This is a genomic window from Cryobacterium sp. AP23, from assembly GCF_054075385.1.
The window spans coordinates 3,164,377-3,395,062 of record NZ_CM133415.1 but is presented as its reverse complement, the minus strand read 5'-3'; the positions used below and the strand labels follow the sequence as shown (position 1 = coordinate 3,395,062).

Below are 230,686 nucleotides of genomic sequence, written 5' to 3'. Positions count from 1 at the left end.
CATCCGCTAGCGCGATGGCCAGATTGGCGCCGGTGGTGCTCTTGCCTTCACTCTCAATCGACGACGTGATGACGAAGCTGCGGTCTGTACGACCGACATCGAGGAACTGCAGGTTGGTTCGCAGGGTTCGGAAGGACTCGGCGCGAGGGCTGCGCGGGTCCACGTGCACGATTAGCGGGCGGTCCTGTGCCTTGGGGTCGAAAACGATGCCACCGAGAATGGCAACGTTAGTCACGCCCTCTACGTCGTGCTCGTTCCGGATACGCGTCTCAAGGGTTTCGCGCAGCACGGCGAGGCCGACTCCGAGCGCTAGGCCCACCAGTCCGCCGAGGGCTATGTTGATCGGAACGTTCGGGCTGACCGGCACGGATGGCACTGTGGCCTCTTGAGCGCGGGTGAGCTTGACCGGAGAGATTGAGTCATCCGCCATCGGAGTCTCGATCTCCTCAACGACGGCCGTGAGGCTTGCCGAAATCGCGTTCGCGGTCTCGGCGGCACGAACCGGGTCTTCATCGGTGACGGTGATATCGATGATGGACGTGTCGAGGGGTGCAGATGCGGCTACACGGGTTGCGAGCTGGTCAGAGGTGATTCCAAGTTCGAGGGAGCCGATAACCGGTAGCAGCACAATGGGCGTTGAGACCAAGTCGGAATAAGTCTTAACTCGCTGCACCGTAAAGCTGTTTCCCTGCACGAGGTCCGAGGCTGTACCCGTCGACTGAGTAGAGACGAAAACCTTGGCCGTTGCGCTGTACTGGGCCGTCTGCGTGAGCGAATATGCCGCAGCGGCACCGACACCGACGAGTGTGAAGAGGACGATCAGTACCCAGCTCTTGCGCAGGATGCGAATGTAGTCGCGAAGTTCCACTAAGCGGCCTTTCCTTGGTGCTCGTGCCAGGTTGGAGGCCGGATGCTGCGCCCCCAAGATATGCTCCCACATTTCGGTCGGAGGTCTTCCACCAGATGAAGCAATGCGCAACCCCTCGAACCGCTAGTTTGGGCTTCATGACATCAGCTCACGACCGCGTTTCCGGGCAGCGTTCCGGGCTGGGCGTTGCCGCGGTCGGGCTTGTTACGGCCGTTGTACTGGTCATGCTGCTGAACGAGCTGTTCATGCGCGGAGTGATCCGTGACCCGCCGTTGGGGGAGCTACTGAGCTACCTCGTCGTCTGGGTGCCGCTGCTGGCGGCCGTGTTAACTTTTTGTTTCGTGTTCGGATCCCGTTCACTCGGGCGCGACATCGGCCTGCGCTTTCGACCGCTCGACCTGCTGTGGGGGCTCACCCTCGGCGTGATCGCCCGAGTGCTCGCGACCATCCTGGAGATCGCCGGTTATGGGCAGATGGGTTCGGCTGGTGCGATCCTCGGCGAACCGGCCCATGACCTGTGGTGGGTGTTCGCGATGATTTTGGCGCCCGTGGTGGTTTCCCCCTTTATTGAGGAACTGTTCTTCCGTGGCCTGGTGCTGCGGGCCGTGAGCCGGGCCGCCGCCGACAACGGAGCCGCTCAGCGGTGGACGCTCGGCATCGCGGTGGGCGTGAGCGCCACCACGTTCGCGCTCATCCACCTGATCAACGCCGGCTCCCCCACCGCCGCCCTGGTGATCGGGCTGTCGACTTTGCTGTTCGGCCTGGGCGCCGGAGCGTTGGCTGCGGTGACCGGGCGACTTGGTGGGGCGATCGTGGCGCACCTGGTGTTCAATGCACTCGTTGTGCTGCCGGCCACCCTGGGGTAGACGCGGCTACTTGGCGGGGTTGGTGGCCAGTTCGGCGGTCTTACCGGTGACGACCTCGCCGGCGGTGACGCGGATGACGCCGGCACTCTTGTTGCTCGCCGAGTCGTGCCACCAGGTGCTGCCGAAGCTGGTGCCGTCGGGTGCGGCGAAGCGCAGCGTGTACCGGCCCGGTTTGAGGCCGGTCAGCGTGTAGTCACCGCTGCCGTTGGTGGTGGCCGTTGCGGCCACTCCCCCGTTGGCAGCAACGGCGGACACCGTCGCCGCGTTCAGGCCCACGTTGCGGGCGCCGGCCGCGAAGACGGTGCCGCTGATGGACGCGGTCGGCGTGAGCGCCGCATCCGTGTTGGCGACGGTCTGGCCGGCCGTGAGGGTGAAGGACTCGGCGTTGGGCCGGGTGGTGTTGCCCTGCCATTCGCGCAGGTAGGCGTCGCTGCCGTTGGCGCTGCCGCCGGAGAACTGCAGGGTGTAGGTGCCCGCGGCGAGGCCGCTGAGGGTGTAGTCGCCGTTGGCGTTGGTGCTGGCGGCTGCGATGCTGCCGCCGACCAGGTCGCCGGATCGGTCGGTGGCGTAGGCGTACACCCAGGCGCCGGGGATGGCGGCACCGGTGGTGCTGGCGGTGATGCGGCCGGTGACGGTGGCAGCGGCGGCGAGGGCGACGTTCTTGCCGGTGACGGCGGTGTCGACCGCGAGCTTGACCGGGGCGGCGGTGCTGGGGTGGGTCTGGTCGTGCCACCACTGGCCGACGAAAGCGCTGCCGACCGGCGGGGTGAAGCGGACGGTGTAGCTGCCGGGGATGAGGTCGGCGATGGTGTAACCGCCATCGGGGCTCGTGGTGGCGGAGCCGCGCAACGAGCCGTTGGGGGCATAGGCGGAGACCGTGGTGCCGGCAAGGCTTTCGACGGAGGATCCGGCGAACGTGGCAGTGCCGCTGATCGAGTGGTTGGGCAGGAGGGACGCGTCGATGCCGGCGACGGCCTCACCCAGGGCTACCGGGAAGGTGGTGGCGTCGGACTGGTCCGCGGCCCCGCCGAGCCACTCGCTGCGGTAGTCACTGCTGACGAAGTTGAGGGTGTAGCTGCGCACGTCGAGGCTGTAGAAGGTGTAGTTGCCGTCGGCGTCGGTGGTGGTGATGGGGATCGCGGTGCCGTAGCCGCCGGCCTCGGTGTAGATGTACACGGAGACGCCGGCCAGCGGTGCGCCGGTGACCTGGTCGGTGACCCGGCCGGTGACGCTGGTGGAGTTGATGGCGCCGGAGGCGGGCTGAGTGGGGGCGGGCGTTGCGGTGGCCGATGGCGTGGGAGTTGCTGTGGCCGTGGGGGTCGGTGTCGCGGTGGCCGTGGGAGTCGAAGTCGCAGTCGGCGTGGGTGTGGCTGTCGCGGTGGGGCTCGGCGTCTCGGAGGTCGAGGGCGTGGGCGTGGCGTTCGCCGTTGGGCTGGCGGTGGCGGTCTGCAATGGGGTGCCGACCGGTGGGTCCGTCGGAGCGGGCGTCTCGGTGGTTGCTGCGGGCACGGTGGCCGGGCGCGCGGCGATGGCCGTGGCCGTGGGAACCACGATCAGGAGCGTGCCGACGAGGGCCGCAACCCCGATGCTGGCGCGGGTGGCCAGTCGGGTACGGGCAGGTCGGATCGGTGAACGACGTGGCATGACGTTTCCCCCTGATTCCGACTGGTGTGCTGAAGAGCACCCCATCGAGCCCAGTTGCACCAGCCTATTCGCGGAAGGGGGTTGGACAAGGGGTTTAACACCCCGGTTCAGGGCACATTCCGAGGTCGCGGGGTCTCGACAAGCTCGACCAGCGAGATGGGAGCGATTGCGAGGTCGGATTGCGGGGTCTCGACAGGCGACCAGCGAGATGGGGGCGATTGCGAGAGCGGGTCACGGGGTCTCGACAAGCTCGACCAGCGAGATGGGAGCGATTGCGAGGTCCGGTCACGGGGTCTCGACAAGCTCGACCAGCGGGGTGGGCGCGGTTGCGGGAGCGGGTTGCGGGGTCTCGACGAGCTCGACCAGCGGGATGGGAGCGATTGCGAGGTCGGGTTGCGGGGTCTCGACGAGCTCGACCAGCGAGGGGTTAAGTCTCCGAGATCGGGGTGCGGTTAGGGGGTGGTGAGGGCGCCGGTGGGGTCGATGGAGAGGAGGCGGGGGGTGGCGGCGTCGATGACGAGGGTGGCCACATCCGCCCGGCCGGCGGGGAGGACGCGGATGGTGACCCGGCCGGCGTCGACGGTGTCGAGCACGTCGGCGAGGGTGCGGGCGAGGGCGGGCAGGGCGTCGGGCGGGGTGTCGGCGCTGTCGTCGAGCACAGTGACCTCCACGCCGCGTTGCCGGGCGTTGGCGACGGCGGTGATGACCGGTTCGAGGAAGAGGACCCGGCCGCGGATGGCGTCGCGGAGGCCGGCCTCGATGAGAAGGCACTGCGCGCGTTCCGCGTCGGTGAGTGGGGTGGGCTCGGCCAGCCGCCGCAGGGTGGGCCGGGCGAGGGCGTTCACCCGCATCAGCTCCGCCTCGCGTTCGTCGATCGCGGCAACGGTGGTGGCGTCGTAGGTGGCGCGAGTGATGTCATCAGCCGTGAGCACCTCGAGGGTGCGCTCGGTGCGGCGCAGACCCACCACGAAGAAAGTGCCGGCCAGCAGGGTGCCGGCGTGCCGGCTGATCAGGATGAGCGCGGCGAGCGGCGGCTGATCGGTGCCGATCGCCCACACCAGGGCGAGCACGCCGAGGCCGACATAACCGAGCCAGGCCCAGCCGATGTACCCGCGGAAGGCGAGCACCAGCAGGATCAGGGTGATGGCGCCGAGGTGCCAGTGCGGAAACGGGCCTTCGCTCACGGCCGGCGTGTAGGCGAACATCTGGATCGCCCCGACGCTGCAGAGCCCCAGGATGAGGAACATCCGCGGGCGCCGGACCGGGCTGTCGAAGTGGATCATCAGCACGGCCGCGGCCAGCAGGATCACGAGGAACGCGCCGATCGCCAGCAGGTGCGGCCGGCCGGGCTCGAAGTCGATGAGGGCGAGCAGGCCGTGCACCACCCCGAAGAGCACCAGGATGCTGCGCGCGGCGACCACGGTGAGTCCGATGGGCTGCGACATCGACCGCAGGTCGGCGGGGTCGGGGGCGAGGGGGACGACCTGCCGGGAGACCGCGCGGCGCTCGGGCTGACGCGGAGCGGGGGCGCTGCCCGTGCCTGTGCGGATGCCCGTGCCCACGACGAGGCGCTCGGGGGCCCAGCTGACCACAATGTCGGTACCGAGCCCGGGGGCGGAGCGGATGTTCGCGGCGCCGCCGGGCACCTGCTCCATGCGGCCGATGATGCTCTGCGAGATGCCGAGGCGTTCCGGCGGCACGGCGGCAGGGTCGAAGCCGACGCCGTCGTCGCTGACGATGATCTCGCAGCCGTCGACCGTGCTGATCAGGGTGACCGTGCGGCGCACCCGCGGGGCCCACCCCGGGCCGGCGGGGCGGGGCGGGGCGGGCTGACGGGGCTGTCCGGCGGCGTTGGCGACGGAGTTGCGCAGCGCTTCGCCGACGGCGCCGAGCATGGCCGCCACCACAACGGCGGGCACGGTGCGCTCCACAACCGCGCCGCCGGCGCGGCGGGCCGGGTCCTCGACCCGCACGCGCGCATCCGGGTCCACTTGCGCGGTCAGGCGGGTGAGCCGACGCACGAGGTCGGAGACCAGGACCACCGGTTGCACCGGCGGCTCGCGCAGGGCGTCGAGCTGCCTGAGCGTCTTGGCCGCGTGCGCGGACACCACCGGCAGGGGGCTGTGCCCGAGGCCGGCCATGAGCAGGGTGGAGATGACGCTGTCGTGCACCAGGGCGTCGATGCGCAGCCGCTCCTGCCGCCGGGCGACCCGGGCGGCCCGGCGCGCCTCGGCCTGCCGGATGAGCAGGGTGGTCTCGTCGACCCGGGCGGCGGCGCGGCGGGCGGTGAGGGTGAGGGCCACGAACACGCTCACCAGCAGCAGCGAGAAGAGGGCGTCGGCCAGGCCCACGAGCACCGGGGTGTCTTCGGTGGTGGTGCGGAACCGCACCAGACCGCTGAGCGCGACGGCAACAACGGTGAAGGTCCAGGTGAGGCGGGGGCCGGCGAACACGGCCACCGCGACGGCGGGCACCCCGGTGTAGGTGATCATCCACGGGATCTCGGCGCCCACCGGCAACGGGCCGGGATTCAGGAACCAGAACAGGCATATGACGATGTAGCAGACGGCCTGCAGGGCGACGATGGCGTGCAGAACGCGGCGCCGCGCCCATCCGCTGCACAGAGCCAGCACGACGGGCAGGCCGAACGCGCTGAGCCAGGCCGCGGCGGACAGGAATGGCGTGGGGTGCCAGCCCTGAGCGAGGTAGGGGCCCAGCGACAGGGCGCCGAAGATGATTCCGGCCGCGCCGACCGCGATACCGAGCACCTTGCTGAGGTTGGCGGTGGCGGACAGGGCCGGTCCGGTCCGGCCGGTGCCGGGACTGTCGGCCGGAGCGGGTGGTGTGCTCGATGGTGTGGTGCGGGTGGGTCCGGTCTGGAGCAGGCCGAGCGTCGTCGGGCCGGTCGTGGTCAGGCCGGAGTCGGTCATGACCGGCCGGGGATGGGCAGGATGCCGTCTTCCAGGGCGCGCTTGTAGAGGTCGATCTTGGTGTTCGCCGGGCGGCCCACCTTCTCGTACTTGGAGCGCACCCGGCGGATGTAGTCCACCACGGTGAGCTCGGACAGGCCGGTGTGCGAGGCCACGAGCGGCGCCTTCGCGCCGGCGGCGTAGAGGGAGAGCACCTCGCGTTCGCGCGGGCTGAGGCCGGCGTCGGCGAGGTCGGGGTCGCCATCCAGTGCCGCGGCCCACTCGGTGGAGGCGATGGTCTCCCCCGCCGCCGCCCGGGTGACGGCGTCGAGGAGCACCTCGGCCGGTTCGGACTTGCGCACCACGCCGAGCACCCCGGCGCGGGCGGCGGCGCGCATCAGCACGGCGTCGTCACCGCCGGTGAAGGCGAGCACCTCGGCGCCGGTGGCGCGCAACCGGTCGACGTTGTCGCTGACGGTGGAACCGTCGGAGAGGCGCAGGTCGAGGATGACCAGGTCGACCTGGCCGTCGGGCACGGCGGCGCGCAGCTCGGCGACGGTGGCGACGGTGGTCACCACCTCGATGTCGGGGATGGTGGCGAAGAGCCCGGCGAAACCGCGCGCCACGATCTCATGATCGTCGATCAGGGCGACCCGATAGCGGTGCATGCGGTGCTCCTTCGTGGGGCTGGTCGTGGTGCGGGAGGGGGTGGGCGGTCGGGGCTGGATGGGTGACAGCTGTCCCCCGAATTGGGTGCCCTGATAAGTAACGGCTTTCGGCCGCTTCGGCGGTTCCCTAATCTGGTTGAGGGGAACAGCCGGGGGGGCTGGCGTGGGGTGCTCTCGACCGAGGTCGATTGAGCGCCCCCGCTCCGCCGGGCCGGCTTCAGACCGGTCATTCTGGTCATGCCGGCCGCACCGGTTCGCGGCGACGGTTGTTCAGCACGCCGTGGCTTTCCTCGAGGTAGCAGGAGCCGCAGAGCGACTCGTAGGTGACCTCGACGCCGTCGATGGCGACCTGGTCGCCGTCGAAGACGAATGCGCCGTTCACCTGGCGGCCGTTGAACACGGCCTTGCGGCCGCAACGGCAGATGGTCTTGAGCTCTTCGAGGCTGTGCGCCACCTCGAGCAGCCGGCGGCTGCCGGGGAACGCGACGGTCTGGAAGTCGGTGCGGATGCCGTAGGCCAGCACCGGCACGTTCTCGATGATTGCGATGCGCAGCAGGTCGTCGACCTGGGTTTCGGTGAGGAACTGGGCCTCGTCGACGAGCAGGGCGCTGACGTCGAGGCCGGTCGTGCGGAGGGTGTCGGTGCGGTGCTGCTGGAACAGGGCGTACGCATCCGCCTCGGGGGTGAGCAGGAAGTCGACGCCGCGGGTGACGCCCAAGCGGGAGAGGATGCCGCGGTCGCCCTTGGTGTCCACGGACGGTTTGGCGAGGAGGACCCGGTGGCCGCGCTCCTCGTAGTTGTAGGCGGCTTGGAGCATGGAGGTGCTCTTGCCGCTGTTCATTGCGCCGTATCGAAAATACAGTTTCGCCATTACTGCCGGTACCGCCTTGCCCTGTCGGAATCGTGCCGCGCCCGCTGGGGCGCGTGGGATTCAGCGTACTTGGCGTGGGGGTTTGTGCGCGCGCACCCCGATGGGGGTGGCCGGGGTGGCGGGGGCTTCGGGGATGGCCGACGCCGGGGAGGCGGGGCGCACGGCGCCGAGTTCGATGGTGAGCGAGGGGCGGCGCATGGTGACGCGGGTGGAGCCGAAGACCACCCGGATCACGCCGAGGTAGGGGCGCAGCAGCGCGCGCACCTTGCGCGGCGGCAGGTCCAGGGCGGCCTGGATGGTGATGGTGTCGACCTGCGCGGGCGCGGGCGTGCCGGCGAGGATGGCCAGCGGGGTCTGGCCGAGGGTGGGGCCGGGCGGGCGGGGCCCGGTCTTGCGCAGCTGCGGGGTACCGGTGATCTGCACGACGAGGGTGTGCGGGTCGAAGCCGGTGGCGGCGCAGAGGGCGCCGAGGAGGGCCGCGGTGGCGGCGCGTTGTTCGGCGCCGAACACGGTGGCGCGGTGCTCGGGGTCGGCCACGACGAGCAGGCCGGCGGTGCCGCGTTCGGCGAGGGCGGCGCGTTCCCGGGAGATGACGGAGTCCAGCCAGGTGCGGTCGACCTCGGCGACGAGGCTGCGGCGCACGTCGGCGGCGAGCTGGCCGGCCTGGGCGATGTCGAGGGCGGTGACGGCGCCCTTCTCGAGCACCTGGCTGAGGAACGGGATCACGCCGGCCTTGAGCTGGGTGACCTGCTGCTCCACCACGGCGCGGGCGAGCTGGCCGCGGGCCTCCTCGGTGCGGGCGACGATGGTGCGGCGCGCATCCGTCTGCCAGGTGAGGATGGACCGGACGATGCGGCGGGAGTACGCGGCGCCGGCCGCGGCGGGCGCGAGGATCTGGGTGACGGCGACGATCGCGTAGACGGCGACGGGCACGTCGATGCGGAACGTGCCGGCCTGGGGCAGGGTGATGGCCACGGCGACGGCGCTGGCGACGGCTCCGGAGAGGGCGATGTGCCGCCACGGCCGGTAGGGGGCCATCGCCAGGAGGAGCAGGCCGATGCCGATGGGGCCGAAGTCGTCTTGCACGAGCTCGTTGCCGCCCCATTTGCTGAGCGCTTCGAGGAGGTAGGCGAGCAGGGCGGCCGCGAGCACGAGCAGGTGCAGCCGGGCGCCGAACGGGGAGCGGGCCGGGCCGGTGGCGTAGATGAGGGTGGCCACGGCGGCGGCCATGGCGACCAGGGCGAGGGTGGCCAGCACCGGATGCTGAACCTGGTCGACCTGGAGCACGGTGGCGATCACGGCGTAGCCGAGCACGACCGCGCCGATGGCGGGGGCGAGCGGCCAGGCGGCGAGGGTGCCGAGCGGGTCGAGGCGCTGCTGGGTGGCGGTGCGGCGGATCATGGGGCCACCGGGTCGGCGGGGGTGGGCGCGGTGGGTGCGTCGGCGGCGGAGGGCGCGTTGGGTGCGTCGGCGGGGAGCGCGGGGGTGGGCGCATCCGCGAGTTGCCCCGGTGCGGTCGAGTTGCCCTGCTCTGCCGGGGCAAGTCGTCCGGAGGTGGGCAACTCGGCGTGGGGGTGGTCGGCGGGGGCGGGCGCATCCGTGGCCGTGTTCGCGAGTTGCCCCGCTGCGGTCGAGTTGCCCTGCCCTGCCGGGGCAAGTCGTCCGGAGGTGGGCAACTCGGCGTAGGGGTGGTCGGGCGCCGCGGGGGCCGGGGCGGCGGGCAGGGTGAGCAGCACCGAGGTGCCGGCGCCGGGGCGGGACCAGATCACGACGGTGCCGCCGAGGCGTTCGATGCGTTTGCGCACCGATTGGCGGAGGCCCAGCCGGTCGCTGCCGGTCTCGGCCTCCATGAAGCCGGAGCCGGCGTCGAGCACCATCACCGAGACGTTCTGATCGTCGGCGTCGATGACGACCTCGGCGGAGGCGATGCCGGCGTGCAGCAGCACGTTCACCAGGCACTGTTGCACGGCCAGGCCGAGCTCGCGGTCCTGCTCCGGGTCGAGCCGGGCGAGGGCCTCCTTGTCGCCGGTGATGTCGACGACGAGGCCACGGTCGCGGCTGCGGTCGATGGCCCGGTACACCGCGCTGGCCAGCCATCCGTCGCCGCCGGCGGGCGCAGCGGCGGTGCGTTCGTCGACGTGGGTGAGCCAGTCGCGGTCGGCGAGGGTGTTGAGGGTCTCGCGGATGCCGGCCTCGAGGCCGCGGCTGAGCGGTCCCGGCTTGGCGCGGGCCACCGACACGAGCTGGTTGAGGGTGGTGTCGTGCATCAGCGCGATCGCGCGCACGTCGAAGTCGTGCCGTAGGGTGCGGGCCTCGTCGTCCTGCACGGCCCGGTGGATGGCCGGCTGGGCGGCGCGGCCGGTGCGGCGGGTGAGGCCGTCGAGCAGCATCACGCCCACGAGCATGAGGTAGGTGACGATGCTGAAGACGTCGGGCCGGTCGGGCACCCCGGCCTGGGAGACGGCGAGGGTGGCGGCGACCTCGGCGAAGAGGAACCCGACCGTGCTCCAGAGCACGCCGACGAGCGCGCCGGAGCCGGCGCCGCCGACCATGATCAGGGCCATCTTGGGCAGGGAGATGAGGAACAGGTCCGAGGAGGAGAACACGCCGGGCATGCCCAGCACCGCGCCGGTGAAGAGGTAGGTGCAGGCGGCGCCGAGCACGAGGTAGGCGATGGTGAGCGGCACCGTGCGCCAGCGGGCGAGGAGCGCCAGCAGGCCGGCCATGCCGAGGATCGCGGCGACGGTGGCGAACAGGCGGTCGGTGACCGGGGCCATGCTCAGCGCGAGCACGGAGGCGAGCGCGCCGGCCAGGCAGATGAGGCCGAACCAGTGCGACGCGCGAGCGAGGGCACGACTCAGCGTGGCCTGCACCAGGTGGCCGGGTAACCCAAGTGACATTGCGCCCTCTCCACCTCTGATTATCTCAGGTGCGCGGGATTCGGCGGCCACCCGGCTGGGGGTGGGGTGATGCTCACGTCGAGTCCAGGCTTCTGGTCCCGCTGCGGACAAATGCACCCGGTGTGCCGGGACCACTTGTCCGCACGGGGAACAGTTAGGCGGGGCGGTGAGGCTGGGGGTCGAGGCGTGCACTGGCCGAGTGCGGCGGGGTGCGTGGACGCTCGTGGCGGTGCTACCCACGGCGGAGCATCCGTCGCGGCACGTCGAACGCCCGCGGGCACGTGTACGAACATGGGCCGCCGGGAGTAACGCGGGCCGCGGGCCGCAGTGAGAGGGTGCTGCTCAAAACAGGGTGGGCGACAGGTCGGGCGGCAGTTCGGCCGCGATCAGGGACTCCCCCGCGGCTGCGGTGGTGGTCGCCGGGCCGCGCGGGGTGAGCGCGGTGGAGAGGATGCCGCCGGTGGCCGGATCCTCTCGGCGGTGGTCGAGGCCGTGCGCGCGCATCAGCGGGTGGATGCGGGCCGCCAACCACTGCCGATACTCCTTCGGCGCGTAGGCGCCTCGCTTGTAGAGCTCGCGGTACTTGGGCACCAGGTCTGGGCGTTCGCCCTCGAGCCACTGCAGGTACCAGTCTTTGACCCCGGGCTTGAGGTACAGCGCGCTGTAGAGCACGCCGGTGGCACCGGCATCCGCCGCCTGACGCATCGCGTCGTCGAGGTGCGCCTTGGTGTCGGTGAGAAACGGCAGGATCGGCATCATGAAGATGGAGCAGTTGAGGCCGCGCTCGCGGATGGCGGTGATGGTGGCCAGGCGCGCCTTGGTGCTGGGGGTGCCGGGCTCGACCGACTGTTGCAGGTCGTGGTCGTAGATGGCGATGGACATCGCGAGGTCGACCGGGACCCGCTGGCTGGCTTCGACGATGAGGTCGAGGTCCCGGCGCAGCAGGGTGCCCTTGGTGAGGATCGAGAACGGGGTGCCGGAATCGGCGAGCGCGGCGATGATGCCGGGCATCAGCCGGTAGCGGCCCTCGGCCCGCTGGTACGGGTCGGTGTTGGTGCCGAGCGCGACCGGATGCTTGCCCCAGGTGGGTTTGGCGAGTTCTTTTCTCAGGACGTCGGCGACGTTGACCTTGACGATGATCTCGTTGTCGAAGTCCTTGCCGCCGTCGAGGTCGAGGTACTCGTGGGTGGGGCGGGCAAAGCAGTAAGTGCAGGCATGTGAACAGCCGCGGTAGGGGTTGATGGTCCAGCCGAAGGGCATGGCGCTTTGGCCGGGCACCCGGTTGAGGGCGGACTTGGCGAGCACCTCGTGGAAGGTGATGCCGTCGAACTCGGGGGTGCGCACGCTGCGCACGAGGTTGTTCAACCGGGCCAGTCCGGGGAGCGCCCCGGCCTGCTCGGTTGTCAGTTCCTGTCCACTCCAGCGCATGCATCAAGTCGAACACATGTTCGAGTGGGATGCAAGCGGGAGGGGCGGACATCCGTGGTGCGACGTCAGCTTGAGCCAGTGAAGCGGGGCCCGGCCTGCGCACGCGGTGCGCAGGCATGGCGGCCGGCTCAGCAGGCACGAGCGTGTGGAGTGGCCCGAATTTGCGAGTGCAACGGGCCCTCTAACTAGCGAAAATGGGCCAGCCCCGGTGCTGGTTGGTGGGCGCTGCGATGACTGGCCCAGAATTGCTAGTGCGGAGGTCTAATTGACTAGCAAAAATGGGCCAGTCTCGGCTCGGCTTGGGCGGCGGGGTGCTACGGGGTTCTACGGGGTGGTGGGCGCGGACTCCAGGCCGAGCGGCTTGGTGCGGGGCATGTAGAAGGCCGCAGCGACGGTGGCGACGGCGGTGATCGCCAGGGCGAGGAACACGGCGGATGAGGCGTCCGTGATCGCCTCCGGGTCGTGGCTTGCGTTGCCGGGCAGGGCGTAGATGGCGTTGGCGACGGCGCCGAAGATCGCCACGCCGACGGCGCTGCCGATCGATCGGGAGAACATGCTCGTTCCGGTGACGACGCCGCGTTCGTCCCAGCCGACGCTCGACTGGGCGGCGATCATCGAGGGCGTGGCCACCAAGCCCAGGCCGAGTCCGATGACGAAGCAGGACACGGCGACGGTGGCCACGGCGGGTGTTGCTGCCGTGAGGGCCAGCACCACCGTGCCGAGCACGGTGATGGCCATGCCGATGAGCACCGTGGCGCGGAAGCCGATGCGCAGGTAGAGCCGGCCCGACTGCGATGCCGCGATCGGCCAACCGATGGTGAGGGCCGCGACGGCGAGGCCGCCGAGGATGGGCGTGACCCCGAGCGAACCCTCCAGATAGGTCGGCACAAACGAGGTGAGCCCCAGCATGATGGCGCCGACGCCCAGACCGATCAGCGAGCTGGTGAGCACCACCCGGCGCGAGAAGATCCACATGGGCAGCACCGGTTCGGCCGCCCGCCGCTCCGCGAAGACGAACGCGACCAGCAGCACGGCGCCGGCGGTGAAGACGCCGATGCTCTGCGGCGAGGCCCAGGCCCACGCCTGCCCACCTTCGAGCACGGCCAGGAGCAGGGCGCTCAACGCGAGCATCAGCAGGGTGGCGCCGAGGTAGTCCACCTTGTGCTTGCGGTGCTGAACGGTCTCGTGGAAGGTGCGCATGATCATCCCCGCCGCCAGGAGGCACAGGGGGATGTTGATGAAGAAGATCCATCGCCAGGTCGAGAATTCCGCGAAGACGCCCCCGAGGGTCGGTCCGACGACGGAGGAGATCGCCCACACGCTGGCGAGGTAGCCCTGGGTCTTGGCGCGCTCGGCGACGGTGTAGATGTCGCCGGCGATGGTGACCGACATCGGCATGATGGCGCCGGCGCCGAGGCCCTGAACGGCCCGGAAGGCGATCAGGGCGGGCATGCTCCAGGCGAACCCGCAGAGGATCGAGCCGAGTAGGAAGATGCCGATGCCGAAGAGGAGGATCGGTTTGCGTCCGATGACGTCGGAGAGCTTCGCGTAGACCGGCACGGACACGGCTTGGGCGAGTAGGTAGATGGAGAACAGCCAGGGAAACTGCGAGAAGCCGCCGATGTCCTTCACGATGGAGGGCACCGCCGTGGCGAGGATGGTCGACTCGATGGCCACGAGCCCGGTGGTCAGCATGAGGGCGATGAGGATGGGCCCGCGCTCGGACCGGAAACCGACGTCCCTTCGGCTGATACTCATCGGATGAAGGCTGCCCGGGCGTCGGTTCTGGTAGTCACCTTGGACCCAAGTCCGGGGGGCGGCTGACTATTCCGAGATTTTTGCGATCCGCACGCGCGCGACTTCTGGAAGGGGCAGCGCCCCAGACGCACGTCGCGGGGTCTCGACAAGCTCGACCAACGGACGGGGGCACGACCCACAGGTACGTCGCGCGGTCTCGACAAGCTCGACCAACGGACGGGGGCACGACCCACAGGTACGTCGCGCGGTCTCGACAAGCTCGACCAACGGACGGGGGCACGACCCACAGGTACGTCGCGGGGTCTCGACAAGCTCGACCAACGGACGGGGGCACGACCCACAGGTGCGTCGCGCGGTCTCGACAAGCTCGACCAACGGACGGGGGGGGGCACGACCCACAGGTGCGACGCGGGGTCTCGACAAGCTCGACCAACGGACGGGGGGGGGGGCACGACCCACAGGTGCGACGCGGGGTCTCGACAAGCTCGACCAACGGACGGGGGGGGGCACGACCCACAGGTGCGTCGCGGGGTCTCGACAAGCTCGACCAACGGACGGGGCTCGTCCGTCGGCCAGGCAGCCTAGGCGGTGAGGTGCAGGGTGGCGGCGGTCGCCGCGAGGGAGGCGGTCGCAGCGGCAGGGTCGTCGGAGAGCTTGGTGCCCAGGCTCGGGATCATCTCGCGCAGCTGCGGCTCCCAGCGGGAGTACTCGCCGGGGAAGCAGCGCTTGAGCAGGTCGACCATGATCGGCGCGGCGGTGGATGCTCCGGGCGACGCCCCGAGCAGGCCGGCGATGCTGCCGTCGGCGGAGGTGATGACCTCGGTGCCGAACTGCAGGATGCCGCCGAGCTTCTCGTCCTTCTTCATCACCTGCACACGCTGACCGGCCGTGATCAGCTCCCAGTCCTTCGACTCAGCGGTGGGCATGAACTCCCGCAGCGCCTCGATCTTGGCCTTCCGGGAGGCGAACACCTCGCCCATCAGGTACTTCATCAGGCCGAAGTTGTTCTTCGCGACGGCGAGCATCGGCACGAGGTTGTGCGGACGCACCGAGAACGGCAGGTCGAACCAGGTGCTGCGCTTGAGGAACTTGGGGCTGAAGCCGGCGAACGGGCCGAACAACAGCGACGCCTCGCCGTCCACCACCCGGGTGTCGAGGTGCGGCACCGACATCGGCGGTGCGCCCACGGCGGCCTTGCCGTAGACCTTGGCCTGGTGCTGCGCCACGATCGCGGGGTTGGAGGTGCGCAGGAACTGGCCGCTGATCGGGAAGCCGCCGAAGCCCTTGATTTCGGGGATGCCGCTCTTCTGCAGCAGCGCGAGCGCTCCCCCGCCGGCGCCGACGAAGACGAACCGGGCCTGCACCGTGTTGGTGTACCGGCCGACCAGGCTGAGCAGCTTGATCTTCCAGGAGCCGTCGTCCTGCTGGGTGAGGTTGGTGACCTGCTGGTTGAGGTGCACGTCGACGCCGCGCTTCTTCAGCGAGTCGAAGAGGAAACCGGTGAGGGCGCCGAAGTCCACGTCGGTGCCGGAGACGATGCGGGTCGCCGCGATCTTCTGCTTGGGCTTGCGTTTCTTGGTGATCAGCGGGGTCCACTCGCCGATCACGGCAGGGTCCTCGCTGTACTCCATCCCCGCGAACAGGGGCTGGTCGGCGAGCACGTCGCGGCGCTTGCGCAGGTATTCCACGTTGGAGGAGCCGTGCACGAAGGTCATGTGCGGGGTGGAGTTGATGAACTTCTCCGGCTCGGGCAGCACACCGGTCTCCACCAGGTGCGACCAGAGCTGGCGGCTGATCTGGAACTGCTCGTTGATGGCCACGGCCTTCTCGGCCGTGACCGAGCCATCCGCCGCCTGCGGCATGTAGTTCAGCTCGCACAACGCGGCGTGGCCGGTGCCTGCGTTGTTCCACGGGTTGGAGCTCTCCTGGGCGAGCTCGCCGAGGCGCTCGTAGACCTGGATGTTCCAGTCGGGCTGCAGCTCACTGAGCAGGGTGGCGAGGGTGGCGCTCATGATGCCCCCGCCGATCAGGGCGACATCGACCTTTTCTTCTAAATTCACGCTCAGAGTCTATCCCGCGCGCCCGGGCACTCCGCCGAGGCTGGGACCGTGCCGGGGCACGCAGGATAGGGTTGCCGAATGGACACCTCTGGAAGCCGCTTGGGCCTCTCCCTGGGCATCATCGCCCTCGCCGCTCCCATCGTGGCTCTCGGCCTGTTCATCGGCACCTTCACCGCCACGGCAGGCACACCGGCCACCGACCCCAACCCGCTCGCCGGGCTGTCGTTCTACGCCAACCCGGAGTCCACGGCCAGCATCGCCGCCGCAGCCGCCGCGACGGCCGACCCGGACTCCGCCGATGCCGCCACGATCGCCAAGATCGCCGAGCAGCCCGCCGCGATCTGGTTGCTGCCGGAGAAGTTCCCGCTCGACACCGTGCAGGCCGACGTGTCCGCGATCGCGGATGCCGCGGCGGACGCCGGCCAGGAACCCATCTTCGTGATCTACGGCATCCCCGACCGCGACTGCGGCAACGAGTCCGCCGGCGGCCTGTCGGAGACCGACTACCCGCTCTGGGTGTCCGCCATCGCGACCGCGCTGAGCACCCGGCCGTCCGTGGTCATCCTCGAACCGGATGCGCTGGCGCTGGCCCAGGAGTGCAACAACGTGCCGCAGCGGGTCGCGCAGATCCAGCAGGGCGTGGCCACCTTCGCCAGCACCGTCGCCACGGTGTACCTCGACGCCGGCCACTCCGACTGGATCGACGCGGCCACCATGGCCGACCTGCTCAACCAGGCCGGGGTGCAGAAGGTGCGCGGTTTCGCCACCAACGTCTCCAACTACAACAGCAACGCGGAGGAGCAGAGGTTCGGCGAGGCGGTCTCCGCGCTCACCAACGACGCCCATTTCATCGTCGACACCTCCCGCAACGGCAAGGGCAGCAATGGCGAGTGGTGCAACCCAACCGGCCGCGCCATCGGCACCACCCCGGAGGTCACCACCGATGGCGGACTGCGCGACGCGTACCTCTGGGTGAAGCTGCCCGGGGAGAGCGACGGCACCTGCAACAACGGCCCGAAGGCCGGCGAATGGTGGAACGAACGCGCTTTGCAGCTCGCTGACGCCGCCGGCTGGTAACCTGACCCCCCATTTCTGTGCCACCAGGGGGCACAAGACGCGTAAGATGCTCAGGTATGTCGTCGTCTGGGGAAACACGTAGGGTCGCGGTGATCATCGAGGACGATGCTGACATCCGCCATCTGCTCGAAGCGGTGCTTACACAGGCCGGATTCGATGCGATCGCAACGAGCAACGGGCTCGACGGAGTGCGCGCGGTTCGCGCCTATGACCCGGTGGTCACGACGCTCGATGTGAGCATGCCCGGCATGGACGGGTTCGAGACGGCCAAGCGCATCCGGGCGTTCAGCGCCACGTACCTGGTGATGCTCACCGCGCGCGACGAGGAGATCGACACCCTGCAGGGGCTCGAGTCCGGCGCCGACGACTATCTCACCAAGCCGTTCCGGCCGCGCGAGCTGCGCGCCCGCATCGACGCGATGCTGCGCCGCCCGCGGATGTCCGCGGCATCCGCCACCGCCGCCGACGCCGCAATCGACTCGACGCCGCCGCCCTCGGTGGACCCGGTGCACGTGCCGCCGTACGTGTCAGCCGACGGTGAGCCTGAGTTCACGCCCGCGTATGTGCCGGTCGAGACCTCCGCCCCGCGAGCGGATGTCGACGGCCTGCCGATCCTTTCCGGCTCGCCGGTCTCCGTGACGGTGCCGCTGCCCGTGGTCCCGTCGACGTCCGCCGCCAAGGACGAACGCGCCGAGGACTGGCTGGAGCACAATGGACTGCGGTTGAGCAACGACATGCGCCTGGCCGTGCTCGGCGACACCGAGCTCGACCTCACCCGCACCGAGTTCGACCTGCTGGCCGCGCTGCTCGAGTCCAAGCGCCGGGTGCGCAGCAAGGCCGACCTGGCGCTGCTGCTGCGCGGCGAGAGCTACGTCACCTCGTACTACGTGAACGAGGCCGACAAGCGCGCCGTCGAGGCGCACCTGAGCAACCTGCGCCGCAAGCTCGGCGACAGCCTCACCGCGCCGCGCTGGCTCGAGACCGTGCGCGGTGTCGGGTACCGGCTGGCCGCATCCGACCAGGCCGGGCAAGACTCCTACTAGAGGTCAGCGCCATCCGCCGGTCGAGCTTGTCGAGACCAGGTGACGTTCGCACGACGGCTCGCGGGGTCTCGACAGGCTCGACCAGCGATCGGGCGCGACACACAGGCACCTCGCGGGGTCTCGACACGCTCGACCAGCGGACGGGGCACGACACACAGGTACCTCGCGGGGTCTCGACACGCTCGACCAGCGGACGGGGCACGACACACAGGCACCTCGCTGGGTTTCGACACGCTCGACCAGCGGACGGGGCACGACACACAGGTGCGTCGCGGGGTCTCGACAGGCTCGACCAGCGGACGGGCGCGACGTGCGGGCTGGACGGGGCTAGCGGTCGAGGGCGAACATGACCGCCAGGTCGTGGCAGGCGTGCTCGCCGACCTCGTTGAGGCGGTTGATGTGGCGCACCGAGCCGGCGATGTCACCGTCGCGCAGGGCGTCGTGCATCATGGCCGCGGTGGCCTCCACCGTCACGGCGCCGACCATGGTGCTGCTCGAGCGGATGGCGAGCAGCACAACGTGCGCCTCCTCGGCATCCGGGAACGCGAGGGCCGCCTGCAGGCGCTGCGCGCGGCTGCCCCAGAGGTGCACGAAGTCGTGCACGAACCGCCGCTGCAGCTCGTGGTTCCCACCGACCTGGGAAAGCAGCGCACGCAGCGCCGTGGCCTCGATGTGCGCGCTCAAACCTTGTAGCCGTGGTGACGCTTGACCAGGGTGAAGAACATGGTCAAGGTCTGGATCACCGTGGTGACACCGAGGATCGGCCAGCCGACCCACAGGATCGCGGACTGCACCATGATGGGCAGCTGCAGCCAGATGAACACCAGGGCGGCGGTGAAGCCCACGGCCACCATCAGGGGCACCAGGTAGGCGTTACCGGAACCACGCTCGGCCTTGGCCTGCTCGGCCCAGTTGTCGACCTTCTTGTTGCTGGCGAACTTGGTCCAGGCCCGCATGAAGTGCCCGATGCGCACCCACATGTAGATCTCGGCGGGGAAGAACCCGACGGCGAAGAAGATGTCCTTGCCGTTGCGGTTCTTCATCGACATCGCGGTGCGGAGGTTCAGGAGCAGTGCCACGGCCGGCGGGATCAACCAGATCGGGCTGAACACGAACGCGCTGATGGACAGCGACGCGGCGAGCATGATGAAGAACAGCACCCGGGTGATCACGTTGACGACCATGGAGAAGTTCTCCACCCAGCGCAGCCGCAGGTTGGGGTGGAACGGCTGCCCCTTGGTGTCGCCACGCTGGCCCGGCCACATCAGCTCGATGGCGCCGAAGTTCCACTTCACCTGCTGCGCGTCCAGGCCGCGGAGGGTGGTCATGCCACCCACGTTGGCGCGGGCCTGCGCGCTGATCTTGGTGAGGTAACCGGCGCTCTTGATCTGCAGCGACAGCAGCGAGTCCTCCACCTCGGAGTCCTTCACCCAGGGGGTGGCCTGGTGGCTGTCGACCATGACCTCGCGCAGCGCCTTCATGGAGAAGATCGAGAACTGACCGCCGAGCACGGCCATGTTGCGGCCGCGGAGCATGTTCTGCATGTTGAAGGCGGCGAACTGGGCGCGCTGGCCGGAGATCAGGAAGCTGGGGATGAGACCGTGGATGACGGTGTCGTCGATGCTATAGATCGCCGAGATACCGCCGATGCGGGTGTCGGAGGCGATCTCCGCCTCGAGCTTCTCCACCGCGTTGGTGGAGGCGGTGGTGTCGCCGTCCACGCCGAGCAGGAAGTCGCAGCCCTCGATGAGGGAGTAACCGTAGTTGAGCGCGCCGACCTTCTTGTCGGGGTTGGTGCCGATGTCGTGCACGAACACCTCGGTGAACTGCAGCACCCCGTCGGTGACGACCTCGTGCGGGCCGGCATACTCGCTGGCGATCTTGACGGTGTCGTCGGTGGTGTTGTTCACCACCACGTGGATCACGTCGGGCAGGCGGGTCTGGGCGAGCAGCGAGTCGAGCACACCGGCGATGGAGTCCGCCTCGTTGTACGCGGGAACGATGCATCCGATACTCGGGCGGAAGGTGGGCAGGCCTTCGACCATCTCGTTGAATTCGTTGGCATAGGCAGCAATCGCCGGGTCGACGGGTTCGACGGGCTTCACGTAGCGGTTTCTATCGGTCACAAACCCAACTCTGGCAGGGATTTGTGCGATTTGCCCCTAGTAGGGGTCAAGGTTCTCACAAGATAAGCTCAAGAAAAGGCGCAGCGCGTGCTGGCCGCCGTGGAGATAAAAGGGGAATTCCATGCCGACGTCGACCCGTAGCCGCCTTGCGGTGCTCAGCCTTGCGGCCGGTCTCTCTTTGGCCCTGTCCGGCTGCGGGCAGGCGCCCTGGGCCGGCGGGCTGACCGATACGGCCAGCGCGACTCCCACGGCGAAGGCCACCATCAAGGCGATCAAGAACGACCTGGCCACCGGGTCCGCCCAGCACACCATCACCGCCGGCGACGCCGGCCTCACCGTGGACTACTCGTCGACGCTGAACATGGGCGAGTGGACCGCCGGCGCGAACAAGCCGATCAGCTTCACCGTCACCGCGGCGCTCGGCACCGATGACGGCCAGGCCGTCTACCTGTCCAAGGTGAGCGTCATCCCCGGCGTCTCCGGCCCGGACGGGGCCCTGGATGCCCCGGCGCCGCTGATCGACGAGTCCGGCCTGGCGAACGGGTACTTCATGAAGGCGCCGTACAGCTACGGCCAGACCTTCGTGCTGCCGGCCATCGACCCGGCGGCGACGAGCATCACCCTCTCGTTCACCTACGAGCTGCTCATTCAGACGACGCCCACGTCATCGACTTACGCCAAGCAGACCGCCAGCGACCAGATCGTCGTCGCCGTCGCGAAGTAGCCGCCACAACTGTTCCCCATGCGGACAATTGGTCCCGGCACACCGGGTGCAATTGTCCGCACGGGGAACAGTTTCGCCGCGCATGAGGGCCGCAGCAGGGGCTAGAGCGGGGTGACCGTTTCGGTGACGACCGCGATGTCGTTGCCGCCCTGCTCCTTGACCACGACGATGGCGTGGCTGACGGCGTCGGTGAGTTCGGCGAGGCCGTAGCCGTGGTCGAAGGTGTCCGCGATGCCGAAACTGGCGGTGAGGCGGATCTGGTACGACTCCCCCAGCGGGCCGTCGACGAGGGCGTTCTGGATGCGCTCGGTGATCGACCGCGCCTCGGTGGCGGAGCCGACCGCGGCCAGCACGTAGAACCGGCCGGCGGCGGGGTGCCCGATCTGCGCCATCAGCGGGGCACTGCTGCGCAGGATGTCGGCGAACCGGGCGATGGCCTCGTCGCCGGCGGAGCGGCCGAACGCGGTGTTGATCTCGGGCAGGTTGTCGATGTCGGCGCCGATCATGGCCAGGCCCAGCTGGGCGCGGTCGGCACGCTCGAGGTGGTCGGTGGCGACCTGGCGGAATGACACCGCGGAGAGCACCCCGGCGGCGGAGTGGATGCCCACGGTGATGTCGCCGACGGCGTTGCTGCCCACACCCTCGGCCCGGAGGATCGACACCGCGATGCAGGCGGTGACGATCAACGCCATGTTGAGGATGGAGGTGGTGCCGGAACCGAAGTAGGTGCGGAAGGTGGCGGACTCGACGCCGGCCAGGAGGAAGGTGAGCGCGCGGGCGACGTAGAACACGGCGACCACACCGAGCACGATCGCGAGGATGCGCCCGTTGACGTTGCGGCGCAGCCGGCCGCGCAGGGCCTCGAAGCCGCCGAGGCCGCCCATCACGGCCACGACCAGCCAGAGCGGGCCGGCGCCGGCCCATTCGCCGCCGGCCGGTCCGGGCACCAGCGAGATGGCGCCGACGAGCAGCGCGAGACCGCCGACGATGAGGAAGCGGGAGGAGCGGCCGTTGTAGACCCGGCAGCCGGACCAGAGCGCGCCGACCGTGACGACGAGGGCGGTGTTGGCGAAGGTGATGGCCCACCAGGCATCCGCGCTGACGATGTAGACGCCATAGCCCACGGCCACCATCATGCCCGCCACGAAGGCGAGGCTCCACAACCGGCCGGGCGGGTCGTTGCGGTTGAGCGCGGTGTTGAAAATGAACGACACCCCGCAGAGGATGACGATCAGTCCGCTCATCATTTGCAGCGTCGACGCGTCTAACAGCATGATTCCCCCTGTCGGGCGTGGCGGGCCACGCTCAACTACTTCCTACCGGGAGCGTGGCGATGGCCGTCGTCCCTTTACCTTTGATGGATTCCAGCCGGAGGTCTCCGCCATGCTCGCGCATGATCTCCCGGCTGATGTTCAGGCCCAGTCCGGTGCCGTGCACGCTGGACCCGCGCACCGAGTCGGCGCGGTAGAACCTGTCGAACAGGTTGCCCTGTTCATCTTCGCTCATCCCCCGGCCGGTGTCGGTCACCCGCACCTCGAGGCCGCAGGCGGCGTTCTGCAGGCTCACGCTCACCTTGCCGTTGTCCACGTTGTACTTGATCGCGTTGGAGAGCAGGTTGTCGATCACCTGGCGTAGCCGGAACGCGTCGGCGACGACGCGGGTCTCCGGCAGGGTGCCGAGGTCGAAGCGGATGTTGCGCTGCGAGGCGAGCGGTTCGGCGGACTCCACCGCTTCGGTGAGGATCGCGGCCATGTCGCAGGACTCCAACGCCAGGGCGAGGCCCTCGTTGGACGCGCTGGCGGCGGTGAGCAGGCCGGAGACGATCTCGAGCAGCCGGTCGGAGTTCTTGGACGCGATCTCGAGCATCCGCCGGGTGTCGGGGTCGACGCGTTCGTCGTCGAGGGCGAGTTCGAGGTAGCCGAGGATGGAGGTGAGCGGGGTGCGCAGTTCGTGCGACACCGACGCGACGAGGTCGTCCCTGGCCTGCACGGCACGCACCTCGGCGGTGACGTCGCGGGTGACGAGCACACCGCCGTCGTAGCGGCCGGTGTGGTCGCGGATGGGCCGGGCCGACACGAGCACGGCGGCCTGCTGCTGGTCGGGGGAACCGATCCACACCGTGACCCGGTCGACCGTCTCCCCGCGCATGGCGCGCTGGTACGGCCGGTCGGGCCCGGTGAACGGGGTGACGGCGTCTTCGCGGTAGACGATGTTGGCCAGGCCGATACCGTCGCTGACACCGAAGCGGCTGAGCAGCATCCGCTGGGCCCGGTTCATGAAGTTGACCTTGCCGTCGCGGTCGTAGCCGACCACACCGAAGTCGACGGTGTTGAAGATCTCGTCGAGGGTCTGCTCCTGGCGGCGGGAGCGTTGCAGCGCGGTCTCGAACAGCCCGGCCTGCTGGGTGAGCAGCACCCGCTGGGCCTCGCCGCGGCGGGTGGAGGTGTACGTGACCGAGGCCACGAAGGCGAGCATGATCGTCACCACGGCCAGCAGCGGCGCCTGGGTGGTGGCGTAGCCGGTGGCGTTGAGCGGGTCGGTGAGGAACCGCACCGGCAGGCCCGCCCAGAGCAGGAGAGCCGCGAACACGACACTGCCGGTAGCGCCGGCCTGGCCGAAGTGGGTGGACATCCAGATCACCGGGAAGACGAGCAGGAAGCTCACGCCGAGGTTGGGTTCGGCGATGCGGGCGATGGTGAGGCCGAGGATGTCGAGCAGCGGCAGCACCACGATGTACGCCTTGGGGAAGCGGCGCCACGGCACCGCGGCGGCCAGGCCGGTGGTGCCGAAGATGAGCATGACGCCGAGGAAGTACAGCGGGTCGGCGAACATGGTGGGGCGGGTGACCACCGACACGGCCACGAGCAGCAGCGTCGCGGCGGCGAGGAGCAGCTGGGAGAGGAAGACGCTGCGTTCCACGCGCTCCCGCACGCCGACACGCGGCATCCGGGATGTGTGCTCGACCATAGTGCGACCCTAGCCGTTAGAGGGAAAGCTCAGACGCGGCGCGCACGGGCAGGACGGCGGCGGCGCCGAATTCTTCGAGCCGGGCGAGGGTCTTCTCCAGGCTGCGGGGCACCCCGTAGTGGAAGCCCTGGGCGCTGCGGATGCCGAGGGCGGTGAGGTGGTGGGCCATGGCCTCGTTCTCGACGCCCTCCACGATCATCGAGTACTCGAGGTTATCGCCGAAGCCCTGCAGGGCGGTGAGGACGTGCTGCTGGCGCACGTCGTCGAGGTCGTCGACGAGGCTCTTGTCGATCTTGAGGATGTCCATCGGCACTCGCACCAGGGCGTCGACGGAGGAGTCCTGGGAGCCGTAGTCGTCGAGGGCGATCATGATGCCGATGTCGCGGAGGAAGTCGGCCTGCGCCCGCACCGCGGTGGACACCCGGGCGACACTGCGCTCGTTGAGTTCGAGGCAGAGCGAGATGTGCGGGTATTTTTCGGCCAGTTCGGTGACGAAGGTGCCCATCCGCTGCGGCAGGATCTGGCCGGCCTCGACGTTGATGGTCATGCAGACGATGCTCGGTTCGATCAGCCGGAAGTCCGCGGCGGCGGCCATGGCCTTCACCGCGACCTGGCGGGTGAGCGCGTCGAGCCGGCCCAAGCTCTTGGCCTTCTCCACCAACGACGGCGGCGACAGCGGGCCCAGCTCGGGATCGGTGTAGCGCACCAGGGCCTCGAACGCCCAGATCTGGCCGGTGACGAGGCTGACGATGGGCTGGAACGCGAGTTCGAGCAGGTCCTCGTCGATGGCCCGGGCGACGATGTCGTTCATCTGCGACGACCGGTGCCCGGAGATGTTGATGCTGCTCTCGTGCGCTGGGCCGCCCCGGCGGCGGGACTTCTTGATGGCGAGCATGCTGCGGTCGGCGTCGCGCAGGAGCTGGTTGACATCCGTCTCGCGGTGCGCGGAGTAGGCCAGGCCGATGCTGAGGATCGGGTTGATCACGGCCTTGCCGACGGAGAGCGGTTCGCCGGAGGCCTCCATCACCCGTTCGGCGAGGGCCTTCGCCTCGGCGAGGGAGGACAGCCGGGTGAGGATGACGACGAATTCGTCGCCGCCGACGCGGGCGACGACGTCGTAGGGGCGGACCACGGCGCTGAGCCGGCGACCGAGTTCGCTGAGGATCTCGTCGCCGGCCTGGTGGCCGTAGCGGTCGTTCATCCGTTTGAAGTCGTCGAGGTCGATGAACAGCACCGCGAGGGCCTCGGAGTAGTCGCGGTGGTCGTTGATGTTGGCCAGGGCTTCCTGGAAGGCGCCGTAGTTGGGCAGGCCGGTGAGCGGGTCGGTGTTGGCGCGGATGGTGAGCCCGCCGATGCTCTCCCGGGCGGCGAAGACCACGTCGGCGCTGTGCGCCAGGGCGGTGAGGGCCTGGCGGTCGTCGCTGGTGAACGGGAAGTCCATCACGTCGCGGCGGGCGACGAGGCACTGGCCGCCGAGCACACTGATGGCCAGCGCGGCGCTGATCTCACCGCGGCCGGCCGGATCGTGCCGGATGCTGACGGACTCGACGCCAATGGTGTCGGACACGGCGTGCAGCAGCGTGGCGGCGAGGTCGGCGCTGGTGTTGGCCGGGGTGATGGTGGTGGGCGTGTCCAGCCCGCCGGTCTTCGTGTAGTGGTTGGCGGCGTTGAGCTGGGTGACGCCGTCGACGACGCCGGCCAGGCGCCGGCGCATCGCGGTGACCCGCATCACCAGAATCGTGCCCACACCGAGGATGACGACGGGGATGAGGGTGGCGGCCACGATCAGGGTGTCGGTGCGCTGGTCGATGAACGGATGCGCCCAGGTCGCCACCAGGGAGCAGAACACGGCGAAACCGACGGCGAGCAGCACGGTGCGCCCGACCGAGTACGCGTGCGCGGTGCCCAGCTGGGGTCGTGGCCGGTCGAACCGGCGGCGGAGGGCCTCGGCCACGAGGACGACGGCGACGTACGCGAGGGCGCTGACACCGGCGACGAGCGCGTCCGAAACGCCGAGGTCGTGCAGGGCGCCGCTGGCGGCGAGGAAGGCGGCCCCGCCCACTCCGGCCAGTCCGGCGGAGTACAGCGCCACCTCGGGCCGGCGGGAGCGCAGCCACACCGTGAGGAGCACGCCGAGGCAGACCAGGCCCACGGCGGTGCGCGCCACGATGATCGGCTCCACGGCCAGCACCACCACGATGGGGAGGCTGATCACCGGGCTCAGGTGCGGGACCGCTCCGAGCCGGAGCCTAGGCACGTCGAGCAGCCCGCCGGCGATGACGGCGGCCAACGCGATGACGACGTGTTCGGGGTTGCCGGCGCCGCCGAGCTCGATGATGGCGGAGACGATGAAGTACAGGCCCGTCGCGGCGAACAGGACGAAGGCCAAGCGGCTCGCGGCCGCTGCCGTCCTAATCGTCTCCACAAGCACTGACACTACTGGAGCGGCCGCCGGTTCGGTTCTACGGACGCCTATTCGACGGTGAGTTTCGCGGCGAGCAGCTCGGCGATCTGCACGGCGTTGAGCGCCGCGCCCTTGCGCAGGTTGTCGTTGCTCACGAACAGGGCCAGGCCGCGGCCGTTGGGCACGCCCGGGTCCTGGCGGATGCGGCCGACGAAGCTCGGGTCCTGGCCGGCGGCTTCGAGCGGGGTGGGGATGTCGGTGAGCTGTACGCCGGGCGCATCCTGCAGCAGTTCGGTGGCGCGGGCGACCGAGATCGGCCGGGCGAACTCGACGTTGATGGACAGCGAGTGGCCGGTGAAGACGGGCACGCGCACGCAGGTGCCGCTGACGAGGAGGTCGGGCAGTTCGAGGATCTTGCGGCTCTCGTTGCGGAGCTTCTTCTCCTCGTCGGTCTCGAACGAGCCGTCGTCGACGATCGCGCCGGCCAGCGGGATGACGTCGAACGCGATCGGGCGCTTGTAGATGGTGGGTTCGGGCATGCTCACCGAGGAGCCGTCGTGCACGAGCTGGAAGAGGTTGTCGTCGCTCGCGGCGGCGCGGATCTGGGTGGCCAGTTCCTGCGCACCGGCCAGGCCGCTGCCGGAGACTGCCTGGTAGGTGCTCACGATGAGGCGTTCGAGGCCGGCCTCGTCGTGCAGGACCTTGAGCACCGGCATGGCGGCCATGGTGGTGCAGTTCGGGTTGGCGATGATGCCCTTGACGGCCTGGTCGATGGCCTGCGGGTTGACCTCGCTGACCACCAGAGGCACGTCGGGGTCCATCCGCCAGCCCGACGAGTTGTCGACCACGGTGACGCCGGCCGCGGCGAAGCGGGGCGCCTGTGCCTTGGAGGTGGTGGCGCCGGCGGAGAAGATCGCCACGTCGAGCCCGGTCGGGTCGGCGGTCGCGGCGTCCTCCACCACGATGCGCTCGCCCTTCCAGGGCAGCACGGTGCCGGCGGAGCGGGCGGAGGCGAAGTAGCGGATGCTGGCGACCGGGAAGTCGCGCTCCTCGAGCAGGCGACGCACGACGGCGCCGACCTGGCCGGTGGCGCCGACGACGCCGATGTTGATGCCGGCACGGGTGCTGGGTGCGGTGCTGGTGGCTGCGGTGCTGGTCACTGTGTGGTCCTTACTCAGTCGATCTCGTACCGGGGGTGTCTTGGTGCGCCGGGGCGATGCCGGGTGTGTGTGCACAACTCCTGCAATTCTCCCCGTTCGGAGCCGAAACCGCCCGAAAACGGTGGTTTTGGCAGAAATTGCAGGAGTTATGCCGGGGGTGCTGCGTTTGCTGTGGTGCAGGGCGGCGCCGGGTGCTTGTGGGGTGCAACTGGTCCCGATGCGGACAAATGGGCCCGGTGTGCCGGGTGCAATTGTCCGCAGGGGGAACAGTTGGTGGCGGATGGGCCGGGGCGGATAGGCCGGGCGGGTGGCCCGGGGGCTAGCGGCCGGTGCCGCCGTGGACCACGGCTTCGGCGTCGCCGTCGAGTCCGAAGGCGGTGTGCACCGTGCGCAGGGCCTGGTTGATGGTGTCGGCGCGGGTGACGACCGAGATGCGGATCTCGCTGGTGGAGATCATCTCGATGTTGATGCCGGCCTCGAACAGCGCCTCGAACAGCTTGGCGGAGACGCCGGTGTTGGTGCGCATCCCGGCGCCGACCAGGGCGAGCTTGCCGATCTGGTCGTCGTACTGCAGGCCGGCGAAGCCCACGTTCTCCTGCTCGTTGGTGAGCGCGGTGAGCACCCGCTGGCCCTCCGACTTGGGCAGGGTGAACGAGATGTCGGTGAGCCCGGTGGCGGCTGCCGACACGTTCTGCACGATCATGTCGACGTTCGCGTTGGTCTTGGCGACGATCTTGAAGATCTGCGCGGCCTTGCCGGGGATGTCGGGAACGCCGACGACCGTGACCTTGGCCTCGCTGAGGTCGGCGGCGACCCCCGCGATGATGGGCTCTTCCACTGTCTCTCCATTCGATACGGCGTCGGCAAGCGGGCTGGTGGCGCCCGCGTTGTAGACGATGGTGCCGGTGTTGCTGTTGAACGAGGATCGCACGTGCAGGGTCACACCGTGCCGGCGGGCATATTCCACCGCGCGGATGTAGAGGACCTTGGCGCCGGCGGCGGCGAGCTCGAGCATCTCCTCGCTGGAGACCCGTTCGAGCTTGTGCGCCTTGGGCACGACGCGGGGGTCGGCGGTGAAGATGCCGTCGACATCCGTGTAGATCTCGCAGATGTCGGCGCCGAGGGCGGCGGCAAGGGCGACGGCGGTGGTGTCGGAGCCGCCGCGGCCGAGGGTGGTGATGTCCTTGGTGTCCCGGTTGAAGCCCTGGAAGCCGGCGACGATGACGATGGCGCCCTCGTCGAGCGCGTCGCGGAGCCGGCCGGGGGTGACGTCGACGATGCGGGCGGCGCCGTGCTGGGCATCCGTGATCATGCCGGCCTGGCTGCCGGTGAAGGAGCGGGCGTCGTAGCCCATGCTCTTGATCGCCATGGCGAGCAGGGCCATGGAGATGCGCTCCCCCGCGGTGAGGAGCATGTCGAGCTCGCGGGGCGCCGGGATGGGCGTGACTTGGTGGGCGAGGTCGAGCAGCTCGTCGGTGGAGTCGCCCATCGCGGAGACGGCCACGACGATGTCGTTGCCGGCCTTCTTGGTGTCGACGATCCGTTTGGCGACGCGTTTGATGCTCTCGGCGTCGGCAACGGATGATCCGCCGAACTTCTGCACGATCAGGCTCACGTGGGCACTCCTGGGTTCCGGGTACGCGGACACAGCCCGCGCTCCCATCCTAAATGCGATCGTATTCTCGCCGGTTCATGTGACGTCGTGTGCGCCGTGCGCGGCACCCTGCCCCACCCCGCGCTCATGACTGGCCCACTTTTGCTAGTTGAGCACCCCTCCGCACTAGCAAATTCGGGCCAGTCATGGGCGGGAGCGGCGGAAGCCCAGGGCGAAGACCGTGGCGGAGAGGGCCGCGGCGGCGAGCATGATGGCCGCCGTGGGCACCGGGGTCTGCACGCCGAAGTGGCCGGCGAGCGGGGCGAGGCAGGCCGCGAACGCCATGTTCGAGGCCCCGAGAACGGATGCGGCGGTGCCGGCCCTCAGGCCGTGCGGGCCGAGGGCCACGGTGCTCAGCGCCGGGTTGGTGAGCCCGAAGGCCGTGGTGAAGCCCAGCAGCGGGCCGAGGAACCCCCAGAGGCCGAGCTGCGGAAGCAGCGCCACGCTCAGCAGCAGCAGGAGCGCGCAGCTCACCAGGCCGGCCAGGCCGATGGCGAGGATGCGCTGCGGCGTGAACGCCCGGGCCAGGCGGGCCCCCACCTGGGCGCCGAGGATCATGAGCACACCGTGGCCACCGAAGACGATCGCGTAGCCCGTGGCTGTGAGGCCGAAGACGCCCTGGAAGAGGAACGAGCTCGACGCCATGTAGGCCATCATCCCGCCGAAGAGCAGGCCGCCGCCGAGCACGGCCGAGCGGAAGTGCCGTTCCCCGGCGAGCGCCCGGTAGTCATCGCGCAGGCGCACGGCGCGGCGGAGGGCCCGGCGGGCCGGCGGGTTGGTCTCCCGGCGCATCAGCACCGCCGCCACGATCAGCACGAGCAGCAGGCCGTAACAGACGAGGGTCCAGAACAGGCCCCGCCAGTCGATCACGGTGAGCAGCTGCGCGCCGAGGGCCGGCGAGCCCACCACGAACACGCCCGACACCAGCGACAGCCGGGCCGAGAGGATCAGCATCCGGTCGCCCTGGGCGATGTCGCGCACGATCGCGATCGCGATCACGGCGCACGCGGCGGAGGTCATCCCCTGCAGGAACCGGGCGGCGATGAGCAGCGTGATCGTCGGCGCCAGGGCGCAGGCGACGGATGCGACGCAGTACAGCAGCACCGCCGCCCCGAGCGGGCGGGTGCGCCCGACCGCGTCCGAGATCGGGCCCGCCACCAGCTGGCCGAGGCCCATGCCGATGAACGCCGCGGTGAGGGTGAGCTGCACCATCGAGGCCGTGGTGCCGAAGTCGGCCTCGAGCTGCACGAACGAGGGCAGGTACAGGTCCATCGTGAGCGGCCAGATCGCGCCGAGCAGCCCGAGCGCGATGATCAGCACCACGGTGCTGCGGCCGGCCAGGCCGGTGCTTTCGGGCGAGCGCGGGTCGGCCAGGCGGGTGGCGCCGGTGGCGTCGGCCGGGCGTAGGTCTGCCAGGCCGGTGCTTGCGGTCGAGCGCGGGTCAGGCGCCGCTTCGCGGGTGGCGCGCCGCCCGCGAAGCGGCGCCTTGCCCGCGGAACGCTGCTGGGTCACGCGGGCGTGCCCGCCGCGGCGACGACGAGCTCCCCGATCGTCTCGGCGGCGGAGTCGGCGCTGGTGTCGGCGGTGGCGGCGGTGTCGAGCAGCAGGTAGCCGAACGGCGCGAGCACGGGGCCGGTTACCGGGGCCCCGGTGCCGAACTCGACCCCGGTGAGGTCGAGTTCCACCGCGGTCGGGCCGTGGTTGATGACGGTGACGACGGTGCCGCGCCGGGCGACCTCGACGAGTTCGGGCAGGCCGGGCAGCACGGGGTGCACGCCGGCGGCCTCGAAGACGTGGCCGGTGACGGTCTGCTTGCCCGCCGCATCCGGGATCGTCGCCAGATAGTAGGCCCGGCCGGCGCCGACCGGGTTGACGGTGAACGCGGGGCGCCCGTCGAGGCGGCCGCCACGGAAGGCTCCGAGCTGCTCCGCACCGGCGAGGTGGATTTCCTCGGCGAGCAGCTGGCCGGTGGCTGCGCCGCGGGGAGTGTCGAACGGGGCCGAGTTCTGGCCCGATCCCCCGGCACCGGCCGCCGGTCCGCCGGTGTCGCCGGCGGACAGCCCGGTCGACGACCCGCCGGCCGGGAACGCGAGCGCGCCGAAGTCCTCGAGGGTGATGCCGAGCACGGGGCCGAGCTGGGTGAGGTATCCCCCGGGCCGGAACGCGTCGTTCTCGTCGACGATGTCGCTGAACGCGGTGACGAGCAGGTGGCCGCCGGCCTCGACGAACGCGACCAGGTTGGCCGCGCCCGCGGCACGCAGCAGGTACAGCTCGGGTGCGACCACAACGGCGTAGCCGGAGAGGTCACTGGTGGGCAGGACGAAATCGATCTGCACGTGCTGGCGGTGGATGGCGGCGTACCAGTCCTGCAGGATGGCGACATAGTCCAGCACGATCGGGTGGTCGGGGTTCTTGAGCGCCCACCAGTTCTCCCAGTCGAAGACCAGGGCGACCCGCGCGTCGCGGCTGCCCGCGGGCAAGGCCGGCAGCGCAGCCAGTTCGGTGCCGAGCGCGCTGACCTCACCCCAGGAGCGCGTGTTGGTGCCGGCGTGCGGCAGCATCGCGGAGTGGAACTTCTCCGAGCCGGAGCGGGACTGCCGCCACTGGAAGAACATGATCCCGTCGGCGCCGCGGGCGATCGCCTGCGCGCTCAGCGCCGCCATCTGGCCCGGAGCCTTGGGCGCGTTGGTGGGCCGCCAGTTCAGGGCGTTCGAGGACTGCTCCAGCAGCAGCCACGGCACATCCGGTTTCAGCGAGCGCATCAGGTCGCGGGCGAAGGCGGCGGCGCGGAACGACTCCGGGTCGTTCGGGTCGGGGTAGCAGTCGTCGGTGATGACGTCCATCTCCTCGGCCCAACGCCAGTAGTCGGCCGGCGGGAACGCCCCCATGAAATTCGTGGTGACCGGTTGCGTGGCGCCGGCGGCTCGGATGATGCGCTTTTCCATCAGGAACAGCTCGAGCAGCGCATCCGAGGTGAACCGGCGGAAGTCGACCAGGCCGGCCGGGTTGTGACTGTACGGCGCCTTCCTCGGCGGCGTGATCTGATCGAACGCGGTGTAACGCTGCGACCAGAAGTCAGTGCCCCAGGCCGCGTTCAGGGCGTCGATCGAGCCGTACTTCTCTGCCAGCCAGACCCGGAAGGCGACGGCGGCGTTCTCCGAGTAGTCGTAGTTGAGGTGGCAACCGTATTCGTTGTTGACGTGCCAGAGCACGACCGCCGGATGGTTCGCGTAGCGCTCGGCGATGGCGGTGACCAGTTCGGCGGCGAGCCGACGGTACACCGGCGAGGTGGGCGCGTACGCCTGGCGGCTGCCGGGCCAGTAGACGGCGCCGTTCTCGTCCTCGGGCAGCATCTCCGGGTACGCCGCCGTCGCCCACGGCGGCGTCGAGGCGGTGGCGGTGGCCAGGCACACGGCCACGCCGTTGGCGTGCAGCAGGTCGATGACGGTGTCGAGCCAGTCGAAGTCGAAGACACCCTCCGCCGGCTGGATGCGGCTCCACGCGAAGATGCCGAGGCTCACCATGGTGACACCGGCCTCACGCATCAGCCGCACGTCCTCGTGCCAGACCGCCTCCGGCCATTGTTCCGGGTTGTAGTCGCCGCCGTAATGCATGGTGTGGGTACCTGTTCTGCCGCGTCCGCGGCGTGTGTGTGGGTGGGAAGCGGGCCGGTCTGGCTCGGGAATCCGTCAGAGCGTGGCGGGGGCCGTGCCGGCGACCACCGCGTTGTGCAGCTCGTCGACGTCGAGACCCAGACGTGACGGGCCGGCGATATTCGTCAGCAGCACGAAGCACACGCCGAGCGCCGGGTAGAGCCAGAATTCGGTGCCGGCCCAGCCGCCGTGCCCGTAGACGTTCCGCTCCAACAGGCCGGGCGCGTTGTGCCGGAGATTCCAGCCCAGCCCCCAGTCCTGCCCGCGCTCGGCTGTGTACGGTGCGAGCTTGGGCAGCCCCGCGGTCTGCGGCCGGAGCATGGCGGCGACCGTGCGCGGATGCGCCACCCGGCCGTCGTCGGCGAGCAACGCCGACCCGAGCGCCAGCAGGTCGCCCGCCGTCGCGAACAGGCCCGCGCCCGGATGCTGCAGCCGCCTCAGCGCCGGATAGTCCAGCCCCTCCTGCTCCGCGTCGAAGACCGGGTGCGGTTCGCAACCGTCATCGAAGGTGAGGCCGGGCATACCGGCATCCGCGGCCAGGGCGTCGAGTTCATACTCCAGCGTCTGGCCGGTGGCGTGCTCCACCAGCGCCTGCACCCCGGCGAAGGCGATGCTCGAGTAACGCGACATCGTGCCCGCCGCGAAGTCCGCCCCGGCACCGAGAATCGACGCGTCCAGGCCCAGCGGGGTGTGCAGCGGCGGCTCGGCGATGCCCGACGTGTGGCTGAGCAGGTGATTGAGGCGCACCGTGTCGGCGCGGCCGGCGCCGAAACCGGGCATCGCCGTGGTGAGCGGTGTCATCGGGGTGAGCAGCCCGCGTTCGACGGCCCGCAGCGCGGTCAGGGCCACGATGGGCTTGGTGATCGAGAACAGCGGATAGTGATCGGTCACCGTGGCGGCGCGGCTGCCGCTGGCCCCGAACGCGTCGAGGTCGAGGACCCCGGTGGAGTCGGCGATGCCCAACACGGCGGTGGGCAGGAGGCCGGATTCCACCTGGCGGGCCGCCCAGTCGAACGCGTGATCGAAACCGGGCATTACTTTCCCTGGTCGCCGCGACGGGGGCGTTCCGGGACGGCGACGATGGCCAGCACGACGCAGCCGAGGGCCGGTACGACGAGGGGTGCGAGCTGCCAGGTGACGACCACGGCGAAGACGCCCGTGACGATCGTGTACGCCGCCCCGGCGGGGTCGCCCCGGAGGACCGCGGGGAGGGCCGTGATCGCGCGGCGCCAGCCGGCATCCGGGGCCCAGAGGCCCGCGGCGGTGAACAACGCGAGGCCCAGACCGGCGAGGCCGAGCCATCCGACCAGGCCGATCAGCGGGCCGCCCGGCAGCGCGCCGGAGGCGGCGAGGTCGATGTCGAGGAGAAGCACGAGCGTCAGCGCGAGCGTGGCGATCCCGACGACCACCCCACCCAGGAGGGCCTTCCTGAAGTCGGCGACGGCCGCGGCGAGGGTCGATTCCTCGGCGAGCAGGAAGCGCCGCATGTGCCGGGTTCCGGCAACGAGGGCGGCGGGCATCGTGATCAGCGGCACCGAGGCCGCGGTGACCAGGATGCCCACGGTCAGCACCTCGCCCAGCAGCGCGAACCGGTTCTGCGCGCCCGGGAAGCGGGCGGGCGCCAGCTGCGCGGGCCCGCTTCCCGATGCGGCCGCCCGGCGGGCCGCCTGCTCGGAGCGCCGCACCTGACGGGGACGCGTGCTGGTCGTCGTCATCAGCCCTTGAGCCCCTGGGTCGCGACCCCGTCGACCAGGAACCGCTGGAAGACCATGAAGAAGATCAGGATGGGCAGCAAAGCCAGCAACGACACCGCGACGGTTGCCCCGTAATCCGACGTGGAGGAGGCGTCGTTGTAGAGCCGCAGGGCGATCGGCAGCGGGTACTTTTCCGGCGAGTTCAGGTACAGCAGCGGCCCGAGGAAGTCGTTCCAGGACCAGATGAACGCGAAGATCGCACTCGTGATCATGGCCGGCTTGATCAGCGGAACGATGATGCTGAAGAAGATGCGGATGTGCCCTGCACCGTCGATGCGGGCCGCTTCGTCGAGCTCCCGGGGGATGTTGCGGATGAACTGCACCATCAGGAAGACGAAGAACGCCTCGGTCGCCAAGAACTTGGGCAGGATGAGCGGCACGTAGGTGTCGATCAGCTCGAGCTTCTGGAACATGATGTACTGCGGAATGATGATCACGTGGATCGGCAGCAGCATCGTGCCGATCATGGCGGCGAACAGGATGCCGACACCCTTGAACTTGATCCGGGCGAACGCGTAGGCGGCGAGCGACGCCGACATCAGGATGCCGACGACGGCCAGCAGGGCGATGGTCAGCGAGTTCGCGAAGAACCGCCACAGCGGGATTCCGCCGATGCCCTCGACGACCTTGAGGTAGTTGTTGATCGTGGGGTTGTCGGGGATGAGGCCCGGGTTCTGCCCGAACTCGCTGGAGGGCTTGAAACTGGAGACCACCAGCCACAGGAGCGGGTACAGGATGACCGCGGTGATCGCGACGAGAACGACGAACCAGATGATGGTGTACACAGTTTTGCGCTTCATCTGGCGCCGGCGCGGTGCCGGTTGGGTCTGGACCTGCAGGGTCTCGGCCTGGTCGACTTCGATGGTGCTCATTTGCTCTCTCCCGCGTAGTGAACCCAGCGGTTCGAGGTGCGGAACAGGATGAAGGCGATGATCGCAACGACGATCACCAGCACCCAGGCCATCGCCGCGGCGTAGCCCATCTGTCCGTCGGCGAAGCCGCGCTTGTAGAGGTAGACGGTATAGAAGTTGGTCATGCCGGCGGGGCCGCCGGACCCGTTGGAGATGATGTACGCCGAGGCGAACACCTGGAATGCGTGGATGGTTTCCAGCAGCAGGTTGAAGAAGATCACCGAGCTGAGCATGGGGAGGGTGACCGACCGGAATTTGCGGAACGGACCGGCTCCGTCGACTTCGGCCGCCTCGTAGAGTTCCTGCGGAACCTGCTTGAGGCCGGCGAGGAAGATCACCATCGGGGCACCGAACTGCCAGACCGCGAGGAGGATCATCATCGGCAGTACCAGGGCGACGTTGCCGACCCATCCGCCGAGGTTGATGCCGAAGAGGCTCAACGACGAGTCGACCGGGCCGCCGCCGGAGAACATGGCCCGCCAGACGATCGCAACCGACACGGATGCGCCGATGAGCGAGGGAGCGTAGAAGGAGGAACGGAAGAACCCCGAACCCTTGTTGCGGTAGTTGAGCAGCATCGCGATGCCCAGTGCTGCGGCGAGTTTGACCGGGGTGCCGACCAGTACGTAGGTGAGGGTGATCTGCACCGAATGCATGTACTGCGGGTCTTCGGTGAACATCCGGATGTAGTTGTCGAACCCGACGAACTCCGGTGCGGCGAAGAGGTTGTACTTGGTGAACGACAGGTACAGGGAGTAGATCATGGGGCCCAGGGTGAGACCGAGGAAGCCAATCAGCCAGGGCAGCAGGAAAGCGTATCCCGCGGTGTTCTCGCGACGGTTCGCCTGTCGGCGGCCCGGCTTGACCGGAGCTCGTCGCGTGGGGGCGGATGGGGCCGGGGTGCTGTCATCGCCGGCGAGGCCGGCCGTGCTCGGCTGCGTCACTGCAGCCGTGTTCTCGATCGTCACACTATTCTCCGATCACTGTGACACCGTCGGGGCCCAAGCTAGCGGCCCGGGCCCCGACTGCGCCGCCGACTACTGGTTGAGGACGACGTCCATCTCGTTGAAGAACTGGTCGACGGCTTCGTCGACGGTCAGGGTGCCGAAGTTCAGTTCCGTACCGATCAAGCGGAACTTCTCCTCGAGGGTTCCCGCGCCGACGATCGGAACGGGCGGGGCATCGCCGAGGCGATCCGCGATCGAGTCCTCATAGTCGCGAATCTGGGCATCCAGGCCACCCAGGTCCGCTCCTTCAAGCTGAGTCGACGATGCCGGCAGGCCGCGGCTGGTGCCGAAGATGGCACCGACCTCGGGCGAGTTGATCAGGAAGTCCACCAGGGTGGCGGCGGCCTCGGGGTGCTCGGTCTTGGCCGAGATGGCGTGCAGCATCGAGGGCTTCTGGTAGAGGTCCTTCGCCCCCTCCTTCGTCACCGGCGGGGCCACCAGGCCCAGCTCGGTGTAGCCCTCGCCGAGTCCGCCGAGGTAGGCGGCACCGAAGTTGTCCCAGGTGAGCTCGCTCACGGTCTGGGCGGTGTCGAACCCGGCCAGCGGGTAGACCTCTTCGAGGCGCTGCTGGGGAATGACGACGCCGTCACGCAGCGGCGCGGAGTCTTCCCAGAACTTGGCGAGGTCCTTCTTGTCGAAGCCGGGCTCGGCATCCTCGCTGAAGAGGTAAGAACCCTCTGACCGCAGCTTCAGCTCGAAGTTCTGGATGCGTCCGCCCCAGTCCGAGCCGCCATAGATGCCTTCGGCGCTGCCCGCGTCGGTGGCCGTCTTCATCCACTTGTCGTAGTCGTCCCAGCTGGTGCCGCCCTCGTAGGCGTCGACGCCGATCTGCTCGAGCAGCTTCGGGTTCTGGTACAGCCCCCAGGCGTTGGTCGAGGTGGGGATGGCGGTGGTCACGTCGCCGACGACTCCGATGCCGAGGATGTTCTCGGACAGCGGCTCGGTGTCGATGATGTTGCCCAGGTACGGGTCGAGATCGAGCAGCAGGCCGTTCTCGGAGTACTGACGCAGGTAGGAGTAGTCGAACTGCATCACGTCGGGCAGACCGCCACCGGCGGCCTCGGTCTGGCGCTTCTCCCAGAACTCCGGGAACCCGAGGAACGAGCTGTTCACCGTGATGTTCGGGTATTCCTTGTTGAAGGCGGCGATAGCTTCGGTGTAGAAGCCGGCCCGGACATCGTTTCCCCAGAACGCGAAGTCGAGGGTGACCTTCTCGTCCGGGTCAAAGGTCGCGGCCGGCTCTGCGGCGCCGCCCGTGCTGCCGGAACCCCCGGCGCAGCCGGAAAGCACCAGCGCCGCGGTTACCCCGATCGCTGCGACTACGGCCGCTGCGCCTGGTTTGCGAATTGTGAACATCCTTGTCCTCCTGGAAACGTCTGTGTCATCCTGGTGCTTTTCCTCTGGCGAGAAAGCGCTTTCCAGAACAGTAACCCATGAATCAGCGTCGGTCAACGCTTCCTGACAAGCGCAGCGAATCACGGTCGTCGCGGTCACACACGAGCACGCCGTCGGTGACACGCAGGATCGCCGCTTGGATAGCGCTCACCCGGGCGGCCAGGCCACTGGCGGAGCCAAGTTCGGAACCGTCCCAGCCCGGGTGGGTGAAGTAGAACAGCACCGCGCGGTCACCGTCGACGACCACGTCGCCGTGCCGCCCGAACGTCGCATCGTCGGGTCGTTCGCCGGGTCGACCGAGGATCACCTCGTCGGGTCCGCCCTGGCGGCGCCACGTCTGGGCGTCGTCGGAGCGATACACACCCTGCCCGCGCCACTCGTCCACGATCATCCACCACCAGCCGTCGAGACTGAAGACGTTGGGGCCCTCGTGCGGGCGGCCCGGGATGGCGACGCCCCGCACCGTCCAGGCCGCGAGGTCGCCGCTCTCCGCAACCCAGGTGGTCGAGCCGGCGGCTTCGTCCTTGTACCAGAGCCGCCAGAGGCCGTCGTCACCGCGCTCGACGCAGGCGTCGATCACCCGGTCGCTGCCCAGCGTGAGGGTCTGCACCCGGGTCCAGTTCCACAGGTCCGGGCTGTGGAACTCCACGATGTGCCGGGCGTGCCCCGGCCACTGCTCTGGAACACCGTCGATCATCGTGAGGTACATCCGGTAGCGGTCGCCGTCCCAGATCACCTCGGGCGCCCAGTGCGTGTTCGGGCCCGCCCCCTCGTCGAGGCCGTCGAGCACGCCCGTGTACTCCCACCGATCACCGGTGTCGCTCAACGCGACGCCGATCCGGCTGCCGTGCACCCACGCCACGCCCGGCTCCTCCACGGATGCCCGACGCTGGGTGTAGAACATCCACCACTGGCCGGTGCCCCGATGGCGGATCACGGTCGGATCGGTGGCCCCGTCGAAGACGGGGTCACGAAACAGCGGCGCCCGGGGCATTCGCGGTGCGCTGGTCGGTGACGGGGCCCTCGAGGCTGGCGCAGCGGGCGGCGTCGTCCCGGAGCGTTGCCGGCGTCACGACCCGCCCGGTTGCTGCCGAGGAGTACACGGCCGTGGCGATTTCGAAGGCCACTGCGGGAGTTCCGGCGGTGACCGGCAGGGCTCGCCCGGCGCGCAGGCTGTCGTAGATGTCGCGCAGCAGCACCTCGTGCCCGCTGGGTTCCTCCACGGCGGGCAGCGCCCATCCGGCTGCCTCGGCGGCGTCGATGTGCGGGGCCGGCGTGATCGACCAGTTGTCGTGGCCGTGGCCGTAGAGGTGATCCACGGTGATCGTGGCCTTCTCCGTGTCGATGCGGATGGAGCTGGTTTGGCGCGGCGACAGCACGCTGGTGATCACGGATGCGACGGCGCCGTTCGCGAAGGTCAGCACCGCGGTGGACACGTCTTCGGTGTTCACGTCGCGGGCGAGCCGCCAGAGCTGGCCCTGCACGCTGGCCCAGTCGCCGAGCAGCCAGGCGAGCAGGTCGATCTGGTGGATGCCCAGGCTGACGGTGGGGCCGCCGCCGTTGCCCCAGTCGCCCCGCCACGGCACGTCGAAGTAGGCCGGGTCGCGGTACCAGAGCGTCTGGCAGGTGGCGACCAGGGGCCGCCCGAGCGCGCCGCCGGCGAGCAGGCCGTGCACGTGGGCGGCCGCGGTGCCGGAGCGCTGCTGGAAGACCACGGCGAGCTCACGGTTGTTGCGGGTGGCGGCATCCGTCATCGCGTCGAGCTCGTCGAGCGACAGGGCCGGCGGCTTCTCCACGACGACGTGGGCGCCGGCGTTGAGGGCGCGGATGGACTGGTCGGCGTGGAAGCCGGACGGGCTGCAGACGTGCACCACGTCGACCGGCCCGGCGGCGAGGAGCTCGTCGACGCTGTCGTAGGTCGCGGGAATGCCCCACCGGGCGGCGAAGGCGGTGGCGTTGTCGGTGCTGATGTCGACGGCCGCGACGATCTCGGCGCCGGGATAGGCGAGGATCGCCTGCGCGTGCTCGCCGGCGATCGCTCCGGTGCCGACGATGGCCACGGTGAGGGGTGGACGGACGGGGGTCATGGCGAAACCTTCCACTATTTCGGGGATGCGTTCAGGGCGGCCAGCCCGGCCTCGGCGAGTCGTGCGGCGCCGAGGTGGTCGCTGTTGCCGTCGGAGATCACCACGGCGTAGCGCAGCCGCAACACGTCACCGGGGGCCACGGGCACCTCCGTGCTGAAGAACGGGGCGGGGCAGAGGGCGGCGAAGTGCTCGGTGCGCGCGAACCACTGCGGCGGCGAACCGTGGTTGGCGGGGTCGTCGACCATCACGATGGTCGACCAGTTGCCGCTGCCGTCGTGCTGGCCGGAGAAGCCCAGCCACGGTTCCCGGGTGCCGCGCAGTTCTTCACCGCCGCTGCCGCCGGGCGCGTGCAGCAGCCCGCCGGTGAACGAGCGCGGGCCGCGCCAGAACAGGCCGCCGTAACCGGCGTTGTCGCGGCCGCGGGTGGTGGGCGAGCCGATGCTGATGGTCGCGTCGGTCACGTTGCGCATCGCGGTGGTGAAGACCAGCGCCCAGGACCGGTCGTCGATGATCTCGCAGCTGAACTCGCGTTCCTCGGTGAAGACGAGGACGCCGGCCTCGGTGATCCAGTCGAGGTCTTCGCTCACCCGGGCCGGCGCTCCCCCGGCGGTTTCGCGGAAGCCGCGATGCCGTTGGGTGCCGTTGTTGGCGAGCTGCACGTAGCCGCTGTCCCGCACGAAGGTGGGGCCGCCCCAGAAGTTCTCGTCGCCGACGACCGGCAGCGACCAGGCGATGCCCTTGTGCCAGACGTGGTCGTGTGGGCGGAACAACGAGACGAGTTCACCGCCGAGGGTGCGCAGCGGGCTCAGGTACGGCCGGGGAGATTCGAGCTGCGCATCCTGCGGTTCGTAGACGTACTCCGCGAGGACCAGGCCGTCCCGCTCGAAGCCGAGCCGGCCCGGCTGCTCGCGGCGAAGCTGGATGTCGCGGTTCACGGGCGCTCCCTGTTGGATCATCATTGATTTTCGCATCCGTCGCCGGCTCGCTCGAGCCGAGCGGGAAAGCGATTACCAGCAGCCTATCGGCTCAGCTTTTCAGGTCAACCGGTTGGGGCGTGACGGCGAGGTCGGCGATCAGGACCGGCTGCCCGGTGAGGAGGGACTGGTTGCCGGCGATGCCCACGGACACCGCGCGCACGCCGTCGGCGTAACCGGCGACCCGGCCGAGCGGCTCGTCGACCAATACCCGGTGGAAGAGGTGCTGCAGCAGGAAGGCGTCACCGCCGCCGTGGCTGCCGATGCCGTCGGGGATCGGCACCTCCTGGGCGGCCTCCCAGTGCCGATGCAGCACGAGGTGCTCACCGTTGGGGCGCACCGGGTCCACCGTGGCGCCCTCGGGGTTGGCGCTCGGGTCGATGACGACGGTGCCGTCGGCTTCGATGAGCGCGGCGCCGCGCTCGACTACCTCCAGCTCGGCGCGGCCGGCGGTGCCGTTCACCGTCACCCGGTAGCCCTCCCACGGGCTGTGGGCGTTGAGCGAGTAGCTCATGGTCGCGCCGGAGTCGTAGTCGACGAGCAGGGCCAGGTTGTCTTCGATCGTGATGCCCTCGGCGAAGACATCGCGGTCGCGGATGTAGCCGTCATACTTTTCGTTGTCGAGGTAGAGCTCTTTCATCCGCGGCTCCTTGGTGAGGTCGAGCGCGAACGGGTCGCCGGCGACGCCCACGCCGCGCGCCGGGCGGGGGCCCAGACCGCGCGCCTGGGCGTTCTCGGCGCCGTAGAAGCGCAGCCCGCCGCTCGCGTAAACGCGTACCGGGGCGGCCGCGATCCACCAGTTGACCAGGTCGAAGTGATGGGAGGCCTTGTGGATGAGCAGGCCGCCGGAGTTGACCTTCTCCCGGTGCCAGCGACGGAAGTAGTCCGCGCCGTGCACGGTGTCGAGCGCCCACTCGAAGTGCACCGAGGTGACCTGGCCGATGGCGCCGCTGCCAATGAGCTGGCGTAGCGCACTATTGCGCGGGCTGTACCGGTAGTTGAAGGTCGTGATGACCTCCTTGCCGGTTTCGGCGATCGCCTCGGCGATCTGTCGCAGGCTCTCCGAATTGATCGTGAGCGGCTTCTCGACGACAACATCCGCCCCGGCACGCAGGGCCCGGCACACGTAGTCGGCATGGGTGTAGTCGGGGGTGGTGACGATGACACGATCGAGCTTCTCGGTGCGGATCATGGCCTCGAACTGGTCCGGCGGGTAGCGTACCGGGATGGTGGCGCCGATGGCGCGGAGGTCGCGCTCGTAGAGGTCGATCCGGCCGGGGTTGATGTCGCTCCAGGCCACCAGTTCGGCCACATCGGAGTGCTCGCCGGTGAGGGCGCCGATGTACATGCCGGCGCGGCTGCCGGTGCCGATCAATCCGTAACGTTCGATGTGCGTCATTGCCTATCCTCGCTTCGTCGTCGCGCCTTCCGGCCGGCGCGCGAGTCGTCGACGCCGGTGCAACCACTGCGGGAAAGCGCTATCTCAGCTTAGGGGCGCTGGGGGCGGATGACCAGATCCCGGCGCATCCGCTTCTGTTCCCCCTCCGGACAAATGGTCCCGGTGCGCCGGGACCACTTGTCCGCACGGGGAACATTTCGTGGTGGCGGGACGCTGGCTCGCGGTGGCGGGGCGGCTAGCTGGTGACGGTGCGGCGGCCCTCGAAGGCACGGCCGAGGGTGACCTCGTCGGCGTACTCGAGGTCGCCGCCGACGGGCAGGCCGGAGGCCAGGCGGGTGACCTTGATCTCGAGGGTGGTGAGCAGGCGGGAGAGGTAGGTGGCGGTGGCCTCGCCCTCGAGGTTGGGGTCGGTGGCGATGATCACCTCCTGCACGGTGTTGTCGGCGAGGCGCGTCATCAGCTGGCGGATGCGCAGGTCGTCGGGTCCGACACCGTCGATGGGGCTGATCGCCCCGCCGAGCACGTGGTACAGGCCCTTGAACTCGCGGGTGCGCTCGATCGCGACGACGTCCTTGGCCTCCTCGACCACGCAGATGGAGGTGGGGTTGCGACGCGGGTCGCGGCAGATCATGCAGGTCTCCTGCTCGGAGACGTTGCCGCAGATCTCGCAGAACTTCACCTTGTCGCGCACCTCGAGCAGCACGTTGGCCAGGTTGGTCACGTCGAAGTTCTTGGTCTGCAGGATGTGGAACGCGATCCGCTGCGCCGACTTCGGGCCGATGCCGGGCAGGCGGCCGAGCTCGTCGATCAGTTCCTGAACGATGCCTTCGTACATGTAGTTAGTCGTTCCTCTGTCGCGAGATCGGGTCGTGCGGCTGCTCTTCGATGAAGGTGGCGCCGAGGATTTCACGCACTACGGCCTCACCGTAGCGCTGCTTCTCCGCGAAGGCGGGCGAACGGCGGCCGTTGGCGCCCGGGGCGCCGCCGCGCTGGGCGGATGCGGCAGGTGCGGTCGGCGCGGATGCGCCGGGCGCCTGCTGCCGCGGTGCCTGCTGGGCCTGGGGTGCCTGCTGCTGCTGCGACGCGCGGTTGTCGCGTGCGGGTTCCGGCGGTCCGGAGAAGGACTGCGGGTCGGGCGGGTAGTCGTCGTAGGGCGGCGGCTCTTCGTCGAACGGCGGCTCGAAGTCGGGCTCGGGCGCATAGTCGGGCGCGGATGCCGGTTGCGGCGCCGCGGCGGATGCCCCCGCTGCCGGACGGGCAGTCGGTGCGGAGGCGTGGGTTGCTGCCGTCGGAGCGCCGGATGCGGGTGCGTTGGCGATGGGCCCGCTGGTCGGACCGGGTGCGTGGGTCGCGGCGGCGGTCGGCGCGGCGGATGCCGGCGCGCTGGCAACGGGACTGCTCGACGGGGCGACGACGGCCGGCTCGGTGGCGGCGGTCTCGGCGGCGGCCAGGGCGGCCGCGGATCCGGGGATCACCACGGTGGCCCATCCGGTCGCCGTGGTCGGCGGTGCCAGCGTTGCGGTGGCCGTGGCGGTGCCCGAGGTCGATCCGCCGGAGTCGGCGGCGGGCGCGCCGAAGGCGGACGAGTTCGTTGACGGGGAGGCCGAAGCCGACGACGACGACGTCGAGGTCGGCGGAAGGCGGATCGCAGGAGCAGCCAGCGGTGCCGAGCTGGATGGCGCCGAGCTGGATGGCGCCGAGCTGGACGGTGCTGAACTCGACGGCGCCGTGGTGGACGAAGCCGAACTGGTCGGCGCCGTGGTGGACGAAGCCGAACTGGTCGGCGCCGTGGTGGACGGCGCAGTGTTGGACGACGCTGAACTCGACGGCGCTGTGTTGGCCGCCGGAGCGCCCGACGGTGCTGAACCGGATGATCCCGACGGCGCCGTGTTGGACGGGACCGGGGAAGAACCCTCCGCCACTTGCCCCGGTGCGGACGAGTTGCCCCCGCGCACCGGGGCAACTCGTCCGGAGGGGGGCAAGTCGGTGGACGAAGCCGCCGCGAAGGTTTCGGAGTCGGCGCGTGCGATGAACTTGACGCGCAGGCCGAGCACCTTCACGATGGCGCCGCGGAGGAACTCGCTGACACCCTGGCCGGGTGCCTGCTGCGCCTTGAAACCCTGCATGTCCTGCTCGCTGGGGAAGGACAGCACGAGGATGTCCTCGCCCCGCAGGTCGAGCACCCGAGCGGTGTAGACCACGAGCCAGGCGCTGAGCTTGACGTCCTTGACGGCGTCGAGGATCTGCGGCCAGGCGTCCTTGATCTGGGCCAGGGTGACCGGGCCGACGGGCATAACGGGAGCGGCCGGCGCGGTCGCGGCGGCGGGTTCGGTCGAGGCCGGCGCAGACGCGCCGGTGCCGGCGGATGCCGGCGCACCCGAGTCGGCGGCGCCGGTGGGGGCGGTCGCGGATGAGGGGGCCGCGGCGCCGGAGGACGCGGACGTGGCAGGGGCCGCGTCGGAGGCGGGTGCGCCGGTGGCTGGGGTGGAGTCTGAGCCCGCGCTCGTGCCGGTGGCTGCGGTCGCGCCCGTGGCCGCGCCGGCCGCGGCGGCGGTTTCGGCGGGGGTGGCGGCCGGGGACCCGGGCACGCGGGTGGCCCAGCCGGAACTGGCCGGGGCGGGCGCGGGCGATGCCGTCGGGGTGCCGGCCGGCGAGGCCGCAACCGGGGCTGCGGCCGGGGCCGGGGCGGCCGAGGGCGGACGGGACGACGCGGAGGCGGGCGCGGCCGGGGCCGGCGCATCCACCGGGCCGCCATCGACGCCGATGCGGCGTTCGAGGCGCTCGACGCGAGCGAGCGCGCCGCGGGTGGTGTCGTCGGTGGCGGGGATGAGGGCGCGGGCGATCATCAGCTCGAGGTGCAGGCGCGGCGAGGTGGCGCCGGTCATCTCGGTGAGGGCGGCGTTGAGGATGTCGGCGGTGCGGGAGAGCTCGGCGGGGCCGAACTTGCTCGCCTGCACCTGCATCCGGTCGAGCTCGTCCTGCGGCACACCGCGCAGCACGGCGGCGGCGCCCGCGGCGCTCGTGGCGGCCACGATGATGAGGTCGCGCATGCGCTCGAGCAGGTCCTCGACGAAACGGCGCGGGTCCTGGCCGGTCTGGATGACCCGGTCGACGGCGTCGAACGCGGCCGAGGAGTTGCGGGCGGCGATCGAGTCGATGGCGTCGTCGAGCAGCGTGGCGTGGGTGTAGCCGAGCAGGGCGACCGCGCGCTCGTACTCGATCGCATCCGTGTCGCTGCCGGCCATGAGCTGGTCGAGCAGGGAGAGGGTGTCGCGGGGCGACCCGCCGCCGGCGCGCACGACGAGCGGCAGCACACCGGGGGCCACGGTCATGTGCTCGCTGTCGCAGAGCTGCTGAACGTAGTCGAGCATGGGCGCGGGCGGCACCAGCCGGAAGGGGTAGTGGTGGGTGCGCGAGCGGATGGTGCCGATGACCTTCTCGGGCTCGGTGGTAGCGAAGATGAACTTCACGTGCTCCGGCGGCTCTTCGACGATCTTGAGCAGCGCGTTGAAGCCCTGCGGGGTGACCATGTGCGCCTCGTCGAGGATGAAGATCTTGTAGCGGTCGCGGGCCGGGGCGAAAATGGCGCGTTCGCGGATGTCGCGGGCGTCGTCGACACCGTTGTGGCTGGCCGCGTCGATCTCCACCACGTCGAGGGAACCGCTGCCGTCGCGGGACAGCTCGACGCAGCTGGGGCAGACGCCGCAGGGGGTGTCGGTGGGGCCCTCTGCGCAGTTGAGGCAGCGGGCGAGGATGCGGGCGGAGGTGGTCTTGCCACAGCCGCGGGGCCCGCTGAAGAGGTAGGCATGGTTGACCCTGTTGGTGCGCAGGGCGGTCATGAGCGGATCGGTCACCTGTGACTGACCGATCATTTCGGCAAAAGTCTCTGGCCGGTAACGGCGATACAGGGCGGTAACCACGAGGTCAATCGTACTTGCTGCCACCGACACGACGGTCGGTTCGGTCCACAGGCAGGGTCGCCAGGTCTCGACAAGCTCGACCAGCGGGATGGGCGCGTACCGCGGGCATCCGCGGCGCGACACGGGGTGGGTGGACACCACCCGAGTTGCCCCCGTGCGGTCGAGTTGCCCCGGTATAGCGGGGCAACTCGTCCGCAGCGGGGCAACTCGGTGGCCGGGCGCGGGCGGGCGCGGGCGGGGGCGGGCGGGGCGGGCGGGCAGCTAGAAGTCGGTGTGGCCGAGGTCGGGGCGGGCAACGAAACTGGCGCGCGCGGACCCGGTGCCCTGCAGGCAGAGGATGACGAGCTCGTTCTCCGCGCGCAGCACGGGGCCGGGCACGTAGAGGGTGGTCTGGGGTCCGCGATCCCAGAACCGGCCGAGGTTGAAACCGTTGATCCAGGCCTGGCCCTTGCCCCAGCCGGCGGTGCTGAGGAACAGGTCGACCCCGGGCTCGGCCACGAACCGGCCGCGCGCGAACGCGGGGCCGCTGAGCGAGTCTGAGTCGAGGATCGTCGCGGTCGGCGTCGCGGTCGGGGTGAGATTGGCGGCGAGATCGAAATCCACGTCGAGGTCGAGGTCCACGGATCCGGTCGGCAGAAGCACGCCCCGGCGACCCGGCTGACGGGCGTACAGGGCGCTGTCGGCGCGGGCGAAGCCGTCCACGTCGAGGGGCAGCACCTGCCAGTCGGCGAGCTCGGCGCCGTCGAGGGTGGCGGGGCCGATGAGGCCCTTGTCCTCGCCGATGCGGGGGCCGTAGTTGACGCGGCCCTGGTCCTCCACGAGGAGGTCGAGGCGCTCCCCCGGTGGCAGGCTGATCGAGCGGTCGTGGTGGTCGCGCTGCAGGACACCCACCGGGGTGCGGTCGACGAAGACCTGCGCCCGGTCGCGCACCTCGCCGAGCGAGAACACCCGCGCTCCCGGCACCAGCCGGCTGCGGTACAGGGCGAACCCGGTGTACTGGCCGAGGGCATCCATGCTCGGCAGGCCGGCGACCGGATCGGCGGACACGTCGGTGAGTTCGGGCAGCGCGTCCCAGAGCGAGACCGACTCGCCCAGCGCCACCGTGAAGACCGGGGCGGGGCAGGCCGGGGCGGGCAGCTCGGCGGGCTCCCCCGCGTACCGGGCCAATACCTGGCGGAAGGCGAGGTACTTGGCGGTGATCTCGCCACTCTCCGACAGCGGGGCGTCGTAGTCGTAGGACGTGACGGTGGGCTGGTAGACGCCCTTGTCGTTGGCGCCGTTGGTGAAGCCGAAGTTGGTGCCGCCGGTGAACATGTACAGCGACACGGATGCGCCGGTGGCGAGCAGGTCGTCGAGCTCGCGGGCGCTGTCCTCCGCAGAGGTGGTGTGGTGGTGCGCACCCCAGTGGTCGAACCAGCCGTTCCAGAACTCGGCGCACATCAGCGGGCCGGTCGGTTGGTGGCGGCGCAGGGTGGCGAGCCGGTCGGTGGCGCGGGAACCGAACGAGCCGGTCTTGTGCAGCTCGGGCAGGCTGCCGTCGGAGAGCATCTGGTCGGTGGGCTGGTCGATGGTGGTGAGCGGCACGGTGATGCCGCCGGCCCGGTTGAGCTCGATGAGCGCGCGCAGGTAGTCCTTGTCGTCGCCGTAGGCGCCGTACTCGTTCTCGATCTGCACCAGGATGACGGGGCCGCCCTGGTCGATCTGCCGGGACGCCACGATCGGCAGCAGCTGGGCGAAGTACTCGGCCACCGCGGCCATGTACAGCGGTTCGTTGCGGCGCACGCCCACGGCGGGGTCGGCGAACAGCCAGCCGGGCAGGCCGCCGTTGTCCCACTCGGCGCAGATATATGGGCCGGGGCGCACGATGGCGTACATGCCCTCGGCGGCGATCAGGTCGAGGAACCGGGCCAGGTCGAGTTGCCCGGCGGTGTCGAAGTCGCCGCGGGCGGGCGAGTGAGCGTTCCAGGCCACGTAGGTCTCGATGGTGTTCAGCCCCATCAGGCGGGCCTTGCGGATGCGGTCGGCCCAGTGGTCGGGGTGCACCCGGAAGTAGTGGATGGCCCCGGCGAGCACCCGGAACGGCTGCCCGTTGAGGAGGAAGTCCTTGTCGCCGATCGCGAAGGTGCCCGGGGTGGCGGTCGAGGTGGCGCCCGTCGAAGTGGCAGGGGTGGTCCCGGTCGAGGTGCCGGGGGTGGTGACGTCGCCCATGCTCAGGCCTCCGTTCGGGGGCGGCGCAACACGGCGACGCCGGTGGCGGGCAGGGTGAGCGCGTCGGCGGCGAGGGTGCTGCCGCCGAGGTCGAGCGCGCCGAGGCGGCCGTCGGCCGGGGTCAGCGCCACGGTCACCGGCTGCGCGGAGTGGTTGATGTAGAAGAGGTACTCCTCGTCGCGGCCCTGTCGCACGGCGAGCTGCACGGTGCCGTGCACATCCGCCGGCAGCGGTGAGCTGATGCCGGCCTCGGCGGCGAACCGGCCGACGAGGGCGGTGAGGGCGGTGCGGTCGAGCACCGTGGCCACGAAACTGGCCCGGCCGGTGCTACCGGCGCGACCGGACCCGGCCGGGACGACCCGGCTGGTAATGGCCGGCACGCCGGGGAACGGGCCGTCGTCGAACCGGGCGAGCACCTCGACGTCGGGCTGCACGGTGACGTCGTGGGTGAGCAGCGACCCGGTGGAGCCGGCCGGCAGGTCACCGGTGAGGGTGACGGTCTGGCCGGGCAGCAGGCCGCCGAACTCCTCCGCACGCACGCCGAGCAGCTCCCGGAACGCGCCGGGATAGCCGCCGGGGTGGATGTGGTCGTCTTTATCGGCGATGCCGGAGAACACGCCGACCACGAGGTGACCGCCGGTGCGGGCGTACTCGGCCAGGGCATCCGCCAGGTTCTGCGGCACCAGGTAGAGCATCGGCGCGACCACGATGTCGTAGCCATCAAGTGCAGCGCCGGTGAGGCCGTGCCCGTTCAGCACCGATCGAGCGGGCACGATGTCGGCCTGCACGCCGTTCGCGAGCGCGGCGGTGTACCAGGCCATGGCCTCGGCCTTGTAGCGCAGCAGCTCGGTGGGGTGCGAGTCGAGCTCGGAGGCCCACCAGGAGTCCCAGTCGAAGAGGATGCCGATGCGGGCCTGCTTGGTGCGACTACCGGCGACCGAGGCGAGGTTGCCGAGTTCGGCGCCGAAGCGGGCGACGCTCCGGAACACTGTGCTGTCCTCCCCCGCGTGCGGCAGCATCGCGGAGTGGAACTTCTCCGCGCCGGCCAGGGACTGGCGCCACTGGAAGAAACAGATCGCGTCGGCACCGTGCGCCAGGTGGGTGAGGCTGTCGCGGCGCAGCTGGCCGGGCGACTTGGCCTGGTTCACCGGCTGCCAGTTCACGGCACTGGTGGAGTGCTCCATCAGGAACCAGGGGGCGCGGCCGGCGATCTGGCCGGTGAGGTTGGCGGAGAACGACAGCTCTTCGAACGCGGCCGGGTCGGCCACGAGCAGGTAGTGGTCGTTGGAGACCACGTCGATCTCGCCGGCCCAGTCGGCGTAGTCCATGCCGCGGGTCTCGCCCATCACCATGAAGTTGGTGGTGATCGGCACCTGCGGGGTCACCTGGCGGAGAATCTCGCGCTCGGCGATGAGGTAGTCCTTGAGGGCGTCGCTGGAGAAGCGAGCGAAGTCGAGCTGCTGGGTGGGGTTCGGATGCGTGGCCGCGAGGCGCGGCGGCAGGATCTGGTTCCAGGTGGTGTAGTTCTGCGACCAGAAAGCGGTGCCCCAGGCCCGGTTGAGCTCGACGAGCGAGCCGTAGCGGGCATCGAGCCAGTCCCGGAACGCCACGGCGGCGTCATCCGAGTAGTCGTAGACGTTGTGGCAGCCGAGCTCGTTGCTGATGTGCCACATCGACAGGGCCGGGTGGTCGGCGTAGCGCATGGCCATCTTCTCGACCAGCGCGAGGGCGTAGCGGCGGAAGATGGGCGAGGTGGGGCGCCACTGCTGGCGGCCGCCGGGCCAGATGGTCTCGCCCTGACGGTTCACCGGGAGCACCTCGGGGTGCAGTTCGGTGAGCCACGGCGGCGGGCTGGCGGTGGCGGTGGCGAGGTCGACGGCGATGCCGTTGGCGTGCAACAGGTCGATGGCGCGGTCGAGCCAGCCGAAGTCCCAGGTGCTGGGGGTGGGCTGCAGCAGCGCCCAGGAGAAGATTCCGACGCTGACGATGTTGACGCCGGCCGCGCGCATCAGGCGGACGTCCTCGGCCCAGACCTCTTCGGGCCACTGCTCGGGGTTGTAGTCGGCGCCGAAGCCGATGCGGGCGGCGCCGGCGGGCAGGCTCTCGGTGCCGTCGGCGAGGGTGTGCGCCTCGGGCCAGCGCACCCAGCGGGGTGCGGTGGTCGGGTCCGAGTCAGCGGGTCTCGACAAGCTCGACCAGCGTGTGGTCGCGACCATTCCGTTGGTCGAGCTTGTCGAGACCTCGTGACGTGCCTGGACGCTCATGCTGCGACCTTGGCGGAGAGACGGACGATGGACCAGGACAGGGCGGGCAGCTCGACCGTGACGGCGGTGCCGTCATCCGTCAGCACGACGTCGGCCAGGCCCACCGGGCGCACCGTGTCCTGATGGTCGACGGCGTTGGTGGCGAACCGGTCACCGCCCGCTGGCGCGAACAGGCTCTGCGCGGAGAGCACCGCGGCGGCGGGGGCGCCGGCCAGGTCCACCTCCAGGGTGAGCGGGCTGGTGCTGGAACGGTTGACCAAATACAAGACGATCTCCTCGTCGGTTGCGGTTGCCGCGGCATCCAGCAGGTCGACGGTGCCGTGCTGGGCGGTGTCGTACGTGTCGGAGTGGATCGTGGCGGCCAGGACGGCGCCGCGCGCGGCGGCGGCGGTGAGGGCGAAGGGGAAGAAGGTGGTCTGGCGCCAGGCCGGGCCGTTCGGCTCGGAGCGGATGGGCGCGATCACGTTCACGAGTTGGGCGAGGTTGGCCATGGAGACCCGGTCGCTGTTCTGCAGAAGGGTGATCAGCAGTGAACCGACGACGACGGCGTCGCTGACGTTGTACTCGTCTTCGATCAGGCGCGGCTGGGTGTTCCAGTCGCCGGCGAAGAGCGGGGCCTTGTCGACCTCGTTGAACCGGGTCTGGTACCAGACGTTCCACTCGTCGACGCTGATGCCGACGAACGTGTCGAGGCCCTGCGCAACGGTGACCTCGTCGATGATCTGGGCGACGTCGCCGATGAAGCGGCTGAGGCCCACGCCGGAGGCGAGGAAGCTGCCCAGGTCGCCGGGCTTTTCCTCGTAGTAGGCGTGCAGCGAGATGTGGTCGACGAGCTCGATGGTGTGCTCGAGCACGGTGCGTTCCCAGCTGCCGAAGGTGGGCATCTCGGCGTTGGAGCTGCCGGCGACGACGAGTTCGACGCTCGGGTCGACCCACTTCATCACCCGGGCGGTCTCGGCGGCGAGGCGGCCGTATTCGTCGGCGGTCTTGTGGCCGATCTGCCAGGGGCCGTCCATCTCGTTGCCGAGGCACCAGACCCGGATGCCGAACGGTTCGCCCTGGCCGTTGGCCCGGCGCTGGTCGCTGAGCGCGGTGCCGGCGGGGTGGTTGGAGTATTCGAGCAGGGCCGCGGCTTCCGCGATGCCCCGGGTGCCCAGGTTCACGGCCTGCATGATCTCGACGCCGGCCGCATCCGCCCAGTCGGCGAATTCGTGCAGCCCTACCTCGTTGGTTTCGACGCTGTGCCAGGCCACGTCCAGGCGCGTCGGCCGGTCGGCGACGGGGCCGACGCTGTCTTCCCAGCGGAAACCGGAGACGAAGTTGCCGCCGGGGTAGCGGATCAGGCTGGGGTTCAGCTCGCGCACCAGGTCGAGCACGTCCTGGCGGAAGCCAGCCGGGGTGGCGGTGGGGTGGCCGGGCTCGTAGATGCCGGTGTACACCGAGCGGCCCATGTGCTCGACGAAGGAGCCGAACAGCCGGGACGAGACGGGGGCCACGACGTCGTCGCGGGTGATGCTGAGCCGGGCGTGAAACACGGGGGTGGTCCTCTGGTTGGAAGCTGATGATGCACGAAGGGTGGGCCGTCCCGGTCGGACTGGCCCACCCTCCTTACCGCGGTGTTACTCGGTGACGGTGAAGCCCTGCTCGTTGCCGTAGGACGCGATCGCCTTCTGCCAGGCGGTCAGGCCCTCGTTGAGGTCGGACTTGTCGGCGTAGGACTGGCCGACGGTGTCGGAGAAGATGCTGTTCGAGTAGACCTGGAACGGCAGGTAGCTCCAGCCTTCGACGACGTCGCTGGCGGACTGCACCAGAACCTCGTTGATCTTCTGGCCGCCGAAGTACTCGCTCTCGTAGCCGAGGAACTCGTCGGACTCGAGGTCGGCGACGGTGGACGGGAAGCCGCCGGCGTCGATGGAGATCTGGGTGCCTTCACCGGAGTTCATGAACTCGACGAAGCCGGCCGCGGCGAGCTTGTTCTTGCTCTGGGCGAGCACGGCGTCGCCGCCGCCACCGTTCTCGGCGCTGGCGGTGTCGCCGGCCTCGTAGACGGGCAGCGGGGCAACACGCCAGTCACCGGAGGCCTCCGGCACGCCGGACTCCAGGTTGCCGGGCATCCAGGCGCCGATGTTCAGCGTGGCGATGGTGCCGTCGCCGAGGCCGCGGTACCACTCGTCGCTCCAGCTGGCGGTCGGGGCGATGAGGTCGTTCTCGATCAGCTGGTTCCAGGTGTCGGCGAACTTCTTCGAGCCCTCGTCCTGCAGGTTGATCTCCACGTCGGTGGAGTCGGTGGTGGTGAACGGCTGGCCGCCGGCCTGCCAGATCATGCTGGTGGCGAAGCCGGCGTCGCCGGTGTCGTTGGTGATGTAGGCATCCGGGTTGGCGGTGTGCAGCTTCTCGGCGGTGGCGATGTACTCGTCCCAGGTGGTGGGGACGGTGAGGCCGTACTGGTCGAAGACGGCCTTGTTGTAGAACATGGCCATGGGGCCGGAGTCCTGCGGGAGGGCGTAGACGCCGCCGTCGAGGTTCACCGAACCCCAGGTGCTGGCGGTGTACTGGTCTTCGAGCGAGTCCATGCCGAAGTCGCTGAGGTCGACGAGGGCTTCGGAGAGCGCGAACTGCGGCAGCGCGTAGTACTCGATCTGGGCCACGTCAGGGGCGCCCGAGCCGGCCTTGATCGCGTTCTGCAGCTTGATGTACTGGTCGTTGCCGGTGCCGGCGTTGACCACGTCGACCGTGACGTTGGGGTACTTGTCCTCGAACGCGGTGGCGATGTCTTCCACGGCCGGGGCCCAGGCCCAGACGGTGAGCGTGGTCTTCTCCTGCAGTGCGGCCTCGATGTCGTCGGCGTTGCCGGTGGTGGCTCCGCCTCCGCCGGTGGAGGCGCAGGCTGCGAGGGAGACGCTCAGGGCGAGTCCGGTGGCGACGGCGAGCGCGGTGCGGCGCAGGCGGGTGTTGCTGTGTGGTGCCTTCATTGGGGTGCCTTTCACTTCCTTGTAAACGGATGTTCGGTGCTGTGGGATGACGGATGGTGCGGGTTGGGCAGGTACTACGGGTGAGAAGTTGCGGTTACGCCTTGACGGAGCCGGCGGCGAGGCCGGACTGCCAGTAGCGCTGCAGGAACAGGAACGCCACGACGATCGGCACGATCGTGAGCAGCGAACCGGTGATGACGAGGTTGTAGATGACGTCGCCGCCCACGGTCTGGGCCTGCATGTTCCACTGCTTGAGACCGACGGTGAGCGGGTACCAGGTCGGTTCGCTCAGCATGATCAGGGGCAGGAAGTAGTTGTTCCAGGTGGCCACCAGGGTGAACAGCAGCACCGTGACAAGGCCGGGGGCCAGCAGCTTGAGCGAGATGGTGAAGAAGGTGCGGAACTCGCCCGAGCCATCCATCCGTGCGGCCTCGAGCACCTCGGTGGGCACCGCGTCCATGGCGTAGGTCCAGATCAGGTACAGGCCGAACGGGCTGATCAGCGAGGGCAGGATGACCGCCCACGGGGTGTTGGTGAGGCCCATCTGGCTGAACATGAGGAAGGTGGGCACGGCCAGCGCGGTGCCGGGGATGGCGACGGCGCCGAGCACGACCGCGAAGACGGCCTTCTTGCCCGGGAAGTTGAACTTGGCCAGGCCGTAGCCGCCGAGCGCGGCCAGGAAGGTGGCCCCGCCGGCGCCGACGACGACGTAGAGCACCGTGTTGCCGAACCAGCGGACGAACACGCCGTCGTTGTAGGTGAGGGTGGCGACGATGTTGTCCCAGAGGGCGAAGTCGCCGGAGAACCAGAGGCCGAACGAGTTGAGCAGTTCGGACTGGGTCTTGGTGGAATTCACGAACAGCCAGAACAGGGGCAGCAGGCTGTAGATCAGCAGGGCGCCCATGACCACGGTGAGGATGATGGACTTTCGGGTGTGCAGGCCCTGGTTGGACTTGCCGGCCTTCTTCTCGCTGGTGTAGCGGGACATCCGCGGCGCCTTGTCGGCCTTGTCGTTCACTCGGGTCTGGTCAATGGTCGACATCTCAGACCTCCTTTCGCGAACCGGAGTTCTGCACGATGTAGGCGATGACAGCGGTGATGAGGCCGACGATGATCGCGATGGTGGCCGAGTAGTTGTACTGCTGACCCGAGAACGACAGGTTGTAGGCGTACATGTTCGGCGAGAAGTAGGTGGAGATGGTGTTCGGGGCCAGCGACTGCAGGATGCTCGGCTCGTTGAAGAGCTGGAAGCTGCCGATCACCGAGAAGATGCCGCCGATGACGATCGCGGGGCGCAGGGCCGGCATCTTGATGCTGCGGATGATGCGGAACGCGTTGGCGCCGTCGAGGGACGCGGCCTCGTAGAGGTCGGTGGGGATCACCCGGAGGGCGGCGTAGAACAGGATCATGTTGTAGCCGATGAATTCCCAGGTGACGATGTTGCCGATCGCGGCGAGCACCCAGCTGGCCCCGAGCGGGTTGGGGATGGCGAGGTCGAAGAAGTCGTTGAGGTTGCCGACCAGGCCGAACTTGGTGCCGTACATGAAGCCCCACATGAGGGTGGCGACCACGGCGGGCACCGCGTAGGGCAGGAAGATCGCGATGCGGAAGAAGCTGGACAGGTGCAGGCGCGCGCTGTCGATGGCGAGGGCCGCGAACAGGGCGATGCCGAGCATGATCGGCACCTGCACGACGAAGAACAGGGTGACCCGGCCCATCGACTCCCAGAACTTGGGATCGGTGAGCGCCTGGCCGTAGTTCTCGAAGCCGACGAAGGAGTTGCCGCCGACGAGCTGGTCCTTGAAGAAGCTGAGGTAGATCGAGTACAGCACCGGCGCGATGAGCACGAGGGCGAAGACGATCATGAACGGGCCGATGAACTTCCAGCCGGTCCAGTCGCGCTTCTGCACGTGCGGTTTGCGGGGCTTCTGCAGCGCCTGGGTACTGGGGGCCTGGCCACTAGGGGGGAGTGTTGACAGCGTCGTCATGCCTGTTTTCTCTGGCTCGGTGGTGGTGCAATGGAGGGTGAAACCGGAACGCCATGTTTACGTAAACATTCCGTGTTGAGCACGCTAGCATGTTTACGTAAACATATTGAAATTTTTCTGGGACCCGGGAGGGCACGTGGCAACGATGAGCCCGACCGACGGCACGGCCGACGGCGTGCGCTCCGCTCCCCCGGTGCGCGCCGGGCGCCAGCCGTCGATGGCGGATGTCGCGGCGCTGGCCGGGGTGTCCTCGCAGACGGTCTCCCGGGTGGTGAACGCCCGCAGCAACGTGGACGCCGACACCCGCGACCGCGTGCTCGCGGCCATGGACGAGATCGGCTACCGGCCCAACAGCGCCGCCCGGGCGCTCAAGTCCGGCCGGTTCCGCACCATCGGCGTGATTATGTTCACCCTGTCGAGCTTCGGCAACATGCGCACCCTCGATGCCGTCGCCACCGCCTCCGCCGAAGCCGGCTACTCGATCACCCTGCTGCCGGTGGCGCTGCCGACCCAGGGCGAGGTCGCCGGCGCCGTGAACCGGCTCGCCGAGCAGGCCGTGGACGGCATTGTGATCATCATGGAAGCGCACATCCTGGACCGGATCGACGTAACGGTGCCGACCGGGCTGCCCGTCGTAATCGTCGACTCCGACGCCGGCGCCCGGTACACCGTGGTGGACACCGACCAGACCGAGGGCGCCCGGCTGGCCACCCAGCACCTGCTCGACCTCGGGCACCGCACGGTGTTGCACATCGCCGGGCCCGAGTCGTCGTACTCGGCCGGGCGGCGCACGGCATCCTGGCGGCAGACGCTCGAGGCAGCCGGCGCCACGGTGCCGCCGGTTTTGGTGGGTGACTGGAACGCGCAGAGCGGGTACGAGCACGGGGTGCGGCTCGCCGCGGACCCCGCAGTCACGGCGATCTTCGCCTCCAACGACCAGATGGCCCTCGGCGTGATGCGGGCCTTGCACGAGGCCGGCCGGTCGGTGCCGGCATCCTGCAGCGTGGTCGGCTTCGACGACATGCGCGAGGCGGATGCGTTCTGGCCGCCGCTGACCACCGTGCACCAGGACTTCGGCCAGGTCGGCCGGCTCTGCATCGAGAAGCTGCTCGCCCAGATCGACTCCCCCGCGGCCGTGGGCCCCGGCACCACCATCGTGCCCACCCACCTCGTGGTGCGAGCGAGCACGGCGCCCCCGCCCCGCTAGCTGCACCGCTTTCGGCCGGCGGATGCCGATAGGGCGCCCCGACTCGCTGGTCGAGCTCGTCGAGACCCCGTGACGTGCCTCAGGGCGCTGCCGTGGCATCCGCAGGCCGGCTCACCGGGTCCACTTCGACAGGCTCAGCACGGCGTCGACAGGCTCGACCAGCGGGACGGTTGCGACGCGCCCGAAACCCACGGATGCCTATGGGGCGCTGCCGCGGCGTCCCCAGGCCGGCCCACCGGGTCTACTTCGACAGGCTCAGCACGGCGTCGACAGGCTCGACCAGCGGGGCGGTCGCGTCGCGCTTGAAACCCACGGATGACTGCGGGGCGCTCCCACTCGTTGGTCGAGCCTGTCGAGACCCCGCGACGGATGCGTGTGTCGCAATATGGCCGAAAACCGGCGCAATGTACCCGTGTTCGGGGTTGCGCGCTACCCCCTCCGGCGGGGAAGTTGCCGCAGCCGCTGCGCCTATATATAGACGGCGAAAAGCTTGTTTCGTCACAGAAAAAATCCGAAATCACCAGTTGTCGCCAAGTGCTTGAAACGGCGTTTGCGCCGAATAAAAATGGTCCGATCACGACCCGGGCGCCGAGCCGCGACGCCCTATGTACTCGATTTCTCAAGGAGAGTCATGTCGAACACGTATCCAACATCAGCACCCGAGGCCAAGGAACGCGCCGCTGAAGTGAAGGACACCTCGGTCGCCGCCGGCCAGCACGTTGCGGGCGTCGCCAAGGATGAACTGCACAAGGTCGGCAGCGAAACCAAGCAGCAGGCGAAGGACCTCTACCGCCAGACCCAGGGCGAACTCAAGGACCAGGCCGCGTCGCAGCAGAAGCGGGTCGCCTCCGGCATCCGCTCGCTCAGTGACGAGTTCGGTTCGATGTCTGAGAAGTCCGAGACCCAGGGTGTGGCCAGCGACCTCGCCCAGCAGGCCGCCACCCGCGCCGCCGGCATCGCGGACTGGCTCGACCAGCGCGAACCGGCTGACCTGCTCAACGAGGTCAAGGGCTTCGCCCGTCGCCGTCCCGGTATGTTCATCGCCATCGCGGCCGTCGCCGGCGTCGTCGCCGGTCGCCTGACCCGCTCGGTGATCGCCGAGGCCAAGGAGTCCTCCGACTCGGATTCGACCGCCAGCGGCACCGCGGCCGGTGTGCACAGCCAGACGGGCACCGACTACGGCGTCGGCACCACCGACGACTATGGCACCGAGTACGGCCTGGGCAACACCACCGGCACCCCCGCCGGCGCCGGCGCCCCGCTCGCCGCGGAGTACAACGAGTACCAGGGGAAGCGCGACGATGAGTGACCTGCCCACCCCCTCAGAACGCAAGGCGGCGGACACCTCCCTGGGCGACCTGCTCAGTGAGGTCACCCGCGACGTCTCGACCCTCATGCGCCAGGAAGTCGAACTGGCCAAGGCCGAGGTCAAGCAGTCGGCCACCCGCGCCGGCAAGGGCGCCGGACTGTTCGGCGGGGCCGGGTACGCCGGCCACCTGACCGTCCTGTTCCTGTCGCTCGCCGCCTGGTGGGGCCTCGGCCACGTGGTCGACATCGCCTGGGCGGCCGTGATCGTCGCCGTCATCTGGGCCATCGTGGGCGCGGTGCTGTTCGTGCTCGGCCGCAACGAGATGAAGGCGGTCAAGGGCGCACCCGAGACCGTCGACTCCCTGAAACACATCCCTGACGCACTGAAACGAAACGAGGAAAACCGATGAGCATCTCCACCCCCAGCTCCGACCCCGAAGTTCTGCGGAGCCAGATCGAGAACACCCGCCGCGACCTGGGCGCCGACGTCGACGCGCTGGCCGACAAGGTCACCCCCGGCAAGATCGTGCAGCGCCAAACCGACAAGGTACGAGGAGCGTTCTCCTCGGTGAAGGACAAGGTCATGGGTAGCGCATCCGACGCCGGCGACTCCCTCGGCGGCGTGGCCGACGAGGCCTCCGGCATGGCCCACAACGCCGTCGACAAGGCCAAGGGCAACCCGCTCGCCGTCGGCCTGATCGCGTTCGGCATCGGCTGGTTGGCGTCGTCGCTGATCCCCGCCAGCACCGTGGAGAAGAAGGTCGCGGCCAACGTCAAGGACGCCGCCGAGCCGCTGGTCAACGAGGTCAAGGGCGCCGCGAAGGACGTCGGCGAGAACCTCAAGCAGCCGCTCACCGACGCAGCCGAGGCCGTCAAGGGAACCGCCACGGATGCCGCCGGCACGGTGAAGTCCGAGACGACCGCATCCGCCGGCGAGGTGCGCGACACCGCCACGCACGCCGGGCAGGACACGGTCTAACCACAGCACCCGCACCAATCGCACGACGAGAACGAGGAGATGTACCGGTGGCCCGCAACGACAGCACCGCGGCGAAGAACGCTGCTCCCTCCCCCAATGATCCGCGCAAGCCGGATACACCGGGTGAGGTGAAGAAGCCGTCCTGGAAGTACGCGCTCAAGAAGACGCTGCGGGAATTCTCCGCCGACCAGTGCACCGACATCGCCGCATCGCTGACCTATTACGCGGTGCTGGCGTTGTTCCCCGCGCTGATCGCGCTGATCTCGCTGCTGGGCGTCGTCGGGCAGGGCCAACAGTCCGTCGACACCATCCTCAACCTCGTCAACCAGGTGGCTCCCGGCGGCACGGCCGACGTGCTGCGCGACCCGCTCGAGCAATTCAGCTCGTCGCCGGCCGCCGGGTTCGCCCTGGTCTTCGGTATCGTGCTGGCCGTCTGGTCGGCATCCGGTTACGTCGGCGCGTTCAGCCGGGCGATGAACCGGATCTACGAGATCGAAGAGGGCCGGCCGTTCTGGAAGCTGCGCCCGATGCAGCTGTTCGTGACGATCGTGAGCATCCTGCTGATCCTGATCATGCTCGTGATCCTGATCGTCTCCGGGCCCGTAACGGAGGCGGTGGGCAGCGCCCTCGGCCTCGGCGAGACCGTGCAGATCGTCTGGTCCATCGTGAAGTGGCCGATCCTGGCCCTGGCCGCGGTGCTGATCATCGCGATCCTCTACTACGCCACCCCGAACGCCAAGCAGCCCAAGTTCCGCTGGATCAGCCTGGGCGCGCTGCTGGCGCTGATCACCCTGGTGATCGCATCGTTCCTGTTCGGGCTCTACGTCACCAACTTCTCCAACTACGACCGCACCTACGGGTCGCTCGCCGGTGTGGTGATCTTCCTGCTCTGGCTCTGGATCGCCAACCTCGCCCTGCTGTTCGGCGCCGAGTTCGACGCCGAGCTCGAACGCGGCCGGCAGCTCCAGGCCGGCATCGCGGCGGAGGAGGAGATCCAGCTGCCGCCGCGGGACACCCGCAAGAGCGACAAGGCGGCCCTGAAAGACCGCGAGGACATCGCCACTGGCCGGAAGCTCCGCAAGGACGCCGCCGAGCACGCCGACACCAAGCGCTGATACCCGGCGCTGACGCCGAGGCATCCGCTCGCCGCCACCCTTCGACCGCTCACCGACGACGCTTCACGCACGGCTCCACGCTTTCCCCATTCGCACCACCATCGAAGGGAACACCCATGTACTTCCACGTGCAACGACTCATCCACGACATCGCGCAGGACGAGCCGGATCCGGCCGCCGCCAACGCGCTGCAGGAGGGCCTCGGCGGCCAGTTCGGCGAGATGCGCACCATGATGCAGTACCTCTTCCAGTCGATGAACTTCCGTGGCGCGGCGGCCAAGCCGTACCGCGACCTGATCCAGGGCATCGGCACCGAGGAGATCAGCCACGTCGAACTGATCGGCACCACCATCTCCCGGCTGCTGGATGGCTCGCCGCGCTACCAGGGCAAGGTCACCGACCCGCTGGACAAGCCCGGGTCCGCCGGGGCGATCCCGCTGGAGATCGCGCTGGACCACAGCAACATCCACCACTACCTCGTCGGCGCGCAGGGTGCGCTGCCGGTCGACGCCGTCGGCAACCCGTGGAGCGGCAGCTACGTCTACAACTCCGGCAACCTCGTGCTCGACCTGCTCTACAACCTGATGCTCGAGTCCACCGGCCGGCTGCAGAAGTGCCGGATCTACGAGATGACCGAGAACAAGACCGCCCGCTCGACGATCTCGTACCTGATCGTGCGCGACCAGGCCCACGAGAACGCGTACGCGAAGGCACTCGAGACCCTCGGCGTGAACTGGAACACCCTGCTGCCGATCCCGAAGACCAACGCGGAGAAGTTCCCCGAGGTGAAGAAGCTGCTCGACCTCGGTCTGCACAGCAAGCAGTACACCTTCGACCTCGCCGGCCAGTCCGAGGCGGGCAAGATCTACCAGGGCATGTCGCCGTCCAAGGACGGCACCAAGCTCGTCGCCGACGAGCAGGCGCCGGAGGGTGTGCCGTCGGTGATCGCCGACGAGCGGATGGAGGAGTTCGCTCCCGGGCTGGACCCGGCGCTGCTCGAACTGATCCAGGCCACCGCGGCCATGGAGATGGCCGAGGTGGAGGCGTTCTACGGCCCGACCGCAGCCGCGCCGAAGCCCGCGTCGAAGTCCACCTCAAAGGCCAAGTAGGGCCCTGCCGGGCGGGCGCGGCCGCTCGTTGGTCGAGCCTGTCGAGACCTCGCGACGTGCCTGCGGGTCGCTGCCGCGGCATCCGCAGGACGTCTCACCGGGTCTCGACAAGCTCGACCAGCGGAAGGGGTGCGTCTCGCGGAGGACCTCGCGACGTGCCTGCGGGTCGCTGCCGCGGCATCCGCAGGACGTCTCACCGGGTCTCGACAAGCTCGACCAGCGGAAGGGGTGCGTCTCGCGGAGGACCTCGCGACGTGCCTGCGGGTCGCTGCCGCGACATCCACAGGACGTCACACCGGGTCTCGACAAGCTCGACCAGCGGAAGGGGTGCGCCTCGCGGACGACATCGCGACGTGCTTGCGGAGCGTGCCCGATCGTTGGTCGAGCTTGTCGAGACCTCGCAACATGCCTAGGGGTGTGTTGGGGCGAGGTGGGTGACGTCGTTGTAGGTGTGCACCCGCCACGGGGTGTGGCGGTCGGGGCGGACCAGGCGGGTGATCGAGGCGTTCAGCACCGGGCCGGTGCGGGCGAGCTGCAGGATGTCCGGCTCGGCGAGGCCTTCGCAGACCGCCCGGAAGAGCATGATGACGGCATCGTGTGACACCACGAGCGCAGTCGGGCCGACGCCGTCGGCGTCGAGCGCGGTCAGGAACGAGCGGATGCGCAAGCTCACATCCGCCCAAGACTCACCGCCGGGCGGCCGGTAGTAATACGGCCCCAGCCGGCGGCTGCGGGCCGCTTCAACCGGCATCCGCGCCTCGACGCCGCGGCCGGTAAGCAGCTCGACGACTCCGAGTTCGCGGTCGCGCACACGTTCGTCCGGAACCGGACGCGCGCCATCCGGCCGGCCTGCGAGGGCGATGCGCGCGGTCTGCGGCGTGCGCAGGTAGGGCGACACCCACACCGAGTCGGGGTACTCCCCCGCCGGCCGGGCGTCGAACCAGCGCCGCAGCGCCTCGGCCTGGTCGGTACCGGTGCGGGTGAGCGGAACATCCGCGTCGCGCACCGGCAGGTCGACGACCTCGGCACCGGTGGACTCGGCCGCGGCCGCGGCGACGTTCGCCGTGCTCTCGCCGTGCCGCACGAGCAGTACCGACGTCGCTCCTTTGCGCGTCAGGGAGTGGTTCTGCCGGAGTCCGGCGTCAGAAGCCACGACCGCCGGTGACGGGCACCACGGCGCCCGAGATGTACGAGGCCTCCGGGGAGGCCAGGAACACGTACGCCCCGGCGAGTTCGGCCGGCTGCCCGGCGCGGCCGAGCGGGGTGTCCTGCCCGAAGGTGGGCAGCTTCTCCGGCCACGAGGTCGCCGGGATCAGCGGGGTCCAGATCGGGCCCGGCGCCACGGCGTTCACCCGCACGCCGGTGGAGCCCAGCTGCTGCGCGAGAGCCTGGGTGAAAGCGACCAGGGCGGCCTTGGTCATGGCGTAGTCGATGAGCTCCGGCGACGGGCTCGACGCCTGGATCGACGAGGTGGAAATGATCGACGAGCCCGGCGCGAGGTGCGGGATGGCGGTGCGCGCAATCCACAGGGTGGCGTACAGGTTGGTCTTGAAGACCCGGTCGAACTCCTTCGTGGACAGGTTCTCCAGGCCGTCGCGGTTCTCCTGGTAGGCGGCGTTGAGCACCAGGATGTCCAGCCCGCCGAGCTCGGCGACGGTCTCGTTCACGATCGAGATGCAGTGTCCCTCCTCGCGGATGTCGCCGGGCAGCAGCAGGGCGGTGCGGCCGGCGGCGCGGATCAGGGCCGCGGTGGACTCGGCATCCGCCTGCTCTTCGGGCAGGTAGGAGATGGCGACGTCGGCGCCCTCCCTGGCGTAGGCGATGGCGACGGCGCGGCCGATGCCGGAGTCGCCGCCGGTGATCAGGGCGCGCTTGCCGGTGAGCTTGCCGCTACCCTCGTAGGTGTCTTCGCCGTGGTCGGGGCGCGGCTCGGTCACGTCGGTGAGGCCGGGCTGGTCCTGCTCCTGCTTGGGGAAGCCGTCGGAGAAGTACTTGGTGGTGGGGTCTTCGGTGGGGGTGCTCATGCGTGAGGGCTCCTTATCGAGGTGGATCCGGGCCGATGCGGCGCGGGATGGAGCGGCGCAGGAGGGTGAGCGGCGCCGTGCGTGCGCCGGGAATGTCCCGCTATGGCTGAGACGGTGCCCGGGCGTCAAACGTCATGATTCATGCTGAAGCCACGACGATGCGCGCGGAGACACCGACCCACACGGCAATGCGGACTGGCCGGGACTACTGACCCAGGCCGGCCTTGTCCACCCGGCGGTGGAATCGCATGCCGGCGAGGCCACCGAGGATGGCGCCGCCGAGGCTGACGACGGCGATCGCGACGGCCGTGATGATGCTGCCCAGGGCGAGATCGCCCTCGTTGATGGGGATGCGCGGGAAGCTGTTCAGGTCGGAGAGGACGTTGAACTGGCCGCCGGCGATGGCGCCGACGATGGCCAGGATCACGGCGACGATCAGCGCCCACAGCCACACAGCGATGCCCTGCTTGGCGCCGCTGAACCGTGCCATCCGGCCGGCGACGTAGCCGCCGCAGAAGTAGGCGATGAACACGACGACACCCAGGGCGATGGCGCCGATCAGGCCGACGGTCGCGGCGTTCTCGGCGGCGGCATCCGTTGTCTGGGCCGGGTCGGCCTGGGTGCCGAGCCCGACGGCGGCCCCTGCGCCCGCGACCAGAGCCGTGAGGAGAACTGCTGCGCCGGTGGCGGTGAGCCAACCGAAGAAGGCGGTGCCGAACTTCATGCCGCCGAACTCTTCCTTCTGCCTGGCCACCACGTCTTCGCGCATGGTGTGGCCGCTGGTGGCGGGGTTAACGCTGGTGGCAGGGCCCGTGGCGGGGTTGGTGCCGGTGGCGGGGTAGGCGGCAGGCTGGGGGTCGCCGGATGCCAGGGGTGCGGGGGCCTGGCGGGGTTCGTTCTCTGCTGACGTCATGAGGTTCTCCTTCGAACGATGGTGCCGAGTGGAACGACACGTCTGGATGGCCGGTGCCGGCGCATCCGCCCTAACTGCGGGCTACTTACCTCAGACGGGCACAGTCGGAGCATCGTCACGCCCGGCGCTGAATTCTTCTCAGATTGCTCGGCGACCCGAGGTCACTTGCGGGACAACGCCCGGTCGAATTCGCCGCCGGTGGGCACGATCTCCTTGCCGAGCGGGGCGAGGGAGATGGGCACCATCTTGAAGTCCGCGATGCCGAGCGGGATGCCGATGATCGTGACGCAGAGGGCGATACCGGACACGATGTGCGCGAGGGCGAGCCACCAGCCGGCCAGGATGACCCAGATCACGTTGCCGAGAAACGAGAAAGCGCCGCTGGACGGCTTGTCCACGATGGTGCGGCCGAATGGCCAGAGCGCGTAGATGCCGATGCGGAAGGAGGCGATGCCCCAGGGGATGGTGATGATGAGGATGCACAGCACGACGCCCGCGGCCACGTAGCCGAGAAAGAGCCAGAAGCCGCTGAGGACGAGCCAGATCAGGTTGAGGAGGGTACGCACGCGGGAACTCTACCGCAGCTGCCGCATCCGCTCGCCCCCACCCATGGGTGGCCCAAATTTGCTAGTGGCGAGACCCTCCGCACTAGCAAAGATGGGCCACCCACGGAGTCGAATCCGTGGGTGGCCCAAATTTGCTAGTTGAGGTGGCCTCCGCACTAGCGGATTTGGGCCAGTCTCGGTGAACCGAAGGGTTAGATGACCGCGCGGGACTCGCGGGCGATCTCAAGTTCCTCGTTGGTGGGGATCACGAGGACCGTCACGCGGGACGCATCCGTCGACACCACGCGGGCGACGCGGGAGAACGGGTCGTTCTTCGCCGGGTCGATCTCGATGCCGAGGCCTTCGAGACCAGCGAGGGCGCCGGCGCGGATGATGCCGGAGTTCTCGCCGACACCGGCGGTGAAGACGATCACGTCGAGGCCGCCGAGCTGGGCGATGTAGTTGCCCACATAGCCGCGGATGCGGTGGTAGTAGACGTCGAGCGCGGCCTGGGCCACGGCGTCGCCGGCCACGGCGGCGTCTTCGACGTCGCGCATGTCACCGTTGCCGGTGAGGCCGAGCATGCCGCTCTTCTTGTTGAGCAGCGTGTCGAGCTCGTCGACCGACAGGCCGGCCTTGCGGTGCAGGTGGAACAGCACGGCAGGGTCGATGTCGCCCGAGCGGGTGCCCATCACGAGGCCCTGCAACGGGGTGAGGCCCATCGACGTGTCGATCGACTTGCCGCCGTCGACGGCGGTGGCGGATGCGCCGTTGCCCAGGTGCAGCACGATGGTCTTCAGCTCGGCCAGCGGGCGACCGAGGAACTCGGCGGCGGCCTCTGAGACGAACTTGTGCGACGTGCCGTGGAAGCCGTAGCGGCGGATGCTGTGCTTCGCGGCCAGCTCGGTGTTGATCGCGTAGGTGTACGCGGCCGCCGGCATGGTGAGGTGGAACGAGGTGTCGAAGACGGCGACGTGCGGCACGTCGGGGAAGTTCGCCCGGGCGGCGACGATGGCCTGCACGTGTGCCGGGTTGTGCAGCGGGGCGAGGTCGGCCAGGTCGGCGATCTGCTGCTGCACGGCGTCGTCGATCACGGTCGGGCCGGTGAAGATGCTGCCACCCTGCACGACGCGGTGGCCCACGGCGATGAGGTTGGCGTCGGAGAGCTGCGGGCCGTGCTCGGCGAACGCGGCGATCATGACGTCGAAGCCCGCGGTGTGGTCGGGGATCGGCAGGTTCGCTTCCTGGCGGCCGGCGTCCGAGGCGGTGTTGGTGTGCCGGGCGTGCCCGGTGGCCTCACCGATGCGCTCGACGAGTCCGCCGGCCAGTTCGGTCTCGGTGTCAATGTCGATCAGCTGGTACTTGAACGACGAGGAACCGGAGTTGATGACGAGGATGGCGGTCATACTGCTGCCACCACCGCTGCGAGCGATGCGGCCTGGATGGCGGTGATCGCCACGGTGTTCACGATGTCCTGCACGAGTGCTCCTCTGGAAAGGTCGTTGATCGGTTTGCGCAGGCCCTGCAGGACGGGGCCGATCGCCACGGCGCCAGCGCTGCGCTGCACCGCCTTGTAGGTGTTGTTCCCGGTGTTGAGGTCGGGGAAGATGAAGACGTTCGCCTTGCCGGCAACGGCCGACTCGGGCATCTTCGCGGCGGCCACGGCGGCATCCGCTGCGGCGTCGTACTGGATCGGGCCTTCGACGGCGAGGTCGGGGCGGCGTTCGCGAACGATCGCGGTCGCCTCCCGCACCTTTTCGACATCCGCACCGTTGCCGGAGACGCCGGTGGAGTACGACAGCATCGCGATGCGCGGCTCGATGCCGAACTCGATGGCCGTCTCCGACGCCGAGATGGCGATGTCGGCGAGCTGGGCGGCAGTGGGGTCGGGGTTGACCGCGCAGTCGCCGTAGACGAGAACCCGGTCGGCCAGGGCCATCAGGAACACGCTGGAGACGACGGACACGCCGGGGCGGGTCTTGATGATCTCGAAGCTGGGGCGGATGGTGTGCGCGGTGGTGTGCGACGCGCCGGAAACCATGCCGTCGGCAAGTCCCAGCTGCACCATCATCGTGCCGAAGTACGAGACATCGGTGACGACGTCGCGGGCCTGGTCGATGGTGACGCCCTTGTGGGCGCGCAGCCGGGCGTACTCCTCGGCGAAACGCATCCGCAGCACGTCGTCGAACGGGCTGACGACGCTGGCCTTGGCGATGTCCAGGCCCAGGCCGATGGCACGCGAACGCACCTCGAACTCCTCGCCCAGGATGATCAGGTCGGCCACGTCGCGGGCCAGCAGGGTGGCGGCGGCGCGGAGGACCCGGTCGTCGTCGCCCTCGGGCAGCACGATGCGCATCCGGTTCTGGCGGGCGCGTTCGATCAGGGTGTATTCGAACATCAGCGGGGTGATCACGTCGGCGCGGCTCACCTTGAGCCGGTCGAGCAGGGCCGCACCGTCGACGTGCTGTTCGAACAGCGCCAGCGCGGTGTCGTGCTTGCGCTGCGAGTCGGCGGCGAGGCGACCGCGGGTGTGGGTGATCCGCAGCGCGGCTTCGTAGGAGGCCAGGTCGGTGCGGATGATCGGCACCGACGGGGCGAGGCCCTTCATCAGCTGTGCGATGGACTCGGGCAGGTCGAAACCGCCGACAAGCACCACGCCGGCCAGCGACGGGAAGGTGGCGGAGGAGTTGGCCATCAGGGCGGCCAGCAGCACCTCGGGGCGGTCGCTCGGGATGACGACGACGGCGCCCTCGGTGAGGTGCGGCAGCACGTTCACCATCGACATCGCGGCCACGACGACGCTGAGCGCCTCGCGGGAGAGCAGCTCGGGGTCGCCCTGCACCAGGGTGCCGTGGGTGGCTTCGAGGATGGTCTTCATGCTCGGGGCCACGAGGAACGCGTCCTCGGGGATGGCCCAGACCGGCACGACGGCCGAGTGGGTGGAATCCGGGGTCTCGGGCATGTTGTCGACACCCTCGCGCACCGCGGCGATGAGGCCATTGAGGTTGTCGGGGTCGGAGCGGTTGACCACGACGCCGAGCAGCGACACGTGCTCGGACTGCAGTTCGGCCAGCGCCACGTCGGTGAGCTGGCGGATGTCGTCGCTGGTGCGCGGGTCGCTCTGGCCGAGCTGGTCGCTCTGGCCGAGGCCCTCGCCCTGGCCGTAGGCGACCCGGCCGGCGAGCACGAGCAGCACCGGCACGCCGAGGTTCGCGGCGATGCGGGCGTTGTAGGCCAGTTCGGTGGGGCTGCCCACGTCGGTGAAGTCGCTGCCGATGACCACGACGGCATCGCACTGTGCTTCGACGGCCTTGTAGCGGGCCACGATGCGGCCGAGAGCAGCATCCGGGTCGGCGTGTACGTCGTCGTAGGTGACGCCGACGCACTCTTCGTAGGTCAGCGCGGGCTGCGCGCCCGGGTTGGCGCCCGCGGGCTTGCCGGCCTGCAGGTGGTTGAGCAGCAGCTCAAGCACGTAGTCAGGCTTGTGCTTGGAACGCGCGATGGGGCGGAAGACGCCCACCCGCTCGATGGAGTGCAACAGGGTGTCGAGAACGCCGAGTGCGATAGTTGATTTGCCGGTATTTCCCTCGGCGGAGGTGATGTAAATGCTTCGAGCCACGGTTATACGTTATCCCCGCCAGTGGTGTCCAGTGTGCGCGCAGCGGCTGCCGCGGCATCGTTCCCAGCCCATACCCAGTCGGTCACTTCGGGGATGTCTTCCCCGTGATCGCGGGTGTACTGCCGGGCACGCAGGCGGGCATCCTGCATCTGCTGGCGAAGCAGTCCGGCACGGGCTCCGAGTCCGGGTACCCGGTCGATGACATCCATCACCAGGTGGTACCGGTCGAGGTCGTTGAGCATGACCATGTCGAACGGCGTCGTCGTCGTTCCGTTCTCTTTGTACCCGCGGGCGTGCAGGTTGCCATGGCCGTGGCGCTTGTAGGTGAGACGGTGGATGAGCCACGGGTACCCGTGGTACGCGAACACGATGGGCTTGTCGGCGGTGAAGTACGCGTCGAACTCGCGATCGCTCAGGCCGTGCGGATGGTCGTCCTCGGACTGCAGGCGCATCAGGTCGACCACGTTGACCACGCGCACGCTCAGGTCAGGCATGGCGTCGCGGAGGATCTTCGCGGCGGCGAGCACCTCGAGGGTGGGCACCTCGCCGGCGGCGGCGAGCACCACGTCGGGTTCGGTGCCGGGCACCTCGGTGCCGGCCCATTCGAAGATGCCGAGGCCCCGTTCGCAGTGCGCGACGGCCTGGTCCATGGTGAGCCAGTTCGGCGCCGGCTGCTTGCCGGCGACGACGACGTTGACGTAGTCGACGCTGCGCAGGCAGTGGTCATAGATGGAGAGGAGCGTGTTCGCGTCGAACGGGAGGTACACCCGCACGACGTCGGCGCTCTTGTTCACGACGTGGTCGATGAAACCCGGGTCCTGGTGGCTGAAGCCGTTGTGGTCCTGGCGCCAGACGTGCGAGGAGAGCAGGTAGTTCAGGCTCGAGATCGAGCGGCGCCACGGGATCTCCCTGGTGACCTTGAGCCACTTGGCGTGCTGGTTGAACATCGAGTCGATGATGTGGATGAACGCTTCGTAGCAGTTGAAGACGCCGTGCCGGCCGGTGAGCAGGTAGCCCTCGAGCCAGCCCTGGCACTGGTGCTCGCTGAGCATCTCCATCACCCGGCCCGCGCGGGCGAGGTTGGTGTCGCCAGGCAGGTATTCGCCGTTCCACTGCTTGTCGGTGGCGGCGTAGACGGATGGCGCGAGCCGGTTGGACGCGGTCTCGTCGGGCCCGAAGATGCGGAAGTTGTCGGGGTTGTCGCGGATGACGTCGGCCATCCAGATGCCGAGCACCTTGGTGGCCTCGTCGATGGTGGCGCCGGGGGACGGCACATCCACCGCGTACTCACGGAAGTTCGGCAGCTTGAGGTCGCGGCGCAGCAGCCCGCCGTTGGCGACCGGGTTGGCGCTCATGCGCAGGTCGCCGTGCGGGGCGAGGGCACTGATGCGGGCGACCGGTGCGCCGGCCTCGTCGAAGAGTTCCTCCGGCTTGTAGGACTTGAGCCAGGATTCGAGCACGTCGGTGTGCGACTGGGTGTCGCGGGCGTTCACCAGCGGCACCTGGTGCGAACGCCAGGAGTCTTTCACCTGCACACCGTCGATGACCGGCGGGCAGGTCCAGCCCTTGGGGGTGCGCAGGATGATCATCGGCCAACGCGGCCGGTTGGTGTCGCCGGCGAGGGCGGCGCGCTTGATCGCGGCGATCTCGTTGAGCACCTCGTCCATGGTCTGCGCCATCCGCTGGTGCACCTTGAGGGGGTCTTCACCGTCGAAACCGCCGGAGACGATGTGCGGGTTGTGGCCGTAGCCGCGCATCAGCTCGAGCAGTTCGCTCTCCGGGATGCGGGCGAGGATGGTGGGGTTGGCGATCTTGTAGCCGTTGAGGTGCAGGATCGGCAGCACCACGCCATCCTGCAGCGGGTCGACGAACTTGTTGGAGTGCCAGCTGGTGGCGAGCGGGCCGGTCTCGGCCTCGCCGTCGCCGACGACGGCGGCCACGAGCAGGTCGGGGTTGTCGAACGCGGCACCGTAGGCGTGGCTGAGCGCGTAGCCGAGCTCACCGCCCTCGTGGATCGAACCGGGGGTCTCCGGGGAGGCGTGGCTGGGGATGCCGCCGGGGAAGGAGAACTGGCGGAACAGGCCCTTGATGCCGTCTTCGGACTGGTCGATGCCGGAGTAGATCTCGGAGTAGGTGCCGTCGAGGTAGGCGTTGGCGACCATGCCGGGCCCGCCGTGGCCGGGGCCGGTGATGTAGAGGGTGCTGATCTCGCGCTCGCGGATGACCCGGTTCAGGTGCGCGTAGAGGAAGTTGAGGCCGGGGGTGGTGCCCCAGTGGCCGAGCAGGCGCGGTTTGATGTGCTCTTTGGTGAGCGGCTCCCGCAGCAGCGGGTTGTCGAGCAGGTAGATCTGCCCGACGGAGAGGTAGTTCGCGGCGCGCCACCAGGAGTCGACGCTGGCGAGAGCTTCGGCGCTCAACGCATGCGGCAGTCGGCTGGGCCAGGTGAAAGATGAGGTGGTGGTGTCAGCGGTAATTTCCATCGCGGTCTCCAGGTGCTCTGTGTGCGCCAATAGCGCCGTCCAAGTCTAGGAGCGCCCTAGCGGATGCGCGGGGGACGTTGGTCCCGACAGATGAACAGTTGGGGGGCTACGCTTACGGATTCGCTTCCGCGGGGTCGGCACGCGGGCAAAGTAAAACTCCTCGCGCACCCACCAGAGCCCAGTTACCCTTGCTACGTTTCCGTCCTGGGGGAGTTGGCTGAGATAGCGCCACGCGAGGAGCCGATGCCAGTTTAGGGCGTTCCGGCCCGACGCCCAAACCCGCACGCCGGCGGGACGTGTCACGCGGGGCCCCCAGAAGCAGGTAAGATTTTCCCTGGTCGTTGTCTTCACGAATCGGCCGGCTCAGGAGAATTCGCCTAGTGGCCTATGGCGCACGCTTGGAAAGCGTGTTGGGTGAAAGCCCTCGGGGGTTCGAATCCCCCATTCTCCGCCAATAACCCCGCCTTGTACGTGCCGAGTGCACGTAAAGGCGGGGTTTTTCGTGACACGCCGGATGGCCCGGTGGCGCGAGCGGCGTGTCCCGAAAATCTCCGCCTGTGTGCACAACCTGACGGGCGGGTTGACCTCAAGAGCGGTTGAGGTCTTACGATCACACTCGTGCCTCTTCCGACTTCGCCGCGCCCGACGCCATCGCGCCCCGCCTCGATCTTCGGCCGGGAGTACGTCTGGGTCACCGTGGGCATCCTGTCCCTCATCGTGCTGTCCGCGTTCGAGGCGCTCGCCGTGACCACCGTGATGCCCGTGATCAGCGCCGCCCTCGACGGGGAGTCCCTCTACGCGGTGGCGTTCTCCGGTCCCCTCGCGGTCGGGGTTGCGGGCATGGTCGCGGCCGGCAACTGGGCGGACCGGTCCGGCCCGGTGCCGGTGGTGCTCACCGCCGTGGTGCTGTTCGTGGTGGGCCTGGTGATTGCCGGCACCGCCGCATCCATGCCGATTCTCATCGTGGGCCGGCTGGTGCACGGGCTCGGCGGAGCGGCGCTGATCGTGTCGCTGTACGTGGTGGTAGCGCGGGTGTACCCGCAGCGGATGCATCCGGCGGTATTCGGCGCGTTCGCCGCCGCCTGGGTGGTGCCGTCGATGGTCGGGCCGTTCATCGCCGGGGTGGTGGCCGAGTTCACCAGCTGGCGGTGGGTGTTCCTGGGCGTGGTGGTGCTGGTGCTGGCCGCGATGGGGTTGCTCAAGCCTGGACTGAGCTCGGTCGCGGCCGCGGAACGCGCCCGGCCGGCCACGGCCCGTGAACCCTGGCACATTGCCCGCCTGTTGTGGTCGCTGGGCGCGGCGGCGGCGGTGCTGTTCGCGTCACTCGCGCCGCGGTTGCCGGGCGCCTGGCTCTGGGTGGGAACCGGCGTCGCGTTCGTGCTGGCCGGGGTGGCCTTGCGGCCGTTGTTGCCGGCCGGCACGCTCAGCGCGCGGCGGGGGCTGCCCGTGGTGATGTCGATTCGCGGGCTGGTGTCCGGCGCGTTCCTCTCTACCGAGGTGTACCTGCCGGCGTTGCTGACCGGCGAATACCGCCTCTCCCCCGCGCTGGCGGGGCTCGCGCTCACCTGTGCCGGGATCACCTGGGCGCTGGCGTCGGGGCTGCAGGGGCGGTATTCGAGTGTGCTCAGCGACCAGGGCAGCATGCGGCTGGGCAGTGCGCTGCTCATCGTGGCGATCGCCGCATCCGCCGCGACCAGCGCCCTGGGGTGGTCGCCGCTGGTCGCCATCGGCGGCTGGGCCGTCGCCGGCGCCGGGATGGGCACTCTCGTGCCGCGGCAAAGCGGCCGGGTGTTGCGGCTGTCGGCGCTGAGCCAGCAGGGCTTCAACTCCTCGGCGCTGCTGATCTCCGATTCGATCGGCGCCGCCCTGGCCTTGGCGGCCACGGCGGTGGTGTTCGTGGCGGTGGCCCCGCTCGGCGGCACGGCCACGTACTCGGCGTCGTTCCTCTTCTCCGCGCTGCTCGCGGTGGGCGGGCTGCTGCTGGCGGGCCGGGTGGGGCCGGGCGGCCCGGCGAGCGCCGCGACGCATCCGGCCTGACCCGGCTCGCCCGGCCTGCCCCGCTCCCGCGTCGCCCCGCCGCGCCCGCGTCGCCCCGCCCGCGCCCGCCCGCGCCCGCGCCGCCCCGCGCCGTCCCTCCCCCAGGTAACTGTTCCCCGTGCGGACAAATGGTCCCGGTGCGCCGGGCGCATTTGTCCGGAACGGGAACAGTTGTGGCGCTCGTGTCGATTTGGGGCTGGTTCGGTCGTCATAGGAGTGCCACTATCCGATAAGCGTGAAAGGACAGATCATGCAATATTCACTTCTCGTCATCAGCCAGGAGTCCGGCGACGCCGGAATCACCGAAGAGGACATGGAATGGGGCCGCAAGGCCTTCGATGCCTACGGCAAGGCCCTCGACGCCGCCGGTGTGCTGGTGTCGGCCGACATCCTGCAGCCGGTCTCCGCCTCGACCACGGTGTCCATGCGGGACGGTGCCCTGCAGATTCAGGATGGTCCGTTCGCCGACACCAAGGAACGGTTGAACGGCACCTTCGTGATCGAGGTGTCCGACCTCGACGCCGCTCTGGACTGGGCCGGTAAATGCCCGGCCGCCCAGTACGGTGCGATCGAGGTGCGACCGTCGGCGATCGTCTTCCGCGACGGCGAGTGGCGCCCACTGGCGGCGTGACCGCCGAGGCGCGGGCGGAGCTCACCGCCCGCGCCTCCTACGGGCGCCTGCTCGCGGTGCTGGCCGCGCCCACCGGCGACATCGCCGCGGCCGAGGATGCCCTCGCCGACGCCTTCGAGCGCGCCCTCACCACCTGGCCGACGGACGGCGTGCCCGACAACCCGGAAGGGTGGTTGCTCACCGTGGCCCGCAACCGGCTCAAGGACCTGTGGAAGTCCGCCGCCGTGCGGCTGCGGGCTCCGCTGGACGACACCGCACCGGGCCCAGGCACCGTTGCAGGCTGGCCGGCACCGGCCTCCGCCGGGCTTGGGGCTGGCCTCGGCCTCGACGCGCTCGAGGCCATCGATGACCAGGCCATCCCCGACAAACGCATCGAGCTGCTCTGCGTCTGCGCCCACCCGGCCATCGACCCGGCCGTGCGCACCCCGCTGATGCTGCACACCGTGCTCGGCCTGACCGCGGCGGAGATCGCGGCCGCGTATGCCCTGCCGGAGAAGACCATAGCGCAACGGCTGGTGCGGGCCAAGCGGCGCATCAGGGCCACCCGCATCCCGTTCGTGCTGCCGTCGCTGGCCGACCTGCCCCGGCGGCTGCCCGCGGTGCTCGAGGCCGTCTACGGTGCGTACGCGGTCGACTGGTCGACGGCCGACCCGGATGCCCGGGCGGCGCCGGATTCACTGGCCGGCGAGGCGCTGTACCTGGCGGAGACCCTCGCGGCGCTGCTGCCGGACGAGCCGGAGGTGCTCGGGCTGGCCGCGTTGCTCGCCCTCTCGATCGCCCGGGTGCCGGCGCGCACGAGCAGCACGGGTGAGCTCATCGCGCTCGACGACCAGGATCCCGCGCTCTGGGACACCGCATTGATCGGCCGCGGCGAGTACTACCTGCGGCGGGCGCGACGGCTGGGCCGCATCGGCCGGTTCCAGCTCGAAGCGGCCATCCAGTCGGTGCACTGCGACCGCGCCCGGTCGGGTTCGACCAACTGGCCGGCGCTGAAGGCCCTGCACGAGGCGTTGGTGCGCCTCTCCCCCACTGCGGGCGCCCGGGTGGCCCTGGCCGCGGTCGTCGGCGAGACGGACGGCGCGGCCGCCGGGCTCACCGTGCTCGAGGAACTCGGCCGGGATATGCCGGGCACCGCCGAGTTCCAACCGTGGTGGGCGACGCGGGCGCACCTGCTGGTGCGGGCGGGCTGGGTTCCGGAGGCCCGGGCGGCGTACGAGCGCGCCATCGAGCTGGCCGGCGACGAGCGGCTGCGCGCGGCCCTGCGCCGCCAGGCCGCGACCCTCGCCGGCTGACCGCATCCGCCCCACAACTGTTCCCAAAGCGGACAAATGGTCCCGGTGTGCCGGGTGCATTTGTCCGCACGGGGAACAGTTGGGGCTAGTCGCCCACGTGGCGGCGGGGGCGGGGGGCCGGGGCCGGAGGGACCTCCTTGGCCGCGACGACCTCGGCGAGGAGCAGCGTCACCGTGCCGCGCTTGGTTTCCACAGAGCAGTGCTCGGCGTCGCAAGAGCGCAGGTAGCCGAGGGCATCCGTGTAACCGCCGTCGATGCGGGTGCGCACCACGACCCGGGTGCCGATGGCGGCGCCGGAGAGGAACTCCAGTGGCTGGCTCATCGCAACCGGCTGAACGACTCGACACGTTCGGTCTGGCCCGCGACCAAGATGATGTCGCCCTGCTCGATCACGGTCTCCATGGTGGCGTAGCTCCAGCCCTGACCCGGACGGTGGAAGGCGGTGACGGTGACCCCGTGCATGGTGCGCACCTTCGTCTGACTCAGCGGCAGCCCGAGGATCTCCTGGGGCGGAGCGGTCTTCACCAGCGCGAAGTCCTCGCCGATATCGATGTAGTCCTGCATCACCCCGCGGACCAGGTGCGCGACGCGCTTGCCCATGTCCTTCTCCGGGTAGATCACGTGGTTCACGCCCAACTGGCGCAGGATCTCCCCGTGCGGCTCGCTCACCGACTTGGCCCAGATGTTGGGGATGCCCAGCTTGAGGAGCAGCGACGCGGTGAGGATGTTCGCCTGGATGTCGCCGCCGATGGCCACAACAACACTGCCGAACTCCGGCACTGAAAGCTGGCGCAGGGTCTCCTCCTTGGTGGAGTCCGCTCGAACCACGTGGGTGAGCAGCCGGTTGTGCGCCTGCACTATCTCCTCGTCAGCGTCGATGCCGAGCACCTCGGTGCCGCTTTCCATCAGCTCGAGCGCGAGAGCGCTACCGAACCGGCCGAGGCCGATCACGACCACGGAGTCGACCTCGTTCAGGCGGGCGGGATGTCGCTGGCCGAACAGGGAAAACGATGACGAGCGGAATTTAGCCAATGATGGGCCTCTCCTTCGGGAGTTCGTACGTGGCGGGCCGCTCGCGCAGGGCGAGGGCGGAGGCGAAGGTGATCGGGCCAAGCCGGCCGATGAACATGAGCAGGATCAGAATCAGCTGGCCGGCCGGGGGCAGGCTCGCCGTGATACCCGTGGACAGGCCGACGGTGGCGAAGGCGGAGACCGACTCGAACAGAAGCGCATCCAGGCCGATGTCGGTAAGGAGCATCAGCGCTGCCGTCGACACTGCGACCACGAACACCGCCAGCAGGACCAGGGTGATGGCTTGGCGGTGCACCGCCCGGGACAGCCGCTTTCCGAACACGTTGACAACGCTGTCGCCGCGGATCTCGGCGACCAGGATGAAGAACAGCACGGCGAAGGTCGTGATCTTGATGCCGCCCGCGGTGCCGGCCGGGCCGCCGCCGATGAACATCAGCACGTCCATGCCGAGCAGGCTCGCCGAGTCCATCGACCCGATGTCGATGCTGTTGAAGCCAGCCGTGCGGGTCTGCACCGACTGGAAGAACCCGGCGAGGAGCTTGGCCGGCCAGTCCATCGGGCCGAGAGTGGCCGGGTTCGACCACTCCACCGCGGTGATGTACACGGTCCCCGCGACCAGCAGGACGATCGTGCCGGCCAGGACGATGCGCGTGTTCATGGTCCACAGCAGGGGCGACCTCAGGTGCTTCCGCAGCTGCATGATGACCGGGAAGCCGAGTCCGCCGAGGATCACCGCGGCCGCGATCGGCAGGCAGATGAACGGGTCGGCGGCATAGCCCATCAGGTTGTCGCTGAACAGCGCGAACCCGGCGTTGTTGAACGACGACACCGAGTGGAACAGACCGAGCCAGATCGCCCGACCGACCGGCTCGCCGTAGCCGAGGAAGAACCGCAGGCTGAGCAGAACCGCCACGGCAAGCTCGACGACCAGGGAGATCGAGACCACGCCGAGCACGAGGCCCTTGACGTTCTCCAGGCCTGTGCTGTGCACCTCGGATGCGGCGGTGAGGCGCGTGCGCAGGGACATCCGCCGCACCACGGCCAGCCCGATCACCGACGCGAAGGTCATGACCCCGAAGCCACCCACCTGGATGAGCAGCAGGATCACGCCCTGGCCGAACGGTGTCCAGAACGTCTCGGTGTCGACCACGGTGAGCCCCGTCACGCACACCGCAGAGGTGGCCGTGAAGAGGGCATCGAGGAACGACGCGCCGCCGGGCCCGACCTTGGAGATCGGCAACGACAGGAGCGCGGTTCCCACGAGGACAGCCGCAGCGAACCCCGCCGCCACTGCCTGAGCCGGATGCAGGCGGAATCGCGACCTCTGCAGGCCGTGCGCTGACGACGCCCGCGATTTCACCTTGCCACTCTACGGCGCACCTGCCCGCCAGGTGGCCACCGATATTCGGCACTGTCCTCGTGTCGAAGACCCCCCGAACGGTGTCTACTCCGTCTGGGGCCGATGGGGCATACTCTTAGTACACCGGCGAGGGGGAAACAAGGGTGGGGAAAACGACGGGTGCGCATTTTCGTGCGCAAGTGCTGAGGCCACACGGTCATCTGCTTCGTCAGACGACTCTGTCCATCCTCGCCTTTTTCGCACCCGTCTTCGCGGTGCTCTACTGGCTGACGATTCCGCTCGGCGAGTGGGGTCCCGTCGCCATCGCCCAGGCCCTGGTCATGATCGGCGCGGGCATCGGCATTTTCGGCTACCTGCGCACCTGCATCTGGGTGGACGAGACCGGCATCACCGAGCGCGGCTTCTTCGGCCGGATGACCAACTTCAGCCGTGACCAGGTCGCCAGCGTGGTGGTACTCGAGCTGTACCAGAGCGGTGCCATCGACACGCATCCGCAACTGTTCGTGACCGGCGCCGACGGCCAGCTGCTGGTGCGGATGCGCGGCCAGTTCTACTCTCGCGGCGCCATGGAAACCGTCGCCGACGAATTGGGCGCACCCGTGGTGCGGGTGCCGGACCCGATGACCCTCACCGAGCTCAACCGGCTGCGCCCTGAGCTGCTGTACTGGTTCGAACGCCGCCTCACCGGCCGGCCGCCGCAGGAACCCGAACCGGGCACCGACCTCACCTAGGGGTCGGCCGGATCGGCCGTGAAGACGTAGTTGTTCTCGGCCGTCACCTCCGGTCGGAGGCCGTGCCGGAGCGCGGCGGAGAAGACCCTGCGGGATTCCGTGCGACGTGTGGCCGCGGCGGCCGGATCGTCCGCGCGGAAGTGCTCGAAATCCACGTCGAGCGGCCAGCCGGACTCGGCAGTCCACACCGGCGGCGCCTGCCCGCTGAGCGCCCGGTGCACCCGCTCGGAGTCCAGCCGCCAACGCACCTCGAACCTGTCGCTTCGGTCCCCGCCGGTGACAATGTCGTCGAGGCGGCCGTAGAAGTCGGGCAGGAACGCCGTCACCTCGGCGCCGAGCTTGACCAGGTTGAAGTGGGCGTTGCGGCGGATCAGCGGATCGAACGTCCACCGCATCTCGGTGATCCCGTGCTCCAGGCAGAGTGCCCGTTGGAACAGTTTGAGCGCGAACCCGACACCGCCGCTGCGATGCCACGGCACCACCGCGGCCATGTGCGAGTGCAGGTGCAGCCCGCCGGTCCAGCCGATGAAGCCGAGCGTGGCGCCGACCGGTTTGCCCCGTTCGGTGGCGAGGAGCACGGTGTTGCCCGCGTAGTCGAGGGCAAGCAGCATCGCCCGGTCGGGGCTGCGGCCGACGCCCCAGGTGCGTTCGAACAGGCCGATGATGCTGGCCAGGTCGCGCGGTTCCGCCATCCGCACGCTCACGCCCGCTGCCTCCGCAGCCTGGGTGTACCGCTCGTATGCCTGCGCCGCGGTCTGCGCCTCAACGGTCATGCCACGAGTACATCACACCGCACGCCCCGAGACGAGGGTGCGTCCCGGCCGAAACAGTAAAGGCGGAGATATTCGCGAAACGCCGTGTCTCGGGCCACGCAGACCGGTGTGTTCGGGATTTCTCCGCCTTTGCGTGCCGGCGGGAAGCCCCGGACCGGGAACCGTGGGCCGGCGAACTAGTGGCCGCGGCCGGAGACCCGGTCGGCCAGGGTCGCGAGCGGCGAGGTGGTGCTACGGCGGGTGAGTTCGGCCCGGTCGGCGCGGGTGTACGCCTGGTACAGCGCGGTCACGGCCAGCCAGCGCAGCGGCTCGGGTTCCCAATTGCGCACCCGGTGGTTCACCCAGGGCAGCGCGGTGAGGGAACTCTCCCGGCCCAGGATGAGGTCGGTGAGGGTGCGTCCGGCCAGGTTGGTGGTGGCGACACCGGTGCCCACGTACCCGCCGGCCCAGGCCAGTCCGGTCTGCCGGTCCAGGCCCACGGTGGCGGCCCAGTCGCGGGGCACACCCAGCACGCCGCTCCAGGCGTGCTTGAGTGGCGCATCCGTCGTGCCCGGAAAGAACCGGTGCAGGATGCCGCGGAGCTGGTCGATGGTGCCGGCCGGGGTCTGGCCGTCGGTGTCGGTGCGGGACCCGAACCGGTACGGCACCCCGCGGCCGCCGATCGCGATGCGGTCGTCGGCGGTGCGCTGCGCGTACATGTAGGCGTGCGCCATGTCGCCCAGGGTGGCGCGGCCCTCCCAGCCGATGCCGGCCCACACGTCGGCGCCGAGCGGTTCGGTGACGATCAGCGAGGAGTTCATCGGCAGCCAGGCCCGGTGCAGGCCGGCCAGGCCCGCGGTGAAGCCCTCGGTGGCGCGCACGATGAACTCGGCCTCCACGGTGCCGCGGGCCGTCACCGCCGTGTGCGGGGTGATCTCGGTGACCCGGGTGTCGTCGTAGATCTCCACGCCGAGGTCCAGCACCGCCCGGGTGAGCCCGGCCACGAGCTTGGCGGGCTGGATGCGGGCGCAGTGCGGATGCCACATCGCCCCGGTGCTGCCGGCCACGTTGATGCGGGCGGAGGCGTCCGCGGCGGTGAGGAGGTCGACATCCGTGTGCGGCCACGCCTGCTCGGCGCGCACCGCGGCCTCGAGCCGCCGCTGCTGGGGCTGGTCGTAGGCCACGGTGAACTCGCCGCCCTTGACGATGTCGGCGTCGATGCCCTCGAGCGCGGCGACCCGGATCACCTCGTCGACGGTGTCGTTCATCGCGGCCTGGAACGCGCTGGCCGCCTCCCTGCCGTGACTGCGCAGGTACTGCTCGCGCCCGCCGGTGACCGAGTTGGTGAGCCAGCCGCCGTTCCGGCCGGAAGCGCCGTAGCCGGCGAAGCGCTGCTCGAGGATGACGATGCGCAGCTGGGGCGCCGTCTTCTTGAGGTAGTAGGCGGCCCACAGCCCGGTGTACCCGGCACCCACGATGCACACGTCGGCGCGGGTGGAGCCCGGCAGCGGGGCGCGCGGCGCCGGGCGGCCCAGCTGGCTCCACCAGAACGACACCTCCCCGTTGATCATGCCCGCCCCACTCTCGTCGCCACCCTCGGTACGGCGAGCATAACTCCTGCAGAATTTTGCCCGGGCCCCGCCCCGCCGCAGGATTCCGGGAGCCGCCCTGATGGCGAAGCAGAATTGCAGGAGTCGTGGATGGCGCGCGGCGGCGGCCGCTCGCGGGCGGGTCCGCTAGACGGGGTCAGTCCTCTTCGGTGAGGCCGAACGCCTTCTCCGCCGCCTCGACCATCGGCAGCATGGACTGGACGAAGATCCAGCCGGCCACGGGAATCACGAATATCGCCGGCGCCAGCAGCACGATCCACCCGGTCAGCACCGCGCCGACGGCGGCGACGGCGACGAGCGCCTGCAGGACCAGGGCGATCGCGGCGCCGCGGAACTGCCGGATCGTCTTCCACGAGAGGCGGGCGATCCGGCGGCCCGGGGGCGCGTTATGGCAGGTCAGGAACAGGACGAGCGCGGTGAGCAGCACCGTGATGAGGCCGCCGATGCGGGTGGGCAGGGCGACGTCGCCGCCGTCGTCACCGGTCACGGCACCGAGGACGCTGAAGGCCAGCACAGGCCCGGCCACGGCGATGCCGAACTGGAACCAGAGCAGCCGGTTCTGCAGCAGCAGCAGGGCGAGGATGAGCGCTCCCCGGGCCGATCCGGTCGTGGGCGCGACGCCGAGCACATCGGACGCCACCCGCACCGCTTCCCAGGGCTGCTTCGCCACGATCAGCATCCGGGCCAGGCGGGACCGGTACTCCTCGTTGCCGGGCGCCAACGTGAGCGCCACACGCGCCTGGACCATCGCCTCCGGCAGGCCGCCCGGAGCCCGTTCGAGCACGACCGCATAGAGAATGTGCACGTTGGCCTGGGAGGCATCGTCGTCTTCGGCCAGCAACTGGGCCTGATAGGCGGCGGCGTGAGCCCCGGCGAAGTCATCGAGCATGGCGAGCGCGATCGCGTGGACGTGGTGGGCGTCGTAGTCCTGCGGCGCCAGCTGCACGGCGAGCGCGGCCGCCTGGCGGGCAACGGCGAATTGACCGCATTGCACCAGGCACTCCGCGTGCAGCACCACGAACGCGGCATTGTCGGGGTCGAGCGCCACCGCCCGCATGCTCACCTCCAACGCCTCGGCGAAGCGACCCTGGCCGGAGAGCGCGGCGATGAACACCGCCATCGCCGGCCCATCCGTCGGCTCTGACGCCAGGTGCGGCTCGAGCAGTGCGATCGCCTGCCGCAGCTGCCCCGCCTGAACGAGCATGGAGGCGTGCTCGGGAACGGTGAGGCCGCTCACCAGTGCTTGGTGGTCTTGAGGTAGGCCTTGAGTTCGGCGAACGTACCGTCGTCGGTGCCGTAGTTCACCACGGTGCGCGCCGATTCCAGCCACGGCACGATGGACGGTTGCACGACACCGAGCGGTTCGAGCAGGTCGGCCATGCCCATCAGGCGGGGCTCGCCGGCCTCGATCGAGGCCATCAGCGCGTTCTCCGCGGCGAGCTCGCAGACATAAGCGATGTCGGCGCCGGAGAGGCCGTCGCTCTTCTTGGCGAGCACCGCGAGGTCGATGCCCTGCACCGGCCGGTCGCGCAGGTGCACGCCGAAGATGGCCTCGCGGGCCGGCGCATCCGGCGGCAGCACCAGCAGCGTCCGGTCGAGGCGACCCGGGCGGCGGAGGGCCGGGTCGACATCCCACGGCTGGTTGGTGGCGGCGAGCACGTAGACGCCCTCGTTGTTGCCGGTCACCCCGTCGAGTTCGGTGAGCAGCTGGTTGATCACGATGCGCAGCCAGGGCGCGTTGCCCAGCGACGAGCGCTTGGCGCCGATGCCGTCGATCTCGTCGAGGAAGAGCACGCAGGGCGCCTCCCGGCGGGCCGTCTCGAACAGGGCGTGCAGCGCCTTCTCCGACTCGCCGATGTAGTGGTTGAACAGGTCGCTCGCCGTGGCGGTGATGAAGGATGCGCCGAGCTCCCCGGCGATCGCGCGGGCGAGGTAGGTCTTGCCGCAACCGGGCGGGCCGTAGAGCAGCAGTCCGCCGCGGAGGCTCTTGCGGTACAGCTTGGTCAGTTCGGGGTTCTTCATCGGCACCAGGAACGACGCGTTCAGGCGCTTCTTCACCTGGGCGAGGCCGCCGACGTCGGCGAGGGTGATGGCGGGCCGTTCGGTCTCGAAGGCGTCGCGGGGCACCTCCGCCGGATCCGGGGCGGCCGTGGTCGCCAGGATGCTGTCGGGCGGGGCGGGCGCGTCCGGCACGACCGGCGGGGCGGGCTCGTCGGGCGCGGCCGGCGCGGCCGGCACATCAGGCGCATCCGGCACGTCGGGCGCATCGGGGGTGGGCGGGGTGCGCACGAAGGCGGGCTGGGCGATGTCGCCGATCTGCGCCTCGGCGTCGCTCCAGTCGAAGTCGTCCCCGGTGGCGGCGGCGCGCTGCTCGAGGGCCGGCAGGCCGGGCGAACCCGGGTCGAGCCTGCGCACCTCCTGAAGCTGCAGTCGCGCCTCAGCGGCACGCCCCGCGTCGAGCAGCAGCCCGGCCAGGTGCAGCCGCAACGCGGCATTGTCGGGAGCGGCGGCGACAGCCTGCCCGATCACGTCGATAACTGAGACAGCTGCCATTGTTCCCCCTGTGGCTGAGCGTACCGAGAGGTTAGCGCAGCCCCGAGCCCTGGTACGAAAGTCCCGCCGCCTTCGGTTGGCGGGTGACGTCGAACCGGGCGCCCTCGGGGTTGCTCGGCAGCACCGTGAGCACGAAGACGATGATGCCGCCGACGGCCGGAATCAGGCCGAGGAGGGCGAACCAGCCGGAGAAGTTCGCGTCGTGCAGCCGGCGCACCAGCACGGCGATTGAGGGCAGCAGCACGCCGATGACCACGAGGGGCGCTGCCAGCATGAACACCAGCTCGAAGTGGTGCGACTCGTAACCGTTGCGGTCGATTCCGGTCGGGATCAGCTGGAGCAGGCCGAGACCGCCGATGACGATCCAGAGCAGCAGCCCGAACCACCAGTACTCGCTGCGCTGTGCGCGCCCGGTGAAGTCGGCGTACTTGCGGAACACGGATGAGATCGCAGCGGTGGGTGTCAGCATGGGGGTCTCTTTCGTTGGCACTCGGAGCCGGCGCAGGCCGACGGAGGCCTCGCACCCCCTGGCTCAGGCTACTGGAAGAGGACCAACAGCGACGTGGCGCCGATGGTGATGGCGACCAGCGACAGGATCAGCACCCAGGTGAGCCCCTTGATGCCGCCGCGCATCTTGCCCATGAAACCAACCGGGCGGCTGTCGTAGTCGTCGTCATCCATCCGTCGAGCCTACCGAAGCAGCACGGGTAGGCGCTGAGGGACCACGGTCAGCCTGGCCGGTCGCGCCAAGGCGGCCGGGTCAGCCGAAGCGGTGCTCCCGGTACCGGTACTGCCCGGCCATGGCCAGCGCACGTTCCGGGAGGGCGTCCGCTGTGCTGGGCACTGCCGTGCAGACCGGCTCGGAGGTTTCCGGCCGCGGGGCCTCGATCCGGTCCACGAACAGGGTGTCGTCGGTTTGGCTGGCGCCCTGCACCGGCACGAGTTCGCCGCGCCACTGCGTTGTCGACGCGATCAGCCGCAGGTCGGTGATGTCGGATTCGACGACCGACGCCCGCCATTCGACCGGGGGCGTCCGCGAGCTCGCGTCCAACGGATGCATGATGAAATCGGGGGTGACCGTTTGGCCCCGGTCCTTGACGGCGACGATCCCGGAACAGCTGCCATCCCAATCCTTCGGCCGGATGAGCACCGCCGTGCGGCCGCGCACGAAGCCAACGGTTCCCGCCAGCACGCCCGCGCCGACGTGGTGCTCCTCCGACCTCCACGACCGCAGGCTCAGCTCCTCGATCGGCACGACAGCGGACCAGCAATTGCGCAGACTGACGGTGTGCCGAACCTCCGGTGTCTCGAACTCCGGCACGCCACCCGAGATCACCGAGATGTGCGCCCGGTCATTGTGAATGCCGGTCACCAGCACGGTGATGTCCCGCCAGATTGCGGTCCACTCCACGTGGCGCACCTCGTCGACCAAGCTCCGCTCCACCAGCGTGGTCCAACAGCCGTAGCCGTCCAACACCCAGTCATCGCCCGCTGGCGCGTCGACGCCCAGCCAGATCAGTTGCAACTGCCGCACCCCGGCGAGGCTGACCGTGCCGCAGGTATCCGTCACGCCGAACTCGGTGCCGTCGACAACGGTCGTCATGCCCGGCAGCGGTGTGGTGCCGTCCACCGCGTCGAAGTGGGACGTGCGAACCAGCCAGAACCGTTCCAGCGCTTCGAAGTCGACGTCACCCCAACACCAGCCCATTTGACCGTCGTCTTCCCGATTGGCCAGCCCGGTCAGTGATTGCTCGCCGTTGATCTTGACCTGCCGCCCGTTCCGGCTCTGCCCCGTCACGTTCACCCGGATTCCGCCGTAGGTGGCGTGGCCCCAGACCTCGGAGCGGCCGCCCGGGAAGACCTTCTCGTGCAGGTCCGTGACGTGGCTGGGGTTCATCAGACTCGCGGCCACCCTCACATCACTCCGGCCAGGACGCCTGGGACAGCTGGGTGGTGCGGAAGCCCTCGAGGTTGGCCGTGGGGACGGTGATCTCGTAGACCCCGGCATCCACCTTGACCAGCCGGAGGCCCTCGGCGAGATCGGCGTTGTGGCCGACGTAGGAGCCGCTGGACAGCTTGGTGCCGTCCGCGTCGACGGATTCGTCGACGATCCGCAGCTCCAGGCCGTTCCACACCGCCTCAATGTCGAGTTCCATGACCTCGGTCGCTTCCTCGAACGGGATCTCGTACTTCCACATGCCCCGGCCGGTGCGCACGAACCGCTCGTCGGTGGGCTGTGAGTGCGTGGCCAGCACGATGCGGCGGCCCTGGTCGATCACGTCGGCGGTGAGGTACACGTTGTTCCACTTCGCCAGGGTGCCCACGTGCCGGGAGAACGGCGTCGACCGGCCCACAGACACGCCATCCACCATCCAGCCATCGGCGATGTTCGGGAACACCGCCAGGAGCTTCTCTGTGCCGTCGGCGAAGACCCGCACGAGCTGGGTGTTCGGAACCACCCGGGTGTGCCGCATCCACCAGACCGGCACGATGTGGCCGGCGACCGGCGCGAAGCCGGTGCCGGTGAACGGGGGCCGGTCCACGAACGGGCCTCCGGTGAGCGCCCGCGTCTCCTGGTCGACCCCGCCGGTCGCGTTCTCCAGGCGCATCGTCGCCCGCGCCGGGAACCGGATCACATCGACGAACGGGTCGTCGGGCGAGAACGGCGACCCGGGGAATCCCAGGGCGTGCACGTCGAAGAGTTGGGCAGGCGTGGTCGCGAAGGCGACGGTCGCCGCTTCGACGACGAACCCGGACACCCGGTCCCACCCTTTGGTGAGATAGGCGTTGCTCAACTGCGGGGTGATGGCCTTTTGAAGAATTGACATACCAGTCCTTGAAATCGATGGTGGTGCGAAAGAACGTGTTAGGGGCGCAACTCGGAGTAGACGTAGAGCCCAGCCAAAGACAGTGCTTTTGCGGGGAGGGCTCCCGGCGCGATCGGCCGGGTCGTGCAGACCACCTCGGAGGTGTCCGGTCGTTCAGCCGTGACCTGTGCGAAGAAAACCGTGTCATCGGTGTCACTGACACCGTCGACCGCCGTCTCCTCTCCCTGCCAGATCGTCGTCGCCGAGATTTGCCGAAGGTCCGTGATGTCGCTCGCGGACACCGGCGCCTGCCACTCGACGGGGGGCGCAACCTCGTCCTTCAGCCGGGCATGCATGATGTAGTCCGAGGTGACGTTTTGACCCCGCTTCTTGACGGAAACGATGCCCGGTTCGGTGCCGTCCTGCGTTTTCGGCCGGATCAACACCGTGGTGCGGCCCCGAACGAAGCCGATTGCTCCAGAGACGACGCCCGCACCCGCCGGGCGTTCCACAGAGCGCCACGAGCGAAGGCTCAACTCCTCGACGGGAACCTCGGCGGACCAACAATTGACCAGGCTGCCCGTGTGCTTGACCTCTGGCGCCTCGAACTCGGGCACGCCGCCCGAGGTCACGAAGATGTGCGCAACGCCGTTGCGCACTCCCGCCACGAACACGGTGATGTCGCGCCAGATCGCCTTCCACTCCACATAACGCACGTCGCCGACCCGGCCGCGGTCCACGAGGGTCGTCCAGCAGCCGTAGCCGTCCAACACCCAGTCGTTTCCGCCGGGCTCACCCGCACCGACCCAGATCAGCTGGAGTTGACGCACCCCGGCCGGACTCACCGTGCCGTAGGTGTCGCTCACGCCGAACTCGGTGCCGTCGACGATGGTGGTCAGGCCCGGGCGAGGTGAGCTGTCAGCCACCCCGTCCTGGTGCGTCGTGCGGATCAGCCAGAACCGCTCCAACGATTCGAAGTCGACGGCGCCGGCGGCGCTCCCGGTCTGCATGTCCCCTCTGAAACCGGGAAGGTCGGCGAGTGAAATCGGTCCGGTAGCGCCCACCAGACCCGACGATTGCACCGGGCCGATGTGCACTCTCTCGCCCCGGTAGGTCGCAAAGCCGTTGACCTCAACCCAACCGTCAGGAGCTGTCTGACCTTGAAGGTCAGCAACTCCTGCCGGGTGGGTCAGCCGGGAGAGCTCACTCATCGGTCACCGCTCATTTCTTGCCAATCCGTCAATCGTTGTCCTTGAGAACGGTCCCGATCCCGGCTGTGGGCCGCGGGCCCACGCCGCTCAGCAGTTGGCGTGGCGTCGCCGAGTCGGCCAGAATCCAGGTACCCGGCCGAGCCGCGCCGGGCTTGTCGAACACGGCAACGAACTCACGCTGCCCGGTCGGTGACGTCCGCCACAATTCTGCACCGTTGGGGAGCGGAATCGCGTCTCGGCCGAATGTGCCTTCCGGAGAGAAATTGGCACCGGTGCCGGAGAAACCGGATCCGCGGAACGGGTTCTTCGAATCCAGGGCGCTCTTGAGGGTGTACTCAATCGACGGGTAGTCGACCTCGAAGTCCAGCTTCTCCTGAGCCGTGTAGTTGTCCCAGTGCGACTGGATGGCCTGTGCCTTGGCCGCCGGGTCGGTCATGTTCAGGATGTGGTCGGGCACCTCGTCTTTCATCCAGCGGATCGGCGAATCAGGGATGGACGGATGCGCCATTGCGGTCGCGTCGAAACGCACGTCGAAGTACGACCGGCCGGCCGCCAGGTCGTTGGTGAACGAACTCGGAAGCCCGTTCTTGTCCAGATAGTTGAGCCCCAGGACATCGTGGACCTGCTGATTGCTGAGATCCAGCAGGTCGACCGGGCGGGACACGAAGCCGCTCACGGAGTCCATGGCGCCCTGCACCCTGTGCATGATGTTGGTTCCCAGGTCGTGCGGGACCACCTTCTGCAGCAGGTCCGTCATGCTCGGTGACGGCAGAGCGTGGCGGACGTCGTGGATCAGCGTCAGCTCTGCTTTGTTGAGGTTTGCGATCGGTTCGTGCACCAGCGTGGAGAATTCGTCGCCCGTCACCCCGTGACGTTCCAGGATCGCCGGCAGGGCCTGCTCGAACGAGCTGTATCCCCGAGCGATGGTTTCGTTCGGGTAGGCCAGGTCGTGCGCCGTGCCGTTCGACATCCGCACCGGCCCGGGATCGGGGGTCGAGTGGGTGCCGGCCGGAGTCGCGTCAGCGCCGGCCGGTGTCGCGTCAGCACCGGCCGGTGTCGCGTCGGCGCCGGTCGGCGTTGTGCCGTCCGTTGCCACCTTGTCCGGGGCGCCGGCGGTGGCCGGCGTCGTCGGTGCGTCAGCAGGAGCATCCGTAGCTCCGCCGGCAGCGGGGCGTGTGGTTCCCGTGCTGGAAGCGCCGGGCGTGGTTCCAGCTTCAGGGGTAGCGGCCGTGCCGGCTGCGTCGGGTGTACCGGGATGGCCAGCCTGATCGGCAATACCAGGCGCACCGGAAGTGCCGGGCGTGGCAGAGGTGCCAGGCGTACCCGACGTGCCAGGCGTACCCGAAGTAGACGGAGTACCGGACGCGGCAGGCGTACCGGACGCGGCAGGCGTACCGGAATCCACTCGATCGGCGATGTTGTGCAGCAGGCTGCCACCGCTGCCGGGCTCGCCGATCACGATGCGGCCTGGGCCGGGCAGGCTGCCGCCGCCGCCGGGGAGGGCGACGCTGTAGCCGGGTTCGACCCGTACCGACGGCATGTTGTCGCCGAGCGAGTTGAGGGTCTGCGCGAGCGCGCCACGACCGGCGGAGACGCCGGTGGTGAGGCTGCCCTTGAGAGCGCTGGTGAGCGCGGTCAGGCCATGGCCGGCGTGGATGGCCGTGCCGGTCACGACCCGGGAGGCTACGGCCGCACCGGGGAGGACGAAGTCAACGGCGTGGCCGGCGATGGAGGCTGCCCGCGCGGCGACGGTGCCGGCCTTGAGCCCGCCGACCACGGCGCCGCCGGGGATGAAGAAGGTACCGACGTTCACGAGGGTGGTGCCGAATGCCTCGGCCGGGTTCTCCGACCACATGTCGACGGCGACGAGCGACTTGCCGGCGTTCGTCACGTGGTCCATCGCCTCTTCGGCGAAGTCGTCGGCGCCCTTCAGCCAGGACGGAATGTGCTCGTCGGGGATCAGCGTGGCGGCCATGCCCAGGTTGCCGAGCAGGGCGACGCCGGCAACGGTCATGCCCATGCCGCGCCAGGCGGCGGCGGCAGTTTCGCCGTCGCCCCAGTCGCCGGTGGTGGCGTTGTAGCCGAACAGAGCGCCGCCGCCCTCGACCATGCCCACGAGGGCGGTTTCCATGCCGTCGTTGGTGGACTGGTAGCAGCCCTTGTCGCCATCCGTCGCCGCACCGTAAGGCAGCACGGCGCCTTCGGCGTTGAGGTCGTCTTCGGTGAGCGCGACGACGACCTCGGTGGGCCGGTCTTCGTCGGTGCGCAACGCGTTGATGGCGTTGATGGCCTCGACCTGGGCCGCGTCGAGCGCCGCAACCTCGGTGTTGACCCGGCCGAGGATCTCCTTGTTCTCTTCCACGGTGTCGCGGTGCTGGTCCCAGGGAATGGTGACCGGGGCCATGTCGGCGAAGTCGGTGACGACGAAGCTGAAGATGCCGGCGTCCCAGGCGGGGTGGTCCTTGTCGTACCACTCAACGGTGACGCCGTTGATGACCCGGGTCGCGAAGGCGTTCGCCTCGACCTTGAGCGCCATCAGACGCGTCTTGATGGGGGCGATGGTCTCGGCGAAGTTCGAGATGATGGTGGACACGCTCGCGAGGGTGGTGCCGATGGCGGCGGTGTCGACCGTCACCGGGTCCATGATCGCGAGCAGTTCGGCCGATTCCGGTGCGGTGTAGACGCCGCTGAGGCCCTGCCACTGGGTGAGGACTGCCGTTCCCTTTTCGGGGATGGCGGTGCCGGCGGTCGAGTATGCGGTGGCCGCGGCCGCCACGGACTCCGGGTAGATGTTGTCGCCGGGGATCTTGTCGGCGTTGACGAGGTCCCCGTAGCCGATGTGGTCGCTGACGCTCACAGTGCGGCCGCCCGTTCGGCGCCGATGGCGGACATGTCGCCGTTCAGGGCGGAGCCCGAGGCTGCGGCCTGCGCGCTGGCCGCCATTTCTTCGTCGCCCTTCACGTAGGCGATCGCCGCGGTGCTGGCCCCCACGGTGCCCGCGTTGATGCGATAGCCCACGTTGGTGAGCCGGGTCTTCTCGCTCTCGATGAGCGCGGCGACGGCTGCGGGTACTCCGCCGAGCGACCCAGCTCCGTAGACCAGGTCGTCCTGCGCGGTCAGGATGCCGTCCAGCGCGGTGGAAAGTTCGGTGGCGGCGGTCTCGACGTTCGTCAGGACCGTCGCTACCCCCTGCGGATCAATACTCCAGCTTGTCATCGTTGCCCTCCCGCACGAATAAGTCGCCTTCGGTCGCCTGGGCGAGTGCCCTGGCGACCTCGAACCCGAGGAGCGCCCCGGGGTCCAGCGGTGAATACAGTTCTGTCCAAAAAGCCTGGCTTGCCGCCGGCTTGGTGCCGGTGAGACGCTCGACGTCGTCGGGCACGTCGAAACCCTTGCTGCGCAGCACGGTCAGCAGGACCGCGCCCTCCGGCGAGAGCACCTGCGTGGCGCCGCCGTTCCAGATGTGTCGTACGAGTAGGTCCGGGTCCACCGAAACCGCCGCGACCAGGTGGTCACCCACGTCGACCGGCCGGGTCGAGACCACGATCAGTTCATGAGGCACGAGCCACCTCCCGCTTGCTGCCGTTGACGAACGCCCGCGCCACGTCGGCGGGGTCGAACGAGCCGGCCACGTCGAGGTACTGCTGCCAGCTGCCCGAGCCCTCCCGGGTGAACGGCAGCACGATCGAGGGGATGCGGGGACGGCCGGCCCGGATGGCGCCGAAGCGTTCCTCGGCCTCGGCCGGGTCCAGACCCAGGTCGCGCACTGCCCGCGGGCCGAGCACCATCGCCACCGGCAACGGTGGAGCCCCGAGCTGAGCCGACACGGCCAGGTCGGCGGCGCCGCGCAGCACGAACGCACTGCCGAGCAGCACCGATTCGGTGGCCGCGAGGTCGGCGAACACTCCGGGCACCGCGGCGATGCTCCGCTGGGCGGCGGTGTCATCGGCGTCGAGGGCCACCAGCAGCTTCGTCTCTTCGACGAGGCCCCTGGCGCTCCGCGTCACCCGCATCAGCGCTGACATGGCCAGGCCGCCGTGGCCGGCGACGTACACCCGGGTCTCCCTGGGCATCCGCGCTCGCACATACCGGTCCAGGTTCTCCCGGTCCCAGGCCAGTCCGGCCGGTTCGTGAACCCCCCAGCCGGCCGGAGCCGCGTTGGCGACCCGGTCGGTGAGGAACGCCAGGGCGCCGCCGACGCGGGTTTCCTCGCGGGCCTGTAGGTGCACCGACACGGTCAGGTGCAACCAGGATCGCTCGGCGGCGTCCGTCGCCGCCACGGCCGGCGTGTTCGCGTCGGCGGCGTCGGTCGGTGTGTCAGCGTCGCGGGCGCTGCCCGGGTTCAGGACGTCCTGCACCTCGGCGAGCCGGCGGCCGGTGAGGCCGTCGGTCAGCGCACCGGAAGCGTCCCTGGCCACCCACTTGCTGCGGGTGGCACCGAGCAGCTGCATCATGCCGAAGGTGAGCCGGGACGACGACGGGGTGAGGAACACCACGCGAAGCCCTGCCCTTGCGCCCTCGGCGATCAGGCTGGTACGGCCCTCGCTGGCGTGCACGACGGAGGCAGCGCTGTAGCTGACGACGTACCCGTCGCCTACCGAGTCGACGAGCGGATGTTCGACGCTCTCGACCAACGGGTCAGCCGATGGCTTGGACGGCGGAACGGCCGCGGGCCAGGGTGGCCTGGGCGGTTTCGTCGTTCGAGGACAGCGAGCTGCGCAGGGTGTTGATGATCTGCTTGACCTCACCGGCGACGGTGTTCCAACGCAGCTCCTTGGCCGCGTAGTCCTCCGACACGCCATCGGCCTGGTAGTCGGCCATCATGGCCTTCACGTCGGCGTCACGCTGGTCGATGAGAGATTCGAGCTGGGCTGCCAGCGCGTTGAAGTTGTCCTGCACGTTCTGGGATGCCGCGACGTCGTAGTCGCGACGGTCTGCTGAGTTACCGCCTGAAGCCATGATGTTGCCCTTCGGTTGGGTCGAGTGTGAGAGTGCTGCGGCGCTCGGTCACGAGGTCCGCAGGGTGCCGGCGAGTCCGCCAGCGGAGTGCTTAGGCGCGCGAGCCGAAGCGTGCGGCGTCGAAGCTCGAGCCGGCCTGTGCGGTGCTCGTCTGGTCGGCGAGTTCCTGGTCGCCCTGCGCGAAGGCGAGGTCCTGACCCTGGATACCGGTGAGCACAGCGTTCAGCGCGCTGTTGAGTTCGGTGGCGATGCCATCCGTCTCGGTCTTGAACCGGTCGAACGCGGCGCGGCCGGCACCGTTGAACTTGCCCTCGAGCGGCGCGGCCGCTTCGAAGAGCTGCTTGACGAGCGAACCGAGATCGTCAGAAGAAGTGCTCGTCTTCTTGGTCAGGTGCGACAGAACGTCGGCGCCCATCGCAAATTTCATTCCAGCCATAGTGTCCCCCTAATGCTTTGACATGCTTTGACGAGATCTCAGGTTAGGGTATGTCCACACGGTGCGGGGGAAATTCGGCACATTTTCAGATTTGCGGTCTCGCCTGGGGGTTCGGTTCTCGTTGGTCAATGCACTCATCGGCGCCATCAGCTGTGGACGGTGCGGGGCACCGTTGATCCCAGCCACCGCCTACTGCACGCGCTGCGGCGTGTTGTCGGTCGTCGCCGCTCCCGGAGCCGCACTCGGACCGTACTCCGGCATGCTCGGCGACGTCGTCACCGCATCCGCGACACGCCGGTACTGGTCGCTCGCGATCGACCTGCTCCCGGTCGCGATCCTGGCCGGCGGCGCTGTTGCCGTGACCGTTTCCTCGGGTGAAACGGTGTCCGCCGGACTCATCGCCGCCGTGCTCGGCACCCTCCTCCTGTTCATCGCCGCCCAGCTCGCCCTGCTGCTGGGCACCGGGCGCACCCTGGGCCGGTGGCTGCTGGGCCTCCGCACCGTCGACGACCTCTCCGGCAGCCCGGTGGGCGCCCGGCACCTGGCCGGCGCCCTGGTGAACCTGATCGGCTCCCGCACCACGGTCACCGCCGACATCCGCCGCGGCCGCGACCCGCACACCCCCGCCCGCACCCCGCTCGGCACGGCCCAGCTGGCCCAGGCGTCACCGCGCTCCGCGCCGACCCGGCGCGAGGGCCGGCGCCGGATGCTGGCCACGGATGCCGACGACGGCTACGCCCCGCAGGCCCGGATCGCGCCGTTCGTGACCCTGGTGCTCGATGACGACCAGGCCCAGCAGGTGGACACCTCGCTCGTGATCGGCCGACGGCCGGACAACCGCACCGGGGACGAGGCGCATCCGCTGTTCGCCTGGACCGACCTGTCGCGCACCCTGGCGAAATCGCACGCCCTGGTCACCTGGTCGGGCACCCTGCTCTGGGTCACCGACCTGGGTTCGGCCAACGGCACCACCCTGGTCACCGCCACCGGCGAGCGCCGGCCGCTGCTGCCCGGCCAGCCCACCGCCGCCGCGCCCGGCTGGCGGGTGGAACTCGGCGACCGCCACTTCGACATCCTCGCCACCGAAGCCGTCACCGTGACAGGCACCCCCGCCACCTCGACCACCCCGGTGGTCCCCACAGAAAGCCTGCCCGTCGATGTCATCTGATTACGATGTGGTGCTCCTTGAAACCGTCAAGACGCACCGCGCCCGCCTCCAGGCCGCCTTCCTGTTCGGCGAGGTCTCCGAGCGCCGCGCGACCACCGACAACCTGCGCCGGTTCCTGGCCGGCGTGATCCTCGCCGCGGTGGCGTGCGCGGCGTGCGTCGGCACCTCCTTCGTGATCGACCTGCTCGCGCAGAAGGCCGCCGCCGACGCCGAGAACGCCTCGATGTCGGCCCCGCTCGTACCGGGAAGCGCGCTGTGAGCGGCTTCACCCGGCTGACCATCGTGGGTCGCAGCCGCAAGGCCGAGATCGTGGTGCCCAACGACGAGACCATCGCCGCGCTGATTCCGCAGCTGATGGACCTGCTCGAGGAGCGCACCGGCTCGGTCGCCCGACCGCTCACCCTGGTGCGCGCCACCGGGCAGCAGCTGGACACCGCCCTGTCGCTGGCCGAACAGAACGTGGCGGCCGGTGAACTGCTGCGGCTGCTGCGGGTGGACGAAGCGCCCGCCCCGCCCGAGGTCGCCGACGTCACCGACGTGGTCGCCGAGGCCAGGGACGACAAGCGCGGCCTGTGGGCGGCCCGGCACCGCGAAGGCGTCGGTGCCGCCGCCATCGGCACCATGATGGGCGTCGCCGCGCTGCTGTTCACCGGCGGCTTCACCGACACCGGCGGCCTCCTCGCCGCCGTGTTCGCCGGCAGCCTCCTGGTGTCGGTACTGCTCGGGCGCCTCCGCCAGACGTGGCCGGCCGCCGCTTTCGCCGCCGCCGCCCTCGGGCTGGTGCCCGCCACCGCGGTCAGCCTCGCCGACGCCGTCACCGCTTTCGGCGACGACCCGCTGCTGGCGACGCTGGTCTTCGCCCTTGGCCTCGGCTGGCTGGCCATCGGCGTCGCGCTGGGCCTCGGCCTCGGCATCCGCCCGGCGCTGCGGGCCAGCCTGGTCGGCGTCGCGCTGAGCGTGCTGCCGGTGCTGCTGCACCTGATGGGCCTTGCCCCGCTGGAAACCGCCGCCATCGTCGGCGTCGCCGCGGCCGTGGTCTGCGGCATGCTGCCCTGGTACGCGATGAACAGCTCCGGGCTCACCGGCATCGACGACCTCGTGATCGCCGGCAAGCTCACCAACCGGGAGACCGTGCTTGCCACCGTGAACGACGCCTACCGGTCGCTGACCTGGTCGACCGTGGCCGTGGCCCTGCCGCTGCTCGCCACCGCCAGCCTGCTCGCCTCGTCGACGGAGGGCTGGGCGATCGGCCTCGGCGCCGCGCTGATCCTGGTCACGGCGCTTCGCACCCGCGCGTTCCCGCTCGCCGGCCAAGCCGTGGTGCTGTGGGGCGCGTCCATCGCCGCCGCCATCGCCGTTGCCGTGGCGCACAGCTCCGAGACGTACGTGCTCGTGGCCCTCGTGCTCGTGTCGGTCGTCGCCCTGCTCGTGGTCGCGATGCACCCGCCGGCGCACACCCGCGCGCGCCTCCGACGGGCCGGCAACACCCTGGAGATGTTCGCCGTCGTCGCGCTGCTGCCGGTCACCCTCGGCGTGTTCGGCGTGTACCCCGACCTGCTCGGGACGTTCTAGCGTGTCGACCCTCGCGGCCGGGCTGCGTTCGATCCCCCTCGCCCTCGTCGGCAGCGCCAGCGCACGGCTGCACGACCTCACCAACGCGGATGCCGCCATCCGGATGCCGTTGACCCTCAACCGCCGCGTCGGCCTCGTGCAGGCCTGCGGCGGCGCGGGCTCCTCCACCGTGGCGGCCGGGGTCGCCAGCATCTTCGCGAACCGGCGGGCCGGCCTGGTGCTCGGCGTGAACGCCTCCGGCGGCGACCGGAACATGCTCTGGCATGCCGGGGTGCCCGCCCCCGAGGGCGCCCTGCCGCCGGCGCGCACCCGGCCCCTCTCGGCCGCAGAGGCCGCGGCCGGGCTGCCGGTTGCCCGCTCCGGACTGATCGGGCTGGACCTGCGCGACCCGGCGCATCCGACCACGCCCGTGCCCAGCCGCACCTGGTTCGACCGGATCAACCCGGTGTCGCGGTTCTTCGACCTCGCGATCACGGACTGGGGCGTGCGCGGCTGGCAGATCGACCTGGCCCAGGTGGCCCTGGCCAGCCACGTGCTCTGCGTGGTCACGCCGTCCCGGCGGCACGAACTCGAAGACGCCGTCGCGGTCATCCCGGCGCTGACCGGGGTGGCGGACGGCCCGCAGGTGGTGCTCGTCATCGTGGACGTGAGCGGTTCCAGCCGCGGCCAGACGCCGCAGGGCGTGGGCCCCGACCTGGGCGTGCCGGTGTTGCGGATCCCGTACGACCCGAGCGCGGGCTCCGCCAAGCCGGTGCCGAGCGCCTCGATGAGCGCCCGCACCCGCATCGCCTACGCACAACTGGCCGGCACCATCATGACCGAAGCGCAGCTCTCCCTTGGCGCCGAACTCCGACACAGTGAGGCGACCGCATGACCCTGCGACTCGTGCACCGGCCCACCCGGGTCACCCGGCCGCTGCAGCGCACCGACGCCGAGATCATCTCGCCGCCACCGGCCATGCAGGACGGCGCCCAGGGCGGCGTGCCGATCCAGGCGCTGCTGCCCGTGCTCGGCGCCGGCACCAGCGTGATCATGATGGTCACCCTGCGCGGCAACGCCCTGTTCATGGTTATCGGCGCGCTGATCCTCATCGTCGCCATCGTCAGCGGCCTGGCCATGGCGCTCACCCAGCGCGGCGCGGCCGCCCGTACCCGGCGGGTGCAACGCGAACGCTACCTCGACTACCTCGAAGGGCTGCGCGCCCGGATGCGCCAGCGCGGCAAGTCGGTGCGCGCCACCGCCGAGCTGCTCAACCCCGACCCGGCCGCGCTGATCGAACTGGTGCGCGACCCGGGTCGGCTGTGGGAGCGCCGCCGGCACGACGCCGACTTCCTCAGCCCCCGCCTCGGCGTGGGCGACGTGGCCTGGTTCGACCTGGCCATCCCCGCCGAGCAGAACCCGGTGCAGCCGTACGACCCGATCCTGGCCGGCGAGGCCCGGCAGGTCACCGAGCACTACTCCACCGTGCGCGGCATGCCGGTGGACCTCAAGCTCGACGGCGCCGGAGCGGTGGCGATCATCGGCGACCGGCAGAACGCCCTGCAGGTGGCGCGCGCGCTGATCCTGCAGATCGCGGCGCTGCACGCCCCCGACGATGTGCACATGGCCATCGCCTACCCCGACTCAGCCGCCGAGGACTGGCGCGGCGTCGACCTGCTGCCGCACTTCGTCGACGAAGACACCTACGACGGGCCCGTTCCCGCCCGCCGGGTGGCCCGGGACACCCAGGCGCTCCGCCGGGTGCTCGGCCAGGAACTCGGCGACCGGGCCCAGCTCGCGGCCACCGCGAAACGCAGCGGCGGCAACGCCGGGCCGGCCGAGAACGCCCGGCTGATCGTGTTCGTGGACGACTACGGCCACGTCGCATCCGTTCTGCCGGTGCCCGACGCCGACCTCTCCCCCATTGACCTGCAGATCACCATGGTGCACCTGCTCAGCGACCGGATGCACGAACCGAGCGATGTCACCATCCGCGTCACCGTCGGCCACGACCGCGCCGAGATCTCGGATGCGCGCGACAGCGGCGACGGCCAGGTCGAGGTGCAGACCGCCGCGCTCGACCAGATCTCCGCCGCCCTGTTCGAGACCGTTGCCCGGATGCTCTCGCCGCTGCGGCTGAGCATGACCCGGCAAGACGAAGTGGAATCGGCCAAGGCCGTGGACATCGTGGAACTGCTCGGCATCGGCGACGTCACCGCGTTCGACGCCGCCACCGCGTGGGAGCCGCGCTCCCCGCGGGACTTCCTGCGGGTGCCGGTGGGACTGGACGACTTCGGCGAGCCGGTGCTGCTCGACCTCAAGGAATCCGCCCAGCTGGGCATGGGCCCGCACGGCCTGGCCATCGGCGCGACCGGTTCCGGCAAGAGCGAGATGCTGCGCACCCTGATCCTGGCCTTGGCGCTGTCGCATGGCCCGGACGACGTGAGCATGGTGCTGGTGGACTACAAGGGTGGTGCCGCGTTCGCCCCGTTCGCCGGGTTGCCCCACGTGGCCGGCATCATCGACAACCTCGCCGACGACCCGCAGCTCACCCAGCGTGCCCGGGTGAGCATCGCCGGGGAGGTCGTGCGCCGGCAGCAGCTGCTCAAGGACGCCGGCAACTCCCCCTCGATCACGCACTACCGCGAGCTCGCGGCCACCCGGCCCGACCTGCCGGCGCTGCCGCACCTGCTCATCGTCATCGACGAGTTCGGCGAGCTGCTCACCGCCGAACCCGACTTCGTGGACCTGCTGCTCACCATCGGCCGGATCGGCCGGTCGATCGGCGTGCATCTGCTGCTCTCGAGCCAGCGCATCGAGGCCGGCAAGCTGCGCGGCCTGGAGACGTACCTCTCGTACCGGGTGGGCCTCCGCACCTTCTCCGCTTCGGAGAGCGCCATTGTGCTCGACACCCCCGACGCCTTCCACCTGCCCGCCATCCCCGGCTACGGCTACCTCAAGGTCGACACGTCGATCTACCGCCGGTTCCGGTCCGGGTTCGTGTCCGGTCCCGCCGTGCAGGCGGATGCCGCGCCCGACCGGTCCGCCGACCTCGAGGCGCTCACGGCGTTGCCGTTGCCGCTCTACAACGGGCTGCAGCAGCGGAGCGAGAACGAGACCGCCGAAGAGGCGCTCGCCACCCCGTCGACCGGGCGGGCCCTCATCGACGAGGCCGTCGACGGCCTGCGCGGCTCGGCCACGACGGTGCCGCCGATCTGGTTGCTGCCGTTGCCGGAGCGGTTCGCGCTGTCGCGCATCCTCACCGACGAGCCGACCCCTGAGCTCAAGGTGCCGATGGGCCTGCTCGACGAGCCGGAGAAACAGCGCCAGGACCCGTGGCTGATCGACCTCACCCGCAGCGGTGGGCACGTCGCCATCTTCGGTGCCCCACAGACCGGCCGCAGCACGTTCCTGCGCACCATGGCCGCGTCGATCGCGCTCACCCACACGCCGCGGCAGGTGAGCATCTACGGGATGGACTTCACCGGCTCCGGCATGAACCGCATCGAGGGCTTTCCGCACGTGGGTGGTGTGGCCACCCGCGCCAACCGGGACCGGTTGCGCCGGCTGCTCGAGGAGCTCGCCGCGATGCTCGCCACCCGGGAACGGCTCTTCACCGAGCGCGGCATCGACTCGCTGCCGACGCTGCGGCGGATGCACGCCGACGGCGGCGTGCCCGAGCTCGTCGCGGCGGACATCGTGTTGCTCGTCGACGGCATCGGCGCCCTCCGCAGCGAGTTCGAGGAGTTCGAGCCGGCGCTGTTCGACATCCTCGCCCGCGGGTCAAGCTTCGGCATCCACGTGGTGCTCGCGATGACCCGGTGGAACGAACTCCGGATGGCGCAGCAACCGCTGATCGGCACCCGGATCGAACTGCGCCTGAACGACCCGATGGACTCCCAGGTGGGCCGCAAGCTCTCCGGGGCCCTCCGCGCCGACCAGCCCGGCCGGGCGATCACCGACGACGGCCTGTTCGCGCACATCGCCCTGCCGGTGCTGGACGACACCGCCGACGACCTGATCGGCGACGAGATCGAGGCCCTCGCCTCCCGCTCGGCGCACAGCTGGGAAGGACCGTCGGCCGCTCCCATCCGGCTGCTGCCCGACAGCTTCTCGCCGGACGAGTTGCCCGACGCCATCGACTCGCCCGACGCGGTGCCGTTCGGCCTGCGGCAGGACACCATGGAGCCGGCCTACCTGGACCTCGCGTCTCGGGACCAGCACGTGCTGGTCTTCGGCGACCACGCATCGGGCAAGTCCACGTTCGTGCGCGGCATCGTGCAGGGCCTGATCGACCGGTACACCGCCGACGAACTGGTCATCGCGATCATGGATGTGCGCGGCGAGATCGCCACCTCCTGCCCGGATGAGTACCTCGGCGGGCTCGCCGAATCCAGCGGGCAGGCCCGGGTGCTCACGACCGCGATCGCCAGCGAGCTGGCCCAGCGGCAGAACTCCCCCGACCGCTCCGCCGGACCGCGGATCGTGGTGATCGCCGACGACTACGACGTGCTCGCCTCCGGCGGCACCGACCCGCTGGCGCCGCTGCTGCCCTTCCTGCCCAGCGCCCGCGAACTGCGGCTGAACGTGATCGTCACCCGGCCGGTGGCCGGCGCATCCCGGGCCATGTACGACGTGGTGCTGCAGTCACTGCGCGACACCGGGGCGACGACCCTGGTGATGTCGGGCGAACGCACCGAGGGGCAGATCCTGCCCGGTGTGTACGCCGAGCAGATGCCGCCCGGACGCGGCCGCATCGTGCGGCGCGGCGACCGGCCGCGGATCGTGCAGATCGCACACACCCGGAACCCGGCCGACGACGAGGCCGACGCCCTGGCGAAGGAGTTGGCACTGTGACCCACGGCAACCTGCGCATCGTCGTCTGCGGCACCGCCGGCGGGGTGGGTACCACAACGCTCACCGCCATCCTCTTCGACCAGCTGTCGAAGCTGTCGCCGAGCGTCCCCTCGCTCGCCGACCACTCGTCGGGCTCGGTGGGCGCCCGCCTGCCCCGCGGTGACGACGCGGCGACCATCGACGCCGGCCTGGTGCTGCACGACCTCGGCCCGCATGCCCTCGGCGAGGGCCTGGACCTGCTGGAGTCGCCGTCGATCATCGCGGTGATCGCCACAGCGAACACCCCGCTCGGCTTCGCGGCCGCCGACGAGCTGCTCAGCGCCGTGCGGGAACGGTACGGCCAGTCGGGCCTGGCGCGGGTCACCGTCGTCGCGATGGGCACCAGGGGCCGGTTCCGCACCAAACGGCTCACGGAGGCGCTGCACGTCACCTACGGACGCGGCATCGCCTCGGTGATTCAGCACGATGCGTCGCTGGCCGGCGGCGGCCGCATCCCCGTGCACCGCCTGGCGAAGCGCACGGTCACCGCCTGCGATCTGCTGGGCCGCCGGGTGCTGGCGTCGGCGGCGCATCATCGGCGCTGACCGGGCGCTGACCCGTGCGCTGACCCGTGCGCTGACCGGACGCTGACCGGCGAAAAAAGTTCTCCACAGTTTCAGTTTGACCAGACAGATCTCCGATACTGAGCTATTCTCATTACATGTCCACCATCGCAGGAACATTCGCCCCCGGCACGGCGGTATACACCGTGTCGGGGGCGGTTGTGCCCGCTGATTCACTGGTCGCCGCGGTCGAAGCGGTCGAACATTTGGGGGCCTGCAGCACCGACTACGACACCCTCTCCGATGCGGAGCTGCTCGCCGGCCAGAAGGACCTGGCCCGGCTGCGTCAGCTGGTCGAAACCCGGCAGACCTGGATGGCGAAAACGCTGCAGCACCGGTCGAGGCCCGAGCTGGGTCAGCAGGGCCTGGCCCAGCAGCAAGGCTTCCTCAACCCGGCCGACCTGATCCAGGACCTCACCGGCTCCACCCGGCAAGACGCCCGCAAACTCGTCGATGTGGGCCGGATGCTCGCCGACACCGAAGCGGCTGACGCTCGGGCCGCAGAAGAAGCGGCCGACGCGGCGCGGCGGTTGCGTGACGAAGCCGATGGAAGCGACGGCGCGGACGGGCTGGACACGCCACCCGGCCTGTTCGACGACCTGGCATCACCGCCGGAGCCAGTCGCACCGCCCTGGTACGCGCCAATCTCGCGCGCCGTGGCCTCCGGCGAGCTCTCGGTCGCGGCCGCGCACGCGATCCGCCACGGCCTGGGCGATATGGACACCGTCGTCACCGCGGAGAAGCTCGCCGACGCCGTGCAAACCCTGCTGCTCGAGGCGACCCGGATGACCGTGGACGAGCTGCTCAAGCGCTCCCGCCGGATGCGCGACAGCTTCGACGAGGCCGGCATCGCCGTGCGGGAGAAGAAAGCCTGGGACGACCGCTACCTCAAGGTCTGGAAGATCGACACCGGCCAGGTCCACCTCCACGGGCTGTTCCCGCCGGAGCAAGGCCAATACATTCTGGATCTCTACGACAGCCTGACCGGTCCCCGTCGCGGCGGCGTCCGGTTCGTCGACCCTGACCGGGCCGCCTGGGCCAAAGCAGTGCAGGACGACCCGCGCAGCACCGACCAGCTCACCGCCGACGGGTTCCTCGACCTGCTCAAAGCCGGCAGCAGCGTCAACCCCAACCGAATGCTCGGCGGCCGCACCCCCGCCGTCCGGATCCTGACCACCGCCACCCCGAAGCGCCCGACGGAACCTTCCGGACCGAACAGTCATACCGGCCACACCAGCCCGACACGACAGACCGGCCCAACCGACGAACCGGCAGCGGCCCCCGACCCGACCCGCGCCCTGGTGCCCATCCCGGACGGCACCGGCCACGGCTTCCTCGAAGGCAACCCCGCCCCGGTGTCCCAGCAAACCATCGACCGCATCATCTGTACCTCCGGCACCGTCGAGGTCACCTTCGACACCGTCGGGCAGCCGCTGAACCTCGGCCGGGAAGAACGCATCTTCAGCCAGGCCCAACGCATCGCCTTGGCGGCCCGCGACGGCGGCTGCATGTGGGGAGACTGCGACAAACCCCCGTCCCGCACCGAAGCGCACCATCTGGAGCAGTGGCTCCGCGACCACGGCAGCACCAACATCCGCCTGGGCATCCTGCTCTGCAGCCCGCACCACCTGCTGTTACACAACCAGGGCTGGCAGATCTTCGAACACCACGGCACCTACTGGCTCCGGCCTCCAGCCGCAGTCGATCCCGGCCAGACACTCATCCTTCTGCACAGCAAGAGCCCCGCCGCACACGAACAGCACGACCGTCAACCCGACCAGAACTGAGCCCGCGCCACGGCCGCCCGAAGCGGTGCGCGGCACCCAACCATCCCGTTGGTCGAGCCTGTCGAGACCTGGTGAGGTGATTCTCGGAGGCCGCGGCAGCGACACACAGGCACGCCGCGGGGTCTCGACAAGCTCGACCAGCGAACGGGGCACGACCCGCACGCACGTCCCGGGGTCTCGACAAGCTCGACCAGCGAACGGGGCACGACACACAGGCACGTCCCGGGGTCTCGACAAGCTCGACCAGCGAACGGGGCACGACACACAGGCACGTCCCGGGGTCTCGACAAGCTCGACCAGCGAACGGGGCACGACACACAGGCACGTCACGGGGTCTCGACAAGCTCGACCAGCGAGCCGGCCAGCTGGCGGGTCAGGGGGTGGGGGTGCGCTCGTCAAGGCCCCAGGGCTGGCCGTAGCCGGCGGGTTCTGGGGCGCTCATAAGGTCCAGGTAGGGCTTGGCGTCGAAGGCCTCCGGGCCGAGCACACCTCGGCCGGACCACACGCCGGTCGCGAGCAGCTCCAGCGCGATCGCGGGGTTCAGAGCGGTCTGCCAGACCACGCACTGGGCGTCGTACTCGGCCATCGTCCACTCGTTGTCGCTCACGTGATAGAGGTAGACCTCGCGTGGCGCGCCATCCGTGCCGGTACCGGTCACCCACACGCCGGCGCAGGTCTTGCCGGTCATGCGCGGGCCGATCGTGGCCGGGTCGGGCAGGCTCGCGGCGACCACGTCGCGCGGTGCCACCATCGCCGGGCCGTCCGCGGTGCGTACCCGCACCGGGCTCACGCTGTCCAGGCCGAGCAGGTGCAGGGTGCGCAGCACGCCGATGAACTCCTCACCGAGGCCGTACTTGAACGTCACCCGCTTCGCATCCAGCCAGCGCGGCATCAGCAGCACCTCTTCGTGCTCCACGTTCACGCACTCCACCGGGCCGATGCCCTCCGGGAAGTCGAACACCTCGGGCTCGCTGAACGGCGGCGTCGTGTACCAGCCGCGGTCCTTCTCGAAGATCACCGGCGGGTTCAGGCACTCCTCGATGGTGGTCCAGATGCTGAACGACGGCGCGAAGATCTCGTTGCCGGCCTCGTCACGCACCACCAGGTTGGCACCGTCCCGGGTGCCAAGCTCGTCGATCTCACTGAACAGGTGGTCGGAGGCGTACCGGGCGAACACGTCGGAGAGGCCCGGCTCCACGCCCATGCCCACCAGGGCGAGCCGGCCGTTGGTCTCCCAGTCGCCGGCCTGGTCGAACTGGTCGTCGCCGAGTTTGATGCCGGTCTGCGCGTGCGGGTCAGTCGGATGCGGCTCCGACAGGCTCATCGCCATGTCGAGGTAGTCGGCACCGGCAGCAAGCGCCCCGGCGAAGATGCTCTGCACGAACTTGGGCTCCACGGCATTCATCACGTGGGTGGCGCCGTGCTCGCGCGCGACGCGGGCCACCACCTCCGGGTCGGAGGCATCGATCTGCGCGGACGTGAACCGGCCGGCGGTCTCCGCGCCATGCCGGGTCGCAATGGACGCAATTGTGCGCTCCGCCCGGCCCAGGTCGTAGTCGCTCACCACGACGTGCTCGTAGAAGGAACGACGGGCAATGATCTTCGCGAAGGCGTCACCGACGCCACCCGCCCCAACGAGAAGGATCTTCATTCCCCGAAGCTAGCGCGCGCGGGCCGCGCTGTCAGCCCGTGCGCACAAATCCGTGGTTATCCGCCCGTTCCGGCCGACCGGCTGTTGCGCGCATACGCCCGCCGCCGGGCGAGAGTGTTCTCACCGTCGAGCTTGGCCGCCAGCGGCGCCCACAGCACCACCGCCACGCCCACCCCCAGCAGCAGCCCGCCGATGGTATCGGTGAGCCAGTGCGCGCCGAGGTAGGTGCGGCTGACCATCATCGCCACCGTGTACACGGCACCGGCGATCCACACCCACAGCCGCGGGAAGATGATCGCCAGCGCCATGGCCATGGTCGCGGCATTGGCGACGTGCCCAGACGGGAAGGAACCGAAGTCCGATGTGATCAGCATGTCCTCTGGACGGGCTCGCCCGAAGAGAGTCTTCAGCAGCTGCACCAGGCCGGCACTGGCGATGGTGGAGACCACGAAGAACAGGGCCGCCCACGGCCGTTTCACCACGAGCAAGGTCACCACGATCAGCAGCGGGATCACGATCACCCCGGCGATGCCCGCGCCGAGGAAGTTCATCAGCAGGGCGGGCACCTCCCACACCGGCGAACGGTGTTCCAGGATCTCCTCCATCCACTCCGCGTCAGCCTCGATCGGGCGTCCGCCGCCGCGCACCAGGATAAGGGCGCCGATGAGGAAGGCGAGCACGACCGCGATCGCACCGCTGATCAGCGGCCACCGGCGGGCGATGCGGCGGGAGGGAACATCCGCCGCTGCCTCGGCCTTGTCGGTGCCGGCCGCCGTGCGCTCGGGCGGAGTGGGTTCGGTGTCGGGCGTAGGGGATGCGTCCATCAGGCAATGTTAGATCGGTCGGCCGGGCTGCGCCCGCTGACCCGCGGACACACGGGCGCTGTGCAGGCTGGTCAGGCGGTGACCAGGGTGTCGCGGCCCTTGCCGGTGCGCTTGGAGACGAGCATGGCCTCGTCGGCAAGGGCGACGAGGGCGTCGGGCGTGATGCGGGTGGAGCCGTCGGGGGTGAATACGCTGATGCCGATGCTGGCCGACACCGTCGAGCCCTGCGCGAGGCCCACGAGCGGCTGCTTCACGGCCGCGCGGATGCGCCGCGCCACGTCGAGCACCGACTCCTCGTCGACGCCGTCGCAGGCGATCACGAACTCGTCGCCGCCGAACCGGCTGGCCAGGTCCCCGGTCCGGAGGGTGCGTGTGAGCCGCCCGGCCACCTGCTGCAGCACCTGGTCGCCGGCCTCGTGGCCGAAGGCGTCGTTGATGGCCTTGAAGCCGTCGAGGTCGAGGAACAGCACGCCGACGGTTTCGCGGCGGCGGTCGGCGTCGCCGAGCAGCTGGCGCAGGCGGCGCTGCAGCGACAGCCGGTTGGGCAGGCCGGTGAGGGAGTCGTGCAGCGACTGGTGCTCGATCTGGCGCTGCAGGTGGATGCGTTCGAGCACCGGCGCGGCCTGCGTGGCCAGGGCGGCGAGCAGGTCGAGCAGGTTCTCGTCCAGTTCCCGCGGGCGTTGGAACCAGCAGGCGATCGCGCCGCCGACAGTGCCGTCCTCGATCACCGGGATGACACACAACGCCTCAACGCCCTCGGCGTCGAGGCCGGCGGCCAGGGTCGGGAAGCGCTCTGCGATGTCGTCCGGGGTGCGGCACAGCACCATCCGGCCCTCGGCCAGGCAGTCCCGCACCGGCAGCAGGCCGGCCAAATCGACGGCGTCCAGCAGCGGCCGGTCCCCAGAGACCAGTTCCAGACCGCCATCGGGTTCGGCCACGATCACGGAGACGGCCGCCGCATCCGTCGCCATCTCGGCGGAGACACGCAACGCGGAGCCGAATGCGGCGAGGGTGGTCGCCGGCGCGAGTCCGGCGGCGGCCTCCTGCAGGATGCGCACCCGCGCCACCGCGGTCTCGGCCGTGCGCCTGGCCTCGAGCAGGTCCCGCTCGTACTTGAGCCGGATGCCGGCATCGAACACAGCGGCGTAGACCAGGGGCTCGTCCGCCGACGCGTCAAGAACCGAGCTGACCAGCACATCCCTCGTGCCACCGGTGCGGGTGGACAGGGTGAGCATCATCTCGTTCAGGGTGCGCTGCGTCTGCAGCAACGGCATGAATCGGGTCTCGAAGATCAGCTTGCTGCCCCGGGAGAGCAGCGACAGGAAGTACCGCCCGACGATCTCTTCCCGCGGAAAACCGGTCCAGTCGCAGAATGTGTCGTTGGCGGAGCGGATGACCCCGCCGGTCGACATCGCGAACAGTCCGGCCGGTGCGTGCTGGAAGAGCGCACGCGAGACGTCGTCCGGCGTCACAGACAGCGCCGGATCTGCCGTTCAATCTCCGCGGGGTCGGACAGGTGCGCGTAGTGCCCGGCCGCGTTCAGCACCACCAACTCGCTGTCGCTGATGTGGTCGTGCAGGTACTCGCCCACCTCGAGCGGGGCGATGAGGTCGTCGGAGGACTGCAGGATCAGCGTGGGCGTGCTGATGTCCTTGAGGTAGCGGCGCATGTCGGAGAGGAAGGTGACCCGGGCGAAGTGCTGGGCGACCATAGTGTCGGTGCGGGCCATGCTGTCGGCCAGTTCGGCGGCCAGCTCCGGGCGGTCGGCGTTCTTCATCAGCGCCGGTGCCATCGCGGTGGCCCAGCTGGCGTGGTTGACCTCGAGGGCGTCCAGCAGCGCATCCACGTCGGCGCGCTCGAACCCGCCCACGTAGCCCTCATCGTTCAGGTACCGGGGTGACGGGCCGAGCATGACGAGCCGGGAGAACCGCTGCGGCTCCTGGATGGCGGCCAGGGCCCCGATCATGGCGCTCACCGAGTGCCCGACGAAGACCACATCGTGCAGGTCGAGGGTGCGGATGATCTCGAGCAGGTCGGCCGCGTAGCCGCGCAGCGAGTCGTACTTGCGGCGGTCGTACGCCGACACGTCTGACTCGCCCGAGCCGACGTGGTCGAAGCGCACCACGCGGCGTTCGTCGGCGAACTGCGGTGCCACCAGGCGCCACATGTTCTGGCTGGTGCCGTAGCCCGGCCCGAAGATGATCGGGGGTTTTCCCGCGTCGCCGGTCACGGAGACGCCATTGCGCACGAGCACATCCACCGCCCCGGCCGAGAGAGCATCCAGTCCGGTTGGCGCAGTGTTCGTCACCCTCGTGATTCTTCCATATCGGGTGCGCCAGTGGGAAAGATCGTGCCGAGAATCAGTGCGACAGCGCAGCCACGGTGCGGGGCCGGACGATAAACCACAGGCTGAGGATGGAGACGATCGCGGCGACACCCATCACCGACGCCATCGGCACCGCGGTGCCGACGCCGAGCAGGCCGACGACCGGGGAGATCAGCCCGGCGATGCCGAAGTTCGCCGCCCCGAGGAGGGACGCGGCGGTGCCGGCCTCGCTGCCGTGCGCGTTCAGCGCGATGACCTGCACGGTCGGGAAGGTGAACCCGCAGGCCGCGATGAAGAACCAGAGCGGGACGAGGGTGCCCCAGAGGCCGGCGCCCAGCAGGTCGAGCGTGAAGATCGCCGCGGACATCACCACGAGCACCGCGGTGGCGACGATCAGGATGTTCTGCGGGCCGACGTTGTACCGGTGCATCAGGCGGGAGCTGGCCTGCACGCCGACGACGATGCCGAGGGAGTTGACCGCGAAGAGCACGCCGTACTGCTGGGCGCTGAATTCGTAGACCTGCTGGAACAGGAACGGCGACGAGGAGAGGTAAGAGAACAGGCCGGTGAAGGTCATCGCCCCGATGATGAGGACACCGACGAAGGTGCGGTCGCTGAGAACGGCCTTGTAGCGCTGGGCCAGGCTCGAGTGGCCGGGCACGGTGCGGCGTTCCTGCGGCAGGGTCTCGACGATCCAGATGGCCACGGCCACCATGACGACGATGCCGTAGCCGGCGAGCACCCAGAAGATGCCGCGCCACGGCATCACGAGCAGCAGCTGCGAGCCGATGACCGGGGCCAGCACGGGGGCAAGGCCGCTGACCAGGGCAAGCCGGGAGAGCATCTTCACGAGCGGCTTGCCGCCGAAGAGGTCGCGCACCATGGCCATCGCCACGACGGCGCCGGCGGCAGCGCCGAAGCCCTGCAGCACCCGGAAGATCCCGAGGGACACGATGTCCGAGGACAGCGCGGCGCCCACGCAGGCCAGCACGTGGAAGCCGGTGGCGAGCAGCAGCGGCAGCCGGCGGCCCACCTTGTCGCTCCACGGGCCCACGATGAGCTGGCCGAAGCCAAAGCCGATCATGGTGCCGGTGAGGGTGAGCTGGATGGCCGCGGCGGAGACGCCGAGTTCGCTTTCCAGGGTGGGGAAGGCCGGCAGGTACAGGTCGATCGTGAACGGTCCAAGGGCCGTGAGCGCACCGAGGATGATGATGTAGACGACACGCTGCCCGCGGGAGAGGGCGTCACCGGGGTGCCGGGCGGTGGAGTGGAGTTGAGCCTCGGTGATGACGGGGATCATTGCGGTAGTCACGAAAAAAGAGTCCTCGGTCGGGGTCGAACAGGGTGGAGTTGTGGCGAGTGCCTGTTTGGCCAAAGCCCCGGGCGCCGCGATCTATTCCCCTGGCCCCGATTCCCCGGAAAGATTGCGCGGATCCGGGGTTTCCTGCAACTTTGCCGGCCCGGTGGTGGGCAGCACGAGCTCCATGAAGACGTCGGCGCGCGCGTACGGCATCGGCCCGACCCGCTCTGCGGGGACGTGGCTGAAGCCCACCGACTCGTAGAGGTGCACGGCGCTGGGCAGCCGGGTGCTGCTGCCCAGGAACAGCGAGGTCGCGCCGAGTCGCGCGGCCAGGTCGATGGCGGCGAGGATCAGCGTGCGGCCGGCGCCCCGGTTACGCAGGTGGGGTGCGACGGCCATCTTGGACAGCTCGAAGACACCGTTGCCGGTGGGGACCAGGGCGACACAGCCCACCCGGTCGGTGCCGATCCGGGCGATCAGCACCTGGCCGCCCCGGGCGACGATGGCGGCGTCGGGGTCGTTCAGGAGCGCCCGGTCGGCGTCCTCGAGGGTGAACAGCCGGTCGATCCATTCCTCGTTGAGCTCCCGGAACGCGCGGGCGTCGTCCGCGGAGGCCATCGGCTCGATGACGAGCGGCAGTGGTTCGTGAGCGGTCTGGTCGGGGAGGCCGGGGTCGGTGGTCGTGCGGGATGTCATGCGTCACTCCTTCTTCCCTCCCATTCTGCGAGCACCCGATCGAGACGTCCAATATCCGTTTCGGGTGAATCAAGACGCCAACGGTCTTGATAGGGTCGGAGGCATGGCCGCTCAACTGGAACTCCGGCACCTGCGCTACTTCGTGGCGGTGGCCGAGGAACTGCACTTCGGTCGCGCCGCCGCACGGCTGCACATGGCGCAGCCGCCGCTGTCCCAGCAGGTGCGCCGGCTCGAGGAGCTGATCGGCACCGAGCTGTTCGACCGCACCTCCCGCCGGGTGGCCCTCACCGCTGCCGGCGAGGCGTTCCTCGACCGCAGCCGCAAGCTCCTCGCCCAGGCCGACGCCGACGTCGACGAGGCCGCCCGCATCGGCCGCGGCGAACAGGGCCGCCTCGACATCGGCTTCATCACCTCGGCCATCCCCCTGGGCATCACCGAACGCCTGCACGCCTACCGCCAGTTGCATCCGGCCGTGCAGTTGCGGCTGCACGAGGGCTACACCTCGCTGATCCTGGACCGGCTGCTGGCCGGCGAGATCGACATGGGCATGGTGCGGGACTCCGAGCCGCACCCGGCGCTGACGATCACAACCCTGGCCACCGAGCCGTTCGTCGGGGTGTTGCCGGTGGACCATCCCGCCGCCGGACACGCCAGCCTCGATGTGGGGCTGCTGCGGGATGACCCGTTCGTGTTCTATCCGAGGGCGGCCGGCGAGCGCGCCTACCTGCGCAACCTCGATGCCTGCCGCTCGGCCGGGTTCGAGCCGCGCATCGTGCAGGAGGCGTCCTCCTGGGTGACGATCCTGCACCTGGTCGAGGCGGGCCTCGGGGTGAGCATCGCTCCGGCCAGCGCCACCGTGACCACGCCGGCCGGGGTGCGGGCGATCCCCCTCACCGGGGTGCACCCGCGCAGCGAGGTGCAACTCGTGCAGCGCGCCGGCGACAACCGGGCGATCCTGGCGAACTTCCTGGCGGTACCGGGTTCGCTCACGCCCACCCTCACGCCCGGCGCCCGGTCGGTCTCAGGCTGACTCGGGCCCGGTGCCGGCCGGAGGCACCGCCGGCATCGTGGTCGAGGGCGCGGCCGGCGGAACGGACGGGTGCCCGGCCGATAGCGCGGCCGGGTCGTCGAGCAGCCCCTCGAAGGCCAGTTCGGCCGCCCCGATCATCAGCAGGTTGGAGCCGAGCTCTGCGGCGCTGAGCCGCACGGTGCCGAATGCGGCGTCGAGCGAGTGCGCGGCGACACCGGCGCGCAACCGGTCCGCATCCACCGCGAGCAGCGCGGCGAGGAACCCGCCGAGCACCACCAGCTGCGGGTTGAGGATGTTGATGGCCCCGGCCAGCGCCACGGCGAGATGGTCGATCTGCCGGTCCACCTCGGCCCGCACCATCGGGGAGGTGGACGCCAGCAGCGCCTGTTCCAGCTCGTCGGCATCCGCCCCGGCCAGCCCGAGCACCTCGAGCAGTTCACGCCGGGTGACCTCGGCCTCGAGGGTGCCGCGGAGGCCCGCGGAGTCGACCCGCTCGCTGTCGCTGACCCGGGTGTGACCGAACTCGCCCGCGTAGCCGGCGATGCCGCCGGCGGGCGCGCCGCCCACGATCATGCCGCCGCCGATGCCGCTCGCCCCGCCGTTGAGGTAGATCAGGTCGGTCATGCCCTTGCCCGCACCGAAGAACCGTTCGGCCATCGCGCCCAGGCTGGCGTCGTTGGCGGCCAGCACCGGATAGCCGGTCGCCGCCTCGAGCATCTCGGCCAGCGGTTCGTCGACCCAGCCCAGGTGGGGCGCGTGCCGCACCAGGCCGTCGTGGGCGCGCACCAGCCCGGGCACGGCCACCCCGATGCCGACGACCTTGAAGTTGGCGGCCAGCTCGCCGCGCATGCCGTCGATCACGGCGGCGGCGATATTGACGGCCTCGAGCACGCTCGGGGAGGTCTCGGTCGGGTAGCGCACCCGGCGGTGCACCTGGCCGTCCAGGCCGACGATGCCGATCGTGACGGCGTCGATCTCGGGGTTCACGGCGAGCGCCACGACCTGCTCGCTGACGCTGACGATGGGGCTGGGCCGGCCGACCTGGTTGGTGGAGCTCGGTTCGCTCTCCACAACCAGGCCGCGCTCCACCAGTTCCGCGACGAGGGCCGCGATCGTCGACCGGTTCAGGCCGGTGACCCGGGTGAGCTGGGAACGCGAGGCCGCGCCGCTGCGGTGCACGAGTCGCAGCACCACCGACAGGTTGTGTCTGCGCACGTCGTCATGGCTGCTGCCCTGCACGGTTCCTCCGTTTGGCTGATGCCTCGAAACGTGTCGCCGTCTCACCGGCTGGCGCGGGGCGATCCGGCTGTTTCCCCCAGAATACCCGGCAAGTCGACCAACCGGCCGTGATACGTTGCTCAACGCCACAAATCGGCCGGGCCGCCCGTCGACCGCGGCCCCAACCCACGCAGACAAGGATGTCCATGAAGTTTCCCAGCATGAGAATCGCGCTCACCGGCGGCAGCGGCAAGCTCGGCCGCACCGTGCTCGCCCGGCTCCGCGCCGAGGGCCACGAGGTACTCAACCTCGACCGCGACGGCACCCGCGGGGCGGGCTTCCTCCGCATCGACCTCACCGACTACGGCCAGGTGATCGACGCGTTCTCCGGCGTCGACGACCAGGCGAACGGCTTCGACGCCGTGGTGCACCTGGGCGCGATCCCGGCGCCGGGTATCGTGCCCGATGTCGCCACCTTCCACAACAACATGCTCTCCAGCTACAACGTGTTCCAGGCGGCCCGGCGGGCGGGCATCCGCCGCATCGTCTACGCGTCGAGCGAGACGGTGCTCGGCCTGCCGTTCGACACCGACCCGCCCTACATCCCGGTCGACGAGGAGTACCCGGCCCGGCCGGAGAGCACCTACTCGCTGGTGAAGCACCTCGAGGAGCAGATGGCCATCGAACTGGTGCGCTGGGACCCGCTCCTGTCGATCACGGCGCTGCGGTTCTCCAACGTGATGGACCCGGAAGACTACGACGGCTTCGAGGCGTTCCAGGATGATGCGACACTGCGCAAGTGGAACCTCTGGGGGTACATCGACGGCCGCGACGGTGCCCAGGCGGTGCTTAAAGCACTGCAGAGCGCCCCACCCGGCTTCGACCGGTTCATCATCGCCGCCGCCGACACCGTCATGCGTCGCCCGAGCGCCGACCTGGCCGCCGAGGTCTTCCCGAACGTCGACCTGACCCGCGCCGTGGCCGGCACCGACACCCTGCTCTCCATCGACAAGGCCCGTCGCCTGCTGGGCTTCTCCCCCGCCCACTCCTGGCAAGACCCCCGCTAAGCCCCGGCCCGCGGGTGCGGGTGCCGCACGTTTGTGAGGACATCGGAAGAAAAGAAGGACGCGACGTCCAATCCCGTCCTTCTAACCTCACTTTGTCCTTGTATCGCGCTGCACTCGCCCCGCGCGGGCTGGGTTAGAGGTCGGGGAGGGTTCGGGTGGCGACCAGCTCGGAGTACCAGCGGGCGCTGTCCTTGGGGGTGCGCACCAGGGTGTCATAGTCCACGTGGACGATGCCGAAGCGCTTGGAGTAGCCGTAGCCCCACTCGAAGTTGTCCATCAGCGACCAGACCTGGTAGCCGCGGAGGTCGACCCCGCGGGCCATCGCCCGGTGCGCGGCGGTGAAGTGCCGGCGCAGGTAGTCGGTGCGCTCGATGTCGTGCACCCGCGGGCCGTCATCCGTCTGCACGACCTCGTCGGCGAACGCGGCCCCGTTCTCGGTGACCATCAGGGGCTGGTTCGGGAATTCCTCGTGCAGCGACACGAGCAGCTCCTCGAGGCCGGACGGGTCGATGTTCCAGCCCATCTCGGTGTGCGGGCCGGGCTGCGCGAGGAATTCCACCCGGTCGGCGCCGGGCCAGGGCGACCCGCCGACGTCCTTGTGGCCGTCGGCGTTCTGCCGGGGCGTCACGCCGTCCCACAGCCGCACGAGGGTGGTGGAGTAGTAGTTGACCCCGAGCACGTCCAGCGGCTGGTGGATGATCTCGGTGTCGCCGGGCTGGACGAACGCCCAGTCGGTGACGGACTTGGTGTCCTCGAAGAGGTCCGCCGGGTACGCGCCGGTGAGCAGCGGGCCGAGGAACGCCCGGTTGGCCAGGGCGTCGATCTGCCGCACGGCCTCCGGCCCGGTCTCGCCCTCGCCGCGCAGCACGTGCAGGTTGAGGGTGATCGAGAAGTCCGGGTCGTTGGTGACCAGGGGCTTCAGCGCCAGGATCGCCAGGCCGTGGGCCAGGTTGAGGTGGTGCACGGCGGTGAGCGCCTCGGCGCCGTCGGTGCGGCCGGGCGCGTGCGCGCCGGAGCCGTAGCCGAGGTAGGCCGCGCACCACGGTTCGTTCAGGGTGGTCCAGGTGTCGACCCGGTCGCCGAACTCCGCGCCCAGGATCGCCGCGTAGTCGGCGAACGCGTACGCGGTGGCCCGGTTGGTCCAGCCGCCCTCGTCCTCGAGCGCCTGCGGCAGGTCCCAGTGGTACAGGGTGACGATGGGGCGGATGCCCCGGCTGATGAGCCCGTCGATCAGGCGCCGGTAGAAGTCCAGGCCCGCCTGGTTGGCCGGCCCCCGGCCGGTGGGCTGGATGCGCGACCAGGCGATGGAGAACCGGTAGGCCTGCAGTCCCAGCGCCACCATCATGTCCAGGTCCTGCTCGAGCCGGTGGTAGTGCCCGGAGGCGACGTCGCCGGTGTCACCGTTCCAGACCTTGCCGGGGGTGTGGCTGAAGGTGTCCCAGATCGAGGGGCCGCGGCCGTCCTCGTCGAAGGCGCCCTCGATCTGGTAGCTGGCCGTGGCGGAGCCGAACAAGAACGACTCGGGGAAGACCAGGCCCGCGTCGCGGTAGTCGGGCGATCCCGCGGTCACGGCCGTGCCGGGCGTGGAGGTGGAGGTGGTGCCGGTACTCATCGGACGGTGGCCCTTCGGTCGGTGGATGCGACGGTGTCGCCGCCGGCGAGGCGGGCCCGGAAGGGGGCATCCGAATCGCTGGTGACCACCGTATCGTCGCCGGAGACCGTGATGGTGAACGTGACGTGGCTGCCGTCCAGGGGGTTGGCGACCGCGACCGTGCGGGGGTCGGTGGACCCGCCCGGGTAGATGGTGAGCAGGGCCTGGTCGGTGTAGTCGTAGTCGGGCCGGTCGTCGCGGGCGCCGGTGGCCAGCACCGCTCCCCCGCGCACCCACAGCGGGATGCTGTCGAAGGCGTGGGTCTCCCGGCGCCAGGTTGGGCCCTCGACGACCTCGTCGGTCAGGTAGTTGGTCCAGGTGCCGGCGGGCAGGTAGTACTGCACGTCACCGGATTCGCTGAACACCGGGGCCACGAGCAGGTCGGCCCCGAGCAGGTACTGCCGGTCGAGGTAGTCCACGGCGGGGTCCTGGGGGAACTCGAGCTGCATCGGCCGCATGAACGGGGCACCCACGCTGTGCGCCTCGAGGCCCACCTGGTAGAGGAACGGCATCAGTTTCAGCTTGAGCTTGGTGAAGACCCGGGTGACGTCGACGGCGCTCTGGCCGGCTTCTTCCCGGCCGTCGTCGAAGAGCCACGGCACCCGGTAGCTGGTGGAGCCGTGCAACCGGGAGTGGCTGGAGAGCAGCCCGAACGCCAGCCAGCGCTTGAACACCGCCGGGTCTGGCATGCCCTCGAAGCCGCCGATGTCGTGGCTCCAGTAGCCGAAGCCGCTGAACGCCAGGCTGAGCCCGCCGCGCAGGGTCTCGGCCATGGACTCGTAGCTGGAGGAGTTGTCTCCGCCCCAGTGCACCGGTTGCATCTGGCCGCCGACGGTGGCGGAACGGGCGAACAGCACCGCGTCGCCCTCGCCGCGGTGCTCCTGCAGCACCTCGAAGACGGCCTTGTTGTAGAGCTGGGTGTACAGGTTGTGCATCACCTCGGGCGAGGACCCGTCGTGCCACACCACATCCGTGGGGATGCGCTCGCCGAAGTCGGTCTTGATGGCGTCCACGCCCTGCGCGAAGAGGCCGCGTAGTTTGTCCTGGAACCAGGTGACGGCGGCCGGGTTGGTGAAGTCCACCAGCGCCATGCCGGCCTGCCAGAGGTCCCACTGCCAGACGTCGCCGTTGGCCTTCTTCACCAGGTAGCCGGCCGCGGCGGCCTCGGCGAAGATGCCGGCCCGCTGGGCGATGTACGGGTTGATCCAGGCGCTCACGTGCAGGTTCTTTTCGTGCAGCCGGGTGAGCATGCCCTCGGGGTCCGGGAACACCCGCGGGTCCCACTCGAAGTCGGTCCAGTTGAATTCGCGCATCCAGAAGCAGTCGAAGTGGAACACGCTCAGCGGCAGATCGCGCTCGGCCATGCCGTCGATGAAGCTGTTGACGGTGGCCTCGTCGTACTGGGTGGTGAACGAGGTCGACAGCCACAGGCCGTACGACCAGGCCGGCACCCGGGCAGGGCGGCCGGTGAGCCGGGTGTAGCGCTCGAGTACGTCCTTGGGGGTGGGGCCGTAGATCACCAGGTATTCGATGGCCGGGCCGGCGACGGAGAACTGCACCCGTTCGACGGCCTCCGTGCCGACCTCGAAGGAGACGTGCTCCGGGTGGTTGACCAGCACGCCGTAGCCGCGATTGGTGAGGTAGAACGGCACGTTCTTGTAGGACTGTTCGCTGGAGGTGCCGCCGTCGGCGTTCCAGATGTCGATGGTCTGGCCGTTCTTCACCAGCGGGCCGAAGCGCTCGCCGAGGCCGTATACCAGTTCGCCGACGCCGAGGGAGAGCTGCGCGTGAGTGTAGCTGGTCGCCGGGGCGAGCCCGGTGGTGGTGACGCCGGAGACCCCGGCCGGTTCGGCGGAGATCGGCGCCCCAGGGGCGAGCTGCATGTGCCCGATCGACTTGTGGCCACTCTCGGTGAGGGTGCGGCCGTCGGCCTCGAAGCTGAGGTTGAACGGGGCGCCCGGGCTCACCCGTGCGGTGAGCGGGCCGGCCGTGAGGGTACCGCCGGCCGCGTCGACGACGATGTCGCCCGCATCCGGCCCGGCCCCGACGAGGTCGAAGCCCGGACCGGTTGCGGTGCCGGTGTGCTGTTCGACGCGCACCTTGATGATGCCCTCAAGCGGGGAGGACAGCGTGACGGTGAGCATGGCCCGGTTGAGCACGTCGCCGCGGCGTTCGATCACCTTCGTCGGTGCGGAGACCCGCAGGACGTCGCCCACGTGTTCGATGTCGTAGGCCTCCTGCGCGTAGAACGCGGTGACCCCGGGGCGGGTGTGCCAGAAACCATCGGTGAATTTCATAACTACTTGACTGCTCCTGCGGTGATGCCCCGGGTGAGGGTGCGTTGGAAGATGAGGAAGAAGATCAGCGTGGGCAACAGACCCAGCAGCGCCGAGGCGCTCGTGGTGGTCACGTCCATCAGCCGGTCGCCCTGCAGCACGGCGATGGAGACCGGGACGGTCTGGCTCGCGTTGCTGACCAGGAAGGTGAGCGGGATGAGGAACTCGTTCCAGGTCCAGATGAAGAAGAAGATCACCAGGACGCTGAGGGTGGGCTTGGTGATCGGGTACACCACCCGCCACAGCATCGTCCACTTGTTGGCGCCGTCAAGCGACGCCGCCTCGAGGATCTCCTTGGGGAAGGTGCCGAGCACGCTGGCCAGCAGATAGGTGCCGAAGGCGCTCTGGATGACCACGAAGATGATGATCACGGCCCACTGGTTGTCGTACAGGCCGACGCTCTTGAACATGAAGTAGAGCGGGTAGAGCAGCACTTCCTGCGGCAGCATGTTGGCCAGCAGGATCAGCAGCACGATCCAGGTGCGGCCGCGCACCCGGCCGATGCCGAGCGCGAACGCGTTCAGCAGCGACACCAGCACGGCGAGGATGGCGACGACGCTGGAGATGAAGAAGCTGTTCCAGAGCTTCTCCGGGAAGTCCACCCGCTGCCAGAAGTTGACCATGCCGTCGAAGTACAGGTCGGTGGGCAGGGTGAGCGGGCCGGCGGCGTTGTAGTCGGCCGGCGACTTGAACGAGTTGATCAGGATGAGGAAGAACGGCACCGCGATCAGCAGGCCGATCAGGATGGCGACGAGCAGGATCATCCAGTCGCCGAGGGTCTTGCGGGTGGTGCTGCTGCGGCGCTTCTTCGGCTGGCGGGCCGGCGGGCCGGTGACGGCGGCCGCGGCCGTGTCGTCGAGGATGGTGGTGGTCATTAGCGTTCCTCTTCCTGGCGCTCGAGCCGGGTCTGGGCGATGAGGAAGACGACCGAGACGATGGCGATGACGATGGTGAGTGCGGTGGCGATGGTGGCGCCGTAGCCCACCTGCTGGGACTGGAAGAACTCGCTGTACGCGTAGTACGCCGGCACGATGGTGGAGGTGCCGGGCCCGCCGCCGGTGAGCGTGTAGATCGGGCCGAAGACCTTGAGTGCGGCGATGGTGCAGGTGAGGGTGACCACGAAGATCTCGGGCCGGATGATGCTCACCGTGATGGCGCGGAAGCGCTGGATCCAGTTGGCGCCGTCGAGTTCGGCGGCCTCGTAGAGCTCGGGGTCGACCCGCTGCAGCGCGGCCATGAAGATCACGATCGGGTAGCCGAGCTGCACCCAGATCATGATCACCATGATGCTGGGCAGCGCGGTGTCCGGGTCCCCCAGCCAGTTCTGGGCGAGTCCGCCCAGGCCGATGCCCTCGAGCACCTGGTTGAGTGCGCCGTTCTGCGGGCGCAGGATCCAGCCGATCACGATCGCGGCGACGACGCCGGGCAGGATCTGCGGCAGGTAGTAGGTGGCCCGCAGGAAGCTGGCGATCTTGCCGCCGAACTTCTTGCCGATCAGGTCGAACAGCATCGCGGCCAGCACGAGGCCGAGCAGCGTCGGTACGACCACCATGGCCACGATCATCGCGATCGAGTTACTGAACGAGGTCCAGAAGGTGCTGTCCCCGGCCAGCTTGACCCAGTTCTCCAGGCCCACCCACTCCGGCGGTTTGATGCCGCGGTAGTCGGTGAAGGTGAGGTAGATGTTCCAGATCAGCGGAACGACGATGATGAGCGTGAGCAGCGCGAGGCCGGGCACGAGGTAGATCCAAAAAGTTCGGGGGTTGCTTCCCGGGATGAGGCTCTGCCGGGCGATGGGGCGGATGCCGTCCTTCCGGGCAGCAACGGGCGCATCGGCAACGGATGCTTTCGTCATGTGTTTTCCTTCTCTGCGAGTGGCGGCCAGGGGCCCGAACAGGCCCCTGGCCGGTTACTGCGAGGTGGTGCTGGTGAGTCGGGCGGGTGTTAGCCGACGATGTCGTCGACGCCGGACTGGTACTGGCCGCCGAGCTGTTCGTTGACGTCGGCCGGCGACTTGGTGTCGTTGATGAGTTCCTGCAGGCCGGCGTTCAGTTCGTCGTAGAACGTCGCGGTGGGCCAGTCCGGGTAGAACGCGATGCCGTCCTTCTCGGTGAGGGTGTTGAAGTTGCCGATCAGTTCCTGGCTCTTCGGGTCCGTGATGTCTTCGGTGTTCGCGGCGACGGGGATGCCACCGTTGTTACCGATCAGGGCCTGGATCTCCGGGCGCATGGTGATGTCAATGAACTGGGCGGCGAGGTCCTTGTTGGCGGCCTTCTCCGGGATGACCCACATGTTGCCGGCGGAGCCGGGCGACATCTCGGCCTCGGGGAAGAGGAAGGTGCCCCACTCGAAGCCGGTGGCCTCGGTGGTGAACCGGTTGTGCCACCAGGAACCCGAGTAGAAGATCGGGTAGGTGCCGTTGATGAACGCGGTGCCGGCATCCTCTGCCTTGAAGCCGGTGGCGTCGGTGGAGATGTAGCCGGCGTCGGTCCAGTCCTTGATGGTCTCGGTGGCGTAGGTCAGCTCGGGGCCGGACCAGTCGACGTCGCCGGTGTAGAGCTGGTAATCGTCGACGAAGCCGCGGTCGGCCTGGGTGAGCGCGAGCTGGTACCAGAGCTGGCCCAGCGGGTACTCGGCGGCGGACTCGGCCAGCGGGGTGATGCCCTGGTCGGTGAACGCCTTCATCACGGTCTCGAGTTCGGCGACGGTGGTCGGCACCTCGAGTCCGGCGGCAGCGAACATGTCCTTGTTGTAGTACATCTCCACGAACTCGCCGTAGTTGGGCACGCCGTAGAACGCGCCGGAGCCCATGATGCCGTCTTCGTCGTAGCGCGCGGTGGTCTGCAGCGACGGGGCGAGGGCGTCGTCCCAGCTGTACTCGTCGTAGACGTCGTCGAGGTCGGAGAGCAGGCCCTGGCTGGCGAGGAGGCCGGCGGTGGCGTTGCCCTTGTTGTATTCGAGGATGTCGGGGGCTTCGTCGGAGTTGAGCACCTGGCTGGCGGTGGAACGGATCTGCTCGAAGCTCTTCTCCTCGAACTCCACCGTGGCGCCGGTCTCCTCTTCGAAGACCTTGATGGCCTCGTCCCAGGCGATGCCCATGGCGCTGGTTTCGCTCTCGAAGTGCCAGAGCTTGAGGGTGTTGCTGTCGCTCTCGGATGCGCCGCCGGAGCAGCCGGAGAGCAGGAGGGCGCTAACGCCGAGGACGGCGACACCGGCGAGGGTTCTCTTGGTTTTCTTCACTGTTCTACTTCCTTGTAGTGATACACGGGGGATGAGGATCCCGGAACGTTTCGAAACGTTTCGACACTGTCGGTGACAGTGCCGGTGCTGCGTGGATGCGTTCCGGGGGTCTAGCGGGATGGGGCGGGGGTGGGTACGGGGGACGTCGAGCCGAGCTCGACGTACGTCGGGGTGATGTATTCGACGTGTGGCAGGGCGTCGCCGGCGAACTGGGCCATCGTGAGCTCGATTGCGCGAGTGCAGGATTGGTCAGCGGGCAGCGGGATGACGTCGAGCGGCGGGTTGAGGTGGTCGGTGGAGAAGCTGGAGCAGGCCGAGATGACCGAGAGGTCGTTCGGCACGTTGATGCCGCGCTGGCTGAGCACGTCGAGCACCATGGACTGCACGGGTTCGTTGCAGTGCAGCACGAGGCCGGTCATGCCCGGCAGGGCGCCGGTCACGTGGTCGACCGCGGCACGCACGCCGGCCGATTCCTCGGCGGCCGGGGTGAACGCCACCCGCACGCCGAGGCGTTCGGCCTCGGCCAGGAAGGCGTCGCGGAACCGGGGCGGGAAGTTCGAGCCGCGCTCGTAGACCAGTGGCGCCTGGCCGATCAGGCCGATCTCGCGGTGGCCGAGGTCGACCAACCGACGAACGGCGAGCACGGCGGCCTGTTCGAAGTCGAGGTCGACGCAGGTGAGGCCGTCGGTGTCGTTCGGGATGCCGATGACGGTGGCCGGCAGGCCGAGCTCGCGCACCAGGTCGGTGCGGGGATCGGAGGTGGAGACGTCGAGCAGCACGATGCCGTCGACGAGGGAGCTGCGCGCCACACGGCGCAGGCCGCTGGTGGCTTCGTCCTGGGTGAGCAGGAGCACGTCGTAGTCGTACTCGCGGGCGGCCTGGACCACGGAGAGCACGAATGCCATGTGGGCCGGGGCGTGGGTGCCGGCGTGAAGCGGGGCGCTCAGCGCGAGGATCTGGGTGCGGGCGCCCTTGAGCATCCGTGCACCGGCGTTGGCCCGGTAGTCGAGTTCGAGAACGGCCTGATCGATGCGCTGCTTGGTGGAGGCCGCGATCGAGCGCTTGCCGCTGAGGGCGTAGGAGACCGTGCTGATCGACACTCCGGCGACGCGTGCCACGTCGTGAATGTTGGCCACCTGGACTCCATCGTCGGTCGGTTCGAACGGTATCGATTGCGCGTTCGCAACCGAGCGGCGGTCGGTTTTGCTAAACGTTTCGACTGCCTCGGTAGGGAGCCTAGAACACACATCCTCAGTTCCGCAAGCTATTTGTGGTTATTGCCTACAAATGCCAGATCAGCGAGTTGCCCCCGTGCGGACGAGTTGCCCCGCTGCGCCGGGGCAACTCGTCCGGAACGGGGCAGGTCGGTGGTCAGCGGTGGGTCAGCGGTGGGTGGGGCGGCCGCGGACGAAGCCGGCGGGGTCGTCGAGGAGGCCGGCGAAGGCGAGCTCGGCGGCGCCGACCAGCATCAGGTGCGAGCCCAGGCTGGCCCGCTCGATGGCGACGGTGTGGCCGATGCTGCTCATCGAGCGCACGATCATCGCCGCGGTCAGCTGCTCCCGGCCCACCGACAGCAGCGAGCCGAGGAACCCGCCGAGCACCACCATCTCGGGGTCGAACATGTTCACAAAGTTGGAGATCGCCTCGGAGAGCAGCTCGATCTGGCGGCGCACCTCGGCCAGCACGGCCGGGTCGCGGGAGACCCCGAGCGCGATGTCGAGGTCGTCCTGGTCGGCGCGGGGCAGCTTCAACACCGCCAGCAGCCTGGCCATGCTCACCTCGGTCTCGAGGCAGCCGATCCGGCCGCAGTGGCAGCGCACCCCGCGGCTGTTCACCAGGGTGTGGCCGAGCTCCCCCGCGTAGCCGCTCGTTCCGCGAAGCGGCGAGCCGCCGATGATCAGGCCGCCGCCGATGCCGCTGGCGCTGCCGTTGAGGTAGACCAGGTCGTCGATTCCGCGGGCGGCGCCGAACATGCTCTCGGCGATCGCACCGAGGCTGGCGTCGTTGCCGGCGAAGACCGGGTAGTCCAGCACCCGGGCCAGGTCACGGGCCAGGTTGGCGTCCCGCCAGCCCAGGTGCGGGGCGATCAGCACCCGGCCGTCCTGCGAGTTCACCAGTGCCGGCACCGCCACCCCCACCCCGGCGATGCTGTAGCTCTGGTCGATCTCGCCGCGCATGCCGTCGACGATGGCCTTCACCGCGTTGATGGCCTCGGCCACGGTGGGCACCCGGGTGGTGTCGAAGCGGATGCGCCGGATCACCTCGCCGCCGAGACCCACCAGCCCCACCGTGACGGCGTCGACATCGGGGTTCACCGCGATCGCGGCCAGCCCCGGGTTCGGCACCACCTGCGGGCTGGGCCGGCCGACCCGGCCGACCACGCTCTCCGGTTCCACCTCGAACGCCATCCCCAGGTCGACGAGCTCGGCCACCAGGGCCGCGATCGTCGACCGGTTCAGCCCGGTGCGTTTGGTGAGTTCGGCCCGGGAGCATCCCCTGGCGTGGTGCAGCATCGTCATGACCATGGACAGGTTGTACCGGCGAAGCTGGTCATTGCTGGTGCCACCCCGAACACCCAGGGTGGGTGGCGCTTGGCTCACGGGTGGGTCACGGTCCTCTCGGGTGCGGTGCCCCGACGGGACCCGTCGGGTGGGCTCAGAGCTATCGTCCCCCAGCGCGCCGCTTGTTGAAGATATCAAACGCCACGGCCAGCAGTAGCACCAGCCCCTTGATCGTCATCTGCCAGGCGGCATCCACCGACAGGATCGACAGGCCCATGTTGAGCACGCCCATCACCAGGCCGCCGACCACCGCGCCGACGACGGTGCCCACGCCGCCCTGCACCGCGGCTCCGCCGATGAAGACGGCGGCGATCGCGTCGAGCTCGTAGTTCTGTCCGGCCGAGGCCACCGCACCGCCGGCCCTGGCGGTCGAGACCACTCCGGCCAGGCCGGCCAGCACGCCCATGTTCACGAAGATGTAGAAGTTGACCCACTTGGTCTTCACCCCGCTCATCACGGCGGCGAAGAGGTTGCCGCCCATGGCGTAGACGTGACGGCCGAACACCGTGCGGTTGAGCACGAAGTTGTAGATCAGGATGAGCGCGGCGAGCACGATCAGGATGATCGGGGTGCCGCTGTAGTCGCTGAGCAGCCAGGCGAACCAGATGATCGCGATCGCGGCGATGCCGTTCTTGGTCCACATCGACGCGGCCGGTTCCCGCGGCAGGTCCAGCCGGGAGAGGGTGGCGCGGGTGCGCAGCTGGAACACGATCAGGGCGACGGCGGTGAGGATGCCCAGCGCCAGGGTGAGCAGGTCGCGCCCGCCCAGTTCGCCCAGGAACGACGGCAGCCAGCCGGCGCCGATCGCGGTGAACTCCGCCGGGAGGCCGCTGATGGTGCCGCCGGTGAGCAGCACCAGGGTGAGCCCGCGGAAGATGAGCATGCCGGCGAGGGTGACGATGAACGCCGGGATGCCGACGAAGGCCACCCAGTAGCCCTGCCAGGCACCGACCAGGGCGCCCACCAGGAGTGACACGAGCACCGCGCCCCACCAGGGCAGGCCCCACTCGTTCATGCTGATCGCGGCGACGGCGCCGACCATGGCCACGACCGACCCGACCGAGAGGTCGATGTGGCCGGCGATGATCACGATGACCATGCCGATGGCGAGGATCAGCACGTAGGCGTTCTGCTGGATCAGGTTGTTCACATTGCCGGGCAGCAGCAGGCGGCCATCCGTGAGGATCTGGAACAGGATGACGATCACGGCCAGGGCGGCGACGATGCCGTACTGGCGGAGGTTGATCGAGAGCTTGGGGATGCGGCGCCTCACGGGGGGTTCGGTGGGCGCCTTGCTCGCTGGCGTGGTGGTGGTCATCGCGCTCAGTCCTTTCCTGCGGTCATGTAGTGCATGAGGGTTTCCTGCGACGCGTCGGCCTTGGCGACCTCGCCGGTGAGTTTTCCTTCCGAGATCGCGTAGATGCGATCGCAGATGCCGATCAGTTCGGGCAGCTCGGAGGAGATCACGATGACCGCCTTGCCCTGGGCCGCGAGTTCGTTGATGATGCCGTAGATCTCGTACTTGGCGCCCACGTCGATGCCGCGGGTGGGTTCATCCAGGATCAGCACGTCGGGGCCGGAGAAGATCCACTTCGACAGCACCACCTTCTGCTGGTTGCCACCGGAGAGCTTGCCGGTGATCGACCCGACGGACGGGGCCTTGATGTTCATCTTCTGCCGGTAGGAATCGGCGACCTTGTACTCGCGGTGTTTGTCGATCACGCCGTACTTGGCCAGCTTGGCCAGCGCCGCGGCGGAGACGTTCACCGTGATGTCGCCGATCAGGTTGAGGCCGTAGCGCTTGCGGTCCTCGGTGGCGTACGCGAAGCCGTGCTCGATGGCCTCCCCCACGGTGCGCATCTGGATCTCGGTGCCGTCCTTGAAGACGGTGCCGGAGATGTTGGTGCCGTAGGAGTGCCCGAACAGGCTCATCGCCAGTTCGGTGCGGCCGGCGCCCATCAGCCCGGCGAAGCCGACGATCTCGCCGGCGTTGACGGTGAAGGAGGCGCCGTCGACAACCTTGCGGGCCACGTCGACGGGGTGGTGCACGGTCCAGTTCTCCACCCGCAGCACCTCCTTGCCCACGGCCGGTTCCCGTGGCGGGAAGAGGTTGTTCAGGTCGCGGCCGACCATGGCGCGGATGATGTGCGCCTCGGTGGCATCCGGCCCTGCCATGTCGATGGTCTCGATGGTCTTGCCGTCGCGGATCACCGTGACGGTGTCGGCGATGCGTTTGATCTCCTTGAGCTTGTGGCTGATGATGATGCAGGTGATGCCCTGCGTGCGCAGGTGGTCGATCAGGCCCAGCAGGTGGGTGGAGTCCTCGTCGTTGAGGGCGGCGGTGGGTTCGTCGAGGATGAGCAGCTTGACCCGCTTGGAGAGCGCCTTGGCGATCTCCACCAGTTGCTGCTTGCCCACGCCGAGTTCGAGGATCTTCGTGGCCGGGTTCTCGTCCAGGCCCACCCGGGCCAGCAGCAGTGCGGCCTCCCGGTTGGTCTTGTTCCAGTCGATGACCCCGCGGGTGGCGTTCTCGTTGCCGAGGAAGATGTTCTCGGCGATCGACAGGTACGGGCTCAGTGCCAGTTCCTGGTGGATGATGACGATGCCGTCGTGCTCGCTGTCGTTGATGGTCTTGTAGGCCACCTCGTGGTCTTCGAACTCGATGCTGCCGTCGAAGCTGCCGGCCGGGTAGACCCCGCTGAGCACCTTCATCAGCGTGGACTTGCCCGCGCCGTTCTCACCGCAGATGCCGTGCACCTGCCCGCGGGTGACTTCGAGGGAGACCCCGTCAAGGGCCTTCACCCCGTTGAAATCCTTCTCGATGTTGTTCATCCTGAGGATGATCGAATGCTCCACTTAAGCTCTCCTGATTCCTTCGGTGCTGGTGCCGGGCATCGGCCCGGCGGAGCAGGCCGGCCCGCTTCACTCGAAGCAGGCCGGCCCGGTGTGGCTCGTTAGAGGCCCACATCCGCTGCCTTGATGAAGCCGGAGTCGACGAGCTTGGTCTGCACGTCGTCCTTGACGACGACCTCGGGGTCGAGCAGGAAGGAGGGAACGACCTTCTCGCCGTTGTCGTAGGTCTCGGTGTCGTTGACGGTGACGTCGTCGCCGGCCTGGATCTCCTGGATCATGGTGAAGACCTGCTCGCCGAGCGTGCGGGTGTCCTTCCAGACCGTCATGGCCTGTGCGCCGTCGAGGATCGCCTTGACGTTGGCCTTGTCGGCGTCCTGGCCGGTGATCAGCGGGTAGTCGGCGCCGGGTGCGTAGCCGGCCGAGGCCAGGGAGGCCTCGATGCCGATGGCCAGGCTGTCGTTCGGGGAGAGCACCACGTCGACCTTGTCGCCGCCGGTGTAGAAGGACGACAGCCGGTTGTCCATTTCGGACTGCGCCTTGTCACTGGCCCAGCCCTGGATGCCGATCGAGGCCCAGTCGTCGTTGGAGGTGGGCGACTGGCCGCTCGGAACGACGAGGACGCCGCTCTCCACGTAGGGCAGCAGCACGTCCCAGGCGCCGGAGAAGAAGAACTTGGCGTTGTTGTCGTCGGGGCTGCCGGCGAACGGTTCGATCGAGATCGGCCCGGTCGCGTTGGCCAGGTCGAGCTGGGTCTCGATGAACTCGCCCTGCAGCTGGCCGACCTTGTAGTTGTCGAAGGTGGCGTAGTAGTCGACATCCGGGGTGCCGTTGATCAGGCGGTCGTAGGCGATGACCGTGGCGTCCTGCTTCTTGGCCTCGGCGAGCACCGGTGCGAGCACCTGGCCGTCGACGGCCGCGACGACGAGGATCTTCGATCCGCCGGCGACCTGGTTCTGGATCTGGCTGATCTGCTGGTCGGTCTTGTTGTCGGCGTACTGCAGGTCGACGGTGCAGTCGGCATCTTCGAGCAGTGCCTTGAGCTGTTCGCCGTCGTTGATCCAGCGCTCAAGGGAACGCGTCGGCATCGAGATGCCGACGTTGCAGTCGGCTCCGGCCGCGGCCGGCTCGCCGCCGCTGGTCGATCCACCGCCGCTGGAGCAGGACGCGAGCGACAGGGCGAAGATGCCGGTTGCCGCGAGGGTGAGAATTTTCTTGCTTCTGGACATAGTTGGAGCTTTCCTCTCTGAGAGCTGCCAGTCACCGCAGTTCCCGAGGTGCCGGGGACTGCCAGAGGAGGAAATCGCATCGACCCGCCCACCCGGCATTGGGCGAGCGCGCGTCAGGGTTACCTCCTTGTAACGGGACATCGCTGTGATTGACCCACCGCAGATATGCGGCCTTTGTTGACGGACAGAACTTATCTCGCCTCAGCCGGGTTTGCCTAGGGGCAAATCGCGAAATGCCCCTGTTTGGGGGGTTGGTGCAACGAAAAGCGGATGTCGACAGGCTTTTTACGACGCGGATCGTCGAAACGATTCGCCAACCCCCTCCCCCATCACCGCCCGTCGGGGACACCGAGGCGGGTTTGTTGTCGCCGGAGTCTTTCCAACGATGTACATCCGGTTGTGGGCTAAACCGTCTCGCCCGTGTAATATGTTGGTAATTCCAACAAATCGCCAATGAAGCTGAATCGGAGTCCCGTCCATGTCACTCACCCCCACCCCCGCCGACAAGTTCTCGTTCGGCCTGTGGACCATCGGCTACAACGGGGCTGACCCGTTCGGCGGGCCCACCCGTCCGCAGCTCGACACCGTCGAGGCCGTCACCCGCCTCGCCGAACTCGGCGCATACGGCCTCACCTTCCACGACGACGACCTCTTCGCCTTCGGCTCCACGGATGCCGCCCGCCAGAAGGAAATCGACCGCCTCAAGCAGATCCTCGCCGACACCGGCGTCATCGTGCCGATGGTCACCACCAACCTGTTCAGCGCCCCGGTCTTCAAGGACGGCGGCTTCACCTCCAACGACCGCTCCGTGCGCCGGTTCGCGCTCCGCAAGGTGCTGCGCAACCTCGACCTCGCCGCCGAGCTCGGCGCCAAGACGTTCGTGATGTGGGGCGGCCGCGAGGGCGCCGAGTACGACGCCGCCAAGGACATCCGCTCGGCCCTGGACCGCTACCGCGAGGCCGTCAACCTGCTCGGCGACTATGTCACCGACAAGGGCTATGACATCCGCTTCGCCATCGAGCCCAAGCCCAACGAACCGCGCGGCGACATCCTGCTGCCCACGGTCGGCCACGCGATGGCGTTCATCACCACCCTCGACCGCCCCGAGCTCGTCGGCGTCAACCCCGAGGTCGGCCACGAGCAGATGGCCGGGCTGAACTTCACCGCCGGCATCGCCCAGGCGCTCTACCAGGGCAAGCTCTTCCACATCGACCTCAACGGCCAGCGCGGCATCAAGTACGACCAGGACCTGGTCTTCGGCCACGGCGACCTTCAGAACGCGTTCTCGCTGGTGGACCTGCTCGAAAACGGCGGCCCGAACGGCGGCCCGTCCTATGACGGCCCGCGTCACTTCGACTACAAGCCGAGCCGCACCGAGGACATCACCGGGGTCTGGGACTCTGCCGCCGCGAACATGCGCACCTACCTGCTGCTCAAGGAGCGCGCCGCGGCCTTCCGCGCCGACCCCGAGGTGCAGGAGCAGCTGGCCGCGTCCCGCGTGCCCGAACTCTCGGTGCCCACCCTGGCCGAGGGCGAGAGCTACGACGACTTCCTCGCCGACACGAGCGCCTACGAGGACTTCGCCCCGGAGGAGTACTTCGGCGGCAAGGGCTTCGGCTTCGTGCGCCTGCAGCAGCTGGCCCTCGAGCACCTGCTCGGCGCCCGCTAGGCCGCGCCCGCTCGTCCGCGAGCTCGCTCGTCCGCTGGTCCGCCAGCCCCACCCTCGCCCCGGTCAGCTCCTTCTGGCCGGGGCGCGGTCATCCCCGCCCGCCCCCACATCCCGCGAGCCGCGACCTGAGCCCCGTCCCACGCGAAGTTTTACGTGGGCGGGGCGATGGCGTCGAGTTCCGCCCAGACCTCGTCCGGCACGGCGAGCGCGGCGTGGGCGACGGTCTCGTCGAAGCGTTCGCGGGTGCGGATTCCCACCACCGTCGTGTCGACCAGCGGATGCCGCAGGCTGAACTGCAGCGAAAGCGCCGCCAGCGGGATGCCGGCCTCGGCCGCAATCCGGGTGGCGGCGTCGACGGCGGCCTGGGTCTCGGGCGCAATCGGCCCGTAGGCGTAGCTGCCCGCGAACCGGGGGTCGCCGGTGAGGACTCCGGCGCCGAACGGGGCGGCGTTCTGCACGATCATGTTCCGGTCCCTGGCCTCCTGGTAGAGGCTCGTCGCGGAACGGTCCACCAGGGTGAGGCGGTTGTGGTTGATCACGGCGTCGAAGATGCCGGTGTCGACGAAGCGCCGCATCATCGCGACCGGGCCGCCGGAGATGCCGATCGCACGCGCCACGCCCCGGTCGCGCATCGCCACGATCGCGTCAACGGCGCCGCCGCGCTGCATAACAGTGTCGAAACCGACGTTCTCGGGGTCGTGCAGGAACAACACGTCAACGGCGTCCAGTCCCAACCGGTCGAGGGACTGCCGCAGCGAGCGCTCCATCTGCTCGGCGGAGAAGTCGTTCCGGGCCACGTCCCGGTCGAGCTTGGTCTGCACGACCAGGCCGGGGCCGACCGTGCCGCCCAGGGCCCGCCCGATGACCTCTTCGGAGTGCGAGTCGCCGTAGATGTTGGAGGTGTCGATGACGTTGGTGGCCAGCCGGCCGGCCGCGAAGTCGGCGGCCAGGGCATCCGTGGCGGCGTTCTCCGCCGCGCTCCGCGGCGACCAGCCGGAGGTGCCGAGGGTGAGGGGCGACAGGGACAGTGCCAGCGCGCCAGCGGGCCGGGGAGTCAAGGAAACCATGGGGCGAGGCTAGTACGTCCCCCGGCATCCGGCCAGACGCGCCGGCGCGGACGCAGTGGGTTGGGCGTCAGTGCACGAGGATTTTCAGCAGGATCGCAAGCATCCCCAGGGTCGCCGTGGCCAGCGCCCCGCAGACACGCCAGTACCAGGCGATCCGCGAGCCGCCGAACGCGATCCAGCCCACCACGGCCAGCAGCGCCACCTGCGCCCACAGTGCAGTCCAGTAGGCCACCTCACCCTCGTGGATCCCGAGCAGCCCGAGCAGCAGGAAGACCAGCGGCAGGATGCCCGCCAGCAGCAATCCCCTGGAGTCGCCGACCGCAGTGCGTAGGGAGGCGCGCACGCTCACGACCTCGGTGTCGCTGCGGCGCCGTTGGGCGGCGACGGTGTGCGCGAACACCTCGGTGGCCCAGAAGACCAGCAGGCTGAAGACCGTGATCGCGAAGACGTCGAGGATGCCGCCCGATTGGTCGGCCACGGCGATCACGACCCCCACAAGCACGGTGCCTGACACCAGTTCGACACTGATGTACTCCCGCCTCAGGCTGGCGGTCGACCAGTGCTTCCCGGCGCCAGTCTCCACGCTCATCCATCCCGCGCCGGCCGCCGACGCTCGTCGAGTCGATCTTCGCCCCGACGCGTGGTCACTGCTAGTGCCCGGTCCCGACAGGCAGACTAAACGTCAACTTGTAGGACAACATGAGAAGTTATGCGATAGGTTGGCTGCATTGACCCTCCAACGAAGGACGTTCTCATGACGCTCACCCCCGGCTCCCCCGATCCCCTCGCCGCGGTGTCCGGGGGCGCGGCCACGACGGATCGCATCCGTCACGTCAAGCTGTCGACGCTGACACTGCCCCTGGCCACCCCGATCAGCGACGCCAAGGTTCTCACCGGCCGGCAGAAGCCGATGACCGAGATCGTGTTCCTCTTCGCCGAAGTGAGAACCGACGACGGCCACCACGGCATCGGTTTCAGCTACTCCAAGCGGGCCGGCGGGCCGGCGCAGTACGCGCACGCGAAGGAAATCGCCAGCGACCTGATCGGCGAGGACCCCAGCGACATCGGCCGGATCTACCAGAAGCTGCTCTGGGCCGGCGCCTCGGTGGGGCGCAGCGGAGTGGCCACGCAGGCCATCGCCGCGATCGACATCGCCCTCTACGACCTCAAGGCCAAGCGGGCCGACCTTCCGCTGGCCAAGTTGCTCGGCGCCTACCGCGATTCGGTGCGCACCTACAACACCTCCGGCGGCTTCCTGCAGGCACCGATCGAGGAGGTCAAGGAACGGGCCACTCAGTCGCTGGCCGACGGCATCGGCGGCATCAAGCTCAAGGTCGGTCACCCCGATTCCCGGGTCGACCTCGCCCGTGTCGCCGCGATCCGGGAGCATCTCGGCCCCGATGTGCCGCTCATGGTCGACGCGAACCAGCAGTGGGACCGGCCCACGGCCATGCGGATGGGCCGGATCCTCGAGCAGTACGGCCTGGTCTGGATCGAGGAACCGCTCGACGCCTACGACGCCGAGGGCCACGCCCAGCTGGCCGCGGCGCTGGACACCTCCATCGCCACCGGCGAGATGCTCTCCAGCGTGGCCGAACACATCAGCCTGATCGAGCACCGCTCGGTCGACATCATCCAGCCCGACGCCCCGCGCATCGGCGGCATCACCCCGTTCCTCCGCCTGGCCAACCTGGCCGACCAGGCCGGGCTGCAGCTCGCGCCGCACTTCGCGATGGAGATCCACGTGCACCTCGCCGCCGCCTACCCGCGCGAGCCCTGGGTGGAACACTTCGAATGGCTGAACCCGCTCTTCAACGAACGCCTCGAGACCGCGGGCGGGCGGATGCTCGTGCCGGCCCGTCCCGGCCTCGGCTTCACGCTCAGCGAGCAGGCGCTGGCCTGGGTCTCTGACAGCATTGAATTCAGCTAGCCGAAGGACACCCGTGTCGCCCACACCACCACCCCCCGCACACCCGGCAACGCCTCCCCTCGACGACCCGATTGACCGGGACGGTTCGGCGAGCCTGAGCCACGGTGTCGGCGACCGGCTCACCGCCCTGATCGTGAACGGTTCGGTGCGGCCCGGCGACAAACTCCCCACCGAGAGCGCCCTGATGGAACGGTACGGCGTGAGCCGCACGGTCGTCCGGGAGGCCATCTCCCGCCTGCAGGTGGCGGGCCTGGTCGAAACCTACCGGGGCAAGGGCTCGTTCGTGCTCACCCGGCCGGCGCAGTCGCCGTTCACGGCCGACCCCGGCGAGCTGCACACGGCCGGCGACGTGGTGGCGTTGCTCGATTTCCGGCTGGGCATCGAGGTGGAGGCGGCCGCCCTGGCCGCGCAGCGCCGCACCCCGGCCCAGCTGCGCCGGCTCGACGAGGCGCTCGGGCACTTCGCCGCCAGCGCCGGCAACCCGGGCGGCGCCGCGCGGGCCGACTTCGCGCTGCACGAGTGCATCGCCGAAGCGGCGAACAACCGGCACTTCGTCGACCTGCTGCGCTCGCTCGGCCCGACCATGATCGCGATGCCGCATAGCCGCCTCGTCGCCGCGGACGAGTCTGCGGAGTCCCTCCACTTCGCCCGCGTCGTGCAGGAGCACGGGGACATCGTCGCCGCCATCCGCCGCGGCGACCCCCTCGGCGCCGCGGCCGCAACCCGCACGCACCTGTCCAACTCCCGCGCCCGGCTTGGCGCCTGACCCGGCACAGACCGCAGCGGCGTGTGCCCCTGCAGCGGAGGTTTGGGAATAGGCTTTCCCCCAACACCGGGCCCCGGCACGGGAGTCAGGAAAGGACAGTTCCATGGCAGATTTCCCCGCGACGGCCCCGGCCACCCTGCACGACGTGGCCCGCGAGGCCGGCGTCTCGCTGGCGACCGCATCCCGCTCGCTGAACGGCAGCGCCCGCAAGGTCAACGAGGACTACCGGCAGAGGGTGCTCGCCGCCGCAGCCAGGCTCAACTACACGCCGAACTTCTCCGCCCAGGCGGTTGCCAAGGGATCGACCTCGACGGTGGCGTTGCTGGTGAGCGACATCGCCGACCCGTACTTCTCCTCCATCGCCGCCGGGGTCATCCGGGCCGCCGAGGCGGAGGGCCTGATCGTGACCATGGCGGTCACCGAGCGCAGCACCGAACGCGAGATCGAGTTGGTGCGCGCCCTGCGCGGCCAGCGGCCCCGCGTGATGATCCTCACCGGCAGCCGCACCGACGGCTCCGAGTCGCAAGCTGCGCTGATCGCCGAGCTCAGGGCCTTCGCCGGCACCGGCGGCCGCGTCGTGCTGATCAGCCAGGAGGGCCTGCCGTTCAGCACCGTGGTGGTCGACAACTACCTCGGCGCCCGGGCGCTGGCCAACAGCCTCGTCGCCGCGGGCTACCGGCGCTTCGCCGCCATCGGCGGGGCGCGCGCCCTGGTCACCTCCCGGGACCGACTGGCCGGTTTCGCTGACGGGCTGGCCGAGCACGGCATCGCCATCCATCCCGACCACATCGTGCGGGGCGAGTTCACCCGCGACGGCGGGTTCGCGGCGGCGACCGAGCTGCTCGCCGGCGGCCTGGACTCGGTGGAGTTGGTCTTCGCCGTGAGCGACGTGATGGCCATCGGCGCCATGTCGGCGCTGCGTGAGGCTGGCATCGTCGTTCCGCGGGATGTCGCGGTGGCCGGCTTCGACGACATTGACACCGCCCGCGACGTCACGCCGGCGCTGACCACGGTGAACATCCCGCTGGCCGACCTCGGCCGCAAGGCCGTTGAGCTCGCGCTCTCCGACGCCGCCCTCACCTCCGACGAGGTCATCCGCGTCGAAACCCGGGTGATCCTGCGAGCGAGCAGCCCCACCCGCTGACCGTCCGCTCCCGAACGGCAGATCTGAGTTGCCAGTTGACGCCCGCTCAGCGCCGCTGAACGGGCACCAACTGCACACTCAGGTGCTCGGCCCTGCCCGAGATGACAGTTCGTGCCCCCTCTGCCCCGGCCAGTGGGCGGCAACTGGCAACTCGTGCGGCCCGGAACCGCGGGCGCCGACGCATCCGCACGGGTTGGCAGACGCACCCCGAACCGAATATGTTTAGACCCAGAACATTTTATGTGTGAACCACCCTGGGCGATGACGGCGAGGATGCCCTCCCGCCCGTGGATGGTGGCATAACTCCTGCAATTTCCCGTCCCGTCCGGCGGCTGCCGCGGAATTCCGGGGCCGGAATCCGGCCCGGCGGAAAATTGCAGGAGTTATGCCCACCCAACGCGAGTTTCTAGTTTGGAGTGCGTCATGACGCTGGTTGCCGGAGTCGACTCGTCGACACAGAGTTGCAAGGTGGTCGTGCGGGATGCCGACACGGGCGCGCTGGTGCGCACGGGCAAGGCGAGCCACCCGGTTGGCACCGAGGTCGATCCCGCCGCCTGGTGGGACGCCCTGCTCGCCGCCATCGAGGACGCCGGCGGGCTCGGCGACGTCGCCGCCCTCTCGGTGGCCGCGCAGCAGCACGGCATGGTGGTGCTGGATGACGCCGGTCGGGTCATCCGCCCGGCGCTGCTCTGGAACGACACTCGCAGCGCCCCCGCCGCCGCCGCCCTGATCGACGAGGTCGGCGCCGCGGAGTACGCCCGCCGCACCGGCGTGGTGCCGGTGGCCTCGTTCACCGTCACCAAGCTGCGCTGGCTGCGGGACGCCGAACCGGCCAACGCCGCCCGCGTCGCCGCGGTCGCCCTCCCCCACGACTGGCTCAGCTGGCGGTTGCGCGGCTACGGCCCGGCCGGCGAGAGCGAACTCGGCCCGGTGCTCACCGAGCTCACCACCGACAGGTCGGATGCCAGCGGCACCGGCTACTGGTCGGCCGCCGCCGGCGACTACGACCGCGAGTTGCTCGTGCGCGGCCTCGGCCACGACGCGCAGCTCCCCCGGGTGCTCGGCCCGGGCGACACCGCCGGCACCACCGTTGCCCTGCCCGGCGTTCCCGCCGGGCTGGTCGTGGGCGTCGGCGCCGGCGACAACGCCGGGGCGGCCCTGGGCCTGGGCGCCGCGGCCGGCGACGTCGTCGTCTCGATCGGCACCAGCGGCACCGTCTTCGCCGTCACCGGGCAGCCCAGCGAGGATGCGTCCGGCACCGTCGCCGGGTTCGCCGACGCGAGCGGGCTGAACCTGCCGTTGATCGCCACCCTGAACGCCGCCCGCATCCTCGACTCGATCGCGGGCCTGCTCGGCGTTGACCACAACGAACTCGGCCGGCTCGCCCTCGAGGCCGAGCCCGGCGCCGACGGCCTGGTACTGCAGCCCTACTTCGAGGGCGAGCGCACCCCGAACCTGCCCGACGCCACCGCGTCCCTGTTCGGCCTCACCCTCGGCTCGACCACCCGGCCGAACCTTGCCCGGGCCGCCATCGAGGGGCTGCTCTGCGGCCTCGCCGACGGCCTGGACGCGGTGCGGGCACAGGGTGTGACGGCGGAGCGCATCCTGCTCATCGGCGGCGCAGCGCAGAACCCGGCCGTGCAGCTGATCGCCGCGCAGGTCTTCGAAGCCCCCGTGGCCGTGCCCGTCCCCGGCGAGTACGTGGCCGACGGCGGTGCCGTGCAGGCCGCCTGGGCGCTCACCGACACCCGGCCGGCCTGGTCGGTGGCGACCGCGTCACAGCCCACCCCGGACTTCCACCCGGTCATCCGCGCCCAGTACGCCGCGCACCGCGCCTGACCGGGCCCGGGCCGCGCTGCCGCGGCGCTGCCACGGCGTGCAAAAAATGTCGTGGCGCGTGAAAAGTCTCGTGGCGTGCGATATGTCGCCGCATATCGCACGCCACGAGCACCAACCCACGCCGCGAGCAACATGGCGTGCGCGGATGCGGTCGAGGGGCTAGCTGGTAGGGATCCAGACGCGCATACCGCCGGGGGCGCGGTTGCCCCACCGGTAGTACGGCACCGCGGTAACGGTCAGCGGCTCGCCGCCGATCGGCACCACCCCTCCGGCCGATTCAGCCAGCGCCGGGTAGAGCTCCCCCGTGTCCGCCGCCCGGCGTGACCCGGTGATCCGCACCAGCGGCACCCCCAGGTCCGGGTCGACGGCGCCGAGCACGGCGGGCACCGCCGCATCGATCACGAAGTCCTCGAGCACCAGCGCCTCGGGCAGGTCGGCCTGCTCCAGCGCATAAACCAGCGGCCCGCGGGTCACCACGACGCAGCCGCGCACCGCGTCCACCTGCGGATGCGCCCGGCGCATCCGCACCGGCATCTCCAACACCAACTCGATCGAGCGGATGCCCACCCCGGCCACCTCGGCCACCCGCAGGTATCCGCCGGACACCGGCGCATCCGTCGCCTCGCCGTTCACGCTCAGCCGCCAGGACTCCGCCCAGCCGGGCACCCGCAGCGCCACCTCGCCGCCGGTGAACGGGGCGTCGAACTCGATCGCCACCACGGGGTCGACCGGGTAACCGGTGCTGATCCGGGCCACGGTCGCTTCGCCGCCGACCGCGCCGAGGTCGATGGTGCCGGTCTCGTAGAGGTGCAGCTGCAGCGATCCCGCCGCGGTCGTCGCCGCGTAGTGCTGCAGCGAGGAGACCAGCCGGGCCAGGTTCGGCGGGCAGCAGGCGCAGTCGTACCAGCCCACCCGGCGGGCGGGGGCCTGCTCGTGCGCGCCGTCCCGGTGGGTGCGCACCTGCAGCGGGTTGGAGTAGAAGAACGCGGTGCCGTCGCTCGTGGTCGAGCCCGCCACGGCGTTGTACAGCGCGCGTTCGATCTCGTCGGCGAACCGGCCCTCGCCGGTGATCAGCAGCATCCGCCAGTTGAACTGCACGCTGGAGATCGCGGCGCAGGTCTCGGAGTAGGCACGGTCCGGCGGCAGCTCGAACGGGTCGCCGAAGGCCTCGTCGCGGTGCCGGGAGCCGAGGCCGCCGGTGACATACATCTTGCCCTGGTGCACGTCGCTCCAGATCCGCTCCAGGGCGGCGAGCAGTTCGGGGTCGCCGTTCTCGGCGTAGGCATCCGCCACCCCGGCGGCCAGGTAGAGCTGGCGCACCGAGTGCCCCGTGGCGCCCGGCACCCTCCGCACCGGTTCGTGGTCCTGGAAATAGCCGTAGCCGAACCGGTCCTCGCCCACGGTGCGGTGGCCGCGCAGGTCGATGAATCGCTCGGCCAGCTCGAGCCAGCGCCGCTCGCCGGTGACCCTGTGCACCTCGACCAGGGCGGTTTCGATCTCCGGATGCCCGCAGACCGCATCCGTGCCACCGGCGCCGAAGCGCTGCTCGACCAGCCCGGCGAACCGCAGCCCCACCTCGAGCAAGTCGGTGCGGTCGCGGGTGCGCGCCCACGCCACCCCGGCCTGCAGCAGGTGCCCGAGGCAGTACATCTCGTGGCCCCAGCGCAGGTCGGCGAACTGCTCCTCGGGCTTGACGACCTGGAAGAACGAGTCCAGGTAGCCGTCATCCTGCTGGGCCGCCTGCAGCAGCGCCACGGTGTCGTCGACGAACCCGGCGAAGGCATCCGCCCCGCCGTCGGCCCGGCCCGCCTCCCAGCCGATGGCCTCGAGCACCTTGTAGACGTCGGAGTCGGCGAAGACGAAGCCGCGGAAGGCATCGCTTTCCCGGCCGGCCGCGATCCGCAGGTTGGCGAGCGCCCCGGACACCTCGAGCTGCTCCACGCAGTGAGCCAGGGTGGCCTCCCGGTTCACCCGCTGCCAGCTGGCCAGCTGGCCGGTCCCGGTGAGGTTCACGGCGTCGAACGGAAGCGGGCGGAGGGTGCTGTGCGCGCCCGCGATCGGGCTGACGGGTCCAGGAATGGACATGGGGTGCTCCTGTGGATTGTCGGGAAGTCGTACCGGGCGGGAACGCAGGCGGGTCAGTCCCAGGCCACCACGGGCCAGCCGTCGTCCCAGGTGATCGGGATGAGGCCGAGTTGGAAGGCGCCGTCGAGGGCCGCGTCGTAGTAGTGGAAGGCGAGCAAGCCGCCGGACACCGACTGGCCGCCGGGTCCGACCCGGTCGCCGTCGCTTTCCAGCAGCGGGGTGCCGCCGTCGTCGAGCAGGGCCGCGCCGTTGGCGTCGAGGTATGGTCCGGTCACCGAGTCCGACCGGCCGACAGCGATGTTGTAGGTGCTGTCGGTGCCCCGGCAGCAGAAGTCCCGGGAGAAGAAGAGGTAGAAGTAGTCGTCGTGCGCGAGCAGGTACGGCGCCTCGAGTGCATTCGTGGCCAGGTCACGGTCGGCGATCAGCTCGGGGTCGGCGTCGGTGGCGCGCAACCCGGTCGGCCACTCGAGCTCGACCAGGTGCAGCCCGGAGGAGAACGAGCCGAAGCTCAGCCACGGCGTGCCGTCGGCGTCCTCCACCACACCGGGATCGATCGCGTTGTAGTCGGTGCCCACGGAGGTGATCACCTCACCCTGGTCGACCCACTCGTAGCCGGCGGCATCCGGGTCGAGGGTGCTGTTGGTCGCCAGCGCGATCACCGAGGTGTTCGTGCCGAACAGCGACGCCGAATAGTAGAGGTACCAGGTGCCGTCATGCTGGTAGAGCTCCGGCGCCCAGAAGTTGTCGACTCCGGGCACCGCCTCCACCAGCCAGGCCGGCTTCTCCTGCCAGACCTCGCCGACGTAGTCCCAGGCCAGCCCGTCGACGGACCGGCGGATCTGGATGTTGCCGTCCGCGATGTCCCCATTGCCGGTGGAGTACACGTACGACGCGCCACCGTCGGCTTCGGCCACGAAGGCCGGGTCGTGGGTGGCGAGGTCACCGCTGAGCTCGCGGGCCCCCGTTTCGGCCGAGCATCCGCTCAGCAGGAACAGGAGCACCGCGGCCAAGGCCAGGACGAGCAGGCCCGCGAGCGTGCCCGCCCGACCCGTTCGTCCTAACCGAGCGCGATCGCCGACCATGACACGGGCGGCAACGTCACCGTGAGCGTGCCCTCGGCCAGCGATGAACCGGTGAGGTCTTTCAGGCCTACCCGGTTCTGGTCGGCGAGGGTGTTCTTCGCGTACGGGTCGGCGTCGTGCAGGGTGACGGCTTCGGTGATGACGGATGCGCCGAGCCCGGCAACGTCGATGGCCACCTCGATCGACTCGGTCTGGCTGCGGTTCACCAGGAACACAGCCGCGGTGCCGGTTTCGGCGTCCACGGTCGCGACCGAGTCCACCAGCGGAGCGGCGCCGTAGACGGCGGTGTCGTAGCTGCCGACGTCGATGCGGGGCGTGAGCACCTCACCGCGGGCGAGCCGGGAGGTCACCGAGAACGGGAAGAACGTGGTCTGGCGCCAGGACGCTCCACCCGGTTCGGTCATGATCGGGGCGATCACGTTCACCAGCTGGGCCAGCGAGGCGCTGGTGACCCGGTCGTGGTTCTGCAGCAGGGTCATCAGCAGGTTGCCGAGCACGACGGCGTCGGCCACGGAGTAGACGTCCTCGAGCTGACGCGGCGCGAAACGCCACTCGTCGTTGACCTCTTCGGAGGCCTGGTGCTCCTCGAGGTACCAGATGTTCCACTCGTCGAAGGAGAGCTGGATGGTCTTCTTGCTGCGCAGCTTGTGCTTGACGTGGTCGGCGGTGGCCACAACGGTGTCGATGAAGTACTTCATCTCCAGCGACGACGCCAGGTAGGAGGCCAGGTCACCGTTCCGCTCCTGGTAGTAGGCGTGGCAGGAGATGTAGTCGACGGAGTCGTAGCTGTGCTCGAGCACGACGCGCTCCCACTCGCCGAAGGTCGGCATCGCCGAGCCGGAGGAGCCGCAGACCACGAGCTCCAGCGACGGGTCGGCGGTCTTCATCGCCGACGCGGTGCGGGCGGCGATCTTGCCGTAGTCGTCGGAGGACATGTGGCCGACCTGCCACGGGCCGTCCATCTCGTTGCCGAGGCACCACATGCGGATGTCGTACGGTTCGGTCTTGCCGTTCCGCACGCGCTCGTCGGCCAGGGCCGTGCCGGCCTCGCCGTTGGCGTACTCGAGCAGGTCGAGGGCCGATTCGATCCCGCGGGTGCCGAGGTTCACGGCCATCATCAGCTCGGAGCCGGTCAGCTCGCACCAGCGGCCGAACTCCTCCAGGCCCACCTGGTTGCTCTCCAGGGAGTGCCAGGCCAGGTCGCGGCGCACCGGGCGCCGGTCGCGGGGGCCCACGCCGTCTTCCCACTTGTAGCCGGAGACGAAGTTGCCGCCGGGGTAGCGGATGGTGGTCGAGCCGAGCTCCTTGACCAGGTCGACCACGTCGAGGCGGAAGCCGTCCTCGTTGGCGGTGGGGTGGTCGGGTTCGTAGATCCCGTCATAGACGCAGCGGCCCAGGTGTTCCACGAAGGAACCGAAGATGCGCCGGTTGATGGTTGCGACCACATTGCTGCGGTCGATGCTGATTCGTGCGGTGGTCATGGAGATCCTGTCCTATCTGTGCAACGTTGTAAAAAGGTGCGAAATCGAGTGCGTGAAAGTGGGTGGGCGGCGGCGGCTCAAGCGAGCGAAGCGCGCCGGGACGGAGCCAGTGGCAGGGCACCGTCTTCGTTCCGCACGGCGCCGTGCGCGGGATGCGCGGCGTCGAGGGCGGCGAGGCGGTGGTCGATGAGCCAGCCGGCCAGGAACAGCGGTGCGGACGCCCCGACCAGGGGAATCAGCACGCCGAACTGGAACAGGGCGAGGGTGAGGGCGCCCAGGCCGAGGATCAGCGACACGCTGAGTACCGGAGACACGAACGGCAGCACGAACGCATACCGCCAGATCGACCGGGCGGAGTCGCGGTAGCGGGTGCAGATCGTGATGGCCGAGAAGACCGCGAGCAGGGTGCCCACGGAGGCCACGACCAGCAGCACGAGCAGCACGGCGCTCACCGGACTACCGGCGGCCGCGGTGGTCTGGAACGCCACCAGGTCGAGGAAGATCAGCACGGCGGCGGCGTGGAACGGGATCGCCACGACATTCAGGTGCCAGAACTGGGCCCGGTAGGCGCTGATGAAGTCCCGCACCAGCCGGTCGCCGGGCTGGCCGGCGCGCAGCCGGCCGAGCAGGATGGCCGCGGCGGTCGCGGCCGGGAACACCCCGAGCACGACGAGCCCGGCGACGGTGCCCGCGATGAACAGCAGGTTGATCACCACGAGGGCGATCGCGAACCGCAGCCAGTGCATCACCTTGCCGGCCCAGCCGATGGCGTAGTCGTCCATGTCAGGCTCCTCTCGTGCCGAACCAGGCCACGCCGTCGGCGGCGAGGCCGCTGAAGGAGAGCGCGGGCCGGGCGTTGGCCCAGTCCCAACTGGTGAAGACGACGGCGTCGAGCTCGATGCCGGATGCGGCGGTGCCCGATGCGGCGGTGCCCGATGCATCGGTACCGACCACCAGCCGCACGGCCACGGGCTCGCCATCGAAGAGCCGGTCGGCGCCAGCCGCCGGTTCGGTGGGCACGAGCACAGTCGGCGCCAGCGCCACCGTGCCGGCGACGGAGTCCACCAGGACGGAGGACTCCGGGCCGAGGCGCACGACGTTCCACGGTCCGGCCAGGTGCACCGGCGCATCCAGTCGTTCGAGTTCGGCGCCGGCGAACGGCTGCGGGGAGACGACCGGCCAACCGGTCTCGGTGAAGAAGGTGCGCCGCAGCTGCACGACGTGCTGGTGGGGGTCCTCGGCGAAGCGCACGTGGTGCACCATGAAGTACTCCGGCGCCCGGTAGCCGTCGCCGGCCGGGTCGTCGGCGCCGGGCAGGCCGGCCTCGATGAGGATCGAGTTGTGCCCGGGGGCGAGCCAGCCGGTGTCGTCGCCGAACCGGTGACTGCCGAGCACCTTGGTGCCGATCAGCTCCGGCGCACCGTCCAGGTCGGTCAGCACGTGGCCGAGCAGGTCGGTGTACGGCCCGGTGATCTCCTCCGCCACGGCCACGCGCACGTTGTAGCTGTCGAAAAGCGAGTCGTAGGAGGAGAACAGCACGTAGCGGTCCTCTTCACGGCGGTAGACGATGAAGGCGCCCTCGATCGCGCGGTCCACCGACACGGGCCGGCGGGCGATGAGGGCGCCGAGGGCGCCCGGCGTCGCGGGCCGGCCGGTCACGGCATCCAGCGGCAGCGTGTAGAGGCCGGAGAAGAACGAGCCGTAGGTCAGCCACGGGGTGCCGGAGCGGTCGATCGTGACGGCCGCGTCGATGGCGTTCTGCGTGTCGGTGCCGGCCCGGGTGCCCACGACGATGCCGCGGTCCTCCCAGGGTCCGGCGAGGGTGCGCGCCACGGCCAGGCCGATGGCCGAGGTGTTCGAACCGAAGGTGGAGGCCGAGTAGTACATGTGCCACCGAACGTCGGCACTGTCTGTCACGGCGTCGTCACTCGCGGCGCCGGGCGCCGGCCAGCGCACGACCTCGGGGGCCCAGAGCCCGGGGGCCTGGCTCCACTCGAACGCGGCCGCGGGCACGCCGTCGAGCGCGGTGCCCACGAAGGTCCAGGTGACGAGGTCGTCGGAGCGGCGCACGTGCACGCCGGCGGCCACCGAATCGGCGCCGGCGGCGGCATCCGTGGAGAACATGTACCAGGTGCCGTCGGTGTCACGCACGACGGTGGGGTCGTGGGCGTTGCGGGTGCCCCAGTCGGCGGGGTCGCCGGCGGGGGCCGGGGCCAGGCTCTGCAGGGCGCCGGGCGCGGCGCCCGGGCGTTCGTCGAGGACAGTCATGGCTACCCCTTCCCGCCGGTGAGGGCGACGGATTCGATGATCTGGCGCTGGAAGATGATGAACACGATCAGCACGGGCAGCAGCGCGATGAATGACGCCGCCATGATCAGCGGGTAGTCGGTCTGGCTGGCGTACTGGGCGTTGAAGCTCGCGATCACGAGCTGCAGGGTCTGCTTCTCCGGGGTGTTCAGGTAGATGATCGGGGCCAGGTAGTCGTTCCACACTGCCATGAACCAGAGGATGAACTGGGCGGCCATTGCCGGGCGGATGGCCGGGAAGATCAGCCGCCAGAAGATCTGCAGGTACGAGGCACCGTCGAGCTTGGCGGCCTCGATGATCGAGTCCGGCACGTTCTCGAGGTACTGCTTGAGGAAGAAGATCATGATGATGTTGCCGAACAGGCCCGGCACGATCAGCGGCAGCAGGGTGTCGACCCAGCCGATCTCGGCGAAGACCATGAACTGCGGAATCATGATGGTCGGGAACGGGATCATCAGGCCGGCGAGCAGCATGAGGAACGCGGCGTTCTTGAACGGCATCCGCATCTTCGCGAAGGCGAAGGCGGCGATCGACGAGGTGAGCGAGCCGATCACGGTGACGGTGCCGGCCACGATCAGGCTGTTCCGGATGCCGCTGAGCAGCGGACCGGCCGTCCAGACGCGCAGGTAGTTCTCCCACACCACCGGATCGGGGATCCACTGCGGCGGCAGGGCGAAGATCGCGTCGTGGGTCTTGAGCGACGTGGAGAAGGTCCAGACCAGCGGGCCGAGCATCACGATCGCGCCGATCGAGAGGATCAACGTGACCAGCACGTTGCCGATCTTGTACCGCGAGGTGCGCGACAGCGCGGCGGGCGTGTTGCCGCGGCGGCCGGAGCGCACCGGGGTGCGGCCGGGGAGCCCGGCCTGCGGGTCGAGCAGCGGCGCGGCCGCGGTGGGGCCGGGGAGGGAAGTTGACGTACTCACGATGGCGGCCTTCAGTCGATCGAGAACTGGTTGCGGCGGTTGAGCCGGAATTGGATGACGGTGATCACGAAGATGATCAGCCCGAGCACGATCGACATGGCCGAGGCGTACCCCATGTGCAGGTTGTTGAACGCCTGGCGCCAGATGTACCAGACGATGGAGGCCGAGCTGAACTCCGGGCCACCCAGCGGGGTCATGATGTTGATCTCGATGAAGATCTGCGACCCGCCGATGATGCTCGTGACGACGAGGAAGAAGGTGACCGGGCGCACCATCGGCATGGTGATGTTGCGGAACTGCTGCCAGGTGCCGGCGCCGTCCAGCGATGCGGCCTCGTAGAGGTAACGCGGCACCGATTGCAGCGCGGCCAGGTAGAGGAGCATGGAGTAGCCCAGGCCCTTCCAGGTGGCCATGATGATCAGTGCGGGCTTGACGGTGTCCTTGTCGGCGAGCCAATTCGGGCCCTGGATGCCGAAGATGTCCAGGACCTGGTTGACCAGGCCGAAGTCACCGTTGTAGGCCCACTGCCAGAGGATGGCGATGGCGGCGATCGAGGAGATCACGGGCACGTAGTAGACGGTGCGGAAGAACGTGGTGCCGCGCATCTTGCGGTTGAGCCCGAGCGCCAGCGCCATCGAGAGCACCAGGCCGATCGGGATGCCGATCATCATGAACAGCGTGTTCCACATGGCCTTGAGGAAGTACGGGTCGTTCCACATCTTGATGTAGTTGTCGAGGCCGTTGAACTTCGGGGCGGCCAGGCCGTTCCAGCTCGTGAACGAGGCGTAGACGGAGTAGAGCAGCGGGTAGAGCGTGAAGAGCAGGAACCCGATCAGGGGGATCGCGATGAACAGCAGGGCGACCTGGTGCTCACGCCGGTGCAGTCGTGAGCGGCGCGGCTTGGTGCGGAGGATTTCAGTGGACATCAGCGATCTTCCTTGACTTGATTCCGATGAGCTGGGACCGGCCGGGGCCGGGGGCGGATGCCGCGGCCACGCGTAGAGAGCGCGGCCGCGGCATCCGGGCGGTATTAGCCGATACCGGCCTGCGCGTTGGCGTCGTCCAGGAAGGCCTGCATCTTGGGCTGGGCCTCCTTGAGGTAGTCGGCGGCGGTCTGCTTGCCGTCGAGCACCGGCTGGATGTTGGTGAACAGCTCGTCGTACCACTCGGCGTTGTAGGTGTTGTTCGCCGGCAGCGCGCGACCGTAGTCGTTGACGATGTCGAGGAACTCCTGCTTGTTGGCCGGCTTGGTGGTCGAGTCGGCCACCCAGGTGTCGGCCATGTCCTGGAGGTTCGGGATCTGCACACCGGCGTCGACGAGCGTCTGCTGCGCGGTTTCGTCGGCGGAGAGGTACTCGACGAGCTTCTCGGACAGCTCCGGGTACTCGGTGGTCGAGCCGACCGCGATGCCGAGCGAGCCGACCCAGGTGGCGGACTCACCGGTCTTGCCGGCCGGGTACGGGATCAGGTCCCAGTCGAAGTCCAGGTCGGCGTACGTGGAGACGTCCCACGGGCCCACCGGGAAGAACGCGATCTGGCCGCTCATCCAGCGCTGGTAGGTGTCGAGGGTCTGCGCCTGGGCGGTGGACGGCGTGACGCCCTCGACGTTGGACAGGTCGGCGAACCACTGCAGGGCCTCGGCGAACTCGGGGGTGTCGACCGTGACCTTGGTGCGGTCCTCGTTGAGGAAGTCGGCGCCGTTGGACCAGGCGAACGACTGCAGGCTCCACTGCACGTTCAGGCCGGTGCCCCACTGGTCGAGCTCGCCGTCGCCGTCGAGGTCCTTGGTCAGCTGCTTGGAGATGTCCACGAACTCTTCGAGGGTGAGGGGCACGTCCACGTCGGGCAGCGGGATGCCGGCGGCCTCGAACATGGTCTTGTTGTAGCCGAACGAGAACGGTCCGACGTCCTTTGGCAGCGCGTAGATCGCACCCTCGCCGACCAGGCTGCCGTCGAAGCGGTAGCTGTCGACGCCGTAGTCCCAGATGTTGTCGAGGTCGAGGGTTTCGGAGCTTTCGACGTAGTCGGTGATGTCGAGGACCACGCCGTTGTTGACGTAGGCCTGGATGTCGCCCTGGGCGATGTAGAACACGTCCGGGATCTGCTTGCCGGCGATGGCGGCCTTGAGCTTGGTGGAGTAGTCATCGGCGGTGGTGACGATGATCTTGACCTTGACGTCGTTGGCCTTCTCGAATGCCTTGATGGCCGTCGTGTAGGCGGCCTTCTCGTCTTCGCCGCCGCGGAACATGAATGTGAGCTGCTTCTCACCGGTGTCTGCTGCTCCTGCCGAGCATCCGCTGAGCAGAAGGCCGGTCGTAGCGATCATTGCTACGGAGGCGGCGATAAAACGTGACCTCTTCATCACGTAGTTCCTTCCCGATTGGCTGTGCTGTGAGTGGTGGATGCCACGGCCCGTCGGGTCGGACATCCGCGTCCTGAGTGTTTTACAACGTTGTAACAGTATGACAGGCTCGATGCAGACGCAACACTTCCCGGCATCAAAATTCCAACGTTGTAATATCGTTACCGTTCCGTAACCCGGTTCCGACCGGGTGCGGCCCGACCCCTTGCGGAGCCTGCCTTGACCCTCGAAAACCCTACTGACCTGCGACAGCACCCCGTTGCCGATGCCACCGCCCAGCGCCCGCCGATGGGCTGGAACTCCTGGGATTGTTACGGCACCACCGTCACCGAGGCCGAGGTTCTGGCCAACGCCGAATTCATGGCGACCCACCTGCTTCCCTTCGGCTGGGACACCGTCGTCGTCGACATCGCCTGGTACGACCCGGCCGCCCGCGCCGGCGGCTACAACGAGGCGCCGGGCATCGAGATGGATGCCTGGGGCCGGCAGCTGCCGGCGACCAACCGGTTCCCGTCGGCGGCCGGGGGTGCCGGATTCGCGCCGCTCGCGGCCCGGGTGCACGCGCTGGGCCTCCGCTTCGGGCTGCACATCATGCGCGGGATCCCGCGTGCGGCGGTGGCGGCGGCCCTGCCGGTCTTCGGGCTGCCCGGGGTGAGCGCCGCCGACATCGCCGACCCGGATTCGGTCTGCACCTGGAACCCCGACAACCTGGGCCTGGACCACGACCACCCCGGCGCGCAGGCCTACTACGACGCCCAGGTCGCCCAGTTCGCCGCCTGGGGCGTCGATTTCATCAAGGCCGACGACATGCTCGCGCCGTACCACACCCGGGAAATCGAGGCCTATGCCCGCGCCATCGCCCGGTCGGGGCGACCCATCACGCTCAGCCTCTCCCCCGGCACCGACCTGTCACTTGCGCACCGGGAACACCTGTCCGACCACGCCGAATTCTGGCGGGTCTCCGACGACCTCTGGGATCGCTGGGAGGACATCTACGACCAGTTCGGCCGCCTCGCCCGCTGGGCGCCGCACCAGCGCCCGGGTGCCTGGGCCGACGCCGACATGCTGCCGCTGGGGCGAATCGGCATTCGCGCCGAGCGCGGCGACGACCGACTGAGCCGGCTCAGCAATGACGAACAGCGCACCATGCTCACCCTGTGGTGCCTGGCCCGGTCCCCGCTGATGTTCGGCGGCGACCTGCCCTCCACCCCGGCGGCGACCCTGGCCCTGCTCACCAACCCGGCGGTACTGCGGATGCACCGGGATTCGCACGGCCAGCGCGAGCTTTGGCGGGAGGGCGACACCGTGGTGTGGAGCTCGGTCGCCGGGGCGCCGGCGGAGGCCGGCGCAGAGGAGGCCGGGGCAGCGGAGGCTGGCGAGGCGGCGGGGTTTGGGGCGGCGGGGCAACCGGCCCTCTACGTTGCCGTGTTCAACACCGGGGAGGCGGCGCGGGACATCCGGCTGCCCCTGACGGCACTGGGCGCCCCCGCGGGGGTCGCGGTCACCGACCTGTGGGACGGCGGTCCGCTCACCGTTGCGGAGGGCGCGCTCACCCTGGCCGTGCCGGCCCACGGCAGCCGGCTGGTGCTCTTCGGCGACCTGTCCGGCTGACGTGGGCCGGCCTCCCCTGCATAACTCCTGCAATTTTTCCGGTGCGCACCTGCGGATGCCGGAAACACGCGGCGGTGCACCGACGCGGCGAGAAATTGCAGGAGTTGTGCACCGGCGCGGGGTTCCTCTGTGCGACTACGGTGCGGTCGACTCCCGGTCGATGACGGTGTAGTCGGCCAGGTAGACCTCGGGCACCGGCGGGGTCACGCCCTCCTCGATGCGCTGCACGAGCAGCCGCACCGCAGTGTCGGCGATCTCGTCGCGACCGGGATCGATGGTCGAAAGGGTCGGCAGCGAGTACTGGGTCTCGTCGAGGCCGTCGAAGCCGATGAACATCACGTCCTCCGGCACCCGCAACCCGGCCACCTGGGCCACCCGCATCGCACCGAGCGCGAGGGCGTCGTTGAGCCCGAAGACGGCGTCGAAGGCCACGCCGGAGTCGATCATGGCGCGCATCGCCTCCGCGCCGTCCCGCCGGTGCCACAGGCCGACCTCGCCGATCAGGGCCGGATCGAACGGGATGCCGGCCTCGGCGAGGGCCTCCCGGTAACCCTGGACGCGGAGCACGGCGGAGCCGACCAGCTCGCCCTCGTGGGCGCCGATGACGGCGATGCGGCGCCGGCCCCGGCTGATCAGGTGCTGGGTCGCGGCCTTGGCGGCTTCCACGTTGTGCATGGTGACGTGGTCCACCGGGCTGCCGAACACCCGCTCGCCGAGCAGCACCAGCGGGTAGCCCACGTTGAGGAGCGCGGCATCGTCGGTGCTCATGCCCAGCGGGCTGAAGATCAGGCCGTCGGTGAGCTGCAGCCGCGGGCTGGAGAGCATGGCGATTTCGCGGTCGCGGTCGCCGCCGCCGGTCTGCTCGAGGAGCACGACGAGGTGGCGGCGTTCGGCGGCCTGGATGATCGCGTCGGCCAGCTCGGCGAAGTAACTCAGGCTGAGCTCCGGCAGGGCCAGCCCGATCACGCCGGTGCGGCCGGACCGCAGGCTGCGGGCGGAGATGTTGGGCTTGTAGCCGAGCTCGTCGATGGCCGCGCGCACCTTGGTGCGGGTTGCCGGCCGGATGTGCTCGAAGTCGTGGACGACGTTGGAGACGGTCTTGATCGACACCCCGGCGAGCGCCGCCACATCGCGCAGTGTTGCTGCCATTTCGCTCCCTGGTTGGTCGGTGCCGGACGAGTTGCCTCGTTCGGGGGGCCACGGTGATCGAGGCCACCGTCGCACCGCTCGGCGCGCACCCTACTCTTCTCTATGCGAACTTACCGCGTGCATTACAACGTTGCAGACCTAAACACCTGTCCGCGCCAGCGTGGCGGGTCCCGATGGTCCTCGCGCGCTCCCCGCGGCACGAGGTGCGCCCGGCGGCCTGCGTTACGCCCGGCGGCCCGCGCGCGTCCACGTGCCCCCGGGACGAACACGTGCCGCGAGGCGGTGACGGCCGCGGGCAGAGGCGGGACGGGCGCGCTAGGGGGCGGTGGCCAGTCGGGCCGCGGCGAGCTGCAACCACCGCAGCGGGTCCGCCATCGCGGCCGCGCCACCACCGGCGACGTCGGTGAGGGACACCACCGCGCCGAACAGGTCCGGATGGGCCCGCAGGGCGTCGGCATCGATCGCGCCAGCCACGAGCAGGGCGCGCGCGCCCGCGTCCTTCGCCAGCTCGGCCAGGTAGGCCGGCACCTTGCCTGCCGCCGACTGTGCGTCGAACCGCCCTTCGCCGGTGATCACGACGGATGCCCCCGCGACGGCCGCCGGCACGCCCAGCGCCTCGCCCACCGCGGCCGAGCCCGCACTGATGCGGGCCCCCCAGGCCAGCAGGCCGAACGCGGTGCCGCCCGCAGCCCCGGCGCCCGGGGTCGTCGGGTCCACCGGAAGCAGGCCGGCCAGCCGGGCCAGGCCGGCATCCAACTGGGTGACCTGGGCGCTGCCGGCGCCCTTCTGCGGCCCGAACACACAAGCGGCGCCGCTCGGGCCGAGCAACGGATTGGTGACGTCGCTGAGAATCAGGGCACCGCCGGCCGGCAGCTCCGGCAAGCCGCGCAGGTCCACGGCCGTCAGATCGGCCATGCCTCGGCCACCGGAGCGCACCGGGTTGCCGGCCGCGTTACGGAAGACGGCGCCCAGCGCCGTCAGCGCGCCCACCCCGCCGTCGGTGGACGAGCTGCCGCCGAGCGCCAGGTACAGCCGGGTGACGCCGTGCTCGAGGGCCGCCGCGATGGCGGTGCCGAACCCGATGGTGTGGGCGTCGAGCGGCCGGAGCGGATCGAGCAGGGTGATGCCGCTGGTGCAGGCGAGCTCCACCACGCCGGTACCGTCGGGCAGGAGCAGCCACGACGTGTCCACCCCCCGGTCGTCCGGGCCCGGCACGGCCACGGGCATCCGCCGGGCGCCGGGCACGGCCAGCTCGAACGCATCGAGGGTGCCCTCCCCGCCGTCGGCCATCGGCATCAGCACGAGCTTGTCGGCCGGGCGCACGGAGGACCATCCGGCGGCCAGCGCCCGCGCCACGTCCGGGGCGGTGGCCGTGCCCTTGAACGAGTCCGGGGCGATCACCACACGTTCGACGCTCGTCATCGGGCCACCTCGTCCTGTCAATTACCGCTCGAAATACGGGCCGAAGCGGCCCCAGCAGAGGAAAACGTTTCCCCAGCTTGTTCGGGAGGATGCCCGTTGTCAAGCACCTGCACCCAGTGCCAAGCGTCGGGCGACCCCAAATTCATCGCCCACCATTGCGCCCGACCGGGACCCTGTCCTACACTTTCGGTAAACGCTTTCCTGCACGCTCGGCGGAGAGTCACCCTCAATGAAGAAGGACAACCTCGTGTCTCAGACCCTCGGCATCATCGTCAACGGCGCCTCCGGGCGCATGGGCTACCGGCAGCACCTGGTGCGCTCGATCCTCGCCATTCGCGAGCAGGGCGGGGTCCTGCTCCGCGACGGCAGCCGGGTGCAGGTCGAACCGATCCTGGTCGGCCGCAACGAGGCCAAGCTCAAGGAGCTCGCCGGCAAGCACGGCATCGAGCACTACACGACCGACCTCGATGCCGCGCTGGCGGATGACCGCTGGCAGGTCTACGCGGACTTCCTGGTCACCAAGGCCCGGGTGAGCGCCCTCAAGAAGGCCATCGCGGCCGGCAAGGCCATCTACACCGAGAAACCCACCGCGGAGACCTTCGAGGAGGCCCTCGAACTGGCCGCGCTGGCCACGGCCGCCGGCGTCAAGAACGGTGTCGTGCACGACAAGCTGTTCCTGCCCGGCCTGCAGAAGCTCAAACGCCTGATCGACTCCGGCTTCTTCGGCCGCATCCTCTCGGTACGCGGCGAATTCGGGTACTGGGTGTTCGAGGGCGACTGGCAGCCCGCCCAGCGGCCCAGCTGGAACTACCGCGCCGAAGACGGCGGCGGCATCATCGTGGACATGTTCCCGCACTGGAACTACGTGCTGGAGAACTTGTTCGGCCGGGTCGAATCGGTCTACGCCCAGGCCGCCACCCACATCCCGGTGCGCGTCGGCGAAGACGGCGAGGCCTACCCCGCCACCGCAGAGGACGCCGCCTACGCCGTGTTCCAGCTCGAGGGCGGCATCGTCGCGCAGCTCAACTCCAGCTGGACGGTGCGGGTCAACCGCGACGAACTCGTCGAGTTCCAGGTGGACGGCACCCACGGCAGCGCCGTGGTCGGCCTGTTCAGCTGCAAGATCCAGCCCCGCAACGCCACCCCGAAGCCGGTCTGGAACCCCGACCTGGCCGAGGAGCACGACTACGCCCAGGACTGGCTCGAGGTGCCCGTCAACGACGTCTTCGAGAACGGCTTCAAGACCCAGTGGGAGGACTTCATCCGCCACGTGGTCGAAGACGGCCCCAACGAGTTCGACCTGCTGGCCGGCGCCCGCGGCGTGCAGCTGGCCGAGCAGGGCCTGCTCAGCTCCGCGACCGGCCGCCGCATCGACCTGCCGGTCGTGACCCTGCCCGCCGTAGCGCCGGCCACGCCCGCCGAGCCGGCCGCCGCCACGTCATGACCGAGCTGCCGCTGCTCGACGCCGCCGGCGCCACGCGCAGGGTCGGACTGAACCCGGCCCCGGCGTTCAGCAAGCCCACCCGGCCGCTGACCTCGCGGGTCGCGTACGCTGCCGCGCACGTGATCCCCCGCCCGTTCGCCGAGAACGTGCCCGGCGCCCCGGCCGACATCGACTGGGACGCCACCCTGGCCTTCCGGCACCACGTCTGGTCGTGGGGCCTCGGCGTCGCCGACGCCATGGACACCGCGCAGCGCAACATGGGCCTGGGCGCCGAGGCGACTCGCGAGCTGATCAGCCGCAGCGCCGCCGAGGCCCGCTCGGTGGGCGGCGCCCTCGTCGTGGGCGTGAACACCGACCATGTCCACGACGAGCAGATCTCGCTGGATGCCGTCATCGACGCGTACACCGAGCAGCTGCACTTCACCGAGGAGGCCGGCGCCGGAGTGGTGCTGATGGCCAGCCGGCACCTGGCCCGCGCCGCCGAAACGGCCGAGGACTACCGCCGGGTCTACCAGGCTGTGCTCGGCGCTGCCACCACCCCGGTGGTGCTGCACTGGCTCGGCGCCGCCTTCGACCCGAGCCTCGCGGCGTACTTCGGTTCGACCGACAGCGCCGTGGCATCCGACACGGTGCTGCAGATCATCGAGGAGAACCGGGACAAGGTCAGCGGCATCAAGATGAGCCTGCTCGACGCGGATGCCGAGATCGCCCTGCGCTCCCGGCTGCCCGAATCAGCCACGATGTTCACCGGCGACGACTTCAACTACGTCGGCCTGATCGCCGGCGACGACTCCAGCGGTGCGGCCGGTGCCCCGGCCCGGCACTCCGACGCCCTGCTCGGCGCCTTCGCGGCCGTCGCCCCGAACGCGTCGGCGGCCATCGCGGCCCTCGACGCCGGCGACCCGGATGCCTACCACCGCATCCTCGGCCCCACCGAGGCGCTGTCCCGGCAGGTGTTCGCCGCGCCCACCTTCTATTACAAGACCGGGGTCGCGTTCCTGTCCTGGCTCAACGGCCACCAGGACGCGTTCAGTATGGTGGGCGGCCTGCACGCCGCCCGCAGCCTGCCGCACCTGTCCGAGATCGTGCGCCTGGCCAACGACGCCGGAGCCCTGGAGCGGCCCGAACTCGGGGCCGCCCGCTGGAGCAGCTACCTGACCCTGAACGGAGTCACCGCATGACCTCGACCCTGCCCACCCCGGCCGCGCCGGCTGCATCGGCTGCATCGGCCGCGTCGGCCACGGAGGCGACAGAGCCGACGGCGGCGCATCCGCGCCTGTCGATCAACCAGGCCACCATCAAGTACGCCGACCTGGCCACCGCCCTCAAGGTCACCGCCGACGCCGGCGTGCAGAGCATCGGCCTGTGGCGGGAGCCCGTCGCCGAGGTGGGCCTGGACACCGCGGTGCGGATGGTCGCCGACTCGGGCCTGCGCGTCTCCAGCCTCTGCCGGGGCGGCTTCTTCACCAGCCCGGAGGGACCGGCCCGGCGGGCCGCGATCGAGGAGAACCGCCGCGCCATCGCCGAAACGGCCGCGCTCGGCGCCCCCACCCTGGTGCTCGTCGCCGGCGGGCTGCCCGAGGGTTCCCGCGACCTCGTCGGCGCCCGCGAGCGGGTGCGCGACGCGATCGGCGAACTGGCCGACGAGGCCCGCGCCGCCGGCGTGACGCTCGCGATCGAGGCGCTGCATCCGATGTACGTATCCGACCGCGCCGTGGTCTCCACCCTCGGCCAGGCGCTCGACATCGCCGAGCAGTTCGGGGCGGATGCCGTCGGCGTCGTCGTCGACACCTTCCACGTCTGGTGGGACCCGGACCTGGCCGCGCAGATCGCCCGCGCCGGCGCCGGCGGCTACATCGCCTGCTACCAGGTCTGCGACTGGGCCACCCCGCTTCCGGCCGACGTGCTCCTCGCCCGGCACTACCCGGGTGAGGGCGTCATCGACTTTGCCGCCATCTCAGAGCTCGTGCGCACCGCCGGCTACACCGGCGACGTCGAAGTGGAGATCTTCAACCAGGGCATCTGGCACACGCCCCCGGCCGAGGCCGTGGCCCGTACCGTGGCATCCTTCGGCACGTCGGTCGCCCCGCACCTCTAGCGTGACTCCCGCGCCGCGCCTTCCCTCGCCCCGAGCCCGAGCCCGAGCCCGCGGCCGCGGCTCGCGGCTGCGGCACGCGGCACGCGGCACGCGAAGATGCTCGCGGCACGCGAAGATGCTCGTGGCACGCGAAAGTGCTCACGGCGTGGGTTAAGTAGCCATTAGCCCACGCCACGAGCACTAACCCACGCCACGAGCACTTTCCGACGCCACGGCGGGGCCGCCCGGATCCCTCCCGGCGCACCTTTGGCATCGCGGCGCAGGTTAGAACCTGCGCCACGAGGAACAACCTGCGCCACCGGCACGAACCTGCGCCACGAGGCCACCACGAACGGGCCCGGGCCGGGGCGGGGGCTCGTGAGTAGGCTGGTTGGGTGAATGCCTATGCCTCCGCGCCCGTCGACCCCGAATCCACCGCTACCCTGACCGAGCGTGGCCTGAGGCTCGACGTGGTCGACGCATCCGACGACCCCGGCCTCAAGCGCTGGCTGTTGGCGGATGCGCGCGGCTTCCACGAGATCACTCCCACCGCGAGCACCCTCGAGGTGCAGGTCGAGGACATCGCCACCGACCGGGTCACCGGTGTGTGGGACGCGACCCAGGCCGACCCGGAGACCCCGGTCGCCACCGTGCGCTCCTGGGAGATGGGCCTGACCGTTCCCGGCGGCGCCGCCCTGCCCAGCTGGGCGATCAGCTCGGTCACCGTCTCCCCCACTCATCGCCGCCAGGGCATCGCCCGCGCCATGCTCACCGCCGAGCTCCGCACCGCCGTGCGCCTGGGCCTGCCGATGGCGATGCTCACCGTCTCGGAGGCCACCATCTACGGCCGGTACGGCTTCGGGCCGTCCGCCCGGCAGTCCTCCTACATCGTCGACACCGCGCGCGCCCGCTGGATCGGCCCCACGCCCGCCGGCCGGGTGCAGTTCGTCAGCCCGGAGTCGCTCCTCACCGACGGCCCCGCGGTCTTCGAGCGCACCCGGGAGCGTTCCCCCGGCGAGGTCGACCGCCGAGAGATCTGGTGGAAGCGCGCCCTCGGCCTGCTGCCGAACGAGCCCGACGCACACAAGCGCGGCATCCGTGCGGTGCGGTACGACGACGCCGACGGCGCCATCGCCGGTTTCGCGCTCTACGAAATCGCGCTGCAGGACGTGAGCCAGCCCGGCCGGCTCAAGCTCGTCGACCTGGTCGCCGCGACCGACGACGCCTACGCCGCGCTCTGGCGCTTCGTGATCGAAATGGACATGGTCAACGAGATCGCCGCCGGGTTGCGCAGCGTCTCCGAGCCCGTGGCCTGGCAGGTCTCCGACCACCGCGCCGTGCGCAAGACCGGCGAGCGCGACCACCTCTGGCTGCGCATCCTCGACGTGCCCGCGGCGCTCAACGCCCGCCGATACACCGCGCCGGGCGACTACCTGCTCGACGTCACCGACGACCTCGGCTTCGCCAAGGGCCGGTTCCTGCTCACCGTCGCGGCCGACGGGTCCGGCCAGGCGCAGGAGCTCGTCGGTGCGCACGGCGCGATCCCGGCCGGCGCCGTGGAGGTGGCCCTGACCGCGGCCGACCTGGCCTCGCTCTACCTGGGCGGCACCAGCGCCGTCGACCTGGCCCGCGCCGGCCGCATCACCGAGAAGACGGCGGATGCCGCCATCCGTCTCGACACGGCCCTGCACTCCGCCTATGCCCCACACCTGAGCACCTGGTTCTAGGCCGGAAGGCCCGGTTCGAGCGCCCGCCAGGAGGTCTAGGCTCGTTCTGAGCCCCCGGAAGGCACCCCTCCCAGCGGGCTCACAGCACCCGGCAATCGACCTCATAGTTTCAGTCGGTAGCGTCGGGTGAGACCTTGTCCCGACGAAACGGCAAACGCAGTCCATGAATGCACACACCCCCGGCCAGCCGCTCCCCCCGAAGAAGGACCGCCGCGAGGTGGCCCGCGAGACCGCCCGCATCCAGCGCGAAGAACAGAAGAAGCGTGACGCGCGAAACCGGTGGTTCCTGCGCGGCGGCATCGGCATCGGCCTGATCGCGATCGCCGCGATCATCGCGTTCGTCGTGGTCGGCAGCATCAAGCCGCCCGCGCCCGGCCCGTTGAACATGGCCAGCGACGGCATCCTGCTGCAGGGTGACGGCACCGCCATCAGCGCCGTGCCCACCGAGGCCACCGCCGCCGACGCGGACCCCGTCGCGACCGATGTGAGCGCCCTCACCGACACCGTGAACATCGCGGTGTACCTCGACTACCTCTGCCCGTACTGCAACCAGTTCGAGACCGCCAACGCCGACCAGCTCACCAGCTGGCTGACCGCGGGGAACATCACCCTCGAGGTGCACCCCATCTCGATCCTCGACAACTCGTCGAACGGCACCAAGTACTCCACCCGGGCGGCCAACGCGGCATCCTGCGTGGCCAACTACGAGCCGGACAAGTTCCTCGACGTGAACGCCGCCCTGTTCGCGAACCAGCCCACCGAGGGCACCAGCGGACTCACCGACGACGAGCTGGTGAGCCTGGTGGAAACCGCCGGCGTCACCGACGAGGCCGTGGCCACCTGCATCACCGAGCAGGAGTTCAGCTCCTGGGTGGGCACCGCCACCGACCGCGCCCTCGAGGGCCCACTGCCCAACTCCTCCCTCGAGGCGCTCACCGGCACCCCGACGGTGCTCGTGCAGGGCGTGCAGTACCAGGGCGACCTCAGCGACGCCGCGGCGTTCGAGACCTTCGTCATGGAGCAGGCCACCGCCACCACCGACACCAGCGGAGACACCGGCGAATAGCCATCCGCACGACGACCCGGCTCGGCTAATGTGGCCGGTGCGGACAATTGGTCCCGGCACACCGGGTGCAGTTGTCCGCACCGGCCACAGTTGTTGGCGGAAGAGTTGTCGGCGAAAGGACCCCTCGTGACCGACGGATCGGGCACCACGCACGTGTACGGCGCCGTCGTCGACGACGCCACCCGGTGCGTGCACTGGAACGGTCCCACCGACATCGTGGCGATCAAGTTCCGCTGCTGCGGGCGCTTCTACCCGTGCTACCAGTGCCACGCCGAGGCCGAATCGCACCCGGCCACACGCTGGGCACCGGCAGAGTGGGCGGAGCCGGCGATCCTCTGCGGCGCCTGCGGGCACACCCTGGCCATCGACGTGTACCGCGGCGTCTCCGGATGCCCGGCCTGCGGGTCGGCCTTCAACGACGGATGCCGCCTGCACGCCCACCTGTACTTCGAGGTCCCGGCACCGCCGGATTGACCGGCCGGGGCCCGGCACCGCCGGAGTGACCGGCCGGGGCCCGGCACCGCCGGAGTGACCGGCGGGGGCCCGGGCGACCACACGGCCGCCCGGGCTGCCTACATCGGTCCGGCGTGCTCTACGAGCCAGCCGTAGGGGTCGATGGCGTTGACGCCGTCCAGGTGCAGCTCCAGGTGCATGTGCGGCCCGGTGCTCTGACCGGTGCTGCCGACGTTGCCGATCAGCTGGCCGGCCACGACGGACTGGCCTTCGCTGACGGCGGCTGACCCGGCGAGCATGTGCCCGTAGGTGCTGGTGACCTTCTGGCCGTCGACGACGTGGTCGATCATGACGTGCACGCCCAGCCCGCCGTTGTCGTTGGCGGTGACGGAGCTCACGACGCCGTCGGCGATCGAGCCGATCGGCGTGCCGACGCCGGGGTTCATGTCGAGGCCGTCGTGGAAGGTCGAGCATCCGGAGCAGGGCGCGGAGCGGGGGCCGTAGCCGTCCGAGATCCGGGTGACACCGGCGAACGGCCAGCGCACGGCACCGGCGACGTCAGGGGCCGCGACGGCGGCAACGGCGGCGACAGCGGCCGGCGCCGGCACAACCACGGGCGGGGGCGGCGGGATCTCCTTCGCGGTGAAGGTGTCCACGTCCACGGCCACGGCCGCCTGGGCCGTCACCGTGAGGCTCTGCACGGGTCCGGCGGCCAGGCGGGTCGCTGCCGCGGCGTCTGCGGCGCGATCCGCGGCCGTCGGCATGCTCACGGTGGGGTCGAGGTACGCAGCCTGCGCGGGCAGGGCGCCCATCGCGGTGAGGACTGCGACGAGGGACATGGCCGTGACGGCGGCGGCCTGGCGGCGACGCGGCCGAACGGGCGGCGCGACGAAACCGCTGCGCCTAGCCCCGCGCATCGGCCGCCCGGGTCGGGCGGCAGGCGCGCGGGTGTGAGGTGGGAGTGGACATGGCGAAGCTCTCTGGTCGAGGTGGAACAGGACTGGGGATCCACGAGACCTCGACAGAGGTTCACTCGCCGGCGGGCACGCATCGAGCGCGCCGGAATAGGGCAGGAGCAGCGGGACCGGGGCCGGTTCGCTGAGTGGGATCCAGCGCCGCGGCGGCATCATTGGCCCGGGCGCAAGAAAGTGACGTTACATCAGTTTTCTGGGTATCCCGTGTGCATCCATGCATATGCACGCATCAGCGGAGAGCCTCCGCCGGGTCAGACGCTGACGACCGAGTGCGCCAGGGCGTCGAGGGCACCGGGCACGAGCCGGTAGTAGGCCCAGGTGCCGCGCTTGTCGCGCGAGAGGATGCCGGCGTCCACCAGCACTTTGAGGTGGTGGGACACCGTGGGCTGGCTCAGTCCGAGTGGTTCGGTGAGGTCGCAGACGCACGCCTCGGCGTCGTCGTGGGCGGCCACCATCGAGATCAACCGCAGACGGGCCGGGTCGGCGATGGCCTTCAGCGTGCGGGCGAGCTTCTCCGCCCCCTCGGCGGCGAGCGCCTCGCGCACCGGCGGCGCGCAGCATTCCGCTGCCTCGGCATCCGCTGCGCTGGTGAGGAGTTCGATGTTCGCCATGCTTCCATCCTGCCACCTGAATTGACATCCATCGATGCGATCGCCACACTTTATATCGACGTTCATCTATTTCTTATCGCCCCGATGGAGCTCCATGCCCGCCGCCACCCAGCCTTCCCCCGCCGAGCACCCCGCCGCGCACCTCGGCAGGACCGACCGGCTGCTGCCGGTCTGGATCCTCCTCGCCATGGGCGCCGGCCTGTTGCTCGCGGTGGTCGCGCCGGGTTTCGGCGATCTGCTGCACGCCTTCTCGATCGGGTCGGTGAGCGTACCCATCGCTGTGGGCCTGCTCGTGATGATGTATCCCGTGCTGGCCAAGGTGCGCTATTCGGATGCCCGCGCCGTCGCCGGCGACCGGCGCCTGCTGGTCTCGTCGCTGCTGCTCAACTGGCTCGTCGGCCCGGCGCTGATGTTCACGCTGGCCTGGATCTTCCTGCCCGACCTGCCCGAGTACCGCGCCGGCCTGATCATCGTCGGTCTGGCCCGCTGCATCGCGATGGTGCTGATCTGGAACGACCTCGCCTGCGGCGACCGGGAGGCCGCCGCGTTCCTCGTCGCGGTGAACTCTGTCTTCCAGGTGGTGGCCTTCGCCGCCCTCGGCTGGTTCTACCTGCAGATCTTGCCTGCGTGGCTCGGCCTGGCCACCACCAGCGCCGAATTCTCGATCTGGGCGATCACAGCGAGCGTGCTGGTCTTCCTCGGCATCCCGCTCGTGGCCGGCTATCTGTCCCGCCGCATCGGGGAGGCCACCCGGGGCCGAGCCTGGTACGAGGACCGGTTCCTGCCCCGGGTGGGGCCGCTGGCGCTCTACGGCCTACTGTTCACCATCGTGCTGCTCTTCGCCCTCCAGGGCCGTCAGGTCATCGACCGTCCGCTCGACGTGCTGCGCATCGCGTTGCCCCTGTTGGTCTACTTCGCGCTGATGTTCGCCGCGGGCTTCGGCGCCGGCCGGCTGATCGGGCTGCCCTACGCCCGCACCGCGACGCTGGCGTTCACCGCGGCCGGGAACAACTTCGAGCTGGCCATCGCCGTGGCCATCGGCACGTTCGGGGCCACGAGCGGACAGGCCCTGGCCGGAATCGTCGGCCCGCTGATCGAGGTGCCGGCGCTGGTGGCCCTCGTCTACGTGTCGCTGTGGCTGCGCCCACGGCTCTTCGGCCCGGAACAGCCCGCACCCGGCTCGTCATCGCTCCGTTCACCCGAATCGTCTATATTGACCCCTGTCGATCGATCACCAGCCGAAGGAAGCACCCGTGTCTGACCCCATCACCCCGACGCCCGCCGCGAAGCCCACCGTCCTGTTCGTCTGCGTGCACAACGCTGGCCGGTCCCAGATGGCCGCCGGGTATCTCACCGCACTCTCCGCCGGTCGGGTCGAGGTGCTCTCCGCCGGCTCCGAGCCCAAGGACCAGATCAACCCGGTCGCCATCGCCGCGATGGCCGAAGACGGCATCGACATCGCCGACAACGTGCCGAAGATCCTCACCACCCAGGCGGTCAAGGACTCCGACGTCGTCATCACCATGGGCTGCGGCGACGCCTGCCCGATCTTCCCCGGCAAGCGCTACGAGGACTGGGAACTCGCCGACCCGGCCGGCCAGGGCATCGAGGCGGTGCGCCCGATCCGCGACGACATCAAGGCGCGCATCACCCAGCTGCTCGCCGAGATTCTCCCGGCCTAGCGTCGCCCACCGCGAGTTGCCCCCGCGCGGTCGAGTTGCCCCGGCGCAGCGGGGCAACTCGTCCGCACCGGGGCAGGTCGCGTTGACAGAATCAGGCGCGCGTCACCGGGATCTTGGCCCGGTGCTCTGACCGCTCAGCGACGGGCACCCGCACTTCGAGCACGCCGTCCCGGTAGCTCGCCGAGACGTCGGAGTCCTTGCTGCCACTGGGCAGCGGGATGTCGCGGGCGAACGACCCGTAGCGGAACTCGGTGCGATACCCGCCCTTCTCCTTGTGCTCGGTGCGTTCCTGGCGCTCGGCCTGGATGTGCAGCACCCCGTCGGCCACGGAGATGTCCACGTCCTTCTCCGGGTCGATGCCGGGCATCTCGGCCTTGACGACCATGGTGCTGCCCTCCTGGTACTCCTCCACCCGCAGGGCCGGGGAATCCCAGTCACCCTCGAAAAAGCGCCGCACCGAGTCGGGCAGTTCAAATCGGTCGCGGCGAGCAACTCCTCCAGCCATCATGCATCTCCTTGAGTCGGCCTGTTTTTCGCTGCACACAGTACCCCCGCCCCCAGGCCCGCGCTGGCGCCATAGGGCCCCTCAGAGCAGGTTCGCGGCGCGCAGATCGGCCTTCAGCCGTGGGGTCACCGGGTCGGCCAGGTCGTCGTACTCGCGGTGGCCGCGCAGGTACGACGCGGTGAACGGGCAGATCGCCACGACCCGCAGGTTCCTGGCCCGCACATCCGCGAGGGCGCCGGCCACGAGCGTTGACGCCAGGCCCTTCCCGGACTGGCCGAGGTCGATCTCGGTGTGCACGAACACGCGCTGGGCGCCGTGGTCGACGTAGGTCGTGAAGCCGACGCGCACCCCGTCGAGCAGCAGCACGTAGCGCCGTTCGGCCTCAACGAGTTCGACCGTGCGCTCGTCGTCGGCTCCGTTCTGACCGGCCGGGGATGGGATGCTCATTCCCCCAGTCTGCCCACCGTGCCCGCCGACGCAACCCCGTCGACGACCTCGTCCTTGCGCTTGCCGCGCCGGAAGGTGGACCGCTTCGGTTGCTCCTTGAGCTGGCGGCGCACGTCGTCGAGGATCTCGGTGACCGTCATCAGATCGGTGTGGCTCAACCGGTCGAAGAGCATCTCCCGCACCAGGTTGACGTAGCCCGGGATGCCCGCCCGGAGCACGTCGATGCCGGCGGGGGTGACCTGGGCGATCACCGACCTGTCGTCGTCGGGGGCCGGCCCCCGCAGCACGAGCGCCTTCCGCTCGAGTTGGCCCACCTGGTAGGTGAGGCCGCTGCGGGAGACCGTGAGGGCGTCGGCGATGTCGGTCATGCGGCGGCCATCCGTGCCGGCCTCGCCGATGCGCAGGAGGATCTCGAACTGCGCCAGGGTGAGCCCCACGGTGTCGCGCAGATTGCGGTCGGCCGCGTACTGCACGATGTTCGAGGTCTCGAACAGCGCCGCCCAGGCGCGCATCTCATCGGCGGAGATGGATGGTTCGGGAATTCCCATGGGCGGTCCTAACGTTGCCGTGAGTATAGAGTTGTTTCGAATCCGAAGCACTTTGTGTGAGTGTGCCCGATTCGGGCACACAGTCCAGTGTCCTCCGCTCTACCTGAAAGAAGACAATCATGACCACCGCCATTTACACCGCATCCGCCACCTCCTGGGGCGGACGCACCGGCAAGGTCGTCACCAGCGACAACAAGATCGACCTCGACCTGTCGATCCCGAAGGACATGGGCGGCGACGGCGGCCCGGGCACCAACCCCGAGCAGCTCTTCGCCAGCGGTTGGGCGGCCTGCTTCCACAACGCCCTCAAGGCCACCGCCCGGCAGAACAAGATCGACGTCTCCGAGTCGGCCGTCACCCTCACGGTGAACCTGGTCGGCAGCATGGCCACCGGCCTGGACTTCGAGGTCACCATCGAGGCGCAGATCCCCGGCGCCGACCCGGTCACCGCCCAGGCCGCCATGGAAGCCGCGCACGCGGTCTGCCCGTACTCCCGCGCCACGCGCGGAAACCTCGCCGTGAAGCTGAGCGTCGTCACCGACGAGGACTAACCGGCACGTAACTGGTCCCGAAACGGACAAATGGTCCCGGCGCACCGGGACCATTTGTCCGAACGGGGCACAGTTGGCCCGGAAGAGGTGGGGCTAGGCGGCCTGCGGGGACCCGACGGCGACGACGACGGCCGCGACAACCTCATTCAGCTGCTCGACCACTTCGGCGTCATCCTTGGGGTGCACGTCGGCGAATCGCACGACGGAGCCGGGGATGGCCAGCTTGACGTCGGTCAGCACGGTGGCGCCGGCGATGCCGAGCGCCTTGCGGGCCTCGTCCTGCGCCCACACCCCGCCGAACTGGCCGAATGCGCTGCCGATGACGGCGACGGGCTTGCCGATCAGCTGGCTGGCGCCGTACGGGCGCGACGCCCAGTCGATGGCGTTCTTGAGCACGGCGGGAATGGTGCCGTTGTGTTCGGGGGTGACGACCAGGACCGCATCGGAACCGCCCAGGGCGTCGCGGAAGGCGACGACGGACACCGGAACCGTGTCCTCGGTGTCGATGTCCTCGTTGTAGAAGGGCAGCTGGGCGATGTCATCGAACACGGTGAGGGAGACGCCCTCCGGTGCGTTGTGCGCAGCGGTTTCGGCGATCTGCTTGTTGGTCGATCCGGCGCGGAGGCTGCCGACGAGTACGAGGATTTCAGTCAATGTATTTCTCTTTCTGGGGTACCGGGCGCGGGGCGGATGCGCATCCTGCGCCGTGACGGGAATCACTGTTCCACACTGATCCCAACCATCGGCGGGTAAATCTATTCCGCTGCGGTCGGCCCATCCCAGGCGTCAGCCACCTCACGCGGCAGGGTGCGCAGGCGCTCCCAGCGCTCCGGCACCACCAGGCTCGGCAACACGAACGACCACATTTCCACGACCCGCTCCATCAGGTCCGCACGGCCGGTGAGCACATCGGACACGACCTGCACCCCGGTGAACGCCGGGCTGATGAACCGGGCGGCGGCGGCGACGTCGACGTCCGCGCGCACGTCGCCATCGAGGATCGCCCGGCGCAGCAGCACGTCGCAGGCCCCGATCCAGTCCTCATACGGCGTCACCACGGGCGTGCTGAGGTTGCTCGACTCCATGGTCAGACGGATGCCGGCGCGCGACACCGGGTCGGTCCGGAGCTGCTTGGCCAGCTCGAACGTGAGCACTAGCAGCACCTTCAGGCCCGGCTGCTCACTGTGCAGCAGCCCATCCCCAAGCGCGATGGCCCGTTCGTGCTGAGCGCCGATCACGGCCAGCGCGAGGGCCTCCTTCGACTCGAAGTGGAAGTACAGCGCGCCCTTGGTCAGGCCGGCCGCGGCACAGATGTCCGCCATCGAGGAGCCGCCGTAGCCGAGAGCGCCGAAGACGTCGGCCGCGGCGCGGATGATCGCCGTCCGGGTTTCGACGGCGCGGGCCTGCTGGGTCATGTCGCTCCTCGAGTCGGAAGGGGCGTCATCCGGCTCGGCTCCGGATTTCGTTGCCACATCGTCATCATAAGAAGCATACCGTTTGGTATGCTTTGGGCAGGCCGGGCGAACATTCCGGGGGGAACCTGTTTTCCCGGCCGACGACTATCGCACGACCGCACCACCGCACCATCCGCCCGCGACGCCGCTGGGCACCATCTGCCGGGATCGAGGGGAAACCGACGAATGAACACCAGCACGCTCCGTCTGGTCGCGTATCGCGACTCCACGTCCGGCAACGTATTGGACGGCGCGGGGATGGATGGCGCCCAACTCGGCGCCGTCATCGGCCTCACGCTGCTGGTCCTGGCCGCGCTCGGCGCGGTCGTCCTCATCGTGGCCGCCCTCGTGCAAATCACCCAGGCCGTGCACCTGCGCGAACCCGCCCGCACCCGCTGGGTGTTGTCGGTGGTCTTCGCGCCGGTTTTCGGCGCCATCGCCTGGTTCGCGGTGGGCAACCGCCCGCAGGCCGGCTGAACCGGCACCCCTCCGACCGACCTCGTCACGCTGGTCAGGAGTGCATGGCCCGGGGCGGCACCACCAGCACGGGGCAGTCCGCGTGCCGCACGCACTGCTCGCTCACCGAGCCGAGCAGCATCCCCGCCAGTCCCCCGCGCCCCCGCGAGCCGACCACCAGCATCCGCGACCCCTTGGACACCTCGATCAGGGTTTTCGCCGCGCCGCCCAACGCCACCCGGTACTCCACGGTCACGTCCGGATGCAGGGCCAGGCCGGCACTGACGTCCTTTTGGAGCCGCTCCGTCACCGCGCCCGCGTAGTCGGAGTAGGAGGACACGTAACCGAACTCCCAGTTCGCTGGGCGCGGAGCCGTGTCGATGGACCACGCGCGCACGATGGTCACCGGCACCGACAGCCCGGCGGCGAGGTCGAGGGCCACCGTCAGGGCATGGTTCGCGTCGGCCGAGCCATCGTGCCCGACGACGATTCCGGTGCGCGGCCCCGGCTCCTGGGGTGGTTGGGCGGCCGCTTCGGCGTGCACGGAGGCGGCATCTCCGGGAGTGCCCGGCCCGCCGTTCGCGGTTCGGCCCACGCCCTGGTCCGTGTCAGCATCCATGATGACCTCCTGCCGCGGCGCCCGGCGACTCCGGCTCCCGTGGTTGCTTCCCATTCAACCGCTCCGCACCCAGCGCCGGAAGAGCGCGGGCGGATTCGTTACCCGACCAGCCCTCCCGCTGCCCGGCGCTGGCACCGGTCAGCCCAGCATCGCCCGCCGGTCGAGCGACGCCTGGCGGCTGTCCAGCCGCAGCTCGAGTTCGCTCATCACCATCGCGGCGAGGTCCTCCAGGGTGGCGAGCTGCCCGGGCGTGAACTCCCTCGGTTCGTAGTCGATCAGGCAGAACGTGCCCAGGTTGTGCCCGTCGCGGGTGGTCAGCGGCACCCCGGCGTAGAACTGCAGGCCCATTTCGCCGGCCACCAGCGGGTTCGCGAGCGCACGCGGGTCGATCCGGGCATCCGTCACCACCCACGGCTCGTCGTGCAGGATGGCGGATGCGCAGAGGCCTTCGTCGCGGTCGATCTGCGGCACCTCGAGGCCGAACCGGGACTTGAACCAGATCCGGTCGTAATCCACCACGCTCACCAGCGCGATCGGCACCTGGAAGATCCGCGCGGCCATGCCGGTGACCCGGTCGAAGGCGCCGTCCGGCGGGGTGTCAAGCAGGTCGTAGCGCCGAACGGCGTTCATCCGGCCTTCCTCGTCCGCGGCCTCGGGAGCGCCGGGCCGGGTGTGGTGGGGCGTTGGGGCCAGTTGCAGCGGCGCTTCGGCGCGGTGCCGGCCGGATGCGCCGATGATCAGCTGGCGCATCGCCAGCACCAGGTCGTTGACCAGCGGGCGGTCCCGGGGGTCGCGGGCGGTCATGGCCGCGATCAGGCCGGCCCAGGCCTTGGGCACCGAGTCGGGAATGGCCGGGTCGTTCATCAGCCGGGCCAGCGCCGACGGCACCGCTGCGCCGGGGAAGGCGACCTCGCCCGTGAAGCACTCCAGCAGCACCAGGCCCAGGGCGTAGACGTCGCTGGCCGGGCCGACGGGGTCACCCATGGCCTGCTCCGGGCTCATGTAATGGGCGCTGCCGGTGGCCGTGCCGTCCGCGGTGAGTCGGTCGGACTCGGCGAGCAGAGCGATCCCGAAGTCGGTGAGCTTGGCCCGGGTGCGGGAGTTGTCGCCGTTGTAGTCCACCATCAGCACGTTCGCCGGTTTGACGTCGCGGTGCACCACCCCGCGGGAATGGATGTACTCGAGTCCCTCGGCCAGGTCGTAGCCCAGTTGGGCGATCTGCCGAACCGGCAGCGGCCCACCGGCGAGCTTGCGCTGCAGGTCGGCGCCCTCGACGAGTTCCATCACGAGGTAGATCCGCGGCAGCGCGGGCACGCTGCGGTCGACGGCGGCGTCGAGCAGGGTGACCAGGCTGTGGTGGTTGAGCGAGGCGAGGATGTTGACCTCGTCCTCCTGCCGGCGCACATCGGCGGCCGAGGTGGCATTGGCGAGGAAGATCTTGATGGCCACATTGCGGCCCAGGAACTCGTCCCTGGCCTTGTACACGGCGCCCATGCCGCCCTGACCGATCAGTTCGAGCAGCCGGTACCGGCCCCGCAGCAGGCCCGTTGCCGCACCGTTCTCCGGCACATTGCCCGCCTCTCCCGAAGAAGCAATTCTATCCAGCCGGATGCCTCGCTCCGCAGGTTCCCCCGCGCCCGCGGCAATCGTTAGGCCCCCGTAATATCTGGCCGACGCCGCTGGCGCGGGACGGCGTTGGTCGGCCTCCCGCCCGTCAACCGCCCTGCACGGTGAGCCGGTCGAGCATCGTATGCCGGCTTTCCAACCGCAACTCGAGTTCGCTCATCACCATCGCAGCCAGGTCATGCAGCGTGGCGAGTTCACCGACGGAGAACTCGCGCGGCTGGGAGTCGATCACGCACATCGTGCCGAGGTTGTACCCGTCGCGCGTGCTGAGCTGCGCCCCGGCATAGAACTGCAGGCCCATCGCCCCGGCGACGAGCGGGTTGGCCAGGGTGCGCGGGTCCATCCGGGCATCGGTCACCACCCACGGCACGTCCTGCAGAATGGCGGAGGCACACAATCCGGGATCGCGGTCGATCTGCGCGGCGTCGAGGCCGTGGCGCGACTTGAACCAGATCCGGTCGTGGTCCACCACGGTCACGAGGGCAATCGGCACGTTGAAGATGCGGGCGGCCAGGGCGGTGATGCGATCGAAGGCCCCGTCTGGCGGGGTGTCGAGCAGGTCGTAACGGCGCACGGCGTTCATCCGACCTTCCTCATCGGCCGCCGGCGGCGCGTCCGGCCGCACGGCGGCGCGCGGGGCGCCCAACTCCGGCGGCGCATCCGCCCGATGTCGCCCGGCGGCCCCGAGGATCAGCTGCCGCATCGCGAGCACCAGATCGGGCACGAGCGGACGGTCGCCGGGGTCCCGCGCCGTCATCGCACCAATCAGGCCGGCCCACGGGGCGGGCACCTCCTGGCCGTGCCCCGCCGTCTTTGCGGAACCGGCGAAGCACTCCTGCAGGACCCTCCCGAGCGCGTAGACGTCACCCGCCGGCGCCGATGGATCACCCCCGGCCTGTTCCGGACTCAGGTAGCGGGTGCGGGCGGACGCATTGGTGGCTACCGGTGCGGGATCCACGAGCTCGCCGATGCCGAAATCGGTCAGCCGGGCCCGGGTGCGGGACTCGTCGCCGTTGTAGTCCACGAGCAGCACATTGGCCGGTGTGATGTCGCCGTGCACCACTCCACGGGAGTGGAGGTATTCCAGGCCTTCCGCGAGGTCATAGGCCAGCCGCGCGATGTCCGGTTCGGGGATCCGTCCGCGATCGAGCCTGCGCCGCAGGTCCGCACCCTCGACCAGCTCCATCACCAGGTAGACCCGCGGCTCGTTTGCGGCGCTCCGGTCGACCCCGGCGTCCAGCACGGGGATCAGGCTGTGGTGGTTGAGCGAAGCAAGGAGGGCAACATTTTCCTGGCCGCGCGCATCAGCGGTGCCGGCGGCTCGGAAGACCTTGATCGCCACCCTGCGGTCCAGGGTCTCGTCGATAGCCGAGTACACAGCGCCACTGCCACCCAGGCCGATCCGTTCCAGCAACCGGTATCGACCACGGAGGAGACCGGCGGCAGGATCATCCAGCAGGTCCATGTCAAAGCCTTCCTAACTGCACAGTGTAATCCGATTGCACCCCCTGAACGGGGGTGGCAGAAAATGGTGGAAAGTTGGCTCGGGCTGGCCGGTCGCACCGCACCGGCCCGGCCGGGGACCCCGCGCTCCCACGCACTGTCGGTGCGCCTTCGGTAGTGTCGGATCATGAGGTTTTCCGAGCGCCACCGTCTCCCAGCGCTCGCGACCGCGGCGGTCCTCGTGGTCGCCCTGGCCGGTGCGGCCCTCGTCTCCGGCGCCGTGCGCGCGCAGCCGGCCATTGCCGAGCCGGTCGCGGCCATCGCGACCGAACAGGTGGACATGGCCGGGTTCGACGCCGGCCGCATCGTCAGCGACTTCAGCTTCTTCAACGCCGACGCCATGACCGAAGCGGAGATCCAGACGTTCCTGCAGTCGCGCAGCTGCACGAGCACCGACGACTCCCCCTGCCTCTGGGAGTACCGCGAAACCACCGTCGATCAGCCTGACGCCGGGGCCGGCCACTGCGACGCGTACGTCGGCGCCGAGCACGAACGCGCCAGCCGCATCATCAGCAAGGTCGCCACTGCCTGCGGCATCAGCCCGCGGGTGCTGCTGGTGCTGCTGCAGAAGGAGCAGTCCCTGCTCAGCCGGCCGACCGTGGACGGGTACCTGCGCGCCACCGGCTACGGCTGCCCGGACACCGCCGACTGCGACACCGACTTCTTCGGCTTCTTCAACCAGGTCTACAGGGCCGCCTGGCAGTTCCGGCAATACACCCAGGAGCCCGACCGCACCTACCAGATCGGCGACGTTGAGGTGGGCTACAACCCCGACGCCGACTGCGGCGCCAGCGTGGTCGGCATCCAGAACCAGGCCACAGCGAACCTGTACAACTACACCCCGTACCAGCCCAACAAGGCCGCCCTGGCCGAGTCCGGCCAGGACGGCGACGGCTGCTCCACCCACGGCAACCTCAACTTCTGGCTGTTCTACACGGCCTGGTTCGGCTCGGCGGACACCGACCCGTACCCCGACGTGTTCGACTCCTGCCTCAACCTCGCCGGCGGCCAGCCCTGCCGGGCGCCCGAGCTCATCCCCTCGCTCTGATCCGCAGCACCCAGCCGAACCCAGGAGGACAACATGGTGGAGATCCCCGCCGGCCGTCACCTCGTCTACCAGACCAGCCTGATGAGCGCCCTCCTGGACGGCATCTACGACGGTGACACCACCGTGGCCACCCTGCTCGAGCACGGCGACTTCGGCCTGGGCACCTTCAACGCGCTCGACGGCGAAATGCTGATCCTCGACGGCGTCTGTTACCGGATGCGCGTGGACGGCACGGTGGCGCCCGCCGCCGGCGACGACCTCAGCCCCTTCGCCGTCGTTACGAAGTTCGTGCCCACCGTTACCATCCCGATCGACGGCACCACCACCCGGGACGAGGCGGTGGCGCTCATCAACGAACGCCTGGAGTCCGCGAACTACCTCTACGCGGTGCGGCTGACCGGCGAGTTCGAGTGGGTGCGGGTGCGGGCCGTGCAGAAGCAGGAGAAGCCGTACCAGCCCATGTCCGAGGCGATCCGTGGTGAGAAGACCCTCGAGTTCGGCCGCTCAAGCGGTGTCGTCGCCGGTTTCCGCACCCCGCTCTACGGGCAGGGCATCGGCGTCCCCGGCGGCCATGTGCACTTCATCGACGCCGACCGTCGGCAGGGCGGCCACGTGCTCGACTTCGAGCTGACCTCCGGCACCATCGAGATCTGCATCGGCACCGACCTCCATCTGGAGCTGCCGCTCACAGCCGAGTTCAAGAACGCGGACCTCAGCCCCGACAACCTCGCCGACCAGATCGAGCAGACCGAGAACCACCGCTGACCCAGCGGGATCTGGTCGGCGAACGTCACATTGCCGAAACCAAATCGTTCCCCCGGCTCACTAGCGTCGAAGCATGACCCATGCAGCCCGCGCCCGGCACCTCTCCCGATGAGCATCCTCCCCCGGTCGGAGACGGCCCAGACCGAGCTCGCCACCGCCCGCCTCGGCGAGCGCCTGCGCCGCGGCCACACCATGCAGAAATCGCCGCACCGGGTGTACGCACTCCTGCGCGCCGCCATCCGTTCAGGCGAATTGCCCGCCCACTCCAAGCTCGACGAAGCGGCCCTGGTGCGCGATCTCAGCACGAGCCGGAACGCCGTGCGGCTGGCCCTGCAGAACCTGGCCCTCGACGGGCTCGTCAAACGTCAGCCCGGCGTGGGCACCGTCGTGGTGTCCGGCATCAACGCGTTCCCGATTTTCGAGTGCATCGAGGCGGTCATCGGCGCCACCGCGGCCCTGCACCTGCTGGAGACCCGCGACGTGTCCACCAACGCCTACCTGCGCAGCCGGTTCGGCGACAACGGTGCCACCCTGCGGATGTCCGAGTTCCTGATCCGCACCAACGGCGTCACCGTCGGCATCTTCTCCCGCTACGGGCTGGGCCCCGCCCCGGTGCTCGAGGCGGCGGAGCCCGTGCTGTCGCCCGGCACCATCAGCTGGTACCGGCGCATCCATAACGAGCCGCCCGGCGACATCAGCGTCACCGTGGAGGCGACCAGCGCCGACGAGCGCACCGCGGAGCTGTTGGATGTGCCCCCGGGCTATCCCCTGCTGGTGCGGGAGACCCTGTACTCCGACCTCGACCTGCGCCCGGCCGAGCTGCACATCGCTCACTTCGACAGTCGCAAGGCCGCCGTGACGGCCAACGCGGGTGCCCTCAAGCACGCCTGGACAACGGCGTAACTCCCGCCCGCCGATCGCCGATACCGGCGCAGGCCGCCCGGAACGGCGCCGATGCCGCCAAATCAGCCTGTGGGCACCCGGCGTAGACGGCGTAACTAGAACGACACCCTCGCGCAATCAAACCACGCACATCCGGTCCGTAGCGTGTCACGCACACTGCGATTGCTGAACCCCAGCACCGACCCGATGATTGCGAGAGGCCCCCCATGCGCGAACCCCGACGGCTCCACCCCTCCAAGGCTCGATGGGCTGGCACCGCCGCGCTCGCCACGGGCGCCCTGCTGCTCTCCGGCTGCGCCACCGGGACCACCGCCGCCAGCGACACCGCCGCGATCGAGTGCGAGACCACCACCGAGTCGAGCCTGCTGCTCTCCACGGCCGACCTCGACATCTCCTACATCCCGTACGGCATCCTCGCCGACGAGCTCGGCTACTTCGACGACGAGTGCATCGATATGACCATCGATGTCACGGCCACCGGCGGACCGCAGTCCCTGCTCGCCGGCCAGACCGACTTCGCCATGACCGGCCCAGAGCAGCTCGTCGCCGCCAACAACGGCGCGGCCTTCGGCGCCAAGACGATCTACAACTACATCCCCAACCTCAACATCTACCTGGGCGTGCTCGCCGATTCCGACATCGAGTCCACCGCAGACCTCGCCGGCGCGACCATCGGCCTCGAAGGCACCAGCCCCATGTATGACGCGTTCCTCACCAAGTCGCTCGAACCGGACGGCTTGGGCCTGGCCGACATCAGCACCATCGTCACCGGCTACGGCGCGACCCCGGCCGAGGCACTCAAGTCCGGCGACGTCGACGCCGTGCTGTACTGGCCGGGAATGTTCACCTCGTGGGAGGCCGCCGGTTACGACACCCGCATCCTCGAGGGCACGGAGTGGAGCGCCGGCTTCGACGGCATCGGCCTCTCGGCCACCGACGAGACCATCGCGGACAAGCCGGAACTGGTCGAGGGCGTCTCCCGCGCCATCGCCAAGTCGATGGTCTACCTGCAGAAGTTCCCGGAGAGCGCCGTGAAGATCTTCTGGGAGGCCTACCCGGAGCGCGCGCCGCTGCCCGGCGCCGACGAGGACGAAGCCCTCGAGCGCGACCTGGCCGTCCTCGACTCCACCCTCACGACCATGGGTGCCAAGGACCACGACGCCGACTACACCTGGGGCATCCAGACCCTCGAGCGTTGGACCAACCAGATCGCCTACATGCAGGCCGCCGGCACCGTCGACGCCTCCACCACGATCGACCCCACCCTGTTCTTCACCGCCGACCACATCGAGGCCGCGAACGACTTCGACCACGACGCGATTACGGAGCAGTAGGGATGAGCCTCCTCGACAGCCGAAGCAGCAACAGCGTCCTCCGGCGTGACGGCTCCATCGACGTGCAGGACGTCTCGATGGAGTTCAACACCCGGGACGGCGGCACCATCCACGCCCTGACCGAGTCGAACCTGAAGATCCCGTCCGGCCAGTTCGTCTCGGTCCTCGGGCCCAGCGGATGCGGCAAGTCCACACTGCTGCGCATCATCGCCGGCCTGGCCGACCCCACCAGCGGCTCGGTGCTGATCGGCACCGAGCACGTCAAGGGGCCGAGCCGGCAGGTGGGCATCGCCTTCCAGACGCCTTCGCTGCTGCAGTGGTACACGGTGGCCGAGAATATCGGCCTGCCGGCCAAGCTGGACAAACGGAACGACAAGGCCACGGTCGACGCCAGGGTCGAGGAACTGCTCGACATGGTCAAGCTGTCCGGCCTCGGCGCCAAGTACCCGCGGGAGCTCTCCGGCGGCATGCGGCAGCGGGTGGCCATCGCCCGCTGCCTGGTGAGCGACCCGGCGGTCATCCTGATGGATGAACCGTTCGGGGCGCTGGACGCCATCACCCGCGAGCACATGCACGACGAGCTGCTCTCCATCTGGCAGGCCTCCGGAGCGACTGTCTTCTTCATCACCCACGACATCAGCGAAGCGGTCTACCTCTCCGACCGCGTGATCGTGATGTCGCCCCGCCCGGGGCGCATCGTGGCCGACCTGGAGATCGACCTGCCGCGTCCCCGCGACGCAGACACCCGCCTGATGCCCGAGTTCGCCCGGCTTGCCGCCGAGCTGCGCCAGCACATCAGCCACTGACCCACCAGCAGCCCGAGGAGTTATCATCGCCGTGCTCACCAGCCCCATTTCCACCTCCGCTCCCGTCACCGCTCCCGCCCAGGCGCGCGGTGCCCGGGCCGGCCGATCCGCCCGTTGGGCGCTGCGTCGCGTGGCGGTCTTCCTCGCCTACGTGCTCGTCGCCCTCGTCGCCTGGCAGGCCGTCGTCTCCATCTTCCAGATCGAACCGCTCGTGCTCCCCGGCCCGATCCCGGTGCTCGACGCGCTCTGGAGCCAGGTGCAATCACCCGTCGTCTGGTCTGCCACCTGGGTCACCTTCCAGGAGGCCATGGTCGGGTTCGCTGTCGGGGCGGCGGCCGGCATCCTGCTGGCCGTTGCGCTGGCGGAGTCCGACACCCTCTACCGACTGGCGAATCCCTACATCGTGGCCTTCCAGGCCGTGCCGAAGGTCGCGCTCACGCCATTGTTCATCGTCTGGTTCGGTTTCGGCATCTGGTCGAAGGTCGTGCTGATCGCGGCGTTCGTCTTCTTCCCGGTGATGGTGAACATGTACGCGGGACTCCGCAGCACCACCGACGAAGAAGAAGAACTGATGCGGGTGTCCCACGCCACCCGGTGGCAGCGCCTGCGGCACCTGCGGCTTTACAAGTCGCTGCCGTTCCTCTTCGCCGCCTTCGAGGCCAGCTTCGTGCTCTGCCTCACCGGCGCGGTCTTCGCCGAACTGCTCGGCTCCGGCACGAGCGTCGGTCTGGGCACGATGCTGCAGATGTATACGGCGCGTCTCGACGTGGCCGGCATGTTCGGCATCATCACCCTGCTCGCCCTCTTCGGGGTGCTGCTCGATGTCGTCGTGAAGCTCGCCGCCCGCTACTACCTCCGCTGGGACCGCCCCGTCCGGTAGATACCCGCGCGTTCCCGCACCTCCTTCGCACCATCCTCACGAACGGACCTCCGTCATGCCCTCATCCGAGTTCAAGCTCATCTGCGACCTGTCGCTCATCCACACCAACGCCAAGTGGCGCTACCCCGGTTCGTGGAGCGGCTACGCCCCGTACGGCGACCCGGCGATGTACCTGGACATCGCGCGTATCCTCGAGCGCGGCAAGTTCGACGGCGCCTTCTTCGCCGACGTCGCCGGCACCCCGATGGTGAACGGGTCGATGGACGAGACGGTGGAGCTCGGTGTGGCCTGGCCACGGCACGACCCGATCCCGATGGTCGCGGCCATGTCCACGGTCACGCAGCGGCTCGGCTTTGTCACGACGATGTCGATGACCTACAACCACCCGTTCCACACCGCCCGCATGATGGCCAGCCTCGACCACGTCACCCGCGGCCGGGTGGCGTTCAACGCTGTGGTCAGCGGGTTCCCGCAGGAGGCGCAGAACTACGGCTACGACACCACCCCCGACCACGAATGGCGGTACGAACGCGCCACCGAGTTCCAGGAGGTGCTCACCAAGCTGTTCAACTCGGTCGAGCCGGATGCGATGCTGTGGAACAGGGAGACCGGCCAGGTCGCGGACCCGGCCAAGGTGCACCGGATCGACCACGTCGGCGAACACTTCAAGGTGATGGGACCGCTGCCCACCGCGCCCTCACCGCAGGGCCGGCCCATGCAGGTCATGGCCGGGCAGTCCGGCAGCGGCATGAAGCTCGCGGCCACCTACGCCGACCTGCAGTTCGCCCAGGCGAACAGTGCCAAAGGCAAGGCGGCCCACCGGGCCAAGCTCGAAACGGCTGCGATCGCGGCCGGTCGCGACCCCAAGAGTGTCGGCATCGTCTGGGCCGGCGCGTTCGACGTGGTGTCGGGTCCGTCCGAGGCGAACGAGAACGCCCGTCGGTACCGCGAGTCGTTCCCCGACCGCATGCCGCACGTGTTCCTCAGCCAGTGGTGGGGTCTGGACGGCTGGCCGCTCGAGCCGGACGCCTACGTGCACGAGACCATCAACGCCGTCCGCGCCGCGGGAGCCGCACCCAACTGGGGCTACCTCGACATCGCCATGGAGGCATGCACCCCCACAACCACCATCAAGGAGTACGCGCTGCAGTGGCTCGTGGAGGGCGCCGAATATGTCGGCACCCCCGAATTCCTCGCCGACTACATGGAAGAGGCCTTCCAGGCCGGCGGCGGTGTCGGCGGTTTCATGATCGCGCCCCGCTCCGGCGCCCCCGCGGGCATCGCCCGCTTCGTCGACGAGGTCATCCCGGTGTTGCAGCACCGCGGGCTGTTCCGCAAGGAGTACAAGCACGCCACCATGCGCGAGAACTTCCAAGACCAGTGAGCGCGTCTGAACGCCTGAGAGGGCCAGACGCCGGGTACGCCGGGGCGGGGAGCGGCAGGACGCGCGACCTCGCTTTCGGTGCCCTCGTACTGTCGATGTTCTTCGCGATGGCATCCAACACCATGGTGCTCACGGGCATGCCCCAGCTCATCGGTGATCTCGGCGGCAGCCAGACCGAGTACACCTGGATCGTCACGACCTCCCTACTCACGCTCACCGTCACCACCCCGGTCTGGGGCCGGCTCGCCGACCGGGTCTCCCGCAAGCGGCTGGTGCAGGTGGCGATCGTCATCTACTGCATCGCCACCATCACCGCCGGCCTCGCGGTGGCACCGTGGATGATCATCGCCTGCCGCGCCATCATCGGCATCGGCGCGGGCGGGATCGTCACCGTTGTGCAGCTGATCGTCACCGACCTCACCACCCCCGACGAGCGGCCCCGCTACTTCGGTTACGTCGGCGCGGTCATGGCCGCCGCAGCGGTCGCCGCACCCGCCCTCGGCGGCCTGATCGTCGACGCGGGCGGATGGCGGTGGATCTTCTTCGCCACCATCCCACTCGCGGTGATCGCGTTCACCCTGATCACCGCGCTCGTGCGCCTGCCCCCACCGACACCACAGGCCGCGACACCGTTCGACCTGGCCGGTGCGCTGCTCACCCTGGGCACCGTGCTGCTGGCCATGATCTGGATCACCGTCATCGGCCCGGCCGCCGGCTGGTTCTCCACCGGCTCACTGCTCACCGTGGCCGGTCTGGTCGCACTGCTGCTGGTCGGCCTCATGGTGGAACGCCGAGCCGTTCGCCCGTTGGTTCCGCCGGCGTTGCTGGCCCCCGGCCCCTTGCTCAGCGTCCTCGTCGCATCCGTCACCGTCGGGGTGGCGACCTTCGCGGCCTCCGTCTACCTGGCGATGTATTTCCAGAACGGGCTCGGCCTCAGCGCCGGCGCCTCCGGGCTGCTGCTCGTACCGATGTCGGCGGCAACGCTGACCGGCTCGCTGCTGGCCGGCCGCCACATCTCCCGCACCAGACGCGACAAGCCCGTGCTCCTGGCCGGCGCGATCACCGTGGCCGTCGGGCTCGCGCCACTCGCCCTGATCCAGGACCCGACCCACCCGTTCGTCGCGGCGGCCGCGGGCCTGGTGATCGGTGCCGGGGTGGGAATGCTCTCGCAGCAGCTCGTCGCCACCGGCCAGCGGTTCCTCAAGCCGGCCGACCTGGGCGTGGGATCGTCGCTGATCCTGTTCGTGCGGAGCCTCTCCACCGTGCTCGCGCTGTCGGTGTTCGGCATCGTGATCGCCTCCGCCCTCGCCGGCCAGTCCGGCCCGGCCGGGTACCTCGCCGGCACCCAGGCGGTCTTCCAGGTCTGCGCTGTCATCGCGCTCGCCGGCGTCGCGGCTGTGGCCGCGCTGCCCGGGTCTCGACGCATCCCGGTCGCCGCGCCCACCGCCCCGACCCGCACGCTCGACGCGTGAACCGGGCATCCAGCCCCGCCGCCTTCGTGACGGCGGGCGCCTCCGGCATCGGCGCGGCCATCGTGCGCCGGTTGGTCGACCGTGGCGCCCGGGTGGTCGTCACCGACATCGACTGGGAGGGCCTCGACCGGTTGCGGGCGGAACTCGGCGACCGAGTGCATCCACTCGTCGCCGACGTCACCGCCGAGGCCGACATCGCGGCCGCCGCCCAGGCGTCCGCCGCGCTGGTGGGGCCGATCGACCAGCTCTACGTGGTAGCCGGCGGCGGCCGCGGCTTCGGCCCGCTGGTGGAGTTCGCGGTCGAGGACTGGGACTTCACCATGGCCCTCACCCTGCGCAGCTGCTTCCTCACCCTCAAGCACGTCGCCCCGCTGATGACCGACGGCGGCGCCATCGTCACCGTCGCCTCGATCAACTCGCACGTGCCGTTCTACCGCTCCAGCGCCTACTCCACCGCCAAGGCCGGCGTCGAGATGCTCACCAAGAACGCCGCGCTCGACTTCGGGCCCCGGCTCCGCGTCAACGCGGTGCTACCCGGAATCGTGCGCACCGCGTCCACGGTCGACTTCACCCGGGACGGCTCGGCCGAACTGCGTGATTACCTCGAGCGGAGCCTGCTCGGCCGGGTCGCGGACGCTGACGACATCGCCCTGCCCGCGCTGTTCCTGGGCAGCGCGGATGCCCGGCACATCACCGGCGCGAGCCTGGTCGTCGATGCCGGCACCGAGATCTCCGGTTACCCGGACCCTCGCCGGCTTCGGCTGCCCGCCGCACCGGCATCTCCACGAGAGGACACCACGTCATGACCACGCTCGCAGGACAACGAATCGTCGTGACCGGCGGCGCCAGGGGCCTCGGTGAGGCCATGGCCGTCGCGCTCGCGCAGGCCGGCGCCACCGTCGTCGTCGCCGACATCAACCCCGCCGCCCTGGCCGAGATGCTCGACCGGCACCCGGGCGAGCAGGCGCTGCTGCACCCGAAGGTGCTCGACATCACCGACGAGGATGCCGTCGCCGACTTCGCGGAGAGCCTGTTCACCGCGGACGGCGGCGTCGACGCCGTCTTCGCCAACGCGGGCATCGTGCTGGTTCGGCCCTCCGCCGAACTGCGCAACGCCGACCTGCAGCGGGTGTTCGATATCAACGTGCTCGGCACCTTCGCCACCGCGCGCGAGTTCGGCGTCCGCATGCTCGCCCAGGGCCATGGCAAGATCATCATCACGGCCTCGCAGGCCGGCACCAGCGGTGCCGCCGAGTGGACCGCCTACTGCGCGAGCAAGGCCGCGGCGATCAGCATCACCCAGTCGCTCTCTTCGGAGTGGGGCCCGACGCTCACCGTCAACGCCATCGCGCCCGGTGCCGTGCGCACCAACATCAACGCCCACGTGATGAACGACGATGCCGCCGCAGCGATCGTCGCCGGCACCCCGGCCGGCCGCCTCGCGGAGCCCGACGACTTCGGCCCGCTCGCGGTCTTCCTCGCCGGCCCCGGCGCGGACATGATGTCCGGCGCGGTCATGGTCATGGACGGCGGCGCCCGCTAACCCGGAGCAGAGAGCCCGTCAGCGCGTGGTCTGGTGGCCCGGCCACAGCGCCGCATCCAGCCCGCGCTCGAGCTTGGCGATGGTCTCCATGTCCGGCCAGGCCCGCCCCTCGAGGATGCCGATCAGGGTGGCGTGGTTCATGCCGCACGCCTCGGCCGCGGCGCGGATGCTCTTCTCCCCCATCGCCTTGCGCAGGTTGCCCGCGAACAGGCGCGCGACCTCCCCGATCGGCTCGTCGGCGGGTCCATCCGGCCACGACGCAACCAGCTCATTGGGCTTCAGGCGCATGGTGCGAGGCATGCCCCCAGCGTAAGCCGCGCCCGCCCCACCGCAGACCCTTCTCGAACATGAGCCGCTGTCGGGAAACCCGCTTCAGCCGGGTCGCCGACTGCTATCATTCACGAGGCTCAAGGCGGAGCATGGCCTCACCCGGGCAGCCCGCAGCACGTGATTGTGAGGACACCCCTTGATATTGACTTCCCTGATCCTCAGCCACGCCAGGCCGTACCGGTCCTGGATCGTGTGGGTCTTCGTGCTGCAGCTGATCTCGACCATCGCGGCGCTGTACCTGCCGAGCCTGAACGCGCAGATCATCGACGAGGGCGTCACCCGCGGCGACACCGACTTCATCTGGTCCACCGGCATGACCATGCTGATCGTCTGCCTGGTGCAAGTGGTCACCGCCATCGGCGGGGTCTACTTCGGCGCCCGCACCGCCATGGCCATCGGCCGTGACCTGCGCCGCGAGGTGTACCGCAAGGTCGACTCGCTCAGTTCCCTCGAGCTCGGCGGCTTCGGCACGGCCACCCTGATCACCCGCGGCACCAACGACGTGCAGCAGGTGCAGATGCTCGTGCTGATGACCCTCAACTTCATGGTGTCCACCCCGATCATGTGCGTCGGCGGCATCATCATGGCCCTCCGCGAAGACGCCGGCCTGTCCTGGCTGGTCTGGGTGTCCGTGCCGGTGCTGTTCATCATCGTCGGGTTCCTGGTCTTCCTGTTGCTGCCCCTGTTCCGGCTGATGCAGGACCGCCTCGACGGCATCAACAGCGTGCTGCGCGAACAGATCGTGGGCATCCGGGTTGTGCGCGCCTTCGTGCGGGAGCCCTTCGAGTCCGAGCGGTACCGCAAGGCCAACGAATCGATCACCGCCGTGTCGGTGAAGGTCGGCAACATCTTCGTGCTGATGTTCCCGGTCATCATGATGGTGCTGCACCTCGCCACCGCCGCCGTGCTCTGGTTCGGCGGCCAGCGCGTCGACGCCGGCGACATGCAGATCGGCTCGCTCACGGCGTTCCTGCAGTACCTGTTGCAGATCCTGATGGCCGTGATGATGGGCGTCTTCATGGTGATGATGATCCCCCGCGCGATCGTCTGCGCCGAACGCATCACCGAGGTCTTCAGCACCGTCAGCAGCCAAGCCATCGCCTCCGACGCCCAGGTGACCGCGCCCACCACCGGCGTCGTCGAGTTCGGCGGGGTCAGCTTCGGCTACCCGGGCGCTGAGCGTCCGGTGCTCGACAACGTCGGCTTCACCGCGGTGCCGGGCCAGACCACCGCCATCGTCGGCTCCACCGGCGCCGGTAAGAGCACCCTGATCAACCTGATCGCCCGGCTCTACGACGCCCAGCAGGGCGCCGTCACCATCGACGGCGTGCCCGTCTCCTCCCTCACTCGCGGCCAGCTGGCGAAGGTCGTCGGGCTGATCCCGCAGAAGCCGTACCTGTTCTCCGGCACCATCGGCTCGAACCTGCGCTTCGGTCGGGCGGATGCGACGGATGCCGAACTGTGGGAGGCGCTGCGGATCGCGCAGGGCGAGGATTTCGTGCGCGCGATGCCGCTCGGCCTCGACGAACGCATCGCCCAGGGCGGCACCAACGTGTCCGGCGGGCAGCGGCAACGGCTCTGCATCGCCCGGGCGCTCGTCGCCAAACCCCGGGTGTACCTCTTCGACGACTCGTTCTCCGCCCTCGACGTCGCGACGGACGCGCGGCTCCGCGCCGCCCTCGGCGACGCGACCAGGGACGCCACCGTCATCATCGTGGCCCAGCGGGTGTCGACCATCACCGAGGCCGACCAGATCCTCGTGGTCGACAACGGTGTCATCACCGGCAGCGGCACCCACGAGGAGCTGCTGGAGAGTAACGCCACCTACCGCGAAATTGTCGAATCCCAGCTGAGCGTTGAGGTGGCGTAACCATGGCCAAGCGAACCAACAAGCGGGCCGCCTCGGAGTCCTCCGACACCGTCCTCGCCGCCGTGGCGGCCGTTGACCTCGAGGAGGAATTCGTGCCCACCGAGGCCGACGGCGACATGTTCGGCGGCACGCCGGCCCGCAAGGCCGAGCATTTCCTGCCCTCCGCGAAGCGTCTGATCGGCCTGATGCGTCCGGAGCGGATGAAGATGATGATCGTCATCGCCCTGGTGGTGGTGTCGGTGGTGCTCACGGTGCTGGCGCCGAAGATCCTGGGCCAGGCGATGGACGCCATCTTCAACGGTGTCATCGGCATGCAGCTGCCCGCGGGCGTGCCGCTGGACGACGTCGTGGCGCAGGCCCGCGCCGACGGCAACGACCAGTTCGCCGACATGCTGCAGGGCACGTCCGTCGTGCCCGGTGAGGGCGTGGACTTCACCGTGCTGAGCCGCCTGATCATCGTGGTGCTCGCCATGTACACGGTCGCCTCGGTGCTGTCCTGGGCGCAGGGGTTCATCCTCAACGGCCTGGTCATGCGGGTCGTGTTCCGGCTCCGCCAGGACATCGAGGAGAAGCTCAACCGGCTGCCGCTGAGTTACTTTGACACCCGTCAGCGCGGCGACCTGATGTCCCGGGTCACCAACGACGTCGACAACATCCAGCAGGCGCTGCAGCAGGCGTTCTCGCAGCTGGTGCAGTCGGTGCTCACGGTTCTCGGCATCGCCGCGATGATGTTCATCGTGTCCTGGCAGCTGGCCCTGATCGCGCTGATCTCGCTGCCGCTGTCGGCCATCATCGCCGGCGTCATCGGGGTGCGATCGCAGAAGCTGTTCACCGCGCAGTGGAAGAACACCGGCGCCCTCAACGGCCACATCGAAGAGACCTTCTCCGGCCAGGAGATCGTGCGCGCCTTCGGCCGCGACAAGGAGATGCTCGAGGAGTTCGACAAGCGCAACGAGGAGCTTTACACGGCCTCGTTCGGCGCGCAGTTCGTCTCCGGCATGATCATGCCCGCGATGACCTTCGTCTCCTACCTCTCCTACGTGCTCATCGCCGTCGTCGGTGGCCTGCGGGTCGCCTCCGGGCAGATGACCCTCGGCGACGCGACCGCGTTCATCCAGTACTCCCGGGAGTTCTCCCAGCCGATCGGGCAGATGGCCGGCATGGCCAACATGCTGCAGTCCGGCGTCGCCTCCGCCGAGCGCACCTTCGAGCTGCTGGATGCCGATGAGCAGGACCCGGACACCCAGACCGCCGAACTGCCCGAGCGCACCGACGGGCACGTCGAATTCGATGGTGTCTCCTTCGCGTACAGCGCCGACAAGCCGCTGATCGAGGACCTGTCGTTCTCGGCCGAGCCCGGCCACACCGTCGCGATCGTCGGCCCCACCGGGGCCGGCAAGACCACCCTGGTGAACCTGGTGATGCGGTTCTATGAGCTCACCGGCGGCCGCATCCTGCTCGACGGCGTCGACATCACGGCCCTGTCCCGCGGCGAACTGCGTTCGCAGGTGGGCATGGTGCTGCAGGATGCCTGGCTGTTCAACGGCACCATCCGGGAGAACATCCGCTATGGCCGGCTCGACGCCACCGACGAAGAGGTCGTGGCCGCCGCGGAGGCCACCATGGTGGACCGGTTCGTGCGCCAGCTGCCCGACGGCTACGACACCGTGCTCGACGCCGACGGCGGCAGCGTCTCCGCCGGCGAGCGGCAGCTGCTCACCATCGCCCGGGCGTTCATCGCCAACCCGTCCCTGCTGATCCTCGACGAGGCGACCTCCTCGGTCGACACCCGCACCGAACTGTTGGTGCAGCACGCGATGGCCGCGCTCCGCGCCGACCGCACCTCGTTCGTGATCGCCCACCGGCTCTCGACGATCCGCGACGCCCACACCATCCTGGTGATGGACGGTGGCCGCATCGTGGAGCAGGGCAACCACGACACCCTGCTGGCCCGCCGCGGTGCCTACTACGACCTCTACATGTCCCAGTTCATGGGTGGCGACCCGGCCGACGATCCCGAGGCCCAGGCCGGGACCGCCGCCGAGGCCGTGCCCGACCCCTAGCTGCATAACTCCTGCAATTTCTCCTTCCGCCTGCTCACTGCCCCGTATTTCCGGGCGCGCACGGACGAGTGCCATCTAAATTGCAGGAGTTATGACTAGGGCGTCCACCATGGGCGCAACGGCAGCTCGGCACTGCCGTGCGTGTCGGGCCGGTTCAGCAGGACCTGGTGCAACTGGATGCCGTTGTTCTCGAACCCGAGCCGTGATCCGGCCATGTACAGGCCCCACACCTTCGCGGTGGGCAGCCCGACCTCGGCGACGGCCTCGTCCCAGTGGGTGACGAGGTTGGCGCACCAGTCGCGCAGCGTCATCGCGTAGTGCTGCCTCAGGTTCTCTTCGTGCACCACCTCAAGGCCGATGTCCTGCGCGTCGCTGATGATGCGGCCGGACCCGGCAAGTTCCCCGTCGGGGAAGACGTACCGGTCGATGAATCCGCCCGCTTCCGGCTTCTTTCGGTTGTCGGGCCAGGTGATGCTGTGATTGAGCAGCAGCCCGCCGGGGCGCAGCCGGGACTGCAGAAAACCGAAGTACGACGGATAGTTGCGCACGCCGATGTGCTCGAGCAGCCCGATCGACGACACCGCGTCGTAGCCGGTTTCCGTGATGTCGCGATAATCGGCGTGACGGACCTCGGCCAGGTCAGCCAGGCCCTCGTCGGCGATGGCCCGTTGCGCCCACCCGGTCTGCTCGGCCGACAACGTCACACCGGTCGCCCGCACGCCGCGGCGGGCGGCGTAGCGCACCATGCCGCCCCAGCCGCAGCCGACGTCGAGTAACCGGTGGCCTGGCGCCAGCCGCAGCTTCTCGAACACGAGCCGGTACTTGTTCTCCTGCGCCTCCTCGAGCGTCGCGCTCGGGTGCGGGTAGCACGCGCAGGTGTAGGTCATCGACGGGCCGAGCACCCACTCGTAGAAGGTGTTCGAGACGTCGTAGTGGTGGTGCACCGCCTCGGCGTCCCGAGTCTTGCTGTGCCGGAGCCCCCCGGCGATTCGCTGCCACCGGGGCTGCCCTTCCTGGGGTGGCGGCGCTATCGGGCGCAGGTGCCGGGCGCCGATGGAACGGATGATGTCGACCATCATCCGTGCCGGTGGGCGGGTGAAGACGAGGCTGTCGGCGAGCGCCTTGAGCAGTTCATAGGGGTCCCCCGGGTGCACCCCGCTGATATCGAGGTCGCCGGCAATGTAGGCACGGGCAAAACCGAGGTCGCCGCGGCCGGTGGCGAGGTAGGTGGTGCCGCGCGGGGTCCGCAGATCCAGCCCGAACGGAGCGTCCGACGGTCCGGTCGCACTCCCGTCGTAGGCGGTGAAGCGCAGCGGAAGCCGACCGCCCGCCAGAACCTCCACGACCTCGGCGAGGGAGAACTTCCCCGCCGGTCCCGTTGTGGCCGGCGCACCCGTCGGCGCATCCGACGTGGTCGAGGGTTCCTTGAACGTGGTCATCGTCGTTGCACCGCCTTGGCATAGAGGTCGAGGAGTCGTGAATCAGGGTCGTATGTGTTCTTCACCGCCCGGTAGCTGTCCCCGCCGTAGAGGTCGTCGAACTCTTCCCGGGAGTAATAGGAGTCGGAGTACAGCGACTTGTGTCCGTCGACGGCGGTGACCGTGCGCTCGATCAGCCGGTTCGTCTCGCCCTCCTGCCGCCCGACGGGCACCGTACCCCAGAAGCCCACGTTGACGTAGGTCTGGTTCGGCTGGATCGGGTACAGGGGCCAGCCGTCGCCGCCGGCGTCACGCAGGCGCAGCGGGCACAGCCAAATCGGCTCGATCGGCACGGTCGCCAGGAACCAGTTGAGGTACTCGGCACACCGCGCGAGGGGAATTTCGACATCCTGCACGACGCGTTCGCGCGGCGGCCGGCCGGCCAGCTGTTCGATCCGGTCGCCGATCCGAAATCGTTGTTCGTAGGTCATCAGCGTCGAGTAGAACCGGCTGCCCCGGTAACGCTTCGGCCAGATCCGGCGGAGGCGTGGATTCTGCGCGCCGAACGGCTCGGAGCACCAGAACCAGTCGGTGTCCCACCGCCACAGGTAGTCGTGAATGGTGAGGCGGTCATCGGTCACGCCGGTGTCGTGCCGGATCGAGCGGTAGTAGATCTGCTGGCCGGTGTAGTCGCTGACGGTACCGGGGGCATCCGTCTGCACACCGACGCAGAGGTAGCTCTCGCCGGCGCTGAACACCACTGAATCGAGGTAGTCGATCGCCACCCCGTCGAGCCGGCCGGTCCGGGTGATGCGGCCCATCATGGTGACCAGGTCGTCGAGCGAGTGGAACCGCAAGTGCCGCAAGGCGACGAATGGTTTGACGGGTTCCAGGTCGATGCAGAGGCGCACCGCGTACCCCAGCGTGCCGTACGAGTTGGGGAACGCCCGGTACAGATCCGCGTGCTCGGTGGGCGACACGGTGAGCAGCTCCCCCGTGCCGGTGAGGATGTCCATCTCGAGGACCGACTCGTGCGGCAGTCCGTTGCGGAACGACGTCGACTCGATGCCCAGGCCGGTGACGGCGCCGCCGAGCGTGATGGTCTTCAACTGCGGCACCACCAGCGGTGCCAGGCCGGCGGGAAGGGTCGCCGCGACGAGGTCGTCGTAGGTGCACATGCCGGCGACCTCCGCCGTCCGCGCCTCGGCGTCGACGCTGATGACCCCCGTCAGCCCGGAGGTGTCGAGGCCCCTGACCCGGGCCTTGGTGCGCGTGCGAAACAGATTGGATGTCGGTTTGGCCAGCCGCACCGGCTCCGTCGCCGGCACGGCCCGGTAGCTCGCGAGAAGTCGCTGCACGCCCTCGGCGTGAGCGACCCGGGTATCAGCTGGAGCGACGGACACGCCCCCACGGTAGCCCGCAACCGCGCTGGAGGCGACGGCGAAAAGGGCGGATGCCGAAGCATCCGCCCTTTCACCGGTCAGTCAGCCGAGGAGACCTAGAAGTCCCAGTCGTCGTCTTCAGTGTTGACGGCCTTGCCGATGACGTACGAGGAGCCCGACCCGGAGAAGAAGTCGTGGTTCTCGTCGGCGTTCGGCGACAGGGCCGACAGGATCGCCGGGTTCACGTCGGTGACGGCCTTGGGGAACATGGCCTCGTAGCCGAGGTTCATCAGCGCCTTGTTGGCGTTGTAGTGCAGGAACTTCTTCACGTCTTCGGTCAGCCCGACCTGATCGTAGAGGTCCTGCGTGTACTGCACCTCGTTCTCGTACAGCTCGAACATGAGGTTGAAGGTGTAGTCCTTGATCTCGTCCTTGCGCTCCTGCGTGGCGCCCTCGAGACCCTTCTGGAACTTGTAGCCGATGTAGTACCCGTGCACGGCCTCATCGCGGATGATCAGGCGGATGAGGTCGGCCGTGTTGGTGAGGCGGGCGCGGCTGGAGAAGTACATGGGCAGGTAGAAGCCGGAGTAGAACAGGAACGACTCGAGCAGCACCGAGGCGACCTTGCGCTTCAGCGGGTCGTCCCCCTGGTAGTAGTCCATCACGATGGACGCCTTCTTCTGCAGGTTGACGTTCTCCGTCGACCAGCGGAAGGCCTCGTCGATCTCCTTCGTCGACGCGAGGGTCGAGAAGATCGAGGAGTAGCTCTTGGCGTGCACCGACTCCATGAACGCGATGTTCGTGTAGACGGCTTCCTCGTGCGGGGTGATCGCGTCGGGGATCAGCGAGACGGCGCCGACGGTGCCCTGGATGGTGTCGAGCAGGGTCAGGCCGGTGAACACGCGCATGGTGAGCTGCTGCTCCACCGGGGTGAGCTGGTTCCAGGACTGCACGTCGTTGGAGAGCGGGATCTTCTCGGGCAGCCAGAAGTTGTTGACGAGGCGGTTCCAGACCTCGACGTCCTTTTCGTCTTCGATCTTGTTCCAGTTGATCGCGTCAACGTGGGAGACGAGCTTGAGCTTGTCAATCATGGTGTTTTCCTCTTGGTGTTACGTCGGTGATCGAGCTTGTCGAGATCTCGAGAGTTATCTACGTGGTCTCGACAAGCTCGACCACCGATTATGCCGCTACTTACTCAGAGGGCGCAGGAAACACAGCCCTCCACCTCGGTCCCCTCGAGGGCCATCTGGCGCAGTCGGATGTAGTAGATCGTCTTGATGCCCTTTTTCCAGGCGTAGATCTGGGCGCGGTTGATGTCGCGGGTGGTGGCGGTGTCCTTGAAGAACAACGTCAGCGACAGGCCCTGGTCCACGTGCTGGGTGGCGGCGGCGTAGGTGTCGATGACCTTCTCGTAGCCGATTTCGTAGGCATCCTGATAGAACTCGGTGTTGTCGTTCGTCATGAACGGCGCCGGGTAGTACACGCGGCCGAGCTTGCCTTCCTTGCGGATCTCGATCTTCGAGGCGATCGGGTGGATCGACGCGGTCGAGTTGTTGATGTACGAGATCGATCCGGTCGGCGGCACGGCCTGCAGGTTCTGGTTGTAGATACCGTGCTGCATGATGGATGCCTTGAGCTCGGCCCAGTCGGCCTGCGTGGGGATCTCGACGTTGGAGTTCGCGAACAGCTCGGCGCCGCGGACGGTGCTGGGTGCCCAGACCTGGTCGGTGTACTTGTCGAAGAAGGTGCCGGAGGCGTAGGTGGAGTTCTCGAAGCCCTCGAAGGTGATGCCGCGTTCGATGGCGATCTTGTTCGAGGCGCGCAGGGCGTGGAACAGCACCGTGTAGAAGTAGATGTTGGTGAAGTCGATGCCTTCTTCGCTGCCGTAGTACACCCGCTCGCGGGCGAGGTAGCCGTGCAGGTTCATCTGGCCAAGGCCGATGGCGTGCGACTTGTCGTTACCGGTCTCGATCGAGCGTACCGACGCGATGTGGCTCTGGTCGGAGACGGCGCTCAGTCCGCGGATCGCGGTGTCGACGACCCGGCCGAAGTCGGGCGCATCCATGGCCAGCGCGATGTTCATCGAGCCGAGGTTGCAGGAGATGTCCTTGCCGATGGTGTCGTAGGAGAGGTCCTCGTTGTACGTGGTCGGGGTGTTGACCTGGAGGATCTCGGAGCACAGGTTCGACATGTTGATGCGGCCCTGGATCGGGTTCGCCTCGTTCACGGTGTCTTCGAACATGATGTACGGGTAGCCGGACTCGAACTGGATCTCGGCGAGGGTCTGGAAGAAGTCGCGCGCCTTCATCTTGGACTTCTTGATGCGCGGGTCGTCGACCATCTCGTGGTACTTCTCGGAGACCGAGATGTCGGCGAACGGCACGCCGTAGACGCGCTCGACGTCGTACGGGGAGAACAGGTACATGTCCTCGTTGTTCTTGGCCAGCTCGAAGGTGATGTCGGGGATGACCACACCGAGGGAGAGGGTCTTGATGCGGATCTTCTCGTCGGCGTTCTCCCGCTTGGTGTCGAGAAAGCGCATGATGTCGGGGTGGTGCGCCTGCAGGTACACCGCGCCGGCGCCCTGGCGGGCTCCGAGCTGGTTGGCGTAGCTGAAGGAGTCTTCGAGCAGCTTCATCACGGGGATGATGCCGCTGGACTGGTTCTCGATCTGCTTGATCGGCGCGCCGGACTCACGGATGTTGGAGAGCAGCAGGGCCACGCCGCCGCCGCGCTTGGACAGCTGCAGCGACGAGTTGATGCCGCGGGAGATGGACTCCATGTTGTCTTCGATGCGGAGCAGGAAGCAGGAGACGAGCTCGCCGCGCTGGGCCTTGCCGGAGTTGAGGAACGTGGGGGTCGCGGGCTGGAAGCGGCCGGCGATGATCTCCTCGACGAGAGCGATCGCGAGTTCTTCGTCACCCTGGGCCAGGCCGAGGGCGCTCATCACGACGCGGTCCTCGAAGCGCTCGAGGTAACGCTTCCCGTCGAACGTCTTCAGTGTGTAGGAGGTGTAGTACTTGAACGCGCCGAGGAAGGTCTGGAAGCGGAACTTCTTCGAGTAGGCGAGGTCGTTGAGCTTGGTGATGAACTCGAAGGAGTACAGGTCGAGCACGGCCTGCTCGTAGTATTCCTTCTCCACCAGGTAGTCGAGGCGCTCACGCAGCGAGTGGAAGAACACCGTGTTCTGGTTCACGTGCTGCAGGAAGAACTCCCGGGCAGCTTCGCGGTCCTTGTCGAACTGGATCTCCCCGCTCGGTCCATACAGGTTGAGCATGGCGTTCAGGGAGTGATAGTCCATGTCCAGGCCCGACGGCGGGCTGATCGGGGTGACCTTCACGGCTGTTGCTTCCAAAATTGTTCCAATCCTTCGTGAACGGCGGCTACGTCGTCCGGTGTGCCGAATACTTCAAAGCGATACAGGTGGGGCACACCGCACTTCTGCGCGATGATGTCCCCGGCGAGGCAGAACGCCTCACCGAAATTCGTGTTGCCGGCGCCGATGACGCCGCGGATGAGCGTGCGATTGCGCTTGTCGTTCAGGAAGCGGATGACCTGACGCGGCACGGCCGGCCCCAGGTTGCCGCCACCGTAGGTGGGCAGGACGAGCACGAACGGCCGCCGGGCCACGAGTGGCGCATCCTTGGCGTACAGCGGGATGCGCGCGGCCGGCCGGCCGAGCTTCTCGACGAACCTGGCGGTGTTTCCCGAAATACTCGAGAAATAGACGATGTCCACATCCCCGGCATCGATACCCTCGACTGCCCCGCCGGTCACGCCAGCGGTGGACTCGCGAGTGGAATCAGCCTGAAGCAGCATGGGTCCCCTTTTCGTGCGAGTTGTGCGAGTCGAGCGGTCGGCGCACCCCAGGCGCTGTGTCGGTTACGCCAGGCGCGCGGCGAGTTCGTTGATCTTGTCGGGGCGGAAGCCCGACCAGTGGTCCTCGTCGGTGATGACGACGGGCGCCTGCAGGTAGCCGAGCGCCTTGACGGCCTCGAGGGCGTTCTCATCGGCCGACAGGTCGAGGATGTTGTATTCGATGCCCTTGTTGTCCAGGGCGCGGTACGTCGCGGTGCACTGCACGCAGGACGGCTTGGTGTAAACGGTGATTGCCATCGAAGAGGCCTCTCGTATCGTTCTCGTCGTTCAGGACCTTGGGCACAGCTATGCGAAATCCGTGGGTAAGACGTGTTGGAAATGTGGTGGAAATGCACTCGTAAAGTGCGAAGTTCTTTGTGAAGCGTTGTGCGTTTGCTTGGACTTCAATACTACATCTAGTGATCCCGGAAGGGAACGGCCACTACATGCGGGAATTACAATTATGTACTTATCCACCGACATTGCACCGGTTGTCAACAGGCCGCCGGGGCCGGAAGCCGCAGAATCCCGCGGTCCGGGTGAGAGTTATCCACAGGCGGGACAATTTGCGGAATTCGCCCTGTGGAATCTTTCGCCGGGCGCGTCGGCCGCGCCGGTGCCTATCCGGCCGGTGCGGCGGATGCTCGTGGCGGCGCCGTCGAGGCGCGGATGACCAGTTCGGGCACCATCGGCGGCACCCCGGAGGAGTCCTCGTCGGCGAGGACGGCCAGCAGGGTGAACAGGATGTCCCGTCCCAGGCTGTCGAAGTCCTGGCGCATGGTCGTCAGCGGCGGGGCGAAGAACGCCGACTCCGGGATGTCGTCGAAGCCGATCACGCTGACGTCGTCGGGAACGGTGAGCCCGTGCCCGGCGAGAGCGTGCACCAGGCCGAGCGCCATCTGGTCGTTGCCGGCGAATACCGCCGTGAAGTCCAGCGGGGCGCCTTGCCCCGCCAGCGCGGTACCGAACTCGAATCCGCTGGCCGGCGACCAGTCCCCCACCATCGGCTCCACCGCCACCAGCCCACGCGCGGCCAACTCGTCGCGCCAGCCGCGCACCCGTTCGATCGCATCCATCGAGTCGGCCGGTCCGGCCAGGTGGCGGATGCGGGTGTGGCCGAGGCCAGCGAGGTGGGCGACGGCGGCCCTGGCCCCGCGGTACTGGTCGATGGCCACACTGTGGAAGCCGCGGCGGCCGCTGGAATCCACCGCGATCAGCGGCACGCCCAGCTCGATGCCCTGCACGGTGTCGAGGGCGCCGCGGTGCGCGGCGATCAGCACGATCGCCTCCACGTTCTGCCGCAGCAGCAACTCCACCGCCGACCGCAACGAATCCGGGTCGGACTTGAGCATGCTCGCCATGCTCACGGCGTAACGGGAGGACCGGGCCGCCTCGTTGAAGTGCAGCACGGCGCTGGAGGGGCCGTAGTCCGGCCCGCCCGTCGTGATCAGGCCGATGGTTCGCGACCGCCGGGTGACCAGGGCGCGGGCGGCGGGCGACGGCCGGTAGTTCAGCGCCGCGATGGCCTTCTCCACCCGCTGCCGGGTCGCCGGCCGCACGTTGGGCAGGTCGTTGAGCACCCGGGACACGGTCTGGTGCGACACCCCGGCGAGCCTGGCCACGTCGAAGATCGTCGCGACGCGCGTCCTATCGTCGTCGATCACAACCACCTCCTGCGGCCGGCGCCTGCGCACCGGTGCGCTGACATCCGCGCACTACTATTCTCTCGACTGCTGGGCGCGGGCATTACCGCCGCAGTGTTGTCAGGAGTCGTTGCAGCACGATGAAGACCAGCAGCAGGGCGCCGATCACGATCTTCGTCCACCAGGAACTCAGGGTGCCCTCGAAGCTGATGATGGTCTGGATGATGCCGAGCACGAGCACGCCGAGCACGGAGCCGAGGATGAACCCGGAGCCGCCGGTGAGCAGGGTGCCGCCGATCACGACGGCGGCGATCGCATCCAGTTCCATCCCCACCGCGGTGAGGCTGTAGCCGGAGAGCGTATAGAAGGTGAAGAGCACCCCGCCGAGCGCGGAGCAGAACCCGCTGATCACGTAGACGAGCACCCGGGTGCGGGCCACGGGAAGGCCCATCAGCATCGCGGACTGGCCGCCGTTGCCGATGCCGTAGACCGTGCGGCCGGTGCGGGTGTAGTGCAGCACGAAGAAGGCGATGGCCACCACGATCACGGCGATGATGACGCTCGGCGTGATCGCCAGCCCGGGACCGAGCGGGATGCGGGTCTGCGCCATGTCCACGAAGAACGGGTTGGTGATGGAGATCGAGTTCAGGCTGATCACGTAGCAGAGCCCGCGGGCCAGGAACATGGCGGCGAGGGTGGCGATGAACGGCTGGATCTCGAAGAAATGGATGACCAGGCCCACCAGCATCCCGAGGGTGGAACCCACGACCAGCACGATCAGGATCACCACCAGGGGCGGCCAGCCGGCCCGCAGCAGCGACGCGGCGATCATGGTCGACAGGGCCACAACCGAGCCCACCGACAGGTCGATGCCGCCGGTGAGGATCACGAAGGTCATCCCGACCACGAGCACCAGCAGGAACGAGTTGTCGATCAGGAGGTTCAGCAGCATCTGCACGGAGAGGAAACCACGGTACCGAGTGGCGCCGACGCCCCACATCGCGATCAGCAGCACCAGGGTCACGAGCACCGGCGTATACCGGGAGCCGAGGTTGAACCGGCCGCGCGGGCGCACGAACCGGGGTCGGGAGGCGGGCTTGTCGATGGTGCGGATGCTCATGAGAGGACCCCTCCGGTGGATGTCGTGACGGGTCTGCGGCGCAGCGACCCCAGGCGGGTCTGCAGGGCGGGTGATTGCAGCAGGCACACGATGATCACCACGAGCGCCTTGAACACCAGGGTGATCTCGGGGGCGATGCCCACCGTGTACACGGTCGTGGTGAGGGTCTGGATGATCGCGGCGCCGATCAGGGTGCCGCCCAGCGAGTACCGCCCGCCGGCCAGCGAGGTGCCGCCGATGACCACGGCGAGGATGGCATCCATCTCGATCCAGAGGCCGGCGTTGTTGGCGTCGGCGGCGGTGACGTTGGAGCTGATCATCAGGCCGGCGATGCCAGCGCACAGGCCGCTGAAGATGTACACCATCCAAATGATGCTGCGGCTGCGGACGCCCGCTATGCGGCTGGCCTGTGGGTTGATGCCCACCGACTCGATCAGCAGCCCGAGCGCGGTCTTGCGGGTGAGCACCGCAGCGATGGCGAACATGCCCAGCGCGATGATGATCGAGGCGGGCAGCGCCAGCCAGTACCCGCCGCCGATGACCTTGTACGGCGCGGAGTTGATCGTGACGATCTGGCCCTCGGTGATGAGCATCGCGAGTCCCCGGCCGGCGGTCATCAGGATCAGGGTCGCGATGATCGGTTGCACCCCGATCACCGACACCAGGAACCCGTTCCAAGCGCCGAGCACCAACGCCAGGACGAGGGAGATGCCGACGGCGACCAGCACGGTGGTGGGGCTGTTCGGGTCGGAGGAGCCCGCGATGATCGAGCAGGCCAGGGCGCCGGAGATGGCGACGACGGCGCCGACCGACAGGTCGATGCCGCGGGTGGCGATCACCAGGGTCATGCCCAGCGCCACCAGCAGGGTGGGGGCGCCGTTGCGGAGGATGTCGACCAGGCTGCCGAAGAGATGGCCGTCCTGCACCCGGATCGAGAAGAACGCGGGATACACGGCGACGTTCAGCAGGAGCAGCGCCAGCAGGGTGGCGATCGGCCAGAACAGCCGGTGCTTGAGGGCACGGGTCACGGTGGGGTTCATGATTCGGCTCCACTTGCGATGAGGGTCATGACCTGGCCGACGGTGACGTCGTCGTTGACGATGTCGGCCACCTTCTCCCGGTCGCGCATCACGACGATGCGGTGGCTGAGGCGCAGCACCTCCTCGAGTTCGGCGGAGATGAACACCACCGACATCCCGTTCTCGGCCAGGTCGGCGACGAGTTTCTGGATTTCGGCCTTGGCGCCCACATCGATGCCGCGGGTGGGTTCGTCCAGGATCAGCAGGCGCGGCGCGACAGCCAGCCAGCGGGCCAGGAGCACCTTCTGCTGGTTGCCGCCGGAGAGGTTCTTCACGATCGCGTCCGGGTCAGGGGGACGGATGTTCAGCGCCTGGATGTAGCTGGCGGCCAGTTCGTCCTGCCGCTTCTTCGGGATCCGGCGGAACCAGCCGCGGTCGGCCTGCAGCGCGAGCACGATGTTGTCGCGCACGGTGAGGTCTTCGATGATGCCCTCGCTGCGCCGGTTCTCCGAGGAGTAGGCGATCCGTGACTTCAGCGCCATCCGCGGGGTACGGAGCCGCCGCGGCCGGCCGCCGATGGTGAGTTCGCCGCGGTCGGGCCGGTCGGCGCCGGAGAGCAGCCGGGCCAGTTCGGTGCGGCCGGAACCGAGAAGGCCGGCCAGGCCGACGACCTCGCCCTCGTACACGCTGAGGTCCACCGGGGCGATGGAGCCCTTGCGGCCCAGCCCGATCGCCTGCACGAACGGGGCTTCCTCGCTCTCGTCGCTGATCGGCGCGCGCGCCTTACGGTCGAGGTCGGAGAGCACGGCGATGTCCTTGCCGATCATCTTGTGCACCAGTTCGATCCGCAGGATCTCCTCGGTGAGGTACTCGCCCACCAGCTGGCCGTTCCGCAGCACGGTGAGGCGGTCGGAGATCTCGTAAACCTGCTCGAGGAAATGCGAGACGAAGAGGATGGCGACCCCGTCCTCCTTAAGGGAGCGGATGACACGGAACAGTTCGGAGACCTCGTCGACGTCGAGGCTCGACGTCGGTTCGTCGAGGATGAGCACCTTGGCCTGCACGTCGATGGCGCGGGCGATGGCCACGAGCTGCTGCACGGCGAGGGAGTGCGTGCCCAGCTGCGAGGACGGGTCGATGTCGAGGTTGAGGCCGTCGAGGATCTCGGCGGCCCTGGCGCGCATGGCCCGCCAGTCGATGGCGGCGCCGCGGCGGGGTTCGCGGCCGAGCATGATGTTCTCGGCCACCGACAGGTTGGTCAGTAGGTGCACCTCCTGGTACACCGTGCTGATGCCGGCTTCCTGCGCCTGCGCGGGGCCGGTGATCACCAGCGGTTTCCCATCGAGCAGGATGCTGCCGGAGTCGATCGGGTACACGCCCGTGAGCGCCTTGATCATGGTCGACTTGCCGGCGCCGTTCTCCCCCATCAGCGAGTGCACCTCGCCGGGGAACATCCGGAAATTCACCCGGTCGAGCGCCTTCACGCCGGGGAAGGAGATGGAGATGTCCGTCATATCGACGACGGGGACCTGAGTGGTCATGCCTGGCTCTCTTCATTGAGACGGATCTGGGACTGATGGTGCGCGGCAGCGGAGTGCCGGGGTGGTGCAGCTGTGGGGTGCCGCCGGCGCCACGGGCCGGGCCGGTGTGGCGCCGGCCCGCGACGGTCGAGCGGGGGTTCGATGTTGCCTGGAGCGGTTGTGCGGTGCTTCTGGTGAATCTAGTACTGGCGGTCGGGCAGCGCGGCCACGGCCTCTTCCTGGGTGAAGGTGGTCTCCTCCGTGACGATGCGAGGCTCGACGTCTTCGCCGGCCACGACCTTCTCCACGATCTCGACCAGCTGGTTGCCGAGCAGCGGCGAGCACTCCACGATGAAGTTGATCTTGCCGTCCGCCAGCGCCTGCATGCCGTCCTTGACCGCGTCGATCGTCACGATCTTCACGTCCACGCCCGGCTTCAGGCCGGCCGCCTCGATGGCCTCGATCGCGCCCAGGCCCATGTCGTCGTTGTGCGCGTAGATCAGGTCGACGTCCGGGTTGGACTTGAGCAGCGCCTCGGTGACCTGCTTGCCGCCGGAGCGGGTGAAGTCGCCCGTCTGGCTGGCGACGATCTCGTACTTCGGGTCGCTGCCGATGACATCGGCGAAACCCTCGGCGCGGTCGATCGCAGGTGCGGAACCGGTGGTGCCTTCCAGCTGGATGATCTTGACGGCGTCCGCGTCCGCGAACTCCTCCGTCACCCACTCACCGGCCTTCTTGCCCTCTTCGACGAAGTCCGAGCCGAGGAACGACACGTACAGCGACTTATCCGCCGAGTCCACCGAACGGTCGGTCAGCACGACGGGGATGTCGGCGTCCTTGGCTTCCTTGAGCACGGTGTCCCAGCCGGATTCCACCACCGGGGAGAACGCGATGACGTCCACGCCCTGCTGGATGTAGGAGCGGATGGCCTTGATCTGGTTCTCCTGCTTCTGCTGCGCATCCGAGAACTTCAGTGGGATGCCGGCCTCCTCGAACGCCGCCTGGATGTCCTTCGTGTTGGCGGCGCGCCAGCCGCTCTCCGCGCCCACCTGGGAGAACCCGACGACGAGGTCTTCGGGTGCGGGGGCTTCGCCCTCGGCGCTCGAGGAGCCGCCGCCCCCTGAGCATCCGGCCAGGGCTAGGAGCATCGCGCCGGCCGCGGCCATTCCAATGATTTTCTTCATGTAACCAAACCTCCTTGTTTAGTTTCCCGGCGCAACCATGCTGCGTGCCCTTGGTGCCGGGGATCAGGCCATTCTGATCTTGCAGGAATGTTAGCGCTCACAAGTTAGCGCTCACAACCCCCAAAATAGCCCGATTTCCGCCCTCCCGCCCGGCGAGAGTTTTATCCTCCCCGCACCGCTGGTCAGGCGCGCGGCACCCCCCGTTCCGTCAGAAATGCGTGGAACCGTTCGGCTGACAGCGCCAGGTCCCAGCCCCACCGGTCCAGCCGAGCCCCCTCGAGCCCTCCCGGCGGCACGCGTAAGTGCCGGTGGCACGCGTATGACCCCGCGGCACGCGTTGCAGCGCGGGCCGCCGTGCCGAACACGTGCCGCGAGCGGACGCGCCCCAGCCGTCACGGGCGTGGCACACCCCGTTCGGTCAGGAAGGAGAAGAACCGTTCCGGCGAGAGCGCCAGGTCCCAGCCCCAGCGGTCGAAGCTGTTCACCCGGGCGCGCAACGCATCCTCCCTCTGCTTCTCCTGCCACACCACCGAACCCGGATCCCGGCCACCTAATACCGGGCCGACTCCATACTTGAGGAAGCCGTCGAATTCACCGATCTTGCGCACCCGCCGCCACCAGAAATCCGCGTAGGCATTGCCGCCGAGGATGTTCGGAAAACACACCTGCAACTCCGGCAACTCGAAGCCAAGTTGAAAGATTCGCACCCTGCTGAGGGTCTCACCCGGGTTGGCCGACAGCGGGCTGGCGAACGCGATCGCCTGCTCGGCTTGGCGCCGACCGGTGCGAGGGTTCACGATGGCGAGCTCTTGGTAGAGGTCGGCCTTGGTGAGCACCCCCGGGCCCGCAACCCGCCCGAGGCCAGTCCGACTCCTTTCGGCGCGCTCCTGCTCAACACGTAGTGCATGATCCAACATCGTCACGCCCACCAACAAGGAGGATGACGACGCGACATCCACGAGCGTGCGGGCGAGAGAGGTGACCTGGCACCCGTCGATGACCTGCAGGGAGTCCGGCGGCGCACCCCGGTGGGCGGTGGTTGCCCGGGTGGAGCTACCTCCGCCAGCCTCGGGAGTGCTGGTATGCACGCTGGCGGACCAGGCCCCTATGATCGGCAGGCCGTGCAACACCGCGGCGGACTGGTGCGACAGCACTGGCGGGCGTACGGCGGCCAGGGCCGTCGCCCGCACGAGCAGGCGGTACCGCTCATTCGCATCCGCGGTCCGCCACCGCTCCGCCGCGACATACACGCCGCGTCGGATGTTGCTCAGCGCACCCTCCGTGCAGAGCTGCTGAATACCCCTCCGCGAGATGCCCACCTCCAGCAGCGCGCCGGCCGGCAGAAGCCCGCCGTAGCGCGCACCTACGATCTCGGCGAGGGCAAGTACGGAGGGCGTGTGACCCGGCCGTGCTCCGCGGTGGAAGGGCGTGTGGTTAGGGGACGGTTGATTGACCATGCGGCAGTTTCCCTCCACCTCGCAGTGCTGCCCCACGTAGGCCAGGACCGGTGCGGCAAACGCCCCGCCGGGGCCTGTGGAGGACCCGTCCGCGCCCACCACGCACGAGCCCACCCCGCCGGCGCCTACCTCAGCCGCGCGTACCCCGGCCCGGCACGCCGCCTGGCCCCGTCCGCCCGATCTCCCCCGCCTTGTGTTCGTCCGCCAGGGCACTGCTTCGTCCCGGTGGCACTAGTTCATCCGCTCGGGGCACGCTCTCGTCCCGGCGGCACTAGTACGTGCACCTGCCTCCGGGCCTAACTAGTGCCGCGAGGTTTGGGAGGGCCCAGGACGGGCAGGGCGCGGAAAGGCCGCTGGCCCCGCATCCGAAGGGATGCGGGGCCAGCGGCCGTGTGTTGCGAAAAGGGTTAGCGTCCGCCGGAGCGACGCTTGTTGTAGACGTCGAAGGCGACGGCCAGGAGGAGCACGAGGCCCTTCACGGCCTGCTGCCACTCGATGCCGATGCCCATGATCGACATACCGTTGTTCAGCACACCGATGATCAGACCACCGATGATGGCGCCACCGATGGTGCCGACACCACCCTGAACGGCCGCGCCACCGATGAAGGCGGCGGAGATGGCCTCGAGCTCGAAACCGTCACCGGCCTTCGGGCCGGCCAGGTTGAGGCGGGCGGTGAAGATCAGGCCGGCGAGAGCAGCGAGCACACCCATGTTCACGAACAGCCAGAACGTCACGTTGCGGGTCTTGACACCCGACAGCTCGGCGGCGTGCAGGTTGCCACCGATTGCGTAGATGTGGCGGCCGAAGACGCTGCGGTTCATGATGACGCCGTAGACCAGCACCAGCACGGCCAGCACGATCAGGGTGACCGGGATGCCCTTGTAGGAGGCCAGCGCGTAGGCGAACATGCCGATGACGACGGTGATCAGCACGAGCTTGGCGACGAACCAGACCAGCGGCTCGACCTCCTGGCCGTACGAGGCACGGCCGCGGCGGGTGCGAACCTGCTGCACGATCAGGGCGATGATCGCCAGGGCTGCGACACCGAGGGTGAGCGGGTCAAGCTCGAACTCACCGAACAGGTCGGTGAGGAAGCCGTTGCCCAGGGCACGGTACTCGGCCGGGAAGGAACCGATGTTGGCGTTGCCGAGCACCGCGAGCGCGAGGCCGCGGAAGATCAACATGCCGGCCAGCGTCACGATGAACGCCGGGATGCCCACGTAGGCGATCCAGAAGCCCTGCCACACGCCCACCAGGGCGCCGACGAGGAGCGACAGGATGACCGACAGCCACCAGGGCAGGCCCCAGTTCACCGCGAAGACACCGGATACGGCGCCGACGAACGCGGCCACGGAACCGACCGACAGGTCGATGTGGCCGGCGATGATGACCATCACCATGCCCACCGCGAGAACGAGGATGTACCCGTTCTGCACGATCAGGTTGGAGATGTTCTGCGGCCGCAGCAGGATGCCGTCGGTCAGGAAGCTGAACAGCACAACCACCACGATCAACGCGATGAAGATACCGTTCTTGCCGAGGTCGGTGACGACGTGGCTGAGCCAGGTCCCCACCTTGGAGGTGCTGGGGTTGATTTGTCCGCCTGCGGCCGTTGTGCTCGCCGGCTTGGTTTCGAGATCACTCATTTTGACGTTTCTCCTTTGCCGATAGCGCCGACGCTAACGGGCCTTTTCCATGGTCATGTGCTTGATAAGGGTCTCCGGGGTGGCGTCAGTGATCGGGAATTCTCCCGTGATGCGTCCCTCGGAAAGGGTGTAGATGCGGTCGCAGATGCCGATCAGTTCCGGCAGCTCAGACGAGATCACGATGACACCCTTGCCCTGTGCGGCGAGGGCGTTGATGATCGCGTAGATCTCGTACTTGGCGCCCACGTCGATGCCGCGGGTGGGCTCGTCGAGGATCAGCACGTCGGGGTTCGAGTAGATCCACTTCGACAGCACGACCTTCTGCTGGTTACCGCCGGAGAGCTTCCCGGTCTTGGCCAGCACGGTCGGTGCCTTGATGTTCATGCTCGTGCGGTACTCGTTGGCGACCTTGAATTCCTCGTTGTCGTCGACCAGTCCGCCCTTGACGAGCTTGTCCAGCGAGGCCATCGAGATGTTGCGCTTGATGTCCTCGATGAGGTTGAGACCGTAGGTCTTGCGGTCCTCGGTGGCGTAGGCGATGCCGTTGTCGATCGCCTCGGTCACCGTGCGGGTCTTGATTTCCTTGCCCGCCTTGAAGACCTTGCCCGAGATGCGGCTGCCGTAGGTGCGGCCGAACAGGCTCATCGCGAACTCGGTGCGCCCGGCGCCCATGAGACCGGCGATGCCGACGATCTCACCGCGACGCACGTTCAGGTTCACGTTGTCCACCATCACCCGGGTGGGGTCCTGGGGGTGGTGGGCGGTCCAGTCCTCGACCCGCAGGATTTCCTCGCCGATGTTCGGCGTGTGGTCCGGGTAGCGGTGCTCGAGGTCGCGGCCGACCATGTCCTTGATGATGCGGTCTTCGGTCACGTCGGACTTCGCGATCGTCTCGATGGCCTTGCCATCGCGGATGATCGTGACGGCGTCGGAGACCTTCTTGATCTCGTTCAGCTTGTGGCTGATGATGATCGAGGTGATGCCCTGGCCCTTGAGGTGCAGCATCAGGTTGAGCAGGTGGTCGGAGTCCTCGTCGTTGAGGGCGGCCGTCGGCTCGTCCAGGATGAGCAGCTTCACGCGCTTGGAGAGCGCCTTGGCGATCTCCACGAGCTGCTGCTTGCCGACACCGATGTCCATGATCTTGGTCGTCGGGTTTTCGCGCAGACCCACGCGGGCGAGCAGCTTCACGGCCTCGCTGTTGGTCTTGTTCCAGTCGATCAGGCCGAGGCCGCCACGCTGTTCGTTGTTGAGGAAGATGTTCTCCGCAATGGAGAGGTAGGGACTCAGAGCGAGTTCCTGGTGGATGATCACGATGCCCTTGGCTTCGCTGTCCCTGATGTCCTTGAATTCGACGACTTCGTCTTCGAAGACGATGTCGCCGGTGTAAGTGCCGTGCGGGTAAACGCCGCTGAGCACCTTCATCAACGTGGACTTGCCCGCGCCGTTCTCACCGCAGATGGCGTGAACTTCGCCGCGAGCGACGTTGAGCGTCACGTCCTGCAGCGCCTTGACGCCGGGGAAGGTCTTGGTAATACCGCGCATCTCGAGGATGTTGGTGGTCACGTGCGTTCCTTTCTTGGTCGTAATTTGTAGTGCGGACCGGCCGGCGGGGCGTGTCGCCCCGCCGGCCGGTCCCAATACGGGACTGTTAGCCGTCGATCTCGGCCTGGGTCCAGTAGCCGCTGTCAACCAGCTGCTCGGTGATGTTGTCCTTGACCACGATGGAGGAGTCGAGGAGGTAGGAGTCCACAACCTTCTTGCCGTTGTCGTAGTCGGTGGTGTTGTTGACCTCGGGCTCTTCGTCGTTCAGCAGGGCGACGGTCATGTTGACCGCAACCTCGGCGAGCTTACGAGTGTCCTTGAAGATCGTGGCGTACTGCTCGCCGGCAACGATGGCCTTGACCGAGTCGAGCTCGGCGTCCTGGCCGGAGATTGCAGGCCAAGCGTCGCCGACCGAGTAGCCGGCACCTTCGAGGGCGGAGATGATGCCTCGTGAGATGCCGTCGTACGGGGAAAGCACGCCGTTGATGGCGGTGCCGTCGGAGTACGTGGACGTCAGGATGTTCTCCAGGCGGCTCTGTGCCTCTTCACCGTCCCAGCGCAGGGTTGCAACCTGCTCGAAGTCGGTCTGGCCACTGCCGACAACCAGCACGCCGGAGTCGATCAGCGGCTGGAGGGCATCCATCGCGCCGTCGAAGAAGAACGTCGCGTTGTTGTCATCCGGCGAACCGGCGAACAGCTCGATGTTGAACGGTCCGGCCGGAGCACCCTCGATGGGCGCGCCTTCCAGGTCGGTCAGGCCGAGGCCGTTGAGCAGGGACCAGGCCTGCTGCTGGCCGACCTTGAAGTTGTCGAACGAGGCGTAGTAGTTCACGTTCTCGGTGTCGCGGATCAGGCGGTCGTAGGCGATGACGGGGATGTCGGCGTCTGCGGCGTCCTGGAGCACGCTGGTGAGCGTGGTTCCGTCGATGGAGGCGACGATCAGGGCTTCTGCGCCCTTGGTGATCATGTTCTCGATCTGCGAGACCTGCATGGGGATGTCGTCTTCTGCGTACTGCAGGTCGACCTTGAAGCCCTCGGCTTCGAGCTGCTCCTTGACGGCGTTGCCGTCGTTGATCCAACGCTCGGAGGACTTCGTGGGCATCGCAACGCCGACAAGTCCGCCGTCGCCGGCTCCCGAGCTCGAGTCGGAGTCTCCGCTGGAGCAGGCTGCCAGGGAGATAACCATGGCTCCGGCTGCGAGTGTCGCGAGGAGTGCTTTCTTCTTCACTGTGGTTCCTTTCGTATTTTCAATCGACTTTGATGTCAAATCTGTGAAGCGAATGTGGTGCGTGTGATTACAGGCAGTGCACCAGGCGGTTCGCCTGGTTCCAGCGCGCCCGGCGGGAGACGTCCCGCTGGGTGGTGGTCTTATCGGTCGCCGGAGGCTCGAGGTGAGCGACCGGCGCGAATTCGTGGAGGAGACGCCATTACTTCAGCTCTCCCTGCGGCGCTTGGCCGTAGACGTTCTGGTAGCGGTTGAAGAGGGAATCGATCGCGTCCTGCGGGATGGGGAGCAGCTCCCCGCCCTGCCGGGCGATCTGAACGGTGCGGGCGACGTCTTCGACCATGACGGCGGCCTTGACCGCGTCGCGGGCGTCGGAGCCGATGGTGAACGGGCCATGGTTCTGCATCAGCACCGCGCGGGAGCGGTGTCCGGTGAGCGCCTCGACGATGCCCTGGCCGATGGTGTCGTCACCGATGATCGCGAAACGGCCGACCGGGACGGGGCCACCGAATTCGTCGGCCATGGCCGTGATGACGCAGGGGATCTCTTCGCCGCGGGCCGCCCACGCGGTGGCGTAGGTGGAGTGGGTGTGCACGACGCCGCCGACCTCGGGCATGTGCCGGTAGACGTAGGCGTGTGCGGCGGTGTCGCTGGACGGCGACCGGTTGGAGCCGGGCGTCTCGGGGATGACGTGGCCGTCGAGGTCGCAGAGGATCATGTTCTCTGGGGCGAGGTCGGCGTAGTCGACGCCGGAGGGCTTGATCACGAAGAGGTCCGCACCGGGCACGCGGCCGGAGACGTTGCCGCCGGTCCAGACGACCAGGCCGTTGCGGGTCAGCTCGCCGTGCAGTCGAGCGATGTCGGCACGGACGCGGGCGATCGCGACCTCGATCTGTGGGCCGAAGGTGCTCATGCGCGAACCGACGCAGACTCGGCGCCGGCGGTGAAAAGCGCGGTGGTCAGGCTCACAGGATCGACTTCCTTGTCTGGGGTGCTGCGTGGTGCTGGATGAGAGCGTCAATGTGAACGGTCACATTGCAGTCCTCATGTTAGCCGCATCCGGCAAACTTCTGTCAAGTCCCGATTGTCACCATTGGGTAACGCCCCTCGACGGGGGCCGGGACGGGCCGGATCAGAAGGCCGGCGGTCCCGTCGATGCACGCACGATGAGCTCCGGCATGATGGCGCTGCGGTCCACCACCGGGCCGGCGGTGATCTCATCCAGCAACAGGGCGATGCAGCGCCGGCCCAGTTCGGCGAAGTCCTGGCGCACCGTCGTGAGCGGTGGCCAGAAGTGCGCGGATTCCGGAATATCGTCGAAGCCCACCACGCTGATGTCGCCGGGGATGCTGAGGCCGGCGTCCCGGATGGCGTGCATCAGGCCCAGCGCCATCTGGTCGTTGGAGGAGAAGATCGCGGTGAAGTCGCGCACCCGCAGCAGTTCCCGGCCGGCGTAGTACCCGAAGTCCGCGGTCCAGTCGCCCAGGATGGGTGCCGTCGTCGGCACGTCCATGGCGCCCATCTCGTCGAGGAAGCCGCGCATGCGCGCCTCCGCCTCGATCCAGTCCTGCGGGCCGGCGAGGTGGTAGATGTTGCGGTGGCCGAGGTTGATCAGGTGCCGGGTGGCCAGCCGGGCTCCTGCGATCTGGTCCACCGAGAGGCCGTGGTCGTTCAACCCGCCGGTGGATTGCAGCGTCACGTACGGCACCGAGATCGACAGCTGTTCAAGAGCGTCGAAGACCCGCATCTGCGGGGCGATCACGACGATCCCCTCCACGGACTGCAGCATCAGGTGGTCGAGGGCCGCTTCGATCGATTCGGGGTCGACGGTGGTGAGGTTGGCCGTGTTCACGTAGTACCCGGCCTCCCTGGCGGCATCCTGGATGGCCGCGATGCTGCTGGCCGGCCCGTACTGCGAGCTCGACGCCGAGAGCACTCCGATGGTGCGGGAGGTTCCGCGGGAGAGCGCCCGGGCCGCGCGGTTGGGCCGGTATTGCAGGTCCTCCATGACCTGCTGCACCCGGGCCTTGGTCGACTCGCGGATGCTGGGGTGGTTGTTCAGCACGCGGGAGACGGTCTGGTGGGAGACCCCGGCAAGGCGCGCGACATCCCGGATGCTGGGTGCGCGACTCTTGGGCAGATCAGCTGGCACGGGGATGGCCTCGTTCGAATGTGCACGGTCACAAATGTGGTCGCACCACAATTATGCACGTGCGGGGCCCGTTGGGATACGCGCCATGTGACAGTCACATTTCGGTCCGATCGGATGTGACTGTCACATTCCGGGCGAAGCATACCGGCCGCTCAGGCGCTGTCGCGCACCACCAGGTCGGTGGGCAGCACGATTGCCGCGGGGCGTTCGCCGTCGATCACCCGGAGGAGCAGGCGCACCATCTCCTCGCTGATGCGTTCGAACGGTTGGTGCATCGTGGTCAGCGCCGGTGTCGTGGTGGTCGCCACCGGGGCGTCGTCGAAGCCGCCGACCGCGACGTCTTCCGGCACCCGGCGTCCCGACTTCAGCAGCACATCGATCGCGCCGGCGGCCATCACGTCATTGGCCGCGAACACCGCGTCGAGGTCCGGGTGCCGGTCGAGCAGTTCGGCCATCGCCGCCGCACCGCTGGCACGGCTGTAGTCGCCGCGGGCCACGTAGCTCTCGTCGTAGGCGTCGCCGAGTTCTTCGGCATAGGCCTGGTGGCGGCGCATGCCGCCAGAGGTATCCTCCGGCCCGGCGATCGTGGCGACGCTGGAGCGGCCGAGGCCGCGGAGGTACCGCACCATTTCCCTTGCCCCGTCGTAGTCATCCGCGGCCACGTAGCCCATCTTGCGTTCGAACCCCAGCGGCACCCCGCAGGCGATCGCCGGCACGCCGGCGGCGATGATCTCGGAGATCAGGCCGCGCCGGCCGCTGTGTGAGGAGACCAGGAGCACGCCGTCGACGTGGCCGGCGGTGATGAACTCGGTCGCGCGGCGTTGTTCGTCCTCGTTGCCCGCCATGATCAGCACCAGGGAGATGTCGTGGGCCGACAACGCGCGCGACGCCCCGCGCATCAGCACGGCGAAGTTGGGGTCCTCGAACAGGCGGTCGTGCGATTCGGTGAGCAGGAACGCCACCGAGTTCGCCCGGCTGGTGGCCAGGCTGCGGGCGTGCGGGTTGACCCGGTAGCCGGTCTTCTTGATCGCGGCGTTCACCGACGCCAGGGAATCCGGGCTGACCCAGTGGCCGCCGTTGAGCACCCGCGAGACGGTTCCGCGGGACACACCGGCAGCGGCGGCCACATCATCGATGGTCGGCCGGCGCTTGGCGGGAGGCGGGGTCACGACTGAAGCCTAGCGACCGTCAGGCCTTGACCGCACCGGCGGCGAGGTCGACCTTCCAGTAGCGCTGCAGCACCAGGAACAGGATGATGAGCGGGATGATCGACAGCAGCGCGCCGGTGATCACCAGCGTGTACATCGACGGGGCGCTCGCGCCCTGGTTGAGCAGGCCGCTCAGGCCCACCGTCACCGGGAAGAGCTGGTCGTCGCCGAGCATGATGTAGGGCAGCATGAAGTTGTTCCAGACCGCGACGAACTGGAACAGGAAGATCGTCACCAGGCCGGGGCCCATCATCGGCAGGGCGATGCGGTTGAAGATGTAGAGCTCGCCCGCACCCTCGGTGCGGGAGGCCTCGATAACCTCGGTGGGTACCGACGCGGCCGCGTAGATGCGGGCGAGGTAGATGCCGTACGGGCTGATGATCTGGGGCAGCAGCACCGACCACATGGTGTTGGTCAGCCCCACCTCGGCCAGCAGGAAGTACTGCGGGATGGCGAGGATGACGCCGGGAACGAGTACGCCCATCAGCAGGATGGAGAAGACGACCTTCTTGCCGGGGAACTCGAACTTCGCCAGCACGTAGCCGGAGATCGCCGAGATCCAGGTGGAGGCCAGGGCGCCGACGCCGGCGTAGATCGCGGTGTTGAGCACCCAGCGCCAGAACAGGCCGCCCCGGTACTGGCTGAGCTCCACGATGTTGTCCCACAGGTGGGTGCTGGGCGCCAGCGTGAAGGTGGAGAACAGTTCCGAACTGTCCTTGCTCGAGGCCATCAGCACCCAGAACACGGGGAACAGGCAGTAGATCGCGCCGATGATGAGGATGCCGGTGGAGACCGGGCTGGCCTTCTGCCGGAAGACGCGGGCCGAGGCGCGGGCGGCCTGGCGCTGGGCGCGGTCCGGCCGGGCGAGGGTAGATGTGGTCATGGGTCAGTCCTCCTGGCCGAAGGCACGTTTCTGCACGACGCGCAGGAACAGGAATGAGAAGGCGAAGGTCACCAGGGCGATGACGATCGAGGTGGCGGCGGCCGAGTAGATGTCGTCGCGGGTGAAGGCATCCCGGTAGACCAGCATCAGCGGTGACCAGCTGGTGGACAGCGAGTTGGTGAGCGGGCGGAGCGTGGTGGGTTCGGCGAACACCTGCAGCGTGGCGACCATGGAGAACAGGGCGGTCATCACGATCGCCGGGGCGATGATCGGGATCTTGATGCGCAGCGCAATCTGGATCTCACTGGCGCCGTCGAGCTTGGCGGCCTCGTAGATGTCGGAGGGCACCGATTTGAGCGAGGTGTACATCACGATCATGTTGAAGCCCACGCCGCCCCAGAGGGCGATGTTCGCGATGGCGAACGTGATCCCGCCGGAGGACAGCAGCGACGAAACATCCCAGCCGAGCTTGTCGAAGACGAAGTAGAACGGGCTCACCGCCGGCAGGTACAGGAATCCCCAGAGCAGGGAGCTGATCACGGCGGGTACCGCGTAGGGCAGGAAGATCGCGGTGCGGGAGAAGCCCGCGGCGCGGGTGCGGCGGGAGTCGAGAAGCAGCGCGAACAGCAGCGCAAGGCCGAGCATCAGCGGGATCAGGATGAAACCGTAGAGCAGCACGCGGCCGACGCTGGCCCCGAACTCGGTGTTCGTCAGGGTGGTGACGTAGTTGTCGATCCCGGCGAAGACAGTGCTGCGGGCGCCGGAGCCGAGCCCAAGGCCCGACACCTTGGTCTTCTGGAAGCTCAGGTAGAGCGTGTAGAAGATCGGGGCGGCCATGAAGGCCACGAAGAGGATGATGCCGGGCGCCAGCATCGCGTACGGCACGAGCACCCTTGAGCGGAAGGTACCGCGACCGCGGCGTACCGGCGGCGTGGTGCTCCTGGTGGCCACGGGGGCCTCTGTCACTGTCACGGGTTGTCCTCAATCGACGGGAGAGTGTGGGGTGATGGGTGGTGCGGAGGATCCGCCGGGTTGCGGCGGATCCTCCGGGTGCCGGCTTGAGCCGGGCCGGCCGTGGGGCCGGACTACTTGACGGTGAAGCCGCTCTTCTTCATGTCGTCGGTGGTGATCTTCTGCATCGCGTCGACGGCGGCCAGGAAGGCGCTCTGGGTCTTGGCGTCGGCGGCCTTGGCGAACTCATCGTTGTAGGCGCTGTAGGCAACATTCACGTTCGGTCCGTAGGTGAACGGGCTCACGGTGTCCGCCACCTCGGCGGCAACGTCGTAGAAGTCGGGCTGGTTGCTGAAGAACTCCGGCGGCGCGGTGAGCGCGGCCTTGGCCTGGGCGGCGTCGGCGGGGTAGATGCCCGACGTGGTGACCAGGGCCTGCACGGCCTCTTCGTCGGTGTTCAGCCAGGTGGCGAACTTAGTGGCCGCCTCCTGGTGCGTGGACTGGGTGGTCACGGCGGTGGAGGATCCACCCCAGTTGCCGGTGGCGGGCGCGTCAACGTCCCACTGCGGCATCGGGGCGGCCTTCCAGAGGCCCGCGGTGTCGGCCGCGTTGCCGCCGAGCACTCCGGGAGCCCACACGGCGCTCAGCCAGCCGACCTGCTCGCCGTTGTTGAGGCCGGCGTTCCACTCCGGGGTGTACATCGGCTTGTTGTCGATGACGCCCTCTTCGACGAGACCGCCCCAGTAGCCGGCGACGGTCTCGGTGGGCGTCTCGGCGATGTCCACGCTCCAGGACTCACCGTCGATGCCCCACCAGGAGGCTCCGGCCTGCTGCGCCATTCCAGTGAACCAGCCGGCGTCGTTCGAGGAGAACGTGCCGAGGTACTTCGCCGGGTCGGAGGCGTGCACGGCGCGGGCGACCTCGGCGTACTCGTCCCAGGTTGTGGGAACGGCCAGGCCGAGCTGGTCGAAGATGTCGGCACGGTAGTAGAACATCATCGGGCCGCTGTCCTGCGGGATGGCGTAGATCGCGTCGGAGCCCAGGGTGACGGAGTCCCAGACGCCCGCTGCGAAGGAATCCTCGATGTCGCCGGCGCCGTACTCGGACAGGTCGGCGAGGGCGTCGGAGGAGACCAGGGTGGGGATCTTCTGGTACTCGGCCTGGATCAGGTCGGGTGCCCCGCTGCCGGCCTTGATGGCCGTGAGCAGCTTGGTGATGGCGGGGTCGCCGCCGTCCTGCTTCTGCACGGTGACCTGGATGTCGGGGTTCTCCTCGTTCCAGATGTCCACGACCTTCTCGAGGTTGGGTGCCCAGGCCCAGTAGTTCAGCTTCACCGGTCCCTCGTCACCCCCACCCGTCTGGGCCGAACAACCTGACATGAGCAGGGTGGCGGCGGTGGCCATGGCCACTGCCCCGATTCGAATCGACGTGCGCATCTCGTCCTCCTTGATGAATGCTGGTGCTGTGAGTGGCGTCCCGGCGGGTTTCGTGCGCGAGTGCGACGAGGACTGGGAGCGGTACTAGTAATCCATACTCTCAATCCATTGTCAACAAGGGATGCACGTCTGGCTTCTGTCGCTCGGCTGTGTTAGAACTGGGAGCGCACACAGTAGAAGGAGCCCGCGACCAATGTCGATCCAGACCCCATCCCCCACCGATTCCCCCGCGATGCAGCGGTTGCTGCACGGAACGACGGGGATCCGCTACGGCGGCGACTACAACCCCGAGCAGTGGCCGCGCGCCACCTGGCTCGAGGACATCGAACTGATGAAGCAGGCCGGCATCAACCTGGTCAGCCTCGCCATCTTCGCCTGGGGCATCCTGGAACCGCGCGAGGGTGAATACGACTTCAGCCAGCTGGACGACATCATCGGCCTGCTGCACGAGGCCGGCATCGACGTCGACCTGGCCACGCCGACCGCCGCACCGCCGGCCTGGTTCTGGAAGAAGTACCCGGACTCCCGCCCGGTCACCCGGGGCGGCATCACCCTGGGCAACGGCTCCCGCGGCATGGTCAGCCCGTCCAGCCCCGACTACCGACGTGCCGCCGCCGCGATCACCGAGCAACTCGCCCGCCGATACGCGAACCACCCCGCCCTGGTGCTCTGGCACGTGCACAACGAATACGGCGCCCCGATCAGCGACTCCTACGACGACCACTCCGTCGCCGCCTTCCGCACCTGGCTGCAGGCTCGTTACGGTACCCTCGATGCCCTCAACGAGAAGTGGGGCACCACCTTCTGGGGCCAGGTCTACGGCGAGTGGGACGAGATCGACGCGCCCCGGCAGTCGGCCTCGGTGACCAACCAGGCCCAGCGCCTGGACTTCCACCGGTTCACCTCCGACGCCCTGCTCGCCTGCTACATCAACGAGCGCGACGTCATCCGCCGCTTCACCCCCGACATCCCCATCACCACCAACTTCATGGCCACCAACTGCCTCTCCGCCGACTACTGGCGCTGGAGCCAGGAGGTGGACGTGGTCTCGAACGACCACTACCTGGTCGCCGAACGCGCCGACAACCACGTGCTGCTGGCGATGGATGCCGACCTCACCCGGTCGCTGGCCGGCGGGGCGCCCTGGATCTTGATGGAGCACTCCACCGGAGCAGTCAACTGGCAGCCGCGCAACATCGCCAAGCGCGCCGGCGAACTGGCCCGCAACTCGCTCTCCCACCTCGCCCGCGGCGCCGACGGCATCCTGTTCTTCCAGTTCCGCGCCTCCCGGTTCGGAGTGGAGAAGTTCCACTCCGCGATGCTGCCGCACGCCGGCGCCGAGACCCGGATCTGGCGGGAGGTCGTGGCCCTGGGCCAGTCCCTCGGGTCGCTCGCGGACGTGCGCTCCTCCCGGGTGCGGGCCCGCGTCGCGCTGCTCTGGGACACCGAATCGTTCTGGGCGCAGGATTTCGAGTGGCGCCCGAGCGTCGAACTGGGTCACCGCGAGCGCATCGAGGCGTTCTACACGGCGCTCTGGAACCGCAACGTGACGGTGGACTTCGCCCACCCCACCGCAGACCTCAGCGGCTACGACCTGGTCATCGCGCCCAGCCTGTACCTCGCCGGACCGGCCGCATCGGAGAACCTCACCGGGTATGTGCGGGCCGGCGGCCACCTGGTGGTCTCCTACTTCTCGGGCATCGTGGACCTCAACGACACCGTCTACCCCGGCGCGGCGCCCGGCGCGCTGCGTGAGGTCCTCGGCCTCACCGTGCCCGAGTTCCTGCCGCTGCACGAGAGCGAAACCGTCACGCTCAGTGACTCCCGCACCGGCACCGCCTGGACCGACGACATCCAGGTGTCGACGGCCGAGGTGCTGGCCCGGTATGTCGACGGGCCGGCGGCCGGTGGGCCGGCCATCACCCGCAACGCTTTCGGCGCCGGGGCGGCCTGGTACGTGTCCACCAAGCTCACCGGCGACGACCTGGATTCCCTGCTCCTTGACGTGCTCAACGGGGCCGGAATCGACGCCGCCCGCGGCATCGACGGCGTCGAGGTGGTCACCCGGTCGACCGACACGGAGGATTTCCTCTTCCTGATCAACCACACGGATGCCGACCAGGCCGTGACGGCCACCGGCACCGAGCTGCTCACCAACACGACGGTCGACGGAACCCTGCTCGTCCCGGCCGGTCTGACCCGGGTGGTGCGCACCTCCCGCTGACCGCGCAACTGTTCCCCGTGCGGACAAGTGGTCCCGGCACACCGGGACCACTTGTCCGGTTTAGGAACAGTTGGCGGAGGGTCAGGGCAGCAGGGCGAACGCGCGCACCGGGAAGGTGCCGAAGTCCCGCACCCGCGGCGGCACGGCGAAGAAGCGGGCTCCCCGGTCGGGGAGGCCGCCGAGCCCGGTGAGGTGTTCGACCACGGGGATGCCCGCGGCCAGCAGCAGCGAGTGCGCCGGGCGGGTTCCGCCGGACTCGGTGTCGTCGATGTTCAGCGAGTCGATACCCACCAGCGCCACACCGGCATCCACCAGCGCCCGGGCACCGGCCTCGGTGAGGAACGGTGCCCCGCCGGCGTAGGCGGGTGTGCCGAAGTGCCGGTCCCAGCCGGTCTGCAGGAGCACGGCCGCGCCGACGAGGTCCTGCCCGTCGAAGACGGCTGCGTCGATGCCGCGCCCAGAGTCGTGCCGGAAGACCACGGCCTGCAGGTCGGCGAGTGAGCCCAGCGGCAGTCCGGCAAGGTCGGTGCCGCCGGCATACCGGTGGAACGGGCTGTCGATGTAGGTTCCGGTATTGCCGATCATGGTGATGGTGTCCATCGCGAATTCGGTGCCGGCCGCGTAGTGGCTGCGCGAGTCCTCCCTGGTGAGGTGCGGGGTGATCACCGGGGCGGGCAGCCCGGGGTAGGTCACCAGGCCTGCGCTGATCTCGTGGCTCAGGTCGACCAGGCGGGAGGCGGGAGCGGTCATACGTTGTTCTCTCTTTCTGCGGGGATGGTCCGGGGCACAGTGGTGGAGTGCGGGCGGCGGCGCAGCGCGCCGACCAGCACGGCGACTGCCGCGAGCGCGGCGGGCACGAGCAGGAAGACGCCCGCGAGCAGCAGCAGCCCGGTGGTGAGCAGCACCGACAGCACGGCCAGCCACCATCCGGCCGACCGGGTGCGCAGCAGACGCAACGCGGCGACCATGCCGAGCACGTAGATGGCCACCATCGAGCTGGTGTGGGTGAGGATGAACGGCGTCAGTTCCATGCCCGTCGCCAGCATCAGGGCGAAGTAGACGGCCACCAGTGCGGCGACGATCGACAGGGCCCGCCGCGGCACGCCGCCGGATTCCGCGCCGGGGGCCAGCCAGGCCGGCAGGTCGCCGTCCCGGCCGAGTGACGCGGCCAGCTTGGCGAACGCGCCGGTGTAGACGTTGAGCACGCCGAGCACCACGATGGCGGCGATGGCGGCCACGAGCGCCGGGCCGAGGCCGTTGGTCGACGTGGCGACGAGGTCCAGCAGCGGCACCCGCCCGGTGCCGGCGTCGGTGCCGAGCACGCCCACGGTGACGTACTGCAGGGCCAGGTAGGAGACCCCGACGATCACGAGGGCGATGGCCGTGGCCAGCGGGATGGTGCGGCGCGGGTTGCGGAACTCGCCGGCGATGTGGGTGCCGACCTCCCAGCCCGCGAAGGCCCAGACGAAGAGGCTGATCGCGGCCCCGACGCCGCCCCAGCCGTGGGTGAGGAAGGGGATGAAGTTGCCCGGGTCCGCGGCCGGAGCCGCGACCGCCACGACACCGATCACGATGGCCAGCAACAGGCCGGTAAGGGCGAGCTGCGCCACTCCCGATACCCGCACGCCGAAATAGTTCGCCACGAACGGCGGCACCAGCATCCCCAGCGCCAGCCACGGCACGACGGCCCGGTCCGCGCCCGCGATCGCCGCGACGTAGTCGGCGCCCAGAACCGCCACGACCGGCGCCCCGGCGCTCACACCGAAGAAGAACCAGTACCCGGTCATCCGGGCCCAGGTGCCGCCGAGCGCGCGGCGCACGAAGCTGGCCACTCCCCCGGCATCCGGGTAGCGGGCGGCGAGGGCCGCGAATGTGCCCGCCAGCGGGATGGAGAGCAGGAACACCGCGGCGACGGCGACGACGGATGCGGGTCCCGCGGCCTGGGCCGCCAGCCCGGGCAACACCAGGATTCCGGTGCCGAGCACCGCCGCCACATACAGGGCGGTGCCCTGCAGCACACCGAGCCGCCCGCCGGTCGCCTCCGGGTTCATCACGGATGGCGCCGGTCGGGTGGACGGTTCGGCTTTGGGCACCGTCTCATCGTGCCCGGTCGGCCCCAACCCCCGCCATTGGCAGAAACGACATTGTCCGTCGATTTACTGCCAGGTGGCGGTCAGCTGGCGGGGAGGGCCTGCGCGAGGTCGGCGAGCAGGTCGTCGATGTCCTCGATGCCCACCGACAGCCGCACGATGTTGGTGGCCACCTCGAGCTCGGTGCCGCGCACCGACGCGTGCGTCATCTCGGACGGGTAGTTCACGAGGGACTCGACACCGCCGAGCGATTCGGCCAGCTGGAAGAGGTGCATCGACTCGGCGAACAACCGGGCGGCGCTCTCCCCGCCCGCGAAGGCGACCGACAGCATCCCGCCGAAGGCGCTCATCTGGGCCTTGGCCAGTTCGTGGCCGGGGTGGCTCTCCAGCCCCGGGTAGTAGACCTTCTCGATCGCTGGGTGGGTCTCGAGGTACCGGGCGATGGTGAGGGCGTTGCTGCTGTGCCGTTCCATCCGCACCGCGAGGGTCTTGATGCCCCGCACGGTGAGCCAGGCGTCCAGCGGCGCTGAGACCGGGCCGGCGGCGAACTGGATGAACGCGGTCTTCTCGGCGAGCTCGTCGTCGTTGATGACCAGGCCGCCACCGATGACGTCGGAGTGGCCGCCGAGGTACTTGGTGGTGGAGTGCACGATGACGTCGGCGCCGAGGGCGAGGGGCTGCTGCAGGGCGGGCGAGGCGAAGGTGTTGTCGACGACGACGATGACCCCGTGGCGGTGGCCGATCTCCACCAGGCCCGCGATGTCGCTGATCTTCATCAGCGGGTTGCTGGGCGTCTCCACCCAGAGGATCTTGGTCTCACCGGGAATGATGGCAGCCTCGACGGCGGTGAGGTCGCTCATCTCCACTGTCGTGTTGCGCACGCCCCAGGCGCCGTGCACCCGGTTGATCAGCCGGTGGGTTCCGCCGTAGACGTCGTTGCCGAGCACGACGTGGTCGCCGGGGGTGAGGATCGCGCGCAGCAGGCTGTCCTCGGCGGCGAGGCCGCTGGCGAAGGACAGGCCGTGCTTGCCGCCCTCGAGCGCGGCGAGCATGGTTTCCAGTGACGTGCGGGTGGGGTTGCCGCCGCGGCTGTACTCGTAGCCGCCGCGCAGGTTGCCGATGCCGTCCTGCACGTAGGTGGAGGTCTGGTAGATCGGCGGGATGACCGCGCCGGTGGTCGGGTCGAACTCCTGCCCGGCGTGGATGGCGATGGTGCTGAAGTTCTGCTTGTCTGACGTGCTCATGGTGCGGTCTTCTTTCGGGGAAATCGTGTCGGTGGTCTGGCGGGGCCGGGCGCAGAGTTGCGCGGGCGCGCCTTAAACGCTGAGGTAAGTGAGGAGGTCGTGCCGGGTGATGACGCCGAGCGGTTTGCCGCCGTCGGTGACGAGCAGGGCGTCCTGGTCGGCGAAGGCGGTGCGCGCGGAGCCGACGGGCTCGTTCACCCCGATCAGCGGCAGCGGGTCACCGATGATCGAGCCCACCTTGTCGGTGAGCTTGGTCTCGCCGGAGAAGACCCGCCCCATCAGGCTGCGTTCGTCGAGCGAGCCAAGGACCTCACCCATCACGACGGGCGGCTTCGCGGCGAGGACGAGCAGCTGCGACACGCTCGACGACGTCATCGCCTCGATCGCGTCGCGCACGGTGTCGTTCGGGTGCACGTAGACGAAGGCCGGCAGCACCCCGGTCTTGGATTGCAGCAGGTCGGCGACCGTGTGGCCGGCGGGCGCGTTGGAGAAGCCGTAACTGCGCATCCAGCCGTCGTTGAAGATCTTGCCGAGGTAGCCGCGGCCGCCGTCGGGCAGGAGCACCACTACGACGGCGTCGGCGGGCAGGTCCTTCGCCGCGCGCAGGGCAGCGACGACGGCCATTCCGCTGGAGCCGCCGACGAGGATGCCCTCTTCGAGTGCGAGGCGGCGGGTCATGGCGAAGGAGTCGGCGTCCGAGACCGCGATGATCTCGTGAGGCACGGCCGGGTCGTACGCGGCCGGCCAGAAGTCCTCGCCGACACCCTCGACGAGGTACGGGCGCCCGGTGCCGCCGGAGTAGACCGAGCCCTCCGGGTCGGCGCCGATGATGCGCACGCCGTCGTTCGACACCTCGCGCAGGTAGCGGCCGGTTCCGGTGATGGTACCGCCGGTGCCGACGCCGGCCACGAAGTGGGTGACGGTGCCGGCGGTGTCGCGCCAGATTTCGGGGCCGGTGGTCTCGTAGTGGCTGAGCGGACCGTTGATGTTGGCGTACTGGTTGGGCTTGAACGCGCCGGGGATCTCGCGGGCCAGCCGGTCGGAGACGCTGTAGTACGACTCGGGGTCGTCGGGCGCCACGGATGTCGGCGTCACGACGATCTCCGCCCCGTAGGCGGTGAGCACGTTCCGCTTGTCCTCGCCCACCTTGTCGGGCAGCACGAACACGCACTTGTACCCGCGCTGCTGCGCGACCAGGGCCAGGCCGACCCCGGTGTTGCCAGAGGTGGGCTCCACAATGGTGCCGCCGGGCAGCAGGTCGCCGTCGCGCTCGGCGGCGTCGATGATGCGGGTGGCGATGCGGTCCTTGGCCGAGCCACCCGGGTTCAGGTACTCGAGCTTGACCAGCACGGTAGCGGAGACGCCCTCGGTGACCTTGTTCAGTTTGACCAGGGGCGTGTTGCCGATCAGGTCGAGGATGGTGTCAGCGATTTTCATGAATGATCCTTCGTCTGGGAGACGTGGCGCGGGCGGCGTTGCCGCAACTGCAGGTGGACGGTCCGGGAACCGAGAAGTGAAGGGTGTGCGAGTCGGCTAGCGAAAGCAGCAACAGGGACACGACGTCAGGATGATCACACCCTCACTCTAGTCCGCGACCCGGGCACCGGGACCAGCCTGTGAACCATCTGTGAGATGCGGCCCCCGGGAAGAGCACGTCGCGGTGCATACGTTCGAATAGGAGAACAGCAAACGAAAGAGGCCCTCGTGACCCCTGCCCCGCCCACCGGCCCGTCCGGATCGTCCTCGGCCAAGCCCGGTGTGAAACAACAGCGTGCCCAGCAACGCGCCCAGAAGCTCGAGCAGTATCACCGGGAGCAGAAGCGCAGCGCCCGCAACCGGCGAATCGCCCTGATCGTGGGCATCACGGCCGCCGTGGCGGTCGTCGGGCTGGTCATCACCTCGATCGTGCTCACGCCGCAGAGCGCCAGCTACTCCGCGGGCGGCGAGGGCACCGACATCGACGGTGTGGAGACCTTCGAGAACGCCTCGCTGCACGTCGAGACCCCGGTCACGTATCCGCAGACGCCCCCGGCCGGCGGCGAGCACAACCCCACCTGGCTCAACTGCGGCGTGTACAGCGAGCCGGTGCCGAACGAGAATGCAGTGCACTCCCTCGAGCACGGCGCCCTCTGGGTCACCTACGACCCCGCCATCTCCGCCGACGAACTGACCACCCTCAAAGCGGCGCTGCCGTCGACATACGTCATCCTCTCCCCCTTCGAGGACCTGCCGTCCCCGATCGTCCTGAGCGGCTGGAACGTGCAGCTGCAGGTCGACTCTGCCGACGACGAGCGGGTGGCCGCGTTCTTCGAGGAGTACTGGAAGAGCAATGACGTCCCCGAACCCGGCGCCCTCTGCACCGGCGCCTACGATGCCCCGGGCAAGGCGTAGCCCGGGCGTCCGCCGTGTCCTGCTGATCGTCACGGCGGCCGTCGCGGCGGTCGCCGTGGGGCTGGTCGGGTTCTCCGTGGGCCGGTTGAGCACCATGGCCAACCCCACGCCCACCTCGACCAGCGCCGAGGCCGGCTTCGCCCGCGACATGCAGGTGCACCACCTGCAGGGCGTCGAATTGGCCATGCTCATCCGCGATCGCACGGATGACCCGGATGTGCGGCTGCTCGGCTACGACATCGCGACCACCCAGTCGCAGCAGGCCGGCCAGCTCTACGGCTGGCTCACCGAGTGGGACCTCTCCCAGGCCGGCCCCGAACCGTCGATGACCTGGATGAGCCGGCCCGGCCGCTCCGATACCGGGCACGCGCACACCGACGGCGCCCACACGCCGGGCGAGCCGATGCCCGGACTGGCCACCCCCGAGCAGATCGCCGAGCTCACCGCGGCGAGCGGTGTCGACGCCGAACGCCAATTCCTCACCCTGATGATCGCCCACCACCTGGGCGCCGTCGAGATGGCCGAGGCCGTCGCCGACCGTGCCAGCAACACATCGATCCTCGGATTCGCGAACTCGGTGATCATCTCCCAAAACGCCGAGATCACCCTGATGGAGTCGATGCTCGCAACCCGCGAGCCGTGACCTCAACCCCGAAAACGCGCGTTTTCGGGGGCCTGGCTCACGGTTCGCGGACCTGTTGGGGGGCTTGTTCGGCGTAGAGGGAGGCGTAGGTGCCGTGGCGGGCCAGGAGCTCGTGGTGGGTTCCTTGTTCCACGATTCGGCCGGCGTCGACCACGAAGATCACGTCTGCGGTCACGATGGTGGACAGGCGGTGCGCGATCGCGATGGTCGTGCGACCGCGGGAGGCCGTGTCCAGCGCCGACTGCACCACGCGCTCCGAGATCGAGTCGAGGGCGCTGGTGGCTTCGTCGAGGATGAGCACCTCGGGGTCCTTCAGCAAGACCCGGGCGATCGCCACCCGCTGCTTCTCCCCGCCGGAGAGCCGGTAGCCCCGCTCGCCGACCACGGTGTCGTACCCGGCCGGGAACGACGCGATGGTGGTGTGGATGTTCGCCGCCCGCGCGGCGATCTCCAGCTCCGCATCCGTCGCATCGGGTTTGGCGTACCGGAGGTTCTCGGCGATGGTCGCGTGGAAGAGGTAGGTCTCCTGGCTGACGATGCCGATGTGGGAGACCAGTGATTCCTGGGCCAGGTCGCGAACGTCGACCCCGGAGAACAGCACCCGGCCGCCGGTGGCCTCGTAGAAGCGCGGGATCAGGTACGACACGGTGGTCTTGCCCGCACCGCTCGGCCCGACGAAGGCGGCGAACTCGCCCGGCTCTATCGCGAAGGACACGGCGTCCAGGGTCGGCCGGGCGTCCGCCGGGGCATCCGGGTAGGCGAAGGTGACCCCGTCGAACTGCACCCGGCCCGTGACGACGGGGACCGGCCCGGCACCCGGGGCGTCGCTGATCGCCGGCACCAGGTCGAGGTACTGGAAAATCCGCGCGAACAGGGCGCTGGAGGTCTGCAGGTCCAGCGCCACCCGCATCAGGCCGAGGAGGGGGAAGAGCAGCCGCGCCTGCACCGTGGTGAACGCGACGACGGTGCCGGCGGTGATGTCGGTGGCACCGTTGGTGAGCAGCACACCCGCCACCAGGTACACGATCGCCGGGATGCTGGAGAGGAAGATGCTGACCATGGCGAAGAACCACTGGCCGCTCATCTGCTGGCTCACCTGCAGGCGCACCTGGTTGTCGTTCTCGCCGGAGTAGCGGGCGATCTCGGTCTTCTGCCGGGTGAAACTCTTCGACAGCAGGATGCCGGACACGCTCAGGGTCTCCTGCGTGATCGCAGTCATGTCGGAGAGCGACTCCTGCGTCTTCGCCGCGATCCGTGCCCGCACCTGGCCGACCCGGCGCTGCGCGAAGACCAGGATCGGCATCAGGATCACGGCCACGATCGCCAGCTGCCAGTTGAGCAGCACCATCGCCACGAACGCGGCGATCACCGTGACGGCGTTGCCGAGCACGCTCGAGACCGTGTTGGTGAGCACGCTGGCCACGCCGCCCACGTCGTTCTGCAGCCGGGACTGGATCACACCGGTCTTGGTGCGGGTGAAGAAGCTCAGCTCCATCGCCTGCAGGTGGGTGAACAGCCGCACCCGCAGCGCCCCCATCACCGAGTTGCCCACGGTGGCGGTGAGCCAGGTCTGCCACACGCCCAGCAGCGCGGTGGTGACGTAGGCGGCGATCATCAGCACGACCAGCACGGTCAGCGCCGGCAGGTTCGGGCCGCCGGATGGCGGGAACAGGCCGTCGTCGAACGCCCGTTGGATCAGCAGCGGCGGCAGCACGGACAGCCCGGCCGATGCGAGCACCAGGATCACCGTGACGGTGAGCTTGCGCCCGTGCGGGGCGAACAGCTCCCGGATGCGGCCGAGCAGGTTGGGGATCTCGGGCGCTTCGGCGTTTTCCGCCTTCTGGGCGACGGCATCATCGTTGCTGACCCGGTTGCGGCGCCCGCGGAACTCCTCCGGGGGACGACCTCCAGCGCCGTGCGTTCCACTCATGGCTTCACTCTAAGACGTGCGGACCGGCCCCGATTTCCCGGGGCCGGTCCGCCTGGTTCAGACTGCTCTGGCTAGCCCTTGGTCGAGCCGGCCAGCAGTCCACGCACGAAGTAGCGCTGCAGGCTGAAGAACACGATCAGCGGAACGATCAGCGACACGAACGCCGCCGCCGTCAGGCGTTGCCAGTCCTGTCCTCTGGTACCGGTGAGCTCCGCCAGCCTCTGCGTCAGCGGCGCCACATCCTGGGTACCGCCGGAGAAGATCAGCGCCACCAGCAGGTCGTTCCACACCCAGAGGAACTGGAAGATCGCGAAGGACGCCAGGGCGGGAACGGCCAGTGGGAGCACGATCCGGAAGAAGACCTGGCCGTGGCTGGCGCCATCCACTCGCGCAGCCTCGATGACCTCGCCGGGAATCTCCGAGATGAAGTTGTGCAGCAGGAAGATCGCCAGCGGCAGCGCGAAGATCGTGTGCGCGATCCAGACCGGCAGGTAGCCCTGCTCGGGGATCATCGGGAGGATGCTGTGCACCCACTCCTGGCCGGGGCGCAGGAACTGGGTGAACATCTGCAGCAGCGGGATCAGCGCGAGCTGCAGCGGAACGATCTGCAGCGCGAAGATCAGCACGAACAGGGCGCCGCTGCCCTTGAACTTGATCCAGGCGAAGGCGTAGGCGGCCATCGCGGCTATCACCAGCGGGAACAGGGTGGCCGGGATGGCGATGGCCAGCGAGTTCACGAAGTAGGCGCCCAACTGCGGCGACGACTGTGAGGTGCTGAGCAGCACGTCCTGGTAGTTCGCCAGGGTGAAGCCGGGGTTCTGGAAGATCGTCCACCAGCCGGTGGTGCTGATCAGGCCGGCGGGCCGGAACGACGAGATGAACAGGCCGAAGGTGGGCAGGGTCCACAGCACGGCGATGACCAGGGCCACCACCGTGGCGGTGCGGGAGGTGAGCCTGCGCTTCACCCTGGAGGCCTTGCCGACGACCTCGGCGCTCGTGTTGACCTTCGTCGACGGCGCTCCGGTAAGGGGCAGGTCGACCACATTGTCGCTCATCGGATCTCCCTCTGCTGACGCAGGACCTTGACGTTGTAGATGACTATCGGAAGCACCAGGAGGAACAGGACGATGGCCAGTGCGGCGCCTCGGCCCTGCTCGCCGGCGCGGAACGCCTGCGTGTACATCTCGTTGGCGATGACGCTGGTGTTGAAGTTGCCGGCGGTCATGGTGCGCACGATGTCGAACACCTTGAGGGTGGCGATCGAGATGGTGGTGATCACTACGACCAACGACCCGCGGATGCCCGGCAGGGTCACGTTGGTGAACCGCTGCCACGGGTTGGTGCCGTCGAGCTGGGCCGCCTCGATCTGCTCGGTGGGGACACCCTTGATCGCGGCGGAGCAGATGACCATCGCGAACCCGGTCTGGATCCAGATCATCACGATGATCAGCAGGAAGGTGTTGATCGGCGAGGTCTGCAGCCACTGCACCGGCTCGGCGCCGAACCAGACCAGGATCTGGTTGAGCAGGCCGATCTGCGCGTTGCCGCCGGACTTGTAGTCGTAGACGAAGCGCCAGATGATGCCGGCGCCGACGAAGGAGATGGCCATCGGCATGAAGACCAGGGCCTTGAAGTACTTCTCACCACGGGACTTGTCGATGAACATCGCGTAACCCAGACCGATGACGGTGGAGAGGATCGGCACGACGACGACCCAGATCACGGTGTTGCCGAGAGTGACGAGAGCGGCCGGCTGGGTGAACATCCAGACGAAGTTCTCGCCACCGACCCATTCGCCGGAGCTGTTGCTGAATGCCAGCAGCGACGTGCGGAAGGCCGGGTAGATCAGGCCGACCGCGAGGAGGATCAGGGCGGGGAGGAGGAAGAAGGCGAGTTGCCAGTAGTCGCGCCCGCGTTTGGGCGCCTTGTCGATAAGGAACAGCACGAGCCCGATAACGAGCGAGAAGGCGGCGAGTGCCGCTACCACCTGAATTATCTTGCCGAGCAGATCTGCGGTCGTCATTGGCCGGACCCTTCTATGGTCTCGAGGAGGGGTGGTGGAAAGTGTGGGGGGGTAATGCGGGGGTGGGCCCGCCTCGCGGCGGACCCACCCGGAACTGCTGGTGCTAGCTCTTCGGCCAGCTCGACTCGATGGTGTCGACGACCTTCTTGGTGTCGTCACCGCTCAGCCAGGACACAACGCCCTTCCAGAAGGAGTCGGTGCCGACGGCACCGGGCATCAGGTCAGAACCGTCGAAACGGAAGACCGTGTTCTCGTCCTGCAGGATCTCAACGCTCTGCTTCAGGATGTCGCTGGAGGCCAGCGAAGCGTCGAGGCCCGTGTTGGCACTGATGACACCGCCCAGTTCGACCCGGTTGTTGGCCCAGGTGTCGCTGGAGAGGTAGCTCAGCACTGCGGTGATCTCGTCGCTCTCCGCGAATGCGCCGACCAGTTCGCCACCACCGGTGACGGCCTGCTCTCCGCCAGTCTCGGCGGGCGGCAGCAGGAAGGCGTAGACGTCGCCGTCGGGGGCGACGGTGACCTTGGACTCATCCGCGTTCTTCCAGAAGCCCTCGTAGAACGAGGCCTGGTGGTGCAGGGCGCAGGATCCGTCGAGGATCGGGAGACCGGCGTCGCCGAACTCCGTGGAGATGATCGACGACACGTCGCCGAGTCCGGCGTTGACGTAGTCCGGGTTCTTCAGGATGTCGCCGACAGAGTCGAACGCGGCGACGATCGCGGGGTCGTTGAACGGGATCTCGTGCGAAACCCACTTGTCGTAGGTGTCGGCGCCGGCCTGGCGGAGGACGTAGTCCTCAACCCAGTCGGTTCCCGGCCAACCGGTGGCGTCACCGGATCCGACACCAGCGCACCACGGCACAGTGCCGTCGGCGGCGATCGTGGCGGTGAGGTCCATCATCTCGTCGAGCGAGGTGGGGATCTCGTAGCCCTTCTCCTCGAACATCGTGGGCGAGTACCAGACGTAGCCCTTGATGCTGGCCATCAGCGGTGCGGCGTAGAAGGTGCCGTCGGCTGCGGTGCCGTAGCCCTTCCAGTCAGCGGACCACCATTCGTCGACGTTGGCTTCAACGGCCTCGGGGGCGGCCTTGAGGAATCCGGCGTCGGCGAGCTTGTTGAACAGGCCCGGCTGCGGAATGATGCCGATGTCCGGGGCGCTGCCGCCCTCGGCGAGAACGGCGATCTGAGCCTCGAACTCCTTGGTGCCGGTGTAGTTCACGGCGATGCCCGTGCAGGCCTGGAAGTCGGCCCAGGAGGAGACGAGGCGGTCCGCTTCGTCATCCTGGATGGTGCCACCGATGGTGACCTCGGGGTTGCCTTCGAAAGTTCCGTAGTCGGTGTAAGCCGAGCAGTCGGTGTCTTCCGCGGTCTGGGCGGCGATGTCGCCGGTACAGCCGGTCAGGGCGAGTCCCATCACTGCGGCTGCAGCGACCGGGACAATGAGCCGGCGGCGCTGTTTAACGCTCATGCAAATCCTCCTCGTTGAGTGTTGCTCGTGGCCGTGCCGGCGAAAACCGGTCTGGCCGAAATGTGATGCGGTGTGCTCTGGTGGTGAAACTGGAAACGATTGCATAAGGAACCGGTTCCACACCACAAATTACGGCACAGAACCCGGCGCCACAAGCCCAGAATCATCACAGATTGACAAAGATCGCGCTCTCACGACAACGAGTCTTCTATTTGGTCTCAACTTAGCGGCGAAAACGGGAACCGGTTCCAGCCAGTGCGGGGAGCGGATATGGTGTGCACAGCGGTTCCAAGGACGGAGGCTGGCAGTGAGCGCAATCGCGGATGTCGCACGCCTTGCCGGCGTCGCCAAGGCCACCGCCTCCCGTGCCCTCAGCGGTCGCGGCTACGTCTCTGAGGAAACCCGCCGGAAAGTCGTCGCCGCGGCGGCCCTGATCGGCTACGTCGCCTCGCCCAATGCGGCCAGCCTCGTCACCGGCCGCACCCAGAGCGTCGGGGTGATCATCCCGTTCATTAGCCGGTGGTTCTTCGCGGAGATTCTCGAGAGTCTCGAGCGGGCCCTGCTCGCCCAGGGGTACGACATGACCCTGTACAACCTGCCCGCACCCTCGGATGAACGCGAACGGGTCTTCGACTTCTTCCTCGCCCGCAAGCGGTTCGACGGGGTCATCTCGGTGGGTGTGGAGCTCACCGACGCCGAGGTGGAACTGCTGCACCGGCTGGGCCGCCCGCTGGTGGGGATCGGCGGGGAAATCCCCGGCGTGCACACCATCGCCATCGACGACATCGGCGCCGCCCGCCTGGCCACGGAGCACCTCCTCAGCCTCGGGCACACCGACATCCGGCACATCGGCGGCGACCAGATCGACCAGATGGACTTCGCCGTGCACACCCAGCGGCTGACCGGCTTCACCCAAGCGATGCAAGATGCCGGGCTGCCCACCGCCGGGTGCTTCTCCCCCTGCGCCTTCACCATTCCGGGTGGCTACGAGGTGGGCCTGGCCCTGTTCGGCGACCCGCACCAACGGCCCACCGCGGTGTTCGCCGCGAGCGACGAAATCGCCATCGGCCTCATCATCGCCGCACGGGACCTGGGCATCCAGGTGCCGAGCGAGCTCTCGGTGATCGGCATCGACGGGCATCCGTATGCCGAGATGTTCCGGCTCACCACCATCGAACAGCACCCCCGGAATCAGGCCAGGATGGCGGTTGACATCCTTCTCGCGGCACTGGAGTCGCCCGACGAACCCGGGGCGGCGGAATTCACCCGCGCCCCGACCAACCTGGTTATGCGCTCCAGCACCAGCGCACCCCGGTAGCTGACCGGTAGCTGCCCGGCCGGGTGCCGGCTGGCAGGGGCGGAATCGGTCAGCGCAACGTCACCCGCTCGGGTTAACCTCGAGGGGATGAATTCAGATCCCGCCGGGGCGGTCACCCGCTACACGCCGCGACGACCCGTCGATCTGGCGGCCACGATGGCGCCCCACCGGCGGGGATCCGGCGACCCCACCTTCCGCGCCGACTCCGCCGGAATCTGGCGCACCCAGCGCACCCCGCTGGGGCCGGCGACCCTGTTGTTGCGGCAGGGCACCGACGGCGTGGTGGATGCCCGGGCCTGGGGCCAGGGCGCTAGCTGGAGCGTCGACCAGGTTCCCGCGTTGCTCGGGCAGCACGACGATTGGTCCGGCCTCGACCTCGGCGCGCATCCCGCCCTGGCCGAGGTGCGCCGACGTGCCCCCGGAGTCTGGCTGGGCAGGTCCGGGCTGGTTTTCGAGTCACTGATCCCGGCGATCATCGAGCAGAAGGTCACCATCGTCGAGGCGCACCGGGCCTGGTACCGGCTGATTCGCCGCTACGGCGAGCCGGCGCCCGGGCCCACGCCGGAGGGGATGATGGTCTCCCCCGGCCCGGAGCGCTGGCGGCTGGTGCCCTCCTGGGAATGGCACCGTGCCGGCGTCGACCCCCGCCGTTCCCGCACGGCCGTGACCGTTGCCACGGTGGCGACGTCTCTCGACCGCCCCGTGGACGTCATCACCACCGCACGCCGGCTGCAGTCGCTGCCCGGCGTGGGCCGGTGGACCGCAGCCGAAGTGACACAACGCTCGCATGGCGACCCGGATTCGGTGAGCGTGGGCGACTACCACCTCGCCGCCCAGGTGGGCTGGGCGCTCACCGGCTCCCCCGTCGACGACGACGGCATGCTCGAACTACTGGCGCCGTTCGCCGGGCACCGGCACCGGGTGGTGCGCCTCATCCTGGGCAGCGGCTACCGCGCACCCCGGCGCGGGCCGAAGATGACCATCCAGGACCACCGCTTCCACTGACGGCTCGGCGCCGTCAGCGTGAGGGACTCCGCCCCGCCCTAAACGTTTTGGGTTAGAATCGGCCGATATCTCGGAAGCGGGAGAGACCATGCCACGGAAAGCTGCCGCGACAAAGCCGGTCGGCATCGAGGACGTGGCACGCGCGGCATCCGTCTCAATCACGACGGTGTCACACGCACTGAGCGGGCGTGGCCAGGTTGCGCAGGCCACTCAGGATCGTGTTCGCCGGGTTGCCGATGAACTGGGGTATGTTCCGAATCGGCTTGCGAGCGCTCTGCGTGGCCGGCGGTCGCACATCCTCGGGTTCGTGTCCGATGACATCGCGACGACGCCGTTCGCGACGCGGGTGGTTCTGGGCGCACAGGATGCTGCGGCCGACCGGGGGCAACTGCTGGTGGTGGTCAACAGCAACAACGACCGCGCGATCGAGTCGAAGCAGATCTCACGCCTCCTGACCGCACAAATCGATGCGGTCGTTTTTGCACGGATGTTTCACCAGGGCGCATGGGCGCTGCCGCACGAACTGCACGGCATCCCGACAGCGCTGGTGGATACCACCGACCAGCTCGGCGTCATTCCCTCCATTGCACCGGACGAGAACCAGATCGGCCGGCTGGCGACGGAAACCCTCCTGGCTGCGGGCCACACGCGGATTGCGCATCTCACGGTGTCTGCGGCAGGTCGCAGCAGCGCGGGGAGGCAGGCCGGCTATACAGAGGCGATGATGGCGGCCGGACTCGAGCCGCGTGTCTTCACGGGCGGGGACCCGGGCACCTCGGCGACCGGGCGGGCAGCGTTCGCGGCGATGCTTGGCGCTGGCGCCGACGATGTCACCGCGGTCTTCTGTTTCAACGACCCGATGGCGATGGGCATCTACCAGGGTGCGATCCGGGCTGGAGTGTCGATCCCGGACGACCTTTCAGTGGTCAGCGTCGATGACTTCGTCCCCATCGCGGCGGCCCTCCTTCCGGGACTGACCACCGTGTCCCTTCCGCTTTATGAAATGGGGCGCTGGGGCGTGGAGACGGCATTGGCGTTACTCGACTCCACGGAGCCGCTCGATCTTCCCCTGGAGACTCGGATGCCGGGGACGTTGGTGACCCGGCAGTCGGTGTCGACGCCGCGCGCGCGCGCTGGCCTTGTCGCAACCGCCGCGGGCTGATCTCCCGGCCGGGTCCGGCTGGCCATCGTTACTTCGTCGTTACCCCAAGCCGATTTGAGTTTTTTGGTGACCTGACTATAGTCACCGGCAACAAAACGTTTTGGGAGATCCCATCCCCCCACGAGAGGATGAAGTGAAGATGCTTCGACACCGGATTATTAGCGTGGTAGTCGCGGCCGCGACCGTGAGTTTGTTGGCCGGGTGCACCAGCGGGGGCGATACGGGCGGCGACAAGGTGACAATCATGGGGGCGTTCACCGACGCCCAGGCCAAGGCGTTCCAGGACGACCTGGACAAGTGGTCGGAAGGAAAAGGGATCACCGTCACCTACGACGGCAACACCGACTTCCAGACCGCGGTGGTGGCGCGGGCGACGGCGGGAAATCCGCCGGACGTCGCGATCTACCCGCAGCCGGGTGTGTTGAAGAGCCAGACCCAGTCGCTGTTCCCGCTCGAGGACCTCGGCATCGACGTTGACGCGATTACCGCCGATGAGGCCAACGGTCTCGGCACGATCGCTGAGGTCGATGGCCAGACCTTCGGACTGCCCTATTCCATCAACGTGAAGTCGCTCGTCTGGTACAACCCGGCAGCGTTCACGGCGGCCGGACTGACGGTTCCGACGACAGATGCCGAGCTCACCGCCGTGCAGCAGCAGATCATCGACAAGGGCCTGGGTTACCCCTGGTGCGTGGGCCTTGAGGCGGGTGCCGCCACCGGATGGCCGGCCACCGACTGGCTCGAGGAGTACGTGCTGCGTTACGGCGGCCTCGATGAGTACAACTCCTGGATCGCCGGCGACGTTCTCTTTGCGAGCCCGCTGGTCACCCAGGCCGGTACGAAGGTTGCGGACGAGGTGCTCGCGCCGAACCAGGTCAACGGGGGCGGGGCCGCAGCGGCCACCACTTCCTTCCAGACCGCCGGGAACCAGCTGTTCGTCTCCGGGGCTGCCAACGGTCAGTGCTTCATGATGCGTCAGGGGTCGTTCATCTCGGACTTCTTCCCGGATGACATCAAGGCGCAGATCGCAAACAACGACCTGTCGAACATCAACTTCTTCCAGCTGCCCTCGCCTGAAGGCACGGACGTGTCGATGCTGGGCGGTGGCGACCTGGTCGGAGCCTTCACAGATTCCGATGCGACCAAACAGGTCGTGGAGTACATCACCAGCAAGGAATTCGGTACCAACGGGTACGCCAGCCAGGCGATATTCCTTTCCCCGCACAACGAGTTCGACGCGTCGAACTACACCACCGAGTTCCAGAAGAATGCACAGGACCTGCTGAAGAATTCCGCTGTGTTCGGTTTCGACGCTTCGGACCAGATGCCGGGTGAGGTTGGTTCCGGCGCCGAGTGGACCGAGCTGACCAGCTGGTTCGCTGGTCAGAAGACGATGGAACAGGCCTTCCAGGACATCGACTCCGCCTGGCCTCGGTAAGCGAGTTCCACCTCACGATGTGTCGGGCGGCGTCACCGCCGCCCGACAGGCGACCTTTTCATCCTCACAATGACGTCAGGCGGCTCCGATGGCTATCTTCAGTGCAGTGATATCCGTGGTCTTGGGTCTTGGGCTCTCGTTCCTGATCTTCTGGTTCTTCAACTGGGTCGTCGAAAGGCAGCACGACAGGACGAAGGCGCGGCTACTTCCGTACGTCTTCCTGCTGCCCGTGATCGTCCTTGTCGCCGTCTTCCTCCTCTACCCGGCGTTGCGCACCTTCGTGGAGAGCTTCATGGAGCAAAGCAAACGCCGTGGCGAAGGGGCGACCTTCGTTGGACTGGACAACTACATCTCGCTGTTCACCGATCCGAACTTCCTCGGCGTCCTGCTCAACAACCTTCTCTGGGTGATCGTCGTGCCAGCCGGAGCAGTCCTGATCGGGCTTCTGGTCGCGATCCTCACCGACCGACTCGGCCAACGCCGCGAGCAGTCGTTCAAGGCGATGATCTTCATTCCGATGGCGATCAGCGGTATTGCAGCGGCCGCCACCTGGCGCTTCATCTACTTCTACGCCCCTCCCGGCAATCCACAGATTTACTTTCTCAACGCCGTCTGGACGCGCCTCACCGGCAATGACCCGGTGCCGTGGCTCACGATCGATGCGGCGCGCGTCAACAGCTTCCTCTTGATGTTCATCGTCATTTGGCTGCAAGTGGGCTTCGCGATGGTGCTCCTGTCGGCGGCGGTCAAGGGCGTCCCCGAGGAGACGATCGAAGCCGCCCGCCTGGACGGCGCGAACGAACGACGGACATTCCTCCTGGTGATCGTTCCGCAAATCCGCGGCACCGTCCTGGCCGTCTTCGTGACGGTCACCATCTTCGTCATGAAGAGCTTCGACATCATCTACGGGATGACCGGCGGGCAGTACAACACCAGCGTGCTGGTGGTCGACTTCTACTCGCAGCTGTTCAGTTTCCAGAATCCGGGCAAGGCCGCGGCGGTCGTGATCATCCTGATGATCGCGGTTGTGCCACTCATCGTCTACCAAATTCGCAGTTACAAGTCGCAGGAGGAACTCCGATGACCGTGACACCGACCCCCGTCGTCAAGGAACCCCGCAGGACGAAGAGACGCAACAATGCCGGCGCCGAGCAGGAGAAGCCCCACGTCATCATCACCATCATCATGGGGGTCATTGCCGTTGCCTGGCTGTTCCCCCTCCTGGGGCTCCTCATCACAAGCTTCCGCACCAAGGCTGATGCGGATTCGACCGGCTGGTGGACCGTCTTCCTCGACCCATTCGGGCAGGATTGGACCGTGCAGGCCTTCGGTGACGCCTGGGAGGCCCTGGATGCCGGGACCACGTTCTGGAACTCGGCGGCGGTGACGATACCGGCCACCGTGCTCCCGGTGATGATCGCCGCCATGGCGGCCTATGCGTTCACCTTCCTGCAGTTCCGCGGCAAGGAGATCTACTTCGCGGTCATCCTGGGCCTCATGGTCGTGCCGATCCAGATCGCGGTCATCCCCATCCTCCAGCTGTTCGTCTGGTTCGGTAACGCCACCGGCATCCCGATCATCGGGCAGTATCCGGCGGCCTGGATCGTGCACGCGACATTCGCGATGCCGCTCGCGATCTACATTCTGCGCAACTACATGCAGACGTTGCCGAATTCCCTGATTGAGGCGGCGCGCGTGGACGGTGCCAGCCACTTTCAGATCTTCTGGCGGCTGGTCGTGCCGATGTCGGTGCCCGCGCTGGCGTCGTTCGCGATCTTCCAGTTCCTGTGGGTGTGGAACGACTTCTTCGTGGCGTACCTGTTCATCCAAAGTGGACCCAACCAGGTGCTCCAGCAGGGGCTTTACTCTCTCTTGGGCCAGTACGGCCAGGGCTGGCAGCGCGTGGCCGCAGGATCGTTCATCGTCCTCGTGGTGCCGCTACTGATCTTCTTCCTGCTCCAGCGGTTCTTCGTGCGCGGCCTGACGGCGGGTGCGGTCAAGTAGCCGCGCTGCGCCCGACCGGGTTAGGCCGGGCGACGGCGATGCGCCACGAGCAACCACCTGCGGCACGACGGGGGCGACGGTGCCGTCGGTCAGCTGTCGCCGGCGCCGATCGCTTCGGCCTCCTCCAGGGCATCCTCGACGGTGCCGTCGGCCCTGGCCAGGTGGCGCCGGCCGAGCACGATCAACAGCAGGGCCACGAGCACGGATGCCGCCGCCGCGAAGAACGGGGTGCCCGAGGTGAATTGGTCGGCCAGCAGGGTTGCCGCCGGCGGGGCGATGGCGCCACCGAGGAAGCGCACGCCGGAGTACGACGACGAGGCGACGCTGCGGGGCAGGTCGGTGGCCTCCATCACGCTCTCGGTGAGCACGGTGTTGAGCACGCCGAGAAGCAAGCCGCCCACGATCACGCAGGCCACCAGGCCGGCCGCGCTCGCCACGAACAGGCCGGCCGCGGCCAGGTCGAGGGCGAGCAGGGGCAGCACTAGCCAAAGCACCCGGCTGCGCCGCATCCGCCGGGTGAGCAGCGGTGCCACCCAGACGGAGGTGACCGCGAGGGAGATGCCCCAGCCGAAGAACACCAGGCCGAGGCTCACGGCGCTGCCGAGGCCCAGCGGCACGAGGGCGAACGGGGTGTACGCCAGCAACACGAAGAAGCCGATGTTGTAGAACAGGGCGGCGGCGGCGAGGATGCCCAGGCCCGGGCGGGCGAGCGCACGGAACGGGGCCGACAGGCGGGTCGGAACCGGCTTGGGCCCCTCGGTCTTGAGCAGCACGACGATGGCGATGAAGCCGACGGCCATGAGGGTGGCGCTGCCGAAGAACGGCCCGCGCCAGCTGATGCTGCCCAGCAGCCCGCCCAGCAGCGGGCCGATGGCGATGCCGAGGCCCAGCGCGGCCTCGTAAAGGATGATCGCGGAGGACGTTCCGCCGGCCGCTGCGCCCACGATGGTGGCCAGCGCGGTCGAGATGAAGAGGGCGTTGCCCAGGCCCCAGCCGGCGCGGAAGCCGATGATGGACTCCACGTCCTGGGAGAACCCGGCGGCGAGGGCGAAGACCACGATCAGGGCGAGACCGATCAGCAGGGTGCGCTTGGCGCCGATCCGGCTGGAGATCCAGCTGGTGAAGAACATGGCGATGCCGGTGACGAGCAGGTAGCTCGTGAAGAGCATCTCGGTCTCGGTGGGCGTTGCCGCGAGGTCGGCGGCGATGGCCGGCAGGATCGGGTCGACGAGGCCGATGCCCATGAACGCGATCACACAGGCGAAGGCGACGGCCCAGACGGCCTTGGGCTGGTGCAGGATGCTCGTGCCGGTGGGGGCACCGTGGCCGGCCGGCGCGCCGTGCGGACGGGCCTGGGCAGTGCTGCGGCTCATCGGGCGACCACCGTGGTGTCGGTGGCGCTGGGCCCGGCACCGGGCCGCGGCGCATCCGGTCGCTCGGTGGCCTCGACGCGGTCGCGCAGGATGGCGACGGCTCGCTCCAGCGTGTCCACGTCGGCGGCCGGCAGGTCGGCGAAGTAGGGCAGCAGCGCGGCGGCCAGCTCGGTGCGCCAGGCGATCAGCGCGGCCTCCCCTGCCGGGGTGCTGGCGATGAGGCTGACGCGGGCGTCGGACGGGTCGCTGGTGCGTTCGATCCAGCCGCGGCCGACGAGGCTGCCGACGAGCTTGGTGGCGGTGGGCTGCGAGACGCGGCTCAGGTCGGCCAGCTCGCCGAGGCGGATCGGACCGCTGGTGAGCAGCACGCTCAGCGTGCGCCACAGCGCGGGCGACTCGGCGCCGCGAGCGGCGCGGGCGGCCACGCGCGTCAGCCGGTGGTTCACGGAGACCAAGTCCCCCAGAATGTCGTGTAAGTCAGAAGCCATTCCCCAACTATATACATAGCCAAGCTATATATCCACCGGCCCCTTTCATGACTGGCCCATTTTTGCTAGTGGAGACGCCCCGCACACTAGCAAAAGTGGGCCACTCTCAGCAGTGGGGCTGCCCGGGCCGAGTGATCATCCACGATTCGAATCCCGGGCTGTGGACAACTTCAGCGGCCGGATCACGGATGCGGAACAGTCTCCGCATGAGCGCACGACTCCCCCTGCCACCCGACCTGCCGACGCCGGCCTTCAGTGTCGGTCACGCGCAGCGCGCCGGTGTTCCCGGACACAGGCTGCGCGCGACTGACCTCAACGCCGAGGTGGCCGGCATTCGGTCTTTTCGGCACGACCTGACACTGCCCGAACGATGCGCGCTTTTCCAGCTGCGACTCGCACCGGAGAGCTTTTTCAGCCACAGCACCGCCGCAGCGCTCCACGGGATCCCGGTGCCGTATGAGCTGGCGACCGACGGTCGCGTTCACATCTCACTCCCCGCCCCACACCGCGCACCGCACGCGCGCGGCATCGCCGGCCACTCGCTGCTGGTTGAAGCCCACGATCTGATGACGAGCGCGGATGGGCTTCGTCTGACCACGCCTCTGCGCACCTGGTTCGACCTGGCGCACAGTCTCGGCCTACTCGACCTTGTCGCCGCCGGCGACGCGCTCATCCACTGGCAGCGACCGTTGGTGTCAGCCCTCGATCTGGCTGATGCCCTCAACCGCCCGCTCAACAGACGCGTGCAACGCAAGCTGCGACACGCCGGCAAGCTACTGAACGATCGTTCGGAGTCTGCTCCGGAGTCGATCCTCCGGGCAATCCTGGAACTGGCCGGACTGCCGGTATCCCGGGTGAATCACGTCGTGACCGACAGGTACGGCGAGTTCGTGGCCCGAACCGATCTGCTCATCGAGAGGTATCGGATCATTCTGGAGTATCAGGGC

193 protein-coding genes, 1 tRNA gene, 1 other RNA gene and 2 pseudogenes (2 of these 197 running past the window's edge) are annotated in these 230,686 nt (G+C 68.9%); 64 read left to right on the top strand and 133 right to left on the bottom strand.

The genetic code is table 11. The features are described 5' to 3' along the window. Positions 1-868: the 5' portion of a polysaccharide biosynthesis tyrosine autokinase gene (locus ACU5E9_RS16035; protein WP_456810886.1), read on the bottom strand. The gene continues 575 nt to the left of window position 1, outside the view; the window shows 868 of its 1,443 coding nt (coding positions 1-868); its start codon is at positions 866-868; its stop codon lies beyond the left edge, outside the window. Between the two features lie 137 nt (positions 869-1,005). Here ACU5E9_RS16035 and ACU5E9_RS16030 point away from each other — a divergent pair, with 137 nt between their 5' ends. Beyond that, the gene (locus tag ACU5E9_RS16030; RefSeq protein WP_456810885.1) at positions 1,006-1,734 is read left to right on the top strand and encodes a CPBP family intramembrane glutamic endopeptidase; all 729 of its coding nucleotides are present in this window, start codon (positions 1,006-1,008) and stop codon (positions 1,732-1,734) included. 6 nt (positions 1,735-1,740) lie between these two features. Here ACU5E9_RS16030 and ACU5E9_RS16025 read toward each other — a convergent pair whose 3' ends face one another. The 9 genes from ACU5E9_RS16025 to ACU5E9_RS15985 form a co-directional block, all read right to left on the bottom strand. Beyond that, positions 1,741-3,378 (bottom strand): MSCRAMM family protein, encoded by a 1,638-nt coding sequence (locus ACU5E9_RS16025; protein ID WP_456810884.1) that lies wholly within the window; start codon positions 3,376-3,378, stop codon positions 1,741-1,743. Between the two features lie 452 nt (positions 3,379-3,830). After that, entirely contained in the window at positions 3,831-6,308 is a 2,478-nt protein-coding gene (locus ACU5E9_RS16020) for a hypothetical protein (RefSeq protein ID WP_456810883.1), read from the bottom strand. Further along, positions 6,305-6,955 carry a response regulator transcription factor gene (locus tag ACU5E9_RS16015; RefSeq protein WP_456810882.1) on the bottom strand — a complete coding sequence of 217 codons (651 nt, stop codon included), beginning with the start codon at positions 6,953-6,955 and terminating at the stop codon, positions 6,305-6,307. The genes ACU5E9_RS16020 and ACU5E9_RS16015 overlap by 4 nt, the downstream gene beginning before the upstream one ends. 235 nt (positions 6,956-7,190) lie before the next feature. After that, complete coding sequence (locus ACU5E9_RS16010) at positions 7,191-7,826, bottom strand: thymidine kinase (RefSeq protein ID WP_456810881.1); 636 nt, start codon at positions 7,824-7,826, stop codon at positions 7,191-7,193. A 60-nt stretch (positions 7,827-7,886) separates the two neighbouring features. After that, positions 7,887-9,227, bottom strand: coding sequence for a hypothetical protein (locus ACU5E9_RS16005; protein WP_456810880.1), 1,341 nt, complete (start codon positions 9,225-9,227; stop codon positions 7,887-7,889). Next, entirely contained in the window at positions 9,224-10,726 is a 1,503-nt protein-coding gene (locus ACU5E9_RS16000) for an ATP-binding protein (protein WP_456810879.1), read from the bottom strand. The genes ACU5E9_RS16005 and ACU5E9_RS16000 overlap by 4 nt, the downstream gene beginning before the upstream one ends. 342 nt (positions 10,727-11,068) lie before the next feature. Further along, positions 11,069-12,154: an Rv2578c family radical SAM protein gene (locus tag ACU5E9_RS15995; RefSeq protein ID WP_456810878.1), complete on the bottom strand. Its 1,086-nt coding sequence runs from the start codon at positions 12,152-12,154 to the stop codon at positions 11,069-11,071. A gap of 324 nt (positions 12,155-12,478) precedes the next feature. Next, complete coding sequence (locus tag ACU5E9_RS15990; protein WP_456810877.1) at positions 12,479-13,912, bottom strand: MDR family MFS transporter; 1,434 nt, start codon at positions 13,910-13,912, stop codon at positions 12,479-12,481. Between the two features lie 581 nt (positions 13,913-14,493). Beyond that, the gene (locus ACU5E9_RS15985; protein WP_456810876.1) at positions 14,494-15,972 is read right to left on the bottom strand and encodes a malate:quinone oxidoreductase; all 1,479 of its coding nucleotides are present in this window, start codon (positions 15,970-15,972) and stop codon (positions 14,494-14,496) included. 78 nt (positions 15,973-16,050) lie between these two features. Here ACU5E9_RS15985 and ACU5E9_RS15980 point away from each other — a divergent pair, with 78 nt between their 5' ends. Next, positions 16,051-17,049: a glycoside hydrolase family 6 protein gene (locus ACU5E9_RS15980; RefSeq protein WP_456810875.1), complete on the top strand. Its 999-nt coding sequence runs from the start codon at positions 16,051-16,053 to the stop codon at positions 17,047-17,049. A 56-nt stretch (positions 17,050-17,105) separates the two neighbouring features. Then, positions 17,106-18,092: a response regulator transcription factor gene (locus tag ACU5E9_RS15975; protein ID WP_456810874.1), complete on the top strand. Its 987-nt coding sequence runs from the start codon at positions 17,106-17,108 to the stop codon at positions 18,090-18,092. Positions 18,093-18,419: 327 nt separating this feature from the next. Here the strand turns inward: ACU5E9_RS15975 and ACU5E9_RS15970 are convergent, their stop codons facing one another. Continuing rightward, positions 18,420-18,776, bottom strand: coding sequence for a hypothetical protein (locus tag ACU5E9_RS15970; RefSeq protein ID WP_456810873.1), 357 nt, complete (start codon positions 18,774-18,776; stop codon positions 18,420-18,422). Then, positions 18,773-20,218, bottom strand: a complete 1,446-nt coding sequence (locus ACU5E9_RS15965; protein ID WP_456810872.1) for a glycosyltransferase family 2 protein — start codon at positions 20,216-20,218, stop codon at positions 18,773-18,775. Before ACU5E9_RS15965 ends, ACU5E9_RS15970 begins: the two co-directional genes overlap by 4 nt. Before the next feature lie 121 nt (positions 20,219-20,339). Here ACU5E9_RS15965 and ACU5E9_RS15960 point away from each other — a divergent pair, with 121 nt between their 5' ends. After that, positions 20,340-20,942, top strand: a complete 603-nt coding sequence (locus tag ACU5E9_RS15960; RefSeq protein ID WP_456810871.1) for a hypothetical protein — start codon at positions 20,340-20,342, stop codon at positions 20,940-20,942. 101 nt (positions 20,943-21,043) lie between these two features. Here ACU5E9_RS15960 and ACU5E9_RS15955 read toward each other — a convergent pair whose 3' ends face one another. The 17 genes from ACU5E9_RS15955 to recR all read right to left on the bottom strand — a co-directional run bounded on the left by ACU5E9_RS15955 (position 21,044) and on the right by recR (position 43,142). Then, on the bottom strand, positions 21,044-22,186 hold the full coding sequence (locus ACU5E9_RS15955; RefSeq protein ID WP_456810870.1) for a GGDEF domain-containing protein: 1,143 nt from the start codon (positions 22,184-22,186) through the stop codon (positions 21,044-21,046). Between the two features lie 61 nt (positions 22,187-22,247). Beyond that, positions 22,248-23,909 carry a sensor histidine kinase gene (locus ACU5E9_RS15950; RefSeq protein WP_456810869.1) on the bottom strand — a complete coding sequence of 554 codons (1,662 nt, stop codon included), beginning with the start codon at positions 23,907-23,909 and terminating at the stop codon, positions 22,248-22,250. Between the two features lie 16 nt (positions 23,910-23,925). After that, a complete protein-coding gene (locus ACU5E9_RS15945; protein ID WP_456810868.1) occupies positions 23,926-26,334 on the bottom strand; it encodes an EAL domain-containing protein in 2,409 nt (802 codons plus the stop codon). Between the two features lie 47 nt (positions 26,335-26,381). Next, the gene (locus ACU5E9_RS15940; RefSeq protein ID WP_456810867.1) at positions 26,382-27,473 is read right to left on the bottom strand and encodes an aspartate-semialdehyde dehydrogenase; all 1,092 of its coding nucleotides are present in this window, start codon (positions 27,471-27,473) and stop codon (positions 26,382-26,384) included. A 319-nt stretch (positions 27,474-27,792) separates the two neighbouring features. Beyond that, a complete protein-coding gene (locus tag ACU5E9_RS15935) occupies positions 27,793-29,088 on the bottom strand; it encodes an aspartate kinase (protein WP_456810866.1) in 1,296 nt (431 codons plus the stop codon). Between the two features lie 183 nt (positions 29,089-29,271). Continuing rightward, positions 29,272-30,639 (bottom strand): Bcr/CflA family efflux MFS transporter, encoded by a 1,368-nt coding sequence (locus ACU5E9_RS15930; protein ID WP_456810865.1) that lies wholly within the window; start codon positions 30,637-30,639, stop codon positions 29,272-29,274. Continuing rightward, on the bottom strand, positions 30,636-32,741 hold the full coding sequence (locus ACU5E9_RS15925; RefSeq protein ID WP_456810864.1) for a beta-galactosidase: 2,106 nt from the start codon (positions 32,739-32,741) through the stop codon (positions 30,636-30,638). Before ACU5E9_RS15925 ends, ACU5E9_RS15930 begins: the two co-directional genes overlap by 4 nt. Before the next feature lie 75 nt (positions 32,742-32,816). Then, on the bottom strand, positions 32,817-33,815 hold the full coding sequence (locus ACU5E9_RS15920) for a serine hydrolase domain-containing protein (protein ID WP_456810863.1): 999 nt from the start codon (positions 33,813-33,815) through the stop codon (positions 32,817-32,819). Then, a complete protein-coding gene (locus tag ACU5E9_RS15915; protein ID WP_456810862.1) occupies positions 33,815-34,495 on the bottom strand; it encodes a hypothetical protein in 681 nt (226 codons plus the stop codon). Before ACU5E9_RS15915 ends, ACU5E9_RS15920 begins: the two co-directional genes overlap by 1 nt. Then, positions 34,495-35,406, bottom strand: coding sequence for a carbohydrate ABC transporter permease (locus ACU5E9_RS15910; RefSeq protein WP_456810861.1), 912 nt, complete (start codon positions 35,404-35,406; stop codon positions 34,495-34,497). The genes ACU5E9_RS15915 and ACU5E9_RS15910 overlap by 1 nt, the downstream gene beginning before the upstream one ends. After that, positions 35,403-36,389, bottom strand: a complete 987-nt coding sequence (locus tag ACU5E9_RS15905) for a carbohydrate ABC transporter permease (RefSeq protein ID WP_456813560.1) — start codon at positions 36,387-36,389, stop codon at positions 35,403-35,405. The genes ACU5E9_RS15910 and ACU5E9_RS15905 overlap by 4 nt, the downstream gene beginning before the upstream one ends. A gap of 93 nt (positions 36,390-36,482) precedes the next feature. Next, positions 36,483-37,808 (bottom strand): ABC transporter substrate-binding protein, encoded by a 1,326-nt coding sequence (locus tag ACU5E9_RS15900; protein WP_456810860.1) that lies wholly within the window; start codon positions 37,806-37,808, stop codon positions 36,483-36,485. 82 nt (positions 37,809-37,890) lie between these two features. Continuing rightward, a complete protein-coding gene (locus ACU5E9_RS15895; protein ID WP_456810859.1) occupies positions 37,891-38,784 on the bottom strand; it encodes a family 43 glycosylhydrolase in 894 nt (297 codons plus the stop codon). A gap of 31 nt (positions 38,785-38,815) precedes the next feature. Next, the gene (locus ACU5E9_RS15890; RefSeq protein ID WP_456810858.1) at positions 38,816-39,934 is read right to left on the bottom strand and encodes a Gfo/Idh/MocA family protein; all 1,119 of its coding nucleotides are present in this window, start codon (positions 39,932-39,934) and stop codon (positions 38,816-38,818) included. A 14-nt stretch (positions 39,935-39,948) separates the two neighbouring features. After that, on the bottom strand, positions 39,949-40,893 hold the full coding sequence (locus ACU5E9_RS15885) for a DUF6807 domain-containing protein (protein ID WP_456810857.1): 945 nt from the start codon (positions 40,891-40,893) through the stop codon (positions 39,949-39,951). 67 nt (positions 40,894-40,960) lie between these two features. After that, a complete protein-coding gene (locus ACU5E9_RS15880) occupies positions 40,961-42,307 on the bottom strand; it encodes a Gfo/Idh/MocA family protein (protein WP_456810856.1) in 1,347 nt (448 codons plus the stop codon). A 235-nt stretch (positions 42,308-42,542) separates the two neighbouring features. After that, positions 42,543-43,142, bottom strand: coding sequence for a recombination mediator RecR (gene recR / locus ACU5E9_RS15875; protein WP_456810855.1), 600 nt, complete (start codon positions 43,140-43,142; stop codon positions 42,543-42,545). A gap of 482 nt (positions 43,143-43,624) precedes the next feature. On the opposite strand from recR, the gene ACU5E9_RS15870 reads away from it, so the two are divergent. Next, positions 43,625-44,503 (top strand): pentapeptide repeat-containing protein, encoded by an 879-nt coding sequence (locus ACU5E9_RS15870; protein WP_456813559.1) that lies wholly within the window; start codon positions 43,625-43,627, stop codon positions 44,501-44,503. On the opposite strand, the pseudogene ACU5E9_RS15865 reads toward ACU5E9_RS15870, so the two are convergent. From ACU5E9_RS15865 to ACU5E9_RS15835, 7 genes and pseudogenes are all read right to left on the bottom strand, one after another. Beyond that, positions 44,401-46,179: pseudogene (locus ACU5E9_RS15865) on the bottom strand (DNA polymerase III subunit gamma and tau); the annotation flags it as partial. The gene ACU5E9_RS15870 and the pseudogene ACU5E9_RS15865 overlap by 103 nt on opposite strands. Before the next feature lie 309 nt (positions 46,180-46,488). Beyond that, a complete protein-coding gene (locus tag ACU5E9_RS15860; protein ID WP_456810854.1) occupies positions 46,489-48,435 on the bottom strand; it encodes a glycoside hydrolase family 35 protein in 1,947 nt (648 codons plus the stop codon). A gap of 2 nt (positions 48,436-48,437) precedes the next feature. Then, a complete protein-coding gene (locus ACU5E9_RS15855; RefSeq protein ID WP_456810853.1) occupies positions 48,438-50,699 on the bottom strand; it encodes a beta-galactosidase in 2,262 nt (753 codons plus the stop codon). Continuing rightward, positions 50,696-52,234, bottom strand: a complete 1,539-nt coding sequence (gene arfA / locus ACU5E9_RS15850; protein WP_456810852.1) for an arabinosylfuranosidase ArfA — start codon at positions 52,232-52,234, stop codon at positions 50,696-50,698. The genes ACU5E9_RS15855 and arfA (ACU5E9_RS15850) overlap by 4 nt, the downstream gene beginning before the upstream one ends. Before the next feature lie 84 nt (positions 52,235-52,318). After that, on the bottom strand, positions 52,319-53,671 hold the full coding sequence (locus ACU5E9_RS15845) for an ABC transporter substrate-binding protein (protein ID WP_456810851.1): 1,353 nt from the start codon (positions 53,669-53,671) through the stop codon (positions 52,319-52,321). Positions 53,672-53,765: 94 nt separating this feature from the next. Then, on the bottom strand, positions 53,766-54,713 hold the full coding sequence (locus ACU5E9_RS15840) for a carbohydrate ABC transporter permease (protein ID WP_456810850.1): 948 nt from the start codon (positions 54,711-54,713) through the stop codon (positions 53,766-53,768). A gap of 1 nt (position 54,714) precedes the next feature. Next, entirely contained in the window at positions 54,715-55,659 is a 945-nt protein-coding gene (locus ACU5E9_RS15835) for a carbohydrate ABC transporter permease (RefSeq protein ID WP_456810849.1), read from the bottom strand. Between the two features lie 145 nt (positions 55,660-55,804). On the opposite strand from ACU5E9_RS15835, the gene ACU5E9_RS15830 reads away from it, so the two are divergent. From ACU5E9_RS15830 to ACU5E9_RS15805, 6 genes are all read left to right on the top strand, one after another. Continuing rightward, positions 55,805-56,866 carry a LacI family DNA-binding transcriptional regulator gene (locus ACU5E9_RS15830; RefSeq protein WP_456810848.1) on the top strand — a complete coding sequence of 354 codons (1,062 nt, stop codon included), beginning with the start codon at positions 55,805-55,807 and terminating at the stop codon, positions 56,864-56,866. 631 nt (positions 56,867-57,497) lie between these two features. Next, on the top strand, positions 57,498-58,175 hold the full coding sequence (locus tag ACU5E9_RS15825) for a hypothetical protein (RefSeq protein WP_456810847.1): 678 nt from the start codon (positions 57,498-57,500) through the stop codon (positions 58,173-58,175). After that, on the top strand, positions 58,168-58,584 hold the full coding sequence (locus ACU5E9_RS15820; RefSeq protein WP_456810846.1) for a phage holin family protein: 417 nt from the start codon (positions 58,168-58,170) through the stop codon (positions 58,582-58,584). The genes ACU5E9_RS15825 and ACU5E9_RS15820 overlap by 8 nt, the downstream gene beginning before the upstream one ends. Further along, positions 58,581-59,153: a DUF3618 domain-containing protein gene (locus tag ACU5E9_RS15815; protein ID WP_456810845.1), complete on the top strand. Its 573-nt coding sequence runs from the start codon at positions 58,581-58,583 to the stop codon at positions 59,151-59,153. Before ACU5E9_RS15820 ends, ACU5E9_RS15815 begins: the two co-directional genes overlap by 4 nt. A 47-nt stretch (positions 59,154-59,200) precedes the next feature. Beyond that, on the top strand, positions 59,201-60,268 hold the full coding sequence (locus ACU5E9_RS15810; protein ID WP_456810844.1) for a YihY/virulence factor BrkB family protein: 1,068 nt from the start codon (positions 59,201-59,203) through the stop codon (positions 60,266-60,268). 116 nt (positions 60,269-60,384) lie between these two features. Beyond that, on the top strand, positions 60,385-61,377 hold the full coding sequence (locus ACU5E9_RS15805) for a manganese catalase family protein (RefSeq protein WP_456810843.1): 993 nt from the start codon (positions 60,385-60,387) through the stop codon (positions 61,375-61,377). A gap of 409 nt (positions 61,378-61,786) precedes the next feature. On the opposite strand, the gene ACU5E9_RS15800 is transcribed toward ACU5E9_RS15805, so the two are convergent. The 8 genes from ACU5E9_RS15800 to ffs form a co-directional block, all read right to left on the bottom strand. Continuing rightward, on the bottom strand, positions 61,787-62,530 hold the full coding sequence (locus ACU5E9_RS15800) for a histidine phosphatase family protein (RefSeq protein WP_456810842.1): 744 nt from the start codon (positions 62,528-62,530) through the stop codon (positions 61,787-61,789). Beyond that, entirely contained in the window at positions 62,520-63,401 is an 882-nt protein-coding gene (locus ACU5E9_RS15795) for an SDR family oxidoreductase (RefSeq protein WP_456810841.1), read from the bottom strand. Before ACU5E9_RS15795 ends, ACU5E9_RS15800 begins: the two co-directional genes overlap by 11 nt. 205 nt (positions 63,402-63,606) lie before the next feature. Beyond that, positions 63,607-64,314: a hypothetical protein gene (locus ACU5E9_RS15790; RefSeq protein ID WP_456810840.1), complete on the bottom strand. Its 708-nt coding sequence runs from the start codon at positions 64,312-64,314 to the stop codon at positions 63,607-63,609. 161 nt (positions 64,315-64,475) lie between these two features. Next, complete coding sequence (locus ACU5E9_RS15785) at positions 64,476-64,880, bottom strand: YccF domain-containing protein (protein ID WP_456810839.1); 405 nt, start codon at positions 64,878-64,880, stop codon at positions 64,476-64,478. A gap of 191 nt (positions 64,881-65,071) precedes the next feature. Next, positions 65,072-66,265, bottom strand: a complete 1,194-nt coding sequence (locus ACU5E9_RS15780; RefSeq protein WP_456810838.1) for an acetate/propionate family kinase — start codon at positions 66,263-66,265, stop codon at positions 65,072-65,074. Then, positions 66,262-68,478, bottom strand: coding sequence for a phosphate acetyltransferase (gene pta, locus ACU5E9_RS15775; protein WP_456810837.1), 2,217 nt, complete (start codon positions 68,476-68,478; stop codon positions 66,262-66,264). Before pta ends, ACU5E9_RS15780 begins: the two co-directional genes overlap by 4 nt. Before the next feature lie 2 nt (positions 68,479-68,480). Continuing rightward, a complete protein-coding gene (locus tag ACU5E9_RS15770) occupies positions 68,481-70,958 on the bottom strand; it encodes a phosphoketolase family protein (protein WP_456813558.1) in 2,478 nt (825 codons plus the stop codon). 148 nt (positions 70,959-71,106) lie between these two features. Next, positions 71,107-71,203: signal recognition particle sRNA small type (gene ffs, locus ACU5E9_RS15765), an RNA gene on the bottom strand. A 121-nt stretch (positions 71,204-71,324) separates the two neighbouring features. Here ffs and ACU5E9_RS15760 point away from each other — a divergent pair. From ACU5E9_RS15760 to ACU5E9_RS15745, 4 genes are all read left to right on the top strand, one after another. Beyond that, a tRNA-Ser gene (locus ACU5E9_RS15760) sits at positions 71,325-71,412 on the top strand. A gap of 164 nt (positions 71,413-71,576) precedes the next feature. Beyond that, positions 71,577-72,995 carry an MFS transporter gene (locus ACU5E9_RS15755; RefSeq protein ID WP_456810836.1) on the top strand — a complete coding sequence of 473 codons (1,419 nt, stop codon included), beginning with the start codon at positions 71,577-71,579 and terminating at the stop codon, positions 72,993-72,995. A gap of 250 nt (positions 72,996-73,245) precedes the next feature. Beyond that, positions 73,246-73,626: a YciI family protein gene (locus ACU5E9_RS15750; RefSeq protein ID WP_456810835.1), complete on the top strand. Its 381-nt coding sequence runs from the start codon at positions 73,246-73,248 to the stop codon at positions 73,624-73,626. Beyond that, positions 73,623-74,918, top strand: a complete 1,296-nt coding sequence (locus ACU5E9_RS15745; protein ID WP_456810834.1) for an RNA polymerase sigma factor — start codon at positions 73,623-73,625, stop codon at positions 74,916-74,918. The genes ACU5E9_RS15750 and ACU5E9_RS15745 overlap by 4 nt, the downstream gene beginning before the upstream one ends. Before the next feature lie 85 nt (positions 74,919-75,003). On the opposite strand, the gene ACU5E9_RS15740 is transcribed toward ACU5E9_RS15745, so the two are convergent. Genes ACU5E9_RS15740 through ACU5E9_RS15730 form a run of 3 tightly spaced genes read right to left on the bottom strand, consistent with a single transcriptional unit; the run spans position 75,004 to position 77,211 of the window. After that, positions 75,004-75,240 (bottom strand): putative acetyltransferase, encoded by a 237-nt coding sequence (locus ACU5E9_RS15740; RefSeq protein ID WP_456810833.1) that lies wholly within the window; start codon positions 75,238-75,240, stop codon positions 75,004-75,006. Next, complete coding sequence (locus ACU5E9_RS15735; protein ID WP_456810832.1) at positions 75,237-75,950, bottom strand: potassium channel family protein; 714 nt, start codon at positions 75,948-75,950, stop codon at positions 75,237-75,239. Before ACU5E9_RS15735 ends, ACU5E9_RS15740 begins: the two co-directional genes overlap by 4 nt. Further along, complete coding sequence (locus ACU5E9_RS15730; protein WP_456810831.1) at positions 75,943-77,211, bottom strand: TrkH family potassium uptake protein; 1,269 nt, start codon at positions 77,209-77,211, stop codon at positions 75,943-75,945. The genes ACU5E9_RS15735 and ACU5E9_RS15730 overlap by 8 nt, the downstream gene beginning before the upstream one ends. 278 nt (positions 77,212-77,489) lie before the next feature. On the opposite strand from ACU5E9_RS15730, the gene ACU5E9_RS15725 reads away from it, so the two are divergent. Next, the gene (locus tag ACU5E9_RS15725; protein ID WP_456810830.1) at positions 77,490-78,041 is read left to right on the top strand and encodes a hypothetical protein; all 552 of its coding nucleotides are present in this window, start codon (positions 77,490-77,492) and stop codon (positions 78,039-78,041) included. Here the strand turns inward: ACU5E9_RS15725 and ACU5E9_RS15720 are convergent. From ACU5E9_RS15720 to ACU5E9_RS15650, 15 genes are all read right to left on the bottom strand, one after another. Then, the gene (locus ACU5E9_RS15720; protein ID WP_456810829.1) at positions 78,038-78,814 is read right to left on the bottom strand and encodes a hypothetical protein; all 777 of its coding nucleotides are present in this window, start codon (positions 78,812-78,814) and stop codon (positions 78,038-78,040) included. The two genes, ACU5E9_RS15725 and ACU5E9_RS15720, sit on opposite strands and share 4 nt — an antisense overlap. 176 nt (positions 78,815-78,990) lie before the next feature. After that, the gene (locus ACU5E9_RS15715) at positions 78,991-80,364 is read right to left on the bottom strand and encodes an NAD(P)/FAD-dependent oxidoreductase (protein ID WP_456810828.1); all 1,374 of its coding nucleotides are present in this window, start codon (positions 80,362-80,364) and stop codon (positions 78,991-78,993) included. Positions 80,365-80,539: 175 nt separating this feature from the next. Further along, on the bottom strand, positions 80,540-81,640 hold the full coding sequence (locus ACU5E9_RS15710) for a tetratricopeptide repeat protein (RefSeq protein ID WP_456810827.1): 1,101 nt from the start codon (positions 81,638-81,640) through the stop codon (positions 80,540-80,542). Beyond that, complete coding sequence (locus tag ACU5E9_RS15705; RefSeq protein ID WP_456810826.1) at positions 81,637-82,956, bottom strand: ATP-binding protein; 1,320 nt, start codon at positions 82,954-82,956, stop codon at positions 81,637-81,639. The genes ACU5E9_RS15710 and ACU5E9_RS15705 overlap by 4 nt, the downstream gene beginning before the upstream one ends. Before the next feature lie 31 nt (positions 82,957-82,987). Further along, positions 82,988-83,425: a DUF805 domain-containing protein gene (locus ACU5E9_RS15700; protein WP_456810825.1), complete on the bottom strand. Its 438-nt coding sequence runs from the start codon at positions 83,423-83,425 to the stop codon at positions 82,988-82,990. Between the two features lie 68 nt (positions 83,426-83,493). Next, positions 83,494-83,637, bottom strand: coding sequence for a hypothetical protein (locus ACU5E9_RS15695; protein ID WP_297367242.1), 144 nt, complete (start codon positions 83,635-83,637; stop codon positions 83,494-83,496). A gap of 79 nt (positions 83,638-83,716) precedes the next feature. Continuing rightward, positions 83,717-84,868, bottom strand: coding sequence for a hypothetical protein (locus tag ACU5E9_RS15690; protein ID WP_456810824.1), 1,152 nt, complete (start codon positions 84,866-84,868; stop codon positions 83,717-83,719). Between the two features lie 7 nt (positions 84,869-84,875). Further along, positions 84,876-85,784, bottom strand: coding sequence for a hypothetical protein (locus ACU5E9_RS15685; RefSeq protein WP_456810823.1), 909 nt, complete (start codon positions 85,782-85,784; stop codon positions 84,876-84,878). A 38-nt stretch (positions 85,785-85,822) separates the two neighbouring features. After that, the gene (locus ACU5E9_RS15680) at positions 85,823-86,773 is read right to left on the bottom strand and encodes a hypothetical protein (protein ID WP_456810822.1); all 951 of its coding nucleotides are present in this window, start codon (positions 86,771-86,773) and stop codon (positions 85,823-85,825) included. 229 nt (positions 86,774-87,002) lie between these two features. Further along, on the bottom strand, positions 87,003-89,831 hold the full coding sequence (locus tag ACU5E9_RS15675; RefSeq protein WP_456810821.1) for a hypothetical protein: 2,829 nt from the start codon (positions 89,829-89,831) through the stop codon (positions 87,003-87,005). Further along, positions 89,828-90,190: a DUF6507 family protein gene (locus ACU5E9_RS15670; RefSeq protein WP_456810820.1), complete on the bottom strand. Its 363-nt coding sequence runs from the start codon at positions 90,188-90,190 to the stop codon at positions 89,828-89,830. Before ACU5E9_RS15670 ends, ACU5E9_RS15675 begins: the two co-directional genes overlap by 4 nt. Then, positions 90,171-90,536 (bottom strand): hypothetical protein, encoded by a 366-nt coding sequence (locus ACU5E9_RS15665; protein ID WP_456810819.1) that lies wholly within the window; start codon positions 90,534-90,536, stop codon positions 90,171-90,173. Before ACU5E9_RS15665 ends, ACU5E9_RS15670 begins: the two co-directional genes overlap by 20 nt. Further along, positions 90,526-91,608 carry a DUF6177 family protein gene (locus ACU5E9_RS15660; protein ID WP_456810818.1) on the bottom strand — a complete coding sequence of 361 codons (1,083 nt, stop codon included), beginning with the start codon at positions 91,606-91,608 and terminating at the stop codon, positions 90,526-90,528. The genes ACU5E9_RS15665 and ACU5E9_RS15660 overlap by 11 nt, the downstream gene beginning before the upstream one ends. Positions 91,609-91,612: 4 nt before the next feature. Further along, on the bottom strand, positions 91,613-91,933 hold the full coding sequence (locus ACU5E9_RS15655) for a pore-forming ESAT-6 family protein (protein ID WP_297367224.1): 321 nt from the start codon (positions 91,931-91,933) through the stop codon (positions 91,613-91,615). 91 nt (positions 91,934-92,024) lie between these two features. Continuing rightward, positions 92,025-92,360 (bottom strand): hypothetical protein, encoded by a 336-nt coding sequence (locus ACU5E9_RS15650; protein WP_265398228.1) that lies wholly within the window; start codon positions 92,358-92,360, stop codon positions 92,025-92,027. 181 nt (positions 92,361-92,541) lie between these two features. Here ACU5E9_RS15650 and ACU5E9_RS15645 point away from each other — a divergent pair, with 181 nt between their 5' ends. From ACU5E9_RS15645 to ACU5E9_RS15615, 7 genes are all read left to right on the top strand, one after another. Further along, the gene (locus ACU5E9_RS15645; protein ID WP_456810817.1) at positions 92,542-93,537 is read left to right on the top strand and encodes an RDD family protein; all 996 of its coding nucleotides are present in this window, start codon (positions 92,542-92,544) and stop codon (positions 93,535-93,537) included. Next, positions 93,527-93,796, top strand: coding sequence for a hypothetical protein (locus ACU5E9_RS15640; protein ID WP_456810816.1), 270 nt, complete (start codon positions 93,527-93,529; stop codon positions 93,794-93,796). The genes ACU5E9_RS15645 and ACU5E9_RS15640 overlap by 11 nt, the downstream gene beginning before the upstream one ends. Then, positions 93,793-95,109 carry an EsaB/YukD family protein gene (locus ACU5E9_RS15635; RefSeq protein WP_456810815.1) on the top strand — a complete coding sequence of 439 codons (1,317 nt, stop codon included), beginning with the start codon at positions 93,793-93,795 and terminating at the stop codon, positions 95,107-95,109. The genes ACU5E9_RS15640 and ACU5E9_RS15635 overlap by 4 nt, the downstream gene beginning before the upstream one ends. Position 95,110: 1 nt before the next feature. Continuing rightward, the gene (locus ACU5E9_RS15630) at positions 95,111-95,983 is read left to right on the top strand and encodes a hypothetical protein (protein WP_456810814.1); all 873 of its coding nucleotides are present in this window, start codon (positions 95,111-95,113) and stop codon (positions 95,981-95,983) included. After that, positions 95,980-99,945, top strand: a complete 3,966-nt coding sequence (eccCa, locus tag ACU5E9_RS15625; RefSeq protein WP_456810813.1) for a type VII secretion protein EccCa — start codon at positions 95,980-95,982, stop codon at positions 99,943-99,945. Before ACU5E9_RS15630 ends, eccCa begins: the two co-directional genes overlap by 4 nt. Continuing rightward, positions 99,942-100,529 carry a hypothetical protein gene (locus ACU5E9_RS15620; protein ID WP_456810812.1) on the top strand — a complete coding sequence of 196 codons (588 nt, stop codon included), beginning with the start codon at positions 99,942-99,944 and terminating at the stop codon, positions 100,527-100,529. Before eccCa ends, ACU5E9_RS15620 begins: the two co-directional genes overlap by 4 nt. A gap of 116 nt (positions 100,530-100,645) precedes the next feature. Further along, positions 100,646-102,334 carry a DUF222 domain-containing protein gene (locus ACU5E9_RS15615; protein ID WP_456810811.1) on the top strand — a complete coding sequence of 563 codons (1,689 nt, stop codon included), beginning with the start codon at positions 100,646-100,648 and terminating at the stop codon, positions 102,332-102,334. Positions 102,335-102,707: 373 nt separating this feature from the next. Here ACU5E9_RS15615 and ACU5E9_RS15610 read toward each other — a convergent pair whose 3' ends face one another. The 6 genes from ACU5E9_RS15610 to ACU5E9_RS15585 all read right to left on the bottom strand — a co-directional run bounded on the left by ACU5E9_RS15610 (position 102,708) and on the right by ACU5E9_RS15585 (position 109,131). Beyond that, entirely contained in the window at positions 102,708-103,985 is a 1,278-nt protein-coding gene (locus ACU5E9_RS15610; protein WP_456810810.1) for a saccharopine dehydrogenase family protein, read from the bottom strand. Positions 103,986-104,041: 56 nt separating this feature from the next. Further along, complete coding sequence (locus ACU5E9_RS15605) at positions 104,042-104,809, bottom strand: phosphatase PAP2 family protein (RefSeq protein ID WP_456810809.1); 768 nt, start codon at positions 104,807-104,809, stop codon at positions 104,042-104,044. A 71-nt stretch (positions 104,810-104,880) separates the two neighbouring features. Further along, the gene (locus ACU5E9_RS15600) at positions 104,881-106,281 is read right to left on the bottom strand and encodes a diguanylate cyclase (RefSeq protein WP_456810808.1); all 1,401 of its coding nucleotides are present in this window, start codon (positions 106,279-106,281) and stop codon (positions 104,881-104,883) included. After that, positions 106,278-107,117 carry an alpha/beta fold hydrolase gene (locus ACU5E9_RS15595; RefSeq protein WP_456810807.1) on the bottom strand — a complete coding sequence of 280 codons (840 nt, stop codon included), beginning with the start codon at positions 107,115-107,117 and terminating at the stop codon, positions 106,278-106,280. The genes ACU5E9_RS15600 and ACU5E9_RS15595 overlap by 4 nt, the downstream gene beginning before the upstream one ends. Positions 107,118-107,169: 52 nt before the next feature. Then, positions 107,170-108,435, bottom strand: coding sequence for a multidrug effflux MFS transporter (locus ACU5E9_RS15590; protein ID WP_456813557.1), 1,266 nt, complete (start codon positions 108,433-108,435; stop codon positions 107,170-107,172). Positions 108,436-108,528: 93 nt separating this feature from the next. Then, positions 108,529-109,131, bottom strand: a complete 603-nt coding sequence (locus ACU5E9_RS15585; RefSeq protein ID WP_456810806.1) for a GNAT family N-acetyltransferase — start codon at positions 109,129-109,131, stop codon at positions 108,529-108,531. A gap of 103 nt (positions 109,132-109,234) precedes the next feature. Here ACU5E9_RS15585 and ACU5E9_RS15580 point away from each other — a divergent pair, with 103 nt between their 5' ends. Further along, positions 109,235-110,161, top strand: coding sequence for a LysR substrate-binding domain-containing protein (locus tag ACU5E9_RS15580; RefSeq protein WP_456810805.1), 927 nt, complete (start codon positions 109,235-109,237; stop codon positions 110,159-110,161). Here ACU5E9_RS15580 and ACU5E9_RS15575 read toward each other — a convergent pair. Then, entirely contained in the window at positions 110,153-111,400 is a 1,248-nt protein-coding gene (locus ACU5E9_RS15575; protein WP_456810804.1) for an ROK family protein, read from the bottom strand. The two genes, ACU5E9_RS15580 and ACU5E9_RS15575, sit on opposite strands and share 9 nt — an antisense overlap. Before the next feature lie 200 nt (positions 111,401-111,600). On the opposite strand from ACU5E9_RS15575, the gene ACU5E9_RS15570 reads away from it, so the two are divergent. Continuing rightward, positions 111,601-112,446 (top strand): NAD-dependent epimerase/dehydratase family protein, encoded by an 846-nt coding sequence (locus tag ACU5E9_RS15570; protein WP_456813556.1) that lies wholly within the window; start codon positions 111,601-111,603, stop codon positions 112,444-112,446. Positions 112,447-112,579: 133 nt separating this feature from the next. Here the strand turns inward: ACU5E9_RS15570 and ACU5E9_RS15565 are convergent, their stop codons facing one another. The 10 genes from ACU5E9_RS15565 to ACU5E9_RS15520 form a co-directional block, all read right to left on the bottom strand. Continuing rightward, positions 112,580-114,058 carry a GH1 family beta-glucosidase gene (locus tag ACU5E9_RS15565; RefSeq protein WP_456810803.1) on the bottom strand — a complete coding sequence of 493 codons (1,479 nt, stop codon included), beginning with the start codon at positions 114,056-114,058 and terminating at the stop codon, positions 112,580-112,582. Continuing rightward, complete coding sequence (gene yicI / locus ACU5E9_RS15560) at positions 114,055-116,394, bottom strand: alpha-xylosidase (protein WP_456810802.1); 2,340 nt, start codon at positions 116,392-116,394, stop codon at positions 114,055-114,057. The genes ACU5E9_RS15565 and yicI overlap by 4 nt, the downstream gene beginning before the upstream one ends. A 2-nt stretch (positions 116,395-116,396) precedes the next feature. Then, positions 116,397-116,882, bottom strand: coding sequence for a carbohydrate ABC transporter permease (locus ACU5E9_RS15555; protein ID WP_456813555.1), 486 nt, complete (start codon positions 116,880-116,882; stop codon positions 116,397-116,399). 425 nt (positions 116,883-117,307) lie between these two features. Then, entirely contained in the window at positions 117,308-118,288 is a 981-nt protein-coding gene (locus ACU5E9_RS15550; protein ID WP_456810801.1) for a carbohydrate ABC transporter permease, read from the bottom strand. Positions 118,289-118,377: 89 nt separating this feature from the next. Next, positions 118,378-119,673, bottom strand: coding sequence for an ABC transporter substrate-binding protein (locus ACU5E9_RS15545; protein ID WP_456810800.1), 1,296 nt, complete (start codon positions 119,671-119,673; stop codon positions 118,378-118,380). Positions 119,674-119,783: 110 nt separating this feature from the next. Further along, positions 119,784-120,809, bottom strand: coding sequence for a LacI family DNA-binding transcriptional regulator (locus tag ACU5E9_RS15540; protein WP_456810799.1), 1,026 nt, complete (start codon positions 120,807-120,809; stop codon positions 119,784-119,786). Between the two features lie 246 nt (positions 120,810-121,055). Continuing rightward, positions 121,056-122,273, bottom strand: coding sequence for an ROK family protein (locus tag ACU5E9_RS15535; RefSeq protein ID WP_456810798.1), 1,218 nt, complete (start codon positions 122,271-122,273; stop codon positions 121,056-121,058). A 61-nt stretch (positions 122,274-122,334) separates the two neighbouring features. Then, positions 122,335-123,552, bottom strand: a complete 1,218-nt coding sequence (gene mmsB, locus ACU5E9_RS15530) for a multiple monosaccharide ABC transporter permease (protein WP_456810797.1) — start codon at positions 123,550-123,552, stop codon at positions 122,335-122,337. A 5-nt stretch (positions 123,553-123,557) separates the two neighbouring features. After that, positions 123,558-125,066 carry a multiple monosaccharide ABC transporter ATP-binding protein gene (gene mmsA, locus ACU5E9_RS15525; RefSeq protein ID WP_456813554.1) on the bottom strand — a complete coding sequence of 503 codons (1,509 nt, stop codon included), beginning with the start codon at positions 125,064-125,066 and terminating at the stop codon, positions 123,558-123,560. Positions 125,067-125,188: 122 nt separating this feature from the next. Next, positions 125,189-126,313 carry a substrate-binding domain-containing protein gene (locus ACU5E9_RS15520; protein ID WP_456810796.1) on the bottom strand — a complete coding sequence of 375 codons (1,125 nt, stop codon included), beginning with the start codon at positions 126,311-126,313 and terminating at the stop codon, positions 125,189-125,191. 478 nt (positions 126,314-126,791) lie between these two features. Between ACU5E9_RS15520 and xylA the strand changes: the two genes are divergently transcribed. After that, the gene (xylA, locus tag ACU5E9_RS15515) at positions 126,792-127,982 is read left to right on the top strand and encodes a xylose isomerase (protein WP_456810795.1); all 1,191 of its coding nucleotides are present in this window, start codon (positions 126,792-126,794) and stop codon (positions 127,980-127,982) included. A gap of 149 nt (positions 127,983-128,131) precedes the next feature. On the opposite strand, the gene ACU5E9_RS15510 is transcribed toward xylA, so the two are convergent. Further along, complete coding sequence (locus ACU5E9_RS15510) at positions 128,132-129,049, bottom strand: aldo/keto reductase (RefSeq protein ID WP_456810794.1); 918 nt, start codon at positions 129,047-129,049, stop codon at positions 128,132-128,134. A 67-nt stretch (positions 129,050-129,116) separates the two neighbouring features. Then, complete coding sequence (locus tag ACU5E9_RS15505; protein ID WP_456810793.1) at positions 129,117-129,638, bottom strand: hypothetical protein; 522 nt, start codon at positions 129,636-129,638, stop codon at positions 129,117-129,119. A 165-nt stretch (positions 129,639-129,803) separates the two neighbouring features. On the opposite strand from ACU5E9_RS15505, the gene ACU5E9_RS15500 reads away from it, so the two are divergent. The 4 genes from ACU5E9_RS15500 to xylB all read left to right on the top strand — a co-directional run bounded on the left by ACU5E9_RS15500 (position 129,804) and on the right by xylB (position 134,728). After that, positions 129,804-130,979, top strand: a complete 1,176-nt coding sequence (locus ACU5E9_RS15500) for an L-talarate/galactarate dehydratase (protein ID WP_456810792.1) — start codon at positions 129,804-129,806, stop codon at positions 130,977-130,979. Positions 130,980-130,992: 13 nt separating this feature from the next. Next, entirely contained in the window at positions 130,993-131,745 is a 753-nt protein-coding gene (locus ACU5E9_RS15495) for a FadR/GntR family transcriptional regulator (protein ID WP_456810791.1), read from the top strand. Positions 131,746-131,848: 103 nt separating this feature from the next. Then, positions 131,849-132,889, top strand: coding sequence for a LacI family DNA-binding transcriptional regulator (locus tag ACU5E9_RS15490; protein ID WP_456810790.1), 1,041 nt, complete (start codon positions 131,849-131,851; stop codon positions 132,887-132,889). A 423-nt stretch (positions 132,890-133,312) separates the two neighbouring features. After that, positions 133,313-134,728: a xylulokinase gene (gene xylB / locus ACU5E9_RS15485; RefSeq protein ID WP_456810789.1), complete on the top strand. Its 1,416-nt coding sequence runs from the start codon at positions 133,313-133,315 to the stop codon at positions 134,726-134,728. A 159-nt stretch (positions 134,729-134,887) separates the two neighbouring features. On the opposite strand, the gene ACU5E9_RS15480 is transcribed toward xylB, so the two are convergent. The 8 genes from ACU5E9_RS15480 to ACU5E9_RS15445 form a co-directional block, all read right to left on the bottom strand. Next, a complete protein-coding gene (locus ACU5E9_RS15480) occupies positions 134,888-136,813 on the bottom strand; it encodes a glycoside hydrolase family 127 protein (protein ID WP_456810788.1) in 1,926 nt (641 codons plus the stop codon). A 53-nt stretch (positions 136,814-136,866) separates the two neighbouring features. Beyond that, the gene (locus ACU5E9_RS15475) at positions 136,867-137,895 is read right to left on the bottom strand and encodes an arabinan endo-1,5-alpha-L-arabinosidase (RefSeq protein ID WP_456810787.1); all 1,029 of its coding nucleotides are present in this window, start codon (positions 137,893-137,895) and stop codon (positions 136,867-136,869) included. Beyond that, entirely contained in the window at positions 137,871-139,376 is a 1,506-nt protein-coding gene (arfA, locus tag ACU5E9_RS15470) for an arabinosylfuranosidase ArfA (RefSeq protein ID WP_456810786.1), read from the bottom strand. The genes ACU5E9_RS15475 and arfA (ACU5E9_RS15470) overlap by 25 nt, the downstream gene beginning before the upstream one ends. A 77-nt stretch (positions 139,377-139,453) precedes the next feature. Beyond that, complete coding sequence (locus tag ACU5E9_RS15465) at positions 139,454-140,158, bottom strand: YesL family protein (RefSeq protein WP_456810785.1); 705 nt, start codon at positions 140,156-140,158, stop codon at positions 139,454-139,456. Between the two features lies 1 nt (position 140,159). Then, positions 140,160-141,644, bottom strand: a complete 1,485-nt coding sequence (locus tag ACU5E9_RS15460) for an arabinan endo-1,5-alpha-L-arabinosidase (RefSeq protein ID WP_456810784.1) — start codon at positions 141,642-141,644, stop codon at positions 140,160-140,162. A 2-nt stretch (positions 141,645-141,646) separates the two neighbouring features. Beyond that, entirely contained in the window at positions 141,647-142,609 is a 963-nt protein-coding gene (locus tag ACU5E9_RS15455; RefSeq protein WP_456810783.1) for a carbohydrate ABC transporter permease, read from the bottom strand. Positions 142,610-142,620: 11 nt separating this feature from the next. Continuing rightward, on the bottom strand, positions 142,621-143,535 hold the full coding sequence (locus ACU5E9_RS15450) for a carbohydrate ABC transporter permease (RefSeq protein ID WP_456810782.1): 915 nt from the start codon (positions 143,533-143,535) through the stop codon (positions 142,621-142,623). A 104-nt stretch (positions 143,536-143,639) separates the two neighbouring features. Next, on the bottom strand, positions 143,640-144,935 hold the full coding sequence (locus ACU5E9_RS15445) for an ABC transporter substrate-binding protein (protein ID WP_456810781.1): 1,296 nt from the start codon (positions 144,933-144,935) through the stop codon (positions 143,640-143,642). A gap of 255 nt (positions 144,936-145,190) precedes the next feature. Between ACU5E9_RS15445 and ACU5E9_RS15440 the strand changes: the two genes are divergently transcribed. Beyond that, a complete protein-coding gene (locus tag ACU5E9_RS15440) occupies positions 145,191-146,582 on the top strand; it encodes a glycoside hydrolase family 27 protein (protein ID WP_456810780.1) in 1,392 nt (463 codons plus the stop codon). Positions 146,583-146,717: 135 nt separating this feature from the next. Here ACU5E9_RS15440 and ACU5E9_RS15435 read toward each other — a convergent pair whose 3' ends face one another. Continuing rightward, positions 146,718-147,731 (bottom strand): LacI family DNA-binding transcriptional regulator, encoded by a 1,014-nt coding sequence (locus ACU5E9_RS15435; protein ID WP_456810779.1) that lies wholly within the window; start codon positions 147,729-147,731, stop codon positions 146,718-146,720. Positions 147,732-148,046: 315 nt separating this feature from the next. Beyond that, on the bottom strand, positions 148,047-149,153 hold the full coding sequence (locus tag ACU5E9_RS15430; RefSeq protein WP_456810778.1) for a glycerate kinase: 1,107 nt from the start codon (positions 149,151-149,153) through the stop codon (positions 148,047-148,049). 229 nt (positions 149,154-149,382) lie between these two features. On the opposite strand from ACU5E9_RS15430, the gene ACU5E9_RS15425 reads away from it, so the two are divergent. The 6 genes from ACU5E9_RS15425 to ACU5E9_RS15400 all read left to right on the top strand — a co-directional run bounded on the left by ACU5E9_RS15425 (position 149,383) and on the right by ACU5E9_RS15400 (position 155,941). Beyond that, positions 149,383-150,597, top strand: a complete 1,215-nt coding sequence (locus ACU5E9_RS15425) for a Gfo/Idh/MocA family protein (protein ID WP_456810777.1) — start codon at positions 149,383-149,385, stop codon at positions 150,595-150,597. Continuing rightward, complete coding sequence (locus tag ACU5E9_RS15420) at positions 150,594-151,778, top strand: dihydrodipicolinate synthase family protein (RefSeq protein WP_456810776.1); 1,185 nt, start codon at positions 150,594-150,596, stop codon at positions 151,776-151,778. Before ACU5E9_RS15425 ends, ACU5E9_RS15420 begins: the two co-directional genes overlap by 4 nt. After that, positions 151,775-152,695: a sugar phosphate isomerase/epimerase family protein gene (locus tag ACU5E9_RS15415; RefSeq protein WP_456810775.1), complete on the top strand. Its 921-nt coding sequence runs from the start codon at positions 151,775-151,777 to the stop codon at positions 152,693-152,695. The genes ACU5E9_RS15420 and ACU5E9_RS15415 overlap by 4 nt, the downstream gene beginning before the upstream one ends. A 374-nt stretch (positions 152,696-153,069) precedes the next feature. After that, the gene (locus tag ACU5E9_RS15410; protein ID WP_456810774.1) at positions 153,070-154,401 is read left to right on the top strand and encodes a GNAT family N-acetyltransferase; all 1,332 of its coding nucleotides are present in this window, start codon (positions 153,070-153,072) and stop codon (positions 154,399-154,401) included. Positions 154,402-154,564: 163 nt separating this feature from the next. Further along, positions 154,565-155,467, top strand: coding sequence for a DsbA family protein (locus ACU5E9_RS15405; protein ID WP_456810773.1), 903 nt, complete (start codon positions 154,565-154,567; stop codon positions 155,465-155,467). A 126-nt stretch (positions 155,468-155,593) separates the two neighbouring features. Next, positions 155,594-155,941 carry a CHY zinc finger protein gene (locus ACU5E9_RS15400; protein ID WP_456810772.1) on the top strand — a complete coding sequence of 116 codons (348 nt, stop codon included), beginning with the start codon at positions 155,594-155,596 and terminating at the stop codon, positions 155,939-155,941. 98 nt (positions 155,942-156,039) lie between these two features. Here the strand turns inward: ACU5E9_RS15400 and ACU5E9_RS15395 are convergent, their stop codons facing one another. Together ACU5E9_RS15395 and ACU5E9_RS15390 are read right to left on the bottom strand one after the other, a co-directional pair. Then, the gene (locus ACU5E9_RS15395) at positions 156,040-156,837 is read right to left on the bottom strand and encodes a M23 family metallopeptidase (RefSeq protein ID WP_456810771.1); all 798 of its coding nucleotides are present in this window, start codon (positions 156,835-156,837) and stop codon (positions 156,040-156,042) included. 308 nt (positions 156,838-157,145) lie between these two features. Then, a complete protein-coding gene (locus ACU5E9_RS15390) occupies positions 157,146-157,505 on the bottom strand; it encodes an ArsR/SmtB family transcription factor (RefSeq protein WP_456810770.1) in 360 nt (119 codons plus the stop codon). Positions 157,506-157,599: 94 nt separating this feature from the next. Between ACU5E9_RS15390 and arsB the strand changes: the two genes are divergently transcribed. Both arsB and ACU5E9_RS15380 read left to right on the top strand, forming a co-directional pair. Next, positions 157,600-158,766, top strand: a complete 1,167-nt coding sequence (gene arsB / locus ACU5E9_RS15385) for an ACR3 family arsenite efflux transporter (protein ID WP_456810769.1) — start codon at positions 157,600-157,602, stop codon at positions 158,764-158,766. Then, positions 158,759-159,187 (top strand): arsenate reductase ArsC, encoded by a 429-nt coding sequence (locus ACU5E9_RS15380; RefSeq protein ID WP_456810768.1) that lies wholly within the window; start codon positions 158,759-158,761, stop codon positions 159,185-159,187. The genes arsB and ACU5E9_RS15380 overlap by 8 nt, the downstream gene beginning before the upstream one ends. 91 nt (positions 159,188-159,278) lie before the next feature. On the opposite strand, the gene ACU5E9_RS15375 is transcribed toward ACU5E9_RS15380, so the two are convergent. The 3 genes from ACU5E9_RS15375 to ACU5E9_RS15365 form a co-directional block, all read right to left on the bottom strand. Continuing rightward, positions 159,279-159,695, bottom strand: a complete 417-nt coding sequence (locus tag ACU5E9_RS15375; RefSeq protein ID WP_456810767.1) for an Hsp20/alpha crystallin family protein — start codon at positions 159,693-159,695, stop codon at positions 159,279-159,281. A gap of 78 nt (positions 159,696-159,773) precedes the next feature. Then, positions 159,774-160,139, bottom strand: coding sequence for a GNAT family N-acetyltransferase (locus ACU5E9_RS15370; RefSeq protein ID WP_456810766.1), 366 nt, complete (start codon positions 160,137-160,139; stop codon positions 159,774-159,776). Continuing rightward, positions 160,136-160,687 (bottom strand): MarR family winged helix-turn-helix transcriptional regulator, encoded by a 552-nt coding sequence (locus ACU5E9_RS15365; protein WP_456810765.1) that lies wholly within the window; start codon positions 160,685-160,687, stop codon positions 160,136-160,138. Before ACU5E9_RS15365 ends, ACU5E9_RS15370 begins: the two co-directional genes overlap by 4 nt. Positions 160,688-160,806: 119 nt before the next feature. On the opposite strand from ACU5E9_RS15365, the gene ACU5E9_RS15360 reads away from it, so the two are divergent. After that, positions 160,807-161,238, top strand: coding sequence for an Ohr family peroxiredoxin (locus ACU5E9_RS15360; RefSeq protein ID WP_456810764.1), 432 nt, complete (start codon positions 160,807-160,809; stop codon positions 161,236-161,238). A 93-nt stretch (positions 161,239-161,331) separates the two neighbouring features. On the opposite strand, the gene ACU5E9_RS15355 is transcribed toward ACU5E9_RS15360, so the two are convergent. Next, complete coding sequence (locus tag ACU5E9_RS15355) at positions 161,332-161,892, bottom strand: NAD(P)H-dependent oxidoreductase (protein WP_456810763.1); 561 nt, start codon at positions 161,890-161,892, stop codon at positions 161,332-161,334. A gap of 101 nt (positions 161,893-161,993) precedes the next feature. Then, positions 161,994-162,653, bottom strand: a complete 660-nt coding sequence (locus ACU5E9_RS15350; RefSeq protein ID WP_456810762.1) for a ScbR family autoregulator-binding transcription factor — start codon at positions 162,651-162,653, stop codon at positions 161,994-161,996. Between the two features lie 225 nt (positions 162,654-162,878). On the opposite strand from ACU5E9_RS15350, the gene ACU5E9_RS15345 reads away from it, so the two are divergent. Beyond that, positions 162,879-163,169, top strand: coding sequence for a PLDc N-terminal domain-containing protein (locus tag ACU5E9_RS15345; RefSeq protein ID WP_456810761.1), 291 nt, complete (start codon positions 162,879-162,881; stop codon positions 163,167-163,169). 34 nt (positions 163,170-163,203) lie between these two features. On the opposite strand, the gene ACU5E9_RS15340 is transcribed toward ACU5E9_RS15345, so the two are convergent. The 3 genes from ACU5E9_RS15340 to ACU5E9_RS15330 all read right to left on the bottom strand — a co-directional run bounded on the left by ACU5E9_RS15340 (position 163,204) and on the right by ACU5E9_RS15330 (position 166,858). After that, positions 163,204-163,767, bottom strand: coding sequence for a universal stress protein (locus tag ACU5E9_RS15340; protein WP_456810760.1), 564 nt, complete (start codon positions 163,765-163,767; stop codon positions 163,204-163,206). Between the two features lie 138 nt (positions 163,768-163,905). Next, positions 163,906-165,336, bottom strand: a complete 1,431-nt coding sequence (locus ACU5E9_RS15335) for a protein kinase domain-containing protein (RefSeq protein ID WP_456810759.1) — start codon at positions 165,334-165,336, stop codon at positions 163,906-163,908. A gap of 145 nt (positions 165,337-165,481) precedes the next feature. After that, positions 165,482-166,858, bottom strand: a complete 1,377-nt coding sequence (locus tag ACU5E9_RS15330; protein WP_456810758.1) for a protein kinase domain-containing protein — start codon at positions 166,856-166,858, stop codon at positions 165,482-165,484. A gap of 165 nt (positions 166,859-167,023) precedes the next feature. On the opposite strand from ACU5E9_RS15330, the gene ACU5E9_RS15325 reads away from it, so the two are divergent. The 10 genes from ACU5E9_RS15325 (at position 167,024) to ACU5E9_RS15280 (ending at position 177,031) form a co-directional block, all read left to right on the top strand. Beyond that, positions 167,024-167,944: a hypothetical protein gene (locus ACU5E9_RS15325; protein ID WP_456810757.1), complete on the top strand. Its 921-nt coding sequence runs from the start codon at positions 167,024-167,026 to the stop codon at positions 167,942-167,944. Positions 167,945-167,977: 33 nt separating this feature from the next. Continuing rightward, positions 167,978-168,709, top strand: coding sequence for an acetolactate decarboxylase (gene budA / locus ACU5E9_RS15320; protein ID WP_456810756.1), 732 nt, complete (start codon positions 167,978-167,980; stop codon positions 168,707-168,709). A 108-nt stretch (positions 168,710-168,817) separates the two neighbouring features. After that, the gene (locus ACU5E9_RS15315) at positions 168,818-169,612 is read left to right on the top strand and encodes a GntR family transcriptional regulator (RefSeq protein ID WP_456810755.1); all 795 of its coding nucleotides are present in this window, start codon (positions 168,818-168,820) and stop codon (positions 169,610-169,612) included. Positions 169,613-169,818: 206 nt separating this feature from the next. Continuing rightward, positions 169,819-170,946, top strand: a complete 1,128-nt coding sequence (locus tag ACU5E9_RS15310; protein WP_456810754.1) for an ABC transporter substrate-binding protein — start codon at positions 169,819-169,821, stop codon at positions 170,944-170,946. A gap of 2 nt (positions 170,947-170,948) precedes the next feature. After that, positions 170,949-171,752: an ABC transporter ATP-binding protein gene (locus tag ACU5E9_RS15305; RefSeq protein WP_456810753.1), complete on the top strand. Its 804-nt coding sequence runs from the start codon at positions 170,949-170,951 to the stop codon at positions 171,750-171,752. 31 nt (positions 171,753-171,783) lie between these two features. Beyond that, positions 171,784-172,632: an ABC transporter permease gene (locus ACU5E9_RS15300; RefSeq protein WP_456810752.1), complete on the top strand. Its 849-nt coding sequence runs from the start codon at positions 171,784-171,786 to the stop codon at positions 172,630-172,632. Between the two features lie 55 nt (positions 172,633-172,687). Beyond that, positions 172,688-174,016 (top strand): NtaA/DmoA family FMN-dependent monooxygenase, encoded by a 1,329-nt coding sequence (locus ACU5E9_RS15295; RefSeq protein WP_456810751.1) that lies wholly within the window; start codon positions 172,688-172,690, stop codon positions 174,014-174,016. Positions 174,017-174,111: 95 nt separating this feature from the next. Beyond that, entirely contained in the window at positions 174,112-175,488 is a 1,377-nt protein-coding gene (locus ACU5E9_RS15290; RefSeq protein WP_456810750.1) for an MFS transporter, read from the top strand. Further along, positions 175,485-176,294: an SDR family NAD(P)-dependent oxidoreductase gene (locus ACU5E9_RS15285; RefSeq protein ID WP_456810749.1), complete on the top strand. Its 810-nt coding sequence runs from the start codon at positions 175,485-175,487 to the stop codon at positions 176,292-176,294. Before ACU5E9_RS15290 ends, ACU5E9_RS15285 begins: the two co-directional genes overlap by 4 nt. Continuing rightward, positions 176,291-177,031 carry an SDR family NAD(P)-dependent oxidoreductase gene (locus ACU5E9_RS15280; RefSeq protein ID WP_456810748.1) on the top strand — a complete coding sequence of 247 codons (741 nt, stop codon included), beginning with the start codon at positions 176,291-176,293 and terminating at the stop codon, positions 177,029-177,031. The genes ACU5E9_RS15285 and ACU5E9_RS15280 overlap by 4 nt, the downstream gene beginning before the upstream one ends. Positions 177,032-177,049: 18 nt before the next feature. On the opposite strand, the gene ACU5E9_RS15275 is transcribed toward ACU5E9_RS15280, so the two are convergent. Beyond that, a complete protein-coding gene (locus ACU5E9_RS15275) occupies positions 177,050-177,331 on the bottom strand; it encodes a helix-turn-helix domain-containing protein (protein ID WP_456810747.1) in 282 nt (93 codons plus the stop codon). 166 nt (positions 177,332-177,497) lie between these two features. On the opposite strand from ACU5E9_RS15275, the gene ACU5E9_RS15270 reads away from it, so the two are divergent. After that, the gene (locus tag ACU5E9_RS15270) at positions 177,498-179,231 is read left to right on the top strand and encodes an ABC transporter ATP-binding protein (RefSeq protein ID WP_456810746.1); all 1,734 of its coding nucleotides are present in this window, start codon (positions 177,498-177,500) and stop codon (positions 179,229-179,231) included. A gap of 2 nt (positions 179,232-179,233) precedes the next feature. Next, positions 179,234-181,294 carry an ABC transporter ATP-binding protein gene (locus ACU5E9_RS15265; protein WP_456810745.1) on the top strand — a complete coding sequence of 687 codons (2,061 nt, stop codon included), beginning with the start codon at positions 179,234-179,236 and terminating at the stop codon, positions 181,292-181,294. A 95-nt stretch (positions 181,295-181,389) separates the two neighbouring features. Here ACU5E9_RS15265 and ACU5E9_RS15260 read toward each other — a convergent pair whose 3' ends face one another. From ACU5E9_RS15260 to ACU5E9_RS15160, 21 genes are all read right to left on the bottom strand, one after another. Then, on the bottom strand, positions 181,390-182,733 hold the full coding sequence (locus ACU5E9_RS15260; RefSeq protein ID WP_456810744.1) for a class I SAM-dependent methyltransferase: 1,344 nt from the start codon (positions 182,731-182,733) through the stop codon (positions 181,390-181,392). Further along, positions 182,730-184,115 carry an FAD-binding oxidoreductase gene (locus ACU5E9_RS15255; protein ID WP_456810743.1) on the bottom strand — a complete coding sequence of 462 codons (1,386 nt, stop codon included), beginning with the start codon at positions 184,113-184,115 and terminating at the stop codon, positions 182,730-182,732. Before ACU5E9_RS15255 ends, ACU5E9_RS15260 begins: the two co-directional genes overlap by 4 nt. Before the next feature lie 95 nt (positions 184,116-184,210). Continuing rightward, positions 184,211-185,185: a class 1b ribonucleoside-diphosphate reductase subunit beta gene (gene nrdF, locus ACU5E9_RS15250; RefSeq protein ID WP_297368613.1), complete on the bottom strand. Its 975-nt coding sequence runs from the start codon at positions 185,183-185,185 to the stop codon at positions 184,211-184,213. 104 nt (positions 185,186-185,289) lie between these two features. Next, a complete protein-coding gene (gene nrdE, locus ACU5E9_RS15245; RefSeq protein WP_456813553.1) occupies positions 185,290-187,395 on the bottom strand; it encodes a class 1b ribonucleoside-diphosphate reductase subunit alpha in 2,106 nt (701 codons plus the stop codon). Between the two features lie 35 nt (positions 187,396-187,430). Then, on the bottom strand, positions 187,431-187,913 hold the full coding sequence (gene nrdI / locus ACU5E9_RS15240) for a class Ib ribonucleoside-diphosphate reductase assembly flavoprotein NrdI (RefSeq protein ID WP_456810742.1): 483 nt from the start codon (positions 187,911-187,913) through the stop codon (positions 187,431-187,433). Between the two features lie 63 nt (positions 187,914-187,976). After that, on the bottom strand, positions 187,977-188,210 hold the full coding sequence (gene nrdH, locus ACU5E9_RS15235; protein ID WP_066592430.1) for a glutaredoxin-like protein NrdH: 234 nt from the start codon (positions 188,208-188,210) through the stop codon (positions 187,977-187,979). Between the two features lie 362 nt (positions 188,211-188,572). Further along, positions 188,573-189,616 carry a LacI family DNA-binding transcriptional regulator gene (locus ACU5E9_RS15230; RefSeq protein ID WP_456810741.1) on the bottom strand — a complete coding sequence of 348 codons (1,044 nt, stop codon included), beginning with the start codon at positions 189,614-189,616 and terminating at the stop codon, positions 188,573-188,575. A gap of 82 nt (positions 189,617-189,698) precedes the next feature. Continuing rightward, entirely contained in the window at positions 189,699-190,715 is a 1,017-nt protein-coding gene (yjfF, locus tag ACU5E9_RS15225) for a galactofuranose ABC transporter, permease protein YjfF (protein ID WP_456810740.1), read from the bottom strand. Beyond that, on the bottom strand, positions 190,712-191,755 hold the full coding sequence (locus tag ACU5E9_RS15220) for an ABC transporter permease (protein WP_456810739.1): 1,044 nt from the start codon (positions 191,753-191,755) through the stop codon (positions 190,712-190,714). Before ACU5E9_RS15220 ends, yjfF begins: the two co-directional genes overlap by 4 nt. Further along, complete coding sequence (locus tag ACU5E9_RS15215; protein WP_456810738.1) at positions 191,752-193,275, bottom strand: sugar ABC transporter ATP-binding protein; 1,524 nt, start codon at positions 193,273-193,275, stop codon at positions 191,752-191,754. Before ACU5E9_RS15215 ends, ACU5E9_RS15220 begins: the two co-directional genes overlap by 4 nt. 179 nt (positions 193,276-193,454) lie before the next feature. Further along, positions 193,455-194,438 carry an ABC transporter substrate-binding protein gene (locus ACU5E9_RS15210; RefSeq protein WP_456810737.1) on the bottom strand — a complete coding sequence of 328 codons (984 nt, stop codon included), beginning with the start codon at positions 194,436-194,438 and terminating at the stop codon, positions 193,455-193,457. Between the two features lie 392 nt (positions 194,439-194,830). Then, on the bottom strand, positions 194,831-195,895 hold the full coding sequence (locus tag ACU5E9_RS15205) for a hypothetical protein (RefSeq protein WP_456810736.1): 1,065 nt from the start codon (positions 195,893-195,895) through the stop codon (positions 194,831-194,833). Positions 195,896-196,302: 407 nt separating this feature from the next. Then, entirely contained in the window at positions 196,303-197,544 is a 1,242-nt protein-coding gene (gene mmsB, locus ACU5E9_RS15200; RefSeq protein WP_456810735.1) for a multiple monosaccharide ABC transporter permease, read from the bottom strand. Between the two features lie 33 nt (positions 197,545-197,577). Beyond that, positions 197,578-199,107 carry a multiple monosaccharide ABC transporter ATP-binding protein gene (gene mmsA / locus ACU5E9_RS15195; protein ID WP_456810734.1) on the bottom strand — a complete coding sequence of 510 codons (1,530 nt, stop codon included), beginning with the start codon at positions 199,105-199,107 and terminating at the stop codon, positions 197,578-197,580. A gap of 85 nt (positions 199,108-199,192) precedes the next feature. Next, positions 199,193-200,272, bottom strand: coding sequence for a multiple monosaccharide ABC transporter substrate-binding protein (gene chvE / locus ACU5E9_RS15190; protein ID WP_456813552.1), 1,080 nt, complete (start codon positions 200,270-200,272; stop codon positions 199,193-199,195). A gap of 241 nt (positions 200,273-200,513) precedes the next feature. Further along, a complete protein-coding gene (locus ACU5E9_RS15185; protein ID WP_456810733.1) occupies positions 200,514-201,224 on the bottom strand; it encodes an L-ribulose-5-phosphate 4-epimerase in 711 nt (236 codons plus the stop codon). Between the two features lie 219 nt (positions 201,225-201,443). Continuing rightward, on the bottom strand, positions 201,444-202,463 hold the full coding sequence (locus tag ACU5E9_RS15180) for a LacI family DNA-binding transcriptional regulator (RefSeq protein WP_456810732.1): 1,020 nt from the start codon (positions 202,461-202,463) through the stop codon (positions 201,444-201,446). 152 nt (positions 202,464-202,615) lie between these two features. Continuing rightward, positions 202,616-203,632: a LacI family DNA-binding transcriptional regulator gene (locus tag ACU5E9_RS15175; RefSeq protein WP_456810731.1), complete on the bottom strand. Its 1,017-nt coding sequence runs from the start codon at positions 203,630-203,632 to the stop codon at positions 202,616-202,618. A gap of 19 nt (positions 203,633-203,651) precedes the next feature. Further along, positions 203,652-204,554, bottom strand: coding sequence for a carbohydrate ABC transporter permease (locus tag ACU5E9_RS15170; protein WP_456810730.1), 903 nt, complete (start codon positions 204,552-204,554; stop codon positions 203,652-203,654). A gap of 3 nt (positions 204,555-204,557) precedes the next feature. Further along, on the bottom strand, positions 204,558-205,526 hold the full coding sequence (locus ACU5E9_RS15165; protein WP_456810729.1) for a carbohydrate ABC transporter permease: 969 nt from the start codon (positions 205,524-205,526) through the stop codon (positions 204,558-204,560). A gap of 113 nt (positions 205,527-205,639) precedes the next feature. Then, positions 205,640-206,941, bottom strand: coding sequence for an ABC transporter substrate-binding protein (locus tag ACU5E9_RS15160; protein WP_456810728.1), 1,302 nt, complete (start codon positions 206,939-206,941; stop codon positions 205,640-205,642). A gap of 193 nt (positions 206,942-207,134) precedes the next feature. Between ACU5E9_RS15160 and ACU5E9_RS15155 the strand changes: the two genes are divergently transcribed. Beyond that, the gene (locus ACU5E9_RS15155; protein ID WP_456810727.1) at positions 207,135-209,165 is read left to right on the top strand and encodes a beta-galactosidase; all 2,031 of its coding nucleotides are present in this window, start codon (positions 207,135-207,137) and stop codon (positions 209,163-209,165) included. Positions 209,166-209,246: 81 nt separating this feature from the next. On the opposite strand, the gene ACU5E9_RS15150 is transcribed toward ACU5E9_RS15155, so the two are convergent. From ACU5E9_RS15150 to ACU5E9_RS15135, 4 genes are all read right to left on the bottom strand, one after another. After that, on the bottom strand, positions 209,247-209,915 hold the full coding sequence (locus ACU5E9_RS15150; protein WP_456810726.1) for a cyclase family protein: 669 nt from the start codon (positions 209,913-209,915) through the stop codon (positions 209,247-209,249). Next, positions 209,912-211,258 carry an APC family permease gene (locus ACU5E9_RS15145; RefSeq protein ID WP_456810725.1) on the bottom strand — a complete coding sequence of 449 codons (1,347 nt, stop codon included), beginning with the start codon at positions 211,256-211,258 and terminating at the stop codon, positions 209,912-209,914. The genes ACU5E9_RS15150 and ACU5E9_RS15145 overlap by 4 nt, the downstream gene beginning before the upstream one ends. Positions 211,259-211,338: 80 nt before the next feature. Beyond that, entirely contained in the window at positions 211,339-212,499 is a 1,161-nt protein-coding gene (locus ACU5E9_RS15140; protein ID WP_456810724.1) for a cystathionine gamma-synthase, read from the bottom strand. Positions 212,500-212,571: 72 nt separating this feature from the next. After that, on the bottom strand, positions 212,572-213,936 hold the full coding sequence (locus tag ACU5E9_RS15135; RefSeq protein ID WP_456810723.1) for a cystathionine beta-synthase: 1,365 nt from the start codon (positions 213,934-213,936) through the stop codon (positions 212,572-212,574). 267 nt (positions 213,937-214,203) lie between these two features. On the opposite strand from ACU5E9_RS15135, the gene ACU5E9_RS15130 reads away from it, so the two are divergent. Continuing rightward, positions 214,204-214,890 (top strand): DUF3105 domain-containing protein, encoded by a 687-nt coding sequence (locus tag ACU5E9_RS15130; protein ID WP_456810722.1) that lies wholly within the window; start codon positions 214,204-214,206, stop codon positions 214,888-214,890. After that, complete coding sequence (locus ACU5E9_RS15125) at positions 214,871-215,533, top strand: DUF305 domain-containing protein (protein ID WP_456810721.1); 663 nt, start codon at positions 214,871-214,873, stop codon at positions 215,531-215,533. The genes ACU5E9_RS15130 and ACU5E9_RS15125 overlap by 20 nt, the downstream gene beginning before the upstream one ends. A 37-nt stretch (positions 215,534-215,570) precedes the next feature. Here the strand turns inward: ACU5E9_RS15125 and ACU5E9_RS15120 are convergent, their stop codons facing one another. The 4 genes from ACU5E9_RS15120 to ACU5E9_RS15105 all read right to left on the bottom strand — a co-directional run bounded on the left by ACU5E9_RS15120 (position 215,571) and on the right by ACU5E9_RS15105 (position 220,951). Continuing rightward, positions 215,571-217,463, bottom strand: coding sequence for an ABC transporter ATP-binding protein (locus ACU5E9_RS15120; RefSeq protein ID WP_456810720.1), 1,893 nt, complete (start codon positions 217,461-217,463; stop codon positions 215,571-215,573). Between the two features lie 71 nt (positions 217,464-217,534). Continuing rightward, a complete protein-coding gene (locus tag ACU5E9_RS15115; protein ID WP_456810719.1) occupies positions 217,535-218,518 on the bottom strand; it encodes a carbohydrate ABC transporter permease in 984 nt (327 codons plus the stop codon). Continuing rightward, entirely contained in the window at positions 218,515-219,486 is a 972-nt protein-coding gene (locus ACU5E9_RS15110; RefSeq protein ID WP_456810718.1) for a carbohydrate ABC transporter permease, read from the bottom strand. Before ACU5E9_RS15110 ends, ACU5E9_RS15115 begins: the two co-directional genes overlap by 4 nt. A 103-nt stretch (positions 219,487-219,589) precedes the next feature. Then, positions 219,590-220,951 (bottom strand): ABC transporter substrate-binding protein, encoded by a 1,362-nt coding sequence (locus ACU5E9_RS15105; RefSeq protein WP_456810717.1) that lies wholly within the window; start codon positions 220,949-220,951, stop codon positions 219,590-219,592. A gap of 307 nt (positions 220,952-221,258) precedes the next feature. Between ACU5E9_RS15105 and ACU5E9_RS15100 the strand changes: the two genes are divergently transcribed. The 7 genes and pseudogenes from ACU5E9_RS15100 to ACU5E9_RS15070 all read left to right on the top strand — a co-directional run bounded on the left by ACU5E9_RS15100 (position 221,259) and on the right by ACU5E9_RS15070 (position 227,878). Then, positions 221,259-222,269 carry a LacI family DNA-binding transcriptional regulator gene (locus ACU5E9_RS15100; protein ID WP_456810716.1) on the top strand — a complete coding sequence of 337 codons (1,011 nt, stop codon included), beginning with the start codon at positions 221,259-221,261 and terminating at the stop codon, positions 222,267-222,269. Between the two features lie 87 nt (positions 222,270-222,356). After that, positions 222,357-223,274 (top strand): DNA-3-methyladenine glycosylase family protein, encoded by a 918-nt coding sequence (locus ACU5E9_RS15095; RefSeq protein ID WP_456810715.1) that lies wholly within the window; start codon positions 222,357-222,359, stop codon positions 223,272-223,274. Between the two features lie 88 nt (positions 223,275-223,362). Beyond that, positions 223,363-223,521: pseudogene (locus ACU5E9_RS15090) on the top strand (LacI family DNA-binding transcriptional regulator); the annotation flags it as partial. A 60-nt stretch (positions 223,522-223,581) separates the two neighbouring features. After that, positions 223,582-224,436: a substrate-binding domain-containing protein gene (locus ACU5E9_RS15085; protein ID WP_456813551.1), complete on the top strand. Its 855-nt coding sequence runs from the start codon at positions 223,582-223,584 to the stop codon at positions 224,434-224,436. A gap of 244 nt (positions 224,437-224,680) precedes the next feature. Then, positions 224,681-225,874 carry an ABC transporter substrate-binding protein gene (locus tag ACU5E9_RS15080; protein WP_456810714.1) on the top strand — a complete coding sequence of 398 codons (1,194 nt, stop codon included), beginning with the start codon at positions 224,681-224,683 and terminating at the stop codon, positions 225,872-225,874. An 88-nt stretch (positions 225,875-225,962) separates the two neighbouring features. Beyond that, a complete protein-coding gene (locus ACU5E9_RS15075) occupies positions 225,963-226,958 on the top strand; it encodes a carbohydrate ABC transporter permease (RefSeq protein WP_456810713.1) in 996 nt (331 codons plus the stop codon). Further along, positions 226,955-227,878, top strand: coding sequence for a carbohydrate ABC transporter permease (locus tag ACU5E9_RS15070; RefSeq protein ID WP_456810712.1), 924 nt, complete (start codon positions 226,955-226,957; stop codon positions 227,876-227,878). Before ACU5E9_RS15075 ends, ACU5E9_RS15070 begins: the two co-directional genes overlap by 4 nt. Positions 227,879-227,967: 89 nt before the next feature. On the opposite strand, the gene ACU5E9_RS15065 is transcribed toward ACU5E9_RS15070, so the two are convergent. Both ACU5E9_RS15065 and ACU5E9_RS15060 read right to left on the bottom strand, forming a co-directional pair. Then, positions 227,968-229,251, bottom strand: a complete 1,284-nt coding sequence (locus ACU5E9_RS15065; RefSeq protein ID WP_456810711.1) for an MFS transporter — start codon at positions 229,249-229,251, stop codon at positions 227,968-227,970. After that, entirely contained in the window at positions 229,248-229,739 is a 492-nt protein-coding gene (locus ACU5E9_RS15060) for a MarR family winged helix-turn-helix transcriptional regulator (protein WP_456810710.1), read from the bottom strand. Before ACU5E9_RS15060 ends, ACU5E9_RS15065 begins: the two co-directional genes overlap by 4 nt. A 206-nt stretch (positions 229,740-229,945) precedes the next feature. Between ACU5E9_RS15060 and ACU5E9_RS15055 the strand changes: the two genes are divergently transcribed. Beyond that, positions 229,946-230,686: the 5' portion of a DUF559 domain-containing protein gene (locus ACU5E9_RS15055; RefSeq protein WP_456810709.1), read on the top strand. The gene runs 177 nt beyond the window's last position; the window shows 741 of its 918 coding nt (coding positions 1-741); its start codon is at positions 229,946-229,948; its stop codon lies off the right edge, out of view.

What these genes read in the sequence shown, in the direction of transcription:
- ACU5E9_RS16030 (WP_456810885.1), top strand. Translation starts at nt 1,006, where the DNA reads ATGACATCAGCTCACGACCGCGTTTCCGGGCAGCGTTCCGGGCTGGGC.
- ACU5E9_RS16025 (WP_456810884.1), bottom strand. Translation starts at nt 3,378, where the DNA reads ATGCCACGTCGTTCACCGATCCGACCTGCCCGTACCCGACTGGCCACC.
- ACU5E9_RS16020 (WP_456810883.1), bottom strand. Translation starts at nt 6,308, where the DNA reads ATGACCGACTCCGGCCTGACCACGACCGGCCCGACGACGCTCGGCCTG.
- ACU5E9_RS16015 (WP_456810882.1), bottom strand. Translation starts at nt 6,955, where the DNA reads ATGCACCGCTATCGGGTCGCCCTGATCGACGATCATGAGATCGTGGCG.
- ACU5E9_RS16010 (WP_456810881.1), bottom strand. Translation starts at nt 7,826, where the DNA reads ATGGCGAAACTGTATTTTCGATACGGCGCAATGAACAGCGGCAAGAGC.
- ACU5E9_RS16005 (WP_456810880.1), bottom strand. Translation starts at nt 9,227, where the DNA reads ATGATCCGCCGCACCGCCACCCAGCAGCGCCTCGACCCGCTCGGCACC.
- ACU5E9_RS16000 (WP_456810879.1), bottom strand. Translation starts at nt 10,726, where the DNA reads ATGTCACTTGGGTTACCCGGCCACCTGGTGCAGGCCACGCTGAGTCGT.
- ACU5E9_RS15995 (WP_456810878.1), bottom strand. Translation starts at nt 12,154, where the DNA reads ATGCGCTGGAGTGGACAGGAACTGACAACCGAGCAGGCCGGGGCGCTC.
- ACU5E9_RS15990 (WP_456810877.1), bottom strand. Translation starts at nt 13,912, where the DNA reads ATGAGTATCAGCCGAAGGGACGTCGGTTTCCGGTCCGAGCGCGGGCCC.
- ACU5E9_RS15980 (WP_456810875.1), top strand. Translation starts at nt 16,051, where the DNA reads ATGGACACCTCTGGAAGCCGCTTGGGCCTCTCCCTGGGCATCATCGCC.
- ACU5E9_RS15975 (WP_456810874.1), top strand. Translation starts at nt 17,106, where the DNA reads ATGTCGTCGTCTGGGGAAACACGTAGGGTCGCGGTGATCATCGAGGAC.
- ACU5E9_RS15960 (WP_456810871.1), top strand. Translation starts at nt 20,340, where the DNA reads ATGCCGACGTCGACCCGTAGCCGCCTTGCGGTGCTCAGCCTTGCGGCC.
- ACU5E9_RS15955 (WP_456810870.1), bottom strand. Translation starts at nt 22,186, where the DNA reads ATGAGCGGACTGATCGTCATCCTCTGCGGGGTGTCGTTCATTTTCAAC.
- ACU5E9_RS15950 (WP_456810869.1), bottom strand. Translation starts at nt 23,909, where the DNA reads ATGGTCGAGCACACATCCCGGATGCCGCGTGTCGGCGTGCGGGAGCGC.
- ACU5E9_RS15925 (WP_456810864.1), bottom strand. Translation starts at nt 32,741, where the DNA reads ATGCATTACGGCGGCGACTACAACCCGGAACAATGGCCGGAGGCGGTC.
- ACU5E9_RS15920 (WP_456810863.1), bottom strand. Translation starts at nt 33,815, where the DNA reads ATGCCCGGTTTCGATCACGCGTTCGACTGGGCGGCCCGCCAGGTGGAA.
- ACU5E9_RS15915 (WP_456810862.1), bottom strand. Translation starts at nt 34,495, where the DNA reads ATGACGACGACCAGCACGCGTCCCCGTCAGGTGCGGCGCTCCGAGCAG.
- ACU5E9_RS15910 (WP_456810861.1), bottom strand. Translation starts at nt 35,406, where the DNA reads ATGAGCACCATCGAAGTCGACCAGGCCGAGACCCTGCAGGTCCAGACC.
- ACU5E9_RS15900 (WP_456810860.1), bottom strand. Translation starts at nt 37,808, where the DNA reads ATGTTCACAATTCGCAAACCAGGCGCAGCGGCCGTAGTCGCAGCGATC.
- ACU5E9_RS15890 (WP_456810858.1), bottom strand. Translation starts at nt 39,934, where the DNA reads ATGACCCCCGTCCGTCCACCCCTCACCGTGGCCATCGTCGGCACCGGA.
- ACU5E9_RS15885 (WP_456810857.1), bottom strand. Translation starts at nt 40,893, where the DNA reads ATGATGATCCAACAGGGAGCGCCCGTGAACCGCGACATCCAGCTTCGC.
- ACU5E9_RS15880 (WP_456810856.1), bottom strand. Translation starts at nt 42,307, where the DNA reads ATGACGCACATCGAACGTTACGGATTGATCGGCACCGGCAGCCGCGCC.
- recR (WP_456810855.1), bottom strand. Translation starts at nt 43,142, where the DNA reads ATGTACGAAGGCATCGTTCAGGAACTGATCGACGAGCTCGGCCGCCTG.
- ACU5E9_RS15870 (WP_456813559.1), top strand. Translation starts at nt 43,625, where the DNA reads ATGGGCCCGCTGGTCGGACCGGGTGCGTGGGTCGCGGCGGCGGTCGGC.
- ACU5E9_RS15860 (WP_456810854.1), bottom strand. Translation starts at nt 48,435, where the DNA reads ATGGGCGACGTCACCACCCCCGGCACCTCGACCGGGACCACCCCTGCC.
- ACU5E9_RS15855 (WP_456810853.1), bottom strand. Translation starts at nt 50,699, where the DNA reads ATGAGCGTCCAGGCACGTCACGAGGTCTCGACAAGCTCGACCAACGGA.
- ACU5E9_RS15845 (WP_456810851.1), bottom strand. Translation starts at nt 53,671, where the DNA reads ATGAAGGCACCACACAGCAACACCCGCCTGCGCCGCACCGCGCTCGCC.
- ACU5E9_RS15840 (WP_456810850.1), bottom strand. Translation starts at nt 54,713, where the DNA reads ATGTCGACCATTGACCAGACCCGAGTGAACGACAAGGCCGACAAGGCG.
- ACU5E9_RS15835 (WP_456810849.1), bottom strand. Translation starts at nt 55,659, where the DNA reads ATGACGACGCTGTCAACACTCCCCCCTAGTGGCCAGGCCCCCAGTACC.
- ACU5E9_RS15830 (WP_456810848.1), top strand. Translation starts at nt 55,805, where the DNA reads ATGAGCCCGACCGACGGCACGGCCGACGGCGTGCGCTCCGCTCCCCCG.
- ACU5E9_RS15825 (WP_456810847.1), top strand. Translation starts at nt 57,498, where the DNA reads ATGTCGAACACGTATCCAACATCAGCACCCGAGGCCAAGGAACGCGCC.
- ACU5E9_RS15820 (WP_456810846.1), top strand. Translation starts at nt 58,168, where the DNA reads ATGAGTGACCTGCCCACCCCCTCAGAACGCAAGGCGGCGGACACCTCC.
- ACU5E9_RS15815 (WP_456810845.1), top strand. Translation starts at nt 58,581, where the DNA reads ATGAGCATCTCCACCCCCAGCTCCGACCCCGAAGTTCTGCGGAGCCAG.
- ACU5E9_RS15805 (WP_456810843.1), top strand. Translation starts at nt 60,385, where the DNA reads ATGTACTTCCACGTGCAACGACTCATCCACGACATCGCGCAGGACGAG.
- ACU5E9_RS15795 (WP_456810841.1), bottom strand. Translation starts at nt 63,401, where the DNA reads ATGAGCACCCCCACCGAAGACCCCACCACCAAGTACTTCTCCGACGGC.
- ACU5E9_RS15790 (WP_456810840.1), bottom strand. Translation starts at nt 64,314, where the DNA reads ATGACGTCAGCAGAGAACGAACCCCGCCAGGCCCCCGCACCCCTGGCA.
- ACU5E9_RS15780 (WP_456810838.1), bottom strand. Translation starts at nt 66,265, where the DNA reads ATGACCGCCATCCTCGTCATCAACTCCGGTTCCTCGTCGTTCAAGTAC.
- ACU5E9_RS15770 (WP_456813558.1), bottom strand. Translation starts at nt 70,958, where the DNA reads ATGGAAATTACCGCTGACACCACCACCTCATCTTTCACCTGGCCCAGC.
- ACU5E9_RS15750 (WP_456810835.1), top strand. Translation starts at nt 73,246, where the DNA reads ATGCAATATTCACTTCTCGTCATCAGCCAGGAGTCCGGCGACGCCGGA.
- ACU5E9_RS15740 (WP_456810833.1), bottom strand. Translation starts at nt 75,240, where the DNA reads ATGAGCCAGCCACTGGAGTTCCTCTCCGGCGCCGCCATCGGCACCCGG.
- ACU5E9_RS15720 (WP_456810829.1), bottom strand. Translation starts at nt 78,814, where the DNA reads ATGACCGTTGAGGCGCAGACCGCGGCGCAGGCATACGAGCGGTACACC.
- ACU5E9_RS15715 (WP_456810828.1), bottom strand. Translation starts at nt 80,364, where the DNA reads ATGATCAACGGGGAGGTGTCGTTCTGGTGGAGCCAGCTGGGCCGCCCG.
- ACU5E9_RS15705 (WP_456810826.1), bottom strand. Translation starts at nt 82,956, where the DNA reads ATGGCAGCTGTCTCAGTTATCGACGTGATCGGGCAGGCTGTCGCCGCC.
- ACU5E9_RS15700 (WP_456810825.1), bottom strand. Translation starts at nt 83,425, where the DNA reads ATGCTGACACCCACCGCTGCGATCTCATCCGTGTTCCGCAAGTACGCC.
- ACU5E9_RS15695 (WP_297367242.1), bottom strand. Translation starts at nt 83,637, where the DNA reads ATGGATGACGACGACTACGACAGCCGCCCGGTTGGTTTCATGGGCAAG.
- ACU5E9_RS15685 (WP_456810823.1), bottom strand. Translation starts at nt 85,784, where the DNA reads ATGTCAATTCTTCAAAAGGCCATCACCCCGCAGTTGAGCAACGCCTAT.
- ACU5E9_RS15680 (WP_456810822.1), bottom strand. Translation starts at nt 86,773, where the DNA reads ATGCAGACCGGGAGCGCCGCCGGCGCCGTCGACTTCGAATCGTTGGAG.
- ACU5E9_RS15670 (WP_456810820.1), bottom strand. Translation starts at nt 90,190, where the DNA reads ATGACAAGCTGGAGTATTGATCCGCAGGGGGTAGCGACGGTCCTGACG.
- ACU5E9_RS15655 (WP_297367224.1), bottom strand. Translation starts at nt 91,933, where the DNA reads ATGGCTTCAGGCGGTAACTCAGCAGACCGTCGCGACTACGACGTCGCG.
- ACU5E9_RS15650 (WP_265398228.1), bottom strand. Translation starts at nt 92,360, where the DNA reads ATGAAATTTGCGATGGGCGCCGACGTTCTGTCGCACCTGACCAAGAAG.
- ACU5E9_RS15640 (WP_456810816.1), top strand. Translation starts at nt 93,527, where the DNA reads ATGTCATCTGATTACGATGTGGTGCTCCTTGAAACCGTCAAGACGCAC.
- eccCa (WP_456810813.1), top strand. Translation starts at nt 95,980, where the DNA reads ATGACCCTGCGACTCGTGCACCGGCCCACCCGGGTCACCCGGCCGCTG.
- ACU5E9_RS15615 (WP_456810811.1), top strand. Translation starts at nt 100,646, where the DNA reads ATGTCCACCATCGCAGGAACATTCGCCCCCGGCACGGCGGTATACACC.
- ACU5E9_RS15610 (WP_456810810.1), bottom strand. Translation starts at nt 103,985, where the DNA reads ATGAAGATCCTTCTCGTTGGGGCGGGTGGCGTCGGTGACGCCTTCGCG.
- ACU5E9_RS15605 (WP_456810809.1), bottom strand. Translation starts at nt 104,809, where the DNA reads ATGGACGCATCCCCTACGCCCGACACCGAACCCACTCCGCCCGAGCGC.
- ACU5E9_RS15590 (WP_456813557.1), bottom strand. Translation starts at nt 108,435, where the DNA reads ATGATCCCCGTCATCACCGAGGCTCAACTCCACTCCACCGCCCGGCAC.
- ACU5E9_RS15585 (WP_456810806.1), bottom strand. Translation starts at nt 109,131, where the DNA reads ATGACATCCCGCACGACCACCGACCCCGGCCTCCCCGACCAGACCGCT.
- ACU5E9_RS15580 (WP_456810805.1), top strand. Translation starts at nt 109,235, where the DNA reads ATGGCCGCTCAACTGGAACTCCGGCACCTGCGCTACTTCGTGGCGGTG.
- ACU5E9_RS15570 (WP_456813556.1), top strand. Translation starts at nt 111,601, where the DNA reads ATGAGAATCGCGCTCACCGGCGGCAGCGGCAAGCTCGGCCGCACCGTG.
- ACU5E9_RS15565 (WP_456810803.1), bottom strand. Translation starts at nt 114,058, where the DNA reads ATGAGTACCGGCACCACCTCCACCTCCACGCCCGGCACGGCCGTGACC.
- yicI (WP_456810802.1), bottom strand. Translation starts at nt 116,394, where the DNA reads ATGAAATTCACCGATGGTTTCTGGCACACCCGCCCCGGGGTCACCGCG.
- ACU5E9_RS15555 (WP_456813555.1), bottom strand. Translation starts at nt 116,882, where the DNA reads ATGCTGCCGCAGGAAGTGCTGCTCTACCCGCTCTACTTCATGTTCAAG.
- ACU5E9_RS15550 (WP_456810801.1), bottom strand. Translation starts at nt 118,288, where the DNA reads ATGACGAAAGCATCCGTTGCCGATGCGCCCGTTGCTGCCCGGAAGGAC.
- mmsB (WP_456810797.1), bottom strand. Translation starts at nt 123,552, where the DNA reads ATGACCACCACCACGCCAGCGAGCAAGGCGCCCACCGAACCCCCCGTG.
- mmsA (WP_456813554.1), bottom strand. Translation starts at nt 125,066, where the DNA reads ATGAACAACATCGAGAAGGATTTCAACGGGGTGAAGGCCCTTGACGGG.
- ACU5E9_RS15520 (WP_456810796.1), bottom strand. Translation starts at nt 126,313, where the DNA reads ATGTCCAGAAGCAAGAAAATTCTCACCCTCGCGGCAACCGGCATCTTC.
- xylA (WP_456810795.1), top strand. Translation starts at nt 126,792, where the DNA reads ATGTCACTCACCCCCACCCCCGCCGACAAGTTCTCGTTCGGCCTGTGG.
- ACU5E9_RS15510 (WP_456810794.1), bottom strand. Translation starts at nt 129,049, where the DNA reads ATGGTTTCCTTGACTCCCCGGCCCGCTGGCGCGCTGGCACTGTCCCTG.
- ACU5E9_RS15505 (WP_456810793.1), bottom strand. Translation starts at nt 129,638, where the DNA reads ATGAGCGTGGAGACTGGCGCCGGGAAGCACTGGTCGACCGCCAGCCTG.
- ACU5E9_RS15500 (WP_456810792.1), top strand. Translation starts at nt 129,804, where the DNA reads ATGACGCTCACCCCCGGCTCCCCCGATCCCCTCGCCGCGGTGTCCGGG.
- ACU5E9_RS15490 (WP_456810790.1), top strand. Translation starts at nt 131,849, where the DNA reads ATGGCAGATTTCCCCGCGACGGCCCCGGCCACCCTGCACGACGTGGCC.
- xylB (WP_456810789.1), top strand. Translation starts at nt 133,313, where the DNA reads ATGACGCTGGTTGCCGGAGTCGACTCGTCGACACAGAGTTGCAAGGTG.
- ACU5E9_RS15480 (WP_456810788.1), bottom strand. Translation starts at nt 136,813, where the DNA reads ATGTCCATTCCTGGACCCGTCAGCCCGATCGCGGGCGCGCACAGCACC.
- ACU5E9_RS15475 (WP_456810787.1), bottom strand. Translation starts at nt 137,895, where the DNA reads ATGGTCGGCGATCGCGCTCGGTTAGGACGAACGGGTCGGGCGGGCACG.
- arfA (WP_456810786.1), bottom strand. Translation starts at nt 139,376, where the DNA reads ATGACCACCGCACGAATCAGCATCGACCGCAGCAATGTGGTCGCAACC.
- ACU5E9_RS15465 (WP_456810785.1), bottom strand. Translation starts at nt 140,158, where the DNA reads ATGGACGACTACGCCATCGGCTGGGCCGGCAAGGTGATGCACTGGCTG.
- ACU5E9_RS15460 (WP_456810784.1), bottom strand. Translation starts at nt 141,644, where the DNA reads ATGACTGTCCTCGACGAACGCCCGGGCGCCGCGCCCGGCGCCCTGCAG.
- ACU5E9_RS15450 (WP_456810782.1), bottom strand. Translation starts at nt 143,535, where the DNA reads ATGTCCACTGAAATCCTCCGCACCAAGCCGCGCCGCTCACGACTGCAC.
- ACU5E9_RS15445 (WP_456810781.1), bottom strand. Translation starts at nt 144,935, where the DNA reads ATGATCGCTACGACCGGCCTTCTGCTCAGCGGATGCTCGGCAGGAGCA.
- ACU5E9_RS15435 (WP_456810779.1), bottom strand. Translation starts at nt 147,731, where the DNA reads ATGGCAGCAACACTGCGCGATGTGGCGGCGCTCGCCGGGGTGTCGATC.
- ACU5E9_RS15430 (WP_456810778.1), bottom strand. Translation starts at nt 149,153, where the DNA reads ATGACGAGCGTCGAACGTGTGGTGATCGCCCCGGACTCGTTCAAGGGC.
- ACU5E9_RS15425 (WP_456810777.1), top strand. Translation starts at nt 149,383, where the DNA reads ATGAAGAAGGACAACCTCGTGTCTCAGACCCTCGGCATCATCGTCAAC.
- ACU5E9_RS15420 (WP_456810776.1), top strand. Translation starts at nt 150,594, where the DNA reads ATGACCGAGCTGCCGCTGCTCGACGCCGCCGGCGCCACGCGCAGGGTC.
- ACU5E9_RS15415 (WP_456810775.1), top strand. Translation starts at nt 151,775, where the DNA reads ATGACCTCGACCCTGCCCACCCCGGCCGCGCCGGCTGCATCGGCTGCA.
- ACU5E9_RS15405 (WP_456810773.1), top strand. Translation starts at nt 154,565, where the DNA reads ATGAATGCACACACCCCCGGCCAGCCGCTCCCCCCGAAGAAGGACCGC.
- ACU5E9_RS15395 (WP_456810771.1), bottom strand. Translation starts at nt 156,837, where the DNA reads ATGCGCGGGGCTAGGCGCAGCGGTTTCGTCGCGCCGCCCGTTCGGCCG.
- ACU5E9_RS15390 (WP_456810770.1), bottom strand. Translation starts at nt 157,505, where the DNA reads ATGGCGAACATCGAACTCCTCACCAGCGCAGCGGATGCCGAGGCAGCG.
- arsB (WP_456810769.1), top strand. Translation starts at nt 157,600, where the DNA reads ATGCCCGCCGCCACCCAGCCTTCCCCCGCCGAGCACCCCGCCGCGCAC.
- ACU5E9_RS15375 (WP_456810767.1), bottom strand. Translation starts at nt 159,695, where the DNA reads ATGATGGCTGGAGGAGTTGCTCGCCGCGACCGATTTGAACTGCCCGAC.
- ACU5E9_RS15370 (WP_456810766.1), bottom strand. Translation starts at nt 160,139, where the DNA reads ATGAGCATCCCATCCCCGGCCGGTCAGAACGGAGCCGACGACGAGCGC.
- ACU5E9_RS15365 (WP_456810765.1), bottom strand. Translation starts at nt 160,687, where the DNA reads ATGGGAATTCCCGAACCATCCATCTCCGCCGATGAGATGCGCGCCTGG.
- ACU5E9_RS15360 (WP_456810764.1), top strand. Translation starts at nt 160,807, where the DNA reads ATGACCACCGCCATTTACACCGCATCCGCCACCTCCTGGGGCGGACGC.
- ACU5E9_RS15350 (WP_456810762.1), bottom strand. Translation starts at nt 162,653, where the DNA reads ATGACCCAGCAGGCCCGCGCCGTCGAAACCCGGACGGCGATCATCCGC.
- ACU5E9_RS15345 (WP_456810761.1), top strand. Translation starts at nt 162,879, where the DNA reads ATGAACACCAGCACGCTCCGTCTGGTCGCGTATCGCGACTCCACGTCC.
- ACU5E9_RS15340 (WP_456810760.1), bottom strand. Translation starts at nt 163,767, where the DNA reads ATGGATGCTGACACGGACCAGGGCGTGGGCCGAACCGCGAACGGCGGG.
- ACU5E9_RS15330 (WP_456810758.1), bottom strand. Translation starts at nt 166,858, where the DNA reads ATGGACCTGCTGGATGATCCTGCCGCCGGTCTCCTCCGTGGTCGATAC.
- ACU5E9_RS15325 (WP_456810757.1), top strand. Translation starts at nt 167,024, where the DNA reads ATGAGGTTTTCCGAGCGCCACCGTCTCCCAGCGCTCGCGACCGCGGCG.
- budA (WP_456810756.1), top strand. Translation starts at nt 167,978, where the DNA reads ATGGTGGAGATCCCCGCCGGCCGTCACCTCGTCTACCAGACCAGCCTG.
- ACU5E9_RS15315 (WP_456810755.1), top strand. Translation starts at nt 168,818, where the DNA reads ATGAGCATCCTCCCCCGGTCGGAGACGGCCCAGACCGAGCTCGCCACC.
- ACU5E9_RS15310 (WP_456810754.1), top strand. Translation starts at nt 169,819, where the DNA reads ATGCGCGAACCCCGACGGCTCCACCCCTCCAAGGCTCGATGGGCTGGC.
- ACU5E9_RS15305 (WP_456810753.1), top strand. Translation starts at nt 170,949, where the DNA reads ATGAGCCTCCTCGACAGCCGAAGCAGCAACAGCGTCCTCCGGCGTGAC.
- ACU5E9_RS15295 (WP_456810751.1), top strand. Translation starts at nt 172,688, where the DNA reads ATGCCCTCATCCGAGTTCAAGCTCATCTGCGACCTGTCGCTCATCCAC.
- ACU5E9_RS15290 (WP_456810750.1), top strand. Translation starts at nt 174,112, where the DNA reads ATGTTCTTCGCGATGGCATCCAACACCATGGTGCTCACGGGCATGCCC.
- ACU5E9_RS15280 (WP_456810748.1), top strand. Translation starts at nt 176,291, where the DNA reads ATGACCACGCTCGCAGGACAACGAATCGTCGTGACCGGCGGCGCCAGG.
- ACU5E9_RS15275 (WP_456810747.1), bottom strand. Translation starts at nt 177,331, where the DNA reads ATGCCTCGCACCATGCGCCTGAAGCCCAATGAGCTGGTTGCGTCGTGG.
- ACU5E9_RS15265 (WP_456810745.1), top strand. Translation starts at nt 179,234, where the DNA reads ATGGCCAAGCGAACCAACAAGCGGGCCGCCTCGGAGTCCTCCGACACC.
- ACU5E9_RS15260 (WP_456810744.1), bottom strand. Translation starts at nt 182,733, where the DNA reads ATGACCACGTTCAAGGAACCCTCGACCACGTCGGATGCGCCGACGGGT.
- nrdF (WP_297368613.1), bottom strand. Translation starts at nt 185,185, where the DNA reads ATGATTGACAAGCTCAAGCTCGTCTCCCACGTTGACGCGATCAACTGG.
- nrdE (WP_456813553.1), bottom strand. Translation starts at nt 187,395, where the DNA reads ATGGACTATCACTCCCTGAACGCCATGCTCAACCTGTATGGACCGAGC.
- nrdI (WP_456810742.1), bottom strand. Translation starts at nt 187,913, where the DNA reads ATGCTGCTTCAGGCTGATTCCACTCGCGAGTCCACCGCTGGCGTGACC.
- nrdH (WP_066592430.1), bottom strand. Translation starts at nt 188,210, where the DNA reads ATGGCAATCACCGTTTACACCAAGCCGTCCTGCGTGCAGTGCACCGCG.
- yjfF (WP_456810740.1), bottom strand. Translation starts at nt 190,715, where the DNA reads ATGAGCATCCGCACCATCGACAAGCCCGCCTCCCGACCCCGGTTCGTG.
- ACU5E9_RS15220 (WP_456810739.1), bottom strand. Translation starts at nt 191,755, where the DNA reads ATGAACCCCACCGTGACCCGTGCCCTCAAGCACCGGCTGTTCTGGCCG.
- ACU5E9_RS15215 (WP_456810738.1), bottom strand. Translation starts at nt 193,275, where the DNA reads ATGACCACTCAGGTCCCCGTCGTCGATATGACGGACATCTCCATCTCC.
- ACU5E9_RS15210 (WP_456810737.1), bottom strand. Translation starts at nt 194,438, where the DNA reads ATGAAGAAAATCATTGGAATGGCCGCGGCCGGCGCGATGCTCCTAGCC.
- ACU5E9_RS15205 (WP_456810736.1), bottom strand. Translation starts at nt 195,895, where the DNA reads ATGGTCAATCAACCGTCCCCTAACCACACGCCCTTCCACCGCGGAGCA.
- mmsB (WP_456810735.1), bottom strand. Translation starts at nt 197,544, where the DNA reads ATGAGTGATCTCGAAACCAAGCCGGCGAGCACAACGGCCGCAGGCGGA.
- chvE (WP_456813552.1), bottom strand. Translation starts at nt 200,272, where the DNA reads ATGGTTATCTCCCTGGCAGCCTGCTCCAGCGGAGACTCCGACTCGAGC.
- ACU5E9_RS15185 (WP_456810733.1), bottom strand. Translation starts at nt 201,224, where the DNA reads ATGAGCACCTTCGGCCCACAGATCGAGGTCGCGATCGCCCGCGTCCGT.
- ACU5E9_RS15170 (WP_456810730.1), bottom strand. Translation starts at nt 204,554, where the DNA reads ATGACCACATCTACCCTCGCCCGGCCGGACCGCGCCCAGCGCCAGGCC.
- ACU5E9_RS15160 (WP_456810728.1), bottom strand. Translation starts at nt 206,941, where the DNA reads ATGCGCACGTCGATTCGAATCGGGGCAGTGGCCATGGCCACCGCCGCC.
- ACU5E9_RS15155 (WP_456810727.1), top strand. Translation starts at nt 207,135, where the DNA reads ATGTCGATCCAGACCCCATCCCCCACCGATTCCCCCGCGATGCAGCGG.
- ACU5E9_RS15150 (WP_456810726.1), bottom strand. Translation starts at nt 209,915, where the DNA reads ATGACCGCTCCCGCCTCCCGCCTGGTCGACCTGAGCCACGAGATCAGC.
- ACU5E9_RS15140 (WP_456810724.1), bottom strand. Translation starts at nt 212,499, where the DNA reads ATGAGCACGTCAGACAAGCAGAACTTCAGCACCATCGCCATCCACGCC.
- ACU5E9_RS15135 (WP_456810723.1), bottom strand. Translation starts at nt 213,936, where the DNA reads ATGAAAATCGCTGACACCATCCTCGACCTGATCGGCAACACGCCCCTG.
- ACU5E9_RS15125 (WP_456810721.1), top strand. Translation starts at nt 214,871, where the DNA reads ATGCCCCGGGCAAGGCGTAGCCCGGGCGTCCGCCGTGTCCTGCTGATC.
- ACU5E9_RS15120 (WP_456810720.1), bottom strand. Translation starts at nt 217,463, where the DNA reads ATGAGTGGAACGCACGGCGCTGGAGGTCGTCCCCCGGAGGAGTTCCGC.
- ACU5E9_RS15115 (WP_456810719.1), bottom strand. Translation starts at nt 218,518, where the DNA reads ATGAGCGACAATGTGGTCGACCTGCCCCTTACCGGAGCGCCGTCGACG.
- ACU5E9_RS15110 (WP_456810718.1), bottom strand. Translation starts at nt 219,486, where the DNA reads ATGACGACCGCAGATCTGCTCGGCAAGATAATTCAGGTGGTAGCGGCA.
- ACU5E9_RS15105 (WP_456810717.1), bottom strand. Translation starts at nt 220,951, where the DNA reads ATGAGCGTTAAACAGCGCCGCCGGCTCATTGTCCCGGTCGCTGCAGCC.
- ACU5E9_RS15095 (WP_456810715.1), top strand. Translation starts at nt 222,357, where the DNA reads ATGAATTCAGATCCCGCCGGGGCGGTCACCCGCTACACGCCGCGACGA.
- ACU5E9_RS15080 (WP_456810714.1), top strand. Translation starts at nt 224,681, where the DNA reads ATGGGGGCGTTCACCGACGCCCAGGCCAAGGCGTTCCAGGACGACCTG.
- ACU5E9_RS15075 (WP_456810713.1), top strand. Translation starts at nt 225,963, where the DNA reads ATGGCTATCTTCAGTGCAGTGATATCCGTGGTCTTGGGTCTTGGGCTC.
- ACU5E9_RS15070 (WP_456810712.1), top strand. Translation starts at nt 226,955, where the DNA reads ATGACCGTGACACCGACCCCCGTCGTCAAGGAACCCCGCAGGACGAAG.
- ACU5E9_RS15065 (WP_456810711.1), bottom strand. Translation starts at nt 229,251, where the DNA reads ATGAGCCGCAGCACTGCCCAGGCCCGTCCGCACGGCGCGCCGGCCGGC.
- ACU5E9_RS15060 (WP_456810710.1), bottom strand. Translation starts at nt 229,739, where the DNA reads ATGGCTTCTGACTTACACGACATTCTGGGGGACTTGGTCTCCGTGAAC.